173 protein-coding genes (2 of these 173 cut by a window edge) are annotated in these 230686 nt (G+C 71.4%); 113 read left to right on the forward strand and 60 right to left on the reverse strand.

From position 1 onward, the window contains the following. Positions 1-569, forward strand: the 3' end of a protein-coding gene (gene gcvP, locus ABD987_RS14395; protein ID WP_345392117.1) for an aminomethyl-transferring glycine dehydrogenase. It extends 2311 nt beyond the left edge of the window; 569 of the gene's 2880 nt are visible here — the last part of the coding sequence; the start codon falls outside the window, past its left edge; the stop codon is at positions 567-569. Positions 570-580: 11 nt separating this feature from the next. Here gcvP and ABD987_RS14400 read toward each other — a convergent pair whose 3' ends face one another. Then, positions 581-943 carry a nuclear transport factor 2 family protein gene (locus ABD987_RS14400; protein WP_345392120.1) on the reverse strand — a complete coding sequence of 121 codons (363 nt, stop codon included), beginning with the start codon at positions 941-943 and terminating at the stop codon, positions 581-583. A gap of 134 nt (positions 944-1077) precedes the next feature. Here ABD987_RS14400 and ABD987_RS14405 point away from each other — a divergent pair, with 134 nt between their 5' ends. Both ABD987_RS14405 and ABD987_RS14410 read left to right on the forward strand, forming a co-directional pair. After that, positions 1078-1878, forward strand: a complete 801-nt coding sequence (locus ABD987_RS14405) for a helix-turn-helix domain-containing protein (protein ID WP_345392123.1) — start codon at positions 1078-1080, stop codon at positions 1876-1878. Between the two features lie 68 nt (positions 1879-1946). Then, positions 1947-2804 carry an aldo/keto reductase gene (locus ABD987_RS14410; RefSeq protein ID WP_345392126.1) on the forward strand — a complete coding sequence of 286 codons (858 nt, stop codon included), beginning with the start codon at positions 1947-1949 and terminating at the stop codon, positions 2802-2804. Here the strand turns inward: ABD987_RS14410 and ABD987_RS14415 are convergent. The 6 genes from ABD987_RS14415 to ABD987_RS14440 all read right to left on the reverse strand — a co-directional run bounded on the left by ABD987_RS14415 (position 2791) and on the right by ABD987_RS14440 (position 8304). Beyond that, positions 2791-3477 carry a hypothetical protein gene (locus tag ABD987_RS14415; protein WP_345392129.1) on the reverse strand — a complete coding sequence of 229 codons (687 nt, stop codon included), beginning with the start codon at positions 3475-3477 and terminating at the stop codon, positions 2791-2793. The two genes, ABD987_RS14410 and ABD987_RS14415, sit on opposite strands and share 14 nt — an antisense overlap. A gap of 118 nt (positions 3478-3595) precedes the next feature. Further along, positions 3596-4471 (reverse strand): 3-methyladenine DNA glycosylase, encoded by an 876-nt coding sequence (locus ABD987_RS14420; RefSeq protein WP_345392132.1) that lies wholly within the window; start codon positions 4469-4471, stop codon positions 3596-3598. Further along, a complete protein-coding gene (locus ABD987_RS14425) occupies positions 4468-5511 on the reverse strand; it encodes a hemolysin family protein (RefSeq protein ID WP_345392135.1) in 1044 nt (347 codons plus the stop codon). The genes ABD987_RS14420 and ABD987_RS14425 overlap by 4 nt, the downstream gene beginning before the upstream one ends. After that, positions 5508-6866 (reverse strand): hemolysin family protein, encoded by a 1359-nt coding sequence (locus tag ABD987_RS14430; RefSeq protein WP_345392138.1) that lies wholly within the window; start codon positions 6864-6866, stop codon positions 5508-5510. Before ABD987_RS14430 ends, ABD987_RS14425 begins: the two co-directional genes overlap by 4 nt. A 220-nt stretch (positions 6867-7086) precedes the next feature. Then, positions 7087-7668: a TIGR03086 family metal-binding protein gene (locus ABD987_RS14435; RefSeq protein WP_425551081.1), complete on the reverse strand. Its 582-nt coding sequence runs from the start codon at positions 7666-7668 to the stop codon at positions 7087-7089. A 39-nt stretch (positions 7669-7707) separates the two neighbouring features. Further along, entirely contained in the window at positions 7708-8304 is a 597-nt protein-coding gene (locus ABD987_RS14440) for a TetR/AcrR family transcriptional regulator (protein ID WP_345392144.1), read from the reverse strand. 230 nt (positions 8305-8534) lie between these two features. Here ABD987_RS14440 and ABD987_RS14445 point away from each other — a divergent pair, with 230 nt between their 5' ends. The 19 genes from ABD987_RS14445 (at position 8535) to ABD987_RS14535 (ending at position 26741) form a co-directional block, all read left to right on the forward strand. Beyond that, entirely contained in the window at positions 8535-8939 is a 405-nt protein-coding gene (locus ABD987_RS14445) for a hypothetical protein (protein WP_345392147.1), read from the forward strand. Beyond that, positions 8936-9580, forward strand: coding sequence for a DUF3558 domain-containing protein (locus ABD987_RS14450; protein WP_345392150.1), 645 nt, complete (start codon positions 8936-8938; stop codon positions 9578-9580). The genes ABD987_RS14445 and ABD987_RS14450 overlap by 4 nt, the downstream gene beginning before the upstream one ends. Position 9581: 1 nt before the next feature. Next, a complete protein-coding gene (locus ABD987_RS14455; protein ID WP_345392153.1) occupies positions 9582-10877 on the forward strand; it encodes a WXG100 family type VII secretion target in 1296 nt (431 codons plus the stop codon). A 25-nt stretch (positions 10878-10902) separates the two neighbouring features. Continuing rightward, the gene (locus ABD987_RS14460; protein WP_345393372.1) at positions 10903-11634 is read left to right on the forward strand and encodes an ESX secretion-associated protein EspG; all 732 of its coding nucleotides are present in this window, start codon (positions 10903-10905) and stop codon (positions 11632-11634) included. A 56-nt stretch (positions 11635-11690) separates the two neighbouring features. Further along, positions 11691-12188, forward strand: coding sequence for a GNAT family N-acetyltransferase (locus ABD987_RS14465; protein ID WP_345392156.1), 498 nt, complete (start codon positions 11691-11693; stop codon positions 12186-12188). 103 nt (positions 12189-12291) lie between these two features. Beyond that, on the forward strand, positions 12292-13242 hold the full coding sequence (gene pip / locus ABD987_RS14470; RefSeq protein WP_345392159.1) for a prolyl aminopeptidase: 951 nt from the start codon (positions 12292-12294) through the stop codon (positions 13240-13242). A gap of 86 nt (positions 13243-13328) precedes the next feature. After that, positions 13329-14603 carry a glutamate-cysteine ligase family protein gene (locus ABD987_RS14475; protein ID WP_345392162.1) on the forward strand — a complete coding sequence of 425 codons (1275 nt, stop codon included), beginning with the start codon at positions 13329-13331 and terminating at the stop codon, positions 14601-14603. Positions 14604-14658: 55 nt separating this feature from the next. Then, positions 14659-16011: an ergothioneine biosynthesis protein EgtB gene (gene egtB, locus ABD987_RS14480; RefSeq protein WP_345392165.1), complete on the forward strand. Its 1353-nt coding sequence runs from the start codon at positions 14659-14661 to the stop codon at positions 16009-16011. A 6-nt stretch (positions 16012-16017) separates the two neighbouring features. Further along, the gene (gene egtC, locus ABD987_RS14485; protein WP_345392168.1) at positions 16018-16779 is read left to right on the forward strand and encodes an ergothioneine biosynthesis protein EgtC; all 762 of its coding nucleotides are present in this window, start codon (positions 16018-16020) and stop codon (positions 16777-16779) included. After that, complete coding sequence (gene egtD, locus ABD987_RS14490; RefSeq protein WP_345392171.1) at positions 16776-17753, forward strand: L-histidine N(alpha)-methyltransferase; 978 nt, start codon at positions 16776-16778, stop codon at positions 17751-17753. Before egtC ends, egtD begins: the two co-directional genes overlap by 4 nt. Beyond that, positions 17746-18219, forward strand: a complete 474-nt coding sequence (locus tag ABD987_RS14495) for a nitroreductase/quinone reductase family protein (protein WP_345392174.1) — start codon at positions 17746-17748, stop codon at positions 18217-18219. Before egtD ends, ABD987_RS14495 begins: the two co-directional genes overlap by 8 nt. 159 nt (positions 18220-18378) lie before the next feature. After that, positions 18379-20004, forward strand: coding sequence for an alpha/beta hydrolase (locus ABD987_RS14500; RefSeq protein WP_345393375.1), 1626 nt, complete (start codon positions 18379-18381; stop codon positions 20002-20004). Between the two features lie 219 nt (positions 20005-20223). Further along, on the forward strand, positions 20224-21429 hold the full coding sequence (locus tag ABD987_RS14505; protein WP_345392177.1) for an EfeM/EfeO family lipoprotein: 1206 nt from the start codon (positions 20224-20226) through the stop codon (positions 21427-21429). Further along, positions 21426-22610 (forward strand): Dyp-type peroxidase, encoded by a 1185-nt coding sequence (locus ABD987_RS14510; RefSeq protein ID WP_345392180.1) that lies wholly within the window; start codon positions 21426-21428, stop codon positions 22608-22610. Before ABD987_RS14505 ends, ABD987_RS14510 begins: the two co-directional genes overlap by 4 nt. A 14-nt stretch (positions 22611-22624) precedes the next feature. Continuing rightward, positions 22625-24250 (forward strand): phospholipase C, encoded by a 1626-nt coding sequence (locus ABD987_RS14515; RefSeq protein ID WP_345392183.1) that lies wholly within the window; start codon positions 22625-22627, stop codon positions 24248-24250. Between the two features lie 66 nt (positions 24251-24316). Next, positions 24317-24913: a TetR/AcrR family transcriptional regulator gene (locus ABD987_RS14520; RefSeq protein ID WP_345392186.1), complete on the forward strand. Its 597-nt coding sequence runs from the start codon at positions 24317-24319 to the stop codon at positions 24911-24913. A gap of 9 nt (positions 24914-24922) precedes the next feature. Next, positions 24923-25174 (forward strand): DUF3703 domain-containing protein, encoded by a 252-nt coding sequence (locus ABD987_RS14525; protein ID WP_345392189.1) that lies wholly within the window; start codon positions 24923-24925, stop codon positions 25172-25174. Further along, positions 25171-25791 carry a GNAT family N-acetyltransferase gene (locus ABD987_RS14530; RefSeq protein ID WP_345392192.1) on the forward strand — a complete coding sequence of 207 codons (621 nt, stop codon included), beginning with the start codon at positions 25171-25173 and terminating at the stop codon, positions 25789-25791. Before ABD987_RS14525 ends, ABD987_RS14530 begins: the two co-directional genes overlap by 4 nt. A 239-nt stretch (positions 25792-26030) precedes the next feature. Next, complete coding sequence (locus tag ABD987_RS14535; protein WP_345393378.1) at positions 26031-26741, forward strand: MgtC/SapB family protein; 711 nt, start codon at positions 26031-26033, stop codon at positions 26739-26741. Between the two features lie 9 nt (positions 26742-26750). On the opposite strand, the gene ABD987_RS14540 is transcribed toward ABD987_RS14535, so the two are convergent. Both ABD987_RS14540 and acnA read right to left on the reverse strand, forming a co-directional pair. Next, on the reverse strand, positions 26751-27548 hold the full coding sequence (locus ABD987_RS14540; protein ID WP_345392195.1) for an alpha/beta fold hydrolase: 798 nt from the start codon (positions 27546-27548) through the stop codon (positions 26751-26753). Between the two features lie 101 nt (positions 27549-27649). Further along, on the reverse strand, positions 27650-30460 hold the full coding sequence (acnA, locus tag ABD987_RS14545) for an aconitate hydratase AcnA (protein WP_345392198.1): 2811 nt from the start codon (positions 30458-30460) through the stop codon (positions 27650-27652). A 357-nt stretch (positions 30461-30817) separates the two neighbouring features. Here acnA and ABD987_RS14550 point away from each other — a divergent pair, with 357 nt between their 5' ends. Beyond that, a complete protein-coding gene (locus ABD987_RS14550) occupies positions 30818-32173 on the forward strand; it encodes an NlpC/P60 family protein (protein WP_345392201.1) in 1356 nt (451 codons plus the stop codon). 61 nt (positions 32174-32234) lie between these two features. Here the strand turns inward: ABD987_RS14550 and ABD987_RS14555 are convergent, their stop codons facing one another. Then, positions 32235-32534, reverse strand: a complete 300-nt coding sequence (locus tag ABD987_RS14555) for a DUF1330 domain-containing protein (RefSeq protein WP_345392204.1) — start codon at positions 32532-32534, stop codon at positions 32235-32237. Between the two features lie 104 nt (positions 32535-32638). Here ABD987_RS14555 and ABD987_RS14560 point away from each other — a divergent pair, with 104 nt between their 5' ends. The 7 genes from ABD987_RS14560 to ABD987_RS14590 all read left to right on the forward strand — a co-directional run bounded on the left by ABD987_RS14560 (position 32639) and on the right by ABD987_RS14590 (position 37980). After that, positions 32639-33349, forward strand: coding sequence for a TetR/AcrR family transcriptional regulator (locus ABD987_RS14560; protein ID WP_345392207.1), 711 nt, complete (start codon positions 32639-32641; stop codon positions 33347-33349). A 41-nt stretch (positions 33350-33390) separates the two neighbouring features. Next, positions 33391-33840, forward strand: coding sequence for a group II truncated hemoglobin (locus tag ABD987_RS14565; RefSeq protein ID WP_345392210.1), 450 nt, complete (start codon positions 33391-33393; stop codon positions 33838-33840). Then, positions 33841-34389: a molybdenum cofactor guanylyltransferase gene (mobA, locus tag ABD987_RS14570; protein WP_345392213.1), complete on the forward strand. Its 549-nt coding sequence runs from the start codon at positions 33841-33843 to the stop codon at positions 34387-34389. It abuts the gene before it with no gap. A 169-nt stretch (positions 34390-34558) separates the two neighbouring features. After that, on the forward strand, positions 34559-35626 hold the full coding sequence (locus ABD987_RS14575) for an AAA family ATPase (protein WP_345392216.1): 1068 nt from the start codon (positions 34559-34561) through the stop codon (positions 35624-35626). Between the two features lie 6 nt (positions 35627-35632). Beyond that, entirely contained in the window at positions 35633-36577 is a 945-nt protein-coding gene (locus tag ABD987_RS14580) for a DUF58 domain-containing protein (protein WP_345392219.1), read from the forward strand. Further along, a complete protein-coding gene (locus ABD987_RS14585) occupies positions 36574-37554 on the forward strand; it encodes a VWA domain-containing protein (protein ID WP_345392222.1) in 981 nt (326 codons plus the stop codon). The genes ABD987_RS14580 and ABD987_RS14585 overlap by 4 nt, the downstream gene beginning before the upstream one ends. 51 nt (positions 37555-37605) lie before the next feature. After that, a complete protein-coding gene (locus tag ABD987_RS14590; protein ID WP_345392225.1) occupies positions 37606-37980 on the forward strand; it encodes a hypothetical protein in 375 nt (124 codons plus the stop codon). 6 nt (positions 37981-37986) lie between these two features. On the opposite strand, the gene ABD987_RS14595 is transcribed toward ABD987_RS14590, so the two are convergent. The 7 genes from ABD987_RS14595 to ABD987_RS14625 all read right to left on the reverse strand — a co-directional run bounded on the left by ABD987_RS14595 (position 37987) and on the right by ABD987_RS14625 (position 44657). Further along, a complete protein-coding gene (locus ABD987_RS14595) occupies positions 37987-38448 on the reverse strand; it encodes a tRNA (cytidine(34)-2'-O)-methyltransferase (protein ID WP_345392228.1) in 462 nt (153 codons plus the stop codon). A 5-nt stretch (positions 38449-38453) separates the two neighbouring features. Next, positions 38454-38882 (reverse strand): acyl-CoA thioesterase, encoded by a 429-nt coding sequence (locus ABD987_RS14600; protein ID WP_345392231.1) that lies wholly within the window; start codon positions 38880-38882, stop codon positions 38454-38456. Positions 38883-38926: 44 nt separating this feature from the next. Next, positions 38927-40183, reverse strand: a complete 1257-nt coding sequence (locus ABD987_RS14605; RefSeq protein WP_345392234.1) for an alpha/beta hydrolase family protein — start codon at positions 40181-40183, stop codon at positions 38927-38929. A gap of 102 nt (positions 40184-40285) precedes the next feature. Next, positions 40286-41230: a TAXI family TRAP transporter solute-binding subunit gene (locus ABD987_RS14610; RefSeq protein WP_345393382.1), complete on the reverse strand. Its 945-nt coding sequence runs from the start codon at positions 41228-41230 to the stop codon at positions 40286-40288. 5 nt (positions 41231-41235) lie between these two features. Further along, a complete protein-coding gene (locus tag ABD987_RS14615) occupies positions 41236-42642 on the reverse strand; it encodes a sensor histidine kinase (protein ID WP_345392237.1) in 1407 nt (468 codons plus the stop codon). A 4-nt stretch (positions 42643-42646) separates the two neighbouring features. Continuing rightward, complete coding sequence (locus tag ABD987_RS14620) at positions 42647-43315, reverse strand: response regulator transcription factor (protein WP_345392240.1); 669 nt, start codon at positions 43313-43315, stop codon at positions 42647-42649. Positions 43316-43325: 10 nt separating this feature from the next. Then, positions 43326-44657, reverse strand: coding sequence for an MFS transporter (locus ABD987_RS14625; RefSeq protein ID WP_345392243.1), 1332 nt, complete (start codon positions 44655-44657; stop codon positions 43326-43328). 191 nt (positions 44658-44848) lie between these two features. On the opposite strand from ABD987_RS14625, the gene fabG reads away from it, so the two are divergent. Together fabG and fabI are read left to right on the forward strand one after the other, a co-directional pair. Continuing rightward, entirely contained in the window at positions 44849-45553 is a 705-nt protein-coding gene (gene fabG / locus ABD987_RS14630; protein WP_345392246.1) for a 3-oxoacyl-ACP reductase FabG, read from the forward strand. A gap of 53 nt (positions 45554-45606) precedes the next feature. Then, positions 45607-46374 (forward strand): enoyl-ACP reductase FabI, encoded by a 768-nt coding sequence (gene fabI / locus ABD987_RS14635; protein WP_345392249.1) that lies wholly within the window; start codon positions 45607-45609, stop codon positions 46372-46374. 72 nt (positions 46375-46446) lie between these two features. On the opposite strand, the gene ABD987_RS14640 is transcribed toward fabI, so the two are convergent. The 3 genes from ABD987_RS14640 to ABD987_RS14650 all read right to left on the reverse strand — a co-directional run bounded on the left by ABD987_RS14640 (position 46447) and on the right by ABD987_RS14650 (position 48710). Next, on the reverse strand, positions 46447-46854 hold the full coding sequence (locus ABD987_RS14640) for a nuclear transport factor 2 family protein (RefSeq protein ID WP_345392252.1): 408 nt from the start codon (positions 46852-46854) through the stop codon (positions 46447-46449). A gap of 28 nt (positions 46855-46882) precedes the next feature. Beyond that, positions 46883-48055: a Cmx/CmrA family chloramphenicol efflux MFS transporter gene (locus ABD987_RS14645; RefSeq protein WP_345393385.1), complete on the reverse strand. Its 1173-nt coding sequence runs from the start codon at positions 48053-48055 to the stop codon at positions 46883-46885. Between the two features lie 70 nt (positions 48056-48125). Next, complete coding sequence (locus tag ABD987_RS14650; RefSeq protein ID WP_345392255.1) at positions 48126-48710, reverse strand: TetR/AcrR family transcriptional regulator; 585 nt, start codon at positions 48708-48710, stop codon at positions 48126-48128. An 86-nt stretch (positions 48711-48796) separates the two neighbouring features. Between ABD987_RS14650 and ABD987_RS14655 the strand changes: the two genes are divergently transcribed. Then, complete coding sequence (locus ABD987_RS14655; RefSeq protein ID WP_345392258.1) at positions 48797-49840, forward strand: ferrochelatase; 1044 nt, start codon at positions 48797-48799, stop codon at positions 49838-49840. A gap of 27 nt (positions 49841-49867) precedes the next feature. Here the strand turns inward: ABD987_RS14655 and ABD987_RS14660 are convergent, their stop codons facing one another. After that, on the reverse strand, positions 49868-50665 hold the full coding sequence (locus ABD987_RS14660; RefSeq protein WP_345392261.1) for a hypothetical protein: 798 nt from the start codon (positions 50663-50665) through the stop codon (positions 49868-49870). Between the two features lie 100 nt (positions 50666-50765). Between ABD987_RS14660 and ABD987_RS14665 the strand changes: the two genes are divergently transcribed. From ABD987_RS14665 to mshC, 4 genes are all read left to right on the forward strand, one after another. Continuing rightward, on the forward strand, positions 50766-52163 hold the full coding sequence (locus ABD987_RS14665) for an ATP-binding protein (RefSeq protein WP_345392264.1): 1398 nt from the start codon (positions 50766-50768) through the stop codon (positions 52161-52163). Further along, on the forward strand, positions 52163-54121 hold the full coding sequence (locus ABD987_RS14670; RefSeq protein ID WP_345392267.1) for a VWA domain-containing protein: 1959 nt from the start codon (positions 52163-52165) through the stop codon (positions 54119-54121). Before ABD987_RS14665 ends, ABD987_RS14670 begins: the two co-directional genes overlap by 1 nt. Before the next feature lie 93 nt (positions 54122-54214). Then, complete coding sequence (locus tag ABD987_RS14675; protein WP_345392270.1) at positions 54215-54982, forward strand: MerR family transcriptional regulator; 768 nt, start codon at positions 54215-54217, stop codon at positions 54980-54982. A 102-nt stretch (positions 54983-55084) separates the two neighbouring features. Next, positions 55085-56323, forward strand: a complete 1239-nt coding sequence (gene mshC, locus ABD987_RS14680; RefSeq protein ID WP_345392273.1) for a cysteine--1-D-myo-inosityl 2-amino-2-deoxy-alpha-D-glucopyranoside ligase — start codon at positions 55085-55087, stop codon at positions 56321-56323. A gap of 178 nt (positions 56324-56501) precedes the next feature. Here the strand turns inward: mshC and ABD987_RS14685 are convergent, their stop codons facing one another. Together ABD987_RS14685 and ABD987_RS14690 are read right to left on the reverse strand one after the other, a co-directional pair. Next, positions 56502-58127 carry an ABC-F family ATP-binding cassette domain-containing protein gene (locus tag ABD987_RS14685; RefSeq protein WP_345392276.1) on the reverse strand — a complete coding sequence of 542 codons (1626 nt, stop codon included), beginning with the start codon at positions 58125-58127 and terminating at the stop codon, positions 56502-56504. Between the two features lie 157 nt (positions 58128-58284). After that, positions 58285-58773 (reverse strand): MarR family winged helix-turn-helix transcriptional regulator, encoded by a 489-nt coding sequence (locus ABD987_RS14690; RefSeq protein ID WP_345392279.1) that lies wholly within the window; start codon positions 58771-58773, stop codon positions 58285-58287. Between the two features lie 150 nt (positions 58774-58923). On the opposite strand from ABD987_RS14690, the gene ABD987_RS14695 reads away from it, so the two are divergent. Together ABD987_RS14695 and ABD987_RS14700 are read left to right on the forward strand one after the other, a co-directional pair. Further along, on the forward strand, positions 58924-59508 hold the full coding sequence (locus tag ABD987_RS14695; protein ID WP_345392282.1) for a helix-turn-helix domain-containing protein: 585 nt from the start codon (positions 58924-58926) through the stop codon (positions 59506-59508). Then, on the forward strand, positions 59505-60791 hold the full coding sequence (locus ABD987_RS14700; protein WP_345392285.1) for an MFS transporter: 1287 nt from the start codon (positions 59505-59507) through the stop codon (positions 60789-60791). Before ABD987_RS14695 ends, ABD987_RS14700 begins: the two co-directional genes overlap by 4 nt. Here ABD987_RS14700 and ABD987_RS14705 read toward each other — a convergent pair. Continuing rightward, positions 60691-61356: a class I SAM-dependent DNA methyltransferase gene (locus ABD987_RS14705; RefSeq protein ID WP_345392288.1), complete on the reverse strand. Its 666-nt coding sequence runs from the start codon at positions 61354-61356 to the stop codon at positions 60691-60693. The two genes, ABD987_RS14700 and ABD987_RS14705, sit on opposite strands and share 101 nt — an antisense overlap. A gap of 102 nt (positions 61357-61458) precedes the next feature. Here ABD987_RS14705 and ABD987_RS14710 point away from each other — a divergent pair, with 102 nt between their 5' ends. Beyond that, positions 61459-62292 carry a metallophosphoesterase family protein gene (locus tag ABD987_RS14710; RefSeq protein WP_345392291.1) on the forward strand — a complete coding sequence of 278 codons (834 nt, stop codon included), beginning with the start codon at positions 61459-61461 and terminating at the stop codon, positions 62290-62292. A gap of 18 nt (positions 62293-62310) precedes the next feature. Here ABD987_RS14710 and ABD987_RS14715 read toward each other — a convergent pair whose 3' ends face one another. Further along, positions 62311-63231 carry a PAC2 family protein gene (locus ABD987_RS14715; RefSeq protein ID WP_345392294.1) on the reverse strand — a complete coding sequence of 307 codons (921 nt, stop codon included), beginning with the start codon at positions 63229-63231 and terminating at the stop codon, positions 62311-62313. Positions 63232-63270: 39 nt separating this feature from the next. Here ABD987_RS14715 and metH point away from each other — a divergent pair, with 39 nt between their 5' ends. The 4 genes from metH to ABD987_RS14735 all read left to right on the forward strand — a co-directional run bounded on the left by metH (position 63271) and on the right by ABD987_RS14735 (position 69667). Then, a complete protein-coding gene (gene metH, locus ABD987_RS14720; RefSeq protein ID WP_345392297.1) occupies positions 63271-66837 on the forward strand; it encodes a methionine synthase in 3567 nt (1188 codons plus the stop codon). 17 nt (positions 66838-66854) lie between these two features. Beyond that, on the forward strand, positions 66855-67535 hold the full coding sequence (locus tag ABD987_RS14725; RefSeq protein WP_345392300.1) for an HAD family hydrolase: 681 nt from the start codon (positions 66855-66857) through the stop codon (positions 67533-67535). A 141-nt stretch (positions 67536-67676) separates the two neighbouring features. Continuing rightward, positions 67677-69149 (forward strand): AlkA N-terminal domain-containing protein, encoded by a 1473-nt coding sequence (locus ABD987_RS14730; protein ID WP_345392303.1) that lies wholly within the window; start codon positions 67677-67679, stop codon positions 69147-69149. 26 nt (positions 69150-69175) lie between these two features. Beyond that, the gene (locus ABD987_RS14735) at positions 69176-69667 is read left to right on the forward strand and encodes a methylated-DNA--[protein]-cysteine S-methyltransferase (RefSeq protein ID WP_345392306.1); all 492 of its coding nucleotides are present in this window, start codon (positions 69176-69178) and stop codon (positions 69665-69667) included. Between the two features lie 11 nt (positions 69668-69678). Here the strand turns inward: ABD987_RS14735 and ABD987_RS14740 are convergent, their stop codons facing one another. After that, positions 69679-70266: a dihydrofolate reductase family protein gene (locus tag ABD987_RS14740; RefSeq protein WP_345392309.1), complete on the reverse strand. Its 588-nt coding sequence runs from the start codon at positions 70264-70266 to the stop codon at positions 69679-69681. A 97-nt stretch (positions 70267-70363) separates the two neighbouring features. Continuing rightward, positions 70364-71233, reverse strand: coding sequence for an LLM class flavin-dependent oxidoreductase (locus tag ABD987_RS14745; RefSeq protein WP_345392312.1), 870 nt, complete (start codon positions 71231-71233; stop codon positions 70364-70366). 132 nt (positions 71234-71365) lie between these two features. On the opposite strand from ABD987_RS14745, the gene ABD987_RS14750 reads away from it, so the two are divergent. Then, positions 71366-71629, forward strand: coding sequence for a phosphoribosyl-ATP diphosphatase (locus ABD987_RS14750; protein WP_345392315.1), 264 nt, complete (start codon positions 71366-71368; stop codon positions 71627-71629). A gap of 33 nt (positions 71630-71662) precedes the next feature. After that, positions 71663-72508 carry an ATP phosphoribosyltransferase gene (gene hisG, locus ABD987_RS14755; RefSeq protein WP_345392318.1) on the forward strand — a complete coding sequence of 282 codons (846 nt, stop codon included), beginning with the start codon at positions 71663-71665 and terminating at the stop codon, positions 72506-72508. A gap of 10 nt (positions 72509-72518) precedes the next feature. Here the strand turns inward: hisG and ABD987_RS14760 are convergent, their stop codons facing one another. Then, entirely contained in the window at positions 72519-72893 is a 375-nt protein-coding gene (locus ABD987_RS14760; protein WP_345392321.1) for a hypothetical protein, read from the reverse strand. 150 nt (positions 72894-73043) lie between these two features. On the opposite strand from ABD987_RS14760, the gene ABD987_RS14765 reads away from it, so the two are divergent. Then, positions 73044-73493 (forward strand): MarR family transcriptional regulator, encoded by a 450-nt coding sequence (locus ABD987_RS14765; RefSeq protein ID WP_345392324.1) that lies wholly within the window; start codon positions 73044-73046, stop codon positions 73491-73493. An 11-nt stretch (positions 73494-73504) separates the two neighbouring features. On the opposite strand, the gene ABD987_RS14770 is transcribed toward ABD987_RS14765, so the two are convergent. The 3 genes from ABD987_RS14770 to ABD987_RS14780 form a co-directional block, all read right to left on the reverse strand. Beyond that, complete coding sequence (locus ABD987_RS14770) at positions 73505-74437, reverse strand: ParA family protein (protein WP_345392328.1); 933 nt, start codon at positions 74435-74437, stop codon at positions 73505-73507. Positions 74438-74697: 260 nt separating this feature from the next. Beyond that, positions 74698-75495 carry a thioesterase family protein gene (locus ABD987_RS14775; RefSeq protein WP_345392331.1) on the reverse strand — a complete coding sequence of 266 codons (798 nt, stop codon included), beginning with the start codon at positions 75493-75495 and terminating at the stop codon, positions 74698-74700. Between the two features lie 5 nt (positions 75496-75500). Next, positions 75501-76451 carry a RecB family exonuclease gene (locus ABD987_RS14780; protein ID WP_345392334.1) on the reverse strand — a complete coding sequence of 317 codons (951 nt, stop codon included), beginning with the start codon at positions 76449-76451 and terminating at the stop codon, positions 75501-75503. A gap of 142 nt (positions 76452-76593) precedes the next feature. Here ABD987_RS14780 and ABD987_RS14785 point away from each other — a divergent pair, with 142 nt between their 5' ends. Beyond that, positions 76594-77745 (forward strand): M50 family metallopeptidase, encoded by a 1152-nt coding sequence (locus ABD987_RS14785; protein WP_345392337.1) that lies wholly within the window; start codon positions 76594-76596, stop codon positions 77743-77745. A 75-nt stretch (positions 77746-77820) separates the two neighbouring features. Beyond that, complete coding sequence (locus ABD987_RS14790; RefSeq protein WP_345393388.1) at positions 77821-78645, forward strand: tRNA (adenine-N1)-methyltransferase; 825 nt, start codon at positions 77821-77823, stop codon at positions 78643-78645. Positions 78646-78662: 17 nt separating this feature from the next. On the opposite strand, the gene ABD987_RS14795 is transcribed toward ABD987_RS14790, so the two are convergent. Both ABD987_RS14795 and ABD987_RS14800 read right to left on the reverse strand, forming a co-directional pair. Continuing rightward, positions 78663-79109, reverse strand: coding sequence for a hypothetical protein (locus tag ABD987_RS14795; protein ID WP_345392340.1), 447 nt, complete (start codon positions 79107-79109; stop codon positions 78663-78665). A 16-nt stretch (positions 79110-79125) separates the two neighbouring features. Beyond that, entirely contained in the window at positions 79126-80028 is a 903-nt protein-coding gene (locus ABD987_RS14800; RefSeq protein WP_345392343.1) for a hypothetical protein, read from the reverse strand. A 339-nt stretch (positions 80029-80367) separates the two neighbouring features. Here ABD987_RS14800 and arc point away from each other — a divergent pair, with 339 nt between their 5' ends. Beyond that, positions 80368-82170, forward strand: coding sequence for a proteasome ATPase (gene arc, locus ABD987_RS14805; RefSeq protein ID WP_345392346.1), 1803 nt, complete (start codon positions 80368-80370; stop codon positions 82168-82170). A 54-nt stretch (positions 82171-82224) separates the two neighbouring features. Here the strand turns inward: arc and ABD987_RS14810 are convergent, their stop codons facing one another. The 3 genes from ABD987_RS14810 to ABD987_RS14820 all read right to left on the reverse strand — a co-directional run bounded on the left by ABD987_RS14810 (position 82225) and on the right by ABD987_RS14820 (position 84376). Further along, complete coding sequence (locus ABD987_RS14810; protein ID WP_345392349.1) at positions 82225-83151, reverse strand: DMT family transporter; 927 nt, start codon at positions 83149-83151, stop codon at positions 82225-82227. A gap of 81 nt (positions 83152-83232) precedes the next feature. Further along, positions 83233-83685: a hypothetical protein gene (locus ABD987_RS14815; RefSeq protein WP_345392352.1), complete on the reverse strand. Its 453-nt coding sequence runs from the start codon at positions 83683-83685 to the stop codon at positions 83233-83235. Beyond that, the gene (locus tag ABD987_RS14820) at positions 83666-84376 is read right to left on the reverse strand and encodes a TetR/AcrR family transcriptional regulator (protein ID WP_345392355.1); all 711 of its coding nucleotides are present in this window, start codon (positions 84374-84376) and stop codon (positions 83666-83668) included. Before ABD987_RS14820 ends, ABD987_RS14815 begins: the two co-directional genes overlap by 20 nt. 184 nt (positions 84377-84560) lie before the next feature. Here ABD987_RS14820 and ABD987_RS14825 point away from each other — a divergent pair, with 184 nt between their 5' ends. The 3 genes from ABD987_RS14825 to ABD987_RS14835 all read left to right on the forward strand — a co-directional run bounded on the left by ABD987_RS14825 (position 84561) and on the right by ABD987_RS14835 (position 86528). Further along, the gene (locus ABD987_RS14825; protein WP_345393391.1) at positions 84561-84845 is read left to right on the forward strand and encodes a hypothetical protein; all 285 of its coding nucleotides are present in this window, start codon (positions 84561-84563) and stop codon (positions 84843-84845) included. Positions 84846-84935: 90 nt separating this feature from the next. Then, on the forward strand, positions 84936-85865 hold the full coding sequence (locus ABD987_RS14830; protein WP_345392358.1) for an aldo/keto reductase: 930 nt from the start codon (positions 84936-84938) through the stop codon (positions 85863-85865). 75 nt (positions 85866-85940) lie between these two features. After that, positions 85941-86528, forward strand: coding sequence for a hypothetical protein (locus ABD987_RS14835; RefSeq protein WP_345392361.1), 588 nt, complete (start codon positions 85941-85943; stop codon positions 86526-86528). On the opposite strand, the gene ABD987_RS14840 is transcribed toward ABD987_RS14835, so the two are convergent. Then, a complete protein-coding gene (locus ABD987_RS14840) occupies positions 86519-87031 on the reverse strand; it encodes an NUDIX domain-containing protein (RefSeq protein WP_345392364.1) in 513 nt (170 codons plus the stop codon). The two genes, ABD987_RS14835 and ABD987_RS14840, sit on opposite strands and share 10 nt — an antisense overlap. A gap of 42 nt (positions 87032-87073) precedes the next feature. Here ABD987_RS14840 and dop point away from each other — a divergent pair, with 42 nt between their 5' ends. The 6 genes from dop to ABD987_RS14870 all read left to right on the forward strand — a co-directional run bounded on the left by dop (position 87074) and on the right by ABD987_RS14870 (position 93487). Beyond that, positions 87074-88576: a depupylase/deamidase Dop gene (gene dop, locus ABD987_RS14845; RefSeq protein ID WP_345392367.1), complete on the forward strand. Its 1503-nt coding sequence runs from the start codon at positions 87074-87076 to the stop codon at positions 88574-88576. Positions 88577-88662: 86 nt separating this feature from the next. Next, complete coding sequence (locus ABD987_RS14850) at positions 88663-88857, forward strand: ubiquitin-like protein Pup (protein WP_003075646.1); 195 nt, start codon at positions 88663-88665, stop codon at positions 88855-88857. A gap of 151 nt (positions 88858-89008) precedes the next feature. Then, positions 89009-89872, forward strand: coding sequence for a proteasome subunit beta (prcB, locus tag ABD987_RS14855; RefSeq protein ID WP_345392381.1), 864 nt, complete (start codon positions 89009-89011; stop codon positions 89870-89872). A 54-nt stretch (positions 89873-89926) separates the two neighbouring features. After that, positions 89927-90721 (forward strand): proteasome subunit alpha, encoded by a 795-nt coding sequence (prcA, locus tag ABD987_RS14860; protein ID WP_345392384.1) that lies wholly within the window; start codon positions 89927-89929, stop codon positions 90719-90721. Positions 90722-91007: 286 nt separating this feature from the next. After that, positions 91008-92366 (forward strand): Pup--protein ligase, encoded by a 1359-nt coding sequence (gene pafA, locus ABD987_RS14865; protein ID WP_345392387.1) that lies wholly within the window; start codon positions 91008-91010, stop codon positions 92364-92366. A 77-nt stretch (positions 92367-92443) separates the two neighbouring features. Continuing rightward, the gene (locus ABD987_RS14870) at positions 92444-93487 is read left to right on the forward strand and encodes a WD40/YVTN/BNR-like repeat-containing protein (protein WP_345392390.1); all 1044 of its coding nucleotides are present in this window, start codon (positions 92444-92446) and stop codon (positions 93485-93487) included. Here the strand turns inward: ABD987_RS14870 and ABD987_RS14875 are convergent. Beyond that, entirely contained in the window at positions 93484-94089 is a 606-nt protein-coding gene (locus ABD987_RS14875) for a TetR/AcrR family transcriptional regulator (RefSeq protein WP_345392393.1), read from the reverse strand. The genes ABD987_RS14870 and ABD987_RS14875 overlap by 4 nt on opposite strands. A 118-nt stretch (positions 94090-94207) precedes the next feature. On the opposite strand from ABD987_RS14875, the gene ABD987_RS14880 reads away from it, so the two are divergent. The 11 genes from ABD987_RS14880 to ABD987_RS14930 all read left to right on the forward strand — a co-directional run bounded on the left by ABD987_RS14880 (position 94208) and on the right by ABD987_RS14930 (position 106205). Then, positions 94208-95680, forward strand: coding sequence for an amidase (locus ABD987_RS14880; RefSeq protein WP_345392396.1), 1473 nt, complete (start codon positions 94208-94210; stop codon positions 95678-95680). A 157-nt stretch (positions 95681-95837) separates the two neighbouring features. Then, a complete protein-coding gene (locus ABD987_RS14885) occupies positions 95838-96827 on the forward strand; it encodes a helix-turn-helix transcriptional regulator (RefSeq protein ID WP_345392399.1) in 990 nt (329 codons plus the stop codon). Next, entirely contained in the window at positions 96824-97804 is a 981-nt protein-coding gene (locus ABD987_RS14890; RefSeq protein WP_345392402.1) for a helix-turn-helix transcriptional regulator, read from the forward strand. Before ABD987_RS14885 ends, ABD987_RS14890 begins: the two co-directional genes overlap by 4 nt. A 10-nt stretch (positions 97805-97814) precedes the next feature. After that, entirely contained in the window at positions 97815-98027 is a 213-nt protein-coding gene (locus ABD987_RS14895) for a bacteriophage holin (RefSeq protein WP_345392405.1), read from the forward strand. A 31-nt stretch (positions 98028-98058) separates the two neighbouring features. Further along, positions 98059-98385 (forward strand): Sec-independent protein translocase subunit TatA, encoded by a 327-nt coding sequence (gene tatA, locus ABD987_RS14900; RefSeq protein WP_345392408.1) that lies wholly within the window; start codon positions 98059-98061, stop codon positions 98383-98385. Positions 98386-98473: 88 nt separating this feature from the next. After that, complete coding sequence (gene tatC / locus ABD987_RS14905) at positions 98474-99454, forward strand: twin-arginine translocase subunit TatC (protein ID WP_345392411.1); 981 nt, start codon at positions 98474-98476, stop codon at positions 99452-99454. Between the two features lie 130 nt (positions 99455-99584). Beyond that, positions 99585-102350 (forward strand): DEAD/DEAH box helicase, encoded by a 2766-nt coding sequence (locus ABD987_RS14910; RefSeq protein ID WP_345392414.1) that lies wholly within the window; start codon positions 99585-99587, stop codon positions 102348-102350. A 160-nt stretch (positions 102351-102510) separates the two neighbouring features. Beyond that, positions 102511-103299 carry a DUF4333 domain-containing protein gene (locus ABD987_RS14915; RefSeq protein ID WP_345392417.1) on the forward strand — a complete coding sequence of 263 codons (789 nt, stop codon included), beginning with the start codon at positions 102511-102513 and terminating at the stop codon, positions 103297-103299. A gap of 39 nt (positions 103300-103338) precedes the next feature. Further along, on the forward strand, positions 103339-104529 hold the full coding sequence (locus tag ABD987_RS14920) for a GNAT family N-acetyltransferase (protein WP_345392420.1): 1191 nt from the start codon (positions 103339-103341) through the stop codon (positions 104527-104529). 36 nt (positions 104530-104565) lie between these two features. Further along, positions 104566-104943, forward strand: a complete 378-nt coding sequence (locus tag ABD987_RS14925) for a DUF4333 domain-containing protein (protein ID WP_345392423.1) — start codon at positions 104566-104568, stop codon at positions 104941-104943. A gap of 41 nt (positions 104944-104984) precedes the next feature. After that, complete coding sequence (locus tag ABD987_RS14930) at positions 104985-106205, forward strand: GNAT family N-acetyltransferase (RefSeq protein ID WP_345392426.1); 1221 nt, start codon at positions 104985-104987, stop codon at positions 106203-106205. Between the two features lie 168 nt (positions 106206-106373). Here the strand turns inward: ABD987_RS14930 and ABD987_RS14935 are convergent, their stop codons facing one another. Continuing rightward, positions 106374-106811, reverse strand: coding sequence for a MarR family winged helix-turn-helix transcriptional regulator (locus ABD987_RS14935; RefSeq protein ID WP_345393394.1), 438 nt, complete (start codon positions 106809-106811; stop codon positions 106374-106376). Between the two features lie 106 nt (positions 106812-106917). On the opposite strand from ABD987_RS14935, the gene ABD987_RS14940 reads away from it, so the two are divergent. Then, positions 106918-108186, forward strand: a complete 1269-nt coding sequence (locus tag ABD987_RS14940) for an alpha/beta hydrolase (RefSeq protein WP_345392429.1) — start codon at positions 106918-106920, stop codon at positions 108184-108186. Positions 108187-108326: 140 nt separating this feature from the next. Here ABD987_RS14940 and ABD987_RS14945 read toward each other — a convergent pair whose 3' ends face one another. Together ABD987_RS14945 and ABD987_RS14950 are read right to left on the reverse strand one after the other, a co-directional pair. Continuing rightward, a complete protein-coding gene (locus tag ABD987_RS14945; RefSeq protein WP_345392432.1) occupies positions 108327-109271 on the reverse strand; it encodes a 5'-3' exonuclease in 945 nt (314 codons plus the stop codon). Continuing rightward, entirely contained in the window at positions 109268-110512 is a 1245-nt protein-coding gene (locus tag ABD987_RS14950) for an MFS transporter (protein WP_345392435.1), read from the reverse strand. The genes ABD987_RS14945 and ABD987_RS14950 overlap by 4 nt, the downstream gene beginning before the upstream one ends. 86 nt (positions 110513-110598) lie before the next feature. Between ABD987_RS14950 and ABD987_RS14955 the strand changes: the two genes are divergently transcribed. The 6 genes from ABD987_RS14955 (at position 110599) to ABD987_RS14980 (ending at position 114654) form a co-directional block, all read left to right on the forward strand. Beyond that, positions 110599-111051: a winged helix-turn-helix transcriptional regulator gene (locus ABD987_RS14955; RefSeq protein ID WP_345392438.1), complete on the forward strand. Its 453-nt coding sequence runs from the start codon at positions 110599-110601 to the stop codon at positions 111049-111051. Positions 111052-111168: 117 nt separating this feature from the next. Beyond that, positions 111169-112272 (forward strand): FAD-dependent oxidoreductase, encoded by a 1104-nt coding sequence (locus ABD987_RS14960; protein WP_345392441.1) that lies wholly within the window; start codon positions 111169-111171, stop codon positions 112270-112272. A gap of 79 nt (positions 112273-112351) precedes the next feature. Next, on the forward strand, positions 112352-113494 hold the full coding sequence (locus ABD987_RS14965; RefSeq protein WP_345392444.1) for a M24 family metallopeptidase: 1143 nt from the start codon (positions 112352-112354) through the stop codon (positions 113492-113494). A gap of 123 nt (positions 113495-113617) precedes the next feature. Next, complete coding sequence (locus ABD987_RS14970) at positions 113618-114076, forward strand: Lrp/AsnC family transcriptional regulator (RefSeq protein WP_345392447.1); 459 nt, start codon at positions 113618-113620, stop codon at positions 114074-114076. Between the two features lie 64 nt (positions 114077-114140). Next, the gene (locus ABD987_RS14975; RefSeq protein ID WP_345392450.1) at positions 114141-114368 is read left to right on the forward strand and encodes a hypothetical protein; all 228 of its coding nucleotides are present in this window, start codon (positions 114141-114143) and stop codon (positions 114366-114368) included. Beyond that, complete coding sequence (locus tag ABD987_RS14980; protein WP_345392453.1) at positions 114355-114654, forward strand: hypothetical protein; 300 nt, start codon at positions 114355-114357, stop codon at positions 114652-114654. Before ABD987_RS14975 ends, ABD987_RS14980 begins: the two co-directional genes overlap by 14 nt. A 25-nt stretch (positions 114655-114679) precedes the next feature. Here ABD987_RS14980 and ABD987_RS14985 read toward each other — a convergent pair whose 3' ends face one another. Both ABD987_RS14985 and ABD987_RS14990 read right to left on the reverse strand, forming a co-directional pair. Beyond that, entirely contained in the window at positions 114680-115759 is a 1080-nt protein-coding gene (locus ABD987_RS14985; protein WP_345392456.1) for a GDSL-type esterase/lipase family protein, read from the reverse strand. A 36-nt stretch (positions 115760-115795) separates the two neighbouring features. Beyond that, on the reverse strand, positions 115796-116755 hold the full coding sequence (locus ABD987_RS14990) for a pyridoxal-phosphate dependent enzyme (protein WP_378214027.1): 960 nt from the start codon (positions 116753-116755) through the stop codon (positions 115796-115798). A gap of 197 nt (positions 116756-116952) precedes the next feature. On the opposite strand from ABD987_RS14990, the gene sigJ reads away from it, so the two are divergent. Continuing rightward, positions 116953-117837 carry an RNA polymerase sigma factor SigJ gene (gene sigJ, locus ABD987_RS14995; RefSeq protein ID WP_345392459.1) on the forward strand — a complete coding sequence of 295 codons (885 nt, stop codon included), beginning with the start codon at positions 116953-116955 and terminating at the stop codon, positions 117835-117837. Positions 117838-117852: 15 nt separating this feature from the next. On the opposite strand, the gene ABD987_RS15000 is transcribed toward sigJ, so the two are convergent. Genes ABD987_RS15000 through ABD987_RS15010 form a run of 3 tightly spaced genes read right to left on the reverse strand, consistent with a single transcriptional unit; the run spans position 117853 to position 121857 of the window. Next, the gene (locus ABD987_RS15000) at positions 117853-118542 is read right to left on the reverse strand and encodes an ABC transporter ATP-binding protein (RefSeq protein ID WP_345392462.1); all 690 of its coding nucleotides are present in this window, start codon (positions 118540-118542) and stop codon (positions 117853-117855) included. Next, positions 118539-119252 (reverse strand): ABC transporter ATP-binding protein, encoded by a 714-nt coding sequence (locus ABD987_RS15005; RefSeq protein ID WP_345392465.1) that lies wholly within the window; start codon positions 119250-119252, stop codon positions 118539-118541. Before ABD987_RS15005 ends, ABD987_RS15000 begins: the two co-directional genes overlap by 4 nt. After that, positions 119242-121857, reverse strand: a complete 2616-nt coding sequence (locus ABD987_RS15010) for an ABC transporter permease (protein ID WP_345392468.1) — start codon at positions 121855-121857, stop codon at positions 119242-119244. Before ABD987_RS15010 ends, ABD987_RS15005 begins: the two co-directional genes overlap by 11 nt. A 282-nt stretch (positions 121858-122139) precedes the next feature. On the opposite strand from ABD987_RS15010, the gene ABD987_RS15015 reads away from it, so the two are divergent. From ABD987_RS15015 to ABD987_RS15075, 13 genes are all read left to right on the forward strand, one after another. Beyond that, positions 122140-123882: a glycosyl hydrolase family 18 protein gene (locus ABD987_RS15015; RefSeq protein WP_345392471.1), complete on the forward strand. Its 1743-nt coding sequence runs from the start codon at positions 122140-122142 to the stop codon at positions 123880-123882. 85 nt (positions 123883-123967) lie between these two features. Next, positions 123968-124516, forward strand: coding sequence for a carboxymuconolactone decarboxylase family protein (locus tag ABD987_RS15020; protein WP_345392474.1), 549 nt, complete (start codon positions 123968-123970; stop codon positions 124514-124516). Positions 124517-124604: 88 nt separating this feature from the next. Then, the gene (locus ABD987_RS15025) at positions 124605-125072 is read left to right on the forward strand and encodes a MarR family winged helix-turn-helix transcriptional regulator (protein WP_345392477.1); all 468 of its coding nucleotides are present in this window, start codon (positions 124605-124607) and stop codon (positions 125070-125072) included. Between the two features lie 48 nt (positions 125073-125120). After that, positions 125121-126524, forward strand: coding sequence for an MFS transporter (locus ABD987_RS15030; RefSeq protein WP_345392480.1), 1404 nt, complete (start codon positions 125121-125123; stop codon positions 126522-126524). Between the two features lie 108 nt (positions 126525-126632). Next, complete coding sequence (locus tag ABD987_RS15035; protein WP_345392483.1) at positions 126633-126848, forward strand: hypothetical protein; 216 nt, start codon at positions 126633-126635, stop codon at positions 126846-126848. Positions 126849-126948: 100 nt separating this feature from the next. Beyond that, positions 126949-127512 carry a TetR/AcrR family transcriptional regulator gene (locus tag ABD987_RS15040; protein WP_345392486.1) on the forward strand — a complete coding sequence of 188 codons (564 nt, stop codon included), beginning with the start codon at positions 126949-126951 and terminating at the stop codon, positions 127510-127512. Between the two features lie 221 nt (positions 127513-127733). Continuing rightward, positions 127734-129179, forward strand: coding sequence for an NAD-dependent succinate-semialdehyde dehydrogenase (locus ABD987_RS15045; protein ID WP_345392488.1), 1446 nt, complete (start codon positions 127734-127736; stop codon positions 129177-129179). A gap of 25 nt (positions 129180-129204) precedes the next feature. Beyond that, complete coding sequence (locus ABD987_RS15050; protein WP_345392490.1) at positions 129205-130509, forward strand: aminotransferase family protein; 1305 nt, start codon at positions 129205-129207, stop codon at positions 130507-130509. A 10-nt stretch (positions 130510-130519) separates the two neighbouring features. After that, positions 130520-131560, forward strand: a complete 1041-nt coding sequence (locus tag ABD987_RS15055; protein ID WP_345392492.1) for an extracellular solute-binding protein — start codon at positions 130520-130522, stop codon at positions 131558-131560. Next, positions 131557-132420 (forward strand): ABC transporter permease, encoded by an 864-nt coding sequence (locus ABD987_RS15060; protein WP_345392494.1) that lies wholly within the window; start codon positions 131557-131559, stop codon positions 132418-132420. Before ABD987_RS15055 ends, ABD987_RS15060 begins: the two co-directional genes overlap by 4 nt. After that, the gene (locus ABD987_RS15065; protein WP_345392496.1) at positions 132413-133228 is read left to right on the forward strand and encodes an ABC transporter permease; all 816 of its coding nucleotides are present in this window, start codon (positions 132413-132415) and stop codon (positions 133226-133228) included. The genes ABD987_RS15060 and ABD987_RS15065 overlap by 8 nt, the downstream gene beginning before the upstream one ends. Further along, the gene (locus tag ABD987_RS15070; RefSeq protein WP_345392498.1) at positions 133221-134261 is read left to right on the forward strand and encodes an ABC transporter ATP-binding protein; all 1041 of its coding nucleotides are present in this window, start codon (positions 133221-133223) and stop codon (positions 134259-134261) included. Before ABD987_RS15065 ends, ABD987_RS15070 begins: the two co-directional genes overlap by 8 nt. Beyond that, positions 134258-135895: an amidohydrolase gene (locus tag ABD987_RS15075; RefSeq protein ID WP_345392501.1), complete on the forward strand. Its 1638-nt coding sequence runs from the start codon at positions 134258-134260 to the stop codon at positions 135893-135895. Before ABD987_RS15070 ends, ABD987_RS15075 begins: the two co-directional genes overlap by 4 nt. A 126-nt stretch (positions 135896-136021) precedes the next feature. Here the strand turns inward: ABD987_RS15075 and ABD987_RS15080 are convergent, their stop codons facing one another. Next, positions 136022-137392 (reverse strand): MFS transporter, encoded by a 1371-nt coding sequence (locus ABD987_RS15080; RefSeq protein WP_345392504.1) that lies wholly within the window; start codon positions 137390-137392, stop codon positions 136022-136024. A 126-nt stretch (positions 137393-137518) separates the two neighbouring features. Here ABD987_RS15080 and ABD987_RS15085 point away from each other — a divergent pair, with 126 nt between their 5' ends. The 7 genes from ABD987_RS15085 (at position 137519) to ABD987_RS15115 (ending at position 144180) form a co-directional block, all read left to right on the forward strand. Then, a complete protein-coding gene (locus ABD987_RS15085) occupies positions 137519-137971 on the forward strand; it encodes a MarR family winged helix-turn-helix transcriptional regulator (RefSeq protein ID WP_345392507.1) in 453 nt (150 codons plus the stop codon). Positions 137972-138034: 63 nt separating this feature from the next. Further along, on the forward strand, positions 138035-138961 hold the full coding sequence (locus ABD987_RS15090) for a hydroxymethylglutaryl-CoA lyase (RefSeq protein ID WP_345392510.1): 927 nt from the start codon (positions 138035-138037) through the stop codon (positions 138959-138961). Continuing rightward, positions 138954-139685: an enoyl-CoA hydratase/isomerase family protein gene (locus tag ABD987_RS15095; RefSeq protein ID WP_345392513.1), complete on the forward strand. Its 732-nt coding sequence runs from the start codon at positions 138954-138956 to the stop codon at positions 139683-139685. The genes ABD987_RS15090 and ABD987_RS15095 overlap by 8 nt, the downstream gene beginning before the upstream one ends. Next, complete coding sequence (locus ABD987_RS15100) at positions 139682-140869, forward strand: CaiB/BaiF CoA transferase family protein (protein WP_345392516.1); 1188 nt, start codon at positions 139682-139684, stop codon at positions 140867-140869. The genes ABD987_RS15095 and ABD987_RS15100 overlap by 4 nt, the downstream gene beginning before the upstream one ends. Position 140870: 1 nt before the next feature. Then, complete coding sequence (locus ABD987_RS15105) at positions 140871-141620, forward strand: enoyl-CoA hydratase/isomerase family protein (RefSeq protein WP_345392520.1); 750 nt, start codon at positions 140871-140873, stop codon at positions 141618-141620. Positions 141621-141625: 5 nt separating this feature from the next. Further along, positions 141626-143230 (forward strand): AMP-binding protein, encoded by a 1605-nt coding sequence (locus tag ABD987_RS15110; RefSeq protein ID WP_345392523.1) that lies wholly within the window; start codon positions 141626-141628, stop codon positions 143228-143230. After that, positions 143227-144180, forward strand: coding sequence for an NAD(P)H-dependent flavin oxidoreductase (locus tag ABD987_RS15115; RefSeq protein ID WP_345392526.1), 954 nt, complete (start codon positions 143227-143229; stop codon positions 144178-144180). Before ABD987_RS15110 ends, ABD987_RS15115 begins: the two co-directional genes overlap by 4 nt. 28 nt (positions 144181-144208) lie before the next feature. On the opposite strand, the gene ABD987_RS15120 is transcribed toward ABD987_RS15115, so the two are convergent. Beyond that, on the reverse strand, positions 144209-145714 hold the full coding sequence (locus tag ABD987_RS15120) for a bifunctional phosphatase PAP2/diacylglycerol kinase family protein (protein WP_345392529.1): 1506 nt from the start codon (positions 145712-145714) through the stop codon (positions 144209-144211). A 919-nt stretch (positions 145715-146633) separates the two neighbouring features. Between ABD987_RS15120 and ABD987_RS15125 the strand changes: the two genes are divergently transcribed. From ABD987_RS15125 to ABD987_RS15140, 4 genes are all read left to right on the forward strand, one after another. Further along, a complete protein-coding gene (locus ABD987_RS15125; protein ID WP_345392532.1) occupies positions 146634-147614 on the forward strand; it encodes a transcriptional regulator in 981 nt (326 codons plus the stop codon). Between the two features lie 283 nt (positions 147615-147897). Next, on the forward strand, positions 147898-148866 hold the full coding sequence (locus ABD987_RS15130) for a ParB N-terminal domain-containing protein (RefSeq protein ID WP_345392535.1): 969 nt from the start codon (positions 147898-147900) through the stop codon (positions 148864-148866). A 133-nt stretch (positions 148867-148999) separates the two neighbouring features. Further along, a complete protein-coding gene (gene hppD, locus ABD987_RS15135) occupies positions 149000-150073 on the forward strand; it encodes a 4-hydroxyphenylpyruvate dioxygenase (RefSeq protein WP_345392538.1) in 1074 nt (357 codons plus the stop codon). A 37-nt stretch (positions 150074-150110) separates the two neighbouring features. Further along, positions 150111-152516, forward strand: a complete 2406-nt coding sequence (locus ABD987_RS15140; protein ID WP_345392541.1) for an aminotransferase class I/II-fold pyridoxal phosphate-dependent enzyme — start codon at positions 150111-150113, stop codon at positions 152514-152516. 157 nt (positions 152517-152673) lie between these two features. Here ABD987_RS15140 and ABD987_RS15145 read toward each other — a convergent pair whose 3' ends face one another. The 6 genes from ABD987_RS15145 to ABD987_RS15170 form a co-directional block, all read right to left on the reverse strand. Next, positions 152674-155010: a penicillin acylase family protein gene (locus ABD987_RS15145; RefSeq protein WP_345392544.1), complete on the reverse strand. Its 2337-nt coding sequence runs from the start codon at positions 155008-155010 to the stop codon at positions 152674-152676. Then, the gene (locus ABD987_RS15150; protein ID WP_345392547.1) at positions 155007-156509 is read right to left on the reverse strand and encodes a tryptophan 7-halogenase; all 1503 of its coding nucleotides are present in this window, start codon (positions 156507-156509) and stop codon (positions 155007-155009) included. The genes ABD987_RS15145 and ABD987_RS15150 overlap by 4 nt, the downstream gene beginning before the upstream one ends. A gap of 179 nt (positions 156510-156688) precedes the next feature. Next, a complete protein-coding gene (locus tag ABD987_RS15155; protein ID WP_345392550.1) occupies positions 156689-157717 on the reverse strand; it encodes an ABC transporter permease subunit in 1029 nt (342 codons plus the stop codon). Beyond that, a complete protein-coding gene (locus tag ABD987_RS15160) occupies positions 157714-158646 on the reverse strand; it encodes an ABC transporter ATP-binding protein (RefSeq protein WP_345392553.1) in 933 nt (310 codons plus the stop codon). The genes ABD987_RS15155 and ABD987_RS15160 overlap by 4 nt, the downstream gene beginning before the upstream one ends. A gap of 34 nt (positions 158647-158680) precedes the next feature. Beyond that, positions 158681-160633, reverse strand: a complete 1953-nt coding sequence (locus ABD987_RS15165) for an ABC transporter ATP-binding protein (protein ID WP_345392556.1) — start codon at positions 160631-160633, stop codon at positions 158681-158683. Positions 160634-160644: 11 nt separating this feature from the next. Next, entirely contained in the window at positions 160645-161472 is an 828-nt protein-coding gene (locus ABD987_RS15170; protein WP_345392559.1) for an alpha/beta fold hydrolase, read from the reverse strand. A gap of 238 nt (positions 161473-161710) precedes the next feature. On the opposite strand from ABD987_RS15170, the gene ABD987_RS15175 reads away from it, so the two are divergent. The 9 genes from ABD987_RS15175 to ABD987_RS15215 all read left to right on the forward strand — a co-directional run bounded on the left by ABD987_RS15175 (position 161711) and on the right by ABD987_RS15215 (position 222070). Then, complete coding sequence (locus tag ABD987_RS15175) at positions 161711-161983, forward strand: acyl carrier protein (protein WP_345392562.1); 273 nt, start codon at positions 161711-161713, stop codon at positions 161981-161983. A gap of 76 nt (positions 161984-162059) precedes the next feature. Then, a complete protein-coding gene (locus tag ABD987_RS15180) occupies positions 162060-168320 on the forward strand; it encodes an amino acid adenylation domain-containing protein (RefSeq protein WP_345392565.1) in 6261 nt (2086 codons plus the stop codon). Positions 168321-168334: 14 nt separating this feature from the next. Continuing rightward, positions 168335-189331 (forward strand): non-ribosomal peptide synthase/polyketide synthase, encoded by a 20997-nt coding sequence (locus ABD987_RS15185; protein WP_345392568.1) that lies wholly within the window; start codon positions 168335-168337, stop codon positions 189329-189331. After that, a complete protein-coding gene (locus tag ABD987_RS15190; RefSeq protein ID WP_345392571.1) occupies positions 189331-215466 on the forward strand; it encodes a non-ribosomal peptide synthetase in 26136 nt (8711 codons plus the stop codon). Before ABD987_RS15185 ends, ABD987_RS15190 begins: the two co-directional genes overlap by 1 nt. 23 nt (positions 215467-215489) lie before the next feature. Further along, a complete protein-coding gene (locus tag ABD987_RS15195; RefSeq protein WP_345392574.1) occupies positions 215490-216200 on the forward strand; it encodes a thioesterase II family protein in 711 nt (236 codons plus the stop codon). A 9-nt stretch (positions 216201-216209) separates the two neighbouring features. Further along, entirely contained in the window at positions 216210-217034 is an 825-nt protein-coding gene (locus ABD987_RS15200) for an SDR family oxidoreductase (protein ID WP_345392576.1), read from the forward strand. A 27-nt stretch (positions 217035-217061) separates the two neighbouring features. Then, positions 217062-219668, forward strand: coding sequence for a non-ribosomal peptide synthetase (locus ABD987_RS15205; RefSeq protein WP_345392579.1), 2607 nt, complete (start codon positions 217062-217064; stop codon positions 219666-219668). 130 nt (positions 219669-219798) lie between these two features. Then, positions 219799-220755, forward strand: coding sequence for a cyclase family protein (locus ABD987_RS15210; protein WP_345392582.1), 957 nt, complete (start codon positions 219799-219801; stop codon positions 220753-220755). A gap of 112 nt (positions 220756-220867) precedes the next feature. Then, positions 220868-222070, forward strand: a complete 1203-nt coding sequence (locus ABD987_RS15215; RefSeq protein WP_345392585.1) for an FAD-dependent monooxygenase — start codon at positions 220868-220870, stop codon at positions 222068-222070. Between the two features lie 58 nt (positions 222071-222128). On the opposite strand, the gene ABD987_RS15220 is transcribed toward ABD987_RS15215, so the two are convergent. Further along, a complete protein-coding gene (locus ABD987_RS15220; RefSeq protein ID WP_345392588.1) occupies positions 222129-222431 on the reverse strand; it encodes a hypothetical protein in 303 nt (100 codons plus the stop codon). Between the two features lie 101 nt (positions 222432-222532). Between ABD987_RS15220 and ABD987_RS15225 the strand changes: the two genes are divergently transcribed. Continuing rightward, a complete protein-coding gene (locus ABD987_RS15225; protein ID WP_345392591.1) occupies positions 222533-222856 on the forward strand; it encodes a hypothetical protein in 324 nt (107 codons plus the stop codon). 23 nt (positions 222857-222879) lie between these two features. Here the strand turns inward: ABD987_RS15225 and ABD987_RS15230 are convergent, their stop codons facing one another. From ABD987_RS15230 to ABD987_RS15240, 3 genes are all read right to left on the reverse strand, one after another. Then, positions 222880-223551: a response regulator gene (locus ABD987_RS15230; RefSeq protein WP_345392594.1), complete on the reverse strand. Its 672-nt coding sequence runs from the start codon at positions 223549-223551 to the stop codon at positions 222880-222882. Next, the gene (locus tag ABD987_RS15235; protein ID WP_345392597.1) at positions 223548-224684 is read right to left on the reverse strand and encodes a sensor histidine kinase; all 1137 of its coding nucleotides are present in this window, start codon (positions 224682-224684) and stop codon (positions 223548-223550) included. Before ABD987_RS15235 ends, ABD987_RS15230 begins: the two co-directional genes overlap by 4 nt. A gap of 142 nt (positions 224685-224826) precedes the next feature. Continuing rightward, the gene (locus tag ABD987_RS15240) at positions 224827-225363 is read right to left on the reverse strand and encodes a metal transporter (RefSeq protein WP_345392600.1); all 537 of its coding nucleotides are present in this window, start codon (positions 225361-225363) and stop codon (positions 224827-224829) included. 305 nt (positions 225364-225668) lie between these two features. Here ABD987_RS15240 and ABD987_RS15245 point away from each other — a divergent pair, with 305 nt between their 5' ends. Further along, positions 225669-227600: an ArnT family glycosyltransferase gene (locus tag ABD987_RS15245; RefSeq protein WP_345392603.1), complete on the forward strand. Its 1932-nt coding sequence runs from the start codon at positions 225669-225671 to the stop codon at positions 227598-227600. 4 nt (positions 227601-227604) lie between these two features. On the opposite strand, the gene ABD987_RS15250 is transcribed toward ABD987_RS15245, so the two are convergent. Together ABD987_RS15250 and ABD987_RS15255 are read right to left on the reverse strand one after the other, a co-directional pair. Then, positions 227605-229278 (reverse strand): acyl-CoA dehydrogenase family protein, encoded by a 1674-nt coding sequence (locus tag ABD987_RS15250; RefSeq protein WP_345392606.1) that lies wholly within the window; start codon positions 229276-229278, stop codon positions 227605-227607. Next, positions 229275-230686 carry the 3' portion of an acyl-CoA dehydrogenase family protein gene (locus ABD987_RS15255; RefSeq protein ID WP_345392609.1) on the reverse strand. The gene runs 334 nt beyond the window's last position, so the window shows 1412 of its 1746 coding nt (coding positions 335-1746); its start codon lies off the right edge, out of view — the gene reads right to left on this strand; its stop codon occupies positions 229275-229277. The genes ABD987_RS15250 and ABD987_RS15255 overlap by 4 nt, the downstream gene beginning before the upstream one ends.

Genomic DNA, 230686 nt, shown 5'->3' on the forward strand with positions numbered 1-230686 from the left:
GGATGATGGGCGGCGAGGGCCTGCGCCGCGCCACCCTGACCGCGGTGGCCACCGCGAACTACGTCGCCCGCCGTCTCGGCGCGCACTACCCGGTGCTCTACGCGGGACACGACGGGCTCGTCGCCCACGAGTGCATCCTCGACCTGCGCGGGATCACGAAACGCACCGGTGTCACGGTGGACGACGTCGCGAAGCGGCTCGCGGACTACGGCCTGCACGCGCCGACGATGTCCTTCCCGGTCGCGGGCACCCTGATGGTTGAGCCCACCGAGAGCGAGGACCTCGGCGAACTCGACCGGTTCTGCGCCGCGATGATCGCGATCCGCGGCGAGATCGACCGGGTGGCGGCGGGGGAGTGGCCCCTGGAGGACAGCCCGCTCCGCAACGCCCCGCACACCGCCCGCTGTGTCACCGGCGAGTGGAACCGCCCGTATTCCCGTGAGCTGGCGGTGTTCCCCGCCGGCCACCCGGCCACGAAGGTGTGGCCACCGGTGCGCCGCATCGACGGCGCGGCCGGTGACCGTAACCTCGTCTGCTCCTGCCCACCCCCGGACGCCTTCGCGGACTGACCGCGAGTTCGTCAGCCGGGCTGCTTGTCCAGGAAGCCGTACACCTTCGCGATCCGGCCACCCGTCAGCTCGACGACGTCGAATCCGATGACCACCGGCTCCTCGGCGCCGGGTGCGCCGAGGTACCACTGGAACCGGGCGAGGTCGTGGTGCGCGTCGGCCTCGGCGGGCAGGCTGAACACCAGCCCGGCGAACTGCGCCTGCGCCCCGCCGATGAAGCCGTCGATGCCGTCGTGGCCCTCCACCGCGGCCAGCGGGTCGGTGTAGCGGGCGTCCTCGGTGAAGACCTCGGCGACCAGCGCACGCCGGGCGGCGGCGTCGGTTTCGTTCCACACGGCGATGTACTGCTCGACGACGCGCTGGACGTCCGACATGGGATCCCTCTTTTCGTTACCGGACAACGCTTTCGTCGTCCTCGATGACGCAAAGCCTGCCCGGTGCGGGTGCGGCGCGTCGATTACCCGGGAGGTAATGGCGGCGCCGCGGCCCGCCCCGTAGCGTCGGCGCCGTGACTACTCCCGTGAAGGTGGGCGAGCTGCTGCGGCAGTGGCGGGACCGCCGCCGCGTCAGCCAGCTCGACCTGGCGATCTCGGCGGACATCTCGACCCGTCATCTGAGCTTCGTGGAAACGGGCCGATCCCGGCCGAGCCGCGACATGGTGCTGCGGCTCGGCGAGCATCTCGACGTACCGCTGCGGGAACGCAACCAGCTGCTGCTGGCGGCCGGATACGCGCCCGTGTACGGCGAGAGCGAACTCGGTGACCCCGACCTGGCGGCGGTCCGCGAAGCGGTCCGGCTGCTGCTGAAGGGGCACGAGCCCTACCCGGCCGCGGTCCTGGACCGGACGTGGAACCTCGTGGACGCGAACGCGAGCCTGGGGATCTTCACCGACCGGGTGGCGCCCGAACTGCTGGCGCCGCCGGTGAACGTGCTGCGGGCGACGCTGCACCCGGACGGGATGGCGCCGTACGTGCTCAACCTGGGGGAGTGGCGGGCCCATCTGCTGGGCAGGCTGCGCGGGCAGGTCACGCGGACGGCCGACCCGGCCCTCGCCGATCTGCTGGCGGAGCTGAACGGCTACCCGTGCGAGCAGCCCGCGCCCGAGGTGGAGGTGCCCGGTCCCGGCGACATCTTCGTCCCGCTGCGTTTCCGCCACCGGGACACCGAGCTGACCTTCTTCAGCACCGTGGCCACCTTCGGCACACCGCTGGACGTGACCGTCGCGGAACTGGTCATCGAGTCCTTCTTCCCGGCGAATCCGGCCACCACGGCATATCTGCGCGACCAGGCCGGCGACGGAGTGGGATGATCGGGCCCGGAAGTCCGTGCGGCACGCGATGCCGCCGCATCCGACGACGCAGTGAGGAACAGCCCTTCATGGCCATGCCGCCCCTGCTCACCCTGACCGACGACGTCCGCATCCCGCAGCTCGGTTTCGGTGTCTGGCGGGTTCCTGCCGCGGACACCACGAAGGTGGTCCGCACCGCGATCGAGGCCGGTTACCGCAGCATCGACACCGCCGCGGCCTACGGCAACGAGGCCGAGGTCGGCGCCGCCATCGCCGACTGCGGTCTGCCCCGGGAGGACCTGTTCGTCACCACGAAGCTGTGGAACGCCGACCACGGCTACGACGCGGCCCTGCGCGGGTTCGACCGGAGCATGGCCGCGCTCGGGCTGGACCGGCTCGACCTCTACCTCATCCACTGGCCGTTGCCGAAACGCGGCACCGCGGTGGAGACCTGGCGGGCGCTGGTGAAACTGCGCGACGACGGCCGCGTCCGCGCGATCGGCGTGTCGAACTTCCAGGTCCCGCACCTGCGGGAGCTGATCGGCGAAACCGGCGTGGTGCCCTCGGTCAACCAGATCGAGTTGCATCCCTGGCTCCAGCAGACCCCGCTGCGGGAGTTCCACGCCGAGCACGGCATCGTGACCGAGGCGTGGAGCCCGCTGGCGAAGGGACGGCTGCTGGGGGAGCAGCCGGTCGCCGCGCTCGCGGCGAAGTACGGCAAGAGCCCGGCCCAGATCGTGCTGCGCTGGCATCTGCAGCTGGGCACCGTGGTCATCCCGAAGTCGGCCACCCCGGCGCGGATCCGGGAGAACCTGAACGTTTTCGACTTCGAACTGGCCGAGGACGACCTCGCGGTGCTCGGCGAACTCGACGACGGCACCCGGACCGGCCCCGATCCGGAGACCTTCGACCTGACCTCGGCGCTGGGCGAGGTCAGGCGGCCTTGATGCCCGCGGCCGCGAAGTCGGCCTGCTGCGCGGGCTGCTTGAGGTACTCGCGGAAGGTCTGCGCGGCGCGCTGCTGGATGTCGTCGGCGGCCTTGCCGCCCAGGCAGATGAACGGGTAGTCGGCCGAGCGGGCGGTCGCCACGGACTGCGCGGGCGAGCTGACGAGCTCGGGCTTGGCGGTGGTCAGCTCGCCGACCCAGTAGGTCGATTCGGGCAGCCAGGCCGAGGGCAGACCGCCGATCGCGTCGACGTTGGTCCGGCCGGTCAGCGCGTCGAGCACCTGCGCGGAGGGCATAGGCTCGACGGAGACGCGGATACAGCGGCCGTGGACGTTGGTGCCCGCCTGGTTCCACCGCGTCGCGGCCTGGGTCACCGGCTGGGCGGCGCTCGGGGTGACCAGGACACGAAGATCCGAGGTCCCGCCGGCGCAGCTGGCCGCCTCGGCCTCCGCTCTGCTGTTGAGCACGCTGTCGGCCCAGTTCCAGCCGAACACGCCGAGGCCGACGAGGGCGGCCAGGACGACGGCGACGATCGGCCACTTCGCGACGCGGCGGCGGGGTGCCTTCTTGCCGACGATGCGGTGCGAACCGGTGGTCTCGCTGCGGCCGGCGGTTGGCTTCGGCGGGTCCAGGGGATGCGGCACCGGCTCCTCGGGCAGGCTGTGACGCCCCATCGTTGTCCTTTCGAAACGCGCGTTCACGCGCAGCTACGCAACCAAAACGTTATCACTCTAACAGGTGAGCTGTGAGGCGGGAATAATGTGACTCACAGTTTGTTACGGCGCACAGAATTCACCTTGACGAACCGAGCAACTCCTCGCAGTGCGCGATCAAGCGGATACGTAGCGGCGCCGCCCGCCGGGCGAATTCCGCCTGCGCACGGGCGTATTCGGCCCGTCCCTCGGCGGTCTCGATCCGCACCGGCGAGTACCCGAACCCGGAAAGGTCGTACGGGCTGGCGCGCATGTCCAGTTCCCTGATCTCGGCGGCGAGCACGAAACAGTCGGCGATCAGTTCCGCTTCCACGAACGGGTCCAGTTTGTACGCCCATTTGAACAGATCCATGTTCGCGTGCAGGCAGCCCGGCTGTTCGAGGTCGACCTGGGTCTCCCGCGTGGGCGTCAGCCCGTTGCGGGGGCGCGCGGGCCCGGTGAAGAACCGGAACGCGTCGAAGTGCCCGCACCGGATGTCGAGCGACTCCACGACCGTGTCCGTCCCCGCCGAGCCGAGGCGCAGGGGCAGCTGGGCGTGCCGGACCGTCTCGGCGGGCTCGCGATAGACCATCGCCCACTCGTGCAGGCCGAAACAGCTCAGCCGGGGCGCGCGGCCGGCGGTCGCGGTGAGCAGCTGACGGACGAACTTCGCGGTCCGCGCCTTCCCCTCGGTGAACCCCGACGGGTCGAGACACACGCCGTCGGCGGTTTCCAGATAACCCTTGCGGTCGAGGAACCGCCGCGCCGGGGCCCCGGCGAGCACCACCCCGGGACCCGGCTGCCAGCGTTCGAGATGGGTCGGGCGGTAGGAGTAGTAGCTGAACAGGAAGTCCAGCACCGGATGCTTCTCGCCACGCGCGCGGCGCTCCTGGTGCGGGACCGTCCAGGCCCGCACACGTTCGACGTGGTCACGCTCCCGGGCCAGCCAGTCCGCCTCCGGGAGCACCCGCGTCATACGCCCACGTGGGTGCCGTCGCGGACGGTCCCCACGTATTCCTCGACGAGGTCCTCCAGCGCCACGACGCCCACCGGGGCGCCACTCGCGTCGAGCGCGCGGGCGAGGTGGCTGCCCTCCGCGCGCATCGCCGAGAGCGCCACGTCGAGCCGCGCGTCGGCGCGCAGCTCGGTGAGCTGCCGGGTCTTGGCCGGGGGCACCACACTCGACGGGTCGTCGCCGAGCAGGTCCAGCACGTCCTTGACGTGGATGTACCCGGTGAGCGAGCCGTCGTCGGCGCACACCGGGAACCGGGAGAACCCGGTCGAGGACACCGCGCGCTCCACGTCACCGAGGGTCGGACCACAGGGCAGCGTGGTGAGCCGCGCGGTCGGCACCAGGACGTCGGCGACGGTCTTCTGTACCGACGACAGCGTCTGTGAGAGCCGCTGGTGCTCGGACTGCTTCAGCAGGCCTTCCCGCCGGGACTCGCTCAGTACCTCGGCCAGCTCGTCGGAGGTGTAGGCGGTCTCCAGCTCGTCCTTCGGCTCGACCCGCACCAGCCGCAGCAGGGCGTTGGAGACGTGGTTCAGCAGCCAGATGAACGGATTGGCGACCTTCACCCACGCCACGTGCACCGGCACCAGCCACAGCGCGAGCCGCTCCGGTTCGGCGATGGCGAGGTTCTTCGGCACCATCTCGCCGATCATCACGTGCAGCACGGTGATGAACGCCAGCGCGAGAGCGAACGAGATCGGGTGCAGCAGCGCCATCGGCAGGCCGATGAGGTCGAAGAACCCGGACAGCCGGTGCGCGACGGCGGGCTCGCCGAGCCGGCCGAGCAGCAGCGAGCAGATCGTGATCCCCAGCTGCGCGCCCGCGAGCATCTGCGAGACGTTGCGGCTGGCGTTGATCACCGTCCGCGCCCGCGTCTTGCCCTGGTCGAGCAGGGCCTCCAGCCGGTCGCGTCGCGACGAGATCAGGGTGAACTCGGCGCCGACGAAGAACGCGTTGGCCAGCAACAGGACTACCACGAGGGCGATGTTCAGCCAATCGCTCATCGCGCCATCGCCTCCTGACCGGCTCCGGCTTCGGCGGGCGCGGTGTCTTCGGCCGGGCACACCTCGACCTCGGCGATGCGATGACGGTCCATGGTCGTGACGGTGAGCCGCCAGCCGTCGACCTCGACGGTGTCGCCCGGCGCCGGGATCCGGCCGAGCCGTTCGAGGATGAGCCCGGCGATCGTCTCGTAGTCGCCGTCGGGCATGCGGAACCCGGTCACGTCGGTGACCTCGTCCGCGCGCAGCTGCCCGGACACCATCCAGCTGTCGGTTCCCAGCCGCTGCGCGGCCGGTGCTTCCCGCTCGTCGTGTTCGTCGCGGACGTCGCCGATGATCTCCTCGACGACGTCCTCCAGCGTGACCAGCCCGGCCGTGCCGCCGTACTCGTCGACCACGATCGCGAGCTGGAAACGGGAGTCGCGGAGCTTCGTCAGGAGCGCGTCGCCGGACAGCGACTCCGGCACCGTCGGCACGTCCTGCATGACCGCGCCGATCCGCACCGTGCCGCGTTCGGCGGCGGGCACGGTGAACGCCTGCTTGACGTGCACCGCGCCCTGTACGTCGTCGAGATCCTCGGTGTAGACCGGAAAACGGGAGAACCCGGTGCGGCGGGAGATCTCGATGAGGTCGGTGATCGTGTCGTCCACGGTCAGCGACTCGGCCTGCACTCGCGGGGTCATCAGCTCCTCGGCGGTCCGCTCACCGAAGCGCAGCGACTTGCCGAGCAGCTCCGCGGTGGCGGTGTCGAGCGTGCCGCTTTCGGCGCTGGACCGCACGATCGAGCCCAGCTCCTGCGGCGAGCGCGCGGACCGCAGTTCCTCCTGCGGCTCGACGCCGAACTTGCGCACCACGAAGTTGGCGCTGTTGTTCAGCAACGTGATGAGCCAGCGGAACAGCGACGAGAACCGCGAGTGGTACCCGGCGACCGCGCGGGCGGTCTGCAGCGGGCGCGCGATCGCGAGGTTCTTCGGGACCATCTCGCCGAGGATCATCGACAGCGACGTCGCGAGCACCAGCGAGACGGCGAGCGAAAGGCCGCCCGCGACACCCTCGGACAGGCCGAAGGCGCGGAACAGCGGCGCCAGCAGCTGGCCGATGAGCGGCTCGGCGAGGTACCCGGTGATCAGCGTGGTCAGCGTGATCGCGACCTGGGCCCCGGACAGCTGGAAGGACAGCGTGCGGTGCGCCTTCTGCACGATGTGCGAGCGCTTGTCGCCGACCTGGCGGACGTTCGCCTCGACCGTGCTCCGTTCGAGCGCGGTCAGCGAGAACTCCGCGGCCACGGCGAGACCGGTGCCGATGGTCAGCAGGACGAACAGGAGGACGCCGAGAACGGCGAGCAGGATCTGGATCATTCCGCACCAGCCGGAACGGCGGGGGAAGGCGCTATGGAACAGCCGGGCCGGTCACCCGGCTCGGTACTGTCACCGGGTGACTGTGCTTCGCGCACCTAAGTGGTCACTCCTAGCCATACTGTGTCGATACTTGAAGAGGGTTGTACTGCGGTGATGGCCCTATCTTAACGCGTCCTTGGCGCCGATCGGGTGCGCGCGCCGCGTGGTGGCGCTCTCCCGGTCAGCGCGGATCGCGGCCGAGCAGCGCGATCAGCCGGGTCGGCGCGCCGGCGGCGCGCCCGACCGGGACCGGCGGGTCGAAGATCCCGAGGCCCTGCCACGCGTCGACCATCGGGCGCGCGACGTCGAGCAGCCGCTGCGCGAGCGGGGCCGGGACGGGGTTCGGCAGGCCGAGCGCGGTGGCCAGGTCCCAGCCGTGTACCGCGAGGTCGATCGTCATCTGCCAGCCGTACTCCTCGGCCGGGATCAGACCGCTGGAGACGTGCACCGTCCGGCGCGGCGTCCCGGGCCGCAGCCACGCTTCGCGGGCGGCGGCCGAGGACGACTCCCACGCGCCGACCGGGTCGTCCCCGAGCACGTCGCCGTCGAAGCGGTCGCCGACCTCGTCGAGGGTGGCGCCATCGAGCAGGAGCGGCGCCCACAGCTGCTCGTTCACCAGGTGGTTGACCAGATCGCGGACCGACCACGCGGCGCAGGGAGTCGGTGCGTCCCAGGCCGGTCCGCCGGGCCCGACCGCGTGGACGGCGTCGTCGAACACCCGCCGGGCCCGCTCGTGCGCGTCGAGGAGATCCACGGGCCCCATTGAACACGACGCCGGACGAGGCGACCGGAGGAGGTGAGGTCAGCCGGGGTGCCCGGCGGTTCCGGCGCGGTGCCGCCGCACCGTCTCCTCGACCAGGTCGAGCACCGGGCCGAGGTCGTCGCCGGGCAGACCCATCGCCAGGTGGGAGACGAGGCCCTCCAGCACCAGTTCGAGGAACGCGGTCAGCACCTGGACGTCGACGTCGTCGCGCAGGTTGCCCGCGTCCCGCTGGCGCTGGAGCCGCTCCCTGGTCGCGGTGGTCAGCTGCTCGGAGCGCTCGGCCCAGCGGGCCCGGAACTCCGGATCCGTCCGCAGCCGCCGGGACACCTCCAGCCGGGTGCCGAGCCAGTCGGCCGGGTGCTCGCTGTCCCCGGCCAGCAGCTCGCGCATGACCTGGACGAGGCCCTGTTCGGCGACCACGTCGGCCATGCGCACGGCGTCGTCCTCGGCGAGGGCGAGGAACAGCGACTCCTTGTCGCGGAAGTGGTGGAAGATCGCGCCGCGGGAGAGCCCGGTGGCCTCCTCCAGGCGCCGGACCGTGGCGCCCTCGTACCCGTGCCGTGCGAAACACACACGGGAACCGTCGAGGATCTGGCGCCGTCGTGCGTCGAGGTGATCCTGGCTTACCCGTGGCATCCTGAAATCCTGACATCGCGGACCCGGGTATCGCAATCCGTACGTACGTCTTGTGACACCCGTCCTGTCCGCCGGCCGCGTCCGGCGGGAACCGTCCGGCCCTCACCCACGTCGGAGTGTCATCCGGCGTCTTGCTGACACGGCGTCGGCCACGTGGTTAGTCTTTGCACATCGTTTCCGGACAGTTTCCGGACATCGCGATGGGTGAGCCGCTGAGGAAGGTGGGGGCGTTGATCATCGGTGAGGCCGGGCTGGCCGCTCAGGCCGTCTGGGGCATCGGGGCCGCGCAGGACGGCAAGGTGTACGGGGGCGGTGGTTCCGGCAAGGGCGGGAAGTTCGAAATGGACCCCGCCGAGCTGAAGGCCGTGATCGGGCTGTGGGAGGACCAGCTCGCCAAGATCACCGAAGACGGCATGAAGATCCGCAACATCGCCCATGGCTTCCGGCCTCCTGGCCAGGACTCTGCGAGCGGGAGCTACGCGGTGACGGGGAGCGACTCCATCGCTGCCCTGCAGGCGCAGAACGACTCGATGAAGAAGTACGTCCAGGCCTACCTCGAGAAGCTCAGGGAAGCGCAGGCCAAGACCGTGAAGACCGACCAGGCGCTCGCCGGCCCGCTCACCCAGGCGACGTGATCGTGCGGACCTCGACGACCCGGCTGGCGCTGGGCATGGCCGCGGCGTCGTGCTGCCTCGGTCTTGCGGCCTGCTCGTCACAGACCCCGGGCACGGCGACGCCCGCGCCGGGCAACGGAAAACCTTCGTCCGCCGGTGCGGCGGATCCGAGGGCGCCGAAGGTGTCCCAGCCGCTCAGCGCGGCCAGCTACGAGGCCGATCCCTGCAAGACCGTGCCGTCGTCGCTGCTGTCATCGTTGCGCTACACCAACCCCGGCAAGGTGCAGCCTCACGACGATTCGCCTGAGGGGAAGGCCGGACCCGGCTGCGGCTGGATGGTCGGCGCGGAGGGGCTGAGCCTCCAGGTCACCCTGGAGACCGGCAACCGGGATATCGGCATGGGGGGCATCGCCGGGCAGTACACCGCTCAGCGGAGCGGGCAACTGGGGTTCATCGCCCCGGCTCCCGACGTCGACGGCTATCCGGCGGTATACGCCGATTTGAAGGATCGCCGGGCCGCGGGGGACTGCAGCCTCGTCGTCGGCATCGCCGACGACCTCGTCTTTTCGGTCGCCGCACAGGGTTACAAGGGCGAACAGGATTCGTGCGGCGTCGCACAACAGACCGCCACGGCGGTCGTCAAGACACTCAAGGGGGCCTGAGGTGGACGGCAAGGAGATCTACGAGAACTTCACCAAAGGGGACACCAAGGGGCTCCGGGCCGCCGCGGACGCCGTGGCCGATCTGTCCAGTTCGTACATGGAACGGGCGCAGAGCATCAAGGCGTTGCAGGACCGGATGAAGAAGGCGTGGACTGGAGACGCGGCCGACGCCGCGGGCGCGGGGGCGGGGCCGCTGGAACAGGCCTTCCAGGAGACCGCCGAGCCGCTGGACGTGACGAAGGCGTCGGTGGACACCCAGGCGAGCAGCTTCGACGCGTCCGGGCACGCGGTGGTGGAGGTGCCGCCGAAGCCGGACAAGCCGAATCCCTGGACCACCGGGTTGAAGGCGGCCATCCCGATCGCCGGGCCGTCGATGGCGATGAACGACGTCAAGTCGTATCAGCAGGGCATGCAGAAGTACAACGCGGCCAACGAGAACAACGTCCGCGTGATGGACCAGTACAGCAGCCTCACCTCGAGCACGAAGTCCGCGCTCCCGACCGACTACGGCGTCCTGCAGTCCGACGGCGCCGCGATCTCGGTGAAGGAGCCGACCCCGCCGGGGACCGTGCGGCCGCTGCCCGGCAAGACGACCGAGCGCACCCAGCACACCACGAACGAGCAGACGACGTCGAGCGGTCATACGCCGGGGCGGACCTCGGGGGACCAGATCGGCGGCAGGCCGACCACGCCGTCCGGCACGGACGGGCCAGGGGGCACCGACGGAACCGGGGGGCCGGGAGACACGCGCGGCGCCGGGCGTACCGGCGGCGGCCGGGACGAGACGACCACGCCGACGGGGAACCGGCCGGGACGGACCGGTGTACTGCCCCCGCCGCCGTTCGTGCCGGGCAGGCGGCCCTCGGGGGACCCGGCACGTCCCGAGCCCGTGGTGACCGGGCTGTACAACACCGGGAACCCTGCCGGAGAACCGAATCCCACTGGTTTCGGGCGCGGCGGGGAGGAACCGGGGAGCGGGCGCGGCGGCAACAACGCGGGCAGCCGCCTGCTCGGCGGTGACGGACGTGGTGGCGTCGGCGAGAACGCGCGAGGGCTGGGCGGCGGACGCGGTGTCGGCGCCGGCGGGGTCGGCAACGCGGCGGCCTCGGAGGCCGCCGCGGCCAGGGCCGCCGGTGGCCGGGGCAGCGGGCCGATGGGCCCGATGGGGGCGCACGGACGTGGCGGTGAACGCGAGGAAGACCAGGAACACCAGCGTCCCGACTTCCTGATCGAGCCGGACCCGGACGCGTTGTTCGGCACCGACCAGAAGACGAGCCCGCCGGTCATCGGCGAGTAGGAGGCGAGTGGTGGCGACGGGCCGGGTGGACGTGCCGGTCGAGGCGCTGGCGGCACTGGCCGAGCGCGAACAGATCGGCAGGCTGCACCTGACACTGCGGCCGGAGCCGAGCTGGCTGTCCGACGAGGCGCGGGCTGAGGCCGACAAGCGTGTCGACGCGGCGCTGGCCGAGGCGGGGCTGGTCGACGCGCGCGGCCGCGCGCTCGTCGACTTCCTGGACTGGCTGCCGTTGCTGGTGAACCCGGCGCGGGAGTGTTACGGCTGGGTCGGCGACGGCGACCGGACCTATGGCGTGCTGGCCGCGACCCGCGGGCTCCAGGCCGTGCTCGCGGTGTCCGACGGCGAATGGGTCGGCCTCCAGGAGATCGACCGGCGCCGACTGGCCGAGTCCCTCGTCGAACAACTCCCGCCGCTCGGTGCGGGCGGCGGGAATCCGCGCTCGGTAAGGGTTTCCGACATGCACGAGGCCGCCCGGCTCGGGCCGGACGCGTACCCGCTGGAGCCCGCGATCGCGGACGTCGTGAAGCTGGTGCAGCGGCCTGTCTCGGGCAGTGGCGAGCTTTACGCGGGGCAGCGGGACGAGGTCGGCCGGTACACCTGCACCGAGGAGCCGCTGCACTACGCGGACACGGACTGGGGCCGCTACTACAGCCACACCGTCGGTGAGGGGGACGACGCCGTGATCCACATCGGGCCCGCGGGCCCGCATGAGCTGGCCGGAAAGCTGCACGAACTCGCCCGGTCGCTGCCGGGCTGAGCGCGGCGGCGAAAAACCGGCGGCACGACACACTTCCGCTTGCCAGGATGGGCGGCGTGGACATCCGGGAATGCCGTGCCGACGACGTGCCGCTGCTCGAAACCCACCTTCCCTCGCCCGGCGCGAACCGGTACCACGAGGCCCGGTTCCGGCGGCAGGCCGAGCACACGAGCACCTTCCTGGTCGCCTGGGACGGCGCGCGGCCGGTGGGCGTCGGCGAGATCCGCTGGAACGGATGCGCCGCGGCCGAGGTGCGGGCGAGCCACCCCGGCTGTCCGGAGGTCAACGGCCTCGACGTCGCGGCGGACCGGCGCTCGCGGGGAATCGGGAGCGCGTTGCTGGCCGCCGCCGAGGCCCGCGCGCGGGACCGCGGACATCGCAGGCTGGGCCTCGGCGTCGACGACGACAACCCACGCGCCGCCGCGCTCTACCTCCGGCTCGGCTACCGGGAGACCGGCTGCCGCTACCTCGACCGATATTCCTATGTGGACGCCGACGGCTCCCGGCACGAGGTCGCCGACCCGGCCCGGTTCCTGGTCAAGGACCTCGGCTGAGCGCTTCGGCGGCGGGCGGTCTCCTCGCGCCAGAAAACCCGGTGGTGGGCGAGTTCGTTCGCACTACCATGACGGCGTTGTCCTCTTGGTGGAAGGAACAGGGGTGGCTGGGCTCTATCCCGAGATCGAGCCGTACGAGCACGGGATGCTCGACGTCGGCGACGGACATTCGGTGTACTGGGAGGTCTGCGGGAACCCGGCGGGCAAGCCGGCGGTGGTGGTGCACGGAGGTCCCGGCTCGGGGTGCTTCCCCGGCCTCCGGCGGTTCTTCGACCCGGCGCGTTATCGCATCGTGCTGTTCGACCAGCGTGGCTGTGGGCGCAGCACGCCGCACGCGAGCGAGCCGGACGCCGACCTGTCGGTGAACACGACCGACCACCTCCTGCGGGACATGGAGCTGCTGCGGGCTCATCTCGGCGTGGACAGGTGGCTCCTCTTCGGCGGGTCGTGGGGTTCGGTGCTCGGGCTCGTCTACGCCGAGCGGCATCCGGACCGGGTGAGCGAGATGGTGCTGACGGCACTGGCCGCCGGGCGCCAATGCGAGGTGGACCTCCTGATCCGCGGCCTCGGCCCGATGTTCCCCTCGGCCTTCGCCGAATTCCGCGACGGGGTACCCGAGCACGAGCGGGACGGCGATCTTTCCGCGGCCTACCACCGGCTCCTGATGGATCCGGATCCGGCGGTGCACCACGAGGCGGCGCGGCGGTGGTGCGCGTGGGAGGACGCCGTTCTGCCTGATGTGCCACCCGATGCCCGATTCGACGATCCGGGGTACCGGTTGGCGTTCGCGCGATTGGTGACGTACTACTTCAGCCACGGTTCCTGGCTCGAAGACAACGCGGTGCTCCGCGACGCGGGCAAGCTCGCCGCCGTGCCCGCCGTGCTGGTCCAGGGCGTGCTGGACCTGGGGAACCTGGCCGGAACCCCGTGGGAGCTGAACCACGCCTGGCCGGGCAGCGAGCTCGTGATGGTGGGCGGCGCCGGGCACACGGCCTCGACCGCGGACATCCGGGAACTGCTCGTCGGCGCGACCGATCGGTTCGCGGGTAGCTGAGAACGACGCTGTTTTTGTCGGACCCCGCGTGTAGCGTCCGAAGTCGAGGGGGCCCGAAGAGCGGGCTCCCAGACTGGACGGCGGATATGACAGCGCGCTCGAACACGGTGCACGATGACCCGGAGAAGTCCGGGAGCGCGTCGAACCTGACCGCGAAGGTCCTTTCCGATCGAGCGGCGGGTGAGGCGTACGTGGCCTCCGTGTGCTTCAAGCACGGGCCACCGAAACTCGTGGGCGTGGAGCTGGAGTTCACCGTGCACCATCGCGGTGACCCGGCCCGCCCGCTCGACCCCGATGCCCTGGCCACGGCGCTCGGCCCGCACACCCCGCGGACCCTGCGCCCCGACAGCCCCGCCTCCCCCCTCCCGGGTGGTTCGCCAGTGAGCCTCGAACCCGGGTGCCAGGTGGAGATCTCCACACTTCCCCAGGCCGGACTGCGTGAGCTCGACGCGGTCGTCTCGGCCGATCTTCGCCATCTGCGTTCCCTGCTCGCCCGCCAGGATCTGGAACTGGGCGAATCGGGTATCGACGCACACCGCCCTCCCCGGCGCGTTCTCAGCACTCCGCGGTACGCGGCGATGGAACGCCGGTTCGCCCCGATGGGCACGGGCGGGATCACGATGATGTGCAGCACCGCCGGGCTGCAGATCTGCGTCGACGCCGGGGAGACCTCGGGTTTCCCCGCCCGATGGGCCGCCGCGCACGCGATGGGCCCGCCGTTGCTGGCCGCGTTCGCCAACTCCCGGGTGCACGCGGGCCGGGAGACCGGGCACGCGTCGGCGCGCTGGCTCGCCGTGCTGGAGACCGAGCCGGTGCGTACCCGGTCCGCCGTGGTGGGCCCCGATCCCGCCGCGGCGTGGGCGGAACGCATGATGGACACGCCGTTGATGGTGCTGCCCAGGGAAAACCGGCCGTGGGACGCCCCGGAGGGGCTCACCTTCGGCGACTGGATCGAGGGCAGGGGCGCGGCCGCCGTGCTGCGCAGGCCGACGGTGGCGGATCTGGACTACCACCTCACCACGATGTTCACGCCGGTGCGCCCGCAGGGCTACCTGGAGCTGCGCTATCTCGACGCGCAGCCACCGGAGGCCTGGCTGCACCCGGTCGCGCTCGTCACCGCCCTGCTCACCCGTCCGTCCACAGTGGACAAGGTGCGGGAGCTCTGTGCCCCGGTCGAGGGGCGCTGGACGGACGCGGCGCGGGCCGGGCTGGCCGACGCGGACATCGCGGCCGTCGCGCGCGCGGTGGTGGAGCTCGGTTGTGCCGAGCTCGGTGTCACCGGACTGCCCGCGCACACCATCACGGAGATCAGCGAAAGCGTGCTCGCACGCGTGGACGGAGCGAGGAGTCAGCGGTCATGAGCGGTGTCATGTGCCACAAGGGATTCAGCACGGTCTCGCGGAGCGAGGCGATCGCATGAGCGCGCCCGTTCCGGAGTACAACCCGTTGCGGGAGCTGAGCCCGCAGGATCTGCGTGCCCACGCGGCGGAGGCGCTGACGAGGGCGCGGGCGCGCAGCGTCGCGCTGACCGACGCGGTCGACGACGAGGATCTGGTCCGCCAGCACTCGAAGCTGATGTCGCCGCTGGTCTGGGACCTCGCGCACATCGGCAGCCAGGAGGAGTTGTGGCTGGTCCGCGACGTCGGCGGCCGGGAGGCGCTGCGCCCGGACATCGACGACATCTACGACGCCTTCCAGCACGCCAGGGCCGACCGGCCGGAGCTGCCGCTGCTGAGCCCCGCCGAAGCGCGGCGTTATGTCCGTGAGGTCCGGGATAAGGCGTTCGACGTGCTGGAAAAGGTGCCGCTGGAGGGCAGGCGGATCACCGACAGCGCCTTCGCCTTCGGCATGATCACCCAGCACGAGCAGCAGCACGACGAGACCATGCTGGCGACCCATCAGCTGCGCACGGGCGACCCGGTGCTGAGCGCGCCGGAGCCGCCGCGGGCGCCCGCGGGCGGGTACCCGGCCGAGGTGCTGGTTCCCGGTGGCCCGTTCGTCATGGGTACCACGGCGGAACCGTGGGCACTGGACAACGAACGCCCGGCGCACGAGGTCGTGGTGGACGCGTTCTTCCTCGACACCACGCCGGTCACCTGCGGTGCCTACGTGGAGTTCCTGGAATCCGGCGGCTACGCCGAGGAACGCTGGTGGAGCCCGGCGGGGTGGCGGTACCGGACGGAGCACGGCATCACCGCGCCGCGGTTCTGGAAACGGGCCCAGGACGGGTGGTGGCGGACCCGGTTCGGTGTCCACGAGAGGGTGCCCGCCGCCGAGCCGGTCGTGCACGTCTCCTTCCACGAGGCCGAGGCGTACGCGGCCTGGGCGGGCAAGCGGTTGCCCACGGAGGCCGAATGGGAGAAGGCCGCCCGCTTCGACCCGGCGTCCGGGCGTTCCCGCCGGTACCCGTGGGGCGACGAGGATCCGACGGCCGAGCACGCCAATCTCGGCCAGCGGCACCTGCGTCCGGCCGAGGCGGGCGCCTATCCGGCCGGTGCCTCGCCACTGGGCGTGCGCCAGCTGATCGGTGATGTGTGGGAGTGGACGAGCACCGACTTCCACGGATACCCCGGGTTCGCCGCGTTCCCGTATCGCGAGTATTCGGAGGTCTTCTTCGGACCGGAGTACAAGGTGCTGCGCGGCGGTTCGTTCGGGACCGACGCGGCGGCGGTGCGCGGCACCTTCCGGAACTGGGACTACCCGATCCGCCGGCAGATCTTCAGCGGGTTCCGCTGCGCCCGTGATCCCCTGCCGGGCGAGGTGGCCTAGCCGGACATGTGCCGACACCTCGCATACCTCGGCGTGCCGCGGTCGCCCGCCGAGGCGCTGTTCGACGCGCCGCATTCGCTGCTCGTACAGTCCTACGCCCCGGCCGACATGCGGGGCGGGGGCTCGGTGAACGCGGACGGCTTCGGCCTCGGCTGGTACCCCGGCGGGCCCGAACCGCTGCGGTACCGCCGCGCCGGGCCACTGTGGACGGACGGGACGCTGCCCGCGCTGGCCGCCTCGGTGCGCGCACCGGCGTTCCTGGCCGCGGTGCGCAACGGCACCACGGGCATGCCGGTCACCGAGGCGGCGGCCGCGCCGTTCACCGACGGCCGGTGGCTGTTCAGTCACAACGGCGTCGTGCGGGGCTGGCCGGATTCCCTGGCCGGGCCCGCGAAACAGCTGCCGATCACCGAACTGCTCACGCTGGAGGCACCGACCGACTCGGCGGTGCTGTGGGCCCTGCTCCGCGCGCGGCTGGACGCCGGGGAGGACCCACTGGGCGCGGTGACCGGGCTGGTGGCCTCCGTCGAGGCCGCCGCGCCCGGCTCACGACTGAACTTCCTGCTCACCGACGGGGAGGTCCTGATCGGCACGGCCTGGACGCATTCGCTGTCGACGCTGCGGACCGGCGACGGCGTGCTCCTCGCGTCGGAGCCGTGCGATCCGGACCCGGCGTGGACGGCGGTGCCCGATCGGCACGCCGTGCGCATCACCCGTGCCGGCCTCGAACTCGTCCCCCTCATCCCGGAACGGAGTGACCCCCGATGACCGACGTGGATCTGGACAATCACCGTGCTCATGCCGACGTCACCGACGAACTCGTCGATGACGTCCGGAGCGGGCTGACGGCCGAGCGGAAGTGGTTGCCGCCCAAGTGGTTCTACGACGCCGAGGGCAGTGCGCTGTTCGAGCGGATCACCGCGCTGCCGGAGTACTACCCGACCCGCAGCGAGCGGGAGGTGCTCGCCGCACGGGCCGCCGACGTCGCCCGGATCACCGGGGCGCACACCCTGGTCGAGCTCGGCTCGGGGTCGAGCGAGAAGACGCGGCTGCTGCTGGACGCGTTGACCGGGCACGGCACGCTGGAGGAGTTCGTACCGCTGGACGTGTCGGAATCCGCGCTGGCCGAGGCCACGGCCGCGATCTCCGCGGACTACCCGAAGCTCGAGGTCCGCGGGGTGGTCGGCGACTTCACCCAGCACCTGGACCGGCTGCCCGGCGGGCAGCCGAGGGTGGTGGCGTTCCTCGGCGGCACGATCGGGAACTTCCTGCCCGCCGAGCGCGCCGCGTTCCTGCGTTCGGTGCGGGAGGTGCTGGAGGAGGGGGAGTGGCTCCTGCTCGGCACGGACCTGGTGAAGGACGTGGGAATGCTGGAACGCGCCTACGACGACTCGGCCGGGGTCACCGCCGCGTTCAACCGGAACGTGCTGCGGGTGATCAACACCCGGCTCGGCGCGGACTTCGACCCGGACGCCTTCGAGCACGTCGCGCACTGGGACGCGGCGAACGAGTGGGTCGAGATGCGGCTGCGGGCACGCCTGCGGCAGACCGTCGAGATCCCGGGTGCCGGGCTGACCGTCGAGTTCGCCGAGGGCGAGCACATCCGCACCGAGGTCTCGGCCAAGTTCCGGCCCGGCGGGGTCGAGGCCGAGCTGGGCGCCGCCGGGTTCGGCCTCGAGCGGTGGTGGACGGACTCACAGCAACGGTTCGGGGTGAGCCTGGCAAGATCCGTACGTGGCTAATCCTCTCGCGAAGCTCGCCCGTGCGCTCGGCACGAAACCCTGGTTGATGCGGCTCGCGGGCGGGATCATCTGGGCCGACAAGAAGCTGCACCGGGCGTTCGGCGGCCGGGTCAGCCTGGTGGCGATGGCCGGGCTGCCCTCGCTGCGCCTGACCACGACCGGGCGCAGGAGCGGGCTGCCACGCAGCACCAACCTGCTCTACTACCCCGACGGCGACCGGTTCGTGCTCACCGGGTCGAACTGGGGTCGCCCGAACGATCCGGCGTGGACCCTGAACCTGCGGTCCTGCCCGGACGCCGAGATCGCGATCGCCGGGAAGGCGGTCGCGGTCTCGGCGAAGGAACTCGAGGGCGAGGAATACGCCCGGATGTGGCGCGAGCTGCTGCGGTTCTGGCCCGGATACGAAATGGAGCGACTCGCGGCCGGTCGCCCGTTACCCATTTTCGTATTGACGCGGTCGTGTTGACCCGTTCGGGTCGATAGACACACACCATCCTTTCGGACGGTGACGGGATTCGGCGTTTTGTGCCAGTCTCACCCAGTATCGCGTGGTGGCGCCGCACGCGCGGCGCCAGCGTGACCTGAAGTGGGAGGAGATGTCTTGCGGAGTTCCGCGAAGGGCCGGGTGCGTTCGATCGCACTGGTGGGGGCGCTCGTGGCCGGTGCGGCGCTGACCGGGATGACCGGTACCGCGACCGCGGCGCCGGCGGGGGAAACGCTCGCGGCGCAGGTGGGTGCCACGAAACCGGTCGAGTGGGGCACCTGCTCGGCCGAAACGTTACGCGGGGTGCCCGCAGACCAGGCGAAGTTCTACAGCTGCGCGCGCTATCGCGTCCCGATCGACCACGACGACGCGTCGCTGGGCACGATCGACATCGCGCTGCTGAAGCGCGCCGCGCGCACCCCGGACAAACGGATCGGGTCGCTGTTCCTCAACCCCGGCGGTCCCGGTGGCTCGGGCCTGCGGATGCCGATCAGCGGCACCGGGTACTTCCAGCCGCAGGTCGTCGACCGTTTCGACCTGATCGGCTTCGACCCGCGCGGGGTCGGCCAGAGCAACCCGCTGCGCTGCTTCACCACCCAGGAGGACGCGCAGGAGGTGAACAGCGCGCAGATCGGCGTGCCGCTGAGCCGCGCGGAGATCTCCGGCACGCTGGGCTCCTTCCGTGACCTCGGCCAGTTCTGCAAGAACAACGCGGGCGCGCTGCTCAACCACATGTCCACCAAGGACGTCGTGCGCGACCTCGACAAGCTGCGCGCGGCGGTCGGCGACCAGAAGCTGACCTACGTCGGTTTCTCCTACGGCACGCTGATCGGCTCGACGTACTCGGCGATGTTCCCGAAGCAGAGCCGGGCGATCGTGATCGACGGCAACGTCGATCCGCTGCTGCGCACGACCGACGGCGTGCAGTACGACCGGGAACGGGCCCGCGGGTTCGAGATCTCGCTCGACGCGTTCCTGACCCGGTGCCAGCAGGCCGGTCCGAAGTGCGCGTTCAGCTCCGGCACCCCGAGGGCGAAGTTCGACGAGCTGCGTGAATACCTGCGCGAGCAGCCGATCAAGGTGCCCGGCGGCCAGACGATGGACATCAGCACGTTCACCGGCGGTGTCTCCGGCGCCCTGTACCGGCCCGCCGGATTCCCGGCGCTGGCCGAGGAACTTCAGGGCCTCTACGACGTGATCCACCCGCCGGCGGCGGCCGCGCAGACCCAGTCGGCGCGGACGGTCAAGCTGAACGTGCTGGTCCCCGGCAAGAACGGCCTGGCCGACCTCGCCCCGGACAGCCCGTACACCGCGGACGACTCGTACTTCGGCGTGAACTGCTCCGACAAGAAGATCACCATCAAGCAGGACCGGGTGCCGGGTCTGGCCGCGCAGTGGGAGCGGGAGTCGCCGACGTTCGGCCGTTCCCAGATCTTCTCCGACGTCGCGGCGTGCCCGGTGTGGCCCGCCAAGAAGCCGGACGTCTACCGCGGCCCGTGGAAGGCCCAGACGGAGAACCCGGTGCTGGTGGTCGGTAACTACTACGACCCCGCGACGCAGTACCTGTTCGCGAAGCGGATGGCGGACGAGCTCGGCAACGCGCGGCTGCTGTCGGTCGACGCGTTCGGGCACTGCATTCTCGGCAAGTCGCTCGGCGTGGACAAGGCCACCGCCGACTACCTGACCGATCTCAAGGTGCCCGCGGCCGGTCAGGTGTTCCAGCCGAACACCCAGCCGTTCCAGACGGCCGCCACGGCGAAGGGCTGACCTGCCCCGCTCGTGGCCGTCCCCGGGAAGGACGTCTTCGGTGTCCCCGACACACCGAAGGCGTCCTTCCCGCTTTTGTCTCCGTCCCCTTCCGGGTGAACTTTTCGGGTCTCGCCGCTGACGTCCCGGTGGCCGCCGAACCGGACTAACCGACGCGTTCGACGCATTGCGGGAACTCGGCTTGCCAGTGGCGCGCACCGTGCGTGAAGGTGTGCGCGAATGGTTCACGAGAGGGGAGAACGCGTGCTGCGTTCGGTGCGTGCCCGGTGGGCGGGCGCGCTGGTGGTGGTGCTCGCGGTGGGCGGCATCCTCGTCGTCGTGAGCCGGCCGGGGGAGTGGACTCCGCCCGCCGCGGCGGAGACGGCGATCGAGGTGACTCGCTCGACCTGTGGCGCTGGCTGGACGGCGCCGAGGCCGGGCCCGCAGACGTTGCAGGTGCACAACAGCGGTGCGGCGAGCACCGAGGTGGAGCTCATCGATCCCGCCACCGGCACCGTGTTCGGCGAGATCGACGGGCTGGGCCCCGGCACGACTCGAGCGCTGCCGGTCAACCTCGGTGACGGCGGCTACGCGTTCCGCTGCGTGCCGGACGGGAGTTCGGCCTTCGTCGGGCCGACCGTGCGGGTGACCGGGGGCGCCGCGCGTCCCGGCCCGGCCGTCGTCCCGGTGACCGACGCGGACCTGCTGGGCCCGGTCCGGGCGTATCACGGTTACGTGCGTGACGGCCTCGGCAGGCTCGTCGCCGACGTGACCGCGCTGAAGAGCGCCGTCCACAGTGGAGACCGGGCCGGGAGCGAGGCGGCCTGGCTGACCGCGCATCTGACCTATGAGCGGCTGGGCGCGGCCTACAACGCGTTCGGCGATTCCGACAAGGCGATCAACGGCGTCGCGACCGGGCTGCCCGGCGGGGCGGCCGATCCGGGGTTCACCGGGTTCCACCGGCTGGAAAAGGGACTCTGGCACGGGGAACCGATGCCCGCGCTGACCGCGGTCGCCGACCGGCTGGCCGAGGACGTCACGGCGTTGCGCGACGGGTTCGGCGAGGCGCAGATCGCCCAGAACGACCTCGGCCTGCGGGCCCACGAAATCATGGAGAACACCCTGCAGTTCGAGCTCACCGGCCGCGCCGACTTCGGCAGCGGGACCTCGCTGGCCACCGCGGCGGCCAATGTGGACGGGACGAAGGCGGTGCTGGACGTGCTGCGCCCGCTGCTGGTCACCCGGTTCCCCGGTCTTTCCACTGTGGACAGCTGGCTGGACAGGACGAAAAGGACACTCGAGTCGGCACGGCGCCAGGACGGCTCGTGGACCCCGCTGCCGCGGCTGGACCCCGCGCTGCGGCAGCGGGTCAACGGCGAGGTGGGCCAGCTGACCGAGCTGCTCGCCCCCGTCGCGGCGATCGCCGAGCCGAGGAGGATCCGGTGAACCTGCGGCGACGGAGTTTTCTGCGGGGCGCCGTCGCGGCGGGCGCCGGGGCCGGGCTGGCGACCGGCCTGACCGCGAGCGCGCACGCCGAGGGCGGGGTGCCCTTCCACGGGCCGAGGCAGGCGGCGATCCTGGCCCAGCCCGCCCGGCGCAGCGTCGTGGCCTCCTTCGACGTCATCGCGCGGGACCGGGCCGAGCTGACCGACCTGCTGCGCGCGCTGACCGCGCGTGCGCGGTTCCTGACCACCGGCGGCGCCCCGGCGGCGCTCGGCATCACCGGTCCGCCGTCCGACTCCGGCGTGCTCGGGCCGGAGATCCCCGGCGGCAGGCTCGCCACGATCGTCGGCGTCGGCGCGTCGCTGTTCGACGACAGGTACGGCCTCGCGGACCGGAAACCGGTGAAACTGAAGGCGATGCCGACCTTCCCGGACGACGCGCTGGACGCGGCGTGGTGCCACGGGGACCTGAGCCTCACGTTGTCCGCCGAGGACAGTGACACGGTGCTGCACGCCCTGCGGGACATCGCGAGGGCGACACGGGGCGGGATGCAGCTCCGCTGGAAGATCGACGGGTTCAGCTCCCCGTCGCGCCCGGACGGCACGCCGCGGAACCTGCTGGGGTTCAAGGACGGGATCGCCAACCCGGCTTCGTCCGAACTGGACGGTCTCGTGTGGACTCCCGGGGCGGGGGAGCCCGGGTGGACCGGCGGCGGCACCTATCAGGTGATCCGGCTGATCCGGATGCTCGTCGAGTTCTGGGACCGGGTGTCGCTTTCGGAGCAGGAGAACATGATCGGCCGCCGCCGGGACACCGGCGCGCCGCTGGACGGGGTCACCGAGACCGACACCCCGCGCTTCGCCGAGGATCCCGTCGGCACGGTCATCCCGCTGACCAGTCACATCCGGCTCGCGAATCCGCGCTCCGCGGACACCGACGCGAGCCGCGTCCTGCGCCGCTCGGTGAACTACGACCGGGGCGTGGACGCCAACGGGAACCTCGACATGGGGCTCGTCTTCACCTGCTACCAGCGCGATCTCGAGCAGCAGTTCGAGGCCGTGCAGAAGCGGCTCGCCGGTGAGCCGCTGGTCGACTACATCTCGCCGTTCGGTGGCGGGTACTTCTTCGCGCTTCCGGGCGTGACCGGCCCGGACGATCACTACGGACGAGCGCTGCTCGCATAGGAAAGGGAAAAACCGTGAAACCAAGGGCAGGCGGGCGCGTGCTCGCGGCGGGTGCGCTGGCGGCCGCCGTGGCACTGGCCGCGGGGGCTTGTTCGGGTGGCGACCAGAGTTCTTCGAGCGGGCCGAAGCCCGCGCCGGGCCAGGCGGTGAGCGCCGAGGCGGCGGCGACCGCGACCCCGATCAAGCACGTCGTGGTGATCTTCGGCGAGAACATCTCGTTCGACCACTACTTCGGGACCTACCCGAACGCGGCGAACACCGACGGCACCCGGTTCACCCCCGCGCCGGGCACGCCACAGGTCAACGGGCTCACCCCGGACCTGCTGGCACACAACCCGAACGCGTACAACCCGAAGCGGCTTTCGCCCGCCCAGGCGATGACCTGCGACCAGGACCACGACTACAACAAGGAACAGGCCGCGTTCAACGGCGGCAAGATGGACAAGTTCGTCGAGAACACCGAAAAGGACAAGTGCACCGGGCAGCCGGTGCTGTTCGGCGAGCCCGGCCTGGTGATGGACTACTACGACGGCAACACCGTCACCGGCATGTGGAACTACGCCCAGCACTACGCGCTGAACGACAACTCGTTCAACACGGTGTTCGGCCCGTCCAGCCCCGGCGCGGTGAACCTGATCTCGGGACAGACCCATGGCACCCAGCCGGTCGACCCGGTCACCGGCGCGCCGAAGACCGACCGGAAGACGGCGGCGTCGCCGAACGCGAGCGGCCTCGGCACGATGATCGAGGACCCGGACCCGGCGTTCGACGACTGCTCGAACAAGAACCACACCGCCAAGGACAACCTCGCCGCGATGCAGGGCCGCAACATCGGGGACCTGCTCAACGCGAAGAAGCTCTCGTGGGGCTGGTTCCAGGGCGGGTTCAAACCGACCGGGAAGAACGGCGACTACGCGGCCTGCGACGCGAAGCACAAGAACGTCGGCGGGCAGTCCGTTGTGGACTACAGCCCGCATCACGAGCCGTTCCAGTACTACAAGTCCACGGCGAACCCGAAGCACCTGCCGCCCAGTTCGGTCGCCGCGATCGGCGCCACCGACCAGGCCAACCACCAGTACGACACCAGCGACTTCGACGCCGCGCTGGCCGCGGGCAACCTGCCGTCGGTGAGCTTCCTCAAGGCACCGGCCTATCAGGACGGGCACGCCGGCTACTCGGACCCGCTCGACGAGCAGGCGTTCGTGGCGGCCCAGGTGAACAAGATCCAGCAGTCGCCCCAGTGGTCCTCGACCGCGATCGTGCTCGCCTACGACGACTCGGACGGCTGGTACGACCACGTCGCCTCGAAGATCGTGAACGGTTCGAACGATCCGGCCGAGGACTCGCCGATCTGCACCTCGCAACCGGTCAAGCTCGGCGGCTACGCCGACCGCTGCGGTTACGGGCCGCGGCTGCCGCTGCTGGTGATCTCGCCCTACAGCAAGGTGAACCACGTCGACCACACGTTGACGGACCAGACATCGGTGCTGAAGTTCATCGAGGACAACTGGTCGGTCGGCCGGATCGGGGACGCCTCGTTCGACGAACAGGCGGGGTCGCTCGAGGGCATGTTCGACTTCTCGGCGCCGAAGGCGAAACCGGTGAAACTCGATCCGGCCGGCGGGGCCGTCACGGGCTGAGCGAACCTCTGAGTGCACTCTGTGCAGGACTTGCAGTCTCTGCAAAAACTGCATAGAGTGCACTTCATGGGAGGGTCCGAAGAGCGGCTCGAGCGCCGCAGAGTGGCGAAGCGGACGGCGATCCGGGCGGTCGCCGTCCGGCTCGCGCTCGAACACGGGCCGGACGCCGTCACCGTGGAGATGATCAGCACGGCCGCCGACATCTCGCCGCGGACCTTCTTCAACTACTTCCGTGCCAAGGACGACGCGTTCTCGATCGAGCCGCACCAGTGGACGCGGGAGGAGATCCTCGCCGAGCTGCGGGCCCGCCCCGCGGACGAGCCGCCGGCGGAGTCGATGCGCGTGGTCGTCCAGGCGATGGCCGTGGCGGCGGACTTCGCGCATCTGGCCGCGGAATGGGAGCTGCTGCAAGAGCTGTACGCGCGACATCCCGAGCTGTTTTCGCGGATGCGGTTCGGCGAGGTCGACGCGACCATCGCCGCGCTGAGCGCCGAGATCGCCGCGCGGCGCGGCACCGATCCTGCCCGGGACCTGTATCCCGGGATGCTCGTGGGCGCGTCGTTCGCGGCGCTGCAGGCGGCGGAAAACCAGGCTCGCCACGGCGAGCGGTCACTCGGCGAGCTGATCGACGAGGCGTTCGATCTGCTCGTCCAAGGGTTGTAGGGGGAGAAGATGGAGACATATTCGGCCGAACTGGAAGCCGGACGGGAAGCGTTGGCGCGCAAGGACTGGCGCTCGGCCTACCGGCACTTCGGGCGCGCGCACGAACTCGGGCACGACGAGCTGGCCCTGCACCTCGCCGCGCACCGCGGCCTGCTGCGGACGTCGCTGCGCTCGGGCCGGATCGACCGGGCCGCGGTACAGCTGGTGCTGATGGCGGGCGCGTACCTGTTCGACCGCAAGCCGCGAGGAGTGCGGTCTTGACCGGCTCGGGGCTCGTCGTCCGCGCCGCGCAAGGAGCCGACCGGAGACAGGCCATCGAGGTTCTCGGCCGGGCGTTCCAGGTCGAACCCGTGTACCACTGGGTTTTTCCCGATCCCGGTGTGCGTGCCCGCAAACTCGCGCCGCTGCTCGGCACGTTCGTCCGGCACCTGCACGCGGGCACGAGGACGACGGAGGTCGCGACCGTGGCGGGCACGGTCGTGGGCGCGGCCGTGTGGGACCGCCCCGGTGCGGTGCACCCCGGTCCATTGAGGACGATGCGAGCGTTGCCAGGGCTGCTGCGCGCGTGTGGGCGTGGGTTGCCGAGGCTCGGGAAGCTGGGGGAGAAGTTCGACGAGGCCCGGCCGGACCGTCCACATTGGTACCTGTTCCATCTCGGCGCGGATCCGGAGCGGCAGGGGAACGGGGTGGGCTCGGCGCTGCTGCGCGCGGGCCTGGCCCGCTGCGATCGCGAGGGAATGCCCGCCTACCTCGAATGCAAGCCGTCCCATCTGTCCTACTACGCGCGGTTCGGTTTCGAGGCGCACGGCGAGATCGTCGTGGACGAGGCACTGAGCTCGCGGACGATGTGGCGGGAGCCGACCGCGAGCGCGACGTGATCGTCGCCACGCGTCACCGTCGTGGTACGGCCGTGCCGGTACAGTGGCCGGGGTTTCACCACCGAACGAGCACGGAAGCGAGGTGAGCGGCACATGCCGGAAGACAGTCCCGAGACGACCGGACGGACCACGGGCGCCCTCACCTCGGCACCGCACGCGCGCTGACCGCACCCGGGTTTCCCGGTCTCTTCTCCCTGTCTGGCCTTGTGTACGCACGCCGGAAAAGAGCCGGAATCATGATGAACACCTTCGAAATGCTGCTCAGGGTCGGCACCGGTGTCGGACTCGGCGCGGTCATCGGGTTCGAGCGGCAGTACCGCGCCCGGATGGCGGGGCTGCGCACGAACGCCCTCGTCGCGGTCGGCGCCACGTTGTTCGTGCTGTTGTCCGCGCACGGCTTCGGCGGGCTGTCCACCAGCGGGGACGCCGACCCGACCCGGGTCGCCGCGCAGATCGTGTCCGGGATCGGGTTTCTCGGCGCGGGCGTCATCCTGCGGGACGGGCTGAACGTCCGCGGGCTCAACACGGCGGCGACACTGTGGTGCTCGGCGGCGGTCGGCGCGCTCGCCGGCGCCGGCCTCCACGGCGTCGCGGCGGCGGGGACCGCGGTGGTGGTCGCGGTGAACGTCCTGCTGCGCGCGCTCGGCCGTGCGGTCGACCGCCGCCCGGAGACCGGCGACGAGACCCCGGCGCGCTACGCGTTCCAGGCCGTCACCCGGGACGACACCGAGGCACACGTCCGCGCACTGCTCGTGCAGGCCTTGACCCGTACGGACTTCCGGCTGCTTTCGGTGCTCAGCACGGACCGGCCCGAGGACCGCGCCGTCGAGGTGCGGGCCGAGCTGGTCGGCGATCAGCGCGACGACGCGCAGATGGAGTCCGCGGTGTCCCGGCTGTCACTGGAGCCGTCGGTCAGCAGCGTCCGCTGGGAGGTCCTCGTCGCGGCCTGAGCCGGGCGGTCACCGGTCGAGGAAATCGGCGAGCAACTCGGCGAACCGCTCCGGCTGATCGAGGTTGAGCATGTGTGCGGCTTCGGGTACGACGGCCTTACGCGCGTTCACGGCGTGGTGGGCCAGGTGGTCCGCCACGCCGAGAATGTCCAGGGTGTCCAGCTCGCCGGATACGACCAGCGTGGGCGCGGTGATTTCGTGTACGCGCGGGATCGCGTTCAGCTCGTAGGAGACCGGCTGGGTGCCCGGATGCTTCGTCCCGGTGGCGACGAACAGGTCGCGGCAGCGGGCGCGGACGGCGGGATCGACCTGTTCGGGCTTCCGGTGCGGGCCGTCGACCAGCATCTGGAGCAGGTACTCCACGACCAGTTCGCCCGCGCCCTCACGGATCGCCGCCTTGATCTTTTCCGCCAGTGCCAGCGTGAACGGGTCGTGCTGGGTCATCCCGCTGATCCCCGGCGAGGTGAGCACCAGCGCCTCGACCCGCTCGGGGTGGGTCAGCGCGAAGTCGATCGCGGTCCGGCTGCCGAGCGAACAACCGACCAGCGTCGCGCGGACGATCTCCAGCGCGTCGAGCAGCTCGCGCAGGTCGTAGGCGTGCGTGTACGGCTGGGCGGGCACCGCGTCCGAGGAGTCGCCGTGGCCGCGCGCGTCGTACCGGATCACCTTGTGGCGGGCGGAAAAGCGGGCGAACTCCGCGTCCCATTGGCCGCTCGCCAGGCCACCGGCGTGCAGGAACACCACCGGATGCCCGTCGCCTTGGACTTCGTAGCTCAGGAAACCGTTGCAGATCTCGATCGTGCTCACCGAACCCCCTTGCCGACGATGCTCTCGACAGTAACGGGCCGAGTACGCCGAAGGCCCCCTTACCCGGCCGGGAAAGGGGGCCTTCGGTCCTGCCCGAAAGGTCAGGAGCGGGTCATCTTGCGCAGCACGTACTGCAGGATGCCGCCGTTGCGGTAGTAGTCCGCCTCACCCGGGGTGTCGATGCGGACGTCCGCGTCGAACTCCACCTTGGTGCCGTCGGCCTTCGTGGCGGTGACGTGCACGGTGCGCGGGGTCTCGCCCTCGTTCAGCTTCGTGATGCCGGAGATGTCGAAGGTCTCCGTGCCGTCGAGCTTCAGCGACGCGGCCGACTCGCCCTGCGGGAACTGCAGCGGGATGACGCCCATGCCGATGAGGTTGGAGCGGTGGATCCGCTCGAACGACTCGGTGATGACCGCGCGGACGCCCAGCAGCGAGGTGCCCTTGGCCGCCCAGTCACGCGAGGACCCGGAGCCGTACTCCTTGCCGCCCAGCACGACCAGCGGCGTTCCGGCCGCCGCGTAGTTCTGCGCCGCGTCGTAGATGAACGCCTGCGGCGCGCCCTCCTGCGTGAAGTCGCGGGTGTAGCCGCCCTGCACGTCGTCCAGCAGCTGGTTGCGCAGCCGGATGTTGGCGAAGGTGCCGCGGATCATCACCTCGTGGTTCCCGCGCCGGGACCCGTAGGAGTTGAAGTCCTTGCGCTCGATGCCGTGCTCCACCAGGTACTGCGCGGCCGGGGTGCCCGGCTTGATCGCGCCGGCGGGGGAGATGTGGTCGGTGGTGACCGAGTCGCCGAGCTTCGCCAGCACGCGCGCGCCGGAGATGTCGGTGACCGGGGCCGGCTCCGCGGTCATGCCCTCGAAGTACGGGGGCTTGCGGACGTAGGTGGACTGCGCGTCCCACTCGAAGGTCCTGCCCTCGGGGGTGGGCAGCGACTTCCAGCGCTCGCCGCCGTCGAAGACGTCCGCGTAGTCCTTGGTGAACATCTCCTGCGTGATCGCGTAGTCGATGGTCTCCTGGATCTCCTGCGCCGACGGCCAGATGTCCTTCAGGAACACGTCGTTGCCGTCGGTGTCGGTGCCCAGCGGCTGGGTGGCGAAGTCGAAGTCCATCGTCCCGGCGAGCGCGTAGGCGATGACCAGCGGCGGCGACGCCAGGTAGTTCATCTTGACGTCCGGGTTGATCCGGCCCTCGAAGTTCCGGTTGCCCGAGAGCACCGAAACCGCGGTGAGGTCGTTCTCCTGGATCGCGGCCGAGATCTCGTCCGAGAGCGGGCCGGAGTTGCCGATGCAGGTGGTGCAGCCGTAGCCGACCAGGTGATAGCCCAGCTTCTCCAGGTACGGCCACAGGTTGGCCTTGGTGTAGTAGTCGGTGACGACCTGCGAGCCGGGCGCCATCGAGGTCTTGACCCACGGCTTGACCGCGAGGCCCTTCTCGACGGCGTTGCGGGCGAGCAGCGCGGCGCCGAGCATGACCGACGGGTTCGAGGTGTTGGTGCACGAGGTGATCGAGGCGATCACGACGGCGCCGTGGTCGAGGACGAACTCGCCGCGGTCGGCCGAGCTGACCTTGACCGGCTTGCTCGGGCGGCCGCTGCCGCCGTTGGCGGCCGACTGGATGTCGACGGCGTCCTCGTCCTTGAACGACAGGGCGGCCGGGTCGGAGGCCGGGAACGACTCCTCGACGGCTTCGTCGACCTTGGTGTGCGGGGTCTCCTGCTCGCCGTCCACGTAGTCGTGGATCGACTTGCGGAACGAAGACTTCGCGTCGGACAGCTCGATGCGGTCCTGCGGGCGCTTCGGGCCGGCGATCGAGGGGACCACAGTGGACAGGTCGAGCTCGAGGTACTCGGAGTAGGAGGGCTCGTGCGCCGGGTCGTGCCAGAGGCCCTGCTCCTTGGCGTACGCCTCGACGAGCGCGACCTGCTCGGCGGAGCGGCCGGTCAGCTTCAGGTACCGGACGGTCTCCTCGTCGATCGGGAAGATCGCCGCGGTGGAGCCGAATTCGGGGCTCATGTTGCCGATGGTGGCGCGGTTGGCCAGCGGCACCTGCGCGACGCTCTCGCCGTAGAACTCGACGAACTTGCCGACCACGCCGTGGCGGCGCAGCATCTCGGTGATCGTGAGCACGACGTCGGTGGCGGTGACGCCTGCCGGGATCTCGCCGGTCAGCTTGAAGCCGACGACGCGCGGGATGAGCATCGACACCGGCTGGCCCAGCATGGCCGCCTCGGCCTCGATGCCGCCGACGCCCCAGCCCAGCACGCCGAGGCCGTTGACCATGGTGGTGTGCGAGTCGGTGCCGACGCAGGAGTCGGGGTAGGCCTGGCCGCCGCGGGACATCACGGTGCGGGCGAGGTGCTCGATGTTGACCTGGTGCACGATGCCGGTGCCCGGCGGGACGACCTTGAACTCGTCGAAGGCGCCCTGGCCCCAGCGCAGGAACTGGTAGCGCTCGCGGTTGCGCTCGTACTCGATCTCGACGTTGCGCTCGAAGGCGTCGGCCCGGCCGAACACGTCGATGATGACCGAGTGGTCGATGACCAGCTCGGCGGGGGCCAGGGGGTTGACCTTGTCCGGGTCGCCGCCGAGGTCGGTGACCGCCTCGCGCATGGTGGCGAGGTCGACGACGCAGGGCACGCCGGTGAAGTCCTGCATGATCACGCGCGCGGGCGTGAACTGGATCTCGATCGAGGGGTCGGCGCTGGGGTCCCAGTCGCCGAGCGCGCGGATGTGGTCGGCGGTGATGTTCGCGCCGTCCTCGGTGCGCAGCAGGTTCTCGAGCAGGATCTTCAGGCTGTAGGGCAGGCGCTGCGAGCCCTCGACCTTGTTCAGGCGGAACACCTCGTACGAGGCGTCGCCGACCTTCAGCGTGTCTTTGGCGCCGAAGCTGTCCTTGCTGGCAGGTGCAGTCACGTCTAACTCCAGTGGCATGGACTCGCGCCGTTACGACGTCCGTCCCGGGTCAGTTCGGTGTTGTTGTCCGGGCCGTCGGGGCGGCCCGGGGCGAGTCTTGCGCACCCCCACCGTAGGTCCGGATGCGGGATGGCACACCTCGTCCGTCGCCCTAAACAGTACGCGTGTCCTGTTTTCACTTCAAGGCGACACGCCTGTGACGCGGGACGTGCGGGCAACCCGGCGACACGGGTCACCCGATGTGGGGATTTGTTGCCTACGGTGTGTAAGTTTCTGATGTTGCTTCTGATAATGATGTGACAGCCGAGGCGGCGGATGTCTAGGGCTGGTGTGTGACCGACTGGGAGGTGGCGGATCGTGCCGATCCGGCGGGGCGAACGGGACGGTGTCCGAAGAGGGCTGACCGTCGGCGCGTTCGGGCTGGCGATCCTGCTCGGGGTCACCGGCGTGGGAGCCGCCGTGCCTCCGCCGCCGCCGAATCCGAGCGATTCGGAGATCGACGCGGGCAAGGCCGCCGCCAACGAGAAGGCGGGCGAGGTCGGCAAGCTCACCAACCAGCTGGCGCAGGCCGAACAGCGGCTCACCCAGCTGCGGAACGACCTGGAACTCAAGCAGGAGCTGGCGAACAAGGCGCGCGTGGACCTGGAGACCGCGCAGGACGCCGCCTCGCAGGCCGATCGCGACGCGAAGAACGCCCGGGTCGAGGCCGACTCGGCGGCGGGCGCGATCGAGAAAGCGCGTGCCGACCTCAAGACGTTCGCGGCCGCGAGTTTCGAGCAGGGCAGCACGATCGGGTCCGTCTCGGCCTACCTCGGTTCGAGCAGCCCCAAGAACATGCTCTCGCGGGCACAGCTGCTGGAGGCCGTCGGCGGCAAGCGGCTCAACGCGCTGGAGGCGTTGCAGCAGGCGCAGACCGAGAAGTCCAACAAGGACGCCGTCGCCCGGAAAGCGCTTGACGTCGCGCAGCAGAAGCAGGCCGCCGCGCAGCAGGCCAAGGCCGGCGCGGACGCCGCGCAGGCGACCGCGATCCAGGCGCAGCGGAACCAGGCGGCGCAGAACGGCGAGCTGGAGTCGCAGAAGTCCGATGTGGAGCGTCAGCTCTACGCGGCGCAGCAGAAGGTCGACGGTCTCCAGGGTCAGCGGCAGCGCTACGAGGACTGGCGGGCGCAGAAGGCCCGTGAGGAAGAGGAACGCGCTCGCCAGGCGGCGCTGCGCGCGTCCGCCAGTGGTAGCGGCAGTGGCGGTGGGGGAGGCGGCGCCTGGCGGGATCCCGGCCCGTCGGCGCCCGCGGGCGCGTCGGTCGAGGCGGTGGTCGCGCGGGCGATGTCCAAGCTCGGCCTGCCCTACGCGTGGGGCGGCGGCAACGCGAGCGGCCCGACCTACGGCATCCGCGACGGCGGTGTCGCCGACGCCTACGGCGACTTCAACAAGGTCGGCTTCGACTGCTCGGGCCTGATGATCTACGCGTTCGCCGGGGTGCGTTCGCTGGCGCACTACACCGGCTACCAGTACGTCTCGGGACGTCAGGTGCCGCTCTCCCAGATGCGCCGCGGCGACATGCTGTTCTGGGGTGGCCCTGGCAACGTCCACCACGTCGCGCTGTACCTGGGCGGCGGGCAGATGATCGAGGCGCAGCAGTCCGGCACCGTCGTGCACGTGACCTCGGTGCGGTACGGCGAGATCATGCCGTACGCCGTGCGCCTCATCGGCTGAGCGGCCACCACACTCACCGGAAGGGCGGGACGGACGCGATCGCGTCCGTCCCGCCCCCGCGTCATTCGGTCCTGTCCTCGGCGAACAGCAGCCGGACCTCGATCGCGCCCTCGCGGACCGCCTTGGCGTGCTGGTATTCCGGCGAGCCGTACCACTCCCGGAGCCGGGTCATGTCCGGGAACTCCACCAGGGTCGTGACGCGCGCGGGGGACGGCCAGGTCCCTTCCGCGGCTTCGGGCACGACGCCGCGCAGCCGGTACACACCGCCGTACTGGTGAATCGACCGCTGGGCCAGCGCGCGGTATTCGAGGGCGCGTTCTTCGTCGAGTTCTTCGGCTTCTACGAGCACGTATGCGGGCATGAGTCCTCCGGGGTCGGGAAGGCCATGGTGGAACGGCGAGTAAACAGGAAACGCCGTGTACTTCGGATACCCCGGAGACTAGTGCAACGGTGTAGGCTGTCAAGGTGCCAGTGTCGACGGACCAGCCGGTGAGCCGCCGGGAACGGCTGCGCGTGGAAACGACCCGCGAGATCACCACCATCGCCCTGCGGCAGATGGCCGCGGACGGGCCGGGGGCGATCTCGCTCCGCGGTATCGCCCGCGAGATGGGGATGACCGCTCGTGCCATCTACAGCTACTTCGCCACGCGGGACGACCTGATCACCGCGCTGATCGGGGAAACGGCGGCCTCGCTCGCGGACAGTCTCGAATCCGCGCGGGACGCGGTGCCCGGCGCGGACCCGCGCGGGCGGCTGATCGCGTGGGGCACCGCCCTGCGCGAATGGGCCGTGGCCAACCCGGAGGGTTTCCGGCTGGTCTACGGGGATTCGATCCCCGGGTACCAGGCGCCAGGGGGCAGTCCGGTCGAGCGGGCCGCGCGCCGGATCTGCGGCGGGCTCAACCGGCTGGTCGCGGCCTGCGCGGGCGCCGGGGCCGGGCACGAGGAGGCCGGCTGGGCGGCGTTCCCGGCGGAGTACCTGGCGAAGATCCGGGACGAGGTGCCGGACCTCTCGCCGCGGGTGGCCGAGCTCGCGTTGCGGGTGTGGGGCCGCATGCACGGACTGGTCGCGCTGGAGATCCACGGGCACTTGCGGCCGGTCCACGGGGACCCGGCGGCGTTGTACCGTGCCGAAATGACCGAGCTGGCGGAATCCCTTGGCGGACGGGCTAGCTGATCCGGCCGCCGCTCGCCCGTGGATTGTGCGAAGCTCACCGGATGCGACCCTCCCTGTACGAGTTCGCCGGTGGCGAACCGGCGTTCCTGGCCCTGGCCACCGCGCACCACGCGCGGTGTCTCGCCGACCCGGAACTGAATCACCCCTTCTCCCACCCGGACCAGCATCCCCGGCACGTCGAGCGGCTGGCGGCGTACTGGGCGGAGGTGATGGGCGGGCCGCCGCGGTACTCCGAGTCGTGTGGCGACCACACGGGAATGGTCGCGATGCATTCCGGCAACGGCGACATGGGCGAGCTGGGCCGCCGGTTCGTCGAGTGTTTCGTGCTCGCCGCGGACGACGCCGGGCTGCCCGAGGACCCGGAGTTCCGCGCGGCGCTGCGGGCGTACATGGAGTGGGCGGTCACCGAGGTGCTGTCCTATCCGGACGAAGGTGGGGTGCCCGCCGGGATGCCGATGCCGCGCTGGACGTGGGACGGGCGGCGGGACTGAGTGCGGTACGCGGGGATCGTGCTGGCCGGCGGCCGCGCGCGGCGGCTGTCCGGAGTGGACAAACCGGCGCTGGTGGTGGACGGGACGTCGTTGCTGGCCAAGGCGATCGCGGCGCTCGCGGGCGCCGAGCGCGTCGTCGTGGTGGGGCCGGAGCGGCCGGGCCACGGCGACGTCGAGTGGACGAGGGAAGCGGTTCCCGGTGGCGGTCCGGTGGCGGGCCTGATGGCCGGCCTGGCCGCGATCCCGCCGGACGTCCCGCGTGTCGTGGTGCTCGCCGCGGACCTCCCCGGTGTCCGCGTGTCCACAGTGGACCGGCTGCTCGGCGCGCTCGGCGACCGGGCGGGCGCCGTGCTGGTGGACGCGGCGGGCGAGCGACAGTGGCTGCTCGGCGCGTGGTTGGCGGGGCGGCTGCGGGAAGCGCTTCCCGAACGGGGCGAGGGCGCGTCGCTGCGAAGGGTGCTGGGCGGGCTGGAGATCGTCGAGGTCCTCGCCCTCCCGGGGGAGGCCGAGGACATCGACACGCCCGGCGATCTCGAAAGGTATTCCTGACGTCTTCACAACTGTCACACCGCGGATGCGGTTGACTGGCGTCGCGGGCCGCCGTGTGCCGCCGTGCCCCGCCGCCGGGGGAGGCAGTACCGTCGCACCGCAGGCGTGATCACCGTCGCGGCGACCGGTTCGCCGCCTCGCGGTGGAGTGGAGACACACAGGAGGCAGAGTGACCGAGGCCGGCTACGCCGAGGGTGGCAACGGGCAGCAGGCCCCGACACCGGCACGCGACGCCCAGCTGCTGGAGCGGACCGTGTTCGAGGTCAAGCGCATCATCGTCGGCCAGGACAGACTGGTCGAACGGATGCTCGTCGGGCTGCTGGCCAAGGGCCACCTGCTGCTGGAAGGCGTGCCGGGCGTGGCGAAGACGCTCGCCGTGGAGACCTTCGCGCGGGTGGTCGGCGGGTCGTTCTCGCGGGTGCAGTTCACCCCGGACCTGGTGCCCGCGGACATCCTCGGCACCCGGATCTACCGCCAGGGTGCCGAGCGGTTCGACGTCGAGCTCGGCCCGGTCGTGGCGAACTTCGTGCTCGCCGACGAGATCAACCGCGCGCCGGCGAAGGTGCAGTCGGCGATGCTCGAGGTGATGGCCGAGCGGCACGTGTCCATCGGCGGGCAGACCTTCCCGATGCCGGACCCGTTCCTCGTGCTGGCGACGCAGAACCCGATCGAGAACGAGGGCGTCTACCCGCTGCCGGAGGCGCAGCGTGACCGGTTCCTGTTCAAGATCGTCGTGGAGTACCCCTCCGCCGAGGAGGAGCGCGAGATCATCTACCGGATGGGCGTCACCCCGCCCACCCCGCACGAGGTGCTGAGCCCGGCCGAGCTGGTCCGGCTGCAGGGGGTCGCCTCGCAGGTCTTCGTGCACCACGCGCTGGTCGACTACGTGGTGCGGCTGGTGCTCACCACCCGTACCCCGAACGAACACGGCCTCGCCGACGTCGCGGGCTGGGTGTCCTACGGCGCCTCGCCGCGCGCCAGCCTGGGCATCATCGCCGCGGCGCGCGCGCTCGCGCTGGTACGCGGCCGCGACTACGTGCTGCCCCAGGACGTCGTCGACGTCGTGCCGGACGTGCTGCGTCACCGCCTGGTGCTCTCCTACGACGCCCTGGCCGACGGCGTCCCCGTCGACCACATCATCAGCCGGGTGCTGCAGACCGTCCCGCTGCCGCAGGTCTCCGCGCGGCCGCAGGGCGGGGCCGGGCAGCCCCCGGTCGGCGCCGCGCCCGTCAGGTAGCCCGCCGTGGTGAAGAACGAGCAGGGCGAGCACCCGGCGTGGGCGCCGCCGATCCTGCGCGGGGACCGGCTGGAGGCCGGGCTGCGCACCCTGGAGCTCGACGTGCGCCGCAGGCTGGACGGGTTGTTGCAGGGCAACCACCTCGGCCTGGTGCCGGGGCCGGGTTCCGAGCCGGGCGAGGCCAGGCCGTACCAGCCCGGCGACGACGTGCGCCGGATGGACTGGGCGGTCACCGCGCGGACCACGACCCCGCACATCCGGGAGACCGTGGCCGACCGCGAGCTGGAGACCTGGGTCGTCGCGGATCTTTCCGCCAGCCTCGACTTCGGGACGGCGCTGTGCGAAAAGCGGGACCTGGTGGTCTGTGCGGTGGCCGCGGTGGCGCACCTGACCGGGGGCGGCGGCAACCGGATCGGCGCGCTGATCTCGAACGGCGCGGAGACCACGCGGGTCCCGGCCAGGGGAGGGCTGGCACACGCGCGCGGCCTGGTGCGCCGGGTCGCGCTCACTCCGCGCGCCGAGGAAGGCGTCCGTGGTGACCTCGCCCAGGCACTGGAACAGCTGCGGCGGCCGCCGCGCCGGCGAGGCCTCGCGGTGGTGATCTCCGACTTCCTGGGTGGCACCGACTGGCAGCGCCCGCTGCGCGCGCTGGGCGGGCGGCACGACCTGATCGCGATCGAGGTGCTCGACCCGCGCGACGTCGACCTGCCCGACGTGGGCACCGTCGTGCTCGCCGACCCGGAAACCGGGAAGCAGCGCGAAGTACACGCGTCGGCGTTGCTGCGCAAGGAGTTCGGGGCGGCCGCGCAGGCGCACCGGGCGGAGGTCGCGGGCGCGCTGCGGCGCGCGGGCGCGGCACATCTGGTCCTGCGCACCGATTCCGACTGGATCGCCGACATGGTGCGGTTCGTCGTTGCCCGTAAGCGTCGTTGGTCGGGGGGAGTAGCGTGAGCCTGACCGGCTTCGCGTCGCCGTGGTGGTTCCTGTTGCTGCTGGCGGTGGCCGCGGTCGTCGTCGGGTACGTGCTCGCGCAACGTGCCCGCCGCAAGCGGACCATGCGGTTCGCGAACCTGGAGCTGCTGGAGAAGGTCGCGCCGAAGGCGCAGGGCTGGATCCGGCATCTCCCGGCGATCCTGATCGTGCTGGCGATGCTGGTGCTGACCGTCGCGCTCGCGGGCCCGACCGCCGAGCAGAAGGTGCCGCGCAACCGCGCCACGGTGATGCTGGTGATCGACGTGTCGCTGTCGATGGAGGCGACCGACGTCGCGCCGACCCGGCTCAAGGCGGCGCAGGAGGCGGCGCGGTCCTTCGCCCAGAACATGACGCCGGGGGTGAACCTCGGGCTGATCTCGTTCGCCGGCACCGCGACCGTGCTGGTCAACCCGACCACCGACCGCGGTGGCGTGGTGAAGGCGATCGACAACCTCAAGCTCGCCCAGTCCACCGCCACCGGTGAGGGGATCTTCGCCGCGTTGCAGTCGATCGAGAGCTTTTCGGCGGTCGTCGGCGGTGCCGAGGGCCCGCCGCCCGCGCGGATCGTGCTGATGAGTGACGGCAAGCAGACGGTCCCGGACGATCTGTACGCGCCTCGCGGCGGGTACACCGCGGCGCTGGCGGCGAAACAGGCCCAGATCCCGATCTCGTCGATCTCCTTCGGGACCTCGCACGGTTCGGTGGAGATCGAGGGCAAGTCGCAGGACGTCAAGGTCGACGACGAGTCGTTGCAGGAGATCGCCCGCCTCTCCGGCGGTGACTTCTACAAGGCGGCCAGCGCGGACGAGCTGAAACGCGTCTACGCCGACCTCGGTGAGCAGATCGGTTACGAGCTCAAGGACGCCGACGCGAGTAAGCCATGGGTCGTGGTCGGCACGCTGGTCCTGATGATCGGCGCGGCGGCCTCCCTGTTCGTCGGCCAGCGACTGCCGTAAACAGCGAACTCGCGTACCCGCACGGTCGGTTCGCGTACCTGGAGGCCGAGGATGACCGATCCGACCGAACTGGCCACGGCGCCGGGCGTGATCCCGTACGTCGAGCACCACGAGGGTCCACGCAGGCTGCTCGTCCTCGACCTGCCGTGCGGCGCCAGCTTGGCGAGCCGGGCCGCGCCGATCGCGAGCGTCGACGGCAGGCAGTACGTGGTTTCCTGGGGCGCCGTGTCGTTCGAGATCCCGGCCGACCGGAACGTGCATGTCGGCGTGTACCTGCAGGGCAGCGGCGGCGGGTCGCACTACGTCATCGCGACGTACTTCGCCTCCGCCGTGCTGCCGCCGCATCCCGGGCCGGTGCGGCTGCTCGCGCGGATGTTCGCCCCCGGGGAGGGGTCGCTCGTCCCGGTCGCGCCGCCTCCGGTCTGAGCGGGCTCAGGAGTTCGCGAAGCCGTTCTGGCGCCAGGCTTCGTAGATGCTGATGGCCGCGGTGTTGGCGAGGTTGAGCGAACGGCTCGTCGGCAGCATCGGCAGGCGGACCCGGTCGGTGACCTCGGGCGCGTGTTGGACCTCGGCGGGCAGGCCGACCGACTCCGGGCCGAACATGAGCACGTCGCCCGGCGCGTAGGCGACTTCGGTGTGCAGGCGGGCCGCGGACGCGCTGAACGCGTAGACCTTCGCCGGGAGCAGGGCGTGCCAGGCCGCGCCGAGATCGGCGTGGACGTGCACGCGCGCGAGGTCGTGGTAGTCGAGGCCGGCCCGGCGCAGTTGCTTGTCCTCCAACGTGAAACCCAGCGGCTCGACGAGGTGCAGCTCGCAGCCGGTGTTGGCGGCGAGCCGGATGGCGTTGCCGGTGTTCGGCGGGATTTCCGGGTGGTAGAACAGGATCCGGAACACGCGGCTCAGCCTTCGGCGGGCAGGAACGGGACGTAGGCGTCGCGGACCCGCGGGGGCGGCGCGGTCTTGCGCATGGTGGCCGGGTCGACGAAGACGTACCGGAGCGTCGCCTCGGCGATCAGCGTTTCGCCTCGGCGGATCTCGAAGTCGAAGATCAGCGACGTCGTCCCCAGGTGGTTGAGGAACGGCGAGACGACCAGTTCTTCGTCGAAGCGCGCGGGCGCGCGGAACCTGAGATTGCACTCGGCGACCACGACGTCCACACCGGTGGCCAGGAAATCTTGGTGTGTCCCGAAAAGCGCCTTCTCGATCTCGAAGCAGGCCATGTCGACGTAGGCCATGTAGTTGGCGTTGAAGACGATGCCCTGTCCGTCGCACTCGTGGTAGCGGATGCGCAACGGCATTTCGACGATCGGCTTGCGGGGTGCGGTCATCCGTCCAATCTAGGTGATCGGACCGGACGGATGACCGCAAGGCACTAGATGAACTTCACGTCGGGGTGGCAGGGGGTGGGACCGTCGAACAGGTGCCGGTCGAGGCCCCGCAGGTGCAGGTCGAAGAACCCGGAGACGTAGTCCCGTTGCGCGTCCAGTGAACGCCGCGGATCGACCGTCCCGATCGTCTCGGTGCGCTTGTCCGCCGAGACGAGCCCGCCGAGTTGCGGGATCACGGCCTGCAGGTCGCTGAAGCCGAGGTGCCTACTGCCGGTGATCAGCAGGTCGCGTTTCCAGCCCCGCTGGTTCGCCCAGAACTCAGGCCAGGACCGGTCGAACGGGTTGAGCCGGTCGTGGTCGATCAGTTTGCCGGTCCTGTCCACGAGCTGGCTGCCGAACAGCAGGAACGGCCGGTCCAGTCCGTGCTTGGTGACCTCGCCGGGCAGGTAGGGCGCGCCGTCGATGCCGCTGCCGTGGGACATCGCGCCGTCCAGGTTGATGCCCGCGTCGACACGGCGGTCCTGGTACATGGTCTCGCCCGCGGTGTAGCCGCCGTAGGAATGGCCGAACGCGCCGACGCGTGAGAGGTCGAGCGCCTTCCCGAGGTGACGGGGGAGCGGGCGCCGGTCCGCGTCGGGGTTGTCCCCGTGCGCTAGGCGGGTCAGCTGGTCCAGCACGAACCGGGTGTCGCCGCCCCTGGCGTCGATGGCCTTTTTCATCTCCGCGGGGTCGCCGGGAGCGGACATCGACCGCTCGATCCGCCCGCCGGGGAACTCGACCGCGGCGGACTCGTGGGTGTGGGAGAGCGAGACGACGACGTAGCCCCGGCTGGCGAGGTCGTCGGTGAGCACGGCGTACAGCTCGCGCGGGCCGCCGTACCCGGGGGAGAACAGCACGACCGGGCGCTGGCCGAGCGAGGGATCCGCGGGGATGTCGGTCCGTGCCTGGCGCTGGGTCGCGGCCCAGTCGACCGAGTTCGCCGGGATGCCGAACTGGACCTTGCCCAGTTCCTCGGTCGCCGCGGCGACACCCGGTGTCTGCCAGGGGGCGCGCGGCGCGGGGCCGGTGTGCCGGACGGGATAGGTGACGGTGGCCATCACCTCGCGCTGCTGCGAGGCCACCCACGGATCCTTCCGCAGCGAGTCGACGAGGTGCAGGGTCGTGGTGCCGGTCTGGAACGGGCCGGTGAGGGCGGGCAGGGTGAGCCGGAGCGGGGCCGCCGCCGGGGCGGCGGTGGCCGGTACCGCGGCGCCGAGGGTGGTGGCGAGCGCGAGAGTTCCGGCCACGGCGAGGGAACGCAACGTGGACCTCCAAAACGTCGTGGACGTAGCCACCTTCGCGTAGCGCCGAACGCGTCCGCGTCCCACGGACGAGGGACGCGGCTCCCACCCCGGTAGGGGATTTCACCCATGCAGCGCCCGGTACGCGGCGGCCGCGCCCGGGTGCAGGGGCACGGCGCCGGTGCCGATGAGTGTGCGCACGTCGAGGAACTGGGTGCCGACGGCCTGGGCGGGAACGAGCTCGGCGGCCCGCCCGACCAGCACTCGCACGAGCGCTTCGGCGACGTCCGAGGGCAGCGTGGGCGAGCAGACCAGCAGGTTCGCGACGCCGATCGTGCCCAGCTCACCCACGCCGCGGTACGCCCCGGCCGGGACGAGGACCTGGTCGTACACCGGGCCGTGGGCGGCGCGCAGCGCCGGCAGCACGCCGCCGAGCGGGAGCAGGGTGATCGGCGTCGTGCGGTTGAGTTCGGCCAGCGCCGGGGTGGGGATCCCGCCGGACCACAGGATGGCGTCGCCGCGTTTCGCGGCCAGCGACGCGATCGAGTCGGCGAGCTGCAGGTGCTGTGCCTCGACCCGCACCCCCGCCGCGGCGAACAACCGCTCGCCGAACTGCGCGGCGCCCGAGCCGCTCGCGCCCAGTACCACCGGGCGCCCGGCCAGGTCGGCGAGTTCGCGCACTCCGCCGTCCGCGCGAGCCACGAGTTGCAGGTAGTTCTCGTAGACGCGGCCGATCGCGCGCAGCGGCACCGGGTCGGGGAACGGACGGCTCCCGGCGGCCGCGGCGTGCGCGATGTCGGTGCTGACGAGGCCGAGGTCGGCGGTTCCCTCGCGGACGCGCCGCACATTGGTCACGCTCGCGTCGGTGGGCACCGCGGTGCAGTGCAGCAGCGGTTCGGCGCGGCCGAGTTCGGCGGCGAGGAGCTCGGCGAAGGCGAGGTAGAACCCGCCGGGCTCACCCGCGGCGATGGTCACCGTGCGTTCCGGGCCGCGGTAGCCCGAGGACGTGCACCCCGCGAGCGCGAGGCCGAGACCGCCGAGCAGCGCGGCCCGCCGGGAAACCGTCATGCCGCTCATGCGTTCTCCTCGGCGAGGGGAAGGACGATCCGCACGTCGAGGCCGTGCGGATCGACCGGGTGCAGTTCGAGCCGGCCGTCCCGGGTCCGGACGTGCTGGCTGGCGATCGCCAGGCCCAGCCCGGTACCGCGCGGTGCTCCCTCGCCCCCGCCCCGCCAGAACCGCCGCACCGCCCGCTCCCGGTCCGCCGCGGACAGCCCCGGCCCGTCGTCGGCGACCGAGAGGGTCGCCTCACCCGCCGCCGGGTCGGCGCTCCAGCCCGCGACGATCGTGGCGCCGTCGCCCGCGTAGTGCACGGCGTTGTCGAGCAGGACGTCGAGGATCTCGGCGAGCTGCCCCTCCGAACACCGGACCAGGACCGGCTCGGTGTGCCCGTCGGCGGGCACGAGCTTCGCGCCCGCGCGGTCGGCGGACGGGCGCCAGGCGTCGACACGTTCGGCGAGCACCGAAGCCAGGTCACACGGCTCGTCCTCGTCGGCACCCGCCGCCAGCCGGGTCGCGGTGCTGTCCGCGAGGGCGAGCGCCAGCAGGCCGTCGAGCAGTTTCTCCAGCCGCTCGACCTCGGAAACCGTTGCGCGGTAAGCCTTCTGGGCCTGTTCGTCGAGATGCGGGGCGAGCCCGTCCACGCGCAGCCGCAGCGCGGCCATCGGGTTCCGGAGCTGGTGGGAGGCGTCGGCGACCAGCCGGTGCTGTTGTTCGGCGGCCTCGCCGACGGCGTCGGACATCCGGTTGAACAGCCGCGCCAGCGACCGCAGCTCACGCGGCCCGGCGCGTTCGCGTACCTGCGCGCGATGCCCGGAGGCCACCGCGAGGACGCCGGTCTCCAGCTCGGTGAGCGGCCGCAGCATCCAGTGCGCCAGCAACACGGCGAGCAGCACGAACACCACCGCGACCAGCAGGGCACCCGCCGCGATGGCGCTCCACCGCTCGGCGACGTCGGTGGTCGCCGCGGCGACCGAGGCGCGCAGCACGACGACGCCCGCGACCCGTGTCCCGGTCCCGACCGGCCGGGCGAACAGCGCCGCCTCGTCGGACCACGGCGTCAGCCGTTCGACCTGCGGCGCGGGCTCGTTGCGCATGGTCGCCTCGACCAGCGCGTGCACGGCGGGCTCGTTCGCGGCCAGCCCGCCGGTCTGCACCAGCGGCACCCGCTGCGCGTTCACCACGACCACGGCCTCGCCGTACAGCTCGGTGTAGCGGGTGGCGTCCGCGGTGAGCGCGGAGGCGTCGCGGGAGTCGGCGGCCTGCTGCGCCAGCACGACGAAGCGGTCGATGTCCGCGCTGCGGCCGATGACCAGCTGCTGGGTGCGCTGCCCGGCGGTGGACAGCAGCAGTGGCACGGCGAACGCCGCGACGACGGCGAGCGCGAGCGTGACGAGGACGATCAACAGGCGGGTGCGCACCGGGTCAGTCCCGGCCCAGCCGGTAGCCGAAGCCGCGGATGGTGGTCACCAGCCCCGGCCGGTCGAGCTTCGCCCGGAGCCCGGTCAGGTGCACGTCGAGCGAGCGGGACACACCCACGTGGGCGTCGCCCCACACCTCGTCCATCAGCCGCTGCCTGCTGACCGCGGCGCCGGGACGCGCGGCCAGCACCGCGAGGATGTCGAACTCCTTGGTGGTCAGGCCGGCGTCCCGGCCCGCGACGAGCACCCGCCGTTTCCCGAGGTCGATCTCGACGTCGTCGATCCGCACGAGGTCGCCGGCCGGGACCTCCCGCGCCGCGGCGCGGCGTACCACCGCGTCCATCCTGGCGAGCAGCTCGGCCTTGCCGACGGGCTTGCGCAGGTAGTCGTCCGCGCCGAGGCGGAGACCGCGGACCACGGTGCGCTCGTCGCCCAGCGCGGTCAGCACGATGACCGGGACCGAGGAGACCTGCCGCAGCTTGCGCAGCACCTCCAGCCCGTCGAGGTCGGGCAGCATCAGGTCGAGCAGCAGCAGGTCGGCGTCGCGGTGCCGGAGCAGGGCGTCGGCACCGCGACCGACGTGGGTGACCGTGTGGCGGTGGGCGTGCAGGATGTCGGCGAGTGCCTCGGCGATCGCCGGTTCGTCCTCGACCAGCAGCACGCGCACCGTCATCCCTTTCGCCTCAGGCCTCGCGGTCGCGTTCCAGCTCGGAACTGTGCGAGGTCTCGCGCATTGTCCCGTACACGATGAGCGAGACCAGCACGCAGCCCGTGACGTACCAGAAGAACACCGATTCGTGACCCGCGCTCTTCAGCGCCTGCGCGATGAGTTCCGCGGTGCCGCCGAAGATCGCGACGGTGAGCGCGTAGGGCAGGCCGACGCCGAGCGCGCGGATCTTGGTCGGGAACAGCTCGGCCTTCACGATCGCGTTGATCGAGGTGTACCCGGTGACGATGACCAGCCCGGCGAGCATCAGCAGGAACGCGAGCACGGGCTGCTGGGTCGCGCCCATCAGCGTCATGATCGGGACCGTGCAGAGGGTGCCGCCGATGCCGAAGAACATCAGCAGCTTGCGGCGTCCGATCCGGTCGGACAGCTTGCCGGCGAGCGGCTGCAGGATCGCCGCGACGAGGATCGCGCAGAACAGGATGACGGTGACCGTCCGGCGCGGGATGCCGGCGGTGTTCTCCATGAACTTCTGGCTGTAGGTGGCGAAGGTGTAGAAGGACACCGTGCCGCCCAGCGTCAGTCCGACGACGAGCGCGATCTCCTTGGGGTACTTGATCAACGCCCGCAGCGTGCCACGGTCGCCCGCCTGGCGGCCCGATCCGCCGCTCTTGGCGCTCTCGGCCCGGAAGCTCTCGGACTCGTCCATGCTCCGCCGCAGGAACATGACCACGACCGCGGCCACCGCGCCGACGACGAACGCGATGCGCCAGCCCCACGAAGTCAGCTGCGCCTCGGTGAGGATGCTCTGCAGCAGCAGCTGGAGGCCGAGCGCGAGGAGCTGGCCGCCGTAGAGCGTCACGTACTGGAAGCTGGAGTAGAACCCGCGCTTGCCGGGCGTCGCGACCTCGGACAGGTAGGTGGCGGAGGTGGAGTACTCGCCGCCGACCGAGAGGCCCTGGATGAGCCGTGCGATCAGCAGCAGGATCGGCGCCGCGATACCGATGTCCTTGTACGTCGGCGTGACCGCGATGAGCAGCGAGCCGAAGGCCATCATCGAGACCGACAGCACCAGCGCGAACCGGCGCCCGAAGCGGTCGGCGATCCGGCCGAGCATCCAGCCGCCGAGCGGCCGCATGAGGAACCCGACCGCGAAGACCGCCGCCGTGCCGAGGAAGGCGGCCGTGGTGTCCTTGGCGGGGAAGAACGATTTCGCGAAGTAAGTGGTGAACGCGGCGTAGGCGTACCAGTCGTACCACTCGATCAGGTTGCCGATCGATCCGCGCAGTACGTTACCGATGACCCGCCGTTCGTTCGCGGGTGTGGACTCGGTGATCCGGGTTGTCATCTTTGACCCTCCTGTGTTGAGGCTCACCGTGAACAATCGGTGACGAACGGGCAAGTACGGGGCGTTGTTCCTAACCTCCGCTTAGGACGGTCAGGCCTACTCGGAGGTAAGGGAGCGGCGGGTGCGGGGCCTGCGACGTCAGCCGATAGCCTCGTGGCCGTCAGTGTGCGGACGAGGCGAGGAGAGCTGTAGTGGGACGGTCGGTTCTGGTCACCGGGGGCAACCGGGGCATCGGTCTGGCGATCGCCCGGGACCTCGCGGCGCAAGGCCACAAGGTCGCCGTCACGCACCGCGGTTCGGGCGCTCCGGACGGGCTGTTCGGCGTCCAGGCGGACGTCACCGACACCGAGCAGATCGACGAGGCCTTCAAGCTCGTCGAGGAGCACCAGGGCCCGGTCGAGGTGCTGGTCTCGAACGCGGGCCTGACCGACGACACGCTGCTGATGCGGATGAGCGAGGACCAGTTCACCCGCGTCGTCGACGCGAACCTGACCGGTGCCTACCGGGTGGCCAAGCGCGCGTCCCGCGGGATGCTGCGCGGCAAGTGGGGCCGGTTCGTGTTCATCTCCTCGGTGGTGGCGCTGACCGGGTCGGCCGGTCAGGCGAACTACGCGGCGAGCAAGGCGGGCCTGATCGGCTTCGCCCGGTCGCTGGCGCGGGAGCTGGGCTCGCGCAACATCACCTCGAACGTCATCACACCCGGGTTCGTGCGGACCGACATGACCGGCGAACTCGGCGAGGACCGCAAGCAGCAGATCCTCGCCCAGGTCCCGGCGGGCCGCTACGCCGAGCCGGCCGAGATCGCCGCGGCGGTGCGCTACCTCGCCTCGGAGGAGGCGGGCTACGTCAACGGCGCGGTGCTGCCGGTCGACGGCGGCCTCGGCCTCGGCCACTGATTTCCCCGACCCCGTCGGCATTTTCCCGTCCCGAACCACGACCTGGAGGATTCGTGCCCGGACTGCTCGAAGGCAAGCGCCTGCTCATCACCGGCGTCATCACCGACGCGTCGCTCGCGTTCCACGCGGCCAGGATCGCCCAGCAGGAGGGGGCGAAGGTGGTGCTCACCGGCTTCGGCAGGCTGTCGCTCGTCGAGCGCATCGCCAAGCGGCTGCCCGAGGAGGCGCCGGTCCTGGAGCTGGACGTCACCAACCAGGAGCACCTGGACTCGCTGGCGGACCGCGTCCGTGAGCACGTCGACGGTCTCGACGGCGTCCTGCACTCGATCGGGTTCGCCCCGCAGACCTGTCTCGGCGCGCCGTTCCTGGACGCCCCCGCCGAGGACGTGAAGGTCGCGGTGGACGTCTCGGCGTTCTCGTTCAAGGCCCTCACCGTGGCGACGCTGCCGCTGCTGAGCCGGGGCGCCTCGATCGTCGGCATGGACTTCGACGCGCGCGTCGCCTGGCCGGTCTACAACTGGATGGGTGTGGCGAAGGCCGCGCTGGAGTCGGTCAACCGCTACCTGGCGAAGGAACTCGGGCCGAAGGGGATCCGGGTCAACCTGGTTTCCGCCGGCCCGATGAAGACGATGGCCGCGAAGTCCATCCCCGGCTTCAACGAGCTGGAAGAGGGCTGGGGCGACCGGGCTCCGCTCGGCTGGGACAGCTCGGACCCGGACCCGACGGCGAAGTCGGTGTGCGCGGTCCTGTCGGACTGGCTGCCCGCCACCACCGGCTCGATGATCATGGTCGACGGCGGGGTCCACGCCCTCGGCATCTGATCGTGCGAAAGGTCCGTGGGGGCCTCCTTGAGGGACCTAGAGTCCCTCAAGGAGGCCCCCACGGACCGTTGTTCAGCCGCGGACGGCGTCGGCGACGCGCCAGCTGTCCTCGAAGAACACGTACCGCGTGATGAGACCGTCCGCGTTCACCGTGACGTCGGTGGCGAAGGCGGTCTCGATGACCTTGCCGGTCGCGCGCACCGTGGAGCGGAGGTCGCCGAGCGCGACGGCGCGATCTCCGTCGCCCAGGATCCGCTCGGCGGTGAGCCAGTCACGGTCGAGGTGGTCGCGGTCGAGCGTGGTGAAGAACTCCAGCACCTCGGCCCTGCTCCGCCGCTTGCCGATCCACGGGACCAGGGCGGTGTCCCCGGGGATGTCCCAGTCGACGTCGTCGGCGAAGAGCGCGGCGGCGCCGTGGGCGTCCCCGGCGCCGAGCCGGGCGTAGAGGTTTTCGAGTGCGGTCTTGGCGTTCGCGGACATGAATCTTCTCCTTGTCGGGTAAGGGAAACTAGACGTGGACGGGGACGCGCTTCGCGTCGTCGGCGCGCTGGACGACGGCGGCGAGGGTGAGTGCGGCGAGCGTCGCGGCACCGAGGACCGCGCCGACCCAGGCGACGCTCGGGAAGCCGAGCCCGGCGTCGATCGCCAGGCCGCCCAGCCACGGTCCGGCGGTGTTGCCGACGTTGAACGCGGACGTCGTGCTCGCGCCGACGAGGGTCGGCGCGTCGCCCGCGACGGCGTAGGTGCGGACGTTGAGCGCCGGGTTGGCCGCGAACCCGGCGGCGCCGAACGCGATGATCGCGATCACCGCGACGGTGGCGTCGTCGGTGACCGCCAGGACGAGCAGCGCGAGGACCGCGAGCCCGACGCTGCCGTACAGCGTGGCGAACGGCCGGGCGTCGGCAAGCTTGCCGCCGAGGGTGATCCCGGCGAGCGCGCCGACGCCGAACAGCGCGAGCACCCCGGGAACCCAGGACGAGGGCAGTCCGTAGGTCTCGGTGAGCAGCGGGGCGAGGTAGCTGAACGTCGCGAAGATCATGGCCTGGCACAACGCGATCACGCCGAGCGCGAGCCATACACGGGGCCGCCGGTACAGCTGGAGTTCGGTCCGCAGCCGCGGCGCCCCGGTCCCGGCGCGGGTCGTCGGGACCAGCGCGGCGACGCCGACCGCGGCGACCGCGGTCAGCGCCGCGACCGCCCAGAACGCCGCGCGCCAGCCCGCGTGCTGGCCGATGAAGGTGCCCGCCGGGACGCCCACGATGTTCGCCACGGTCAGGCCGCCGACGAGCACCGCGAGCGCCCGCCCGCGCCGCTGCTCGGGCACCAGGGAGATGGTGGTCGCCGCGCCGACGGCCCAGAACCCGGCGCAGGCGAACGCGCTGAGCACGCGGGTCGCGAACAGCAGGGCGTATCCCTGTGCCAGCGCGCCGACGACGTGGCTGGCGCCGAACACCACGAGCAGCGCGAGCAGGGTCGTGCGGCGGGGGAGACGGAGCGTCCCCGCGGCGAGCAGCGGGGCGCCGACGACCATGCCGATCGCGAAGGCCGAGATCAGCAGCCCGGTGTCGGGAATGCTCACCCCCAGGTCGGTCGCCATACCGGGCAGCAGCCCGGTGATCATGAACTCGGAGGTGCCCAGCGCGAACACGCTGAGCCCGAGTACGTAGACGGCCAGTGGCACGGTCTCCTCCATTTTGAGATGATCAGTACAAAACAAGGGCGCGGGACGCCCCGGTCGGGTGGACGGTGGGTCAGCTCGCGGTGACGGCCGCCAGTGCGATGTCGGCGACGGCGCGCATCGCGGCCGCGCTTTCCCCGCGTCGCGACATCAGTCGCAGTCCGCCGACCGTGCTGTGCACGAACTGTGCGATGTCGGCCGGTTTCCGGTCCCTGGTGAGGCTGCCGTCGGCCTGGCCGGCGCGGACGCAGGTGGTCAGCTGGCGAAGATGGGCGGCGGTGTCGGCGTCGATCAGCGCGGTGATTTCCTTGTCCCGCACGCCGAACTCGGCGACCGTGTTGACCACGAGGCAGCCCCGGCGCGCGTGCTCCAGTTCGTCCTCGACGACGTCTTCGAGCAGTCGCGCGATCTTTTCGGCGGCGGTGCCGGGGCCTTCGAGCAGGTCGCCCCGGATGCGCACGCCTCGCGCGCGGTAGTGGTCGAGCGCGCGCTCGAACAGGGCCCGTTTGCTGGCGAAGGTGTTGTAGATGCTGCTGCGGCCCAGCCCGGTCGCGGCACACAGGTCCTGAGTGGACGTGCCTTCGTAACCGCGCGCCCAGAAGGCGTTCATCGCGCCTTCGACCGCGACGGTCTCGTCGAATTCCCGTGGCCTGGCCATGCCGCGAGCGTAGCATCGTTTTGTATTGAGTGTTCCAAAATTGGCCCGCGTGGGCGTGGGGTCCGCCACAGCGGCAAGATGACGGGGTGGGTTACGACGCGTTGCTATGGCTTTCGTTCGGCGGTCCCGAGGGGCCCGACGAGGTGATGCCGTTCCTGGAGAACGTCACCCGGGGCCGGGGGGTGCCCAGGGAGCGGCTGCTCGAGGTTTCCGAGCACTACCAGCACTTCGGCGGGGTCTCGCCGATCAACCGGCTCAACCGCGACGCGATCGCGGCGGTGGAGAAGCGGCTGGCGGCGTCGGGTGTCGACCTGCCGGTGCGTTTCGGCAACCGCAACTGGCGTCCGATGGTCGAGGACACCCTGGCCGAGATGGCGCGGGACGGCGTGCGCCGCGCGCTGGTGTTCCCGACCAGTGCCTACGGCGGGTACTCCGCGTGCCGTCAGTACGACGAGGACATCGAGCGCGCGCGTGCCGCGGTCGGCGAGGACGCTCCGGAGCTGGTGAAGCTGCGCCAGTTCTTCGACCACCCGCTGTTCGTCGCGGCGATCGCGGACGCGGTCCGCGCGGCGCACGCGAAACTCGGGGACGTGCCGGGTACGCGGACGGTGTTCTGCGCGCACTCGGTGCCGGAGAGCGCCGACAAGGCATCGGGCCCGCCGGAAGAGGGCGGCCGGTTGTACTCGCGCCAGATCGCCGAGGCCGCCCGGCTGGTGGCGGCCGAGGCGGGGATCGGGACCTACGACGTCGTGTGGCAGTCGCGGTCCGGTCCGCCGCAGGTCCCGTGGCTGGAGCCGGACATCGTCGACCACATCGACGCGCTGCACGCCGAGGGCATGACCTCGGTGGTGGTGTGCCCGGTCGGGTTCGTCTCCGATCACCTCGAGGTGATCTGGGACCTCGACAACGAGGCCGCCGAGCGCGCGGCCGAACTGGGCATGGGCTTCGCCCGCGCGGCGACCCCGGACACCGACCCCCGGTTCGCCGAGCTCGTCGTCGAGCTGGTGCGTGAGCACACCGAGGGCGTCCCGGCACGGAAGCTGTCACCCTTCCCGGCACTGGGCTGCACGGTCGACGGCAAGCCCTGTGCCGTCGGCTGCTGCGAACCGGCGAAACGCCCCGCGCGCTGACGTCGCTTTGGGGCGGGCGAGGAACGCTCAGGGCTGGCGGTCGGCCTGCTCGGCGAAGACGCGGACGGCCTCGTTCACCGCGGCGCAGCGGGCGATCCGGACCGCGTTGGCCAGCGGGCGCAGTGCCTCGGCGCGCCGGGTGACCGCGGACGCGGACAGCGCGCCGCCCGGGTCGTCGAGCTGGGCGATGGCCAGGATCGCCGAGATCTCCTCGGCGCGCTGGAGCACGCGCAGCGCGCGCCCTGGTGTCCCGGCCGGCCAGTCCACGTCCGGCCGGGCGCGGAGGTGGGCGGACAGCTCGGCCCGTACGCCCGGCCGATCGCTCGCGACGTCGAGCGCCTGGAGCGCCCCGGCGCTGTCGCGGATGGCGTCGGTGAGGGCGTGCTCGGACTCGCCGAGCGGGAAGTACTCCAGCTGCGCCTCGTTTTCGAGCGCGTAGGCCGTCCAGCGCACGAGCCCTTCGGCGATCGTCTCCGGCACGATGCCGTAGGCGATCTCGGGCAGGACGATGGCCTCCCCGCAGCGCAGCGCCGCCTCGGTGAACAGCCCGCCACCGCCGAGCCCGCGCACGTCGCCGGGGACGGGCAGCACCAGGTTGACCGTGGTGATGCCCTGCGCGCGCAGGGCGAGCAGGAGATCCACCGGGGTCGCGGCGCGGTTGTAGGCCCGCGAGAAGAAGAACGCTTCCGAAGCGCCGGGGTCGCCCGCGACCACGTCATGGGCCTCGCCCCACGCCTTCAGGGCGTCGAGCACGTCGTCGGAGGCGGCGGCTCCGTTGAGCCACGCGGAGGACCAGACCGCGAGGGTCGCACTGGGACGGCACACGACGCCCTATTTTACCCGTACTCCGGAGTCCGGTTTCCCTCGGCTGGGCTGGAGTTGGTCCACGTCGACGTGACGCGGAGTCGGGGCTAGCGTCGTGCTGGTGAACGCCGCACCAGACTCTCTTCCCCGCACCGCCGGGGCCCTGCGCGAGGCCGGGTACCGGCCCCGCCCGATCAGCCAGGAGATCCACGACAACCTGCTCGCCGCCCTGCGCGCGGGGGAGGACGCCTGGCCGGGGATCGTCGGGTTCTCCCGCACGGTGCTGCCCCAGCTCGAACGCGCGCTGCTCGCCGGCCACGACGTCGTCCTGCTCGGCGAGCGTGGCCAGGGCAAGACGCGCCTGCTGCGCACCCTGGCCGGTCTGCTCGACGAGTGGACCCCGGTCATCGAGGGCGCCGAGCTGGGCGAACACCCGCTCGAACCGATCACCCCGGCCTCGATCCGCCGCGCCGCCGAACTCGGCGACGACCTGCCCGTGACGTGGCGTCATCGGAGCGAGCGGTACACCGAGAAGCTCGCCACCCCGGACACCTCGGTCGGTGACCTGATCGGCGACGTCGACCCGGTGAAGGTGGCCGAGGGCCGCAGCCTCGGCGATCCCGAGACCATCCACTTCGGACTCGTGCCGAGGGCGCACCGCGGCGTCGTGGCGATCAACGAACTGCCCGACCTCGCCGAGCGCATCCAGGTCGCGCTGCTGAACGTCATGGAGGAACGCGACATCCAGGTTCGCGGGTACACCCTGCGGCTGCCGCTGGACGTGCTGCTCGTAGCGACCGCGAACCCGGAGGACTACACCAACCGCGGCCGGATCATCACCCCGCTCAAGGACCGCTTCGGCGCGGAGATCCGCACGCACTACCCGCTCGACGTCGCGGCCGAGGTCGCGGTGGTACGGCAGGAGGCCCGCCTCGTCGCGGAGGTCGGCGAGCCGCTGCTGGAGGTCCTCTCCCGGTTCGTGCGGAACCTGCGGGACTCCCCGGTGATCGACCAGCGCTCCGGGGTGTCGGCCCGGTTCGCGATCGCGGCGGCCGAGACCGTCGCCGCGGCGGCGCTGCGGCGTTCCGCGCTGACCGGCGAGCAGCCCGCGGTCGCCCGTCCGGTCGACCTCGACGCGGTGCCCGCCGTGCTGCGCGGCAAGATCGAGTTCGAGCCCGGCGAGGAGGGCCGCGAGATCGAGCACCTCGTGCACCTGATGCGCCGCGCGCTCGCGGAGACGGCGCGCGAGCGCTTCGCCGGGCTCGACCTGCGCCCGCTGGCCGACGCCGTCGCCGACGGGCACCTGGTCGCGACGGGGGAGCGCGTGCCAGGCCGGGACGTGCTGTCCGCGCTCCCGGAACTGCCGGTGCTGCACGAGGTCGCGCAGCGCGCCGGGGTGTCGGCGGACGAGCCGGCCGGACGGATCGCCTCGGCGGTCGAACTGGCACTGGAATCGCTGTTCCTCGCCCGCCGGGTCAGTAAGGACTCCGGCGAGGGCACGACGGTGTACGGCGAATAATGCCGTTGCTGCCCGAGGGATATTCCTACGGTCCGTGGCACGACGGGCCGGACCCGCTCGCGCCGCCCGCGGACCTGCGTGACGCGCTCGACGAGATCGGCCGCGACGTGATGGCCGGGGCGTCGCCCCGGTCGGCGCTGGAGGAACTGCTGCGCCGGGGCACCGAGCGCACGGCCGGGCTCGACGAGCTGACCCGGCGGCTGTGGCAGCGCCGTTCGGAGATCCAGCGACGGCATCGCCTCGACGGGACCCTGCAGGAGGTCCAGCGGCTGCTCCAGGAGGCACTCGACGCCGAGCGCCGCGCGCTGTTCCCCGATCCGGACGACGACGCGCGCTTCCGGGAGGCCCAGCTCGACGCGTTGCCGCCGGGCACGGCCGCGGCCGTCCGCGAGCTCGCCGAGTACGAGTGGCGGTCCGAGCAGGGACGCGAGAACTACGAACGGATCCGGGACCTGCTCGGCCGCGAGCTGATGGACTCGCGGTTCCAGGGCATGAAACAGGCGCTGGAGAACGCGGGCCCGGAGGACGTCGAACGCGTCAACCAGATGCTGTCGGACCTCAACGCGCTGCTGAACGCGCACGCGCGCGGCGTCGACGACATCGACGAGCGGTTCGCGGAGTTCATGCGCCGCCACGGGGAGTTCTTCCCCGAGAATCCCCAGAACGTCGAAGAGCTGGTCGACGTCCTCGCGGCACGCTCGGCCGCGGCGCAGCGGATGCTGAACTCGATGACCGAGGAACAACGCGCGGAACTGGCCGAGCTGACCCAGCAGGCGTTCGGCGATCCCCGGCTCGCCCAGCAACTGTCCACACTGGACGCTCAGCTCCGCGCGCTGCGGCCGGGCGAGGACTGGACCTCGTCCGAGCGCTTCCGCGGCCAGGACCCGCTGGGGCTCGGCGAAGGCGCGCGGGCGATGTCCGACCTCGCCGAGCTGGACGCGCTCGCCGAGCAGCTCGGCCAGTCTTATCCCGGCGCGCGGCTGGAGGACATCGACCTCGACGCGCTCGAACGGCAGCTCGGCCCCGACGCGGGCGTCGACGCGCGGCGGCTGTCCGAGCTGGAACGCGAGCTGCGGCGGCAGGGCCTGTTCGAACGGGCGCCGGACGGCACGCTGCGTCTGTCGCCCAAGGCGTTGCGCCGGCTGGGCGAGACCGCGCTCGCCGAGGTGGTGAACGCGCTGCGCGGGAAGGCGGGCGAGCGCGAGACGGAGTCCGCGGGCGCGGCCGGCGAGCCGACCGGGGCGAGCAGGCCGTGGCGGTTCGGGGACATGCAGCCGTGGGACGTGCCGCGTACGATCCGCAACGCGGTGCTGCGGTCGGTGTCGACCGGCACCGGCGCGGTTCGTCTCGACGTCGAGGACGTCGAGGTGGTGGAGACCGAGCACCGGTCCCGCGCGGCGGTGGCGCTGCTGGTGGACACGTCGTGGTCGATGGTCCAGGAGGGCCGGTGGCTGCCGATGAAGCGGACCGCGCTCGCCCTGCACCAGCTCATCAGCACCCGGTTCCGCAACGACGCCCTGCAGCTGATCACCTTCGGCCGCTACGCGACGCCCGTCGAGCTGCCGGAGCTGATCGGCCTGGAGGGGACCTGGGAGCAGGGGACCAACGCCCAGCACGCCCTGTTGCTGGCGGGCCGTCACCTGCGACGGCATCCCGACGCGCAGGCGGTGGTGCTGATGGTCACCGACGGCGAACCGACCGCGCATCTGGAACCGGACGGCGAGGCCGTGTTCGACTACCCGCCGGAGCCCGCGACCATCCACAAGACACTGTCCGAAGTGGACCGGATCGCGAAGCTCGGCGCGGCGGTGACGGTGTTCCGGCTCGGGGACGACCCCCGGCTGACGGCGTTCGTCGAGATGATCGCGCGCCGCTCGGGCGGCCGGGTGCTCGCTCCGGATCCGGACGGGCTCGGCGCCGCCGTGGTGAGCGACTTCCTGCACACCCGCCGTCGCTGACCGGACTGCCGGGCCGGGCGACACTTGACCCTCACGTCACGTGAGGCTCCAGGGTGGACCTCGTCAGGGCCGGAACGGCCGAAGGGAGGCACGATGGGGTACCCGGTGGGCGAGGTGGCCCGGCTGGCGGGCGTCACCGTCCGCACGCTGCACCACTACGACGAGGTCGGGCTGCTCGCGCCGAGCGGGCGGACCACGGCGGGATACCGCAGCTACGACGAGGACGACCTCGACCGGCTGCAGCGCATCCTGTTCTACCGGGAACTCGGATTCGGCCTCGAGACGATCGCGGCCATCCTCGACGACCCCGGGGCCGGGGCCGTCGAGCACCTGCGGCACCAGCACGCGCTGCTCGAGGAGCGCATCGCGCGGCTGGGCCGGATGGCCGAGCTCGTCGAACGCACGATGGAGGCGAAGCTGATGGGCAACGCGTTGACGCCCGAAGAAAAGCTCGAGGTGTTCGGCGGTTTCCGCGAGCCGGCGGGCTACGAGGAGGAGGCGGTGCGCCGCTGGGGGCACACGCCCGAGTGGCGGGCCCGGCCGCCCGAGATGTCCAAAGAGGACTTGGCCGAGGGCGAGCGGGCCCGTGCGGACTGGGTCCGCAGGCTGCTGGCCCTGCTGGACGGCGGCGCGGCCCCGGACGGCGCGGAGGCGATGGCGCTGGCCGAGGAGCACCGGGCGATGCTCGGCCGGTTCATGGGGGAGTGCGGGTACGAGATGCAGCAGCGCATCGCCGAGCTGTACGTGTCCGAGCCGGTACAGCTCGGTTTCCTGATCCGCGAGCCGGAGCAGCGGCCGGGGATCGGGGTGTTCGTGCGGGACGCGATCCGGGCGAACGCGGCCCGCGCCGGGCAGGGCTGACCCGGCGGCGCCGGACGGGCGGGGACCGTCCGGCGCCGCCCCGGACGTGAGATTTTCCCACCGGTCGGGAGTGTGGCGGCGGCGGTGCTTAGAGTCGAGGGTATGCAGACTTGGTCATCGGTCGACGTGCCCCGGCTCCCCGGCACCCCCCGCCCGCTCCGGCTCCACGACACCGCGACCGGGCAGATCCGCCCGACCGCGCCGGGGGAGACCGCCCGGATGTACGTGTGCGGCATCACCCCCTACGACGCGACCCACCTGGGGCACGCCGCGACCTACCTCGCGTTCGACCTGGTCAACCGCCTGTGGCGGGACGCCGGGCATGAGGTGCACTACGTCCAGAACGTCACCGACATCGACGAGCCGCTGCTCGAACGAGCAGAGCGGGACTCCGACGACTGGATCGTGCTCGGCATGCGCGAGACTGCGCTGTTCCGCGAGGACATGGAGGCGCTGCGGGTGATCCCGCCGCGCGAGTTCGTCGGCGCCGTGGAGAGCATCCCGGAGATCGTCGAGGTCATCGCCAAGCTGATCGCCAACGGCAGCGCCTACCGCGTGGACGATCCCGAGTACCCCGACGTCTACTTCGACCACAGTGCGACCGGGCGGTTCGGCTACGAGTCGAACTATGACGCCGAGACCATGGCGAAGTTCTTCGCCGAGCGGGGCGGCGATCCGGAGCGGCCGGGCAAACGGCACCCGCTCGACGCGTTGCTCTGGCGGGCGGCGCGGCCCGGTGAGCCGTCGTGGGAGTCCGAGCTCGGCACCGGCAGGCCGGGCTGGCACATCGAGTGCAGCGCGATCGCGGTCAACCGGCTCGGCCTCGGCTTCGACGTCCAGGGCGGCGGCTCCGACCTGGTCTTCCCGCACCACGAGTTCAGCGCCGCCCACGCCGAGGCGGTGGCCGGGGACGGACCGTTCGCGCGGCACTACGTGCACGCCGGGATGATCGGCCTCGACGGCGAGAAGATGTCGAAGTCGCGGGGGAACCTGGTCTTCGTCTCCCGGCTGCGTGCCGACGGGGTGGACGCCGGGGCGATCCGGCTCGCCCTGTTCGCCGGGCACTACCGCACCGACCGGCCGTGGACCGCCGACCTGCTCGCCGAGGCCGAAACCCGGCTCGCGCGCTGGCGGGAAGCGGTTTCCCTGCCCGCCGGGCCGGACCCCGCCGACACCATCGCCCGGCTGCGCGACCACCTCGCCGACGACCTCGACACCCCGAAGGCACTGGCGGCCGTGGACGCGTGGGCGAACGCCGCCCTCCGCCGCGACGGCACCGACCCCGCGGCACCGGAGCGGCTCCGGACCGCGGTCGACGCCCTCCTCGGCATCGCCCTCTGAACCCCGGCACCGTGGTGGACGCCGGAGGTCTCGGCGCCCACCACGGTGTATAACGACCTATACGGCTCCGCTTTCGCTAGTGGCTATGGTCTTCCCATGGGCGTCGGGGTAGGTCCAGTGTGCTGAAGGCCACCTTGAGGGCGTTGGCGTCCCTCAAGGTGGCCTTCGGAGCGTGCGGCTAGGCGACCTTCCCGTCGGCGAGTTCGAGCCGATCGCCGGTCCAGTCGCGACGCAGCCACCGATCGTGCGAGGCGATCACCACCGCTCCCGGTGCCGAGCCGAGCGCGGCGAACAACTCCTCGGCCAGTGTCAGCGAGATGTGGTTCGTCGGTTCGTCGAGCAAAAGCACGTCCGGCGGCTGGGCGAGCAGGACGGCGAGTGCCAGGCGGCGGCGCTGGCCGACCGACAGCGTGCCGACCGGCCGCCCGAGGTCGCGGGAGGCCAGCAGGCCGAGCCTGCTCAGCGGCGGGGCCTGTTCGCCCAGTGCCTCCCGGTAGACCTGATGCGCGGTCCGCGCGGGATCGGGGAACTCGACGTCCTGGTCGAGCATCCCGACACGCACCCCGTGTCCGAAGTGGACGGTTCCGCCGGCGGGCGTGAGCCGTCCCGCCAGCACGGACAGCAGCGTCGACTTCCCGGCGCCGTTGCCGCCGGTGACGAGCAGCCGGGCGGTGCCGGTGACGTCCAGCCTCGGCACGCTGAGCCGTCCGGGCACCTCCAGTTCGCGGACCGAGACGGCGGGTCCGTCCCCGGCGGCCTTCCCGGTCAGCTCGGCGGCGAACCGCAGCGGCGCGGGCGGTTTGCGGACCTGCGCGCGTTCGAGTTCTTCGAGCCGCTGCTGGGCGTCGCGCACCCGCCGGGAGATCGTCTTCTGGACGCGGGCGCCCTTGAAGTGGTGGATGAACTTGTCGTTGTCCCGCGGTCCCCGCCCGTACGCCACGTTGCGCGCGGTGACCGCGACCGTTTCCCGAAGCTCCTTGAGCTCCTCCTGTTCCTCGGCGTATCGCTGTTCCCAGCGGGCCCGCTCGGCCCGTTTCTGGCCGAGGTAGGCGGAATACGAGCCGCCGTACCGGGTCGCGCCGCCGACCAGCCGGTCCGCCGGAGCGGGGTCGAGATCGACGATGTCGGTGCACACCGCGTCGAGGAACACACGGTCGTGCGAGGACAGCACCACGACGCCGGTGAGCTCGGCGAGATGGCGTTCGAGGAACTCCATCGCCGCGTCGTCGAGGTGGTTCGTCGGCTCGTCGAGCAGCAGCGTCTCCGGGCGGCGGACGAGCAGCGCAGCGAGACCGAGCCGGGACCGCTGGCCGCCGGAGAGCGTGCCGAGCCGCCGCGCCGGGTCGATGCCACCGAGGCCGAGCCCGTCGCAGACGAGTTCGGCGCGGCGGTCGGCGTCCCACAGGTCGTGTGCCTGTGCCCAGTCGAGCACCCGGCCGTACTCGTCGAGCAGTGCGGCGTCGTCGGGGCGTTCGGCCATCGCGGCGGTGAGCTCGTCGAGCCGCGCGGTGGCCGTGCGGATTTCGGCGAGCGCGTCGTCGATGACGTCGGAGAACGCGGCCGTGGCCGGGAAGGGCAGTTCCTGGAGGAGGAAGCCGAGGTCGTCGCCCCGCCGGACCTCGCCGGAGCGGGGGTGTTCGAGCCCGGCGAGGAGCCGGAGCAGGGTCGACTTCCCGGCGCCGTTCTCGCCGACGAGCCCGACCCGTTGCCCGGCCGAGGCGGTCAGCGAGACGCCGTTGAGTACGAGGCGGGTGCCGTAGCCGAAGACGAGGTCGTTGGCCTGCAAGGAAAGCGTACGAGACATGGTGCGTCACCGGGCCCTGGGTGGAAGGGGAAAGTCCTCGCCGGGCGTCGTGGCGCACGGGAGCGTGGGCTCCACCGGGCGCGGCCTCGGAAGCGGGGATGGGCGCGGTTCAGTTCCTCATAGTGCGCACAGCTTAATGCGACGGGAGTAGGGTTAGTCAACCCGGTATGACGCGGGTCACGTGTTCGGGGGACTCGCGCAGCCGGGTCGCCTCGCGTTCGGCGATCGCGCGGCCGTCGGTGAGGAACCCGAGCAGGGCGGTGAGCTGGCGGCGGTCGAAACCGCCGAAGCGGTCGCCGAAGAAGCGGGCGAGTGGCGCGTACAGCTCGGCCAGTTCCGGCAGCCGGTCGGGGAGCGGGCGCACGGCGAGGCGTCGCCGGTCCTCGGGGTCGGGGACGCGTTCGACGAGCCGGGCGCGTTCCATCCGGTCGAGCATGCGGGTGAACGCGCCGGTGGTCATGCCGAGCAGGCCGGCGAGCTCGGTCGGGGACTCCGAAACGCCGCCGCTGACCAGGTGCAGGCAGTGCAGTTCGGTGGCGGTCACCCCGAGGCGTTCGGCGACCGCGGCGTGGAAGCGCACGGTGGAGCTGACGAAGTGGGGGAGCGCCAGTGCGGCGGCTGTGGCGAGTTCTCGCTGGTCGGGCACGGGTCGGCTTCCAAGCAGTAGCGAACGGGAGCAGTCGCTGCGCTGTGCAGTGACTGACGGGTCAAGGATATCGGAAGGCGTTGACAGTCCGCAGATCGACGGTAATTATGAAAGAAGACTTTCGAAAGAACTCTTTCGCAAGGGGGGTCGATGACCGAGCTGCCACCGCGCAAGCGGATCGAAGACGTGGAGCTGATGCGGGCGCTGGCGCATCCCCTGCGCTCGGCCGTCCTGGATCACCTGATGGCCGTCGGCCCGCGGACGGCGAGCGAGTGCGCGGCCGCGGTCGGGTCCACGGCCTCGAACTGCAGCTGGCACCTCCGTCAGCTCGCGCAGTACGGCTTGGTGGAGCGGGCCGAGGCGGAGGACGGCCGCGAGCGTCCGTGGCGGGCCTGTGCGGTGGGCTTCGAGCTCGGTGAGCCGGGCGATCCGGCGTCGCGGCGGGCCCGGCTCGCCGTCGTCGGCGCAGCCCTCGCACGTGAGCAGGAGCTGACCCGGCGGTTCCTGGACACCGTGGACGAACTGGAGCCGGAATGGCGCGACACGAGCGGGCTCAGCACCTACGCGCTGCGGTTGACGCCGGCCGAGCTGGCCGGGCTGACCGACGCGATCGACGCGCTGGTCCGGCCGTACGTGGCGACGATCAGGGCCGACGCGCCGGAGGACGCGCGGCCGGTGCACGTCGGCCTGCGGGCCTTCCCTCGGATCGCGCACGACGGGCGGCCGGAGGCGTGAAGGGGCCACTGGGGGAGCCGGGCTTCGGACGGCTGTGGGTGGCGGCGTTCTTCGCCGAGAGCGCCGAGTGGATGCTCCAGGTCGCGCTGCCGGTCCATCTTTTCCGGACCACCGGTTCGGCGACCTCGACCGCGCTGAGCATCGTGCTCGGCATGCTGCCGATGGTGCTGCTGAGTCCCGTCGCGGGGGTGGTCGCGGACCGGTGGGACCGGCGGCTGGTGATGACCGCTGTGTCGGCGGGGCAGGCGATCGTCGTGCTCCCGCTGTTGTCCTTCACCGGGGCACCGGTCGTGTACGTCGTCATGGCGGCGCAGGCCGGGCTCGCCGCGGCGTTCGAACCGGCGCGCAACGCGCTGGTTCCGCAGCTCGTCGGCGTCACCGAGGTCACGGCGGCGAACGGCCTGATGAGCGTCAACGGGAGCGTCGCGCGGCTGGCCGGGGGCTGGCTCGGCGGCGCGCTGCTGGGCGAGTCGGGCCTGGGCACGGTGGTGGCCGGATACGTCGCCGCGCTCGCCGCGGCGGTGCTTCTGCTGCTCAAACCGTTCGGCCGTAAGGAAAACACCCCACGTACCACGGTCCGCGAGCCGGTGGTCCGAGCCTGGGTGGACGGTCTGCGGGAGCTGGCCCGGCACAGGCGGCTCCGCCCGGTCGGCGCAGCGGTGGTGCTCGGTTCGGTGGCCCAGGGCATGTTCCTGGTGCTCTTCGTGGTCTATGTGCTCGACACCTTGGGTGGCAGCGAAGCCGACGCCGGTCTGCTGCGCGGTGTCCAGGCGATCGGGGGCTTGGCGGCCGGGCTCGCGCTGGCGACGGTCGCCCGCCGGGTCGCGCCCACCGCGTTGCTGGGCTGGGGTGCGCTGGCGATGGCCGTGCTGTCCGGAGTGATCTGGAACCTGGCGGCGGTGACGACGGCGATCGGGGTGTACGCGGGGCTCTTCATGGCCGTGGGCGCACCGGCGGTCCTGACCGGCGCCGGGCAGCTCGCCGAGGTGCAGAGCATCGTGTCGCCGGAACGGGCGGGCCGGGTGCTGAGCACGGTGTTCGCGATGGTCGCTGCCGGGATGTCGGCGGGCGCGCTGCTCGCGGGCGCGTTGATCCCGGTCTTCGGCACGGCCGCGCTGCTCGACGTCCAGGCCGGCCTCTACCTTCTCGCGGGCCTGATCGTCCTCGTCGCCCGCCGGAGGTCTACGCGGGAGCGGGAACGTCGGTCGTTCGGAGGCGGGCGAAAAGCAGGGCCTGCGGGACTTCCTCGTCCGGGTCGAGCAGCAGCTGGGCTTCGACGGTGAACCCGGCGGCACGCAGCCACCCCGCCACCTGCCCGGGCTGTCGGCGGTGGACGTTCACCTTCATGGGATGCCCGCCGTAGCCCGTGGTTTTCAGCCGGACCTCCTGACCGACGTGAAAGCCGATGAGCAGCGGTCCGCCGCGGCGCAGCACCCGCCGGAAGTGCCCGAAAACCGAGGGAACCACACTGTCGGGCAGGTGGATCAGCGACCACCAGGCGAGCAGACCGGCGACCGAACCGTCGGCGAGATCCAGGTCGGTCATCGACCCCACCTCGAACCGGAGGCCGGGATGGTCACGCCGGGCCACCTCGATCATCGCGGGGGAGAGGTCGATGCCGAAAGCATCGATGCCCAGCCTGGCCAGGTGCTCGGTGACGTGCCCCGGCCCGCAGCCCACGTCCGCCACCGGTCCGTCCCCGGCCGCCCGCACGGCGTCGGCGAACAAAGCCAGCGTCGCTCGCAGGTACGGCGCGCCATCGACGGCGTGACGTAGTTGATCGGCGTAGCTGACCGCGACCGTGTCGTAAGAAGTCCGGGTGTCCGCCAGCCAGCCGTCCGCGTCCATGTCCGACACCGTAGGCGCGAGCAAGGGCGAGGTCCGGTCTTTCCGGGTGTGCGATTCGTCGTTCGCTGTCTTGTCCGGCACCAGGGTGGTTACCGTGGTGGGGTGCCGTATCTCTTCGCCACCAGCGATCTCCACGTGACCCACGAGGGCAACGCCCCGATCGTCGACGACGTCGTGCCCGAGACCCCGGACGACTGGCTGCTCGTCGCGGGCGACGTCGCGGAACGGGTCGAATCGGTCGTCGAAACGCTCGAAGTGCTGCGACGGCGGTTCGCGAAGGTGATCTGGACGCCGGGCAACCACGAGCTGTGGACCACCGCCAAGGACGAGTGCCAGCTGCGGGGCCAGGCACGGTACGAGCACCTGGTCGAGCGCTGCCGTGCGATCGACGTGCTGACCCCGGAGGACGAGTTCCCGGTGTGGCGGCACGCGGCGCGGCCGCTGACGATCGCGCCGCTGTTCCTGCTCTACGACTACAGCTGGCGCACGCCCGAGGCAGAGGGCAAGACGCTCGAAGTCGCGTTGCGGCAGGCCCGGGACGCGGGGGTGGTCTGCACCGACGAGTACTTCCTGTACCCCGACCCGTATCCGACCCGCCAGGCGTGGTGCGCGGACCGGCTGAAGACCAGCGTCGAGCGGCTCGACGCGATCCCGGAGGACCACGGGACGGTGCTCATGTCGCACTGGCCGCTGCACCGGCACCCGACGGCGCCGTTGTACTGGCCGGAGTTCGCGCTGTGGTGCGGGACGACGCGGACCGAGGACTGGCACCTGCGCTATCGCGCGGAGGTGGCCGTCTACGGGCACCTGCACATCCCGAGGACGACCGAGGCTGACGGCGTCCGGTTCGAGGAGGTCTCCCTCGGCTATCCGAGGGAGTGGCGCAAGCGGTCCCGTGGCCCGGTCCCGCTGCGCCGTGTCCTCTGGCCCTCCTGACGGCGGCGCGGGGCCCGTCTAGCGGAGGCCGGGGCCGTCCTGCCCCGGCCTGCGGCGGCGCAGGTACCGCTCGAACTCGGCGGCGATCTTGTCGCCGCTCACGTCCTCCAGGGTGAACTCGTTGTCCGCGTCGCCGCGTTCCTCCAGGCCGCGGACGTACTCGCTGATCTCCTCGTCCTCGTCGGCCATTTCGGTGACCGTGCGCTCCCACTCCTCGGACTGCTCGGGAAGCGCGCCGAGCGGGATCTCGACGTCCAGCACGTCCTCCAGCTTGCGCAGCAGCGCCAGGGTGGCCTTCGGCGACGGCGGATGCGAGACGTAGTGCGGCACCGCGGCCCAGATCGAGACCGCCGGGATCCCGGCCTGGACGCAATAGTCCTGCAGCACCCCGACGATGCCGGTCGGGCCTTGGTAGTTGTTCAGGTCGAGATGGAACAGGGAAGCGGTCTCCTTGTCGTAGGCCGTCCCGGTGACCGGCACCGGCCGGGTGTGCGCGGTGTCGGCGAGCAGCGCACCGAGCGTCACCACGACGGCGACGTCGAGCTGCTGGATGTGGTCGAGCAACTCGGCGCAGAAGGCCCGCCAGCGCATGTTCGGCTCGGGGCCCTGGACGAGGATGACGTCGCGGTCGAGCCCGTCGGGGCGGCACACCGACAGCCGGGTGGTCGGCCAGTCGATCCGCCGGGTGACGCCGTCCACCATGCGGACGGTGGGCCTGCTCACCTGGTAGTCGTAGTAGTCGTCCGGGCTCAGCTCGGCCAGGGGAGTCGCGTCCCAGTTGAGCTGCAGATGCTCGACCGCCCTGCTGGCCGCGTCCCCGGCGTCGTTCCAGCCTTCGAAGGCGACGACCATCAGGGGGCGGTTCGTTTCGGCGCGGTCGGGCTCCGGGGCGCTGCCCGGCTCATCAGGCCGCTGGGTTTCGTCGACGGGCTCACTCACTTGACCAGCCTACGACCCTGCGGCCGTACGCTGTTCAGCATGTCCGATCGCCTCGCCTCGCCGTTACTCGACGCCCTCCGCACCCGGGTCCTGGTAGCCGACGGTGCGATGGGTACCGCCCTGCAGGCCCACGACCTCGGTCTGGATGATTTCGCAGGTCTCGAGGGCTGTAACGAGATACTGAATATCACCCGTCCGGATGTAGTCCGGGGCGTCCATCGGGGGTATTTGACGGCGGGCGCGGACGCCGTCGAGACGAACACGTTCGGGGCCAACTACGCGAACCTGGCCGAATACGACATTCCCGAGCGGATCTTCGAGCTGGCCGAGGCCGGGACCCGGCTGGCCCGCGAGGTCGCCGACGAGTTTTCGACGCCGGAGCGGCCTCGGTTCGTCCTCGGCTCGGTCGGCCCTGGCACGAAACTGCCGACGCTGGGGCACGCGCCCTTCACGACGCTGCGTGACGCCTACTTCGAGGAGGTCCGCGGGCTGCTGGCGGGCGGGGCGGACGCGGTGATCGTCGAGACCACGCAGGACATCCTCCAGACGAAGGCCTCGATCATCGCGGCGCACCGCGCGATGGCCGCCGAGGGCAGGCGGATCCCGATCATCGCCTCGATCACCGTCGAGACCACCGGCACGATGCTGCTCGGTACCGAGGTCGGCGCCGCGCTCGCCGCGCTGGAGCCGATGGGCATCGACCTCATCGGCCTGAACTGCGCGACCGGGCCCGCCGAGATGAGCGAGCACCTGCGGCAGCTGTCCAAGCACGCGCGGGTCCCGCTCTCGGTGATGCCGAACGCCGGCCTGCCGGAACTCGGCCCGGACGGCGCGGTGTACCCGCTGAGCCCGGAGGGGCTCGCGGAGGCGCTCACCGGGTTCGTCCGGGAGTTCGGCGTCGGCCTGGTGGGCGGCTGCTGTGGCACGACCGATGAGCACATCCGGCAGCTGGCCGCCGCCGTCGCGGACCTGGCCCCGGCGCGGCGCCGCCCGCGTCCGGAACCCGGGGTGTCCTCGCTCTACCAGGCCGTGCCCTTCCAGCAGGACGCCAGCGTGCTGATGATCGGCGAGCGCACCAACGCCAACGGCTCGAAGGCGTTCCGGCAGGCGATGCTGGAGGGACGGCTGGACGACTGCGTCGAGATCGCCCGCGACCAGACCCGGGACGGCGCGCACCTGCTGGACCTGTGCGTCGACTACGTGGGCCGCGACGGCGAGGCGGACATGGCCGAGCTGGCCGGGCGGCTCGCGACGGCGTCGACGCTGCCGATCATGCTGGACTCCACCGAGGTCGGCGTGCTGCGCGCGGGCCTGGAACGGCTCGGCGGCCGGTGTGCGATCAACTCGGTGAACTACGAGGACGGCGACGGGCCCGAGTCGCGGTTCCAGCGGGTCATGGCGATGGCGAAGGAGTTCGGCGCCGCCGTGGTCGCGCTGACCATCGACGAGCAGGGCCAGGCCAGGACCGCGGCGAAGAAGGTCGAGATCGCCGCCCGGCTGATCGAGGACATGGCGGGGAACTGGGGGCTGCGCCACAGCGACATCATCATCGACACGCTCACCTTCACGATCTGCACCGGGCAGGAGGAGTCGCGCGGGGACGCGGTCGAAACGATCGAGGCGATCCGCGAGCTGAAGCGGCGGTATCCCGAGGTCCAGACCACGCTGGGGCTGTCGAACGTGTCCTTCGGTCTCAACCCGGCGGCCCGCCAGGTGCTGAACTCGGTGTTCCTGCATGAATGCGTCCAGGCCGGCCTGGACACCGCGATCGTGCACGCGTCGAAGATCCTGCCGATGGCCCGGATCCCGGAGGAGCAGCGAGCCGTGGCGCTCGACCTCATCTACGACCGCCGCCGCGAGGGCTACGACCCGCTGCAGGCGCTGATGGCGTTGTTCGAGGGCGTCAGCGCCGCCTCGTCGAAGGCCTCGCGCGCGGAGGAGCTGGCCGCGCTGCCCCTGTTCGAGCGGCTGGAGCGGCGGATCGTCGACGGTGAGCGCACCGGGCTGGACACCGATCTGGACGAGGCGCTGACGCGGCGGCCGGCGCTGGAGATCATCAACGACACGCTGCTGGCCGGGATGAAGACCGTCGGCGAGCTGTTCGGCTCCGGTCAGATGCAGCTTCCGTTCGTGCTGCAGTCGGCCGAGGTGATGAAGGCGGCGGTCGCGCACCTCGAACCGCACCTGGAGTCCGACGACGACAGCGGCAAGGGCCGGATCGTGCTGGCGACCGTCCGCGGCGACGTGCACGACATCGGCAAGAACCTCGTCGACATCATCCTGTCCAACAACGGGTACGAGGTCGTCAACCTCGGCATCAAGCAGCCGATCACGACGATCCTCGACGCGGCGGAGGAGAACGGTGCCGACGCGATCGGGATGTCCGGGCTGTTGGTCAAGTCCACGGTGATCATGAAGGAGAACCTCGAGGAGATGAACTCCCGAGGGGTCTCCGCCCGCTGGCCCGTGCTGCTCGGCGGCGCCGCGCTCACCCGCTCCTACGTCGAGAACGACCTGACCGAGCTGTACCTCGGTGACGTCCGCTACGCCAGGGACGCCTTCGAGGGGCTTCGGCTGATGGACGCCATCATGGCCGCGAAACGCGGCGAGACGCCGATCGTGGACGCGGAGGCGGAAAAGAAGCGGCGGGAGCGCAAGGAACGCCGGGAGCGCTCGCTGCGGATCGCCGAGGCCCGCAGGGCGAAGCAGGCCGAGCGGGAGGCGGGCGAAGAACCGCCGCCCGCGCGGTCCGACGTCGCCACCGACGTTCCGGTGCCGGCGCCGCCGTTCTGGGGCTCACGCGTGGTCAAGGGCGTCGCGCTGGCCGACTACGCGGCGATGCTCGACGAGCGCGCCACGTTCATGGGGCAGTGGGGTCTCAAGGGGGCCAGGGGCGGTACCGGGCCGACCTACGAGGAGCTGGTGGAGACCGACGGCAGGCCGCGGCTGCGGTACTGGCTGGACCGGCTGACCGCGGACGGTGTCCTCGCGCACGCCGCGGTGGTCTACGGCTACTTCCCGTGCGTGGCCGAGGGCGACGACGTCGTGGTGCTGGCCGAGCCGCGCCCGGACGCGCCGGAACGGCTGCGGTTCACCTTCCCGCGCCAGCGCCGCGACCGGCGGCTGTGCCTGGCCGACTTCTACCGGCCGCGGGAGCTGGCCGTGGCGGAGGGGACCGTCGACGTCGTCCCGCTCACGCTGTGCACGATGGGCCAGCCGATCGCCGACTACGCCAACGAGCTGTTCGCCGGCGACTCCTACCGCGACTACCTGGAGGTGCACGGTCTCGGCGTGCAGCTCACCGAGGCGCTGGCGGAGTACTGGCACTGCCGGATCCGCCACGAGCTGCGCTTCGCCGGTGGCGTGGCGGTGGCCGAGGAGGACCCCGCCGACGTCGAGGAGTTCTTCAAGCTCGGTTACCGGGGCGCGCGCTTCTCGCTCGGGTATGGGGCGTGCCCCGATCTGGAGGACCGTGCGAAGATCGTGGAGCTGCTGGAGCCATCGCGGATCGGTGTCAAGCTGTCCGAGGAGTTCCAGCTGCACCCGGAGCAGTCGACCGACGCGATCGTCTGCCATCACCCGGAAGCGAAGTACTTCAACACCTGACCCGAAAAGGGGGCCCCGTGACCTCACCGTCCACATCGGACGGACTCGCCGCCGTGTTGTGGGACATGGACGGCACGCTCGTCGATTCGGAGAAACTGTGGGACGTCGCCCTCTACGAGGCGGCGGAATGGCTCGGCGGGACCCTGTCGGAGGAGCAGCGGATGACGCTGGTCGGGTCCAACATGGACGCGACCTCGACGTACCTGCTCGAAGTGACTGGCACCACGGTGACGCCGGAAAAGGTCGCGGAGACCAGCGAGTGGGTCCGCCGCCGCACCGCCGGGCTGTTCGACGACGCGCTGCCCTGGCGGCCGGGAGCGCGTGAAGCGCTGACGGCGCTCCGGGCCGCGGGCGTCCCGATGGCGCTGGTCACCTCGACCGAACGCGGCCTCACCGATCTGGCGCTGAACACGATCGGGCGGGAGTTCTTCGCGGTCACGGTGTGCGGGGACGAGGTCGACGGGCTGAACAAGCCGCATCCCCGGCCCTACCTCAAGGCCGCCGAGCTGCTCGGGGTGTCCCCGGCGCGGTGCGTGGCGGTGGAGGACTCGCCGCCGGGCACCGAATCGGCCGCCGCGGCGGGCTGCACCGTGCTCGTCGTGCCCAACGACGTCGAGGTCGAGCCGGGGGAGCGGCGGGTGTTCCGCGAGTCCCTCGTCGGGGTGGACGCGGCGACGCTCGCCGCCCTGCTGGCCTGAGCAGTGCCGCCGCTGTTCCGTCCGAAGTGGACGTTGTTTCGGCGGACGCCCGAGAAGCGCTGACGGGGTCCTTGGGGACGAAGCCACGTACGTGTCGCGTTTTCGCTAGCCCCGCGGCCGGGGCTCCGCGATGCTGGACGGGTGCATGAAGACTTCGAGCGGTGCGTACGGGCGGTGCAGGCGAAGGACGCGCGGTTCGACGGCTGGTTCTACACCGCGGTCACCACGACGCGGATCTACTGCCGTCCGAGCTGCCCCGTCGTGCCGCCGAAACCGGAGAACATGCGCTTCTACCCGAGCGCGGCGGCCGCGCAGCAGGCCGGTTTCCGCGCCTGCAAGCGGTGCCGCCCGGACGCCAGCCCCGGCTCTCCACAGTGGAACGAACGCGCCGACCTCGTCGCCAGGGCGATGCGTCTGATCGCGGACGGGGTGGTCGACACCGACGGCGTCGGCGGGCTCGCGGCCCGGCTCGGCTACAGCGTCCGCCAGATCGAGCGGCAGCTCATGGCCGAGCTCGGGGCGGGACCGCTGGCGCTGGCCAGGGCACAGCGCGCGCAGACCGCGCGGATGCTCATCGAGACGACCAAGCTGCCGATGGCGGAACTCGCGCTCGCGGCGGGGTTCGGCAGCATCCGGACGTTCAACGACACCGTGCGCGAGGTGTTCGCGCTGTCCCCGACCGAACTGCGCGGCCGTGCCCGCGGCCGCGCGCGGACGGACCGGTCGGCGGGGACGCTCGTGCTGCGGTTGCCCTATCGCGCGCCGCTGTTCCCGGACAACCTCTTCGGCCATCTGGTCGCCACGGCCGTCCCCGGCGTCGAGGAGTGGCGGGACGGCGCCTACCGCCGCACCCTGCGGCTGCCGCACGGGCACGGTGTGGTCGCCCTGCGCCCGGAGCGGGGCCACATCGGCTGCCGGCTCACCCTGACCGACCTGCGTGACCTCGCGACCGCGATCAGCCGCTGCCGCAGGCTGCTCGACCTCGACGCCGACCCGGTCGCGGTCGACGGCCAGCTCGCGCGGGACCCGCTGCTCGCCCCGCTCGTGGCCGCCGCGCCCGGCCGTCGCGTGCCGCGCACCGTGGACGGCGACGAGTTCGCCGTCCGGGCCGTGCTGGGCCAGCAGGTCTCGACGGCGGCGGCGCGGACGCACGCGGCCCGGCTGGTGGTCGCGCACGGCACCCCGGTCGAGGACCCCGAGGGCGGGCTCACCCACCTGTTCCCCGGCGCCGAAGCGCTGGCGGGTCTCGACCCGGAGACCCTCGCCATGCCGCGGAGCCGTCGCCGCACCCTGATCGCCTTGATCGACGCGCTGACCTTCGGCGGACTCGATCTCGGCGCGGGAAGTGACTGGGGGAAGGCGCGGGCGGCGCTGTCCGCCCTGCCCGGGTTCGGCCCGTGGACGGTCGAAAGCATCGCGATGCGCTCGCTGGGCGACCCCGACGCGTTCCTTCCGACCGACCTCGGCGTGAAGAACGCGGGTATGGCCCTCGGGATCGGCGGGTCGTCGGCGATGACCGCGCACGCGGCGGCCTGGCGCCCGTGGCGGGCCTATGCCACCCAGCACCTGTGGGCGACCGGTGACCATCCGATCAACGACCTGCCCGCCGCCTGATTTTTCTTACCCGGCAAGGAGAAAGCATGCGTTCCCACACCGTGGTCGACAGTCCGTTCGGCCCGCTGACCCTGGTCGCCGAGGGCGAGGCCCTCTGCGGCCTCTACATGGAAAGGCAACGTCACCGGCCCGAAGAGTCGACCTTCGGCGAGCCCGGCTCCGGTGCCGAGGTCTTCGCGCGGACCGAGGCGGAGCTGAAGGAGTACTTCGCCGGACAGCGCCACGAGTTCACCGTCCCGCTCTCCTTCGGCGGGACCCCGTTCCAGCGGCTGGTCTGGACGGCGCTGTGCGAGATCCCGTACGGCGAGACCCGGTCCTACGGCGAACTCGCCGACCTGCTCGGCAGGCCCACCGCGTCGCGTGCGGTGGGCCTGGCGAACGGGAAGAACCCGATCGGGATCATCGTGCCGTGCCACCGCGTCGTCGGCGCGAACGGCTCGCTCACCGGGTACGGCGGCGGGCTGGACCGCAAGCGCTACCTGCTCGACTTCGAACAGGAGCACGGCACGCTGTTCTGAGCCGCGCGGGCTCACCGGAGGACGTCGTACCGCAGGTGGGTGACGCCCGACCCCACCACGACCTCGGGCGCGCCAAGCAGGACGGGGGCGTTCGCCAGCTCGCCGAAGAGCGGGACTCCCTTGCCGAACACCACGGGAACCAGGTCGACACCGATCGTGTCGAGCAGCCCGGCTTCGAGGCACTGCCGTGCCATGGTGCCGCCGTTGACCCCGACCCACCGGTCCCCGGCAAGGGCCTTGGCGCGCTCGATCGCACTCGTCACCCCGTCGGTGACGAAGGTGAACGGCGTGTCCTCCCAGCCCGTCGGCGCTTCGTGCGTGACCACCACGACCGGGCGGCCGATCGGATGCGCTCCGCCCCAGCCGCCGGTGAGGTCGAACAGCCGCCGTCCGACGACGATGGCGCCGGTGTTGTCCCACTGATCACGCAGGTACTCGGCGTCGACCGCCGACATCCGCAAGGTGTGCCCGGGATTCGCGGTCGGGACCTCGACGTCACCGGCACCCAGCCAGCGGAAGAGGTGCTCGAAGCCGGTCTCGTCCGGGCCCGCGATGAAGCCGTCCAGTGACATGCTCGCGCCCGCGATCACCTTCGTCATCGGCCTGTTCCCTTCGTCTCCGGTGGGCCCTTCGCCCACCCTCTGACCAAAGGACGGTGCCACCCGCGCCCGCTCGACATCGGTGGCCGGATCTTTTTCACCAGGAAGGCGGTCCCTGGTCGATGCGGCGCAGGACCGGGGTGAGCCGGTGGACGTCCTCGCTGGTCTGCACCTGCCGTTCGTCCCACCAGGTCGCGCCCGCGCCGGCCAGCGGCGCGATCAGCTCGCCCGCCTCGGCCGCGCCGCCCGGAGTGGCGCCGCCGAGGACGATCTCGAACGGGGTATCCGGCTGGTCCGCGCGGTGTTCGCGGACGTAGCCGACCAGCTCCCTGACCTCGTCGAGATGCGGGATCCTGCCATGCCCGGCGGTCTTGAACAGGGGAACCACGCCGTCCCAGCGCGCGGCCCGGCGGAACGGGCGGCGGTTCGGCCAGATCCCCGCGAGCCACACCGGCGGGCGGGGGCGCTGCACCGGCGCGGGCAGCAGGGTGACGTCCTCGACCCGGTAGTGCCGCCCGCGATGGTTCACCTGCTCGCCCGACCAGTAACGCCGCAGCAGGTCCAGGCCCTCGTCGAGACGTTCGGCCAGCACGACCGGGTCGGTGGGCTCGCCGAAGCTGCCGAACTCGTCCGCGATCGGGCCGCCGAGCCCGGCGCCGAAGACGACCCGGCCACCGCTGAGGAAGTCCAGCGTGGCGACCTGCCGGGCCAGGTGCTCCGGCCGCCGCCCCGGCACCGGGGTGACCAGGGTGCCCAGCCGCAGCCGCGAGGTGGCCAGCGCCGCCGCGGTCAGCAGCATCCACGGGTCGCCGAAGGGCTGCCCCCGGCGCTCGCGCTTGTCGTGCACCACGTGGTCCCAGACGAACAGGGCGTCCCAGCCCGCCTGCTCGGCGGCCGCGGCGGTCGTCGCCACCGCTCTCGGATCGGCGAAGTCCCCGAAGTTCGGGATGTTGATCGAGAAGCGCATAAGGCCATGGTGCGGCACGGCGCCGGGCGGGCCAATCGAATTCGCCCCGGCCGTGGTCCGGTGGTGTGAGATCGGCGGCACGCCACCGGCCCGGAGCGACGGGGACCGGGCGGGGATGGAAGGATCTGCGGCGTGAAGACCTTCGATGAGCTGTTCGCCGAGCTTGCCGAGCGCGCGCGTACCCGTCCCGACGGTTCCGGCACCGTCGCCGCACTCGACGCGGGTGTCCACGCGCAGGGCAAGAAGGTGCTCGAAGAGGCGGGCGAGGTGTGGATCGCCGCCGAGCACGAGTCCGACGAGCGGCTCGCCGAGGAGGTCTCCCAGCTGCTTTACCGGGTGCAGGTGCTCATGCTCGGCCGGGGCCTCTCGACCGAGGACGTGTACCGCTACCTGTGACGCCGTCGCGCGCCGAATCCGAGGAGAAGCGAAATGCTGCGTGTTGCCGTGCCGAACAAGGGAGCCCTCGCCGCCGCCGCGGCCGAGATGCTCAGCGAGGCGGGGTACCGCAGGCGGCATGAGGCGCGGGACCTGACGGTGCTCGACACGGTCAACGACGTCGAGTTCTTCTTCCTACGCCCCAAGGACATCGCGATCTACGTCGGCTCCGGCGAGCTCGACCTCGGCATCACCGGCCGGGACCTCGCGCTGGACTCCGGCGCCCCGGTCGAGGAACTCCTCGGCCTGGGCTTCGGCGGCTCGACCTTCCGCTACGCCGCCCCGGCCGGGCGCGACTGGAAACCCGAGGACCTGCACGGGAAACGGCTCGCCACGTCCTATCCGCGCCTGGTCCGCGACGATCTCAAGCGCCACGGCGTGGAGGCCGAGGTCATCCGGCTCGACGGCGCGGTCGAGATCTCGATCCAGCTCGGGGTCGCCGACGCGATCGCCGACGTCGTCGAGTCGGGACGCTCGCTGCGCCAGCACAACCTCGTCGCGTTCGGCGACCCGATCTGCGTGTCCGAGGCCGTGCTGCTCCAGCGCCGGGATGCCACCGAGGCGAAGGCGAAGACGCAGCTGGCCGCGCGGCTGCGGGGCGTGGTGTTCGCCCAGCACTACATGATGCTGGACTACGACTGCCCCCGCTCCCTGCTCGACCGCGCGATCGCGATCACCCCCGGCCTGGAGTCGCCGACCGTGGCGCCGCTCGCCGACGCGGACTGGGTCGCGGTGCGGGCGATGGTGCCGCGCAAGGAGGTCAACCGGATCATGGACGAGCTGTCCGAGGCCGGGGCGAAGGCCGTACTGGCCTCGGACATCCGGTCCTGCCGGTTGTGAGGAGTTCGCCTCAGCGACAGAGCTGGGGCGAGATCGGCACCGTCCGGTCCTGGAAGGCCGCGACGCAGAGCCGATCGGTGAGCTGTTCCGGGAAGAACAGCACCCCGTCACTCCACGGCACCCCCGCCTGGACGAGGTGGTTGGCGTCCCACGCGTCGTAGTGGGACTCCGTCTGGCCGAGCCAGTGCCACCACCGTTGCAGCCGGATCGTGACCGGATGGGGCGCGGAGCAGGTGACGGTCCAGCGCGGCTGGAGGTTCACCGTGGCGGTGCAGTCGGCGGTCACCGGCGCGGCCGTGGCTGTGGCTGTGGCCGGGATGGTGACTGCGAGACCGGTCAGCGCGACGGTGGCGACTGTCCACTTTGTTCTGTTTGCGGTGTTCATCTCGCCAGTGTGCGGCGCCGGAGGGCGCTCGGGCACCGCTGGACGGAGCCGTCCGCACACGTCCCGGTGGCGTGCCGGGCTTCGGGAGAGCTTCCTCACGGCGTCGTCGTGCTTGACCTCCACCAATCTGGAGCTTCCAGGATGGTGGACATGAAGAACTACACACGGGAACAGCTGGCCGCGCAGCCGATCGGGTACTGGAGCGGCGCGGCGTGCCGGGCCGTGGTCGGCCGGATCCGCGCCGAACTGGCGACAGAGAACCTGACCCAGCCGCACTGGTGGACACTCAACCACGTCGCGGGAAATCCCGGCGGCTGGAACCGGGAGCGGCTGACCGCGCGCCTTTCCCCGTTCGACGATCAGGACACCGACTTCGCGGCGGTGTTCGACGACCTCGCCGGCCGGGGCTGGCTCGCCGAAGAAGGCGGAGCGCTGACGCTCACGGAGGCGGGGCGTGCCGGGCTCGCACGGGCCCGGGAGCGCACCGGCAAGGCACACGTCCAGACACATCTCGGCATCACCACCGACGAGTACGTCGCGGCACTGAACGTGCTGCGCCGGATGATCGAGAATCTCGGCGGTGACTCCGACCTGCCCTGATGAGCCGTTGGTCAGCGAGGGCGCTGGGGCTTCTTCGGCAGCAGGTCGTAGAGCTTCTTCCTGGCGCCGTTGTCGTTGTGGTTGCGGGCGACGGCGACCTCGGAGATGAAGTCCTCGAAGACGAACTCCTCCTCGGCGGGCTCGATCGGGCCGGGGTTGTGCGCGAGATACCCGTCGAGAGTCTCGGCGATTTCCCGGAACGACACCGCCTGAAGGGTTTCCGGCGCGTACGTCGTCACCGGCACGCCGTTGGCGGCGGCTTCGTTCATCACCACGCCGAGCGGGACGTGCGAGAGCATCGGGATACCGAAGTTGTACATCTCCTGCAGGGCCGCCGCGGCGTAGTGCGAGATCGGCCGCCGGTAGAGACCCGGGACCAGCCCGTACCACGCGATCGGCTGGCGCCCGACGGTCTGCTCGACGTAGCGGACCTGGTCGGCCAGCAGCCGCAGCGCGCGGATGCTGGTCTTGTCCGGCTGCACCGGCACCAGTATCCCGTGCGAGGCGGCGAGCGCGTTGTTGGTGAGCACGTCGAGCGCGGGCGGGCAGTCGATGATGACGTGGTCGTAGTTCGCGAACTGGATGACCCTGGCCAGCTGCCAGCCGGGCACCCGGAACTGGTCGAGCCGCCGGATCAGGTCGAACATCCCTGGCGAGGTCGGGATGACGTCGAACGCCCCGCCCCGGCCGAGATTGCTCCGCGGATGCGCGACGACGAGCTCCTCCAGCGGGCCCTTCCAGAGCTTGGTGAGCGCCTTGGCGAGGCTGGGCGCGTTCACCGGGACCTCGGACAGGCCGAGCATCTCGGTGGTGGCATGGCCCTGCGGGTCGAGGTCGACGAGCAGCACCCGGCGGCCCCGCTCCGCCAGCGCGGCCGCGGTGCCGACGCTCAGCGAGGTCTTGCCGACCCCGCCCTTCTGGTTGACCACCGAGGTGATCTGCATGCCGGAGCGCTCCTCTGGGTTTTGTTTCATAAGCGGCGGAGCCGCTTGCTGTGGGCCGTCAGCTCGCACCGCCGCGGGTTCTCAGGCGTCCTCTCGCGAGGACAGCGGCGACGTGGTGAATCGGCATTCACGAGGAGGCGATCCCGGAGCGAGAGGGCGTCTGAGATTCCGCTACCCGCACCGCCACGCAAGCCACTTTCACCACACTCCCTTGTCCGTCGTTCCGCGAAGGTTATTGGATCCGCCGCCCTCGCGCCCAGCTATTCACCTCCGGCCTGTCGCGGGCGGACCAGCAGCGCCTGCGCGCCGGTGGCGACCGGGCCGGAGCCGTCGTGCAGCGTACTAGTGGCGGTGCCGACCCCGTGGGGACCGACGGCGGTGGCCGCGTCCAGCCCGATCCAGTCCCCGGCGGGCGGACGGCGCACGTGCACGGTGAGTTCGGAGTTGATGAACCACCACCGGTCCAGTGGCAGGAAGTTCGACACGCCGTTGCCGGAGTCGGCCACCGCGAACAGGCGCTGCAGAGCGCTCGGCTGTTCCCCGTCGACCAGTGGGAGCCGCTGGCGCGCCCACACCGCCGCCGGGCCGGGCTCGGTCGTCCCGCCCCGCACCGAACGCCACTCCATCGCTTCGAGATAGCCGCCACGCCAGCCCGGCGGCCACGGCGCCTCGGGACAGTTCTCCGGCGGTGGTAACGGGACCTCGTCGCCGGTGGCGACCGCGGCGGTGTCCGAGGTCGCGATCCGCCAGGCGGACGCCCGCGCGATGACCCGGTCGCCCGCGGCGAGCTCCGCGCCGAGCAACTCGACCGAACGGCCCGGCCGGTCGAGCCACGACCGCACGGACAGCTCGGCCCCCACCGGCGCCGGACCGAGGATCTCGACGGTGACCCTGGCGAGCAGCCCGGGATGCTCACCCGTCTCGGCCGCTTCGAGCGCGCGCACGAGCAACGCCGACGGCGGGCCGAAGTGCTGGGCGTCGGGCGACCACGGCCCCGCCGTGTGCGGGGTCGCCAGCAGCCGCCCGTCGGGCAGCGGGAGATAGAACGCGTCCGCCACGGTCGTCAGTCCGCCCTGTCCAGCGGCGTCTCCTCGCCCGCGCCCGGCTCCGGCCACCCGGGGTAGGGCGGCGGGGTGCCACCGAACTCCGGGCAGTGCGCCTGATGGTCGCACCAGTTGCACAGCTTGCCGGGATTCGGCCGGAAGTCCCCCGTCCTGCCCGCCTTGAGAATGGCCTGCCAGATGGCTTCCAGCGTGCGTTCGAAGCGCAGCAGCTCGGCCTCGTCCGGTGTGTAGGCCAGCGACTGGCCGTCGGTGAGGTACATCAGCTTCAGCTGCCGCGGCACGACCCCGCGCAGCCGCCACAGCACCACCGCGTAGAACTTCATCTGGAACATCGCCTTGGCCTCGCCGATCTCACGCGGCGCGGCCCCGGTCTTGTAGTCGACCACCCGGATCTCCCCGGTCGGGGCGACGTCGACCCGGTCGACGTACCCCCGCAGCAGCACCCCGGACCCGAGCTCGATCTCCACGTGCAGCTCGCACGCCTCGGGTTCGAGCCGACGCGGGTCTTCGAGACCGAAGTAGGAGTCGATGAGCTTCTCGGCCGAGGCGAGCCAGTCCGCGGTGTCCTCCCCCTCGAACAGCTCCGTCCACTCCGGACGGTCGGCGGACAGTTCCGTCCACGCGGGAGCGAGCAGTTCCTTCGCCCGCGGCGGCAGCCGATCCGCGGCGGGCAGCGCGAACAGCCGCTCCAGCACCGAATGCACGAGCGTGCCCCGCAGCTGGGCCTTCGTGGGCACCTCCGGCAGCCGATCGACCGCCCGGAACCGGTAGAGCAGCGGGCACTGCTTGAAGTCGCTCGCCCGCGACGGCGACAGCGCGGGACGTCTGCGCGGCGCGGCACCGGCTGCGCTTGATGCCGCCGCCGGGTCAGGGAGTACGTCGGCTGCGTTTGATGCCGCCTCCGCGGGAGGGAGTACGTCGGCGGTGGTGACCGTCTCGGTGTCGGGCATGGGCAGAGCGTAGCGCCGGGCACCGACAGTCCCGGCGCGCGAAACGCACGGGTGCCGCGAGACGGTCACATGAGCGACACCACTCGTCCAGGTCGGACCCAGATCACCGCGCCCCCACACCACGGGCCTTACCCTGCGAGGTATGTCCGCGACCAGCCAGCACGGCGCAGGGCCCTCCCGTACCGCGACGCCGGAGGGTGGGCTCCGGCTGTTCCGGGTCGGGGGCGTGCCGGTGCTGCTGGCCCCCTCGTGGTGGATCGGCTCGCTGATCGTGGTCGTGCTGTACGCGCCGCTGGTCGGGCGGCTGCTGCCGGAGGCGACGACGCTGACCTCATGGCTGCTGGCCGCGGGGTTCGCCGTGCTGCTGGGACTGTCCGTGCTGGCGCACGAGCTCGGGCACACGGTCGTCGCGCTGCGCCTGGGGATCCCCGTCCGCCGGGTCCGCCTCTTCCTGCTCGGCGGGCTCGCGGAGGTCGCGCGGACCCCGCGACGGCCGGGGCAGGAGGGCCTCGTGGCGGCCGCCGGGCCGATCGTGTCGCTGCTGCTCGGCGGGTTCTGCGCGCTGCTGCTGTTCGCGGCCCCGGCCGGCCCGATCTGGCTGCTGGTCGCGGAATGCGCCGTCGCGAACCTCGCGGTCGGGCTGTTCAACCTGCTGCCCGGCCTGCCGCTCGACGGCGGGCGGCTGGTCCGCGCCGGCGTCTGGGCGGCGACCGGGACCAGGGCCAAGGGTACCCGCGCCGCGGTCGCCGGCGGCGCGCTCGTCGCCACCGCGCTGCTGGTCTGGGCGTTGTGGGGCCTGGCGCTCGGCAGCGAGGACCGCTGGCTGCGCCTCGGTGTCTGCGTGATCACCGCGTGGTTCGTGATCCTCGGCGCGCGCGCCGAGCTCGCGGCGGAGACGCGGCGCGGCTGGCCGGAGGGACTGGTGCTGACCGAACTGGTCCGCCCGGTGCTGCAACTGCCCGCGGAGAGCCCGGTCTCGGACGCGCTGGCGGCGTCGGCCGGCCGCGGGGTGGTGCTGGTCAGGGCGGACGGCGTCGCCGCGGGCCTGCTCGACGAGTCGGCCGCCGAACAGCTCGCCGGGACTTCCCCGCACGCGCCCGCCGAGCTCGCGGCCGAGCCGATCCGTGCCGAGACCGTGCTGCTCGCCTCGGAACCGGGGGAGGAGATCGCCGAGCGGGTCAGGGAAACCCCGGCCTGGCAGTTCCTGGTGGTCGACGACGAGGGCCGCCCGGCGGGCGTGCTGCGCAGGGAGGACCTGCGCGCCGCGCTGGGCCGCGGCAGACACCCGGCGTGACACCCGGGTCCGTTCGCGAAGGGACCACCTGCGAAGATCTCTCCTCGGTAATGCGGGGTGAGCGTGGAGGATCAGTTGTCGGTCAGCGGACCGTTTCGTGCAGGTGACCGGGTTCAGCTGACCGATTCGAAGGGGCGGCACTACACGATCACGCTCGCCGAAGGCGGGGAGTACCACACCCACCGGGGCGCGCTCGCGCACGACGAGCTGATCGGTATGCCCGAGGGCTCGGTCGTGACCTCGACGGGCGGCAGCGGCTACCTGGCGCTGCGGCCACTGCTGCCGGACTACGTGCTCTCGATGCCGCGCGGCGCCCAGGTCATCTACCCGAAGGACGCCGCCCAGATCGTCATGTGGGGCGACATCTTCCCCGGCGCGCGGGTGCTGGAGGCCGGCGCGGGCTCCGGCGCGCTGACCTGCTCGCTGCTGCGCGCGGTCGGCCCCGGCGGGCGGGTGTCCTCCTACGAGATCCGGGACGACCACGCCGAGCACGCCGAGCGGAACGTGGTCAAGTTCTTCGGGGAGAAGCCGGACAACTGGTCGCTCACGGTGGCCGACCTCGCCACGCACACCGGCGAGGTGGACCGGGTCGTGCTGGACATGCTGGCGCCGTGGGAACAACTGCCCAACGTCGCCGCGCACCTGGTCCCCGGCGGGGTGCTGACCGTCTACGTCGCGACGGTCACCCAGTTGTCCCGGGTCACGGAAGCCTTGCGGGAACAGCAGTGCTGGACCGAACCGGAGTCGTGGGAGACGCTGATGCGGCCGTGGCACGTCGTCGGCCTCGCCGTCCGCCCCGACCACCGGATGGTCGCGCACACGGCGTTCCTGCTCACCGCGCGCCGTCTCGCCGACGGCACGCAGTCGCCCCGCGTGCACCGCAGGCCGAGCAAGGGCTGATCACCCGGCGGGCGCGGTCAGCCGGGGACGCACCAGCGGCCGTCGATCCGGTGCAGCGGGAAAGGCGTGTTCTTGAGCCCGGCCGCGCCCTCCACGTGCACGACCACCGTCGCCGACTCACCGCGGATGTCCGGCGGTTTCGGGAGCGTCGCGGTGACCTCGCCCGCGGCGTCCCAGGTGCGCTGGAGCGCGGTCAGTGCCTCGGCGGTCTGCGGGCGGCAGGTGAGCTTGCCGTAGGCGGCCGAGTCGTGCCGGGTGATGGCGTCCGCGATGGCCTTGGCGACGACGTTCACCGCCGCCACGTCCGCGCCCGGCGGAGCGGGGGACTCCGTCGTCGGCGAGGGGACCGGTGACGGCCGCGGTTCGGGATCGGGTCCCGAGGGCGCGACGAGCAGCAGCCCGGCCACCGCCCCGGCGGCCACCGCGCCGAGCAGGACCGCTCCGGCGACCAGCTGGCGTTTCACCGCGGTGGCGGCCTCCTCATTTCTTGTCCGCCTTGACACTGGCCAGGCACCAGATACCGGACACCTTGTTCGCGGTGAACGTGCCGTCGACGATCTTGCCGGCGCTGACCGGCTGGGCCCGGTAGCGGGCGGTCGCGGTCTGCCCGTCCGGCGCGACGGTGGGCGGGGCGGACAGCTCGACCTGCACCTTCTCGACGTCGATCGGCTTGCCGGGGGTGGTGGCGCGGCAGACCCGTGTCTCCAGCGCCGTCCCGTCCCCGGCGCGGTAGTCGCCGAGGACGGCGTCGAAGAACTCCTGCGGGTCGGCCTTGCCGCCGGGGGCGGGGCCGGACGGCGACTTCGAACTCGAGGCGCTCGGCGAACTCGGCGTGCTCCCGCCGGGCATGGAGGACGGCGGGGGCGCGAGCTGGCTGTTGGAGGGTGGCGGCGCGGCGATCGGGTTCTTGTCGCCGCCGTTGAGGGCCAGGACGAGGGCGGTGACCCCGCCGCCGACGACGACCACCGCGCCGATCGCGATGCCCACGATGAGCCCGGTCTTCTTCTTGGCAGGCGGGGTTTCGCCGAACCCGGGTTCGGCGAAACCGCTCTGCGGGTACCCGCCGAAACCACCCTGCTGGCCGTAGGCCTCGCCGTATCCGGGCTGTTGCTGCCCGTACTGGTCCGGTTGCCCGAACTGCTGGGGCCCGCCGGGGTAGCCGGGCTGCGGCTGCGGGCCCGACTGCGGGTACCCGCCCTGCGGCGGCTGCCCGTAGGGCCCCTGCTGGCCGAACTGCGGCGTCCCGCCGGGATACGCGCCGGACTGCGGGGGACCGGACTGGGGGTAGCCGCCGTCGTACTGCTGCTGCCCGTAGGGATCGGGCTGCTGCCCGCCGTAGGGACCGGGCTGCTGGCCGCCGGGTTGCTGCGGCGGGTAGGTCATGAGAGGTCCCCCTGTTGCTTCTCGCCAAATGCCAGGCCACCGGTCCGGTGCGCGCCCGCCCGATGCTAGCCACCGTGCGCCCGTCGCGCCGCGCTAGGGCGGCGGAGATCGGTTTGCCGGGCGCGGACGCGGGTACTCCGGCGTTGCTCGCTTCGCGCGACACGCCCTACCGGGACGCGAAGTGGCCACCCGACACCGAAATGGCCGCTTGCGCTGCGGTTATGTCCGTGCTGAGCGGGGGAAGAAACCGCGACGCGCCGATCTTGTGATGCGGAAAGGCCTTTTATTGTCGGTGATCGCCGGTACCGTGGAATGAAAAGCACTCCGAGGAGGTGCCCGATGCATCATGACCTTCCCGGAGGTCGGCGCGAGGAGGCCGACCCTTCAGAAGCGACCGGAGCCCCGGCGACGGCGAGTGAGCAGGCACGACAGATCCGTTTTCTCGAAGAGGAAGTGGCGCTGCTGCGTCGCAAGCTGACCGATTCACCGCGGCAGAATCGTGTACTCGAGCAACGTCTCGCCGAGGCGTCGGAACGGGTGAGCCAGCTCACCGAGCGCAATACGAAACTGGTCGAAACCCTCCGCGAGGCCCGTGGCCAGCTGCTGGCACTGCGGGAAGAGGTCGACAGGCTGGCGCAGCCACCGAGCGGTTACGGCGTGTTCGTGACCGCTTACGAGGACAACACGGTGGACGTCTACACCGCGGGCCGCAAGATGCGGGTCTCGGTGTCCCCCGCGGTCGAGATCGCGTCGCTGCGCCGCGGCCAGGCGTTGCGGCTCAACGAAGCGCTCACCGTCGTCGAAGGCGGCGGCTACGAGCGCACCGGTGAGGTGTGCGCGCTGCGCGAGGTGCTGGCGGCGGAAGAGGAGGGCGGCAGCCCTCGTGCCCTCGTCGTCGGGCACGCGGACGAGGAGCGGGTCGTCCTGCTCTCGGATCTGCTGGCCGAGCAGACGCTCAAGCCGGGTGATTCGCTGCTGGTGGACTCCAAGGCCGGCTACGCCTACGAGCGGGTGCCCAAGGCCGAGGTCGAGGACCTCGTGCTGGAAGAGGTGCCGGACGTCCGCTACGAGGACATCGGTGGTCTGGCCCGGCAGATCGAGCAGATCAGGGACGCGGTCGAGCTGCCGTTCCTGCACGCGGATCTGTACCAGGAGTACCAGCTGCGCCCGCCGAAGGGCGTGCTGCTCTACGGCCCGCCCGGCTGCGGGAAGACGCTCATCGCCAAGGCGGTGGCGAACTCGCTGGCCAAGAAGGTGGCCGAGGCGCGGGGCGAAGCCGCGGACGGGAAGTCGTACTTCCTCAACATCAAGGGTCCCGAGCTGCTGAACAAGTTCGTGGGCGAGACCGAGCGGCACATCCGGCTGATCTTCCAGCGGGCCCGCGAGAAGGCCTCCGAGGGCACTCCGGTGATCGTGTTCTTCGACGAGATGGACTCGATCTTCCGCACCCGTGGGTCGGGCGTGTCGTCCGACGTGGAGACCACGATCGTGCCCCAGCTGCTGTCGGAGATCGACGGGGTGGAAGGGCTGGAGAACGTCATCGTGATCGGCGCCTCCAACCGCGAGGACATGATCGACCCGGCGATCCTGCGGCCCGGCCGGCTGGACGTCAAGATCAAGATCGAGCGGCCGGACGCCGAGGGCGCGAAGGACATCTTCTCGAAGTACCTCGCCGGCGGGCTGCCGATCCACTCCGACGACCTCGCCGAGTTCGGCGGGGATCACAAGGCGACGTTCGACGCGATGATCCAGCACACCGTCGAGCGGATGTACGAGGAGAGCGACGACAACCGGTTCCTGGAGGTCACCTACGCCAACGGGGACAAGGAGGTCCTGTACTTCCGTGACTTCAACTCGGGCGCGATGATCCAGAACATCGTGGACCGGGCGAAGAAGTCGGCGATCAAGTCGGTGCTGGAGACCAAGCAGCCCGGCCTGCGCGTGCAGCACCTGCTGGACGCGATCGTGGACGAGTTCGCGGAGAACGAGGACCTGCCCAACACCACCAACCCGGACGACTGGGCCCGGATCTCCGGCAAGAAGGGCGAGCGGATCGTCTACATCCGCACGCTCGTCACCGGCAAGAACCAGGACTCCGGCCGGGCGATCGACACCGCGACGAACACGGGCCAATACCTCTGACAACGGACCAAAATAAATGGCTGTGGGCACCGGATCCCGGTGCCCACAGCCATTTCAGCGGCCCGCGGCGGTGTGCTCCGGCTCGGCGACGGTCTTCGGTCGCGGCCGGAGCCGGTCGTGCGCGGCGAGGATGCCGAGTACCACCAGCACGGCACCCACCGGCTGGTTCCAGCTCAGCGGTTCGTCGAGCACCACGACACCGAGCAGCACGCCGACGACCGGTGTGAGGTAGGTCACCGCGGAGGCGTTCGCGGCGCCCCAGGCCGCGATGATCGAGGCGTTCCAGACGTAGGCGATCCCGGTGCCGAACACGCCGAGCGCGAGCATGCTGAGCACGACCGGCACGGTCAGGTGCACCGGCGTGGGAGCGACGACGGGCACGAGCAGCCCGAGAACCACCGTGGCGAAACCGGTCTGCCCGAAGGCGATTGTCACCGGGTCGGCCCCGCGCGGGGACACGAACCGGCGCATGTAGACGAACGAGCAGCCGTAGCACGTCGTCGCGCCGAGACAGGCCAGCTGCGCGGTGAGCTCGTGGGAGATGTCGATGCCCCGCCAGACGCCGACGATGGTGAGCACGCCGAGGAAACCCAGCAGCAGTCCGGTGATCCGAGGCGTGGTCAGCCGTTCGGCGCGCAGCGCGGCGGCCGCGACGAGCATCGTGATGAGCGGCGTCGTGGCGTTGAAGATGCTGGCCAGGCCCGAGGAGATGTACTGCTCGGCCCAGGAGAACAACAGGAACGGGAACACGCACAGCAGGACGGCGACGACCGCGAGGTGGCCCCAGAGCACCGGATCGCGGGGTAGGGGCCTGCGGCGGACGAGCAGCACGGTGAGCAGTGCCAGCGCACCGAACCCGGCTCTCGCCAGCGCCACCTGCGCGGGGGAGAGGCCGGTGAGGCCGACCTTGATGAACAGGAAACTCGCGCCCCACACCGTCGCCAGCAGCGCGAACCGCGCGGCGATGCCGAAACGTCCCACTTGACCTCCCACTTCGTGATCTTTCGTGGTCAGTCAACGATCCGAGGGGGACGTTTGGCGAGTGGTTTTCCGACGTCGTGTTCAGGCGCCGGCGAGCTGGATCGTCATGAGCGCGACGGACACGAAGCCGAGTGCCGCGCGCACGAAGTTGGCGGTGGTGAGCTTGCGGCGCTGTTCGCGCAGACCGGCCGTGTCCTCGTCGGGCAGTTCCGGGACCTTCCGGTAGATCGGCAGGTTGAGGATCTTGCTGACCACCGACGAGATCGTGAACACGATGAGCCCGGCGATGAACCACCAGTGATCGAAGCCGTAGAAGATGAAGTACGGGATCATCGCCACGAAGGTGACGAGTGAGACGGAAACGGCGAAAACCGACCGGATCGCGTGGTGGTAGAGCGCGGGCAGGAAGCGTTTGAACGCCGTCTCGTCCATCGCGTTCATCACCGGCTGGATCACCCCGGTGACGAACATCAGCACGCCAACGCCGAGCGCGGACACGGTGAGAATCAGTACCTCAGCGAAGGTTTGCGTCATGGGAGTACTCCGCGGGAAGGGAGCTGGTCAGTTCGGCCAGCCAGTGCCGGTAGAGGTCGATGAGCTCGTCGGCCGCGGCGCGCAGCGCGGCCGGCGACGGTTCGGTGGGGGGCTCGAAGGCGCGGCGCAACGTCGTCGCGAGCGCGTCCGCCTTCTGCGCCAAGGCGAAATCAGCGGAGCCCGGTGCGGCCTCCAAGAGGAAGGAACCGGTGACCGCGGCGGAAAGCCGGTAGGGGAGCAGGGGATCGGCCGCCGGGTCGTCGGCAAGGAGACCGTGCTCGTACAGGATCGCGAGATAGCGTCCGGTCGTCTCGATCTTGCCGACGAAGAACCGGCCGGCGTTCCCGTCCGAGGTCAGCAGGTCGCCGAACATGGCGTAGTCGCCGGTGTGCAACGCCCTGGCCAGTGGGCGCCCCATGATCTCGACGAAAGCCCAGCGCATCGCGCGATGCACCCGGACCTCCGCGGGGTCCGCGCGGACGACCGCCAGCTGCTTGGTGACCAGCTCGGCGGACTGGCGGGTCAGTACCGCGCCGAACAGCTCCAGCTTGCTCGGCCAGTAGAGATACACGGTGCCCTTGCCGATGCCCGCGCGGCGCGCGACCTCGTCCACCGTGACCTTGCGATAGCCGAAATCCCTCAGCAGCGCCTCGGCCGCGTCGAGGATGCGGGAGGCCTTGCCCGGTCCCATGCCCAGCTCCTGACTGACTGACTGACTGACCAGATTGGTTCTTCGGTCAGTTTAGGGCGGGGTCGAATCCCGGTCAACGAGCCGTGTCGCACCACCGCAAAAGGTGTATAACGCCCTATACTTCGGCGCCGTGAGCGAACACAGCACCGGCCGCCCACGGGCACCGATCACCGAAACCGACGTCATGGCCTGGCTCGAAACCGCCGCCGCCGCGGTCCAGGCGGGGGAGTTGAGCGCCCCCGAGCTCATCGACCTGCTGGGGGAGCTGCGCCGCGCCTCCGCCGCCTGCGCGGACGCCTCCGACTGGGCACTGCTCGCCGCCCGCGAAGAAGGAGCCAGCCTCCGTCAGATCGCCCCCGTCTTCGGCAAGGGCTACGTGCGCGCTCCGGCGGCCCGGCTCGAGAAACTCCACCGGCAGGCCCAGAACTCCAGTCAGTGGCTCGCCATCCTCCGCCACAAAAATGTATAACGACCTATACGGCGTGGTGAACGAAATGAAAGTTCGTCTCACCTTCCGTACATCACTCACCTTCCAAAACCCGCAACGACAGGGAGAGGCATGAACCGCATCGCGGTGGGGCTCGCCGCGCTGGGCAGGCCCGCCTATATCAATCTTGGCCGCGAGGGGGCGTTGCCTGCGGAGCGGACCATCGACGCGATGAAGGCCGCGACCCACGCGGTGCTCGACGACGCCTACGCGGCGGGCGTCCGGTGGATCGACGTCGCTCGTTCCTACGGTCACTCGGAGGAGTTCCTCTCGGGATGGCTGACCGAGCGGGCTCCGGACGACGTCACGGTGTCGAGCAAGTGGGGTTACCGCTACGTCGGTGGCTGGCGGCTCGACGCCGAGGTACACGAGGTCAAGGAGCACACCGAGCTCCGGTTCCGCGAGCAGTGGGCGGAAACCCGGGCGCTGCTGGGGAACCGTGTGTCGCTGTACCAGGTGCATTCGCTCACTGTGGACAGTCCACTTTTCACCGACGCGCGGCTGATCGGCGCGTTGGCCGGGCTTTCCGCCGACGGGGTCGAGGTCGGCTTCTCCACCTCGGGTCCGGCGCAGGCCGACGCGATACGCGAGGCGTTCGCGCTGGAGGTCGACGGACAGCCGGTGTTCTCGGCGGTGCAGTCGACCTGGAACGTGCTCGAACCGTCGGCGGGTACCGCGCTGGCGGAGGCACACGCGGCCGGGAAACGGGTGCTGGTCAAGGAAACCCTCGCCAACGGCAGGCTCGCGGTCGAGCCGCCCTCGGCGCTGGCGCGGATCGCCGCGGCGCACGGGGTCGGTGCGGACGCGGTGGCTGTCGCCGCCGTGCTCGCGCGGGACTGGGCCGACGTCGCCGTGCTGGGGCCGGCGAGCCCGGCGCAACTCGCGGCGAACCTGCGTGCGGCCGCGCTGAGGTTGACCGAGGAGGAGCAGGCCGAGCTGGCCGATCTCGCCGAGGATCCGGTGGGCTACTGGCGGCACCGATCCCACCTCGGGTGGGACTGAGCAGCTGGACTATTCTTCGCCGCAGTGCGGGATCGCCGAGCGCGGGGGAGGCCGGAGCAGGTGCGTCAAGGTCGGGTGCTCGCTGTCGCGGCGGTCGCGTTGTTCGGGCTGGCCGGATGCGCCGATCGGCCCAACGATCTCGAGACCTATTACGACGATCCGACCCCGACGAGCACTCCTTCGGCCGCGCCCGCGCCGTCGACGTCGGTCGCTCCGCCGCCGAGCCGGGCGGTGACCCAGCGGGCGGTCGATCCGGCGCTCGCGTTGTTGTCCGATGAGGACGTTGCCGAGGAGGGCGTGCACCCGGATACGGGGAAGGCTTCCGGGTGTCTGGTCGATGCGGCCGGGGCGGCGCAGCGGTCGGCGAGCTGGCGGTACGCGAGTGGTGCGGTGCTGAGCCATCAGGTGAGTGTGTACGCGCAGCGGCGGGGCGAGGAGGTCGTCGCGGCGGCGCGGTGCGAGGGCAGGCCGGTAACGCTTCCGGCGCAGCCCGGGGTGTCCGCGCAGCGGGCGTGGTGTGTGGGCGGGACGTGCACGGTGTGGCTCGCCAAGGGGAACCTGGTTTCGGTGCTCAGTGTGGCGGCGAGTACGGAGGCGAGGGCGGTGGACGCGGCGAAGCGGTTGCTGCCGCTCGTAGTGGCGAAGCTGCCCGCTCAGCCGTAGCGGCGGAACCATTCCTGGGCGCCGAGGCGGCCGTCGGGGATGAAGGGGCTGGCCGGGTCGTCGATCCAGGCGCGGAGTTCGTCGAGTGGCATCCAGTGACCTTTGACGATTTCTTCGGCCTGGTGGTGGATGGGGCCGTCCCAGCGGACTTCGAAGGCGAAGTTGTGACAGCGGATCGAGCCGTCGTCGTAGATCTTGGTGAACAGGGGTTCGGGTTCCACACCGTGGACGCCGAGTTCTTCGGCGAGTTCGCGGCGGGCGCATTCGGCGGGGGTTTCGCCGGCGGCGACCACGCCGCCGGCCCAGCAGTCCCAGGTGGACGGGAAGGTGTCCTTGGTCGCGGTGCGCAGGTGCACGTACACGGCCTGTCCGTCACCTGATCGGACCAGGACGACGCCGGCGGCGTGCCAGAGGCCTTCCGCGCGTACCCGGGGGCGGGTGGCCTCGCCGACCGGGTGGCCGGTGCTGTCATAGAGGGCAACGAGTTCGTCACTGCCTGGCATGGCTGCATCGTTCCACGAGGGGGACCCCGTAGGGTGGTGGACATGCGGCGGATCATGGGAACCGAAGTCGAGTACGGCATCGCGGTGCCGGGCGACGCGACGGCGAACCCGGTACTCACCTCGACCCAGGTCGTGCTGGCCTACGCGGCGGCGGCGGATGTGCCGCGGGCACGGCGGGCGCGCTGGGACTACGAGGTCGAGTCGCCGTTGCGGGACGCGCGCGGGTTCGACCTGACCGGTCCGGGTGGTCCCGGGCACGATCCGGATGTCGAGGATCTGGGCGCGGCGAACGTCATCCTGACCAACGGGGCGCGGTTGTACGTGGACCACGCGCATCCGGAGTACTCGGCGCCCGAGGTGACGAACGCGCGGGACGCGGTCATCTGGGACAAGGCCGGGGAGCGGGTGATGGAGGAGGCCGCGCTGAAGGCGGCCACCGTGCCGGGGCAGCCGCCGTTGCAGTTGTACAAGAACAACGTCGACGGCAAGGGCGCGAGTTACGGCACGCACGAGAACTACCTGATGCAGCGGTCGACGCCGTTCACGGCGGTGATCGCGGGGTTGACGCCGTTCTTCGTCTCGCGGCAGGTGGTGACGGGTTCGGGCCGGGTCGGGATCGGTCAGCAGAGCGAGGACGCGGGGTTCCAGCTTTCCCAGCGCGCGGACTACATCGAGGTCGAGGTCGGCCTGGAGACGACGTTGAAGCGCGGGATCATCAACACCCGGGACGAGCCGCACGCGGACGCGGACAAGTACCGGCGGCTGCATGTGATCATCGGGGACGCCAACATGGCGGAGTATTCGACGTATCTGAAGGTCGGGACGACGGCGCTGGTGCTGGACCTGATCGAGTCGGGGATCCGGTTCGACGAGCTGAAGCTGGACGAGCCGGTGCGGGCGGTGCACCAGATCAGTCACGATCCGACGTTGAAGGCGAAGGTGGCGCTGGCGAACGGGCGCAAGTACACCGGGCTGGACCTGCAGTTCGCGTATCACGAGATCGCGGCGGCGAATCTGGAGCGCACGGGTGCGGACCAGGCGTCGAAGGAGGTGCTGCGCGTGTGGGGTGAGGTGCTGGACGCGTTGGCGCGGGATCCGCAGGAGTGTGCGGACCGGTTGGACTGGCCGGCGAAGCTGCGGTTGCTGGAGGGGTACCGGGCGCGGGATCAGCTGGCGTGGGGTGCGCCGCGGTTGCGGCTGGTGGATCTGCAGTATTCGGATGTGCGGCTGGGCAAGGGCCTGTACAACCGGCTGGTGACGCGGGGTTCGATGAAGCGGTTGGTGTCCGAGGAGGAGGTGCAGGCGGCGATCACGGCGCCGCCGTCGGACACCAGGGCGTATTTCCGTGGTCGTGCGCTGGAGAAGTACGCGAACTCGATCGCGGCGGCCTCGTGGGATTCGGTGATCTTCGACGTGGGGAAGGAGTCGTTGGTGCGGATTCCGACGTTGGAGCCGTTGCGGGGGACGAAGGCCCATGTCGGCAAGCTTCTGGACGACGCGGCGACGGCGGAGGAGCTGGTCGAGGCGCTCACCGGTTCGGACTAGCCGGTGTTCACTTCGTTGGCGGCGCGCACCCGAAAAGTCGGGGCCGCTGGGTAGGCTAGGAATCATCAGCCACACCGGGAGGCGAGATGGCGCAGGAAAAGATCGAGAAGCACGGCGGTGGTGACTCCGACGAGGAGTTCGAGGACACCGGTGCTGCCGGTCAGGAGCGACGCGAGAAGCTCGGCGAGGACGTGGACACGATCCTGGACGAGATCGACGACGTCCTGGAGGAGAACGCCGAGGACTTCGTGCGCGCGTACGTGCAGAAGGGCGGCGAATAGCCGTCGCGGGTGCGCCGCCCCGCCGTAGGACCAGCCGGGTGGTCGTCGATCCGCGTCGGGGTGCTCTCCGGCCTTGGCGAGGCCGGGGAGCGGGTGTCCGGCGCGGATCGTGACCAGCACTGATCAGCACAGATGGGAATCTTGAGCACGTATGGACAAGATCTCGGGTACTCCAGGTTTTTCGGGGCCCGCTCTGCCCGCCGCGTACTTCTCGGCGGCGTCGTCGTCGTTCACCGACTTCTTGCGGGCGCAGGCGCCTGAGCTGCTTCCGGACCGTCGTGCGGTGCCGTCGGCGGCGGAGCTGGGCGCGCCGCACGGGACGACGATCGTGGCGGTGACGTTCGCGGGTGGTGTGCTGATCGCGGGTGACCGGCGGGCGACGACGGGGAACCTGATCGCCAATCGGGACATCGAGAAGGTGCACATCACCGACGAGTATTCGGCGGTGGGGATCGCGGGTACGGCGGGGCTGGCCGTGGACATGGTGCGGCTCTACGCGGTGGAGCTGGCGCACTACGAGAAGATCGAGGGCGTTTCGCTGTCGCTGGACGGCAAGACGAACAAGCTCGCCGCGATGGTGAAGGGCAATCTCGAGATGGCGATGGCGGGCCTCGCGGCGATTCCGTTGTTCGTCGGGTACGACCTGGAGGCGGAGGACGCGAAGCACGCGGGCCGGATCGTCTCGTACGACGCGGCGGGTGGCCGGTACGAGGAGAACGCGGGGTATCACGCGATCGGTTCGGGTTCGCTGTTCGCGAAGTCGGCGTTGAAGAAGCTGCACGATCCGGACGCGGACGCCGAGGGTGCGGTGCGGGTCGCGGTGGAGGCGTTGTACGACGCGGCGGACGACGACACGGCGACCGGTGGTCCGGATCTGGTGCGCCGGATCTTCCCGACGGTCGTGACGGTCACCGCGGAGCAGGGTGCGGTGGCGCTGCCCGAGTCGCAGACCTCGACGGTGGCCGAGGCCGTGGTCGCGGATCGTGTCGAGCGTGGTCGGCAGCGCCGGTCGTAGGCCGGTCCCGGTCCTTCTGTCTTTGAACCTCTTCAACTATCTGGAGCCGACGTCGTGACGATGCCGTTGTATGCCTCTCCCGAGCAGCTGATGCGGGAGAAGTCCGAGATGGCGCGCAAGGGGATTGCGCGTGGCCGGAGCGTGGTCGTGTTGAAGTACCGCGGCGGGGTGTTGTTCGTCGCGGAGAATCCGTCGGCGACGTTGCACAAGGTCTCGGAGATCTACGACCACATCGGGTTCGCGGCGGTGGGCCGCTACAGCGAGTTCGAGAACCTGCGGGTGGCGGGTATCCGGCACGCGGATCTGAAGGGGTATCAGTACGACCGGCGGGACGTGAGCGCGCGGGCGCTGGCGAACGCGTTCGCGGCGACGCTGGGCAGTATCTTCACCGAGCAGTTGAAGCCGTTCGAGGTGGAGATCTGTGTCGCGGAGGTCGGGGCGAGTTCGGCGGATGACCAGCTGTATCGGCTGACCTACGACGGGTCGATCGTCGATGAGCCGGAGTTCGTGGTGATGGGTGGTCAGACGGACTCGATCACGTCGAAGCTGAAGGAGTCGTACGAGGCGGACCGGGAGCTGGAGGCGGCGCTCGGGGTGGCGGTGGCGGCGTTGCGGGCGCCGCGTTCGGGGTCGCCCGCGGGGGCCGGGAACGGTAGCGCCGAGGCCGATCCGGTGAAGCTGGAGGTCGCGGTGCTGGACCGGGCGCGGCAGCGTCGTGCGTTCCGGCGGATCTCCGGTGCGGCGCTGGACGCGTTGCTGCCGAGCGCGCCCGCCGGGGACGCGGCGGAGGGCGAGGACGGCAAGGGTGACGAGGGGAAGAAGGACGAGGGCGGTTCCGCCAAGTCGTAGTGGTCATGGGTGGGAAAAGCCTGTCCGGGCGTGGTCCGGGCAGGCTTTTTCGTGTCCGGGCCGGTGGTGGGATGGGCGGAGTTGACACGACTGGCGGAATCGCCGGTGATTCGTTGGGAAACTGTGAAGGAAGATCGACCGGGGCCGGATGAGCTGGGAAAACGCTGAGTACAGGCGTGCGGGGTGGTCGTTGCGGGCGCTTTTTCACCGTCCGCGACGGAGTCGTCCGCGTGTCGACGCCCGAACGGCGCACCTTGGAAGGGGGTCCAGCGCCTACTCTGGGGGGATGCAGCGGCGGATCTATGGCATCGAGACCGAGTTCGGGGTCACGTGCACTTTTCACGGCCAGCGCAGGCTCTCGCCCGACGAGGTGGCGCGGTACCTGTTCCGGCGGGTTGTGTCCTGGGGGCGTTCGTCGAACGTGTTCCTGTCCAATGGCTCGCGGCTCTATCTCGACGTGGGTTCGCACCCCGAGTACGCGACGGCCGAGTGTGACGACCTGGTGCAGTTGGTGACGCACGACAAGGCGGGGGAGCGGATCCTGGAGGATCTGCTGGTCGACGCCGAGCGGCGGCTGGCCGACGAGGGGATCGGCGGGGATATCTTCCTGTTCAAGAACAACACGGATTCGGCGGGTAACTCCTATGGCTGTCACGAGAACTATCTCGTGACGCGGGCGGGGGAGTTTTCGCGGATCGCGGACGTGTTGTTGCCATTCCTGGTGACCCGGCAGCTGATCTGCGGGGCGGGCAAGGTGCTGCAGACCCCGCGGGGCGCGGTGTACTGCCTGTCGCAGCGGGCGGAGCACATCTGGGAGGGGGTTTCGAGCGCGACGACGCGGTCGCGGCCGATCATCAACACCCGGGACGAGCCGCACGCTGACGCGGAGCGGTATCGCAGGCTGCACGTGATCGTCGGGGACTCGAACATGGCGGAGCCGACGACGATGCTCAAGGTCGGTTCGGCGCACCTGGTGCTGGAGATGATCGAGGCGGGGGTCCAGTTCCGGGATTTCACGCTGGACAACCCGATTCGGGCGATCCGGGAGATCAGCCACGATCTGACCGGGCGGCGTCAGGTGCGGCTGGCCGGTGGCCGGGAGGCTTCGGCGCTGGACATCCAGCGGGAGTATCACGCGCGGGCGGTGCAGCACGTGAAGGAGAACGGCTCGGGCGCGGCCGCGGAGCGGGTGATCGACCTGTGGGGGCGTGCGCTGGAGGCGGTCGAACAGCAGGACTTCAGCAAGATCGACACCGAGATCGACTGGGCGATCAAGCACCGGTTGGTGGAGCGGTACCGGTCGAAGCACGATCTGGACCTGTCGAGCCCGCGGGTCGCGCAGCTGGATCTGGCCTATCACGACATTCGCCGTGGCCGGGGCATCTTCGATCTGTTGCAGCGCAAGGGGCTGGTGCGCCGGGTGACCGACGACGGGGAGATCGAGGCGGCGAAGGACACGCCGCCGCAGACGACGCGGGCGAAGCTGCGGGGTGACTTCATCGCCGCGGCGCAGGCCGCTGGGCGGGACTTCACCGTGGACTGGGTGCACCTGAAGCTGAACGATCAGGCGCAGCGGACGGTGTTGTGCAAGGACCCGTTCCGGTCGGTCGACGAGCGGGTGGAGCGCCTCATCGGGTCGCTGTAGCCGTGGAGTGCCGTTAAGGCCACCCTATGGGCGTCTGACGCTCGTAAGGTGGCCTTAACGGCTTTCTGGGAGGGCGTATGCGGGTCGTTCGGGTGCTGGGGGTCTTGCTGGGCGCGGTGCTGCCGTTGGCGGCTCCGGTGGCCGCTGAGGCGTCGTCGCGGTTGCCGTCCTGGACGGTGACGCCCACGGGGGTGACGGCGCAGTTGCGCGGGCTGGCCGCGGTGAGCGGTCAGGTGGCCTGGGCGAGCGGGAGTGGCGGTACGGTCCTGCGGACCACCGACGCGGGGCGGTCGTGGCAGCGGGTGGCGCCGCCGGACGCCGCAGCGCTGGACTTCCGGGACATCGAGGCGTTCGATGCCGAGCACGCGGTGACCTTGTCGATCGGTCCCGGCGAGTCGTCGCGGATCTACCGCACGACCGACGGTGGCGCGCACTGGGAGCTCGCGTTCCGCAATCCGGATCCGAAGGCTTTCTACGACTGTCTGGCGTTCTTCGACCATCGGCGCGGGCTGGCGATGAGTGACCCGGTGGACGGTGTTTTCCGGTTGCAGGCCACCGAGGACAGCGGCCGGAGCTGGCGTCAGGTGCCTGCCGAGGGCCTGCCGCCCGCGTTGCCCGGTGAGTCCGGTTTCGCCGCGAGCGGGCAGTGTGTCAGCACGGCCGGGCCACGGGACGCCTGGCTCGCGACCGGTGGGGGAGCGCGGGCGCGGGTGCTGCGTTCCCGGGACGGCGGTGTGCACTGGCAGGTCACCGACACGCCGTTGCCCAGCAGCCCGTCCGCGGGCGTGTTCGCGGTGGCCTTCCGGGACCGGCGCCATGGGGTGGCGATCGGCGGGGACTACGCCCGTCCGGACGCACCGGGGCCCGCGGTGGCGGTGAGCCGGGACGGCGGCCGCGGCTGGCGGACGCCGTCCGAGGCGCCGAAGGGCTACCGGTCGGGGCTGGCCTGGCGTGGCCGGGCGGTGCTCGCGGTGGGGCCCGGCGGGAGCGATCTGAGCGTCGACGGCGGGCGGCACTGGCGTTCGTTCGACTCCGGCAGCTTCGACACGGTGGACTGCACCCCGCGCGGGGACTGCTGGGCCGGCGGTGTGCGGGGCCGTGTGGCGCGGCTGACCGGCTAGGGCGCGTCGAGGGGATGCCGGTCCAGGATTCCTTCGACGAATTTCAGCAGTCGTTCCCCGGCGTGCTCGATGCTTCCGTTCTGGGTGCTGACCTGTGCGCCTTCGAGGACGAAGGTGATCTCGGCCGCGGTCTGCTCGGGGTCGGGGAGCCCGGCTTCGGCGCACATGCCGGTCAGCCTGCCGGCCTGGCGGGCCTTGTGCTGGTCGATCACCTGCCGCGCGGGGTGGGAGCGGTCGGGCAGTTCGGCGAGGGAGTTGATGAACGGGCAGCCGCGGTGGGAGATCGCTGGTAGGCCGTCGGCGATGAAGCGGGCCAGGGCGAGGATCTGTTCCCTCGGTTGTCCGGGGTGATCGGTCTCGGCCCGGTCGAAGGCGTCCTGGTAGCCGGCGGCGACGATGCGCAGCCACTCCGCGACCAGGGCGTCCTTGGTGGTGAAGTGGCGGTAGATCGCCATCTTGGTGGTCTCGGCCCTGTCGGCGATCGCCTGGACGCTGACCTGCCGGATTCCCTCGTTCTGGAAGAGCTCTTCCGCCGCGTCGAGGATGCGCTCGCGGGGCGGCAGTTTCGCCACCCTGCCCGGCCTGGCGGTGGTTGAGGTCATGACTGCTCCGTGCTGTCCGGTGGGCGGGTTCTCGCGACCCACGAAGACGATACCAGGACGTCCCATATGATACCGTCCAGTATCGTTCGATACTCGACGGTATCCCAGGGAGTGGACAGTGAGAGTTGCCGAGTACGTGCGCCACGACGCGGTCGGGCTGGCGGAACTGATGGCCACCGGTCAGGTGACGCCCGCCGAGGTCGAGGCGGCCGCCCGGGCAGCCGCGCAGGCCGTCGAGCCGCGGCTCAACGCCATCGTGGAGACGTGGCCCGCCGAGGACGAGCCCGAGCCCGGCGGCGCGCCGCTGGCCGGGGTTCCCTTTCTGCTCAAGGACATCGGGGTCACCATGGCCGGGAAGCGGATGGAACTGGGCAGCCGGCTCGCCGCGGGCAACGTCGCGGGCGCCGACTCCGCCCTGATGCGGCGTTTCCGTCGCGCGGGGCTCGTGACGTTCGGGCGCACCGCGACGCCGGAGATGGCCTACAGCAACACGACGGAACCGGTGCTGCACGGCGCGACCCGCAACCCGTGGGATCCAGGACGGAGCGCGGGCGGGTCCAGCGGCGGCGCGGGCGCGGCGGTCGCCGCCGGGGTGGTCCCGATCGCGCACGCCACCGACGCCGCGGGCTCGATCCGCATCCCGGCGGCCCACTGCGGCCTCTTCGGGCTGAAACCCACTCGCGGCCGGGTTTCCCTCGGCCCCGACTTCGACGAACTCTTCAACGGCCTCGTCGTGCACGGCAGCGTCAGCCGCACGGTCCGCGACAGCGCCGTGCTGCTCGACCTGATCCGCGGTCCGGAACCGGGCGACCCCTATTTCGCCGAGGAACCTTCCCGGCCGTACGCGGAGGAGGTCACCAGGCATCCGGGTCCGCTGCGGATCGGGGTCCTCGCCGAGGCGTGGGGCGGGAACCGCACCACCGCGCCGGTGGCCGACGCGCTTTCCCGCGTCGTGCGGCTGCTCGACTCCCTCGGCCATCGGGTGGTCGAGGCCGAAGCCGGTCTCGGCGTCGACTGGGAGGAGTTCGTCCTGGCCAGTGCCCGGCAATGGACGGCGAACCTCACCGCGTCGATCGACGAACTGGCCGCCGCCTTCGGCAGGCCGATCGACTCCTCCACCCTCGAACCGCCGGTCCTCGCCAGCTACCGCTACGGACAGCGTGTCAGTGGCGCCGAGTTCGTCACCGCGCTCGCGATCCGGAACCGGATCGCGCGAAGCCTGGCACGGTGGTTCGACGAGTACGACGTGCTGCTCACCCCGACCATGCCGGATCTGCCGGTGCCGCTGGGGACCCATGCCGAGGACGTGACGGCACTGGACGGTCTCGGCTGGCTCCGCCGTCTGTTCGACCTCGCGCCGTTCACCGCGGCGTTCAACGTGGCGGGCACCCCCGCCATGTCCGTGCCCCTGACGGCCGACGCCGGGACGGGCCTGCCGATCGGCATGCAGTTCGCCGCCGGATACGGCCGTGAAGACCTCCTGTTCCGCCTCGCCGGGCAGCTCGAACTGGCGAGTCCGTGGTCGGGTCGCACCCCCGCGGTGTGGGCGGGGAACGAGCCGGACCGCCGGGAGCCCCGTGGCGCTCGGTGACCGGCCACCGCACCGCGGCGACCTTTCGCGAGGCGTGCGCCGGACCGGGTGCCCGCGGGGTCCGGCGTGACCAGGCGGAACCCGCGCGGAGCCGTCACGACGCGCGGTTTGCCGGACCTCACGATCGGGCCGGACGAGGCGAGCTAGAGTTTGTCGGGTGTCCACCGCGCGCGCCGAACGGCTGGTCAATCTGGTGCTGGCCCTCCTGTCCACCCGGCAGTACCTCACTGCCGAGCGGATTCGCGGCATCGTGCCCGGATACGCCGACGCCTCGAGCGACGACGCCTTCTTCCGGATGTTCGAACGGGACAAGACCGAACTGCGTGAGCTCGGCATCCCGCTGGAGACCGGGCGGAACTCGGCCTTCGACGCGATCGAGGGGTACCGGATCGCCCGCCGCGACTACGAGCTCGGCGAGATCGACCTCGCCCCGGACGAGGCGGCGGCGGTCGGCCTCGCGGTGCGGTTGTGGGATTCGCCGGAGCTGACCGGACAGGCACAGGGCGCGCTGGTCAAGCTGCGCGCGGCGGGCGTCGAGGTGGACGATTCCGCGCCGACGGTGGTCGAGCCGAGGGTGCGCGCCGAGTCGGCGTTCGGCCCGCTGCTGGCGGCGGTGCAGAACGGGCAGGTGGTCCGGTTCGAGTACCGCCGCTCGGGCTCGGCCGACCGCGTGATGCGCACGCTGGAGCCGTGGGGCGTGGTGTCCTGGCGGGCCCGCTGGTACGTCGTCGGGCACGACCGCGACCGCGGCGCCACCCGGTGCTTCCGGCTTTCGCGGGTCACCGGTCAGGTCAAGGCCGTCGGCAGGCCCGGGGCCGTGCAGCGGCCGGAGGGGGTCAACCTGCTGAAACTGGTTTCGGTGACCGGTGACGCCGAGCCGGCGCCGGTGACGAACGCCCTCGTGTGGGTCGCGGACGGGCGGGCCGCCGGTGTCCGCAGGCGTGGCCGCGTCGTCCGGCGCGAGATCGTGGGCGGCGAGGCGGGGGACGTCGTGGAGATCGGCCTGTACTTCCCCGAATCGGCCGCGGACTGGCTCACCGCGCACGGGCCCGACGTCCTCGTGCTCGAACCCGACGTGCTCGCCAAGACCGTCCAGGACCGGCACGAGGCCGTCGTGCACCGCGCGGTGCAGGGGAGTGTGCGATGAGCGGATCCACCGAGCGGATGCCGCGGCTGCTCGCGCTGGTCCCGTACCTGCTGGCCAGGCCGGGCATCCGGATCGACGAGGCGGCGCAGGACTTCGACGTCTCACCCAAGCAGCTGCGGAAGGATCTCGAGCTGCTCTGGATGTGCGGGCTGCCCGGCTACGGTCCCGGCGATCTGATCGACCTGTCCTTCGAGGGTGACACGATCGTGGTGACCCACGACGCCGGGATGAACCGCCCGCTGCGGCTGACCGGTGGTGAGGCCACCGCGATGCTGGTCGCGCTGCGCGCGCTGGCCGAAACGCCCGGGGTGGTGGACGCCGACGCGGTCCGCCGCGCCATCGCGAAGATCGAGGCGGCCGCCGGGCAGGCCCAGCCCGCGGGCGTGGTCGTCGGTGGTGGCGTGCGCGAAGGCAAGAAGACCGCACGCACCCGCGAGCAGGTCGCCGGCGCGCTGCAGGAGGGACGGGCACTGCGGATCCGCTACTACACCGCCTCCTCCGACCAGATCACCGAGCGCACGGTCGATCCGATGCGGCTGCTGATCGTGCAGGCCGTCGGCTACCTGGAGGCGTGGTGCCGCCGCGCCGAGGACGTCCGGCTGTTCCGGCTCGACCGGATCGACGAGCTGACGGTGCTCGCCGAACCCGCCACCCCGCCCGCCCACGCGCGGCCGACCGATATCTCCGACGGGGTGTTCACTCCGCGTCCCGACCAGCGGGAGGCCGAACTCGTTCTCGACCCGGACGCACGCTGGGTAGCCGAGTATTACCCGTGTGAGGAGCTGGACGAGCTCGAGGGAGGCCGGCTGCGGGTCCGGATGCGCTACGCCGACGAGTCGTGGATGGTGCGCCTGGTGCTCGGCCTGGGCGGAGATGCCCAGGTGGAGAGCCCCGTCACGCTCGCGGAGGCGATTCGACAGCGCGCCGCCGACGCGGTAGCGCGCACCCGTCACCTTCCGTCAACCTACGCCCATTAAGCTGATCTCCGTGGCCTTCGTCCCCATCGCCGCGCTCGTCGTGGCCGGTTTTCTGCTGCTCATCGTGCTGTTCGTCCGTACGCGCCGAACCTTGCGCGCTTACCGGCGGACCGTGAGCATGGTGAGTACGAACACCCGGGATCGGGCCGGTCTGCTCCGGGCCAGGACCGCAGCTCTGCGCGTGGCGATCAACGAGCGTCGCCCCGCGCCGAAAACCCAGTAACATTCGACCCAGACGCAGATAGGAGGCCACCATGCTGAACGGGTTGCAGCCGTGGCACTTGCTCATTTTGGTTCTCGTCGTCGTACTGCTGTTCGGAGCCAAGCGGCTTCCCGACGCGGCGCGGTCCATCGGCAAGTCCATGAAGATCTTCAAGGCCGAGACGAAGGACATGGCGGGCGGCGACAAGGCCCCCGAAGCCGAACCGGCCGAGACCAAGCAGATCCCGTCGGCCCCCGCCACGCCGCCGGCCTCGTCCGCGCAGGACCAGCAGGTGGCCGACCTGCAGCGCCAGCTCGACGAGCTGAAGAAGCAGCAGACGGCGAAGCCGGCCGAGCAGCCGCAGAAGAACGCCAGCTGAGCGGTCGGTAAGACCCGGTCCACGGTCCACGGGAGCGCGCCGACCACCGGCGCGCTCGACGTGGACTCCGACGAGAACGGAACGTCCAGTGGCGGATGCCGCGTCCGGCAACGGCAACAGCCGGAGCGCCAAACGGCGCAAGCGGTCCCGGCGGGCCAACCCCGACGGGACGATGACGCTCATCGAGCACATCTACGAGTTCCGGCGTCGCCTCGGCTTCGCCCTGCTCGCGCTCGTGTTCGGCGGCGTCCTCGGCTTCCTCTGGTTCCAGACGAAGGTCGGCCCGATCGAGTCGCTCGGCGAGATCATGAACGCGCCCTACTGCGCGATCCCGCCGGAACGCCGCTTCGGCAGCGAACACGGCTGCAAGCTGTTGCAGACGGTGCCGTTCGAAGCGTTCATGATCCAGCTGAAGGTCGGCCTCGCCGCCGGTGCCGTGCTGACCTCGCCGGCGTGGCTCTACCAGATCTGGGCGTTCATCGCGCCCGGCCTGTACTCGAAGGAACGCAAGTACGCGCTGACCTTCGTCGCGTTCGCCTCGGTACTGTTCGCCACCGGCGCGGTGCTGGCCTACCTGCTCATCCCGCACGCCCTCGAACTGCTGATGAACTTCGGTGGCGACCAGTTCATCACCGCGCTGACCGGTGACAAGTACATCTCGTTCATGCTGTCCCTGCTGGTGATCTTCGGGGTCAGCTTCGAACTGCCACTGCTGGTGGTGATGCTCAACCGCGTCGGCGCGGTCAAGTACCAGCAGCTGAAGAAGTGGCGGCGAGGGATCGTCTTCGTCCTGTTCGTGTTCGCCGCCTTCGCCACGCCCGGCTCGGACCCGTTCTCGATGATCGGCCTCGCCGGGGCGCTGACCATCCTGTTCGAGATCTCCATCCAGATCACCAGGATCCACGACCGCAAGCTGGACAGGGCACGCGCGGACGAGGGCTGGGACAAGCTCGCCGACGACGAGGCCGCGCCGTTCGACTACACACCGAGCACCGTCGACGACGAACCGGCCGCCCCGCCGAGCGCCTCGTCCAAGGGCGGCCGTCCCAACACCGACGACATCACCTGATCCCGAACCCGACCTTCCGTGAAGGCCTCCTTCCCAGCGTTGAGCGCTGGGAAGGAGGCCTTCACGGCGTTCGACCCGCCGATGGTCACGCCGCGTGCGGATTGTCGGTGGCGTGTGGAACCCTGACGGGGTGGCCAGTAGCCCTTCTCACTCCCCGGCCGAGGCCTATGCGGCCTCCCAGCGCCGCGGCAGGTACCCCCAGCTGACCCGCTTCGCCGGCGAGGTGTCCTTCGAGTTCGACAATTTCCAGGTTCGCGGGTGCGAGGCGCTGGAAGACGGTCACGGCGTGCTGGTGTGCGCGCCCACCGGCGCCGGGAAGACCGTGGTCGGCGAGTTCGCGGTCCACCTGGCGCTCGCCGAGGGCCGAAAATGCTTCTACACCACGCCGATCAAGGCGCTGTCGAACCAGAAGTACGGCGACCTCGTCGAGCGCTACGGCAGCGACGCCGTGGGCCTGCTCACCGGGGACACCTCGATCAACGGGAACGCCCAGGTGGTCGTCATGACCACCGAGGTCCTGCGGAACATGCTCTACGCCGGATCGTCCACGATCACCGACCTCGGGTACGTCGTGATGGACGAGGTGCACTACCTCGCCGACCGGTTCCGCGGCGCGGTCTGGGAGGAGGTCATCCTCCACCTGCCCGGCCACGTCCGCGTCGTCGGCCTGTCGGCCACGGTGAGCAACGCCGAGGAGTTCGGCGAATGGCTGGTCGAGGTCCGCGGCGACACCACGGTCGTGGTCGACGAGCACCGGCCGGTCCCGCTGTGGCAGCACATGCTGGTCGGCAACCGCATGCTGGACCTCTTCGCGGGCGAGGAGGAACACAAACCCGGCGCCGAACTGCGCATCAACCCGACGCTGCTGCGCCGCACTGAGGAAATGGGGCGCCTGCACGTACCGGCGGGCTTCCGCGGCCGCCGCCGCGGCCAGCCACCCCGGGTGAACCGCTACCGGCCACCGTCCCGGGTCGACCTCGTCGAGCGGCTCGACGCCGCGGGTCTGCTCCCCGCGATCGACTTCATCTTCTCCCGCGCGGGCTGCGACGCCGCGGTGGGCCAGTGCGTCCGCTCCGGGCTGCGGCTCAACGGACCGGACGAGGTCGAGCAGGTCCGCCGGATCGTCGCCGAACGCACCGCGGACCTGCCCGAGGGCGACCTCGGGGTGCTCGGCTACTGGGAGTGGCGGGAAGCACTGGAACGCGGCATCGCGGGCCACCACGCCGGCCTGCTCCCCGCCTTCAAGGAGACCGTGGAGGAACTGTTCGTCCGCGGCCTGGTGAAGGTCGTGTTCGCCACCGAAACCCTCGCGCTGGGCATCAACATGCCCGCCCGCACCGTCGTGCTCGAACGACTCGTCAAGTACAACGGCGAAGCCCACGTCGACCTCACCCCCGGCGAGTACACCCAGCTGACCGGGCGGGCCGGGCGGCGGGGCATCGACATCGAAGGCCACGCCGTCGTGCTGTGGCAGCCCGGCGTGGACCCGAAGCAGGTCGCCGGGCTCGCCTCGACCCGGACCTACCCGCTGCGCTCCTCGTTCCGGCCCGGTTACAACATGGCGGTCAACCTGGTGGCCCAGGTCGGCGCCGAGCAGGCCAGGGAGCTGCTGGAGCAGTCCTTCGCGCAGTTCCAGGCCGACCGGTCGGTGGTCGGTACCGCGCGGCGCATCGAACGCAACAAGGAGGCGCTCAAGGGCTACACCGACGCCGTCACCGGTGACTTCGACGAGATGCTGGAGTACGTCGACCTGCGCGCGAAGATCTCCGCGCGGGAGAAGGCGCTTTCCCGGCAGAACACCGCGAGCCGGCGCGCGGGAACCCTGGAGTCACTGGAGAAACTGCGCAAGGGCGACGTGATCGCCGTCCCGGCCGGGCGCCGCGCCGGGCTCGCGGTGATCGTCGACCCCGGTCTCGACCCGATCCGCGAACCACGGCCGGTCGTGGTGACTGAGGACCGCTGGTCCGGACCACTGTCGGTGGCCGACTTCTCCGCCCCGGTCGAGCCGCTCGGCCGGATCCGGCTGCCCAAACACATCGAGCTCCGCTCGCCCAAGACGCGCCGGGACATCGCAGCCAGCCTGCGCAACGCCGGAATTTCCTTGCCTGGCAGGCAGAAACGGCGGTCCGGGACCAATGAGGACGGTGAGCTCTCCGCGCTGCGCCGCGCGCTGCGGGCCCACCCCTGCCACGGACTGGCCGAACGCGAGGCCAACCTGCGCTGGGTGGAGCGGCACCAGCGGCTGGCGGCGGAAACCCAGCAGCTGGAACGCAAGGTCGCGGCGACCACGCACTCGCTGGCCCGCGCGTTCGACCGGATCCTCGCGCTGCTCGGCGAACGCGGCTACCTCGCGGAAAAGGGCAAGGGCGAGGAGCGCGTGACCGAACACGGCAGGCGGCTCGCCCGGCTCTACAGCGAGTCGGACCTGCTGGCCGCCGAATGCATCCGGCACGGCGTCTGGAAGCAGCTCGGACCGGCCGAGCTCGCCGCGGTGGTGTCCACGCTGGTCTTCGAAGCCCGCCGGGACACCGCGGGTGAGCCCCGGCTGCCCGGCGGCGCGGTCCCGCAGGCCTGGCAGGAGACCACCAAGATCTGGGTGGACCTGACCGAGGACGAACGGCGGCACCGGTTGGACCGGACGCGGGAACCTGACGCGGGATTCGCCTGGCCGGTGTATCGGTGGGCACGCGGGGAATCCCTGGAAAAGGTCCTGACCGCCGCCGAGGCCAACGGCCAGGAACTGTCGGCAGGCGATTTCGTCCGCTGGTCGCGGCAGGTCATCGACCTGCTCGACCAGATCAGGGACGTGCTCGGCAAGGCCGACCCGGTCGGTGCCACGGCCGCTTCGGCGGTCCGGGCACTGCGCAGGGGCGTGGTCGCGGCGGGCGCGGCGTGAAACCGGCTGTTGTGCCGCCTCGCCGGGTACGACACCGTAAGGGGCGACACGTGTGCCGGGCTCCATCCTGTGGTTGGATCGCGCACGACACTGTGTGCGCGTGGCCCGGCGGAGGGTCCCGAGCGGCAGAAGGACACAGGCGAACTGGCGGAGGCGAACGATGAGCACGCCGTATGGCGGCAACGACCCGCAGCAGCAACCCCAGTGGGGTCAGCAGCCGCAGTACGGGCAACAGCCTGGGGGCGCTTATCCGCCGAGCGGGCCGCAGGAACAGCCGGGACAGGCCCAGCAGCCGCAGTGGGGCCAGCCCGCGCAGCCGCAACAGCAGCCCTACGACCCCGCGCAGCAGCAGTGGGCCCAGCAACAGCAGCAACCGGGGCAGACCCAGCAGTGGGGCCAGCAGCCTGGGTACGCCCAGCCGCAGCAACCCCAGTACGGCCAGCAGCCCCAGCAGTACGGGCAACCGCAGCAATACGGCCAGCAGCCGGGCGGCGCCTACCCGCCGAGCGGGCCGCAGGCGCAGCCGCAGTACGGCCAACCGGGCCAGCCTGGTCAGCCGGGACAGCCGGACTACGGCCAGTTCCCGCCCACCGGCGCCGCGGCCGCCGAGGGGGAGAAGCAGCCCAAGTCCAAGAAGGGCCTGCTGATCGGCGCGGGCGCCCTCGTCGTGGTGGTCGCCGTCGTGGCCGTCCTCGGCTTCGTCGCGCCGGGCTTCTTCAAGACCCAGGTGTTCGACAACGCCAAGATGCAGTCGGACGTGCAGAGCCTGCTCACCAACACCTACAAGATCGAGGGCGTCTCCGCGGTCTCCTGCCCGGCCGAGCAGAAGGTCTCCGACGGTGCGAAGTTCGCCTGCACCGCCACGATCGCCGGCAAACAGCAGCAGGTCCCGATCACGGTGAAGGGCACCGGCGGCAACTACGAGGTCTCCCCGCCCGCGGGACAGTAATCCCTGGCCCGCGCGGGCCGCGTCCTCGATGATCAGGAGATGAGCGACTTCGAGGTGCGGCCTCTCCGGGCCGACGAACACCGTGCCGCGGCGGATCTCTTCCGCGGCACACTGCATCGGCCGCCGATCACCGACGCCGAGTGGGAGCGGCTCAACCCGACGAGGGTGTCCTCGTCCGGGCTCGGCGCGTTCGACCCCGACCTCATCGGTGTCTGCCGTTCCTTCGGCGACGAACTCACCGTGCCCGGCGGGACACGGTTGCCGCTGGCGGCGGTCACGACGGTCGGCGTCCGTGCCGACCGGACCCGCCGTGGCGTGCTGAGCGCGTTGATGGCCGAACAGTTCGCCGACTTCGCGCGACGCGGCCTCCCGGTGGCGCTGCTGCACGCCTCGGAGGCCACCATCTACGGCCGCTTCGGCTACGGCATCGCGACACTGGGCCGGGACTACACGATCGACCGGCGCCGCGCCCGGCTGCGACCGGATGCCCCGCTGAGTGGTGAGGTGTCCCTGCTCGCCTTCGAGGAGGCGGTGCCGCGCTGGCCGGAGCTGTACGCGGGTCTGGACCACCTCCGGCCCGGTATGCTGACCCGCACGGCCGCCTCGTGGGCGATCTCCGAGAACTTCCACCGGCGGTTCACCGCACCGGTGATCACCGCGGTCCACCACGGCCCGCGCGGTGCCGACGGGTTCGCGGTGTACACGGTCGAGTTGGGCGAGACCGCCGTCCTGCACCTGACGATGCTGTACTACGCGACACCGGAAGCCTTCTCTGGTCTATGGCGGCACCTGCTCTCGGTGGACCTGGTCGACCGGATCCGGACCGAGGCGCGGTCCGTCGACGAGCCGATCGACCTGCTGCTCACCGATCCGCGGCTGGTCGTCACCGAGCGAGCCGCGGACGAGAGCTGGCTGCGCCTCGTCGACGTGCCCACCGCGCTCGCCGCCCGCGAATACCCGGGTGACCCGGTGGTGATCGAGGTGACGGATCCGGTACTCCCGGCCAACTCCGGCCGCTACCGGATCTCGGCCGACGGCGCCGCGCGCACCGGGGACCCGGCGGGACTCCGGCTCGACGCCGGCACACTCGCGATGGCCTATCTCGGCACCTGGCGTCCGTCCACTTTGGCGTCCGCGGGCCGGATCGAGGTCCGCGACCCGGCCGCGCTCGCCGCGGCGGATCGCCTGTTCAGCACGCACGCCCCCGCCTGGTGCGGTACGTTTTTCTGACATCGGAAGAGCACTCAGAGGCGGGGAAGTCCAGGCATGCGCGCGATGCTCGTGATCGGGTTGTGCTGCGCGGGCGCGATGGCGCTCGCCGGGTGCTCCGAGGCGGCGAGACCGGTCGTGCCGCCCACCGCGCCGACGACTTCCCCGCCCCCGGTGCGCACGACGACGAGCACCCCCGCGCCGCCCCCGCCCGGCCGGGTGTTCGACGCGGCGGCGATGAGTTCGGCCGTGCGGAAGATCCTCACCGAGACCTACAAGCTCAAGAACGTCGGCGAAGTCGGCTGCCCGCCGGGACAGCCGGTCACCGACGGTGAGCGGTTCACGTGTTCGGTCCGGATCGGCGGTACGGCGAAGGAGGTCCCGATCACGGTGACCGGTGGCGAGGGCCAGTACCGGGTGGACGCCCCGGCATAAACGGGATGCCGAGCGGTGCCCAGATTGGCATTATCGACCCCATGACCGATTTCGACGTACGCCCCGTCGCCGACGACGAACGCCGGGAAACCCTGGCCGTACTGCTGCAGTCGCTGCACGGAAAGCCGCTGACCGACGAGGAATGGGCGGAGATCGACTCGGCTTGGAAGACCGAAGGATCCTTCGCGGCCTTCGACGGGGACACGCCGATCGGGCTCGCGCACTCGTTCGGGACCGAACTGGTCGTCCCCGGCGGTGGCACCATCGAGGTGGCGGCGGTCGACGGCATCGGCGTCCGCGCGGACTGGACCCGCCGCGGCGTGCACACCGCGATGCAGCACGCGCAGCTCGCGTACTTCGCCGAGCGCGGCAAGATTCTCTCCTGCCTGCACGCCAGCGAAACCACCATCTACGGCCGGTTCGGCTACGGCGTGGGGACGCGCATCCGCACGCTCCGGATCGAGCGTCCGGCGGCCCGGCTGCGGGAGGGCGTACCGGTGGCCGAAGGACACGTCCGGTTCCTCAGCCCGGAGGAAGCCGTGAAGCAGGGGCCCGAGCTGTACCGCCGGGTCGGCCTGCACCGTCCCGGCATGCTCGCGCGGCCCGGCAACTGGTGGCCGACGATGTTCAACCGCGACGCCGGTCCGCAGGGCCGCTACCGCCTCGCTGTCCACAATGGACATGATGGTCCGGACGGCTACGTTCTCTACGAGACGGTGGAACGCGCCACCCTGGAGGACCCGGAAAAGGGCGCGCTGCTCCGGGTCCGCGACTTCCACGCCGCCACGCCCGAGGTGGAGAACGCCTTGTGGCGGTTCCTGCTGTCGGTGGACCTCGTCTCCGCCATCCACGTCAGGACCCGGCCGGTGGACGACGCGCTTCCCTTGCTGCTCAACGATTCCCGGCACGCCGGCACCCTCGCCGTCGAGGACGACCTGTGGGTGCGGCTGATCGACGTCGAGGCCGCGCTCGCCGCCCGGACCTACGGCGCCGCCGCGCCGGTGGTCATCGAGGTGACCGACGACCAGCTGCCGGGCAACACCGGCCGGTACGAGGTCGGGCCCGGCGGCGTCCGCCGCAGCGACGAAACCGCCGGGCTCCGGCTGGGCGTCGACGTGCTCGGCATGCTGTACCTGGGGGAGTGGCGCCCCGCCGACCTCGCCCGCTCGGGACGGATCGAGGTGCTCGACGCGGACTCGCTCGCCCGCGCGGACGTGCTGTTCCCCACCGCGGTCCACCCGTGGTGCGGCACGCCGTTCTGACCGACGCGGGAACTTGTTGGGCGGCTTGGGTGTGAGGGCCCCCTTGAGGGACTCTGAGTCCCTCAAGGGGGCCCTCACGGACTTGAAGATATTGCGTCCTTTGTGGACGGGAGCTTCGGGTGTCACCGCTTACCCTGTGGGCCGTCGACCGCTGCACGGACCTTGCGGTCAGAGGCGATCGTAGAGTGATGCCAACCTGGTGAGGACCGTGCCGGCGGCGTCGATCGCGCGCTCGTCGAGATCCCGGGTCAGCTCGCGCAGGCTGACGGCGAGGACACGGTCCCGTTCCTCGTGCCGGCGAAGGCCGGCTTCGGTCAAGGTCACGATCGAGGTACGGCGGTCACCGGAACCGGCTCGTTCCCGGGTGAGGTAGCCGGCGGTGACGAGGCCGTTGACCAGTTGGGTGACCGCGGCTCCGGTCGTCTCCACGTGCTCGGCGAGCTGTTTGACCGTCATCGGCCCGTGCTCGGCCAGGCTCTTGAGCGCCCGGGCGTGGGCGAGCGAGAGCGCCTCAGTGTTCCGGGTGGCGCGACCACGGAGCCGCGAGTCGGCGGCGCTGAGCCGGTAGGCGGCTCGTGCCAGCCGGGTGATCGCCTCGTCGCTGATGGGACTACCTCCTCCTGTGCGGCTGTGGCCGCGGCCTCATTCCTTGCCGGGCGAAGTCTACCCATGCCATATTGGCTAAGTACTTAGTCAATAAGAGGAGGCGATCATGACGACACGTTCGGCCGGGCAAAGCTGGGTCCTCGATATCGCACTGGCCCAGGGCGGGTTCGACGCACTGCACCCGGAAGGCAAGGGAACCCTGGAACAGCTGGGGCATGACCACACCGACTTCGACAAGGTGTTCGCGATGGTGCGCGCCGGGGCGATGCAGCCGAAGGCGTGGGCCACCGTCGCGAGTCAGGCCGAAGAGCGCGCCGTGCACCACGAGCGGCTGGGCTACCGGAGGACAGCATCGGACCTGTACCTGCGGGCGGCCGTGATGTACGGCCGGGCGCAGTACTCGATCTTCGACTCCGGCGACGGGCGCAAGGCGAAGCTTCGCGAACGCTGCGACTTCTGCGTGGCCCGGTTGGGCGAGCTGCGCGGCAACACGGTGCGCCGGGTCGAGCTCGAGTTCGAGGGCGCCAAGATCTTCGCGCTCCTCCACCTGCCCGCCCACCCGGTTTCCGGCGCCCCGGCGGTGATCCTCGGCCCCGGTATGGACATGATCAAGGAGGACTACATCTTCGCGGCCGAGCGCTACTACACCTCGCGCGGAATGGTGGCGCTGTCGGTCGAGGGGCCAGGCCAAGGGGAAACCCGGGCGCGCGGACTCACGGTGACTCTCGACAACTACGAGCGCGCCCTCGAGACCTACGCGGGGTACCTCGCCGACCTGTCCGAAGTGGACGAAAACCGGATCGGCGTGTTCGGCATCAGCATGAGCGGCTACTGGTCCCTGCGCGCCGCGTCGGCGCGGGACACCCGCCTGCGCGCGGTGGCGGCGTTCGAAGCGGTCTCCGGTGACTTCGAGACGATCTTCGAACGGGCGCAGCCGAGCTTCAAGAACAACTACATGTACATGGCGGGCTACACCGACGAAGCGGCGTTCGACCGGGACCTCAAGGAGCGGATGCCGCTGGGCGATCTCGTCGCCGGCATCAGCCGTCCGGTGCTGCTGGGCATCGGTGAGTTCGACGAGCTGACGCCAGTGGAGAGCGCACTGGAGACCTACGAAAAGATCCGTGCTCCCAAGGAGATGCGCGTCTACGAGGACGAGTTTCACCCACTGGGCGGAACGGCGGCGGAGGTGTTCGCGTTCGGCGCGGAGTGGCTGACACGGGCGCTGGCAGGGGAGTTCGACACGCCGGGCCGGGACGAGCGGTTCTTCGTCCACCGCGACGGCCGCACAACGGAGGGAACGGCCGACCCGCGCTGGTGGCTGGGCGCGACCCCGGCCGGCCTGACGGAAGCCCGCGGGGCACATCTTTCGTAGCCGGCACGGTGGTCCGGCTGACTGTCGATCACCTGCTCAGCGGCGGCGACCCGAAACCGCTCTGGCCGTGGTGGTCCAAAGTGGACACGGCCAAGGTGGAGGTCGACCGCTGCTGGCAAGCTTTCTGTTCACCTGAGAACTCAGGCGCCGGGAAGCGCCGCGAGCAGCCGTTCCACCGAACGGCCGAGATTCCACCGCTCGGCCAGTTCGAGCACCCGGTCCGGATCCGCGGGCGCGTTCGGCACCACGTCCGGCCGGGACTGCTCGACCGGCGCGTCGACCGCGACCCGCACCACGGTCGGCGCGACCGCCAGGTACTCGCCCGCGTCGGCGAGCTTCAGCCGCATCTTCAACGGCAATCGCGAGTCCCCCGACGCGGCGGCGGCCACGAGTTCCTCCAGCGTCCCGAACTGCGTGATCAGCTTCGCCGCGGTCTTCTCCCCGATCCCGGGGACCCCGGGCAGCCCGTCGGAGGGATCGCCGCGCAGCGCCGCCATGTCCGCGTAGGCCGGACCGGCCTGTGCGACGGGCACCCCGTACTTCTCGGCGATCTCCGCCGGGCCGAGCACCTCGGCCTTCGCCCAGCCCTTGCCGACGTACACCACCGCTGCGGGCGTCGGCTCGGCACGGACCAGCTGGAACAGGTCCCGGTCTCCGGTGATCACCTCGACCGCCGCGTCCCGCTCCCGCGTCGCGAGCGCGCCGATGACGTCGTCGGCCTCGTAGCCGGCCGCCTCGGCGGTGGCGAACCCGAACGCCTCCAGCACGTCGAGGATGATCGGCACCTGCGGGGTCAGCGTGTCGGGCACCTCCTCGGTGTCCGGCTCGCCGTGCCCGGGTACCGCCACGCGGTGTGCCTTGTAGCTGGGCAGCAGGTCGGTGCGGAACTTCGGCCGCCAGTCGGCGTCGAGGCAGGCCACCAGCCGCGAGGGCCGCCGGTCGGTGAGGATCCTGGCCAGCGTGTCGGTGAAACCGCGTACCGCGTTGACCGGCGTCCCGTCGGGAGCGGTCATCGAATCGGGCAGCGCGAAGTACGAGCGGAAGTAGAGGCTCGCGGAGTCGAGGAGTGCGAGTGGTCCGGTCACTCGCACAGCCTGCCATGTCCGTCCGCTCCTGGCCTGGGCCACGCCGAAGGCCGGGGGCAGGTCGGTCGCGCGGAGGCCGGAAGCCGGGTCGCCGCGCGGCGACTCACCACCCAGACCGTCAGCCCGCAGAGGGCGAAGGCCGCGCCGAGCACGCTGGAGCCGGTCCACCCGGCACCGGCGAACGCGGTGGTGGTCGTGGTGGCGCCCAGCGCGGAGCCGAGCGAGTAGAGGATCATGTAGCCGCCGACGACACTGCTGGTGCGGTCCGGGTGGGCGGCGGTGAGCAGGTGCTGGTTGCTGACGTGCACGGCCTGGACGGCGAAGTCGAGCACGACCACGCCGAGGACGACGAGCCACAGCGACCAGGCCGCCTGCCCGATGGCCAGCCACGACGCGGCGAGGAGAACGAGCGCTCCGCCGGTGACGACCCCGGCGAACCCGCCGTCGGCCCAGCGTCCCGCCCTGGCCGCACCGAGCGCGCCGAACAGCCCGGCGAGGCCGAACAGCCCGATCTGCGCCGTGCTCAGCTGCCACGGGGCGGCCGCGAGCGGCAGCGCCAGACCGCTCCACAGAGCGCCGAAGGACGCGAACAGGAAGAACGCGATCAGGCCGCGGGAGAGGAACAGGGGCTCGCGGAACAGTCCGCCCAGCGACGTCAGCACCCGCCGGTAGGTGACCCGGCCGGCGCGCGGGTCCGGCGGCAGGGTCTTCAGCACGAGGCACCCCAGCGCCACCAGGAACACCGCGAGCGCGACATACACGCTGCGCCAGCCCCACAACGCGGCCAGCGCACCGGCGGCGGCGCGCGCCCCGAGAATGCCGATCACCACCCCGGAGGTGACCACCCCGAGCGTGCGGCCGCGTTCCCCCGGCGTGGACAGCGCGGCGGCGTAGGCGACGGCCACCTGCACGACGACCGCGAACAGGCCGGTGATCACGAGCCCGGCGAGCAGCGTCCAGGTCCGGGTGGCGGTCGCGGCCAGCACCGCGCCCGCCGCGGTCAGCAGAAGATGGCCGGCCACGAGTTTGCGCCGATCGACCATGTCGCCCAGGGGGACCAGCGCCGCCAGGCCCGCCAGGTAGCCGAGCTGGCCGGCGGCCACGATCCAGCCCAGCCGTGCCTCCGGCACGCCCAGCTCGGCGCCGATCTGGGCGAGTACCGGCTGTGCGGCGTAGATGCTCGCCACGGCGACCGCGCAGATCGTGGCGAACAACGTCCTCCGCCCGATGGTCAGTGCCATGCGCACTCCTCAATTGGTAGCAGATTGCAACTGATCTGACCGTACGGCAGAATGGTTTCAATCAGCAACTCTTCTTCGGAGGCGGGATGACCACGATCGACACCGGGGGCGTGACCTGGACCGACCCGTCCTGTCCGGTGGCGCGGACCCTCGACCTGGTCGGCGACCGGTGGAGCCTGCTCATCGTCCGCGACGCGATGGACGGCGCGCGCGCGTTCACCGACTTCCAGCAGCGCACCGGCATCGCCCGCAACATCCTCACCGACCGGCTGCGCCGCCTGGTCGAGCGTGGCGTCCTCGACCGCGAGGCCGCGCCGTCGGGCAGACGGCAGATCTACACGCTCACCGCCGCCGGGCGTGACCTGTTCGCCGTCGTCGTCGCCCTGCGGCAATGGGGCGAGCGGCATGCCTTCGGTGCCGGTGAGACCCACTCGGTCCTCGTCGACGAACGCGGTCTTCCGCTTCCCGAACTGCGGCCGGTCGGCTCGGGTGGCGATCCCGTCGACGTCGGCACGGCCTCGGTGCGCAAGGGGGACTGAGGTGGCCGGAGTTGGTTCAACGGATCAGAAAGTTTAACTGTTGCACTTAGTGAGTGACTGTGGTTTTCTGGTCGTGCCGGTCCTCCCGGCGACTCCCGCTTCCGGAAGGACCTCGTCATGGACTCCTCCACCACACCCCGTGTCGCGATCGTCGGCGGCGGCCTCGGCGGCCTGCTCTGCGCCCGCGTCCTCCAGCTCCACGGCCGGCCCGTCACCGTCTTCGAAGGCGAGCCGTCGCCCGAGGCCCGTGGCCAGGGCGGCACCCTCGACATGCACCCCGAGACCGGCCAGGTCGCCCTGCGCGCGGCCGGGCTCCTCGAAAAGTTTCAGGCGCTGTCGCGCCCCGAAGGGCAGGAATGGCGGCTGCTCGACCACGTCACCGGGGCCGTGCTCAGCGGAGAGATCCCCGACGGCGGCGACGAGGAACGACCGGAGATCGACCGGGGCCGGCTGCGCGGTCTCCTCCTCGGCTCGCTGCGGCCCGGCACCGTCCACTGGGGACACTCGGTCGGCGGCGTGACCCCGCACCCTGACGGCACCTGCCAGGTGCGCTTCCGCGAGGGCGGCTCCGAACACTTCGACCTCGTCATCGGCGCGGACGGCGCCTGGTCGCGGGTCCGGCCCGGGGTGTCGGACGCGGTACCGGCCTACACCGGCGTCACCTTCGTCGAGACGGGCCTCGACGACGTCGACACCCGGCACCCCGCTCTCGCCGGACTGACCGGCGAGGGCACGATGATGGCGAAGGCGCCCGGCCGCGGCCTGTTCGTGCAGCGCAACAGCGGCGGCCACATCCGTGTCTACGCCGCCCTTCGCGTGCCCGAGGACTGGTACGTGGCCGGGAGACTGGACTTCGCGGACACCGAGGCGGTGCGGGCCGATCTGCTCGCCAGGTACACGGGCTGGGACCCGGCCCTGCTCGGGTTCCTCCGGGGCAACGACAGCGGGTTCGTCAACCGGCCGCTGCACGCGCTTCCCGCGCCGCACAGCTGGGACCACGTCCCCGGCGTCACCCTGCTCGGCGACGCGGCCCACCTGATGCCGCCGCTCGGGGTCGGCGCGAACCTCGCCATGCTCGACGGCGCCGAACTCGCGCAGGCGCTGATCGCCGAACCCACGGTCGACGACGCCGTCCGGGCTTACGAAAGCGTCATGCTCCCGCGCGCCGGAGAACTGGCGAAAGCCACCGCGGAAGGACTCGGGCACCTCCTGCCCGGCTGAGCGTTCACCGGTCCGGCGCGGCCGACACGGGCCCGGGGGAGCAGCGGCGCGACGGGCGGGGAGTACTAGGCTCGCAAGCATGTCGCGCCGTTCCCTGCACAACCCAGCCCCCGACGCCGCCGCACTGCGTGCCCGCCTCGACCGTGCCCGCGCCGCCGCGGCGGCCGCCGACACCGACGCGCTGCTGATCACGCCCGGTTCCGACCTGCGGTACCTGATCGGCCAGGCCGGTGGCTCCTTCGAGCGGCTCACCACGCTCGTCGTCCCGGCCGAGGGCACCCCGGCGCTCGTGGTTCCGAAGCTGGAGGCCCCCGGCTACGCCGACGTCCCGACCGACGAACTCGGCATCGAGCTGCTGACCTGGGTCGACGGCGACGACGCCTACCAGCTGGTCGCCGACCGGCTCGGCAAGGCAGGCCGGGTCGCGGTCAGCGACGTCACCCCCGCCCTGCACGTGCTCGCGCTGCGCGCCGCGCTCGGCGAGGCCGAGCAGACCCTCGCCGGGCCGGTCGTGCGGGAACTGCGGATGCGCAAGGACGCCGCCGAGATCGCGGCCCTGCGCGCCGCGGGCGCGGCCATCGACCGGGTGCACGCCAGGGTCCACGAATGGCTGCGGCCGGGCCGCACCGAGGCGGAGGTCGGCGCCGACATCACCGCCGCGATCGTCGAGGAGGGCCACACGCACGCCGACTTCGTGATCGTCGGCTCCGGGCCCAACGGCGCCAGCCCGCACCACGACGTCTCCGGCCGCGTCATCGAGCGTGGCGACGTCGTCGTGGTCGACATCGGCGGCCCGATCGCCGAGGGCTACAACTCCGACTCCACCCGCACCTACGCGGTCGGCACCCCGCGCGACGCCGACGTGGCCGAGACCTACGCCGTGCTGGAGCGCGCCCAGCGCGCCGCGGTCGAGGCGGTCCGGCCCGGCGTCACCGCCGAGCAGGTCGACGCCGCCGCCCGCGACATCATCGCCGACGCGGGATTCGGCGAGTACTTCATCCACCGCACCGGCCACGGCATCGGGCTCGACGTGCACGAGGAGCCCTACATCATCGCGGGCAACGCGCTGCCGCTGGAGCCGGGCATGGCCTTCAGCGTCGAGCCTGGCATCTACCAGGCGGGCCGCTGGGGCGCGCGGATCGAGGACATCGTCGTGGTCACCGAGGACGGCGTGGAGTCGCTCAACAACCAGCCGCACGAGCTGGTCGTGCTCGACGCATGAGCGACGGATTCGACGACACCGGCTCGCGGAGCGAGGCGATCGCATGAGCGACGCTTGCGAGCGAATCGAAGACATCATGCGCCAAAAGGGGTTCGACACTGTCTCGCGGAGCGAGGCGATCGCATGAGCGGATCGGGGCCGCTGGAGCCGCTCGACCAGGCGATCGTGCAGGAGCTGGCGGCGGACGGGCGGCGCAGCTTCACCGACCTGGCCGAACGGGTCGGACTGTCGGTTTCGGCGGTCCACCAGCGGGTGCGGCGTCTCGAGCAGCGGGGCGTCATCCTCGGGTACACCGCGCGCCTGGACGGCGAGCAGATCGGGCTGCCGCTGACGGCGCTGATCTCGCTGACGCCCAACGATCCGGCCGCGCCGGACGACTATCCGCAGCGGATCCAGCACATCACCGAGATCGAGTCCTGCTACTCGGTGGCCGGTGACGAGTCCTACATCCTGCTGGTCCGGGTGGCCTCGCCGCTGGGGCTGGAGGACCTGCTGCGCCGGATCCGGGAGGCCGCGAAGGTGTCCACCCGGACCACGGTGGTGCTCTCCACCCCGTTCGAGGGCCGGTCGCCGACGCTCTGACCCGCGCGAACCGGCGACAAACAGAAACCCGCACAGCGGGCCGAACACTGGTACGGTAAAAGGTATGGCAACACGTAAGGTGACTCTTTCGCTGGACAGTGGCGCCCTCGAATTCGCCGAGCGCGCCGCGAAGGCACACGGGATCTCGGTCTCGTCCTGGCTGTCGAAGGCGGCCAGGCGCGAGGCGGTCCGTACCGGGTACACCCCGCAGAAGTCCCCGGCGCAGCCCACCGCGGAACTGGACGAGGCCGAACGCACCGCGGCGGAGAAGGATCTGCGTGCGCAGGGGTGAAGTCTGGACCTACCACCCGCCGACCGACCCTTCCCGGCAGCGCACGGTGGTGCTGCTGTCCTCGGACGGAGTGAACGAATCCGAGCGGCCGTGGCTGCTCGGCACCGAACTGCTCGACCATGATCCCCAGGACATCCTCGGCGTAGCCGTCGACGCGCGCTACTGGGTGTCCACGCTCAACCTCACGCGGCTCTACCGCCCGTGGTTCGACGAACGCATCGCCGAGATCGACCTGGAAGTCCAGGAACGCATCGACATCGCGTTGCGGGCCGCGCTGGACCTCTGAACGCCACCCGGCCACACGCACCGGCTCAGCGGGCGGTGACCTCCGGCGCCGGATGCAGGTGCCCGTCCGGTCCGGCCAGACAACTCGCGTTGCCCTCCCGCGTGGCGAGGAACTCGTTGAGGCAGTTCGCGACCTCGGCATGTCCGTTCGCGTTGGGGTGGAAGGATTCCTGCAGCGCGTGCGAGGCACGCTCGACCTGGGTGAGGTCACCCAGCTGCAGCGTCAGCCGCGTGAACCACTCCCGGCTCGGGTCCGCGCCGCCGCTGCACGCCTCGTGCCCGGCACCGGCCTTCGCGAGGTCGAGAAACCGCGCGCCTGTCTGCCGCGCCGCCTCCTTCAATCCACGCGAGAGCGTGGTGACCCCGTCCCGCGCGATCCACTGGAGATCGTCGGGACGGAACGGGCAACCGTTGAGGTTGCGCAGCGCCTCCGGAATCCCCGGGCCGACCGGGGTGGCGTAGGACTGGAGCACCAGCTGGTAGTCCGCCGGCACGTACCCGGCGCGCGCCAGCACCGATTTGACGTCGTCGACCGCCTTGACCACCTTCGGCACCATCGCGTCCACTTTGGACTGCCAGTCCCGCTGCATCGCGACGCTGCACGAGGGCAGGCCGGCGGAGAACCAGGCCTTGAAGCACTCGGTGACCTGCGCGGAGAACTTCGGATCGTCGTTCGCGCCGACCGCGATCACCACCACCGGCACCCGGTGATCCTTGACCAGCGTCGCGAGCTGCTGTGCCTGGGAGCCCTCGGTCCACTGTTTCGCGTCGCCGAGCCCGACCTGCGCCGAGGGCGCGCCGGAACAGGCGAGGTTGACCCGCTGCAGGATCCCGGGGAACCGGATCTTCTGGATAAACGCGTTCGGCGAACGATGGCACCAGTCGCCGTTCTGCCCGTTCGTCTCGGCGGTGTAGGCCCCGGCGCCCTCGCCGGACACGGTGCTGTCCCCGAGCGCGACGGCGGTCAACGGGCCGCTGCCCGGCGGGCTGGGCCGGGGGAGCGGTTGCCCGTTACGGCTTTCCGCGCCGAACAGGACGAAAATACCCACCAGCACCGCCACGGCGGCGAGCACCAAGGCTCCCCACCACCACCGAAAGCGTCGCATCATCGCCAGTCTACGGATCCCCGGGCCCGCCCGGGGTCAGTCCCGCCCGATCAGCTCGGCGAACCGCGCCGGCCCGATGTTGCCGCCGGAGACGATCACCCCGGCCCGGCCGGCGGCGGCGACCTTGCCACTCAGCAACGCCGCGATCCCGGTGGCGCCACTGGGTTCGACGACGATCTTCAGCCGCTCGAACGCGAAGCGCATCGCCGCGCGGATCTCGTCGTCGGTCACCAGCGCGACGTCGTCCACGACCTCGCGGTTGATCGAGAACGTCAGTTCCCCGGGGATCTCCGCGGCCTGCCCGTCCGCGATGGTGCGGGGCACCTCGATCCGGACGCGCTCGCCCGCGTCGAGCGACCGCTTCGTGTCGTCCCCGGCGGCCGGTTCGACGCCCACCACCCGGATTCCGGGCCGCAGCGCCTTCGCCGCGGTACCGCTGCCCGCGATGAGACCACCACCGCCGATCGGGACCACGAGCGTGTCGAGCGGGCCGGTCTCCTCGATCAGCTCCAGCGCCGTGGTGCCCTGCCCGGCGATCACGTGCGGGTGCTCATACGGCGGAATGAGCGCGAGGCCGCGTTCCTCGGCCAGCGCGGCCCCGAGGGCGACCCGGTCGCCGGTGTAGCGGTCGTAGGTGACGATCTCGGCGCCGTAGCCCGCCGTCGCGTCTACTTTGGACTTCGGGGTGTCCTCGGGCATCAGGACCACCGCGCTGCTGCCCAGCTCCGCCGCCGCGAGCGCGACGGCCTGCGCGTGGTTGCCGGACGAGTACGCCACGACGCCCTTGTTCAGCTGCTCCGGCGAAAGCCGCGAGACCGCGTTGTAGGCGCCACGGAACTTGAAGGCGCCGATGCGCTGGAAGTTCTCGCACTTGATGAACACCTCGGCCCCGACGCGCTCGTCGAGCGTGCGCGACCGCACCACCGGGGTGTGGTGCGCCACACCGGACAGGCGCGCGGCCGCGTTCTTGATGTCGTCGAAGGTGACGGCGGGCATGATGCTCCTCCGAGAGCGAGGCTGGGGTGATCGTTCTCCAGCATGGGGGATGACGTGCGCTGGAGGGAAACGTTTATGACGAAGGAAACGGCAGGACGGGTCTGGCCGATCACCGGATCGCGGTGGCGGTTCCCTGTCACATCGAGTGAGTTCGGTCCGTCAAAGCGCTGACGGGCATCGACAGAGGAAAGTGACCGATGGACGAGAACGAGTTCCTGGCCGAGCGCTTCGAGGCACACCGCACGCACCTGCGGGCGGTGGCCTACCGCATGCTGGGCTCGCTGAGCGAGGCCGACGACGCGGTGCAGGAGGCGTGGTTCCGGCTCCACCGCGCGGACACCGGCGAGGTGGAGAACCTCGGCGGCTGGCTGACCACGGTGGTCGGCCGGGTGTGCCTGGACATGCTGCGCTCGCGCAAGGCGCGGCGCGAGGAACCGCTCGGCGTCCACGTGCCCGAGCCACTGGTGAGCCGCGCCGACGGGCTCGACCCCGAGCAGGAGGTCATGCTCGCCGACTCGGTCGGGCTCGCCCTGCTGGTGGTGCTGGAAATGCTGGCGCCGGCCGAACGGCTCGCCTTCGTGCTGCACGACATGTTCGGGGTGCCCTTCGACGACGTGGCCGGGATCGTGGGCCGCTCACCGGCGGCCACCCGTCAGCTCGCCAGCCGCGCCCGGCGCCGGGTGCAGTCGACCGCCCCCGCGCCCGACGCGGACCTGGACCGGCAGCGGGAAGTACTCGACGCGTTCCTCGCCGCCTCACGCGGCGGTGACTTCGAGGCACTCGTCGCGGTGCTCGACCCGGACGTCGTCCTCCGCGCCGACCTCGGCGCCACCGCCGAGGGACTGGCCGCGGTCGTGCGGGGCGCCGAGAACGTCGCCAAGCGCGCGCTGATGTTCTCCCAGATCGCGCAGTTCGCGCGGCCGGCCCTGGTGAACGGCGCCGCCGGGCTCGTCACGATCCACGACGGGAAGCTGGCCGGTGTCATGGGTGTCACGGTCCGCGACGGCCGGATCGTCGCGATCGACATCCTCGCCGACCCGGAGCGGCTGGCCGGGATGGACCTGGCCGTGCTGACGGACTGAACCCAGTCGGCGCGGTCAGTCCAGCAACGCGGTCAGCACCCCGTCGAGGAGCCGGACGCGGCGGTCGGCGATGCGATGCACCTCGTCGTCGTGGGTCGCGACGACCACCGCGGCGCCCTCCTCGGCACACCGGCGCAGCAGCCGCAGGACCCGCGGAGTGCTGCCCGCGTCGAGGTGCGCGGTCGGCTCGTCGGTGAGCAGGATCCGCGGCCTGCCACTGACCGCGCGGGCCAGCGCCACCCGCTGCTGCTGTCCGAAAGAGACTTCCAGCGGATAGCGCTCGCCGAGGTCGCCGATGCCGAGCTCGTCGAGCAACTCGGTGACCCTCGCGGCGATCGCACCCGCGGTGGGCCTCGGCACGTCCGACCGCAGCCGCAGCGGCAGCGCCACGTTCTCGGCGATGGTGAGCTCGTTCGCCAGCCCGAGCGCCTGCGGCAGCACCGCGCAGGTGTGCCAGGGCGGCGCCCCGGTGATCGGGACGCCGTCGAGCAGCACACGCCCGGCGTCGGGGGAGTCGAACCCGCACAGCAACGCCAGCAGCGCGCTCTTGCCCGATCCGGACCGGCCCGAGACGGTGACCACCTCGCCCGCGTCGACGCGCAGTTCGAGCCCGCGCAGCACCTCGACGTCCCCGCTCGGATGGGCGAAGCTGCGGCGCAGCCCGATCACCCGTACCAGCGAGTCGCCGGCGGCTTCGGCGGTCATCGCGCACCTCCGCGTTCCGGGCCGTTGGTCGCGGCGTGCTCGACGCGTTCGAGCTTTCCCTTGTGCAGCCGGGCGATCCGGTCACCGAGATCGATGAGCCGATCGTCGTGCGAGGCGACGAGCACCGCGAAGTCCTGGTCGACAAGAAACCGTAGCGTGTCGAGCACGAGATCGGCGGAGGCCTCGTCGAGCTGGGAGGTCGGTTCGTCGGCCAGGATCACCGACGACCGCCGCGCCAGCGCGCACCCGAACGCGAGCCGTTGCTGCTGCCCGCCCGACAACGCCGAGATCCGCCAGCTCCCGGTCCCGTCGAGCCCGAGCTGGCGCAGGATGTCATCCGGACGGCATTCGGTGCGGGCCGACTCTGCTGCCGCGCGCAGGTTGTCCGCGACGTTCAGGGATGAGAACAGGTTGTCCGGCGGATTCTGGAAGACCAGCCCGAGGTGGTCGCGGCGCAGCGCCCGGCGCTCGGTGTGCCGCAGCCTCCCGGTGTCGGCGCCCTGGAAGGTCAGCGTGCCCCGCGCGGGCCGTTCGAGCAGGCCCAGCACCCGCAGCAGGGTGGATTTGCCCGAGCCGGACGGGCCGGCGAGCACGGTCATGCCTCGCGCCGGGATGTCGACGGTGATGTCGTCGACGCCGGTGACGACACCCGCCGGCGTCGGGTAGTCGACCCCGATGCCGCGCAGCTGGAAAATCGGTTTACTGGGCACGAATCAGCTCCGCGGTCCTGGCGGTGCGGACCGACCGCACCGCGAGCCATCCTGCCAGCGCCACCACCGCGACGCCCACGCCGCACACGATCAGCACGAACGGCGCCAGATCGGGCAGTTCCGACCGGGGCGCGAGGAAGGTCGCGGGGTCGAACCTCGGCACCGAAAGATCCGCGACGGACAGCCCGCACACCACCCCGACGACGACCGCCAGCCCGCTCAGCGCGCCCAGCTCCACCAGGTGACTGGCCAGCAGCGCGCGGGGCCGCATTCCCATCCGCAGCACCAGCACCCCGGCGAGCGCGTTCTGCCGTCGCCGCACCTCGACGGCGACGAGCAGCGCGAGCACCGCCACCACGCCGAGCACGGCGCCCAGGAGCGCGACGAACGAGAACGTCCACGACACGACGTAGAAGGGCAGTGCGTCGAGCGCGGTTTCCCGGCTGATCCGGTTGGGCTGGGTCAGGCCGAGCTTGGTCAGCGCCGCGGACACCTGGCCCATCGGCGCGCTCGACAGGACGCTCCACTTCGGAACGGAGTAGAGCTGCGAGCCGGTCAGGGCGGCCCGGGAGATGACGTAGCCCGCGTTGGTGCCGATCATCGGGAACATCGGCACGTCGCCGACCGGTGCCGCGTCGGCGAGCCCGTAGGGCAGCGCGGCGGTCTGGCGCGGCGTGTGCCCGACGCGGATCGCCGGAATGCCCTGCCCCCGCGCCGGACCGAGCCGGTCGAGCAGGGGCCCGGCCTCGGCCGGCAGCGCCTCGGACGCCGCGACCTGGCCGAAGGTGTCCGGATCGACCACGAGCACGACGCTGCCGGTGCCGGTCAGCTCCCCGACGATCGTGCTGTTGTCGCGCAGTTCGGCGGGCATCGGGACGGTGCCCATGCCGAGTGTGCTCTCGGTGTCGATGCGGGTCTCGGCGCCGACGAACACCGCGGACTTCGTGCGCAGCGCGTCCTCCTGGCCGCGAGCGATCCCGGTCCCGGTGGCGAGCGTGCCGATGGCCAGGGTGCCGATCACGAGCACCCCGGTGACCGGGGCCCGCGCGCTGGCGAGCCTGCGGATCGCCAGCTGCAGCGCCGGACGGGACCACAGCCGCGCCCGATGCGAGGCGTGCAGCGCCAGCCAGGCGAGCCGGGCGGCGAGCAGGCCGACGGTGAGCACCACGAACACCGGGTAGGTCAGCGCGAGCGGATCGACCTGGGGGAGCGGGTTGCCCAGCCGGGACGCGTCGCCGTAGTCGGTGAGCCGGTTCCAGCCCAGCAGCGCCATCCCCGCCGTCACCAGCTCCCACGGGACGAACATCAGCAGCCGCGTGGCGCCCCGGCGGCGCCGGACCCGGCCGAGCTCGAACTCCCGGTGGGCGCGGATCGCGACCACCCCGGCGAGCAGGATCAGCGCGAACCCGAGCACGCAGGCGGCGACCAGGACCGCGGACAGTTGCGCGCCGCCGTCGGGCGCGCCGGGTGGTCCGTACACGCCGAGCAGGAGTCTGGCCAGCAGCGTGCCCGCGGTGCCGCCGAGCAGGATCGGCAGGCCGAGCTCGGCGACCGCGAGCAGGCCGAGCGCCACCGGGCCGCTGCCGCGCGCGGACAGCAACCGCAGCTGCGGCTGCCGCCGCTGGTACCACTGCAGGGCGACGGTGCCGATCCCGGCGCAGCCGACGAGGACGCTGATCGCGGCCAGCGGCAGGATCGACACGAAGACGTTGTCCTCGGCCTGGTGGCTGATCTCGGTGGAACGCTGGAACGGCGTCGAGCCGATCACGACGTCGGCGAGCCCCTGGGCGGCGAGGTCGGCGCGAACGTCCTCGACGAGGGCCTTCGACCGCGCCAGCAGGTCGTCGGCGGCGCTCACGGTCGTGGGCGGCGGTTCGTAGAACGAGACGTGCAGAGTGCTCAGTCTCGGCAGCCCGATCGACCGCACGGTGTCGTCGAAGGTCTTCCGGTCGGTGGCGAACATGACCGAGTCGGTCGGATCGTTCGCCAGCCGGTTTACCACCGCGGGCCCCCGGTTGGAACACCACCACCGCGGCGGCGGGTCGACCAGGTCCGCGTAGAGCCCGGTGACCGGCGGCAGGGTGGTGCCGTGGAAGCTGGCGCGGGTGCCGATGCCGATGTGCTGGGCGCCCGCGACGACCTGGCCGAGCCACAGCCCCGGCTCACGGGAACCAGCCAGCACCGACAGGTGGTCCAGACCAGCGGTTTCGCGGTAGCCGAGCACCACCTTGTAGTAGGGCGCGCCGTTGAACTCGGTGTTGAAGAGGACGGGCGTGTACATCCCGGTGACCGGAGCGGAGAACCCCCGGGTGGCGGCGTGCCTGCGGACCGTGTCGAGCACCGCCGGGACGGCGCTCACCGGGACGTTGTCCTTGGCGAACACCGGGCCGTACTCGTCCGGGCAGGTCGTGCCGGTCTGGTAGGCGGTCGTGGCGCCGCCCGCGGCGGCGGACTGGAGCACGGCCGCGGTGCCGAGGAAGCACGCGAGCAGCGCGGTCACCGCGGCGACGACGAGCGTGAGCGGATTCGACAACGATGTCCTCGGCGCCGCGCGCCAGGGCTTCGTCACTCTCAGTCGGCCGAAACGCCCCCAGGTCACCTGCATGGCAGCGGACGCTACCGGGTGGTCCGCCTGGTGAGAACGCCATTATCGATTTTGTTGCACACACTCAGTATCCGGTTCCGGACCCGGCGGTACCGGTTCACCCGAATGCCGTGGTGAGGACCAGTGCGGCCCATTGGTCCAGACCTTGACTTGATCAGTGGTCTAGTCCAATCCTGGTTGATGTTCCCGCCGTGCCTCGCCGCGGTACGGCTCCCCACCGGTGCTGCCAGTGCCGGCGCGCAGATGTCCCGACAAAGATGTCCCGACCGGACTGGAGCGCAGATGTCCCGACACAGACCCTTCCGAACCCTGTTCACCTCCCTGACCGCCGCCGTCCTCGCGGCCGGCACCCTGCTCACCGGAGTGGGAACGGCGCACGCCGCCACCCCGCTGCCCTCGCACGTGTTCGCGCCCTACTTCGAGGCGTGGACCGGCGAGAGCCCGGCCGCGCTGGCCCAGCAGTCCGGGGCCAAACACCTGACGATGGCCTTCGTACAGGCCGCCACCGCGGGCTCGTGCACCGTCTACTGGAACGGCGACACGGGGATGCCGATCGCGCAGTCCACCTTCGGCGCCGACATCGCCACCATCCGCTCCCGCGGCGGCGACGTCATCCCGTCCTTCGGCGGCTACACCGCGACGCACAACGGCACCGAGATCGCCGACAGCTGCACCGACGTCGACCAGATCGCCGCCGCGTACGAAAAGGTCATCACCACCTACGACGTGCCGCGCCTCGACTTCGACATCGAAGACAACTCGCTGACCAAACCCGACGGGATCGACCGGCGCAACAAGGCGATGAAGAAGGTCGAGGACTGGGCGGCGTCCACCGGACGTTCCATCCAGTTCTCCTACACGCTGCCCACCACGACCTCGGGTCTCGCCGAGAGCGGGCTCGCCGTGCTGCGCAACGCCGTTTCCAACGGTGCGCGGGTGGACGTCGTGAACATGATGACCTTCGACTACTACGACAACGCCACCCACCACATGGCCGAGGACACCAAGACCGCCGCCAACGGCCTGGTCGCCCAGCTGGGCACGCTCTACCCGGACAAACCGGAGCCGCAACGGTGGGGGATGGTCGGCATCACCGAGATGATCGGCGTCGACGACTTCGGTGCCGGTGAGACGTTCACGATGGCGGACGCGACCACGGTCTACAACTGGGCGGTCTCGAAGGGCATCAACGAGCTGTCGTTCTGGGCGTTGCAGCGCGACAACGGCAGCTGCCCCGGTGGCGCCGCCGCGGACAACTGCTCGGGTATCGAGCAGCCGCAGTGGTACTTCAGCAAGACCTTCGCGCCCTTCACCGGCAGCAACCCCGTGCCCGGCGACGACTTCTCGGTGGCCGCCAGCCCGGGCAGCGGGGCGGTGGACCCCGGCGGCTCGCTCACCGCGTCGATCGCGACAGCGCTTACCGGCGGCAAGGCCCAGCAGGTCGGTCTCTCGGTCACCGGCGCGCCCACCGGCGCCACCGCGACGATCACCCCGTCCACGGTGACCGCGGGCGAGAGCGCGAAACTGTCGATCACCACCACCAAGGCTACTGCTTCGGGCAGCTACCTCCTGACGATCACCGGCAAGGGTGCCTCCGGCAGTCACACCACGAACTACACCCTGACGATCAACGGTGAAACCCCGGCCGGCCCGGTGCTCAACGCCGGCTTCGAATCCGGCGCGCTGAGCCCGTGGACCGGCGCGGGCGACGCCGTGGTGTCCTCGCCGGTGCATTCGGGTACCCACGCGTTGCAGGTGGCGGCCACCGGTTCGGCCACCGGCGAGGCGAGCCAGACGCTCACGCTGGCGCCGAACCACGCGTACACGCTCAAGGCCTGGGTGCAGGGCAACTTCGCCTACCTCGGCGTCCGCGGCGGCGCGACGGCGTCCGCGTGGACCTCGTCCACCGGCTGGAGCCAGGTGTCGGTGCCGTTCACGACCGGCGCCTCCGGCGCGGTGACCGTGTACGTGCACGGCTGGTACGGCCAGGGCACGGTCTACGCGGACGATTTCACCGTCACCTGATCGCGGCAGTTTCAAGGTTGCCTCGCGGTGGGGCGTTCCGGGAAGACTGAGTCCGACCGGAGCACCCCACCGCGAGGAGCACTCCATGCCGCACATCCCCGTCGACGAAAACCTGCCCGGGATAGCCGGGCTGTTCGCGTTCCGCCCGGAGACCGCCGCGCCGCTCGGCCAGTTCGCCGAGGTGCTGCTGCGTGGGCCGAGCAGCCTGACGGTCGGCGAGCGCGAGCTGATCGCGACGGTCGTGTCCCGGGCGAACGAGTGCGAGTTCTGCTTCCGCAGCCACGCCGCGGTCGCCGCCGAAGCCCTCGACGGCGGCAGGGCCGCGGTGGACGCCGCGTGCCGGAACGCCGACGACGCCCCGGTGTCCCCGAAGGTCGGTGCCCTGCTGAAGATCGCGCTGGCGGTCCGGGAGACCGGGCGCGCGGTGACCGGCGAACTGGTTGCGGCCGCGCGGGCCGGGGGTGCGACGGATCTCGAAATCCACGACACGGTCCTGATCAGCGCGGCGTTCTGCCTGTTCAACCGCTACGTGGACGGGCTCGGCGCGATCACACCGGACAACGACGAGCTCTACCGGCAGATGGGGGCCCGCCTGCTCCACGGCGGCTATCTCGGTGTCGGCGCCGCATCCTGAGCACACGTCGAAAACAGGTTGTTCAGTGTTGAAGAACTTGCCGGGGAATGGCATACTTCAGCACTGAACAACCTGTTATTATCGGCAGATGATCGAGCTCGACTGGCTTACCGAGGACGAACAGCGGGTGTATGGCGCGTTCTCGCGGATGAGCAGGGAACTGTTCAACCACTTCGACTGCGACCTCAAACGGGACGTCGGCGTACCACGGACCTACTACGAGATCCTGTTCGTGCTGGGTGCCGCGCCGCAGGGCCGGATGCGCCTGGCGAACCTCGCCGCCGCCACCAAGTCCGCGCCCAGCCGGATCACGCACGCCGTGGGCGTGCTGGAGCGGGACGGGCTGGTGCTGCGGCGGGCGAGCAACACCGACAGGCGCGGCTGGACGGCCGAGCTGACCGACCGGGGGATCGAGGTACTGCAGGCGGCCGCCGCGCGGCACGCTCGGAGTGTCCGTGAGTACCTGCTCGACGTACTGAACGAACATCAGCGCGAAGAACTCCGGCGCATCAGCGAAAAGGTGGAGGCCCGCATCGCGGAGGTCGCCACGGGCTGACCCCTCTCGTCGTTCCTGGCATGCCGGTCGGGCGGCGAGGAGGGGAACATGGCGGAGGTTCTGGACGGCGTCCCGGAGACGGGGGCACGCCGTCGCACCGGACCGGGGTATCTCGGCGTCCTGCTGGGCGTGTTCACGATCGTGCTGGACACGACGATCGTGAACGTCGCGGTGCCGCGGATCGAACAGGATCTGCACGGCACCGTGACGGTCCTGCAGTGGGTGGTCAACGGCTACAACCTGATGTTCGCCGCCCTGCTGTTGAGCGCGGGCGCGCTGGCCGACCGGCTCGGTGGTCGCCGGGTCTTCGCGATCGGCCTCGTCGCCTTCGCGATCGCCTCGCTGGCGTGCGGTTTCGCGCCGACACCCCTGACGCTGGTGGCGGCGCGGGCGGCCCAGGGGATCGGAGCCGCCCTGATGCTGCCGACGGCGCTCGCGCTGGCCACCCAGCTGCACCCCGAGCCCGCCGCACGCGGGCGCGCGCTCGGCCGGTGGGCGGCGGTCGCGGGTGCCGCCACGGTGCTCGGCCCGGTCGTCGGCGGCGGCCTGGTGGACACGCTGAGCTGGCGCGCCATCTTCTTCGTCAACGTGCCCGTCGCGGTGCTCGCCCTCGTGCTGCTGCTCCGCAACATCCCGCCGGGCGCGAAGCGGGAGGGACGTTTCGACCTGGGTGGACAGCTGCTGAGTGTGCTCGCGCTGGCCGCGATCGCCGTCGCGCTCACCGAGGCCGGGCCGCGAGGCTGGGGATCCGCGGTGGTGCTGCTCGCACTGCTCGTCGCGTTCGGCGCGACGGCGGGCCTTGTCCTTGTGGAACGCCGGACGCGCGCCCCGATGCTCCCGCCGGATCTGGTGGGCAGGCCCCGGTTCACCGCGGCCTCACTGGTGGGCCTGGTGCTCAGCGTCGGGATCTACGGGCAGATGTTCGTGCTGTCGCTGTACTTCCAGCACGAGCGGGGCGCCAGCGCGTGGGAGACCGGGCTGAGTTTCCTGCCCTTCGCCGCGGTGACCGTCGCGGGACCGTTGCTCGCGGGCAGGTTCATCGGCGCGGGCCGGGCCAGGGGAACACTGGTGTTCGGTCAGCTCACCGGACTCGCCGCCAGCGTGCTGCTCGCCCTGTCCGGACCGGACACTCCCTATTGGACGGTCGCGATCGGACTGGTCCTGCTCGGTCTGTGCCAGTCGGCGTCACAGCCCGCAGTGGCCGCCACCGCGATGCGGGAGGCCCCGGAGCGGCACGCCGGGATCGCCTCCGGCGTGCTGACCTCGGCGCGGCAGGTGGGTTCGGTGCTGGGCGTCGCGCTGCTCGGCGGGCTGGTCAGCGACGAGCGCGAGTTCCTGTCCGGGATGCACGTCGCGTTGTTCCTCGTCGCCGCGTTGTTCGCGGTGGGGGCGGTGCTGGCCTCGGCCGCCCTGCCTGCCGAAGCGCGAGGAAGTGCCCGCGCGTCCCGGTAGCGTGGGCACCGGTACTCGTCAGCGGCTTCTCCCGGGAGCTTCACCCACGACGGGGTCACGCGTCCCGTCCACCGGCGCGGCACCGGGCCCGGCGTCGGCGCCGTCGGGATGTGTCTGACCGGCGGGTTCGCGCTCGCGATGGCCGTCGACGACCGGGTGCTCGGGTTGCGCTTCCGTGGCGACAAGTTCGTGCCCGGCGCGCGTTTCGCGTTCCTGCGCCGGGAACTCGGCGACGCGTTCCTGGCGGTCGAGCTGGAGGACGCGAACCCGGACCTCGTCGACCGGCCCGGCACCCGACCCGCGCCCGCGTCCGGGGACACGTGACCGGAGGACGTCCGGCTCCTGGTTGACTCTCGTTCATTACATTTGTAATGTACTGCGCCAGGCCACCGTGGACCGGTGGCGGGCGAAGGGAGGCGGCCGGATGGGAAGCCGTAAGGCGCCCGCCGAGGTCAAGCGCGCGTTGCAGCGCGCCGCGGTCGAAGTCGTGGCGCGAGAGGGGATTCGCGGCTTGACCTACCGGTCGGCCGCGCACGCCGCCGGTGTCACCACGGGCGCGGTGCAGCACCACTTCTCCTCGATCGACGATCTGTTGCGCTCCTCGCTCGACTGGGTGCTCGAGGAGAGCGCGGAGAACGGCCTTCTGGGTGCGCGGGCGGGCATCTTCGCGGCCGGGTCGGACGTGCGGAAGCGTTTCGCCGAAAGCTCCGATATCCAGATCTTCCAGTACCGGCTGGTCGTCGAATCCGCGCGGCGGGAAGAGCTGCGGCCGACCGTGCGACGGTTGTACGAGAGCTACTTCGGTGGCGTGGCGAAGGATCTCGCCTCGGTCGGCGCCCCGTCGATGGAGGGGCTCGTGTCGCTCGTCTACTACGCGCTCGACGGGATGTTCCTGCATCAGGTCGCCGATCCCGAAGCGGATCCCGGTGCCGCGCTCGACGCCCTGCGGGCACTGCTCGGTGCGGCCGGGGCCGCCGGCGGTACCTGACCGTCGTCGCCGGCCGAGCCCTCGCCCACGTGTCCACAGTCGACACGTGGGCATGACTCGTTTCCTTGTGTGGCAACGGAAAACGCCTGGTGTCCGAGATGGATTCGTGTCGTCTCTGGTGTTGACTTCGTCAACACGTGAGGTCAGACTCGGCGCATCGGGTGGTACCCGATGGCGTTTCCCGGCCATCCGGCCGGAGCCTCCGATGGAAAGGCGTTTCGATGTCAGACACCGCTGTCGCGACCTTGCTGATCGAGGGCCGCTGGGTCGCCGCGCCCTCGTCGTTCGAGGTGGTCGACCCCGCGAGCCTCGAGGTGATCGGCCGGGCCTCGGACGCGGGCGTCGACCACGCGCGGTCCGCGCTCGGCGCCGCCGCGGCCGCGTTCCGGGGCTGGGCCGAAACGGACCCGGAGACCCGGGGCGGCTACCTGCGGGCGGGCGCGGCCGCCATCCGCGCCCGGCGGGACGAGCTGGCCCGGCTGCTCAGCAGGGAGAACGGTAAGCCGCTGGCCGAGGCGGCGGGCGAACTGACCGGCGCCGCGCGCATGCTGGAGTGGGCCGCGGAGGAGGGACGCCGCGCCAACGGTCGGGTGACCCCGGCGAGCGCGGCGGGCCCCGGCCTGGTGCTGCGCAGCCCGGTGGGCCCGGTGCTGGCGATCACGCCGTGGAACTTCCCGGCGAGCATGCTGATCCGCAAGGTCGGGCTCGCGCTGGCCGCCGGGTGCCCGGTACTCGCCAAGCCCGCCGAACAGACACCGCTGATCGCCACCGCGCTGCTGCGGATCCTGCAGGAGACCGGACTGCCCGCCGGTGTGCTCCAGTCGCTGACCACCGCCCGGCCCGCCGAACTGGTGGACGCGCTGCTGGCCGACGACCGGCTGCGCAAGGTCAGCTTCACCGGTTCCACCGAGGTCGGCCTCGGCCTGTTGCGGCGCACCGGTTCCGTGCTGCGGCGGACGTCGCTGGAGATGGGCGGGCACTCCCCGGCGATCGTGTTCGCGGACGCCGATCTCGAAGCCGCCGCGTCCGGGGTGGTCACGGCGAAGTTCTTCAACGCCGGGCAGAGCTGCACCGCGGTGAACCGGCTGTACGTGCACGAGAGCGTCCGCGAGGAGTTGCTGGCGCTGGTCGAGAAGAAGACCGCGGCGCTCCAGGTCGGCCGCGGCGACGCCGAAGGCGCCGCGGTGGGCCCGTTGATCGACGAAGCCGGTCTCGCGAAGGTCGAGCGGCAGGTCGCCGACGCCGTCGGCAAGGGAGCGCGGGTCCTCGTCGGCGGAGGCCGCTGGGAGCCGACGGACCCGGAGCTGCGCGGTCACTTCTTCCAGCCGACCGTCCTCACCGACGTCACCCCCGACATGCTGATCACCCACGAGGAGACGTTCGGGCCCGTACTGGCCGTGTCGACCTTCACCGACGACGAAGAGGCCGTTTCGCTGGCCAACGCGACGGAATACGGCCTCGCCGCGTACGTGTTCGGCTCCGACCTCCGGCGCATCTGGCGCGTCCTCGACCGGCTCGACTTCGGCGTCATCGGCGTGAACGACCCCGCACCGGTCCGCCCGGAACTCCCGTTCGGCGGACAGAAGAACTCCGGCCAGGAACGCGAAGGCGGCAGCGAGGGCATCGAGGCCTACACCGAGGCCAAGGCCGTCGCGCTGCGCTTCTGACCCGCCGCCACCAGAAAGGACACCGATGACCAGCACCACCAACGCCTCCGCACTGTCCACAGCGGAACTGTCCGCACTGGACCGCCGCACCCTGGTGCACCCGCACACCGTGATCGGCGCGCCCGCCGAGCCGCTCGTGCTCGACCGTGGTGAGGGCGCGCTGCTCTGGGACACCGACGGCCGCCAGTACATCGACGGCACCTGTGGCCTGTGGCAGTGCCCGGTCGGCCACGGCCGCGCCGAGCTCGCGGCCGTGGCCGCCGAACAGATCGGCAGGCTGGAGTTCTTCTCCTCCTTCGGGGACTACGCCAACGCCCCGTCGATCCGGCTCGCCGACCGGCTGCTCTCGCTCGCGCCCGCCGGGCTCGAACGCGTCTTCCTCACCAACGGCGGCTCCGAGGGCAACGAGACCGCGATCAAGCTGGCCCGCCTCGCCTTCCACCACGCGGGTTCGCCCGAACGCACGGTCATCCTCGCCCGCACCGGCGGCTACCACGGCATGGGCGGCGGATCGCTCGCCGCGACCGGCATCGACGGCCTGCGCTCGGGGTACGGCCCGCTGCTGCCGGACGTCGAATGGCTGGGCAAACCGCACGGTATCGAGCACGGCCCGGACGCGACCGACATCCTGGTCGCCGAACTGGAACGGCGGATCGAGGAGATCGGCGCGCACCGGATCGCCGCGTTCATCGGCGAACCCGTCCTCGGCGTCGGCGGCATGGTCCCGCCGCCGGAGGGCTACTGGCCACGAGTACAGGAAGTGCTGCGCAGGCACGGAATCCTGCTCATCGTGGACGAGATCGTGACCGCGTTCGGCCGGACCGGGCACTGGTTCGGCAGCGAGTACTTCGGCATCGAGCCCGACATGGTCGTGCTCGCGAAGGGCATCACCAGCGGCTACATCCCGATGGGCGCGGTGCTGCTCGGGCGCCGTGTGCTGGACCTCGCCGACGGCGCCACGTTCCTGCACGGGTTCACCTACAACGGGCACCCGGTGGGGGCGGCGGTCGCGCTGGCCAACATCGACATCATCGAGCGGGAGAACCTCCTCGACCGCGCCCGCGTCCTCGGCGCGCGCCTGCGCGAGCGGCTCGACACCCTCACCGAACTCCCGCACGTGCGGGAGGTACGTGGGGTCGGGCTGATGCTCGGCATCGAGTTCGACGGACTGCCGACCGCGCCGGTGCAGGCGGCCTGCCGCGCTGACGGGGTCGTGGTGCGCGGGTCGGGCGCGAGCATCGTGCTCTCCCCGCCGCTGGTGATCACCGAGGAGCAGCTCGACACCCTGGCCGACGTCCTGTGCCGCCACGTCGCGGCCGCCGCGGACTGAGGGAGGGATCGTGTCACGCCGGATACCAGCGTTGTTGTCGGCGGCGACGATCCTGCTCGCCACCGGGTGCGCCGTCTCCGAGGGCGGCGCGAACTCCCTCGTGTTCGTCTCCTACGGCCAGGGCGCCTACCAGGCCGGTCAGCGCGCGGCCTGGCTGACCCCGTACGAGAAGAAGACCGGCACCACCGTCACCATCGACGGTCCGTCCAGCATGGCCAAGCTCAAGGCGATGGTCGAGGCTGGCAAGGTCGGCTGGGACGTCGTCGACACCGAGGCGTCCTCGGCCGCGCAGGCGTGCGGCACCCTGGTCGAGCCGGTGGACATGGGACCGCAGGCGTCGGCGTTCCCCGCCGGGACACTCACACCGTGCGGCATCCCGGACGCGTTCTTCGGCCTGACACTGATGTACGACTCGAAGGTCTACGGTGACCACCCGCCGACCCGGCTCTCCGACTTCTTCGACCCGGCGAAGTTCCCCGGGCGGCGCATCATCTACGGCAACGACCCGAGCGTCGGGACGCTGGAGGCGGCCCTGCTCGCCGACGGCGTCCCCAAGGACCGGCTCTATCCGCTCGACGTGCGGCGCGCGCTGTCGGTGTACGACCGGATCCGGCCGCAGCTCACCATCAGCGACACCTACGGCGACCAGCAGCAGCGCATGGCCGGGTCGCAGGCGGATCTGGCACTGATCGTCAGCGCCCGCGCCTATTCACTGCTCAAGGCCGGGGCCACCAACTGGAAGGTGGTCTCCGGCGTGCCGATCCCGGTCACCTGGGATGTGCTGGTGGTGCCCAAGGGCTCGCGCCGGTCGGAGGAGGCGAAACAGCTGATCCGCTACGCCTCCGAACCGGCGCGGTCCGCCGCGTTCGCCGAACAGGCGGGGGTGGGGCCGGCGAACTCCGCGGCCAAGCCCCGTTACCCGGAAATCGGCCGGGCACTGGACATCTGGGGCGAGGACAAGGAGGACCTGCGCGTGCTCAGCGACGTGAAGTGGTGGGCGGCCAACAGGGTCCAGGTCGTGAAGACCTGGTCGGACTGGAAAACCGGGTGACCGCCGTGGTGCCGGGAAGAGCGGGCCGCCGCGCCACCGCTTCCTGGCTGTTGTTCCCCGCGGCGGCGATCCTGCTGGTGTTCTTCTGCTACCCGCTGGCCGTGATCCTGTGGCGCAGTTTCGCCGAACCGGACTTCGGGGTCGCCCACTACGTGGCCGTGCTCGGTGACAGCGTGCAGATCCGTGTCGTGCTCCGCACCCTGCGGACGGCGTTGATCATCACCGTCGCGACGCTGGTCGTCGCCTATCCCTACGCCTACGCGATGAGCCGGGTGGGCAGGCGGGCCCGCGCCCTGCTGACGTTGCTGGTGCTGATGCCGTTCTGGACGAGCGTGATGGCCCGCAACTTCGCCTGGTACGTACTGGAACAGCGCGGTGGGGTGATCTCGAAGCTGTTCGACGCCATCGGGATCCACGGCGTGAACCTGCTCGGGTCGGTCACCGGCGTCACCGTGGCGATGGTGCAGGTGATGCTGCCGTTCATGGTGCTGCCACTGCAGAACACCATGCTGGGCATCGACCGCAGCCTGCTCCACGCCGCGGGCAGCCTCGGCGCGCGCGGCCCGGTCGCGTTCCTCCGGGTGTATCTGCCGCTGTCGATGCCCGGCGTGCTCGCGGGAGTTTCGGTGGTGTTCATCATGTCGCTGGGCTTCTACATCACCCCGGCGCTGCTCGGCACACCCCAGCAGGCGCTGGCCGCGCAGGTGATCGGCACCCGGGTCAACGACCTGCTCGACTTCGCCGGCGCGGGCGCGCTCGGCGCGATCCTGCTCGTGCTCACGCTGCTCGTGCTGGCGCTGATCAGCAGGCTCGCCACGCCGCTGGGCGCCAGCATGACGGGAGGTGCCGATCGTGGCTGACTCCGTCATCCGGGTCGCCCGCAAGGAACGCACCCTCGGCCCGGTGCTACGGGTTTGGGTCGCGCTCGTCGGGTTCGTGCTGGTCGCGCCCACACTCGTGGTCATCCCGATGAGTTTCGGCGCGGGATCGACCTTCCAGTTCCCGCCCGAGGGCTGGTCGCTGCGCTGGTACGGCGAGTTCTTCGGCAGCAAGCAGTGGCTGGCGTCGCTGGCGAACTCCGTCCAGGTGGCGTTGCTGGCCGCGGCGGTGGCCACCGTGCTCGGCGTCGCCGCGGCGTTCGGACTCGACCGGGCCCGCTTCCGCGGCCGGGGGGCCGTCCGGCAACTGCTGATGGCCCCGATGATCCTGCCCGGGATCGTGGTGGCGGTCGCGGTCTACGGCGTCTTCCTGCGCTGGCAGCTGAACGGCACCATGCTCGGTTTCGTGCTGGCGCACACGGTGCTCGGCGTGCCGTTCGTGATCACCTCCGTGCAGACCAGCCTCGCCGGCTACGACCCGGTGATGGAACGGGCCGCGGCCAGCCTCGGCGCGAGCCGGTTCACCACGCTGCGCAAGGTGGTACTTCCGCTCATCGCGCCCGGGGTGACCTCCGGGTTCGTGTTCGCCTTCGCCACCTCGTTCGACGAGGTCGTCATCGCGTTGTTCCTGCAGACACCGGACATCAAGACGCTGCCGGTGAAGATGTACGAGTCGATCGTCCTGGAGATCGACCCGACCATCGCCGCCGCGTCCAGCCTGATCGTCGTGTTCACGACGGTTCTCTTGCTCGTGCCCCAGATCCTTCGCCGACGGAGCCACCATGACTGACGCACACCGCGGAATCGTCACTGCGCACGTGACCAAGGCATACCCCGGCGTCGGCCGCCCGGCGGTGGACGACGTGTCGCTGAACATCGCCGACGGCGAGTTCATGACCTTTCTCGGGCCGTCCGGGTCCGGGAAGACCACGATGCTGTCGATGATCGCCGGGTTCACCCCGCTCACCAGCGGGTCGATCACCATCGACGGCCGGGAGATCTCACGGCTCAAACCACACCGGCGCGACCTCGGCGTGGTGTTCCAGCAGTACGCGCTCTTCCCGCACATGACGGTGGCGCGCAATGTCGCGTTCGGACTGAACCAGCGCGGGCGGCCGAAGGCGGAGATCGACCGCCGGGTCGCGGACGCGCTGGAGATGGTCGGCCTCTCGGCGATGGGCGACCGGTTCCCGCGTCAGCTCTCCGGCGGGCAGCAGCAGCGGGTGGCACTGGCCAGGGCGGTGGTCTACGAGCCGAGAGCCCTGCTCATGGACGAACCCCTTGGCGCGCTGGACAAGAAGCTGCGCGACCAGCTCCAGCGGGAGATCGCCAGGATGCACCGGCAGCTGGGCATGACCTTCCTGTTCGTGACCCACGACCAGCAGGAGGCGCTGACGCTGTCGGACCGGATCACGGTCTTCAACGAGGGCAGGGTCGAGCAGGTGGGTACCCCCGAGGATCTCTACGAGCGACCTCGGACCCTGTTCGTCGCGCAGTTCATCGGCGAGTCCAACGCGCTGCGCCTGACCCCGGGAGAGGTGACGATCGTGCGTCCCGAGCGCGTGACCCTCTACGCGGAGGCCGAGGTTCCCGCCGGTCACCAGCGGGCCGGGGCGCAGGTGACCGACGTCGTGTACGTGGGCGACCACAGCCGGGTCTGGCTCCGCTACGGCGACGGCACGCGCGGTTGCGCGGTGCTGCCCGCCGGGGCGGCCCACGACCACCGGCCCGGCACCGACGTCGTGGTGGCCTGGCATCCCGAACACCAGGCCGTCGTCCCGGATCCGGAGCACGCGGGTCTCACGGAGAAGGTGGCCTCGTGACCGGGGATCTGGTGTTGCGGGGCGGGCTGGTCCGCACCTTCGAGGGCGACCGCACCGCGAGCGCGATGCTGGTCCGCGACGGTCTCGTGCACGCCGTCGGCGCCGACGAGACGGTGTCGGCGGTGGCGGAACGCGGTGCCCGGGTGATCGAGCTGCGCGGCCGGACGGTGGTGCCGGGGATCAACGACGCGCATCTGCACCTGGCCTGGCACGCGCTAAGCGGCCCGGAGTTCTGCGTCGACCTCGCGGGCGCGGGCGAGCTGGCCGCGGTCGCCGCGGCACTGGCCGGCGCGCCGGACGGCGAGTGGATCGTCGGGCGCGGCTGGCGGGAGACGACCATCGCGGAGTTCGCGACCGGCGGCGCGGCACCGTCACGGGCGTGGCTGGACGAGGTCACCGGCGACCGCCCGGCGCTGCTGCACCACGCCTCGTCGCATTCGGTGTGGGTCAACAGCGCCGCGCTGCGCCGGGCCGGGATCACCGCCGCCACCCCGGATCCGCCCGCCGGGCAGATCGTGCGTGACGAAGGCGGCGAGCCGACCGGGATGCTGGTGGAAAGCGCGCAGGACCTCGTGGCGCGGCTGGTCCCTAGGCCCGGCCGCGCGGAACGGCTCGACGTGATCGCCGCCGCGATGCGACGTCTCAACGCCCTCGGCGTCACCAGCGTGACCGACCCGATCGTGACCCCCGAGCTGTGGCGGGACTACCGGGACCTGCACGCCGCGGGCCGGCTGACCGTGCGGGTCAACGCGCTCCTGCACTGGGACTGGCCGTCGCCCACCAGCTCGGCCGCGAACCTGCGTGACGCACTGGAGAGCGCGTCGTTCGGCGGGGACGACCTGCTGCGCGCGGGCGGGATCAAGCTGTTCGCCGATGGCGTGCCGACCCACTGCACGGCGTGGATGCACCGGCCCTACCCGGACGGCACCCACGGCGACCTCGTCACCGTGGGTGCCGACCTCGAGTCCCGAGTGGACGAACTGCGCCAGCTCGTCGCGGCGGCGCACCGGAAACGTGTCCAGGCACAGGTCCACGTGACCGGCGACCGCGCGGCCGACGCGGTGGTGGACGCCATCGAGGCCGCCGCGGCCGCCGATCCGTGGCCGGAGGCCCGGCATGTGCTCATCCACGGCACCTTCCTGTCACCCGCGGTGTACGACCGGCTCGCCCGGCACCGGATCGGCGTGATCACCAGCTCGCTCATGCGGACCCACAGCGGCCCGTCGATGGTGCGCACGGTCGGCGAATCCCAGTGGGCACTGGCCTTTCCGGCCCGGACCCTGCTGGACCACGGTGTCGCCACCGCGGACAGCTCGGACGCGCCGGTCACCTCGCCGGACTGGCGACGCGGTGTCGCCACCTTCACCGGCGCGGACGGTCCGAACCCCTACGGCCCGCCCGCGCCCGCCGACCGGCTGAGCCGGATGGAAGCGTTGCGGCTGTGGACGACAGGACCGGCGTGGATGGAGAACGCCGAACGGCACAAGGGCACGCTGAGCCCCGGCCGCCTCGCCGATCTGGCCGTGCTCGACGGCGATCCGGTCACCGCCTCCGCCACCGACCTGCTGAACCTGCGTTCGACACTCACCATGGTCGGCGGAAAGGTGGTGACCGAGTCCGCTGTGAACGGTTGACGAACCGGCGTGTTCGCGTGCGGGAGCGGCAGATTCGCGTGATTGAACGGAGACCTCGCGTGATTGGCGGGGCACCCCGTTCGATCACGCGAGATCTCCGCCTGATCACATCAGATCTCCAGTTGCTCAGCCGGGGAGGTGGGTTTTCGTGCGGACGTCGGTGCCGGTGCCTTCTCGCAGGGCGGAGGCGGGGACGCCGAGCAGCAGGATGACGCCGCCCAGCACGACCACCCCGGCGCTGATCTGCAGGCCGAGGTCCAGCGAGCCGGTGGTGGTCTTGATCCAGCCCAGCAGGGCCGGGCTGGTGGCCGCGGCGAGCGAGCCCATCGTGGTCACCATCGCGATGCCGCTCGCGGCGGCGGGGCCGGACAGGTAGATCGACGGAATGGAGTAGAAGACGGTGAGGCCGGAGTAATGGGCCGCGGTCATCAGCGCCAGCAGCACGATCACCAGGTAGGGATTACCGCTGGCGAAGGAGAGGCCGACCAGGCAGGCGGCGCCGAAGAACTCGGCACCCGCCGCGTGCCACCGCCGTTCCAGGGTGCGGTCGGAGTGGCGGCCGACCAGCAGCATGACGCCCATGCCCAGCACCGGCGGGATCGCCGCCAGCAGGCCGATGCTCAGCACGTTGCCGACGCCGGAGCTGTTGATGACGAGCGGCGTCCAGAACGAGACGGCGTTGGCGAGCGTGTAGCACCCGCACGAGACGAGGCCGAGGACGTAGACGCGGGGATCGCGCAGCGCGCGCAGCATCCCGGAGTGTTTCGCCCCGGCCTGCTTACGGTCCTGGTCGGCGGCGAGGTCCGCGGCGATCGCCTGCTTCTCGGCGTCGTCCAGCCAGCGTGCTTCGCCCGGTTTGTCCTGGAAGAACAGCATGACCAGGACGCCGAGCAGGATGGGTGGAAGCGCTTCCAGCACGAACAGCCACTGCCAGTCCTTCAGGCCCCAAGCGCCGCCGAGGCTGTGCATGATCCAGCCGGACAACGGCGGGCCGATGATCCCCGACAGCGGGACGCCGAGGAAGAACATCGCGGTCATCCGGGTCCGCCGGGCCGAGGGAAACCACTGTGCGAGGTAGAACAACGCGCCGGGGAAGAACCCGGCTTCGGCGACACCGAGCAGGAACCGGGCCACGTAGAACGTCCCCGGGGTGGTGGCGAGCGCGGTCAGCAGTGTCACCACGCCCCACGACACCATGATCCGCACCAGCGTCTTCCTGGCGCCGATCCGGGCGAGCAGCAGGTTGCTCGGCACCTCGAAGAGGATGAAGCCGACGAAGAACAGCCCGACGGCCAGGCCGTAGACACCCTCGCTGAACCCGAGGTCGGCCTTGAGCCGGACCTGGGCGACGCCGACGTTGGTCCGGTCGATGAAGCTCACCACGTAGCAGGCCAGGAGCAGTGGCATGATCCGCCACGCGACCTTGCGGTAGAGCCGGTCGCGGGACACGGCGGGTCCCGGGCGGCCGTCGGGGCCGCGGTGTGAAGTCGACGTCACTGTCTCCTCCGGATTCGGTGGGGTGGCACGCGCCTCCGGTGCCGTCCCGAGTCTCGGTTCACGTGTTGTCAAAGTCAACACCCAGTTTCCGCGTCGCGGTGGCGGCCGGTGGCCTAGAATCGCCGGATGAGCACGCTGCTTTCCATCTCCGAGCTGCTGTCCTACCGGATGCACCGTGTCGCCAACGCGATCTCGCGCAGTGCCGCGATCCGGTACCGCCGCGACTTCGACGTCAGCCTCGGCGAGTGGCGCACGCTGGCGCTGCTGGGCGAGGACCCACAGCTCACGCTGAACCGGCTGGCCGCGCGGGCCGGGCTGGACAAGGCGCAGATGAGCAGGGTGGTGGCGAAGCTGGACGAACGCGGCCTGCTGGTCCGCGAGTCCGGCGCCGGGCGCAGCACAGTGCTGTCGCTCAGCCGCAAGGGGAAGTCGGTCTACCAGGGGCTGATCGAGGCGGCGAACGAGCGGAACGAGGCGTTCCTGGTCTGTCTCACCCCGGCCGAGCGGGAGGTGCTGGACTCGGCGCTGGACAAGCTCGGCAAGCTCGCGAAGGCGCTGGAGAGTCAGCAGTCTCTCTAAGTGTTGACTTTATCAACACTGGTCCGGTAGTCCTGGGGACAACGATCTTCAGGAGGTGGACCGATGGCAGACCGCGTGACGATCTGCGAGTGCTTCGCCCGTGACGGGCTCCAGCACGAAACCGCGTTCGTGCCCACCGAGACCAAGCTGGACCTGCTCGCCGCGTTCACCGCGGCGGGGTTCCGCCGCATCGAGGCCACGAGCTACAGCCACCCGCGCCACGTCCCCGCGTTCGCCGACGCCTCCGACGTGCTCGCCGGTCTCCCGCGACGGGCGGGCGTCGCGTACAAGGCGACCTGCCCCAACCCGAGGGCGGTGCGGCGTGCGATCGCCGATCTCGACGCCGGTCGCGGGGCCGAGGAGCTGAGCTTCCTGGTTTCGGCGACGGAAGGACACACCGAGCGCAACCTGCGCACCACCCGGACCGCGCAGTGGGAGAACGTCGCCGAGATGGCGCGGCTGGCCCGTGACAGGTTCACGCTCGTCGGCGTGGTGTCGGTCGCGTTCGGCTGTCCGTTCGAGGGCGCCGTCGACCCCGGTTCGGTCGTCGCCGACATCGTCCGGTTCGCCGAGCTCGGCGCCGACCTGATCACCCTGGGCGACACCATCGGCGCCGCCACCCCGAGAACCGTCGCGGACCTCTACCGGCGGATCGAGCGGGCCGGGGTCGGGATCCCGGTGGTGGCGCACATGCACAACACGCGGGGGACCGCGCTCGCCAACTGCGTCGCCGCGCTCGACGCGGGCTGCCGCCACTTCGACACGGCGTTCGGCGGTGTCGGCGGGCATCCCGCCCGGATCGCCTACGGACAGGGACTCACCGGGAACGCCTGCACCGAGGACCTGGTCGCGCTCCTGGAGGCCATGGGCGCCGACACCGGACTGGACGCCGACCGCGTCGCGGCGGCCTCCGAACTCTGCGAGCGCGCGCTGGGCCGCGAGCTCTACAGCATGGTCGCCAAGGGGCGGAAGGAGAAGCTCGATGCCTGAGGTACTGCTGTCCGAAGACGACGGGGCGGTGCGCGTCCTGCGGCTCAACCGTCCCGAGAAGCTCAACGCGCTCAACACCGCGCTCACCCAGGCGCTGCACGACGCGTTGCTCGACGCCGACCGCGACCCGGCGGTCCGCGCGCTGGTGCTGGCCGGAAACGGACGCGGTTTCTGCGCGGGCGCCGACCTTTCGGAGTTCGGGCACCTGACGCCGGACAACCCCGCCGCCGTGCTGGAACGCGCCGAGCTGACCAGCCGGACCCAGTCGCTGCTGCGTGAGCTGTCGACCCCGGTGGTGTCCGTCGTGCAGGGGGCCGCGGTCGGCGGCGGCGCGGGCCTGGCGATCGGTGCCGACATGACCGTCGTCGCCGCCGACGTCAAGTTCGGCTACCCCGAGATGAAGCATTCGATCGTGCCCGCGGTCGTGATGACCGGGCTGCAACGGCAGCTCGGGCCCAAGCTGGCGTTCGAGCTGATCAGCCTCGGCCGGATGCTGACCGCCGCGGAGATGCTCGGCCTCGGGCTGGCCAACCGCGTCGCCGAACCGGGCGAGGCACTCGACGAGGGCCTCACGATCGCGCACCGGTGGGCCGAGTCCAGCCCGCTGGCGATGGCCGCGACGAAGACGCTGTTCCACCGCGTCGCCGACCTGCCCTACGCGGAGGCGATGCGGGCGGGCCGGGACGTCAACGTGATCATGCGCGGGTTCCGGGAGCGCCGATGAAACCGTTGTCCGGCATCACGATCCTCGACTTCTCCCGGGTACTGGCCGGGCCGTTCGCGACCCAGGGACTCGCCGAGCTGGGCGCCACCGTGCTCAAGGTGGAGCGGCCGGGGCGCGGGGACGAGTCGCGCGGCTGGGAACCCCGCCTGCCCGCGGGGGAGAGCGCCTACTTTTTCGCGTTCAACCGCGGGAAGCGCTCGATCACGCTCGACCTCAAGTCCGAACGCGGCCGCGGGATCGCCCGTGATCTCGCCACGAAGGCGGACGTGGTCGTGGAGAACTTCCTCCCCGGCACGCTGGACAAAATGGGGCTCGGCTATGAGGCGCTGTCCGCGGTGAACCCCCGCCTGATCTACGTGTCCAACACCGGGTTCGGCCAGGAGGGGCCGTATCGCGACCGCAAGGGCTACGACACGATCTTCCAGGCCCTCTCGGGCATCATGCACCTGACCGGGCACCCGGACACCCCGCCGGCGAAGGCGGGGATCCCGGTCTCCGACCTCGCCTCCGGCCTGTGGACGATGATCGCCGTGCTCACCGGGCTGGTCGGGCGCGGCACCACCGGCCGGGGCTCCCAGGTGGACGTCGCGATGATGGACGTCCAGGTGAGCCTGCTGGCACTGGCCGCGGCGCGACTGTTCGCCTACGACGAGGACCCCGTCCGGCAGGGCACGCAGCACCCCGGCCGGGTGCCCTCGGCGGCGTTCCAGTGCCGGGACGGCCGCTGGCTCCACCTCAGCGCGAGCGACCAGCACTGGGCGCCGCTGTGCGAGGTCCTCGGCCTGACCGAACTCGCCGCCGATCCGGAACTGGCCGCCAACGCGGGACGGCTCCGGGAGCGTGAGCGCGTCCTCGGCGCGCTCCGCGCCGCCTTCGCCCAGCGACCGCGGGCGGAACTCGCCGACGCGCTGCGCGCGCGGGACGTCCCGGTCGGCGAGGTCAACTCCGTCCGTGAGGCGATCGAGGACCCGAACACCGTCGCGCGCGGCATGGTCGGGCACTTCGATCACCCGGCCGAGGGCCGGTTCCCCGCCCTGCGCACCCCGCTGCGCCTGGACGGCTACGAGGACCCCGAACCCGCCGTCCCGCCGAGGCTGGGCGCCGACACCGACGCGGTGCTCGCCGGCTACCTCGGCCTGTCCGAACGGGAAATCCAGGCGCTGCACGAGGAAAAGGTGATCTGACGTGGACCCGGTACTGGTACGCGAGGACGCCGGGGTCGCCGAGGTGACCCTGAACCGGCCGGAGGCGCGCAACGCGCTGAACCTCCCGATGTGCACGGCGCTGCGGGAGACCTTCGCCGACCTCGACGCCGACGACACGGTGCGCGTGGTCGTGCTCAAGGGCGCGGGCACGGTCTTCTGCGCCGGAGCGGATCTCAAGGAGCGCAAGGGGAAGGACGAGACCTGGGTCCGTCGTCGCCGCCTCGCCTCCTTCGCCGCGTACGAAACGATCGAACGCTGCGGGAAACCGGTGTTCGCCGTGGTGGACGGTCCGGTGGTCGGTTCCGGCGGCGAGATCGCGATGAGCTGCGACTTCGTGCTCGCCTCGTCGTCGGCGACCTTCCGGTTCCCCGAACCGCACTGGGGCACGGTCGGCGCGACCCAGCGGTTGCAGCGGGTCGTCGGCAAGCGCCGTGCGAAGGAGCTGCTGTTCACCGGCCGCGTCGTGGACGCCGAGGAGGCATCCCGCCTCGGTCTGGTGACCCGGCTTGCCCCCGGCGGTGAACTGGGGAAACTGGTGACGGAGACGGTCGAGGCGATCCTGGCCGCGCCGCCGCTCGCGATGAGCCTGACCAAACAGGCGGTCGACCTCGGCGAGGAGGCGGCGCTCAGCACCGGGATCCGCATCGAGCTCGCCGCGATCGAGCGGAACCTCGCCGACGGCGGCTGGCGGCGGGGCGTGGCCGAGTTCGCGGACCGGATCGGGGAGTGAGCGTCATGGACCTGACGGGCATCTGTCCACTCACGACGGACGCCGCCCTGCGCCGCGCCGCGGCCGTGGTGCCCGACGTCGAAGCCGTCGTCAACAGTGAAGAGCGTGTCACCTACGCCGAACTCGCCGAGCAGGTCGCGGCCGTGCGCGCGGCCCTGCACGGCGCGGGTGTCACGCGGGGCGACCACATCGGACTGTGCCTCGGCAACGGACCACGCTGGGTGGCGCTGTTCCTGGCCATCACCTCGCTGGGCGCGGTGACCGTGCCGGTGAACACCCGCTTCAAGGCGGCCGAGCTGGAGTACGCGCTGCGCCAGTCCGACGTCAAGCTGCTGTTCGTCGCGGAGAAGGTACTCAGCTCCGAGTTCGTCGCGATGCTGCGCGAGATCTGCCCCGCGGTGGACACGGCGCTGCCCGACCCGAACCTCCCCCGGCTGGCCAAGGTCGTCGTGCTCGGCGAAAACGTCCCGGCGGGCGCGCTCGGCTGGGACGAGTTCACCGCGGCCGCGGGCGATCCGGTCGAGCCGTGCAGCGACCCCGAGGACGTCGCGCTCGTCCAGTACACCTCGGGAACGACCTCGTTCCCCAAGGGCGTGCTGCTCACCCACCGGAACATGTGCGCCGACGCGTTCTTCTCCGGCACCCGGCTCGGCCTGCACGCGGGGGACCGGTTCTACAGTGGACGCCCGTTCTTCCACGTCGCCGGGACGACGCTGTCGATGCTGGCCTGTATCCAGCAACTGTCCACTTTGGTCACCGCGGAACGGTTCGTCCCCGAGACCGCGCTGCGCCTGCTGGCCGAGGAGCGGTGCACGCACTTCGCCGGGAACGACACCATCGCGCTGATGCTGCTCAACCACCCCGACCGCGAGCGGTACCGGCTGAGCCTTCGCGGCGCCTGGCTGGCGGCGTCGCCGACGGTGGTGCGCCGGGTGATCGACGAGCTGGGTGCCACCCAGGCCGTGGTGGGCTACGGGCTGTCGGAGGCCTCGCCCAACGTCGCCCAGTCCGCCTGGTGGGAGGACGAGGAGCTGCGGGTGGACGGCAGCATGCCCCCGGAGCCGGGGGTGTCGGTGCGGGTGCGCGACCTCGTCACCGGCGACGACGCCGAACCGGGACAGCCGGGCGAGATCCTGGTCCGCGGGTGGAACGTGATGCGCGGCTACTACGCGATGCCGGAGCAGACCGCGGCGGTGCTCGACGACGAGGGCTGGCTGTCCACCGGCGATCTCGGCGTCCTGCGTCCCGACGGACGGCTGCTGTTCACCGGCCGGGCGAAGGAGCTGATCAGGGTCGGCGGCGAGAACGTCGCCCCGACCGAGGTCGAGGCGGTGCTGCACCGGCATCCGGCGATCCGGCAGGCCGCGGTCGTCGGCGTGCCGGACGAACGGCTCGTCGAGGTCCCGTTCGCGTTCGTCGTGCTCAACGACGGCGTGTCCCCGTCGCCCGGCGAACTGCTCGCGTGGTGCCGCGGCGAGATGGCCGGGTTCAAGGTCCCGCGGCACCTGCGGATCGTCGACGGGTTCGAAGGGATCGGAATGACCGCGAGCGCGAAGATCCAGAAGAGCAGGCTGGCCGAGTACGCCGGACAGCTTTTGGACCGCCGATGACCACCCTCGCCACGGACGTCACCCGCCTGCTCGGCATCGACCTGCCGATCGTGCAGGCCGGGATGTCCTGGGCCTCCTCCTCGCCGGAACTGCCGCTGGCGGTGTCCCGCGCGGGCGGCCTCGGTGTGCTCGCGGCGGGGCCGATGCGGCCCGACGACCTGCGCGGCGCCGTCCGCGCCCTGCGCGCGGGCACCGACCGGCCGTTCGCGGTCAACCTCCCGCTCTACCGCAAGGGCGCCGAGGAGGTGATGGATCTCCTGCTGGCGGAGCGGGTCCCGGTCCTCATCGCCTCCCAGGGCGGCCCTCGGCGCTACCTCGACCGGTTCCAGGCCGCGGGCACCGTCTGCCTGCACGTCGTCGCGAGCCCCGAGCACGCGCGCAAGGCGGCCGACGCCGGGGTGGACGGGCTGGTCGTGGTCGGTGCCGAGGCGGGCGGGCATCCGCCACCGGAGCTGGTCTCGACGCTGGTGATCGTCCGCGCCGTCGCCCGCGCGGTCCCGGACCTGCCGCTCATCGCGTCGGGCGGCTTCGCCGACGGCGCGGGGCTGGCCGCCGCGCTCGCGCTCGGCGCCGGGGCGGCGCAGTTCGGCACCCGGTTCCTGGCGAGCACCGAGGCGAACGTCCACCCCGCCTACCAGCGCGCGGTACTGGCCGCCTCGGTGACCGACGCCCAGCCGGTCGGCCGGGACCTCGGCGTCATCCGGGCGTTGCCCAACACCTTCACCCGCGACATGACGAAGCTCGAACACGACGGTGCGGACGTCGAAGACCGCCGTGCCCGCTTCGCGAAGTCCACCCTGAAGATGGCCGCGTTCGACGGCGACGTCGACAACGGCAAGATCGAGGCGGGACAGAGCGCCGGACTGGTGGACGAGGTGCGCCCCGCGGCCGAGATCGTGCGCACGCTCGTCGCGGAGTACCTCGCCGCGGTCCGCTCGCTGCCGGGATGAGTGGAATTTCCTTGTGCCACAAGGGGAACTAGTCCGAAGTGGTGCCACGGTGATTGCGGTAGATGGTCAGGGCGCTGGGGTGCGCGCGGAACCGGAAGTGGTTGCCGAGCGGCCCGACCTCGCCGTCGGTGGCGATCCGGCGGTTGCCGTCGAGCAGCCGGACCTCGAGTTCCGGCACGTCGGCCTCCCGGTAGACGTGGCTCCTGGTGAGGGAGTTGGTCACGGTGGCGAGCAGGAACCTGGCTCGTGAGTAGGGCAGGTCGGCGCGCAGGTACCGGACATCGAGCAGGCCGGTGTCGAGCGCCGGGCGGCGGCTGGGCCAGAACCCCTTCGGCGCGTAGGTCCCGTTGCCGACGAAGATCAGCCACACCGCGACCCGCCTGCCGTTGAGCTCGACCCGGAGCGGTGTGGCGCGCCGCAGCGTGCGGACGAGCGCGAGCAGGGCCGCGGGCCACTTCGGCAGCCGTTCCTGCAGCTTTTCCCGGATCCGCACCAGCTCCGGGTAGCCGCCGACACTCGCGGTGTTGACGAACCACCGGCGGTCCAGGCCGTCGGTGCCCTCGATCTCGACCTCGCCGAGGTCGATGCCCACCGCGGAGCCGGCCTCGGTGGCCCGGTCGGCCTCGGGCATCGAGCGGAGGCCGACGTCCCGCGCGAAGTGGTTCAGCGTCCCGGCCGGGAAGAGCGCGAGCGGCAGGCCCCGCTCGGCGGCGACGGAGGCCACCGCGGCGACGGTGCCGTCCCCGCCCGCGACGCCGAGGGCGCGGATGGCACCGTCGGCCGCGTCGATCTCGGATTCGAGCTGGGCGCGGATGTCGGTGGCCGGGTCGGGGTGGATCAGCTTCGCCTTGGGCCAGGCGTGCCGCGCCTCCGCGGCGGGGTCCTGGCCGCCGGGGCCGGAGTTCGGGTTGACCAGCACGAGCATGTCGTCACCGTCGACCATGGGCGGGGCGTCGGCGTCGTGCGCGGTGCGCGCCGGGACGTCGGGGTGCACCGGCCACCAGCGGCGGGTGGCGAGTCCCGCGGCGACGCCGACGAGCGCGCCGGCGCCCACGTCGCTCGGCCAGTGCACACCGGTGTGGATCCGGGAGTACGCGACGGCGGCGGCGAGCGGGGCGATGACGAGCCCCGCCTTTGGCGATTCCAGCGCGACGGCGGTGGTGAACGCCGCGGCGGAGGCGGCGTGCCCGGACGGGAACGACGAGGAGGTGGGCCGCTTGGTCAGCCTCCGGTGCACGGGGACCTCCTCCGCGGCCGGCCTGCGGCGGGGGAACAGCAGCTTCCCGACCAGGTTCGCCGCCGCGCTGGCACCCGCGATCGCGGCCACCCCACGCAGCGCGCCTCGGCGTGTAGCGCCCTTCCTGGCGGCGAGAACGGCGCCAGCCGCCCACCACAGCCTGCTCTTGTTCGCGGCCACGCTGAGGGTCGTGAGCACGTCGTCGGCCCTGGTGCGGGGGAGCGCGGCGCTGAGCCGGACGAGTTCGCGGTCGGTCTCGCCGACCTGCCTGAGCGATCTCTTGAGGGACTTGAACACAACCCGCAACCTAGCCGAAACCGGATCACCGTCCGCTCGGCCGGTGGCCGGAGCGCCTCGGGCGTACCCGGCGGGCGGGCCGGTGGGGTCCGGTGCCGCCCGGCCCGAGGGGCCAAATCGCACGCCATGTCCGGCGTCGTGTTCCGCGACGGATAGCCGATGATCCCATGATCGGTCACGCAATTTCCGTGCTTCCGGATCGTGGCACGCCGGTTCCCGATGTTTTTGATCATGCCGAGCGATCCGGAACAATCGATACCCGCTATTTAGCGTCTTGCGTTGCCCACTGAGAGTGATTGCGCCATTTCGTACTCCTGATCCGCGTCGGCCGATTCCGGTAACGGATAGCGACGGGTCGAACGCGCTGTCGTGGTCCCGGCGAAGCGGAGCGTGGGGCCGCGACGTCGAGCGGACAGCATCGAGTCGCCGCGCGGTACCGCCGAGTCGGGTAGAACCCGGCCTCACACCTCCCCAGTTGTCGCCAGTGTGCCCGATGAGCTGGGCGGGACATCACGAACGGGCTCCTCGAATCACACGCCGGCGCGACGGTGCCTGGTTGCCCGGCGTACGGGTTGTCGACGACGAACCCGCGCGCTGCGCCCAAGTCGGTTCATTTCTTTCCATAAATGATGGAATCGGACCTGGCAACAGTTGCTCGCCGTGGTCGAATCGGCGATGCTGGCCTCGGGGTCACGGATCAGAGCCTGCCGCCCCGGCTCGACGGCGAAGAGCCGGTTTGGTGCGCGGACGCCTCTCCTGGCTTGGCGGAAACAGCGGGGGACCGGGCCTGGGACGGTGTTGGACGTCATGGGGGATTTTGATGATCGACGTGAATGCACGGTCGTTTCGGTCGGTAACGGCACATGAGGAAACAGTGACGATACCGATACTTTCTTTGCGTCCGGGCGAGTCGCCGAGGTTGAGAGGCGAGGACAAGAGGCACGTCGCGCGGCTCGCGGAAACGGATTCGCCGCTGCCGCCGATCCTGGTCGACCGGCGCACGATGCGGGTCATCGACGGGATGCACCGGTTGATGGCGGCTTCCATGCGGGGCCAGGACGCGATCGAGGTCGAGTTCTTCGACGGCGATCCGGAAGAGGGATTCCTGCGGGCCGTCCGGGCGAACGTGACCCACGGCTTCCCGTTGTCCCAGGCCGATCGCCGGGCGGCCGCGATCCGGATCGTCGGGTCCCACCCCCGGCTGTCGGACCGGACCATCGCGGAGATCACCGGTCTCGGCGCCAGGACCGTGGCGTCCATCCGCCGATCCAGCGACTCCGTACCGGAGGCGCCCACCCGGATCGGCAGGGACGGCAAGGTGCGCCCGTTGAACGGCGGGGCGGGCCGGCGGCGGACCGCGGAGTTCATCGCCTCGAACCCCAACGCGTCACTGCGGGAGGTCGCCAGGGCGGCTGGCGTTTCTCCCGGCACGGTCCGGGACGTCCGCAAGCGGCTCGAACGTGGTGAGGAGCCGACGCCGCCCGAGCCCCGCCAGGAGGGCCCGGTGGAGCGGGCGAAGCAGGTGGCCGGCGGCCCCGGCCCCGCCGAGCGGGAGCCCGGCACGGTGACCGGTGCGCCGGTGGTCGCGGAGGCGGGCGAGGGGACGGCCAAGTCGCCCGCCGTGGACCGGGAGGCGGTCCGGTACGCCCTGGAGAAGCTGCTGCGTGATCCGTCGTTGCGGCACAACGAGCAGGGCAGGCGGCTCCTGCGTCTCGTGCAGCACACCGCGGCCGAGGACTGGCTCGGGGCCACCGAGGCCGTGCCGCCGCACTGCCTGGCGGTGATCACCCACCTCGCCCGCCACTTTTCCGAGATGTGGCTGTCCTTCGCGGGGGGACTGGACGACCGCGCGGCGATCGCGGATCCGTGGGGAGCCCGTCCGGCGGACGCCGCGAAATGACCGGTGCCGGGGCCACCGGGCGCCGTCCGTCGCGGGGCGCGTTCCCGTCCGGGACAGCCTGATTCGCCGTCGCGCGCGACGGCGAATGGTGAAGTCCCTTTGCGTTCGCGCCCCGGCTATTCCGCCGTACGGGGCATGACCGGCTCTCGATGAATTCGCGGTATTTCGTGTGCAACTGCGCCAAAGGCGGCGGTTGCACACGGTGGCCGCACGCCAGACCACTGGGGCATGGTGGTTCGTTGCCTGCACGAGTGCGGTGCAGGCCAAACTAAGGAGTTGGAGAATGCGGTTCGCGCTGGGGCACGACGATCTGCATCCGACCGAAGAAGTGGAAATAGGTTTCCTGTCCGTGGGTGGCTCGCCGCGAATCGCCGGTGAGAACCTGGAGCACGTGGAAATGCTGGTCGCCGCCAGCGAGCCACTGCCACCGATCGTGGTGCACCGGCCCACGATGCGGGTCATCGACGGCGTGCACCGGCTCCGGGCCGCGGTGCTGGCGGGGCGCACGACGATCGCGGTGCGGTTCTTCGACGGCACCGAAGAGGACGCCTTCATCCTGGCCGTGGAGTCCAACATCGCGCACGGCCTGCCGCTGTCGGCGGCCGATCGCAGGCGGGCCGCGGAGCGCATCATCGCGACCCACGGCCGGTGGTCGGACCGGATGATCGCGTCGGTGGTCGGCATGGCCGCCAAGACGGTGGCCGAGATCCGCCGAGGCACGGATGCGGGCGGGGCGGGCGAGCTGGCCCGCATCGGCAGGGACGGCCGGGTCCGGTCCATCGACGTGAGCGCGGGGCGCAGGCTGGCCCACGAGATGATCATCGGCGATCCCAGCCTGTCGTTGCGCAAGGTCGCCCGCGCGGCCGGGATCTCGGCGGAGACCGTGCGAGATGTCAAGAACCGGGTGCTGCGCGGAGAGGACCCGGTACCGCGGAAACAGCAGGGGAAGGCCGAGGGCTGGGGCGGCGACCGGACCCCGGGGAGCGCGGCCGTCCAGTGCGCGGTGAAGCCGCCGCCTGCCGCGGTGGTGGCACGGCTGCGGGACGATCCCGCGCTGCGGCTCAACGAGAACGGGCGGGACCTGTTGCGGTTGCTGAACATCCACCTGGTCCGTTCCGAGGACTGGAACAGAATCATCGACAGCGTGCCGCCGCACAGTACGGAAACGATCGCCGAACTGGCGCGCTACTGCGCCGAAAAATGGTCGGAGATCGCGTCCCGTATCGAGCGTAGAGGGTCGAAGTCGGCCTAGCGGCGAATGCGTTCGGAAAAGGTGTCCAACCGCTGCGTTTTCGCACTTGGACACCCGGTCGGCGACGCTCGGCCGAGTTCGCTCGGCGACGTCGTCCGATGAGTGTGTCGAAAAACTATTTCGGAGGTGTCAGATGGAAATCGGATCGGTCGATCACGTCGAGTTGTTCGTGACGGACGCGGAGGAGACCGCGGCGCGGCTGTGCGACTCGTTCGGGTTCGCGATCGCCGGCCGCGGCGGCGCGAACACCGGCCTGCGCGGCTGCGAGTCGGTGCTGCTGCGCCAGAACGACATCGCGCTGCTGCTGACCACGGCCACCAGCCCGGACCACCGCGCGGCCGAGTACCTGCGGCACCACGACGAGGGTGTCGGGGTGATCGGCATCGGCGTCGACGACGCGCACGCCGCGTTCGCCACGGCGGTGGAACGCGGGGCGGTGCCGGTGGCCCCGCCGGAGGAGTTCGGCCCCGCCGGCGCGCGGGTCACCTACGCCTCCGTGCTCGGTCTCGGGGACATCGAGCACCGTTTCGTCTCCCGTGAGCGGCCGGGCGGGCCGTTCGCGCCCGCCATCGAGGAGACGGGATCCCGTGCCCCCGGCGGCGGGCTGCACCGGATCGACCACTTCGCGGTGTGCGTGCCCGCCGGTGAACTGGACGAAACCGTCCGCCGCTACCAGGAGATCTTCGGCCTCACGAAGACCTTCGAGGAACGGATCGTCGTCGGCTCGCAGGCGATGGATTCAAAGGTCGTCCAGAGCCGGTCCGAGATGCTGACCTTCACCGTCATCCAGCCCGACACCACGCGCGATCCCGGGCAGATCGACACCTTCGTGCGGTCCCACGGCGGGGCGGGCGTGCAGCACATCGCGTTCCTTACCGCCGACATCAGGACCGCGGTGCGCACCAGCGCCGAGCGCGGGGTGCGGTTCCTGTCCACCCCGCTGAGCTACTACGAGGCGCTGCCCGGCAGGCTCGGCGAGATCGGCGTGCCGGTGGAGGAGCTCAGCGCGCTCGACATCCTCGCCGACCGCGACCACACCGGTGTCATGTTCCAGATCTTCACCGAGTCCACGCACCCGCGCCGGACCCTGTTCTACGAGCTGATCGAACGCCGGGGAGCCCGCACGTTCGGCAGCAACAACATCCACGCCCTGTACGAAGCCGTCGAGCGCCAGCAGGCGGCCGACACGACCGCCCGACACGCCTGACGCGTCCGGCGTGTCGACGCCGGGAACAGGAGCCGTAATGGAATTGACGCTCGATGGGTTCGCGCGGCTGGCCAGGGAACGGCTGGACCCGCCGGTCTGGGATTTCCTCGAAGGCGGCGCCGGGGAAGAGCGGACGCTGGCGGCGAACGCCGCCGCGTTCGACCGGATCTGGCTGCGGCCGTCGGTGCTGCGGGGAGCGAGCCGTCCGGAAACCGTCGCCAAGGTGCTCGGCCGCACCTGGGACGCGCCGGTGGCGGTCGCGCCGGTCGCCTACCACACGCTCGCGCATCCGGAGGGTGAGCTGGCCACCGTGCGGGGAACCGGGGCCGCCGCGAAGGTCCCGGTGGTGATCAGCACCTTCGCGGGCCGCCCCTTCGCCGACCTCGCCGCCGAGGCCGCCGTGCCGCTCTGGCTCCAGGTCTACTGCATGCGGGACCGCTCGGTCACCCGGCGTCTCGTCGAACACGCCGAGCGCGCGGGTTTCGAGGCGCTGGTCCTCACCGTCGACACGCCACACCTCGGCCGCCGGTTGCGGGACGTGCGCAACGACTTCCGGCTGCCGCCGGGCGTGGTGCCCGCCAATCTGGACGGGGACGGCTTCGCCACGCCGTCGGCGCATTCGCGCGCGGCGTTCGATCCCGACCTGGACTGGTCGGTGGTGGACTGGCTGCGCTCGATCTCCGCGTTGCCGATCCTGGTCAAGGGGATCCTCACCGGCGCGGACGCGCGGCGCGCGGTGGAGGCCGGGGTGGACGGGATCGTGGTTTCCAACCATGGGGGCCGTCAGCTCGACGGCGTGCCGGGAACGCTCGACGTCCTGCCCGAGGTGACGGCGGCCGTCGGCGGGCGCGTCCCGATCCTGCTCGACGGCGGGGTGCGCCGGGGCCGGGACGTGCTGGCGGCCCTCGCGCTCGGCGCCGACGCGGTCCTCATCGGCCGCCCGGTGCTGCACGGCCTCGCGGCCGGCGGGGCCGAGGGGGTACGGGACGTCTTCACCGTTCTCCTCGACGAGCTGACCGACGCGATGTCGCTGGCGGGCCTGCGGACCCTCGCCGAGGTCGGCCCCGAACTGGTCAGCCAGGCGCCCTCGCCGCACCGAGTGGACCAGCCGGTGGCCGTGCGTGCCGGTGTGGGGAACGGGGGAGAGCTGCGTCTGGCCGATCTCCACGCGAGTGTCGCCGATCCCGGCATGGACACGATGAACTTCCTGAACGAGGTGACGCTGCGCTACCCGGAGGCGGTGTCGTTCGCGCCGGGGCGGCCCTACGCCGGGTTCTTCGACACCGAGCAGATCTTCGGCTACGTGCGCCGATATCTGGATCATCTGGCCGAGCGGGGCCACTCGCCCGAGCAGGTACGCGAGGCGGTGTTCCAGTACGGCCCCGCCGCCGGGCTGATCCGCGAACTGATCGCCGACTCGCTGCGCGTGGACGAGGACATCGAGGTGCCGCCGGAGTCCATTGTGGTCACGGTCGGCTGCCAGGAGGCCATGTTCCTGACGCTGCGCGCGCTGATCTCCGGCCCGGACGACGTGCTGCTGGTCGCCAGTCCCTGCTACGTGGGGATCACCGGGGCCGCCCGGCTGCTGGACGCCGAGGTGGTCGCCGTCGACGAGGACGAGAACGGGCTGTCGTGCGACGCGCTCGAAGCCGCGGTGGAGGCGGTGCGGGCGCGGGGCAAGCGGCCTCGGGCTGTTTACGTGGTCCCGGACCATTCGAACCCGTCCGGCGTCACCATGCCGCTGGCGGCCAGGCGCGCACTGCTCGACCTGGCCGGGCGGCTCGGCGTGCTCGTCCTGGAGGACAGCCCGTACCGGCGGGTCAGCCCTGGCGCCCAGATACCGGCGCTGAAGGCGCTCGACCGGACGCGGCAGGTGATCCACCTGGGCTCCTACGCCAAGACCGTGTTCCCCGGGGCGCGCATCGGGTTCGCGGTCGCGGACCAGCCGGTGGTGGCGCCGGACGGCGGCACGAGCCTGCTCGCGGCCGAGCTCGCCAAGATCAAGAGCATGGTCACCGTGAACACCTCACCGCTGAGCCAGGCGGCGGTGGCGGGCGCGCTGCTCGAATCCGGCGGCCGCGTTTCGGAGTTCGCCACCGAGACGGCCGCGTACTACGGGGCGGCGATGCGCCGCACGCTGGAATGCCTGGAGCGCGAGTTCCCGGCCGGGCGAAGGGCCCGGCTCGGGGTGAGCTGGAACGCGCCGAGCGGGGGCTTCTTCCTGACCCTCCAGGTACCTTTCCTCGCCGACAACGCCGCGCTGACCCGGTCCGCGCAGGAGTTCGGGGTGATCTGGACGCCGATGTCGTACTTCTACCCGCAGGGCGGTGGTGAGCACACGCTCAGGCTGTCGACCAGTTACCTGACGCACGCAGACATCGAGAAGGGCATCGTCCGGCTGGGCGAGTTCGTGGAGTCGGAGGTGACGGCCCGACGGGGCTGAGCCACTCGGGAATCGGGCCCGGCGCGGTGACCCTCGCAGATCACCGGGCCGGGCCCGATTTCGCGCCTCCAACGGCCTTCTGTGCTCTGACGAGGCCCTTAGCAGCAGCGTCGGTCTCGCCCGCGGTCGAGCGCTCGCCGGACGGTTTCGCCGGGCGCTAAGCGCCGGGAAGCAACATGATCACGTTCTCCGCGTCGCGTTCGACCGCGGCGCGGCTGTAGAGCAGCGGGAAGTAGTCTCCGGTCCGCCAGCGCTCCAGCAGGTCGCGGTAGTGCGGGCCGGTCGTGTTGCCGGACTGGCCCGGCGCGCTGACCGCCTTGGACCCGTCCCAGTGCCCGACGTCGAGCGCCATCTTGAACGACGCCCCCACGCCCTGACCATACGTCGTGGGGTCGTACTTCGAGACGTCCACCGTGTACCCGGAGCCGCCGCGTTCCACCGGGCCGACGTGCCGTCCGGTGGTGCTCAGGAACGAGGTGTGCTGGAGGGCACCCCAACGCCACTTGGCCGGATCGTCCCCGAGTTTTCCGCGTACCTCGGCGAAGGCGGCGCCGAGGGTGGTCAGCAGCAGCCGGTCCCTGGTGGCCGCCCCGCCGGGCCACTGGCCGGGATGTTCGAGCGTGTCGAGCATCAGGCCGAGGTTCCCGCCGGGGACCGCCGCGAGCGAGGCCGCCTCCTCGTTCAGGAACACGTGCAGGAACGCCGGGACGAGATGGTTGGTGAACCATGGCTCGTAGAGCGCGGTGGGTGCCGAATCGACGTGCGCGACGCCGTCGTACCCGCGGAGCAGGCCCAGCGCCCGCTCGGTGTCGGGATCGGTGCCGCGCAACCCGGCCAGCAGCTTCACCAGGCGGCGCGCCGGAAGTGACAGCTGGTCGTTCTGCAGCCGCACCGAGTCGTCGACGGACTGACGAGAGCCGGCGGAAAGCACGTCGTCGATGCGCTGCTTGCGATACGGGGGCTCCCATTCGTATCCCACCTGGAACGGATGGCCCGCCGGGACGTTGTAGTCGTTGGCGGAGGCGATGAAGCCGTTCCTCGGATTGTAGGAGCGCGGCAGCGTGGCGCCGTCGTGAAAGCCGGTCCATTCGTACCGGCCGTCGCCGGGGACCGGGAATAGGCCGTCGTAGCCGGAACGCTTCGGTGCCAGCCCGGCCGCGACCCAGCCGATGTTCCCGCGGGTGTCGGCGTAGAGCAGGTTTTCCGCGGGACCGCCCCACTGCCGCAGCGCGGCGGAGAAGTCCCCGAAGTTCCGTGCCCGCAGGTAGCGCATGGAGCCGAAGTACGGTGCCGTCCCCGGTTCCGTCCACGTCGTGCGCAGCGCGTAGGCCACGTGGCGCGCCGCGTCGACCCGGAGTACCGGACCGTGGCGGGAGAACTGCATCGCGACCCGTTGCGGTGGCCCGTCCTTGACGGGGACCTCCTCGGTGACCGTCCGGAAGGACTCCCACCCGTCGCGGTAGCGGTACCGGCCGGGGTCGTTCGGGTCCAACTGGTAGACGTACAGGTCCTCCTGGTCGATGCCGAACACGGTCAGCCCGAACGCGACCGTTTTGTTGTGGCCGAGGGAAATCCCGGGCAGGAACGGTTCGCCAGCCCCGATCACGTCGAGGCCAGGCGCCGACAGGTGACTGATGTAGCGCAGCGGCGGCGCGGTCAGCGCCCGGTGCGGATCATTGGCCAGGATCGGCCGCCCGCTCGCGGTTCTGCCCGGCGAAACCACCCAGCTGTTGCTGCCCTCCTCCATCCCGGAGGTGTACCGCGCCTGCCGCCCGCCGAAAGGCTGCGGCCCGGCCGGGGCGACGGGCTCCAGTACGTCCGCCGGGATCGAACACGGGTCGATCCCGGCGGGGACGACCGGGGTGTGGGCGGGCTGGAGAGCGTGGGCGAACTTGTCGGCCTCGACGCCGCCCGCGCAGACCAGCCGGGAACGCAGCACCTCCGACGCCGCGTTCATGGACAGCCCGTGCTTGCGGACGCGTACCACGTCCTCGGGCTGCCACCGGCCCGGCTTGAAGCCGAACTCCGTGAACTCCGGCGGCAGGCTTTCCGGGTGACGCTCCATCCAGTCCAGCTGGGCGTTGACGCCCTCGGTGAACCGGATCGCCGCCTGCTTCGCCTCGGGACCGTAGGCCGCCCATTCGCGGTCCATGTCGCCGCGGTAGAGGAGCAGCCGGGCCGCGCGGTCCTGCTGCACGAAGGACGGGCCGAGCGCCTCCGAGAGCAGCCCGAGACCGCTTCGCCGCCAGACGTCCATCTGGAACAGCCGGTCGCGCGCGGCGTTGAACCCTTGTGCGAGAAAGAGGTCGCCGGTGTTCTGCGCGTAGATGTGCGGCACGCCCCAGTGGTCGACGACCATCCGCACCGGACGGCTCAGCCCGGGGACCTGGTAGGTCTCGGTGCGTGGCCCGGCGATCACGGCCGGCGGAGCCATTCCGCACAGCAGCGCGGTGACGGCCAGGATCGTGCCCGCCTTCCGGGCGCGGCGCGTCATCGGCCCGGATCCGGTTCGCGCCAGGACATGCCGTCGGACGAGGCGACGAGCCCGCCGTCGAGAACCGGGGTGTCCTCGCCCGCGGCGTCGCCGAGCTGCGCCCTGGTCTGCACCTGCGACCCCTCCTGCATCGCCTGACGCACCACCGACGACCGGAACAGCGGCGTCATGTTCTCCTCGCGCGCCTCGACCAGCGTGTCGACGGCGTCGGCGAACTCCGCCGAGCGCTGCTTGAGCCGCAGGGCACCCGATTCGGTGTCGGACAGGTCGAATTCGGTGCTGGAGATCCCCGCGATGAGTTCGACGAACGACTCCAGCTCGGGCCGGCTGCTCCTGGTCACCTTCTTCGCCGACCAGAAGTACGAGTCCTCGTCGATGTGCATGTCGTAGAAGGAGGTCAGGAACTCGTAGAAGACGCCGTACTCGCGGCGGTACCGCGCCTCGAACTCGTCGAAGGCCCGCTGCTCGCCGACGGTCCCGGCCAGGACGCTGTTGATGGAGCGGGCCGCCAGCAGCGCGCTGTAGGTGGCCAGGTGCACCCCGGAGGAGAACACCGGGTCCACGAAGCAGGCCGCGTCGCCGACGAGCGCCATGCCCGGCCGCCAGAACTTCGTGTGGTGGTAGGAGTAGTCCTTGCGTACCCGCAACTGCCCGTACTGGCCGGTGGTGACCCGGGTGGCGCCGGTGAGGTACTCGCTGATCAGCGGGCATTCGGCGATGAGGGCGCGCAGCGCCGTCTCGGGGTCGCCCTGCACCTTCGCCGCGTCCTCCCGGCGGACGACCGCGCCGACGCTGGTCAGCGTGTCGCTGAGCGGGATGTACCAGAACCACCCGTGCTTGAACGCGACGGACAGGATGTTGCCGGAGTTCGGGGCGGGCAGGCGCTTGCCGTTCTCGAAGTACCCGAACAGCGCCAGGCTGCGGAAGAAGTCGGAGTACTTCCGCTCGCCACCGACCCGGTGGTGGATGCGTCCGGTGTTGCCGGAGGCGTCCACGACGTACCGGGCCGACACCTCGTGCCCGGTCCCGTCCGCATCGGTGTAGCGCACCCCGCGCACCCGGCCGTCCTCGCCCGCCACGACGTCGGTCACCGTGCGGTTCTGGCGGACGTCGACACCTTTACGGGAAGCGTTTTCGAGCAGGATATTGTCGAATTTGCTCCGCTCGACCTGATAGGCGAACGAGGTCGGCCCCGCGACCTTGGACGAAACGGAGAAGGCGAAGTTCCACGGCGCGGGGTTGGCGCCCCATCGGAAGGTGCCACCGCGTTTGCGCGGGAAACCCGCGTCGGCGAGTTCGCCGTCGACACCGAGCAGATGGCAGATACCGTGCACGGTGGACGGCAACAGCGATTCCCCGATCTGGTACCGGGGGAAGGTCTCCTTCTCCAGCAGCAGGACGCGATGCCCCCGCATGGCCACCAGTGTCGCGAGTGTCGAGCCCGCCGGGCCACCGCCGACGACCGCTACGTCGAATTCCTCGTGTCGTGCCGTGCTCATTCGGCCTCCTGGAACGCGTTTCCGGTACCTCGATCAGCTGATTACTCCGGGTTCCAGGATTCCACAGAACGTCCCGGCGGCCCACCTTTGACAGTTTCCGCGAGCGGTCCGGAAAACGGTTCGGGAGATGCGTAAATGCGCCGTCGAGACAATTTCTCGGCGACGCATTTACCGGCGGGTCAGCTCATCACCCGGCGTCGTATCCGGACGAGGCTGAACGCGAGGAGAACTCCGCTGAGCGCGAGGTAGACCACGGTCTCCAGTACCTGGAACGTCCAATAGCGACTGGTGGGCTGGTAGCTGACGTCGACGTGGAGGTTGTACTTGGCGAGACACACCGCGGCGTCGCCGAAGGTGCCGCTCGCGCCGGTCTTGGGCGGGTTGTTGATGCAGGCGCCGAACTTGCCGCCGTCGATGGTCCTGCCGTCCGGGGTGCGCAACGGGCTCGTCTCGGCGATCCAGGCGTCCGGCGCCGCCGGGATCCGGACCCCGTTGATGACCGAGCCACCGGTGATGCTGCCGAGGTTCTGTGCCTCGTTGATGGCCTCGGCGGTCATCGGCAGCGTGGCGTGCTCGGCGGGCACGAGGCTGGGCCGGACCACGTTGGCGAAGAAGAACTGGAAGGCGATGAAACCGACCAGGGTCAGTGCCATCGCGGGCAGGGTCCGCCGCAGCAGGAGCCCGGCAAGGGTGCCGAGGGTGAACGCCAATGCGGCGTATCCGATCGGGGCGAGGTAGCGCGCGCCGAAGACGAACGTGCTGAACTGGTTCTTGACGACCTCGTCGAACGGCGCGGCCGCCCAGGTGAGCATCGCGCCCGCCACCCCGGTGAGGAGCATGGCGGCGAGGCCGACGACCAGGACCTTGGTCAGCAGCCACCGTGGACGGGTGACGCTCTGGTTCCACGCCAGCGTGTGGGTGTTCCCCTCCAGTTCCCGCGCGATCAGCGGCGCGCCCCAGAACGTCCCGAGGACCGCGGGGACCAGCGCGAGGCCGGCCGCGAGGAACAGCAACGTGTTCTCGTAGGTGGCGCGGAACTGGGCCTTCGCCTGCGCGCAGTCGGCCACGCCGTGGCAGTTGGCCTGGAAGACGGCGTAACCCTCGCGAACGTCCGTGCCCAGGTACACCAGGTAGGCGACGATCACGGCCAGCGCCACGGCGCCGGTCAGCGCCTGGACCCGGAACTGCCGCCAGCTCAACCACATCATCGCTGGGTCTCCCAAGCCTCGGTCTCGACGTCCGCGCCGGCACCCGTCCCCATGCCCGCCGCCCTGCTCATGTACGCGAGGACGAGTTCTTCGAGCGAGACCGGCTCGACCGGGTGGGGCAGCGGCCCCGACGTGGCGCCGGTACGGATGACCGCGTGGCTGTGGTGACCGCGGTTCTCCACGCGGATGACCTCGACGCCGGGGGGCAGCCGGTCCAGCCCGCCGCGCGGCGCGGTCATCCGGGCGTGCCCGGTCAGCAGGGCCCGGACGTCGCCCGCGACCTGCACGCGTGAGTCACACAGCACGATGAGGTAGTCACAGACCTGTTCGATGTCGTCGAGCAGGTGCGAGGACAGCACCGCGCTGGCGCCGAGCTCGCGCACGAAGTCCATCAGGTTCCGCAGGAAACCCTTGCGCGCCAGCGGGTCCAGCGCCGCGGCGGGTTCGTCGAAGATCAGCAGTTCCGGTCGCTTGGCGGCCGCGATGGTCAGCGCGAGCTGGGCGCGCTGACCACCCGACAGATGCCCCGCCCGCTGCCCGGGGTTCAGCCCGACCTGCCGGACCCGGCGTTCGGCCAGTGCCTGGTCCCACCCCGGGTTCATCTTCGCGCCGAGGGTCAGGTGCTCGGCCACGCTGAACGACCCGTACACCGGCGTGTTCTGCGCGACGAACCCCACCCTCGCCAGGTGCGCCGCGTTCGCCGCCGGACGGGACCCCAGCACGGTCAGCGATCCCGCCGTCGGCTCGATCAGCCCGCAGGCCAGGTGCAGCAGGGTCGATTTGCCCGCTCCGTTCGGGCCGACCAGGCCGATGACCCGGCCGGCGGGAATGGTGAGGTTCACGTCGACGAGGGCCTGCTTGCCGCGGCGGCCGTATTTCTTGGCCAGGCCCGTCGCGTGGAACACCGGAGGGGAGTCTGCGTGTGGCATGCACTCATCCTGGAATTCCCCGTTTTTCCCGGCATCAGCCCAAAGCACGGTTTCCGCTCTCGGCGACCGCACTTTTGACCGGTTCGGCGCCGAGGTCCCGCTGCTGGGCGAACTGCGTCCGGTAAAGTTCGGCGTAGAGCCCGCCGCCCGCGAGCAGTTCGTCGTGCGTGCCGCGTTCCTGGATCCGCCCCTTGTCGATCACCAGGATCTGGTCGGCGTCGTGGATGGTGGACAACCGGTGCGCGATGACCAGTGAGGTCCGGCCGGCGAGCGCGGTCTTCAACGCCCGCTGGATGGCCGACTCGGACTCGGAGTCCAGATGCGCGGTCGCCTCGTCCAGTACGACGATCGGGGGCGACTTGAGCAGCAGCCTGGCCAGCGCCAGCCGCTGCTTTTCCCCGCCGGACAACCGGTAGCCGCGATCGCCCACGATCGTGTCGAGTCCGTCGGGCAGCTGGGAGATGGTCGGCCAGATCCGCGCGGCCTCGCACGCCTCGACGATCTCGGGCTCGGTGGCGTCCGGCCGCGCGTAGAGCAGGTTGGCGCGGATCGAGTCGTGGAACAGGTGCGCGTCCTGGGTGACCACGCCGACCGCGTCCTTCAGCGAGTCCAGGGTCAGGTCCCGGACGTCGTGCCCGCCGATCCGCACGGTTCCGGCGGTGGTGTCGTAGAGCCTCGGCACCAGATGGGTGATCGTGGTCTTGCCCGCGCCGGAGGGCCCGACGAGCGCGGTGAGCTTGCCCGCCGGGGCGTGGAAGGTGACCCCGTCCAGTACCAGCGCGTTCTCGCCCTGGTCCAGCGCGCGCGTGGGCACCGCCTCGAGGGAGGCCAGGGAAACCTCTTCGGCGGCGGGATAGCGGAAGGCGACCTGGTCGAACTCGACGTGCGGCGCGGTGCCGTTCCCCGGTTCCGGTGCGGGCAGGGGACGCGCGCCCGGCTGCTCGGCGATGATCGGTTCGAGGTCCAGCACCTCGAAGACGCGGTCGAAGCTGACCAGCGCGGTCATGATGTCCACCTGGATGTTGGTCAGCTGGTTGATCGGGGTGTAGAGCATCAGCAACAGGCCGACCAGCGCCACGAGCGTGCCGAGCTGCAGCTGGCCGTCGATGACGAACCAGCCGCCGAAGCCGTAGATCATGGCGGTCGTGATCGTGGTGAGCAGGGTGACGATGATGAACAACAGCCGTCCGTGCACGGCCATCGAAATGGCGATGTCGCGGACCTTCGCCGCCTTGCGGGAAAAGTCCGAGGACTCCTCGTGCTGGCGGCCGTAGAGCTTGACCAGCATCGCGCCGGACACGTTGAACCGCTCGTTCATCGTCGAGCCCAGCTCGGCGTCGGTTTGCATGCCGGAGCGGGCCAGCCGTTCCAGCCGCGCGGCGATGATCTTCCCCGGCAGGAAGAAGATCGGGATCAGCACCAGCGTCACCAGGGTGATCGGCCAGGACAGGTAGAACATCGTGCCGAGCACCAGCACCAGCGTCAGCACGGTGGACAGCGCCTGGGACAGCAGCGTCGAGACCGCCCGTTCCGCGCCGACGACGTCGGTGTTGAGCCTGCTGACCAGCGACCCGGTCCGCGTGCGGGTGAAGAACGCCAGGGGCTGCCGTTGCACGTGCGCGAACACCTTGGTGCGCAGATCGAAGATGAGGCCCTGGCCGACCCGGCCGGAGAACAGGGTCTGCGCGTAGATCGCGAAGACGTTCAGCAGGGCGAGCCCGACGACGAGCAGGGCCATCGTCAGCACGACGGACATCTTGCCGGGGATGATGCCGTCGTCGATGATCCCCTTCAGGAACAACGGGGTCGACACCGTGATGACCGCGTCGACCACGGTCACCAGCATCACGATGAGCAGTGACCAGCGATAGCGCATGGCGTAGGGGATGATGCGCTTCACCGTGCCGGGTTTGATCGGCTGCGGCTCGACAAGGCCTTCGACGCGCAGCCCGATGGTGCCCAGGCTGGGGTCGTCTCCGATGGTCACGAAAGCCCTCCTCAGTTGTTGTCGAGAAATTCGGTGATCGCCGCGTTGACCGCGTCCGGACGTTCCAGACAGCCGAGATGTCCGCAGCCGGGGATCTCGACGAGGTCGCAGCGGGGGATCGCCTCGGCGACCTCCGCGCCGAGGTGTGGCGGGGTGATGAGGTCATCGGTGAAGGTCACGACCCGGCAGGGCGCCGTCACCCGGCGCAGGGCCGCGCGGCGGTCGCCGGCGAGGTCGGCCCAGGTCTGCCCGGTGGCCGCGGTTTCGGGCCCGGACAGCTCGAAGACGTCCAGCCAGCTCGCCACCGCGTTGTCGTCGTCCAGTGTGGACGGTGAGAACATCTGGAAGACCTTGGTGGCGGCGTCGTAGGCGGCGGGGAGCCGCACGCCGCTTTCCACGAGTGCGATCTCCGCCTCGGCCAGCGCCAGCCTGGCGGCGTCCGCGCGTGCCCTGGTGGCGATCAGCACCGCGCACCGGACGAGTTCCGGATGGTCGATCACCAGTTCCTGGGCGATCATCGCGCCCAGTGACGTGCCGACGATCCGGCACGGCGCCAGGTCGAGCGCCTCGATCAGGCCCTTGGTGTCGGCGACGAGATCCGTGAGGGCGTACTTGCCCGGCGGCGCGTCGGAGGGCGGGATCCCCCGATTGTCGAACACGATCGGGGCGTAGCCCGCGGCGTGCAGCGCGGGTGTCTGGTGCAGCGTCCAGAAATGGCCGGCGGAACCGGACCCCGCGATCAGCAGCACCGGCTCGTCGCCTGCCGAACGTTCGTAGGCGAGCCGGATACCGTTCGCCGTCACGAAGTCCAGGGTGCGTCGGTAAGCGGCATCACCCATGTCGTTTTCCCTCCAGCCTGATCTCCGGAGGGCGTGCGATGCCGCGTCCGTCCCATCAGGAGCGGCGTCACTATGGCATGGGGCCGGGTGGGGGTACAGGCTGTCGTTGACAGCAGTGCCAAGGCGTCCAACTGCGGGAACGTCGTCAGTTGGGCGTCTACGAACGCCGTGGCCGCCGGTTGATCGGCCGCGTTTCCGTGGGTCATATTGAGCCGCCTTGAGCCCGAGGAGGCCCACTGTGTCCGATGCCGAGCTGACCACCACTCGCCTGACAGCCGAGAAGATCCAGTCCTGGCTCGTCGAGCGCGTCGCGCACTACGCCATGGTGCCCGCCGAGGAGATCGAATCCGACGTTCCGCTGGCGAACTACGGACTGGATTCGGTGTACGCCTTCGCGCTGTGCGGGGACATCGAGGACTCGCTCGGCCTTCTCGTCGAGCCCATCCTGCTCTGGGACGTCGACACCGTCGCCGCGCTCACCGCGCACCTCGCCGAGCTGGCCGCTGCATGAGCGACGCTCACCTGCGGATCGAAGACCGCTTTGTCCACAAAGGACGGAAAACCGTCTCGGGGAGCGAGGCGATCGCATGAGTGGTCTGGACCTCCCGCTGACCTCGAGCCAGCTCGGCGTCTGGTACTCCCAGCAGCTCGCACCGGAGAGCCCGGTCCACAACATCGGGGAGTACCTGGAGATCCGCGGCGACGTGGACGTCGACCTGCTCGTCGTGGCACTGCGCCGGGCGTTGGCGGAGGCCGAGACGTACCGGCTCCGGTTCCGGCTGGAGAACGGGACGCCCCGGCAGTACCTCGACGCCTCGATGGCGCACCGGATCCACGTGGCAGATCTGAGCGCCGCGCCGGATCCCCGCGCGGCCGCCGAGGAGTGGATGGCGGCCGATCTGGACCGGCCGGTGGATCTGTTCGCGGGGCCGCCGTCGGCGCACGCGGTGTTCCGGCTCGGGCCGGATTTGGTCGTCTGGTACCAGCGCGTGCATCACCTCGTCCTGGACGGGACGAGCCTTTCCACGTTCGCGGCCCGCGTCGCGGATGTCTACACGGCACTCGCCACCGGACGCGAACCCGACGATGGCGTGCTGAAACCGCTTTCGGTACTGCTCGAAGCGGACCGCGCCTACCGTGACTCCGCCGAGTCCGAACGCGACCGGCGGTTCTGGCTCGACGCGCTGGCGGGCCTGCCGGATCCGGCCGGAGCGGACCGGGCCCGGCGGCTGCCGGAGCGCCCGGTGCTGTGGGTCGAGGAGATCGACGCGGCGGGAGCCGCCGGGCTGAGGGCGGCGGCCCGCCGGTTGCAGACGAGCTTCGCTGGACTGGTGCTTTCCGCCGCCACTTTGTACCGGCAGCGCATGACCGGTGACCGCGACGTCGTGCTCGGCCTGCCGGTCGGCGGGCGGACCACCCTGGCGGAACTCGGGATCCCCGGAATGACCTCCAACGTGGTGCCGCTCCGGCAGGCGATCCCGCGCGGTGGCACCGTCGGCCCGTTCGTCCGGCAGACCTCGCGCGCGGTGTTCGACTGCCTGCGCCACCAGCGATACCCGTACGGGAGCATCCTCGCCGATCTCGGCCTCGTCGGCCGGGGCTCACTGCGCTCGCTGAGCGTCAACGTGATGCCCCTCGGCCGTCCGCTGCGCTTCGCGGACGCCGTCGCGACCCGGGCCGGTCTGTCGAGCGGACCCATCGAGGACGTCGCGATCGACGTCTTCGAGCGGGCGGTGGGCGGCGGCGTCCAGTTGCTCGTCGAGCTGAATCCCGCGCTGCACGAACCGAATTCGGGGGCGGAGATCGCCCGGAGGTTTCGCCGGGTGCTGAACCGGCTCGCGGCCGCGTCGCCCACCGAACGCCTGGACCGGATCGACGCCCTCGACGAGGACGAGCGGCGGCGCGTGCTCGTGGACTGGAACCGCACCGGCACCGAGGCTCTCGACGGGACGACGCTCGACCGGTTCGAAGCACAGGTCGAGCGCGGCCCGGACGCGGTGGCGGTGGTGTGCGGCGCGACCGAACTCACCTACCGCGAACTCGCCGGCCGGGCGCGCCGGCTGGCCGGGTCGTTGCGCGCACACGGCGTCGGCCCCGAGTCGATCGTCGCCGTCCGGCTGCCGCGCGGGCCCGAGATGCTCATCGCGATAATGGCCACCTGGCTGGCCGGGGCGGCGTATCTGCCGATCGATCCGGAACACCCCGCCGAGCGCGCGGAGTTCATGCGCGCCGACGGTGGCGCGGAGGTGCTGATCGGTCCCGGTGGCGTGTCCGGTCCGGTGGACGCGCGAGCGGCGGCGCCCGCTCCGGCCGTGGTGCCCGAACAGCTGGCGTACGTGATGTACACGTCCGGTTCGACGGGCGTGCCGAAGGGCGTGGCGGTCACGCACGCGGGGTTGGCGAACTATCTCGCGTGGGCGGTCGAGTTCTATCGGATCGGCGCGGGGGACCGGGTTCCGCTGCATTCGTCGCTCGCGTTCGACCTCACGGTGACGAGCCTGCTGGCGCCGCTGATCCGCGGCGGCACGGTGGTGATCAGTCCCGAAGGTGGCCCGGAGGGGCTGGCCGATCTGGTACGGGCGGCCGGGGACGACGAGTTCGGCCTGGTGAAGGTGGTGCCGGGACACCTGCCATTGCTGGCCGAACTGCTGTCGGCGGAGGAGCGGGCCTCGGCGGCGCGGCGGCTGGTGGTGGGCGGCGCGGCGCTGCCCGGCGCGGAGGTGCGGGCCTGGCTGGCCGATGCTCCCGGCATGGTCGTGGTCAACGAGTACGGGCCGACCGAGACGGTGGTCGGCTGTTGCGTGTTCGAGGTGGTCGCGGGAAGCCCGGTGGGCGACGTGGTGCCGATCGGCAGGCCGATCGCGAACACCCGCCTGTACGTGCTGGACGACGCGCTGGGCCCGGTCGCGCCGGGAGCCACGGGTGAGCTGTACGTGGCCGGTGGCGTCCTGGCCCGGGGTTACGCGGGACGTCCGGGCCTGACCGCGGAACGGTTCGTGGCCTGCCCGTGGGGCGGCCGGATGTACCGGACGGGCGATCTGGCGCGGTGGACCGCGGACGGGCTGCTGGAGTTCGCCGGCCGGGCCGACGAACAGGTCAAGATCCGTGGCTATCGGGTCGAGCCCGGCGAGATCGAGGCGGCGCTGACCCGGCACGCGGCGGTCGCGCGGGCGGTCGTGGTGGCCACCGGCGATCCCGCGCGGCTGGCGGCCTACGTCGTGCCCACGGCCGGCGCGGAGGTGGACGTGGCGGAGTTGCGCCGGTTCGCCGCGCGGACGCTGCCGGAGCACATGGTGCCCTCGACGGTGCAGGAGATCGCGGAGATTCCGTTGTCTCCCAACGGAAAGATCGACCATCGGGCCCTGCCCGCGCCCGAGGTGGCGGTGTCGGACCGGGCGCCACGCACGCCGCGAGAGGCGATCCTGTGCCGCTTGTTCGCCGAGGTGCTCGGACTGCCGAACGTGGGCCTCGACGGCGATTTCTTCGCGCTGGGCGGGCATTCGCTGGCCGTCACCCGGCTGATCGGCCGCATCCGCGCCACCCTCGGCCTGGAGGTGTCGATGCGGACGCTGTTCCGGGCACCCACGGTGGCGGAGCTGAACGCCGGTCTGGATGGCCCTGCCGCCGCCCGCCCGGCGCTGCGCCCGGTGCCGCGCCGGGACCCCGTGCCGCTGTCCTCGGCGCAACGGCGGTTGTGGTTCCTGCACCGGATGCAGGGCGGGGCGGCGACCTACAACGCGCCGCTCGGCCTGCGGATCACCGGCGCGCTGGATCGGGCGGCACTGGAGGCGGCGCTGGCCGACGTGGTGGCCAGGCACGAGGCGCTGCGCACCGTTTTCCCGGAGGTGGACGGGACGCCGTGTCAGCGGATCCTCGCCCCCGAGGAGGCCCGGCCGCGGTTGGTGGTCCACGAGGGCGGACGTCCCGGGCAGCGGGCGCTCGCCGCTCGCCACGTGTTCGACCTGGCGACGGAACCGCCGCTGCGGGCCGAACTGTTCGTGGTGGGGCCGGACGAACATCTGCTGGTCCTGGTCGTCCACCACATCGCGGGGGACGCCTGGTCGACGGGGCCGCTGGCGCGTGACCTCGCCGCCGCGTACGCCGCCAGGAGCGAGGGCAGGGCACCGCGCCTACCGGAACTGCCGGTGCAGTACGCGGACTACACCGTGTGGCAGCACGCGCTCCTGGGGCAGGAAGACGATCCGGAGAGCCTGCTCGGCCGCCAGGTGCGCTACTGGCGGGAGCGGCTGGCCGGGCTGCCGGTACGGCTGCGGCTGCCCGCCGACCGGCCCCGCCCGGCGGTGGCGACCCATCGTGGCGACATGCTGTCGTTCCGGATGACGCCGCGCCTGCACCGGGATCTGGTGGCGCTCGCCAGGGAACGCGGAGCCACGCTGTTCATGGTGGTGCACGCGGCGCTGGCCGCGCTGCTGACCAGGCTCGGCGCGGGGGACGACATCCCGCTGGGCGCGCCGATCGCCGGACGTCACGACGCGGCACTGGACGAGCTGGTCGGCTGCTTCGTCAACACGTTGGTGCTGCGGACCGACGTCTCCGGCAACCCGACCTTCGAGGACCTGCTGCGGCGGGTCAGGGAGGCCGATCTGACCGCGTACGAGAACCAGGACGTCCCGTTCGAACACCTGGTGGAGGTGCTCAACCCGGAACGTTCCCCGGCGCACCACCCGCTTTTCCAGGTCGGCCTGACCCTGCAGGACGCGTCGGTCGCCGCGTTCGGGCTGCCCGGCCTCGAGACGCGGCCGGAGCGGATCGCCACCGGAACGGCCCGCTTCGACCTGATGGTCGGCCTCACCGATCGCTACGGGGAGGACGGTGTGCCGTCCGGTGTCGAGGGAACGGTGGAGTACGCCACCGACCTCTTCGACGCCGGGACGGTCCGGACCCTGCTGGAGCGGCTGATCAGGGTGCTGGAGCAGGTGGCAGGGGATCCCCGGCGGCGGGTAAGCGAGCTCGACCTGCTGGCCCCCGGCGAACGCCGGTGGCTGCTGGACGAGGTCGACGACGAGGCCGTGGAAGCTCCCGACGAAACCCTGGTGACGTTGTTCGAGCGGCGGGCAGCCGCTTCCCCGGACGCGGTGGCCGTGACCGCCGTCGGCACCGAGCTGACATATGCGGAGTTGAACGCTCGCGCGAATCTGCTGGCCGGTCGGCTGATGGGCCGGGGTGTCGGCCCGGAGTCGGTGGTCGGGGTGGTGCTGCGGCGGTCGGCCGAGCTGGTGGTGGCGTTGCTGGCGGTGCTGAAGGCCGGTGGTGCGTATCTGCCGGTGGATCCGGATTCGCCAGTGGAGCGGGTCGGCTTCGTGCTGGCGGACGCGGGCGCGTCGTGTGTGGTGACGACCGAAGAGTGCGCGCCGGTGGTGCCGGAGAGCGTGCCGATCGTGCCGGCGGAGGACTCCGGGAACGACACGGTGTCGGACCTCGATCCGATCGTCCCGCTGCTTCCTTCGCACGCCGCGTACGTGATTTACACATCGGGGTCGACGGGGAAGCCGAAGGGTGTGGTGGTTCCGCATCGCAATGTGGTGGCGTTGTTCGCGGCGACGCGGGAGTTGTTCGATTTCGGTGTTGGTGATGTGTGGTCGTGGTTTCATTCGTTCGCGTTCGATTTCTCGGTGTGGGAGCTGTGGGGCGCGTTGCTGCATGGTGGCCGGGTTGTGGTGGTTCCGTTCGAGGTGTCGCGTTCTCCGCGCGAATTCGCCGAACTGCTGGAGCGGGAACGCGTCACCATGCTGAGTCAGACGCCGTCGGCGTTCTACCAGCTGATGGCGGTAGCCACCGGCGGCCTGGACAGCCTGCGGTCGGTGGTTTTCGGCGGCGAGGCGTTGGAGCCCGCGCGGTTGACCGAGTGGTGGGCGCGGTTCGGTGAGTCCGGGCCCCGGTTGGTGAATATGTACGGGATCACCGAGACCACCGTGCACGTCACCCATTTCGACCTCCCGCCGAATACCGGCGAGAGCGTGATCGGACGGGGGCTCCCCGGGCTGCGGGTGTATGTGCTGGACGAATGGTTGCGGCCCGTTCCGGCCGGGGTGATCGGCGAGCTGTACGTGGCCGGTCCGCAGGTGGCGCGTGGCTACGCGGGGCGCCCGGGACTGACCGGTGCGCGGTTCGTGGCGTGCCCGTTCGCCGCGCCGGGCGCCCGGATGTACCGGACCGGGGACCGGGCGCGCCGCACCGGCGACGGAGATCTGGTGTTCGCGGGGCGCGCGGACGACCAGGTCAAGATCCGCGGCCACCGGGTCGAACCGGGAGAGGTCCGGGCCGTGCTCGCCGGGCACCCGGCGGTGGCCCACGCCGTCGTGACGGCACGGGAGGACACGCCGGGCGAACTCCGGCTGGTCGCCTACATCGTGCCCACCCGGGAAGCCAAGGACACCGAAACCGCCGAAGAGATCGCCGGACGGGTCCGCGCGCACGCCGCCGCGCGGCTCCCCGGTTACCTATGCCCGTCTGCCGTCACGGTGCTCGACGTCTTGCCGACCACGGCCAACGGCAAGCTCGACGTCGCCGCGCTGCCCGCGCCGGACTACGCGTCGGCACGCCGGACGAGCCGGGGTCCCGCCAACGAACGCGAAGCGGCACTGTGCGCGGCGTTCGCCGAGACCCTCACCGTGCCCGAGGTCGGCGTCGAGGACGACTTCTTCCTGCTCGGCGGTCATTCCCTGCTGGCCACCAGGCTCGTCGCCCGGATCCGCGCGTCGATGGGCGCGGAACTGCCGATCGAGGAACTGTTCGCGACTCCCACCCCGGCCGGGCTCGCCGCCTGGCTCGCCGAGCACGACGACCGGACCGAGCACGTCCGGCCCGCGCTGCGGCGGATGCGTTAGCCAAGGAGGGGCCGATGATTCCCGCGTCGTTCGCACAGCAGCGGCTGTGGTTGCAGTGGCGGATCGAAGGAGCGGGCGCCACGTACAACAGCCCGGCGATCCTGCGGCTGACCGGGCCGCTGGACCGGGCGGCACTGGCCGCCGCGCTGCGGGACGTGATCGTCCGCCACGAGGCACTGCGCACCGTCTTCCCCGAGGTGGACGGCGAGCCGCACCAGCGGATCGTGGAGCCCGCCGAGCTGGCCTGGGACCTGCCGGTGGTAAGGGTGACCGGGACCGAGGACCCGGCGTCGCGCCAAGGGCTTCCGGCCCTGCGGGACCTGACCTGGGACCGGCCGGCGAAGCTGCCGTCGGCCGAGGCGGCCGACGAGATGCCCGGCGAGAGGATCGACGCGAGCGAGCTGCCGGGCGCGGTGGCACGGGTCGCCGCGTACCCGTTCGACCTGTCCGCCGAGATCCCGGTGCGTGCCTGGTTGTTCGCGCGGACACCGGAATCACATGTGCTCGTCGTGGTCATCCACCACATCGCCACCGACGGCTGGTCGGCGGGCCCGTTCGCCAGGGACCTCGCCACCGCGTACGCGGCGCGTGGCAGGGGCCGGGAACCGGAGTGGGCGAGCCTGCCCGTGCAGTACGCCGACTACACGTTGTGGCAGCGGGAACTGCTCGGCGCGAAGGACGATCCGGACAGCCTGCTGTCCCGGCAGGTCGGCTACTGGCGCGAGGCGCTGGCCGGAGCACCGGAGGAACTGGCCCTCCCAGTGGATCGGGCCCGGCCGGTGGAGCCGTCCCATCGCGCGCACGCGGTCGGGGTCGGCATCCCGGCCGCGGTGCACGGCGACCTGGTCGCACTGGCCCGCCGTCACCGCGCCACCCTGCCGATGATCCTCCAGGCCGGACTGGCGGTCACGCTGGCCCGGCTGGGCGCGGGCCACGACATCCCGATCGGAACCCCGACGGCCGGGCGTACCGACGAGGCACTGAACGACCTGGTCGGCTTCTTCGTCAACACGCTCGTGGTCCGCGCCGACCTGTCCGGGAACCCGACGTTCGGCGAGGCGGTCGACCGCGTACGCGCCACCGCGGTAGGCGCCTTCGCTCACCAGGACGTGCCGTTCGAGCGGCTCGTCGAAGAACTCGCTCCCGTCCGCGCACTCGCCCGGCATCCGCTGTTCCAGGTCGTCCTCGCGCCGCTGGACGACGGCGCCGCCCCCGAGGTCCCCGGTCTGCGTGCCGAGGTGCTCTCGATCGGCCGGACGACGGCCAAGTTCGACCTGGAGGTGACGCTCGGCGAGGTCTTCGACGAAGCGGGCGCCCCGGCCGGGATCCGTGGGGTGGTCACCGGATCGGCCGACCTGTTCGACGCGCGCACGGTGGAACGGATCGCGGGCTACCTGGCGCGGACGCTGACGGCTGTGGCCGCGAACCCGGACCTGCCCATCGGCGCGGTGGAAATCCTGGAAACGGCCGAACGTGCCCAGCTTTTGTTCGCCTGGAACGAAACATCGGTGTCCATTGCGGACAGTTCGGTCCCCGAGGCGTTCGCCGAACGGGTGCTGGCGGATCCGGCCGCACCGGCGGTGGTGTGGGACGGCGGCGAGCTCACCTACGCGGAGCTGGACGCGCGTGCGGACCGGCTCGCGCGGGCGCTGGTCACCGCCGGGGCCGGGCCGGAGTCGGCGGTCGCGGTGCTGATGGAGCGTTCGAGCGAACTGGTGGTGGCGCTGCTGGCGGTGCTGAAGACCGGCGCCGCTTTCGTGTCGCCGGACGTGGGCTGGCCGGACGCGCGGATGCGCACGGTGCTCGAAGACGCGGGCTCCGCGATGCTGGTGACGCACCGGTCTACGGCCGGTCACGACCTCGGGATCCCGGTGGTCCCGGCCGATGCCGAGCCGACCACCGCGGTGGAGCTGCCAGCCGCGATAGCACCCGAGGGCGCCGCGTACGTGATGTACACGTCGGGTTCCACCGGCGTGCCGAAGGGCGTGGTGGCCACCCATCGGGACGTGGTGCGGTTGGCGAAGGACCGTTGCTGGGGTGAGACGTCGCGGGTGTTGTTCCACGCGCCGCACGCGTTCGACGCGTCGTCCTACGAGCTGTGGGCTCCGCTGTTGTCGGGTGGCACGGTGGTGGTGGCGCCGGTGGAGCGGCTGGACGCGGCCGTGCTGCGCCGGTTGATCGCCGAGCACGAGCTGTCCCACGTGCACGTGACGGCGGGGCTGTTCCGGGTGCTGGCGGACCGGGATCCCGAGTGCTTTTCCGGGGTGCGTGAGGTACTCACCGGTGGTGACGTGGTTCCGGCCGGCTCGGTGCGGCGGGTGCTGGAGGCGAACCCGGGTGTCACGGTGCGGCAGTTGTACGGGCCGACCGAGGTCACGCTGTGCGCGACCCAGTACGAGGTCGGCGCTCCGGACGAGGTCGACGGGGTACTGCCGATCGGACGTCCGCTGGACAACACCCGGGTCTACGTCCTGGACGAATGGCTGCGGCCCGTCCCGGCGGGTGTCGCCGGTGAGCTGTATGTGGCTGGTGCGGGTGTCGCGCGTGGTTACCTGAATCGTCCACTGTGGACGGCTGAGCGGTTTGTGGCTTGTCCGTTCGGGGACCCGGGTGTTCGGATGTATCGGACGGGTGATCTGGTCCGGTGGACTTCGGATGGTCGGTTGGTGTTCGCCGGGCGGGCGGACGACCAGGTCAAGATCCGCGGCTTCCGGGTGGAACCCGGCGAGGTCGAGGCGGTGCTCGCCGGGCATCCGGCCGTGGCGCAGGCCGCGGTCGTCGTCCGGGACGACGCGTCCGGCGGGAAGCGGCTGATCGGTTACCTGGTCCCGGGGACGCGGGGCGCCGCCGTCAGCGACGCGGTGCGTGCGTACCTGACCGAGCGCCTGCCCTCCTACCTGGTGCCCTCGGCGCTGGTCGAACTCGACGTCCTGCCGCTCACCGTGAACGGGAAGGTGGATCGCGCGGCGCTCCCCGCGCCCGAATACCTGCCGGGTTCCTCCCGCGCACCCGCGAACGCGCGGGAGGAACTGCTCTGCCAGGCGTTCGCGGAGGTGCTGGAACTGCCCACCGTCGGTGTCGACGACGACTTCTTCGCACTCGGCGGGCACTCGCTGCTGGCGGTCTCGCTGGTGGAATGGCTGCGGCAGCGCGGGATCTCGGTTTCGGTACGCGCGTTGTTCGTGACGCCGACCCCGGCCTCGCTGGCCGCCGTCGCGGGACCGGAGCCGGTGGTGGTGCCCGCCAACCTCGTTCCCGAAGACGCGGTGGAGCTCACCCCGGACATGCTGCCCCTGGTCGAGCTGACCGAGGAGCAGATCGCCCGGATCGTGGCGACCGTCCCGGGTGGCGCGGCGAACGTGCAGGACGTGTACCCGCTGGCGCCGTTGCAGGAGGGGATCTTCTTCCACCACCTGATGGCCGACCGCGACGGCGATGACGTCTACGCCATGCCGTTCACGCTGCGGCTGGACACCCGGGAGCGGTTGACCGCGTTCCTCGGCGCCCTGCAGCGGGTCGTCGACCGGCACGACGTGTACCGGACGGCGATCGTCTGGGAAGGCCTGCCGGAACCGGTCCAGGTGGTGTGGCGGCACGCCGAACTGCCGGTCACCGAAGGCCCCCTCGACGACGACGGATGGATGGCGCTGGATCGGGCACCGCTGCTCAGCGTCCGCGTCGAGCCGGAACCCGCGGATGCGGGCTGGCTGGCCCTGGTGCGTATGCATCACCTGATCCAGGACCACACCGCGCTGGAAGTGGTCGTGGCCGAGATCAAGGCGTGCATGGAAGGGCGGGCCGGCGCGTTGCCCGCGCCCGTGCCGTTCCGCGAGTTCGTGGCGCAGGCCCGGCTGGGCCTGTCCGGGGCGGAGCACGAACGTCATTTCGCCGAAGTGCTGGGCGACGTGACCGAGACCTGCGCGCCCTACGGGCTGCTGGACGTGCACGGCGACGGCGCGGGGGTCACCCAGGGCCGCATGGCGGTGGACGACCGGGTGGCCGGACGGCTGCGGGAGGTGGCGCGGTCACGCGGGGTGAGTCCCGCGACCGTGTTCCACCTCGCGTGGTCGAGGGTGCTGGCGGCGGTGTCCGGGCGCACCGACGTCGTGTTCGGCACGGTGCTGCTGGGCCGGGCGAACGCGGGGGCGGACCGCGTTCCCGGTCTGTTCATGAACACCCTGCCGGTCCGGGTCAGGACGGGGGAGCAGACCGTCGGCGAGGCACTGACCGGTCTGCGGGAGCAACTCGCCGACCTGATGGTGCACGAGCACGCACCGCTGAGCCTGGCGCAGGCGGCCTCCGGTGTGCCGGGTGGCGGCCCGCTGTTCACCTCGATCTTCAACTACCGCCACCTCCAGCGGGACGTCGAGCGCTCGGGCACCGGTATCGAAGGCGTCGAAGCCCTGCTGGCCAGGGACCCGACGAACTATCCGCTCGACATCTCCGTCAACCAGAGCCCCACCGGTTTCGACCTCGTCGTGGAGGCCGTGGCGTCCGTCGACCCGAGGCAGGTGTGCGGTCTGTTGCACACCTGCGTGGCGAACCTCGTCGCCGCGCTGGCGGACGCTCCGGATCGCGGGCTGGCGACGGTGCCGGTGCTGGATCCCGGGTTCACCGAGCTGCTCGGGGAGATCAACGACACCGCGGTTCCGGCCCCGGACGGCCTGGTGCCGGATCTGTTCACTGAGCAGGTAATGCGCTCTCCGAGGGCCACGGCGCTGGTCGGTTCGGGCGTCGAGCTGAGCTATGGGGAGGTGAACGCCAGGGCGAACCGGCTGGCGCGAAAGCTGATCGCGGCCGGTGTCGGGCCGGAGTCGGTGGTGGCTTTGGTGCTGGAGCGTTCCCCGGAACTGATGGTCGCCATCTTGGCGGTGCTCAAGGCCGGTGGCGCGTATCTGGCGATCGATCCCGCCCTGCCACACGAGCGGATCCGGTTCCTGGTCGAGGACGCGGCCGCGGCGCTGGTGGTGGATTCTCCGGAGTTCGTGGCGGGGATTGCCGGGTTCGACGCCGCTCCGGTGTCCGACCGCGACCGGATTTCGCCGCTGCTTCCGGATCATCCGGCGTACGTCGTGTACACGTCGGGTTCGACGGGGACGCCGAAGGGCGTGGTGGTTTCCCATCGGAGTTTCGCGAACTTGTCGGTGAGTCATGAGCGTTTCGGGGTGGGGCCGGGATCTCGGGTGGCGCAGTTCGCGTCCTCGGGTTTCGACATGTTCTGCGAGGAATGGCTGCTCGCTTTCCTTTCCGGCGCGGCGTTGGTGATCGTTCCGGCGGAACGTCGGCTGGGCGTCGAGCTGGCCGGGTTTCTTGCCGAGTACGGGGTGACCCACGCGACGTTGCCGCCCGCGGCGGTGTCGACGTTGCCAGTGGACGGCCTTCCCGAGGGTTTCGTGCTGGACGTGGGTGGCGAGGCGCTCCCGGTCGAGCTGGTCGCGCAGTGGGCTGCCGATCGGGTGATGTTCAACAGCTACGGTCCGGCCGAGGCGACGGTGAACGCGGCGGTCTGGCGGTGCCGGGCCGACAGCGGCACCGTCCCGATTGGACGGCCGATCGCGAATGTCCGGGTGTATGTGCTGGACGAAGCATTGGAACCGGTTCCGGCGGGAGTGGCGGGCGAGCTGTACGTGGCCGGTGCCGGGGTGGCCCGCGGATACGTGGGCCGGGCGGGGCTGACCAGCGAGCGTTTTGTGGCGTGTCCGTTCGAACCAGGGCAGCGGATGTATCGCACCGGGGATCGGGTGCGCTGGACTGTCGACGGCGAGTTGGTGTTTCTGGGGCGTGCCGACGATCAGGTCAAGATTCGTGGGTTCCGGGTCGAGCCCGGCGAGATCGAGGCCGCTCTGCTGACCCATCCCGACATCGAGCAGGCCGCGGTCATCGCCAGAGAAGACACCCCCGGAGAGACCCGCCTGGCCGGTTATGTGGTGGGTACCGCGATCTCCGTCGATGAGGTGCGAGGATATCTGGCCGAGCGCCTGCCGTCATACCTGGTGCCTTCCGCGCTCATCGCACTTGACACTTTTCCCTTGACACCCAACGCGAAACTCGACCGCCGGGCCCTTCCCGCGCCGGACTTCGCGAGCCTCGCGGGCGCCGGTCGTGCGCCGGAGACCGCGCGGGAGGAGATCCTCTGCGCCGCGTTCGGGGCGGTATTGGGCCTGGACCGGGTCGGCGTCGACGACGACTTCTTCGTACTGGGCGGGCATTCCCTGCTCGTGGTGTCGCTCGTGGAATGGCTGCGCGGACGTGGCGTGTCGGTGTCGGTACGGGCCCTGTTCTCGACGCCCACTCCGGCCGGCCTGGCCGCGATGGCCGGTCCGGAGCCGGTGGCGGTGCCGCCGAACCTGATCCCGGACGGCGCCACCGAACTGACACCCGCGATGCTGCCGCTGGCCGGCCTGAGCGAGGCCGAGATCGCACGGGTGGTCGCCGCCGTCCCGGGTGGCGCGGCGAACGTGCAGGACGTGTATCCGCTGGCGCCGTTGCAGGAAGGCATCTTCTTCCACCACCTGACGGTCGATCAGGACGGAACCGACGTCTACGTGACGCCCTCGGTGCTGCGGTTCGGCTCGCGGGGCCGTCTCGACGCCTTCCTCACCGCCTTGCAGCAGGTCGTGGACCGCAACGACGTGTACCGCACGGCGATCGTGTGGGAGGGGCTGGCCGAGCCGGTGCAGGTGGTGGTGCGGCACGCGGAACTGCCGGTCACCGAGGAGACCGCGGATCGAGTACTCGCGGCGGAGTGCGGGCGAATGGACCTCGGCCGCGCTCCGCTGATGGACGTGCGTGTCGCGGCGGAAGAGGGCACCGAAGGGTGGCTGGCGCTGGTGCGCGTCCACCACCTGGTGCAGGATCACACGGCCTCGGACGTGTTACTCGACGAAGTGCGGGCGTTCCTGTCCGGGCAGGCCGAACGGCTGCCCGCGCCGGTCCCGTTCCGCGAGTTCGTGGCCCAGGCGCGGTTCGGGGTGCCGCGCGAGGAACAGGAGCGCTACTTCGCCGGGCTGCTCGGAGAGGTCACCGAGACGACCGCGCCGTACGGCCTGACGGACGTGCTCGGCGACGGCAGCACGGCTGTGGAAGGCAGGTTGGCGGTGGACGCCGTCCTGGCCGGGCACGTGTGGGAGGTGGCGCGGAACCTCGGCGTCAGCCCGGCGACGGTGTTCCACTTGGCTTGGGCGCGGGTGCTCGGAGCGGTCTCCGGCCGGAGCGACGTCGTGTTCGGCACCGTCCTGTTCGGACGGATGAACGCCGGTGCCGCCGCCGATCGGATGTCGGGACTGTTCATCAACACCCTCCCAGTCCGGGTGGACCTCGGGAAGCAGGGCGTCGGCGAGGCGCTGATCGGCCTGCGCGACCAGCTCGCCGACCTGATGGTGCACGAGCACGCGTCGTTGGCCCTGGCGCAGGCGGCGAGCGGACTGTCCGGCGGCGGCCCGCTGTTCACCTCGATCTTCAACTACCGCCACGTCCAGGACACCGGGGCCGGTGAGTCCGAAGTGGAGGGTGTCGAGGTTCTTTCCGTGCGGGAACACACCAACTACCCGCTCGACGTCTCGGTGGACCAGAAGGCGACAGGGTTCGACCTGGTCGTGGCGGCCGTGGCGCCGGTCGACCCGGTGGAGGTCTGCGCCCTGCTGCACACCTGCCTCGCGAACCTCGTGGCCGCCTTGACGGAGGCCTCGGATCGAAGGTTGGCGACGGTGCCGGTGCTGGCCTCCGAGTTCGTCGACCTGCTCGCGGAGATCAACGACACCGCGGTTGAGGTACCCGACGGCGTGGTGCCGGACCTGTTCGCCGGGCAGGTGGTGCGTGCGCCGGAGGCGACGGCGCTGGTGGGTGACGGTGTCGAGCTGAGCTACGGCGAGGTGGACGCGTGGTCGAATCGGCTGGCGCGGAAGCTGGTCGCGGCCGGGGTGGGGCCGGAATCGGTGGTGGCCTTGACGCTGGACCGTTCCCCGGAGCTGGTGATCGCCGTGCTGGCGGTGCTCAAGGCCGGTGGCGCGTATCTGGCGATCGATTCGAGCCTGCCGCGTGAGCGGATCCGCTTCGTGGTCGAGGACGCGGCCGCGGTGCTGGTGGTGGATTCGCCCGAGTTCGTGGCCGAGGTCGCCGGGTTCGACGCCGCCCCGGTGGCGGACACCGATCGCGTCTCGCCGTTGCTGCCGGACCACCCGGCGTACGTGGTGTACACCTCGGGGTCGACGGGGACTCCGAAGGGCGTGGTGGTTTCGCACCGCGGGTTGGTGAACCTGTCGGTGACGCACAGCCGTTTCGAGGCCGGGCCGGGGTCCCGGGTGGCGCAGTTCGCGTCCTCGGGTTTCGACAATTTCTGCGAGGAGTGGTCGCTGGCGTTCCTCTCGGGCGCGGCGTTGGTCATCGTTCCGCCCGAACGCCGTCTGGGCGCCGAACTGGCCGAGTTCCTCGCCGAGCACGGGGTGACACACGCGTCGCTGCCGCCCGCGGTGGTGGCGACGATTCCCGACGACGCCCTGGACCCGGCGTTCGTGCTGGAGGTCGGGGGCGAGGCGTGCCCGCCGGAGCTGGTCGAACGCTGGGCGGACGGGCGCACGATGTTCAACACCTACGGCCCGAGCGAGGCGACCGTCGACGCCACGGCGTGGCGGTGCCGGATCGGCGTGGGCGCGGTGCCGATCGGCGGGCCGATCGCCAACACCCGGGTGTATGTGCTGGACGACGCCCTGGAGCTGGTCCCGTCCGGAGTGGGCGGTGAGCTTTACCTGTCCGGCACGGGCCTGGCTCGGGGGTACGCGGGCCGGGCGGGATTGACCGGTGAGCGGTTCGTGGCGTGCCCGTTCGAACCGGGTGAGCGGATGTACCGCACCGGGGACCGGGTGCGCTGGACTCCCGATGGAGAGTTGGTGTTCCTGGGTCGTGCCGACGATCAGGTCCAGATCCGCGGTTTCCGCGTCGAACTGGGGGAGATCGAGAACGTCCTGCTGACCCATCCCGAGGTCGACCAGGCCGCGATCATCGCCGGGGAGGATACCCGGCTGACCGGCTATGTGGTTCTCGCCGAGGCGGTGTCCGAAGAGGAGTTGCGGACCTTCCTCGCGGCGCGGCTGCCCTCGTACATGGTGCCCGCGGCGATCATCCCCCTCGACGCCTTTCCCTTGACACCCAACGCGAAACTCGACCGCAAGGCCCTTCCGGCGCCGGACTTCGCGAGTCTCGCGGGTACCGGTCGCGCACCGGAGACCGCGCGGGAGGAGATCCTCTGCGCCGCGTTCGCGGAGGTGCTGGGCCTGACCCGAGTCGGGGTCGAGGACGACTTTTTCGCGTTGGGCGGGCATTCGCTGTTGGCGGTGTCGCTGGTGGAGTGGTTGCGGCGGCGTGGTGTGTCGGTGTCGGTGCGGGCGTTGTTCTCGACGCCGACTCCGGCCGGACTGGCCGCGGCCGCCGGGTCCGCGTGGGTCGAGGCGCCACCGAATCGGATCCCGGCGGGCACGACCGAGCTGACGCCGGAAATGCTGCCGATGGTCGGACTGACCGACGCGGAGATCGACCGGGTGGTGGCGGCCGTACCGGGCGGGGTGCCGAACATCCAGGACGTCTATCCGCTGGCGCCGTTGCAGGAAGGCATCTTCTTCCACCACCAGCTGGCCGACCGCGACGGAACCGACGTCTACGCGACTCCGACCGTGCTGGCCGTGGACACCCGGGAGCGGGTGGACGAGCTGCTCGCGGCGTTGCGATGGTTGATCGAGCGGCACGACATCTACCGCACCGCGGTCCTGTCCGACGGGCTCCGGGAGCCGGTCCAGGTGGTCACCCGCCGGGCCGAGCTGCCGATCGAGGAGGTGGCTCTGGATCCGCACGGCGCGGACCCGGTCGACCAGCTCCTGTCCGCGGGCGAGTCCGTCATCGACCTGACGCGGGCGCCCCTTCTGCGGGTGCGGATGGCGGCGGCCCCGGACGGCGGCTGGCTGGTGCTGCTGCGCATCCACCACCTGATCCAGGACCACACCACCTTCGACGTGCTGCTCGACGAGCTTCGCGCGTTCCTCTCCGGACAGGCGGGCCAGCTGCCGCCGCCGGTGCCCTTCCGTGACTTCGTCGCGCAGGCACGCCGGGGCGTGCCGCCGGAAGAACACGAACGTTACTTCGCCGAGTTGCTCGCCGGCGTCACCGAAACCACCGCTCCCTACGGCCTCACGGACGTCTACGGCGACGGCACCGAGTCCGCGCAGGTCCGGTTGCCGGTGGACGCCGCGCTGACCGAGCGGCTCCGCGGCCTGGCGCGGACGTTCGGGGTGAGTCCGGCGACCCTGTTCCACCTCGCCTGGGCGCGGGTGCTCGGTACGCTGTCCGGCCGCGACGACGTCGTGTTCGGCACCGTCCTGTTCGGACGGATGAACGCCGGTGCCGGCCGCACCCCGGGGCTGTTCATCAACACGCTGCCGGTGCGGGTACGCCTGGCGGGCGAGAGCGTGCGCGAGGCCCTCGCGGCCCTCCGCCGCCAGCTGGCCGAGCTGATGGTCCACGAACACACCCCGCTCGCCACCGCGCAACGGGCCGGTGGAGTGCCCGGGACGAGCCCGCTGTTCACCTCGCTGTTCAACTACCGGCACAACGTGCCCGCCGAGCGGAACGCCGGGGCCGGTCTCGACGGCGTGACCCCGGTGCTGGTGCGGGACTACTCGAACTATCCGATGGTCGTGTCGGTGGACGACGACGGGACCGGCTTCGAGGTGGAGGTGGAGGCCACCGCCGCGGTCGACCCGGCCTGGGCGGGTGAGCTCCTGCTCACCTGTGTCGAGGGCCTGGCGATCGCGCTGGAACAGGAACCCGGAACGCTGTTGTCCACAGTGGATACGCTCGGCACGGCCGAACGGGAGCGGATCCTCTCGGCGTGGAACGACACCGCGAGGTCGATGCCCGGCGGGTCGGTACCCGAGGCGTTCGCGGCGGTCGTCGCGGCCGACCCGGACGCTGTCGCCGTGGTGGACACCGGCGAAAAGCTCACCTACCGCGAACTGGACGCGCGCGCGGACCGGCTCGCGCGGGTACTGGCGAGCGGCGGGATCGGACCGGAGCCGGTGTTCGCCGTGCTGATGGAGCGTTCGGCCGACCTGATCGTGGCCGCCCTCGCCGTGCTGAAGGCCGGCGGGGTGTATCTGCCGCTCGACCCGGCCTGGCCGGTGGCACGGACGCGCTCGGTGCTGAGGGACGCGGGCGCCGGTCTGCTCATCGTGAGCGAAGCGATGGCCGGGCAGGACCTTGGCGTCGCGGAGGTGCGCGCGGACGCCGGGGCGGACGAAGGCACGCTCCCGGCGGTCCGGGACTCGGCCGCGGCGTATGTGATGTACACGTCCGGGTCGACCGGGGAGCCGAAGGGCGTAGTGGCCTCGCACCGGGATGTCGTGGGTTTGGCGAGGGATCGTTGCTGGGGTGTGACGTCGCGGGTGTTGTTCCATGCGCCGCATGCTTTTGACGCGTCGTCGTATGAGTTGTGGGTGCCGTTGCTGTCCGGCGGGACCGTGGTGGTCGCGCCCGACGAGCGGATGGACGCGGCCGCGGTGCGGCGGTTGGTCGCGGAGCACGAGCTTTCCCAGGTGCATGTGACGGCGGGTCTGCTCCGGGTGCTCGTCGACGAGGATCCGGCCTGCTTTTCCGGGGTGCGTGAGGTGCTCACCGGCGGTGACGTGGTCCCGGCGGGTTCGGTGCGGCGGGTGCTGGAGTCCAACCCGGGCGTGGTGGTGCGTCAGCTGTACGGCCCGACCGAGGTGACGTTGTGCGCCACCCAGTACGAGGTCGGCACTCCGGACGAGGTCGACGGGGTACTGCCGATCGGACGTCCGCTGGACAACACCCGGGTCTACGTGCTCGACGACGGGCTCGACGTGGTTCCGGTCGGGGTGGCCGGTGAGCTGTACGTGGCCGGCGTGGGTGTCGCGCGTGGCTATCTGAACCATCCACTGTGGACCGCGGATCGCTTCGTGGCGTGTCCGTTCGAGCCGGGTGAGCGGATGTATCGCACCGGGGACCGGGTGAAATGGGACGCGTCCGGTCGTCTGGTGTTCGTCGGACGCGCGGACAGCCAGGTGAAGATCCGGGGCTTCCGCGTGGAACCCGGCGAAGTGGAGGCGGTGCTCGCCGGGCATCCGGCGGTGGCGCAGGCCGCGGTCGTGGTCCGGGAGGACGTGCCGGGGGACAAGCGGCTCGTCGGCTACCTGGTGCCTCAGGACGTACTCGGCGCCGAAACGGTACGAAGCTACCTGGCCGAGCGTCTGCCGGAGTATCTGATCCCGTCCGCGTTCGTGGAGCTGGACGTGTTCCCGTTGACAGTCAACGGGAAAGTGGACCGGGCGGCGTTGCCCGCGCCCGAGTACGCGGCCGGTGCGGGGCGGGCTCCGGCGAACGCCACGGAAGAGCTGCTGTGCCAGGCGTTCGCGGAGGCGCTCGGATTGCCGTCGGTGGGCGTCGACGACGACTTCTTCGCGCTGGGCGGGCATTCGCTGCTGGCCATGCGTCTGGTGAGTCAGGTGCGCGTGGCGCTGTCGGTGGAGCTGCCGCTGCGGGCGCTGTTCGAGGCCCCGACCCCCGGGCGCCTGGCCGCCCGGCTCGTCGACGTGGCCGCGCCGGGCCGGGTGGCACTGGCGGCGCGGGAGCGGCCGGAGCCGATGCCGTTGTCGTTCGCGCAGCGCCGGTTGTGGTTCCTCGGCCAGCTGGAGGGCCCGAGCCCGACCTACAACATCCCGTTGACGTTGCGGCTGACCGGGTCCTTGGAGCGGGTGGCCTTCGCGGCGGCGTTGCGGGACGTGGTCGGGCGGCACGAGGTGCTGCGTACCGTGTTCCGGACCGCCGGGGGAGAGCCGTACCAGCGGGTGCTTCCGGTGGACGAGTCCGCCTTCGCACTCCACGTGGCCGACATCGCGCCCGGGGATCTCGACGACGCGATCGCCGAGGCGGCGGGCCACGCGTTCGACCTCGCCACCGAGGGGCCGGTCCGGGCGACGTTGTTCCCGGTGGCGCCGGAGGAGCACGTCCTGGTGCTGGTGGTGCACCACATCGCGGGCGACGGCTGGTCGATGGAGCCGCTGGCCCGCGACGTGTCCGCGGCGTACGCGGCGCGACGGGCCGGGGAGAGTCCCACGTGGAAGTCGCTGCCGGTCCAGTACGCGGATTACACCCTGTGGCAACGGGAACTGCTCGGTGAGGAGGACGCTCCCGAGAGTCTCATGGCACAGCAGATCGCGTACTGGCGGGACGCGCTCGCCGGTGCTCCGGAGGAGCTGGACCTGCCCGCCGACCGGCCCCGGCCCGCGGAGACCTCGCGCCTCGGCCATCTCGCCGAGGTCGAGATCCCGGCGGAACTGCACCACGCGCTGCTGGAGCTGGCACGCGCCGAGGGCGCGACCGTGTTCATGACACTACAGGCGGCGCTCGCGGTGACCCTGTCCCGGCTCGGGGCGGGCACGGACATCCCGATCGGCGTCGCGGTGGCCGGCCGGACCGACCAGGCGCTGGAAGATCTGGTGGGGTTCTTCGTCAACACCCTCGTCCTGCGCACCGACCTGTCCGGTGAACCGAGTCTCGCCGAGGTGCTCGGCCGCGTCCGGGAGACCTCGCTGTCCGCGTTCGCGCATCAGGAGGTCCCGTTCCAACGGCTGGTGGAGGAGCTGGCCCCGATCCGCTCCCTCGCGCGTCATCCGTTGTTCCAGGTGATGATGACCCTGCAGAACACCGGCCGGACCGGGGAACCACCACTGGAGCTGCCCGGTCTGCGTGCCGAGGCACTGCCCTCGGCGGTCAGCTCGCTCGAGTTCGATCTCGACCTGAGCCTCGGCGAGAGCTTCGACGAGTCGGGCGCGCCGACCGGCATCAGCGGCGCGCTCGTCGCGTCCGCCGACCTCTTCGACCGGGACACCGCCGTCCGGCTGGTGGACCGGCTGGTCCAGGTACTGCGGACGCTGGCACGGGACCCGGACACCCCGATCGCCGTGGTGGACGTGCTCGGCGCGGACGAGCGCCGGCGGATTCTGACGGAGTGGAACACGATGCCGGTGCCCGTCCCGGAGATGTCGGTACCGGAGGCGTTCGCGCGCCGGGTGGCTGCCGATCGTGACGCGGTGGCCGTGGTCGCCGACGGGGTCCGCCTCGGGTACGGCGAACTGGACACGCGCGCCGAGCGGCTGGCGCGGGTGCTGGTCGCCTCGGGAGTGGGGCCGGAGTCGGTCGTCGCGGTGCTGCTGGAGCGGTCGGCCGACGTCGTGGTGACGATGCTGGCGGTGCTGAAGGCCGGTGGGGCGTATCTGCCGCTGGACACCGGCTGGCCCGACGCGCGCATGCGCGCGGTGACCGAGGACGCGGGCGCCACGGTGCTGGTGGTCCACGAGGCGACGGCTGGTCACGACCTGGGGATCACGGTGATCCGAGCTGATGCCGAGACGGACACGGCGGTGGTCCTTCCCGGCGCGGTGTCCCCGGACAGTGCCGCGTACGTGATGTACACGTCGGGTTCGACGGGGGTACCGAAGGGCGTTGTGGTGGCCCATCGGGATGTCGTGGGTTTGGCGAAGGATCGTTGCTGGGGTGTGACGTCGCGGGTGTTGTTCCACGCGCCGCACGCGTTCGACGCGTCGTCGTATGAGTTGTGGGTGCCGTTGCTTTCCGGCGGGACCGTGGTGGTGGCGCCGGTGGAGCGAACGGACGCCGCCGTGCTGCGGCGGTTGATCGCGGAACACGAGCTGTCGCAGGTGCACGTGACGGCGGGGCTGTTCCGGGCATTGGCCGATCAGGACCCGGGCTGCTTCGCGGGTGTACGCGAGGTGTTGACGGGCGGTGACGTGGTCCCGGCCGGTTCGGTGCGGCGGGTACTGGAGTCGAATCCGGGTGTCACGGTGCGGCAGTTGTACGGGCCGACCGAGGTCACGTTGTGCGCCACGCAGTACGCGGTCGGCGCTCCCGGTGAGGTCGAGAGTGTGCTGCCGATCGGGCGACCGCTGGACAACACGCGGGTCTATGTGCTGGACGAGCGGCTGAACCCGGTTCCGGTGGGGGTGGCCGGTGAACTGTACGTGGCCGGTACGGGCGTCGCGCGGGGTTACCTGAATCGTCCTTTGTGGACCGCCGATCGGTTCGTGGCGTGTCCGTTCGGTGGTTCGGGCGATCGGATGTATCGCACGGGCGACCGGGTGAAGTGGGACGCGTCGGGTCGTCTGGTGTTCGTCGGACGCGCGGACGACCAGGTGAAGATCCGGGGTTTCCGCGTCGAGCCCGGCGAAGTGGAAGCCGTCCTCGCCGCGCACCCGGCGGTCGCGCAGGCCGCGGTCGTGGTCCGGGAGGACGTGCCGGGGGACAAACGGCTCGTCGGCTATCTCGTGCCCGTGGACACCGGGGCCTCGATCACCGAGCTGGTGCTCGCGCACACCATCGAGCGCTTGCCCGGCTACCTGGTGCCCTCGGCGTTCGTCGAGCTGGACGTCCTACCGCTGACCGGCAACGGCAAGGTGGACCGGGCGGCGCTCCCCGGCCCCCGGCACGAGACGGGCACCGGACGCGCGCCCGCCACCGCCCAGGAAGAACTGGTGTGCCGGGCGTTCGCCGAGATCCTCGGGCTGCCCGCGGTCGGCGTCGAGGACGATTTCTTCGCGTTGGGCGGGCATTCGCTGTCGGCGGTGTCGCTGGTCGAGTGGCTGCGGCAGCGCGGCGTGTCCGTCTCGGTCAGGGCGCTGTTCGTGACGCCGACCCCGGCGGCGCTGGCGGCCGTGGCCGGTCCGGAACCGGTGGTGGTGCCGCCCAACCTGATTCCGCCGCACACCAGCGAAATCACGCCCGAAATGCTGCCGCTGGTCGAACTGTCCCCGGCGGAGATCGCCCGCGTGGTCGAGGCGGTGCCGGGCGGGGCGGCGAACGTGCAGGACATGTACCCGCTGGCGCCGTTGCAGGAAGGGATCTTCTTCCACCACCTGATGACCGAGCAGGGCGGCGACGACGTCTACGCCATGCCGTTCGTCCTGGGCTTCCCGGCTCGGCACCGGCTGGACGCGTTCCTGGCCGCGCTGCGCCAGGTGGTCGACCGGCACGACGTCTACCGCACCGCGCTCGTCTCGGACGGACTGACCGAGCCGGTCCAGGTGGTGTGGCGACACGCCGAACTGCCGGTCACCGAGGTCACCCTGGACACGGACGGCGGGGACGCGGTCGGGCAGCTCCTGTCCGCCGCCGGCGGATGGATGGACCTGCGCCGGGCACCGCTGCTGACCGTGCACGTCGCGGCCGAACCGGACGGGGGCGGCGGCTGGCTGGCACTGGTCCGGATGCATCACCTCGTCCAGGACCACACCGCGCTCGACATCGTGCTCGACGAGATCAAGGCGATACTGGCCGGCCGGGCCGAGACGTTGCCGGCTCCGGTGCCGTTCCGGGACTTCGTGGCGCAGGCCCGCCTTGGCGTGCCCGAGAAGGCACACCGGGACTACTTCGCCGGTCTCGTCGGCGACGTCACCGAGACCGCCGCCCCGTACGGGCTGGTGGACGTGCACGGTGACGGCACGGAGACCGCGCGGGCCAGGCTGACGGTGGACGACGGCCTGGCGAGGCGGGTGCGGGCACTGGCGCGCTCGCTCGGGATGAGCCCGGCGACGATCTTCCACCTGGCGTGGGCGCGGCTGCTCGCGGCGGTCGCGGGACGCGACGACATCGTGTTCGGCACGGTGCTGCTGGGCCGGTCGAGCGTCGGCGCGGATCGCGTCCCCGGACTGTTCATGAACACCCTCCCGGTACGGATCGCCATGGCCGGACGGCCGGTGGGCACGGCGCTGACGGATCTTCGCGACCAGCTCGCCGAGCTGCTGGTGCACGAGCACGCGCCGTTGACGGTGGCACAGGAGGCCGCCGGCCTGCCCAGCGGCAGCCCACTGTTCGCCGCGTTGTTCAACTACCGGCACGCCGGGATCGTCCCGGCGGGACCCGACGACGTGCTCGGGGATGTCGCGACCCTGTTCACCCAGGAGCACAACAACTATCCGCTGAGCGTGTCGATCGACGACGACGGCGCGGAGTTCGGTGTCTCCGTCGACGTCGTGCGGCCGGTCGACGCGGACCGGTTCGGCGCGCTGGTGCACACCACCCTCGCGGAACTCACCACCGCGCTGGAGGAGGACCCGGACCTTCCGCTCCTGGCGGTGGACGTGCTCGCCGTGACCGGACGGGCCGGCGACGAACCGGGCGCGGGCACCGGATCCGAGCGGCTCGCGCGGCGGCTGAGGGCCCTCGGCGTGCGCCCGGAGTCGGTGGTCGCGATCGGCGTGCGGGAACCCGGCGAGCTGGCAGCGGCGCTGGCCGCCGTCGGCGAGGTGGGCTGCCGTTACCTGCTCGTCGATCCGGCGGATCCGGCCGAGCGGGTCGCCGCCGCGCTCACCGGCGCCGGGGCGGTGCTGCTGGTGACCACCACGGAGGCGGCCCCGAACCTGCCGGAGTGGCCCCGGCGCCTGCTGCTCGACCAGCTCGACCAGCTCGACGAGGCAGGTGAGGACGAAGCCGCGCCCGCCGGACGAGCGGTGTTCGTCCCGGGGGCGGCGGACGCGGGCACCGGCCGGGCGCCCGCCACCGCGCACGAAGAGCTGCTGTGCCAGGCGTTCGCCCAGGTGCTGGGCCGCGAACGGGTCGGTGTCGACGACGACTTCTTCGCGCTCGGCGGGAACTCCCTGCTGGCGACCCGGCTGGTCAGCCGGGTGCGGTCGGTGCTCGGCGTCGAGGTGTCGATCCGCGTCCTGTTCGAGACGCTGACGGTGGCCCGTCTTGCCGAGCGACTGGGCCGGGCGGGCGGCGGCCGGTTGGCGCTGACGGCGCGGGAACGCCCGCAGCGGCCACCGGTTTCCTTCGCACAGCGCCGGCTTTGGTTCGTCGGCCAGCTCGAAGGGTCGAGCGCCGGCTACAGCAACACGACCGCGGTCCGGCTGCGTGGCGCGCTCACCCCGGCGGCGCTGGCCGCCGCGCTACGGGACGTGCTCGACCGCCACGAGGTGTTGCGGACGGTGCTCCCGGCCGAGGACGGCGAGCCGTACCAGCGAATCCTGGCGGCCGGGGAGGTCGGCTTCGACCTGCCGGTGGTCGAGGTCGCGGCCGGGGAGGTCACCGACGAGATCGACCGCCTGGCGGGCTACGCGTTCGACCTCGCCACGGAAATCCCGATCCGGGCCTGGCTGCTCCGCGTGGCGCCGGACGAGCACGTCCTCGTACTGGCGGTGCACCACATCGCGACCGACGGCTGGTCGACCGCGGCGCTGGCGCGGGACCTGTCGGTCGCGTACCCGGCGCGCCTGGCCGGGCACGCGCCGGACTGGGCGCCGTTGCCCGTGCAGTACGCGGATTACGCGCTCTGGCAACGCGATCTGCTCGGCGACGCGGAGGACCCGGAGAGCGTGCGGGCCCGGCAGCTGGCGTTCTGGCGCGACACCCTCGCCGGTATCCCCGAGGAGATCCCGCTCCCGGTGGACCGGCCTCGCCCCGCGATGGCGACGCGTCGGGGAGACGAGGTCCCGGTGGAGCTGTCCGCGGAGCTGCACCGGCACGTCGTGGACCTCGCCGCGACCGAGCAGGTCACGATCTTCATGGTGCTGCAAGCGGGTTTCGCGGCGCTGTTGAGCAGGCTGGGTGCGGGCGGCGACATCCCGATCGGCACCGCACTGGCCGGCCGCACCGACGACGCGCTCGACGAGCTGATCGGGTTCTTCGTCAACATGCTGGTGCTGCGCACCGACGTCACGGGTGACCCGAGTTTCGCGGAGTTGCTGCGGCGGGTGCGGGAGACCGACCTGGCGGCCTACGCGCACCAGGACCTGCCGTTCGACCAGGTGGTGGAGGCGTTCGTCCCGGAGCGTTCCCTGTCGCGGCAGCCGCTGTTCCAGGTGGCGCTGGACGTGCGGAACGCGCCGGAGGCGGATCTGCGGCTCCCCGGGCTGGAGGTGCGCGGCGAACCGCTCGCCTCCGACGTCGCCAGGTACGACCTCGTGCTCAGCCTCGCCGAGCGGCGTGACGAGCGGGGCGCCCCGGACGGGATGTCGGGCCTGCTGGGGTTCGGCACCGACGTGTTCGACCGGGCGACGGCCGAGGATCTCGCCGCGCGGCTGGTGCGGCTGCTGGAATCGGTCGTCGCCGATCCGGCTCGTCCGCTGAGCCGGGTCGATCTGCTGACCGGGAGCGAACGCCGCCGGGTACTCGACGACTGGAACCCGGCCGGTCACGAGGTGTCCGTGGCGACGGTGCCCGAGCTGTTCGCCGCACAGGTCGCGCGGCGGCCGGACGCGGTCGCGCTGGAGACGGGTGACACGGTCGTCGGGTACGCGGAGCTGGACGCGCGCGCGGACCGGCTGGCCGGAGTCCTCGCCGCGCACGGCGCGGGGCCCGAGTCGGCGGTGGCCGTGGTACTGGACCGCTCGGCCGATCTGGCGGTCGCCTTCCTCGCGGTCCTCAAGGCGGGTGCCGCCTACCTCCCGATCGATCCGGTGCTCCCGGCCGAGCGGATCGAGTACGTGTTCGGTGACGCGCGGCCGGTGTGCGTACTGACGACCGAGGCGCGCCAACCGTCCATTCCGGACACGGTGGGGCTCCCCGTGGTCCTGCTCGGCACGGCCGAGGGGGCGCGGACCGCGTCCGTCGTCCCGCCACTGCCGGAGCATCCGGCCTACCTCATCTACACCTCGGGTTCGACGGGACGACCGAAGGGCGTGGCGGTCCCGCACCGCGGCGTCGCCGCACTCGTGGCCACCCAGGTCGAACGGCTCGCCGTCACCGACGAGAGCCGGGTGCTGCAGTTCGCCTCGCCGGGATTCGACGCGTCGGTCTGGGAACTGGTGATGGCGCTGTGCACGGGCGCCCGTCTCGTGGTGGCCGAGGACCTGCTCCCGGGCGCCGGGCTGGCCGAGGTCGTGGCCCGGCACGGGGTGACCCACGCGACCCTGCCGCCCGCCGTGCTCGCCGCGTCCGCGCCGGCGGACCTGACGCCGCTGACCACGCTGGTGTCGGCGGGCGAAGCGCTCACCGGCGACCTCGTGACGCGCTGGGCGCCCGGACGCCGGTTCGTCGACGCCTACGGCCCGACCGAAACCACCGTCTGCTCGTCGATGTCGGCACCGCTGCGGCCCGGCGATCCCGCCGACATCGGGACCGCGGTGCTCGACACCCGCGTCTACGTCCTCGACGACACCCTGGCCCCGGCGCCGCCCGGAGTGCGCGGGGAGTTGTACGTGGCCGGTGCCGGCCTCGCCCGCGGATACCTCGGGCGGCCGGGAACGACCGCCGAACGGTTCGTCGCCTGCCCGTTCACCTCCACTGTGGACGGTGCGGCGGGCGGGCGGATGTACCGCACCGGGGATCGCGCCCGATGGACCACCGACGGGCGGCTGCTGTTCGAGGGCCGGGTCGACGACCAGCTCAAGATCCGCGGGTTCCGGATCGAGCCTGGCGAGATCGCGGCGGTGCTGGCCGCGCATCCGGCCGTCGCCGACGCGGTGGTCGTGGCCAGGGAGTACCAGGAGGGCGATCGCCGCCTGGTCGCCTACGTCGTCCCCGCCGAGCCCGGGGCGGACGGGCTCGGCGAGACGCTCCGGGAGTACGTCCTGGGCAAGCTGCCCGCGTACATGGTGCCCGCCGCGTTCGTCGAACTCGGCGCGCTGCCGTTGACCGTCAACGGAAAGCTCGACCGCCGGGCACTTCCCGCGCCCGGCCACGGCACGGCAGGGGCGGGCCGCGCGCCCGCCACGCGTGCGGAGGAGCTCGTCTGCGAGGCGTTCGCGGAAATCCTCGAACTGCCCGGGGTCGGACCCGAAGACCACTTCTTCGCCCTGGGCGGGCATTCCCTGCTGGCGACGCGGTTGCTCAGCCGGATCAGGGTGTCCGCGGGTGCCGAGGTGCCACTCCGGGTGCTGTTCGAGAACCCGACCGCGGCGGGGGTCGCCGCGTGGATCGGGGCGAACGCCGGTACCCGGAAGAAGGCCAGGCCGGCGCTCCGGCCCATGCGTGAGCACGAAAAGGAGTTCTGATGATTCCGTTGTCGTTCGCGCAGCGGCGGCTGTGGTTCCTGTGGCGGCTGGACGGGCCCACCGACACCTTCAACATCCCGCTGGCGCTGCGGTTGACCGGTGAGCTGGACCGGGACGCGCTCGCCGCCGCCCTGCGGGACGTGCTCGGCCGGCACGAGGTGTTGCGGACGGTTTTCCCCGCCCAGGACGGCGAGCCCGGCCAGCGGGTGCTCCAGGTGGACGAGACGGGCTTCGAACTCGAGGTCGTCGAGGCGGCGGCGCGGGAGGACGAGGTGGCGCGCGCGAGCGCGTACGCCTTCGACCTCGCCGGTGAGATCCCGGTGCGGGCCCGGCTGTTCGTGGTGGGGCCGCGTGAGCACGTGCTGGTCCTGGTGGTGCACCACATCGCGGCCGACGGCTGGTCGATGGGGCCGTTGCTGCGTGACCTCTCCACCGCGTACACGGCCCGGCTGGCAGGCGGGGTGCCGGAGTGGGCGCCGCTGCCGGTGCAGTACGCCGACTACACGCTGTGGCAGCGCGAACTTCTCGGCGCGGAGGACGACCCGGAAGCCACCCTGACCGAGCAGGTGTCGTTCTGGCGGCGCACCCTCGCCGGGGCGCCGGAGGAACTGGACCTGCCCAGCGACCGGCCGCGCCCGGCGCAGCTGGATCCCCGCGGCCACACCGCCGAACTGGAACTCGGCGCCGGCACGCATCGGCGGCTGCTGGAGCTGGCGCGGGAGCGGGGCGCGACCCTGTTCATGGTGGTGCACTCCGCGCTGGCGGTGCTGCTGTCCCGGCTGGGAGCCGGGACGGACCTTCCGATCGGGACCCTGGTCGCGGGGCGCACCGATGAGGGACTCGACGACCTGGTCGGCTGTTTCGTCAACAACCTGGTGATCCGCGCCGACCTCTCCGGCGATCCGGCCTTCACCGAGGTGCTCGGGCGGGTGCGGGAAGCCGCGCTGAACGCCTACGAAAACCAGGACGTGCCGTTCGAGAAGCTGGTCGAGGAGCTGGCGCCGACCCGGTCGCTGTCCCGGCACCCGCTGTTCCAGGTGATGGCCGCGGTGGAAAGCGCCGACCTGGTGTCCGCCGGGCGCGGTGGCGGGCCGATGCTGGAGCTGCCCGGTCTGCGGATCGACCTGATCTCCGACGACCGGCAGGCCGGCGATCTCGACCTCGATCTCGTCGTGCGGGAAACCCTTGACGCCGACGGGCACCCGGCGGGCCTGCAGGGCGCCCTGATCGGCGCGGCGGACCTGTTCGACGCCGGGACGGTCGAGCGGATCGCGGCGTGGCTGGCCCACGTGCTGGAAACGGTCGCCGCCGACCCGGCCGTCCGCGTCCGGTCCCTGCGGATTCTCGACCAGGACGAGCGGGACCGGGTACTCCGGGACTGGAACGACACCGCGGTCGCGGTGCCGGAGGGTCTGGTGCCGGATCTGTTCGCCGAGCGGGTGGTGCGGTCTCCGGAGGCGCTGGCGCTGGTGGGTGACGGCGTCGAGCTGAGTTACGGGGAACTCGACGCGTGGTCGAACCGGCTGGCGTGGAAGCTGGTCGCGGCCGGGGCGGGGCCGGAATCGGTGGTGGCCTTGACGCTGGAGCGTTCGCCGGAGTTGATGGTCGCCATTCTGGCGGTGCTCAAGGCCGGTGGGGCGTATCTGGCGATTGATCCGGCGTTACCGGCGGAGCGTGTTCGCTTCCTGGTCGAGGACGCCGACGCCGTAATGGTGGTGGATTCGCCGGAGTTCGTGGCCGAGGTCGCCGGGTTCGACGCTGAGCCGGTATCCGATGCCGACCGGCTTTCGCCGTTGGTTTCGGATCATCCGGCGTATGTGGTGTACACGTCGGGTTCGACGGGGACGCCGAAGGGCGTGGTGGTTTCTCATCGGGGCTTTGCGAATCTGTCGGTGAGCCATGGCCGTTTCGGGATCGGTGCGGGTGCTCGGGTGGCGCAGTTCGCGTCCTCGGGTTTCGACATGTTCTGTGAGGAATGGCTGCTCGCTTTCCTGTCCGGGGCGGCGTTGGTGATCGTTCCGGCGGAACGTCGGCTGGGCGTCGAGCTGGCCGCATTTCTTGCCGAGCACGGGGTGACCCATGCGACGTTGCCGCCTGCGGCGGTGGCCAGCCTGCCGCCGGGTGGCTTGCCCGAGGGTTTCGTGCTGGACGTGGGTGGGGAGGCGTTACCGGCTGAGCTGGTCGTGCAGTGGGCTGCCGATCGGGTGATGTTCAACAGCTATGGCCCGGCCGAGGCGACGGTGAACGCGGCGGTGTGGCGGTGCCGGGCCGACAGCGGCACCGTCCCGATTGGACAGCCGATCGCGAACACCCGGGTGTATGTGCTGGACGAAGCACTGGAACCGGTTCCGGTGGGAGTGGCGGGCGAGCTGTACGTGGCCGGTGCCGGGGTGGCCCGCGGATACGTGGGCCGGGCGGGGCTGACCAGCGAGCGTTTTGTGGCGTGTCCGTTCGAACCAGGGCAGCGGATGTATCGCACCGGGGATCGGGTGCGCTGGACTGCCGACGGGGAACTGGTGTTCCTCGGTCGTGCCGACGATCAGGTCAAGATTCGTGGGTTCCGGGTCGAGCCCGGCGAGGTCGAAGCCGCGCTGCTGGCTCATCCCGAGGTGGAGCAGGCCGCGGTCATCGCCAGGGAAGACACTCCCGGGGAGATCCGCCTGGCGGGTTACGTGGTTCTCGCAGCGGCGGTGTCCGCGGAGGAACTGCGGGCCTTCCTTGCCGAGCGGCTGCCCTCGTACCTGGTGCCTTCCGCGATAATCGCCCTCGACGCCTTTCCCTTGACGGCCAACGCGAAGCTCGACCGCCGGGCCCTTCCGGCGCCGGACTTCGCGAGCCTCGCGGGCACCGGCCGCGCACCGGAAACAGCGCGGGAGGAAGTGCTGTGCCAGGCGTTCGCGGAGGTGCTGGGCCTCGACCGGGTCGGCGTCGACGACGACTTCTTCGCGCTGGGCGGGCATTCCCTGCTCGTGGTGTCGCTGGTCGAGTGGCTGCGGAAGCGCGGGGTGTCGGTGTCGGTGCGGGCGCTGTTCCTGACGCCGACCCCGGCCGGGCTGGCCGCGGCGGCGGGTCCCGAACCGGTGGTGGTACCGCCCGTCCTGATCCCGCCGGACGCCGACGAGATCACGCCCGAAATGGTGCCGCTCGCGGGCCTGACCGAGGCCGAGATCGCCCGGGTGGTGGCGGCCGTTCCCGGTGGGGCGCCGAACATCCAGGACCTGTACCCGCTGGCGCCGTTGCAGGAAGGCATCTTCTTCCACCACCTGATGACCCACCACGACGGAACCGACGTCTACGTGACGCCCACCGTCGTCGAGTTCGACTCGCGCGACCGCCTCGACGCCTTCATCGCCGCACTGCGCTGGATGGTGGACCGGCACGACATCTACCGCAGCGCGGTCGTGTCCAAGGGGTTGCGGGAACCCGTGCAGGCCGTGGTGCGGCACGCCGAGGTGCCGGTCGGGGAGGTCGTGCTCGATCCCGACGGCCCCGACCCCGTCGAGCAGCTCCTGGGCATGGCAGGCGGACGGCTGGAGCTGGACCGGGCGCCGCTGCTGGACGTGCACTTCGCCGCCGACCCGCGCGGTGACCGCTGGCTCGGCCTGCTGCGCGTGCACCACCTGGTGCAGGACCACACCACCCTGGAGGTGCTGCTCGACGATCTGCGGGCGTTCCTGTCCGGGCGGACCGGGGAACTGCCCGCGCCGGTGCCCTTCCGCGAGTTCGTGGCGCAGGCACGGCTCGGCGTGCCACGGCAGGAATACGAGCGGTACTTCGCCGGGCTGCTCGGCGACGTCACCGAGACGACCGCTCCGTACGGCCTGGTGGATCTGCACGGCGACGGCACCGGCTCGGAGCAGGCTCATCTGTGGGTGGACGACGCGCTGGGCGAGCGCGTCCGCGAGGTGGCGCGGACGTGGGGCGCGAGCCCGGCGACGGTGTTCCACCTGGCCTGGGCACGGGTGCTAGGCGCGGTGTCGGGACGCGACGACGTCGTGTTCGGCACCGTCCTTTTCGGACGGATGAACGCCGGTACCGGCGCGGACCGTGTGCCGGGGCTGTTCATCAACACGCTGCCGGTCCGGGTGAAGCTGGCGAAGCAGGGCGTCGGCGAGGCACTGACCGGGCTGCGCCACCAGCTGGCGGACCTGCTGGCCTACGAGCACGCGCCACTGGCGCTCGCGCAGGGGGCCAGCGGCCTGTCCGGCGGCAGTCCGTTGTTCAGCTCGATCTTCAACTACCGGCACAGTCCGGGCACTCCGGAGGAGGCCCGCCCCGCGCTGGACGGGATGAAGGTCCTCTCGGCCCGTGACCTCACGAACTACCCGCTCGCGGTCGCGGTCGACGCTCACGAGTCCGGCTTCGCGATCACCCTGGACGCGGTGGCGCCCGCCGACCCGGCACGGGTGGGCGCGCTGCTGGTCACCTGCCTGGAAGCGCTCACCACGGCCCTCGCGGAGGAGCCCGCCACTCCGCTGCGCACCGTGGACGTACTGGACGGGACCGAGCTGTCCGCGCTGGTGGACGGCTGGAACGACACCGCGGTACCGGTGCCGGACGTGTCGGTACCGGACGCGTTCGCGGCCAGGGTCGCGGCCGATCCCGGCGCCGTCGCGCTCGTCTCCGGCGAGACGGAGGTGTCCTACGGCGAGCTGGACGCGCGCGCGGACCGGCTGGCGCGGGCGCTGGTCGACGCGGGCGTGCGGCCGGAGTCGGCCGTGGCGGTCGCGATGGAGCGGTCGGTCGAGCTGCTGGTGGCGTTCCTGGCGGTGCTGAAGGCAGGCGGCGTGTTCGTGCCGCTGGACACCGGGTGGCCGGAAGCGCGGATGCGCGCGGTGACCGCGGACGCGGGTGCCTGCCTGCTTCTGGCGCACGGGGCGACCGCCGGGCTCGAACTCGGCGTCGCGGTGCTGACGGTGGACGCCGAGGCGGACACCCCGGTGGCTCTGCCGGACTCGGTACTGCCGGGTTGCGCCGCCTACGTGATGTACACGTCGGGCTCGACCGGCGAGCCGAAGGGCGTGGTGGCCACGCACCGGGACGTGGTGCGCCTGGCGATGGACCGGTGCTGGGGTGCCGCGGCGCGGGTGCTGTTCCACGCTCCCCACGCGTTCGACGCGTCGTCCTACGAGCTGTGGGTACCGCTGCTGTCGGGCGGCACCGTGGTGATCGCCCCCGCCGAACGCGTCGACGCGGCGCTGATGCGGCGGCTGATCTCCGCGCACGCGCTGACCCATGTCCACGTGACCGCCGGTCTGCTGCGGGCGCTGGCCGAGGACGACCCCGGCTGCTTCGCCGGGGTACGCGAGGTGCTGACCGGCGGGGACGTGGTGACGGCCGAGGCCGTCCGCCGGGTACTGGAGACGGGCTCGCGGGTCGTCGTGCGGCATCTCTACGGGCCGACCGAGGTCACGCTGTGCGCCACCCAGCACGAGATCGCCGAGGCTGCCGAAGCCGACGGCGCGCTGCCCATCGGGCGGCCGCTGGACAACACCCGCGTCTACGTCCTGGACGACGGGCTCAACGTGGTGCCGGTGGGTGTGGCCGGTGAGCTTTACGTGGCCGGTGCGGGTCTCGCGCGGGGTTATGTCAACCGCGCGCGGACCACGGCGGAGCGGTTCGTCGCCTGCCCGTTCGGGCCGGGCGGGCGGATGTACCGCACCGGGGACCTGGCCCGGTGGACGCCGGACGGCCGGCTGGTGTTCGCCGGACGGGCGGACGACCAGGTCAAGATCCGCGGCTTCCGGGTGGAACCCGGCGAGGTCGAGGCCGTGCTCGCCGGGCACCCGGCGGTCGCGCAGGCGACCGTGGTCGTGCGCGAGGACGTCCCGGGGGACAAGCGGCTGATCGGCTACGTCGTGCCCGTGGAGGCGGGCCCGCCGATCGCCGGGGCGGTGCGCGACTACCTGGCCGGGCGCCTGCCCGAATACCTGATCCCGGCGTCGTTCGTGGAACTGGCCGCGCTCCCGCTGACGGTCAACGGGAAGGTGGACCGGGCGGCCCTGCCCGCGCCCGAGCACGCGGTCAGCGCGGGCCGCGCTCCGGCGAACGTGACCGAAGATCTGCTGTGCCAGGCGTTCGCCGACGTCCTGGGCCTGCCGTCGATCGGGGTGGACGACGACTTCTTCGCCCTCGGCGGGCATTCGCTCCTGGTGATGCGGCTGGTGAGCCGGATCCGCGCGATCCTGGACGTCGAACTGCCGATCCGGACCGTGTTCGAGGCCGCGACCCCCGCGCGCCTGGCGGTCCGGCTCACCGAGGTCGCCACGCCGGGACGGACGGCACTGGTGGCGCGGGAGCGACCGGACCGGGTGCCGTTGTCGTTCGCGCAGCGGCGGTTGTGGTTCCTCGGCCGGCTGGAGGGCCCGAGCCCGACCTACAACATTCCGCTGGGCCTGCGGTTGACCGGGGCGTTGGACCGGGACGCCTTCGCGGCGGCGTTGCGGGACGTGGTCGGGCGGCACGAGGTGTTGCGGACCGTGTTCGCGCTGGCCGACGGCGAGCCGTACCAGCGGGTGCTTTCGGTGGACGAGTCCGCGTTCGCGCTGGACGTGGCCGAGGTGCCGCCCGGTGAGCTGGCGGCCGCGGTCGACCGGGCCGCGACGTATTCCTTCGACCTGGCGGCGGAGATCCCGGTGCGTGCCTCGCTGTTCGCGCTGGCACCGGACGAGTACGTGCTGGTCCTGGTGGTGCACCACATCGCGGGGGACGCCTGGTCGATGGCGCCCCTGGCGCGTGACGTTTCGCTGGCGTACGAGGCGCGGCTGGACGGCGCGGCCCCTGCGTGGACGCCGCTGCCGGTGCAGTACGCCGACTACGCGGTCTGGCAGCGGGAACTGCTCGGCGACGAGAACGATCCGGACAGCGTGCTCTCGCGGCAGGTGGACTACTGGCGGTCCGCGCTCGCGGGCCTGCCGGAGGAGCTGGACCTGCCTGCCGACCGGCCCCGTCCGGCGGAGCTGTCTCATCGGGGCCATGTCGCCGAGGCCGAGCTTCCGGCCGAACTGCACCGGCGGCTCCTGGAGCTGGCGCGGGCCGAGGGCGTGACGGTGTTCATGGTGCTGCAGGCCGCGCTGGCGGTGACGCTGTCGCGGCTGGGCTGCGGCCGGGACATCCCGATCGGCACGGCCGTCGCGGGACGCACCGACCAGGCCCTGGACGAGCTGGCCGGGTTCTTCGTCAACACCCTCGTGCTGCGCACCGACCTGTCCGGGAACCCGAACTTCACCGAGATACTGGGGCGGGCACGGGAAAACCTCCTCGCGGCGCTGGCCCACCAGGACGTCCCGTTCGAGCGGCTGGTCGAGGAGCTCGCCCCGGCCCGGTCGCTGACCCGGCACCCGCTGTTCCAGGTGATGCTGACCGTGCAGACTGTGCCGGTCGGGACCGACGCCGGGCTGCCGGGCCTGGAGACTTCGGTGGTGCCCACGGGCGTGGTGCCCGCCAAGTTCGATCTGGACCTGGCCTTCGACGAGACCCACGACGCGGCGGGCGCACCGGCCGGACTGCGTGGAACGCTCATCGTGGCGGCCGACCTGTTCGACCGGAGTACCGCGGACCGGATCATGACCTGGTTCGCGCGGGTGCTCGGCGAGGTGACCCGTCGGCCGGACCTGCGGCTCGGCGCGGTCGAGGTGCTGGACGCCGCCGAACTGTCCACTGTGGAGGGCTGGAACAAGGCGGGGCCGCCGGTCCCCGAGACGACGCTGCCGGAGCTGTTCGAGGTGCAGGCGGCGCGCACGCCGGACGCGATCGCCGTCACGGCGGGGGACGTCGAGCTGTCGTACGCGGAGCTGGACGCGCGTGCGAACGGCCTGGCCCGTCGTCTGGCCGGTCAGGGCGTCGGCCCGGAGACGGTCGTCGGCGTGGTCGCGCGGCGGTCGGCCGAGCTGGTGGTGGCGTTGCTGGCGGTGCTGAAGGCCGGTGGTGCGTATCTGCCGGTGGATCCGGATTCTCCGGTGGAGCGGATCGGGTTCGTGCTCGCGGACGTGGGCGCGGTGTGTGTGGTGACGACGGCGGAGTGCGCCCCGGCGGTGCCGGAGAGCGTGCCGGTCGTGGTGGCGGACGAGGCTGGGCCCGAGGTGGGGATGGCGCCGCCGATCGTGGCGCGTCCCGGGAATCCGGCCTATGTGATCTATACGTCGGGGTCGACGGGGAAGCCGAAGGGGGTCGCGATTCCGCATCGCAATGTGGTGGCGTTGTTCGCGGCGGCGCGGGAGTTGTTCGATTTCGGTGTTGGTGATGTGTGGTCGTGGTTTCATTCGTTCGCGTTCGATTTCTCGGTGTGGGAACTGTGGGGCGCGTTGCTGCATGGTGGCCGGGTTGTGGTGGTTCCGTTCGACGTTTCACGTTCTCCGCGGGAATTCGCCGAATTGCTGGAGCGGGAACGGGTGACGATGCTGAGTCAGACCCCGTCGGCGTTCTACCAGCTGATGGCGGTAGCCACCGGCGGCCTGGACAATCTGCGGACGGTGGTTTTCGGCGGGGAAGCGTTGGAGCCCGCGCGGTTGACCGAATGGTGGGCGCGGTTCGGTGAATCGGGTCCCCGGTTGGTGAATATGTACGGGATCACCGAAACCACCGTGCACGTCACCCATTTCGATCTCACCCCGAAGGCTGCCGGGAGCGTGATCGGCCGGGGTCTCCCGGGCTTGTCGGTGTTCGTGCTGGACGAGTGGCTGCGGCCGGTGCCCGCGGGGGTCACGGGTGAGGTGTACGTGGCCGGTCCACAGGTGGCGCGTGGGTACGTGAATCGTCCGGGTCTGACGGGTGCGCGGTTCGTGGCATGTCCGTTCGCCGCGCCGGGTGCCCGGATGTACCGGACCGGGGACCGGGCTCGCTGGAACGCCGATGGCCGGTTGGTGTTCGCCGGGCGTGCGGACGATCAGGTGCAGGTGCGTGGGTTCCGGGTGGAGCCCGGTGAGGTGGCGGCCGTGCTGGCGGCGCATCCCGGGGTGGCGCAGGCCGTGGTGATCGCGCGGGAGGACGTCGCCGGTGATGTCCGGCTGGTGGGTTATGTCGTGCCCACTGCCGGTGCCGATGGTCTGCCGGAGGCGGTGCGTGGGTTCGCTGCCGCGCGGTTGCCGTCGTATCTGGTGCCCTCGGCGGTGGTGGTGCTGGACGCGTTGCCGTTGACGGGCAACGGGAAGCTGGATCGGAAGGCACTGCCCGCGCCCGCCTTCGCCACAGGTGGTGGGCGTGTTCCGGCCTCCACTGAGGAAGAGCTGCTGTGCCAGGCGTTCGCGGAGGTACTGGGCCTGGACCAGGTCGGTGTGGAGGACGATTTCTTCGCGCTGGGTGGGCATTCCCTGCTGGCGGTGTCGCTGGTGGAGTGGTTGCGGCAGCGTGGTGTGTCGGTGTCGGTGCGGGCGTTGTTCTCGACGCCGACTCCGGCGGGGCTGGCGGCGGTGGCCGGTCCGGAGGCGATCGAGGTGCCGCCGAATCTGATCCCGGAGGGTGCCACCGAGCTGACGCCGGAGATGCTGCCGCTGGTCGACCTGAGCGCAGCCGAGACCGAGCTGATCGCGGCGGCGGTTCCGGGCGGGGCGGCCAATGTGCAGGACGTCTATCCGTTGGCGCCATTGCAGGAAGGCATCTACTTCCACTATCTGCTGGCCGGTCGGGACGGCACCGACGTGTACGCCACGCCGACCGTGCTGGCGGTCGACACCCGGGATCGCCTCGACCGCTTTCTCGCGGCGATGCGATGGCTGGTGGACCGGCACGACATCTACCGCACCGCGATCCTGTCCGAAGGGCTCCCGCATCCCGTCCAGGTGGTCACCCGGCACGTCCGGCTGCCGGTCGAGGAAGTCACCCTCGATCCCCATGGGCCCAGCGCCGTCGACCAGCTCCTGTCCGCGGGTGAGCACCGGATGGAACTGGCCGCCGCGCCACTCATCCGGGTGCGCGTCGCCGCCGATCCGGCGGGTGGCTGGCTGGTGCTGCTGCGCATCCACCACCTGATCCAGGACCACACCACCTTCGACGTGATACTCGAAGATCTTCAGGCGTTTCTCGCCGGGCGGGCCGACGAGGTGCCGCCGCCGGTGCCTTTCCGCGACTTCGTCGCGCAGGCACGGCACGGGGTGTCCGAGGACGACCACGAGCGCTACTTCGCCGAGCTGCTCGCCGGCGTCACCGAAACCACCGCGCCCTACGGCCTCGTGAACACCTACGGAGACGGCGAAGCGGTCGCGCTCGCCCACCTGCGGGTGGACGACGCCCTGTCCGCACGGATGCGCGAGGTGGCGCGGGCGCTCGGCGTGAGCCCGGCGACGCTGTTCCATCTGGCCTGGGCACGCGTGCTCGGTGCGGTTTCGGGACGTGACGACGTCGTGTTCGGCACGCTCCTGTTCGGCCGGATGAACGCGGGCGCGGGTGCCGACCGCGCGCCCGGCCTGTTCCTCAACACGCTTCCGGTGCGGGTACGTCTGGCCGGGCCGAGTGTGGGTGAGGCGCTGGCCGCGATGCGAGGACAGCTCGCCGACCTGATGGTCCACGAGCACGCGCCGCTGGCCTCGGCGCAGGCCGCGGCCGAGCTGCCCGGTGGCAGCCCGCTGTTCACGTCGCTGTTCAACTATCGGCACAACCAGGAGGAGCCCGAACCCAGCGAGGGCATCGACGGCATCCGGACGGTCTTCACCCGGGAGCACACGAACTATCCGCTGCACGTTGCCGTCGACAACGACGGGCCGGGTTTCGCGATCACCGTGAACGCGATGACGCCCGCCGATCCCGGCCAGGTCTGCGCGCTGCTGCACACCTGCCTCGGCAACCTGGTGACCGCGCTCGCGGAAGCCCCGGAGACGCCGTTCGCCGGAGTGGACGTCCTGGACGCCCGGTCCCGGCGCCGGCTGCGGGAGGACTGGAACGACACCACCGTGGCCGTTCCGGACGTTTCGGTGCCCGAGGCGTTCGCGGCGCGGGTGGCCGAGGCGCCGGTGGCCCCCGCTCTGGTGTCCGGTGCGGTGACGCTCGGCTACGCCGCACTGGACGCCCGCTCGGACCTGCTCGCGCGGACGCTGGTGGCCAAGGGGATGAGCGCGGAGTCGCCGGTCGCGGTGCTGATGGAGCGGTCGGCCGAGCTGGTGGTGACCCTGCTGGCGATCCTCAAGGCCGGTGGGGTGTACGTGCCGCTGGACGCGGGCTGGCCGGTCGCGCGGATGCGGGCGGTCGTCGAGGATTCGGGTGCCGCGACGCTGGTCGTGCACGAGCCGACGGCGGACCACGAATTCTTGGACGGGCTGGACATCCCGACGATCTCCGCCGCTGCCGGCACCGACGCCGATGTCGCTCTGCCTCGGTATTTCCCGCCGGGACAGGCCGCCTACGTCATGTACACCTCCGGTTCGACCGGGGTGCCGAAGGGCGTGGTGGCCACTCACCGTGACGTGGTGCGGTTGGCGAAGGACCGGTGCTGGGGTTCGCCGTCGCGGGTGCTGTTCCACGCGCCGCACGCGTTCGACGCGTCGTCGTACGAGCTGTGGGCCCCGTTGCTCACGGGCGGGACCGTGGTGGTCGCGCCGGTGGAACGCGTCGACGCGACCGTGCTGCGGCGGCTGGTCACCGGGCACGCGCTGTCCCATGTCCACCTGACGGCCGGGCTGCTCCGCGTGCTCGTCGACGAGGACCCGTCGTGCCTCGCCGGAGTGCGTGAGGTGCTGACGGGCGGTGACGTCGTCCCGGCGGACTCGGTGCGACGGGTGCTGGAGGCGAATCCGGGCGTCACGGTGCGCCACCTGTACGGGCCGACCGAGGTGACGTTGTGCGCGACCCAGCACGAGGTCGGTGCTTCCGGTGCGGTCGAGGGCGTGCTGCCGATCGGGCGGCCGCTGGACAACACCCGGGTCTACGTCCTGGACGACCGGCTCGACGTGGTCCCGGTGGGCGTGGCCGGTGAGCTGTATGTGGCCGGTGCGGGTGTCGCACGTGGTTACCTGAATCGTCCACTGTGGACGGCGGAACGGTTTGTGGCTTGCCCGTTCGGGGACAGGGGCGATCGGATGTACCGGACGGGTGATCTGGTCCGGTGGACTTCGGATGGTCGGTTGGTGTTCGCCGGGCGGGCGGACGAGCAGGTCAAGATCCGGGGATTCCGGGTCGAGCCCGGCGAAGTGGAGGCCGTGCTCGCCGCGCACCCGGCGGTCGCCCATGCCGCCGTGCTGGTGCGCGAGGACGTGCCGGGTGACAAGAGGCTGGTCGCCTACCTGGTGCCTGCCGAGCCGGGCACGGCGGTCGGCGCCACGGCGCGCGCGGATGCCGCCGAGCGGCTGCCGGAGTACCTGGTCCCGTCGGCGTTCGTCGAGCTCGACCGCTTCCCGGTGACGGTCAACGGAAAACTGGACCGGGCCGCGTTGCCCGCGCCCGAGTACTCGGCGGGTGCGGGGCGGGCTCCGGCGAATGCCACCGAAGAGCTGCTGTGCCAGGCGTTCGCCGAGGTCCTCGGCCTGGACCGGGTCGGGGTGGACGATGACTTCTTCGCGCTGGGCGGGCATTCCCTGCTGGCCATGCGGCTGGTGAGCCGGGTGCGGGCGGTACTGTCGCTGGAACTGCCGCTGCGCGCGGTGTTCGAGGCCCGGACCCCGGCGAACCTGGCGGCGTCGACGGCACTGGGAGTCCCCGGCCGGACGGCGCTGGTGGCGCGGGAACGGCCGGAGCCGATGCCGTTGTCGTTCGCGCAGCGGCGGTTGTGGTTCCTCGGCCAGTTGGAGGGTCCCAGCTCCACCTACAACATCCCGCTGACACTGCGCCTGACCGGCGAGCTGGACAGGACGGCCTTCGCGGCGGCGTTGCGGGACGTGGCCGAGCGCCATGAAGTGCTGCGTACCGTCTTCGGGCTGGCTGACGGCGAGCCGTACCAGCGCGTGCTTCCGGCCGAGGAGACGGCGTTCGCGCTGGACGTGGTCGAGGTGGCGTCCGGCCGCCTCGACGACGCGATCGCCGAGGCGGCGGGATACGCGTTCGATCTGACCGCCGAGCCCCCGGTCCGGGCGTCGTTGCTCGCGGTGGCGCCGGAGGAGCATGTCCTGGTTCTCGTGGTGCACCACATCGCGGCCGACGCCTGGTCGATGGAGCCGATGTCGCGCGACATCGCCGCGGCCTACGAGGCGCGGCTGGCCGGCGAGCGTCCTCAGTGGACGCCGCTTCCGGTGCAGTACGCGGACTACGCGCTCTGGCAGCGGGAACTTCTCGGCGACGAGGACGATCCGGGCAGCGTGCTCTCCCACCAGGTCGCGTACTGGCGGGACGCCCTCGACGGGGCGCCGGAGGAGCTGGCCCTGCCCGCCGACCGGCCACGGCCGGCCACCGCGTCCCACCGTGGTGGGCTCGCCCCGATCGAGATCCCGGCCGAGGTGCATCGGCGCCTCCGTGCGGTGGCACGGGAGCGGGGCGTGACCCTGTTCATGACGGTGCAGACCGCGCTGGCCGTGGTGCTGTCGCGGCTGGGCGCCGGTACGGACATCCCGATCGGGGTCGCGGTCGCGGGACGCACCGACCAGGCACTGGACGACCTCGTCGGCTTCTTCGTCAACACGCTCGTGCTGCGGACGGACCTGTCCGGTGACCCGACGGTCGCCGAGATCCTCGATCGGGTGCGGGACACGTCGCTGGCGGCCTTCACACACCAGGACGTGCCCTTCGAGAAGCTCGTCGAGGAGCTCGCGCCGGTGCGGTCGCTGGCCCGGCACCCGTTGTTCCAGGTCATGCTGACGCTGCAGAACGCGGGCGGGCCGGACGGCGGGCCCGGCGTGGCGCTGCCCGGTCTGGAGATCGGCGCGCTGCCCACCGGCGGCGTGGCGGCGAAGTTCGACCTCGACGTGTCGATGGGCGAGTCCTTCGACGAGGCCGGTGCGCCCGCCGGGATGGCGGGCATGCTCATCGCGGCCGCCGACCTGTTCGACCAGGACACGGCCGACCGCGTCGCGCGCTGTCTGGTCCGGGTGCTGAGCCTGCTCGCCGAGGACACCGGCGTGCGGCTGAGCGGGATCGACCTGCTCGATCCCGCCGAGCGCGCGCTGGTGGTCGGGGAATGGAACCGCACCGACGCGCCGCGACCGGCCCTGCTCGTGCCCGAGTCCTTCGCGGCGCGGGCGGCCAGGACACCGGACGCGCTCGCGGTGCTGCACGGTGACGGCACCCGGCTGACCTACGCCGAGCTGAACGCGCGGGCCAACCGGCTCGCCCGGCTGCTCGTCCGGCACGGCGTCGGCCCGGAGACGCCCGTCGCGGTGTGCTTGGGCCGCTCCGCGGAACTGGTGGTGGCGCTGCTGGCGGTGCTCAAGGCCGGGGGCGCCTACCTGCCGATCGATCCCGCGCATCCGGCCGAGCGGGTCGGGTACCAGTTCGACGACGCCCGCCCGGGGCTCGTGCTCACTTCCCTGGCCACCGGGGTCGTCGAGCGTGGGCCGGACCGGATCGTGCTCGACGATCCCCGCGTCACGGCCGAACTGGCGGCGCTGGACGACAGCGACCTGACCACCGCTGAGCGGCACGGGATTCTCCTGCCGGATCACCCGGCGTACGTGATCTACACGTCGGGCTCCACCGGGCGGCCCAAGGGCGTCGTCGTCCCGCACGGCGCCATGGCGAACTTCGTGGCGGCGATGGGCGAACGGTTCCCGCTGGGGGCCGGGGACCGGCTGCTGGCCGTCACGACGGTGTCCTTCGACATCCACGTCCTGGAGCTGTACGTGCCGCTGCTCGCGGGTGCCGGGGTCGTGCTGGCGGAGGACGCGGCCGTGCGGGATCCGGCGGCGGTGGCCGAGCTGATCGACCGGTTCGGCGTCACGACGATGCAGGCGACCCCGGCGCTGTGGCAGGCACTGCTGACCGCGTGCCCGGAAGCGGCGCGCGGGCTGCGCCCGCTGGTCGGCGGCGAGGCGCTGCCGGGGGCGCTGGCCGTCCGCATGGCCGAGGCGTCCGGGCGCGCGGTCACCAATCTGTACGGCCCGACCGAGGCGACGGTGTGGGCGACCGCGGCCGAACTCGACGGGCACGGCACCGGCCGGGTGCCGATCGGCGGGCCGATCGCCAACACGAGGGCGTACGTCCTCGACGGCACGATGCGGCCGGTCCCGCCGGGCGCCACGGGCGAGTTGTACCTGGCCGGTGTCCAGCTCGCCCGGGGCTATCTGGGGCGTCCGGGCGCGACGGCGGAACGGTTCGTGGCCTCTCCGTTCGGCGACGACGGCGAGCGGTTGTACCGCACCGGTGACGTCGTGCGGTGGCGCGCGGACGGCGAGCTGGAGTTCCTGGGCCGCGCGGACGACCAGGTGAAGATCCGCGGATTCCGGATCGAGCTCGGCGAGGTCGAGGCGGTGCTGGGCGGCTGTGCGGGTGTGGCACGGGTCGCGGTGGTCGTGCGTGAGGACGTACCGGGCGATCGGCGGCTCATCGCCTACGTGGTGGCCACCGGGGACGACAGGGCCGAAGCGGTGCGCTTGTACGCAGCCGAACGTTTGCCCTCGTACATGGTGCCGTCCGCGGTCGTGCCACTCGACGAGCTGCCGTTGACGCCGAACGGGAAGCTGGACCGCGGGGCCCTGCCCGCGCCCACCTTCGCCGCGGGCGCGGGCAGGCTCCCGGCGAGCCCGAGGGAGGAGCTGTTCTGCGCGGCGTTCGCCCAGGTTCTCGGCCTCGACGAGGTGGGGGCCGGCGACGACTTCTTCGCGCTGGGCGGGCATTCGCTGCTCGCGGTGTCCCTTGTGGAGTATCTCCGCGGACGCGGGACCGCGGTGTCGGTGCGGGCGTTGTTCGAGCACGCCACCCCGGCGGGGCTGGCCGCGGCGGCCGGTCCGGAACGGGTGGTGGTGCCACCGAATCTGATCCCGTCCGGTGCGGCCGAGCTCACCCCGGAGATGCTGACCATGGCCGAGCTGACCGAGGCGGAGATCGCCACGGTGGCCGGGGCCGTGCCGGGCGGCGCGGCCAACATCGCCGACGTGTACCCGCTGGCCCCGCTGCAGGAGGGCATGTTCTTCCATCACCTGATGGCCGGGCGGGACGAGGCGGACGTCTACCTGCTGCCGACCGTGCTGCGCTTCGATTCGCGAGCCCTGCTGGACGGGTTCCTGGCCGCGCTGCAGGGAATCATCGACCGCACCGACACCTACCGGACGGCGGTGGTCTGGCGGGGACTGCGCGAACCGGTGCAGGTCGTCTGCCGTACCGCCGAGCTGCCGGTGGACGAAGTCGTTCTCGACGGCGCCGGTGACGTCGCCGAGCAGCTGATGACCGCCGCGGGAACCGGGATGGCGGTGGACCGGGCGCCGCTGATGCGGGTCCGGGTCGCCTGCGACCCGGGCACCGGGCGCTGGGTCGCGCTGCTGCTCATCCATCACCTTGTCCAGGACCACACCGCGCTGGACGTGCTCCTGGACGAGGTGCGCGCGATGCTCGCCGGACGCGCCGCGGACCTGCCCGAGCCCGTGCCGTTCCGTGAATACGTGGCGCGGGCGCGGTTCGGCGTCGCGCGGGAGGAGCACGAGGCCTACTTCGCCGGACTGCTCGGCGACCTGACCGAACCGACCGCGCCGTACGGGCTGCTGGACGTGCACGGCGGCGGGGCGGCGACGCGCGCCGACCGGTGGGTGGAGGACGCGCTGGCCCGGCGGGTGCGCGGGCTGGCCCGTGCGCGCGGGGTCACGCCCGCGACCGTCTTCCACCTGGCCTGGGCGCGGGTACTCGGTACGCTGGCGGGGCGCGACGACGTGGTGTTCGGCACCGTCCTTTTCGGACGGATGAACGCCGCGGCCGACGTGCGGCGGGCGGCGGGGCCGTTCATCAACACGTTGCCGGTGCGGGTCCGGCTCGACGGCACCGGCGCGGGTGCGGCGCTGTCGGCCATACGGGGTCAGCTCGCCGGGCTGATGGTGCACGAGCACGCGCCGCTGACGCTGGCGCAGTCGGCCAGTGGCGTGCCGGGCGGTCTCCCGCTGTTCACGTCGCTGTTCAACTACCGCTTCACGACGGCTCCGGACGACGGCGGGGCCCCGGGCCGGGACGACGACCCCGTCGACGGCATCGAGCTGCTGGCGTACCGCGAGCAGAGCAACTACCCGCTGACGGTGTCCGTCGACGACGCGGCAGAGCGGTTCCTGCTGACCGTGGAGGCGCTCGCCCCGGCCGATCCCGGTCAGGTCTGTGAGTTGCTGAACGCCTGTCTCGACAGCCTGGTTTCCGTGCTCGAGGAAACTCCCGGCACGGCACTTTCGGCGGTCGAGGTGGTGCGCGCGGCCGAGCGGCGGCGGGTACTGGACGCGGGGACCGGGCCGATCCGGGACGTGCCACGGGTGCCGTTCGGGGACCTGTTCGCGGCGCGGGCGGCCGAGACGCCGGACGCCGTGGCGCTCGCCCGCGGGGACGTCGAACTGTCCTATCGGGAGCTGGACGCGGTCACGAACCGCTTGGCGCGGCTGCTGATCGCGCGGGGTGCCGGGCCGGAGTCGGTGGTCGCGGTGGTGCTGGAACGCTCACTGGAGCCGATGATCGCGTTTCTGGCGATCGTGCGGGCCGGCGCGGCCTGCCTGCCGGTCGATCCGGCGCTCCCGGCCGAGCGCGTCGGGCTCATGTTCGCCGATTCCGCTCCGGCGCTGGTACTGACGAGCTCCGGCAGCCGGTCGGCGGTACCGGACGGCGTGCCCGTGCTGGTGCTCGGGACCGCGGAGGTCGACGCGGAGCTGGCGGGCCTGGACGACGGCGCCGTCACCGACACCGACCGGGTCGCGCCGTTGCTGCCGGACCACCCGGCGTACGTGATCTACACGTCCGGTTCGACCGGGCGGCCGAAGGGCGTGGCGGTCACGCACCGTGGTCTTCCTTCGCTGGCGCTGGCCCAGATCGAGTCGTTCGCGCTGGACGGCGATTCCCGGGTGCTTCAACTGGCCTCGCCGAGCTTCGACGCGTCGGTGATGGAACTGGTCATGGCGTTCTCGTGCGGCGCGACGCTGGTCGTCCCCGCGACGGCAGGGCCGTTGGCGGGGGACGAACTCGCCGAGGTGCTGCGGACGGAGCGGATCACCCACGCGTTGATCCCGCCGAGCGTGCTCGCCACCGTGCCCGAGGGGGCGGGCGACGCGCTGGTCACGCTGGTGGTGGGCGCGGAGGCGTGCTCGCCAGAGCTGGTCGAACGCTGGACGCCGGGACGGCGGATGGTGAACGCCTACGGCCCGACCGAGATCACCGTGCTGTGCACGCTGAGTGACGAGCTGCGTCCCGGCGAGGTGCCGCCCATCGGCCGTCCGATCGGCGGCGCCCGGGTGTACCTTCTCGACGACCGGCTGGCTCCGGTGCCGGTGGGCGTGCCCGGCGAGCTGTATGTGGCGGGTCCCGGCGTGGCACGCGGTTACGTGGGCCGGGCGGGGCTGACGGCCGAGCGGTTCGTGGCCTGCCCGTGGGGCGGCCGGATGTACCGCACGGGTGACCGGGCCCGCTGGGGCGCGGACGGGCAGCTGGCGTTCCTCGGCCGCGCGGACGACCAGGTCAAGATCCGCGGGTTCCGGATCGAGCCCGGCGAGGTCGAGGCCGTGGTCGCCACGCATCCCGCGGTGGCCAGTGCCGCGGTCGTCGTCCGCGAGGACAGGCCGGGAGATCCGCGTCTGGTGGCGTACGCGGTGCCGGGCGAGGACGTCGACGGGCTGGCGGCGGCGGTGCGGGAGTTCGTGGCCGAGCGTCTGCCGTCGCATCTGGTCCCCTCGGCGGTCGTCGAGCTGGACGCGCTTCCGCTGACGGTCAGCGGGAAGCTCGACCGCGCGGCACTGCCCGCCCCCGGGCACACCGCGGGCGCGGGCCGGGCGCCCTCCGGTGCCCGCGAGGAACTGCTGTGCGGCGCGTTCGCCGAGGTCCTCGGCCTGGACCGGGTCGGGATGGACGACGACTTCTTCGCGCTGGGCGGGCATTCCCTGCTCGCGATGCGGCTGGCGAGCCGGGTGCGCGCGGTGCTGGGCGTCGAACTGCCGGTCCGTGCGGTGTTCGAGGCGCCGACCCCGGCCGCTCTCGTCCGCGAGCTCGTCGAGGCGAGACCGGGCAGGGCCGCGCTGGCGGCGCGGGAACGGCCCGATCGGGTGCCGTTGTCGTTCGCGCAGCGGCGGTTGTGGTTCCTGCGGCAGCTGGACGGGCCGAGCGCCGCGTACAACATCCCGTTGGGGCTGCGGCTGTCCGGGGAGCTGGACCGGGCGGCGCTGGCGGCCGCGTTCCGCGACGTGATCGGGCGGCACGAGGTACTGCGGACGGTGTTCCCGATGCTGGACGGGGAGCCGTGCCAGCGGGTCCTGCCGATCGCCGACGCCGGGTTCGAGCTCCGGTTCGCGGAGGTGTCACCCGAGGAGCTCGACGAGGCGGTGGCCGCGGCGGCCGGGTACGAGTTCGACCTCGCCACCGAGATCCCGCTGCGGGCCTGGCTGTTCGGGACCGGTGCGCGGGAACACGCGCTCGCGGTGGTGGTCCACCACATCGCGGGCGACGGCTGGTCGATGGAACCGCTGGCCCGCGACCTCGCGGCGGCCTACGCGGCCCGCATCGAGGGGCGGGCGCCGGAGTGGTCGCCGCTGCCGGTGCAGTACGTCGATTACGCGCTGTGGCAACGGGATCTGCTCGGTGCCGAGCACGCTCCTGGCACGGTGCTGGCCGAGCAGGTGGCCTACTGGCGGGACGTCCTGGAGGGGGCACCGGACGAACTGGAGCTGCCGGTGGACCGGCCCCGGCCCGCCGAGGCGTCCCACCGCGGGCACGCGCGGCCGGTGGAGGTGCCCTCCGAGGTCCACGCGCGGCTGCTGGAGCTGGCGAAGGCCGAGGGCGTCACGGTCTTCATGGTGCTCCAGGCGGCGTTCGCGACGTTGCTGCATCGTCTCGGCGCGGGCACCGACATCCCGATCGGGGCCGCCGTCGCCGGGCGGATGGACCAGGCGCTGGACGAGCTGGTCGGCTTCTTCGTGAACACCCTGGTGATCCGCGGCGACCTGTCCGGCGACCCGACGTTCCGTGCCCTGCTGGCGCGGGTGCGGGCCACCAGCCTGGCGGCGTACGAAAACCAGGACGTGCCGTTCGAGAAGCTGGTCGAGGAGCTGGCGCCGACGCGGTCGCTGGCCCGGCATCCGCTCTTCCAGGTCATGCTCACCCTGCAGAACACCGCGCGGGCGGGCGGTGGGGCCCAGGCTGGGCTGGCCGGCCTGCGGACCGGCCCGCTGGCGACGGGCGACACCGCGTCGGCCAAGTTCGACCTGGACCTGAGCATGGCCGAGGCCTTCGACGAGTCCGGTGCCCCGGCGGGGATGCGCGGCTCGCTCATCGCGGCCTCGGACCTGTTCGACGAGAACACCACCGAGCGGATCGCGCGGTATCTGGTCCGCGTGCTCAGCGAGGTTTCGGCGGACGCCGAGGTGCGTGTCGGCGCGGTCAAGGTGCTCGAACCGGCCGAGTACCGGCGGATCGTCGAGGAGTGGAACGACCCGGCGGGGCCGGTGCCGGACCGGGTGCTGCCGGATCTGGTCGCCGAGCAGGCGGCGCGGGCACCGGAGGCGACGGCGCTGGTGTGCGGCGAGGTCGAGCTGACCTACGGCGAGCTGGAGGCGCGGGCGAACCGGCTGGCGCGGAAGCTGATCGCGGCGGGTGTGGGCCCGGAGTCGGTCGTGGCGGTGAGCCTGGAACGGTCGCCGGAACTGGTGATCGCCGCGCTGGCGGTGCTGAAGGCCGGTGGCGCGTATCTGCCGATCGAGCCGGGACAGCCCGCCGAACGCGTCGGGTTCATGCTCGGGGACACCGCGGCGGCGCTGGTGGTGGACACGCCGGAGTTCGTGGCCGAGGTCGCCGGGTTCGACGCCGCGCCGGTGTCGGACGCCGACCGGGTTTCGCCGCTGCTGCCGTCCCATCCGGCGTACGTGATCTTCACGTCGGGGTCGACGGGGAAGCCGAAGGGCGTGGTGGTCCCGCACCGCAACGTCGTGGCGTTGTTCGCGGCCACGCGCGATTCGTTCGGGTTCGGGACCGAGGACGTGTGGACCTGGTTCCACTCCGCGGCCTTTGATTTCTCCGTGTGGGAACTGTGGGGCGCGCTGTCGCACGGCGGCCGGGTCGTGGTGGTCCCGTTCGACGTGTCACGTTCACCGCGGGAGTTCCTGGATCTGGTGGCACGGGAACGGGTCACGGTGCTGAGCCAAACCCCGTCGGCGTTCTTCTCGTTGCTGGCGGTCCAGTCCGGGACCGGCGGGCTGGACCAGGTGCGGACGGTGGTTTTCGGCGGCGAGGCGTTGGAGCCCGCGCGGCTGGCCGAGTGGTGGGCGCGGTTCGGCGAGTCCGGTCCCCGGTTGGTGAACATGTACGGGATCACCGAGACCACCGTGCACGTCACCCAGCACGTCCTGGCCGAGCGCGAAAGCGGAGACGGCAGTGTGATCGGCCGGGGCCTCCCTGGGCTGTCGGTGTTCGTGCTGGACGAGTGGCTGCGGCCGGTCCCCGCGGGGGTCGTGGGCGAGATGTACGTGGCCGGTCCGCAGGTGGCGCGCGGCTACGCGGGGCACCCGGCGCTGACCGGCGAGCGGTTCCTGGCGTGTCCCTTCGGTTCCCCGGGCACCCGGATGTACCGGACCGGGGACCGGGCCCGCTGGAACGCCGACGGCCGGTTGGTGTTCGCCGGGCGCGCGGACGATCAGGTGAAGATCCGCGGGTTCCGGATCGAGCCCGGCGAGGTGGCGGCCGTGCTGGCGGCGCATCCCGACGTGGCGCAGGCCGTGGTGATCGCGCGGGAGGATTCGCCCGGCGGTCCCGGCCTCGTGGGCTACGTCGTGCCCACTGCCGGTGCCGATGGTCTGCCGGAGGCCGTGCGTGGGTTCGCCGCCGCGCGGCTGCCGTCGTACCTGGTGCCCTCGGCGGTAGTGGTGCTGGACGCGTTGCCGTTGACCGGCAACGGAAAACTGGACCGGAAGGCACTGCCCGCGCCCGCCTTCGCCACAGGTGGTGGTCGTGTTCCGGCCAGCACCGAAGAGGAACTGCTCTGCCAGGCGTTCGCCGAGGTTCTCGGCCTGCCGTCGGTCGGGGTCGAGGACGACTTCTTCGCGTTGGGCGGGCATTCCCTGCTGGCGGTGTCGCTGGTGGAGTGGTTGCGACAGCGCGGCGTTTCGGTGTCGGTGCGGGCGTTGTTCACGACACCGACACCGGCCGGGCTCGCCGCGGTGGCCGGTCCGGAGCCGGTGGTGGTACCGCCGAACCTGATCCCGGAGGACGCCACCGAGCTGACGCCGGAGATGCTGCCGCTGGTCGACCTGTCGGCGGAGGAGCTGGCGTCGGTGGTGGCGGCCGTGCCGGGCGGGGCGGCGAACGTGCAGGACGTCTATCCGCTGGCGCCGTTGCAGGAAGGCATCTTCTTCCATCACCTGATGGTTGACCGGGACGGCACGGACGTGTACGTGACGGCCACGGTGATCGACTTCGACGCGCGGGACCGTCTCGACGACTTCCTCGCGGGGATGCAGTGGGTGGTGGACCGGCACGACATCTACCGCACGGCGGTCGTCTCCGAAGGGATCCGGGAGCCGGTCCAGGTGGTGGTGCGCCACGCCGAACTGCCGGTCGACGAGGTCGTCCTGGACCCCGGCGGCCCGGAGGTCGCCGAGCAGCTGATGGCCGCCGTCCGCGGCTGGATGCCACTGGACAGGGCGCCGCTGCTGAGCACGCACATCGCCGCCGACCCCCGGGGCGACCGGTGGCTGTGCCTGCTCCGCATCCACCACCTGGTCCAGGACCACACCGCCATGCAGGTACTGCTCGACGATCTGCGGGCGTACCTGACGGGGGAAGCCGATCGGCTGCCCGCACCGGTGCCCTTCCGCGAGTTCGTCGCGCAGGCACGGCTCGGCGTGTCGCGGGAGGAGCACGAGCGCTACTTCACCAAGCTCCTCGGCGACGTCACCGAGATCACCGCCCCCTACGGCATGGTGGAGGTGCACGGTGACGGCGTCCGGGCCGCGCAGGCCCGACACCGCGTCGACGGCGCGCTGACCGAGCGGATGCGCGCGGTGGCGCGGTCGCTCGGGGTGAGCCCGGCGTCCCTGTTCCACCTGGCCTGGGCGCGCGTGCTGGGCGTGGTTTCGGGCCGCGACGACGTGGTCTTCGGCACCCTCCTCTTTGGACGGATGAACGCGGGTAGCGGTGCCGACCGGGCGGTGGGCCTGTTCCTCAACACCCTGCCGGTGCGGGTCCGGCTCGCGGGCAGGAGCGTGGTGGAAGGGGTGACGGAGCTTCGCGGTCAGCTGGCCGAGCTGATGGTGCACGAGCACGCGCCGCTGGCCACCGCCCAGGCGGCCAGCGGACTGCCCGGCAGCCCGCTGTTCACCTCGCTGTTCAACTACCGGCACAACCAGGAGGGCACCCAGGAGGCGGCCGACGCACTGGACGGTATGGGCCTGCTGGCCGTGCGGGATCTCACCGATTACCCGCTCGGGGTGGTGGTCGATGTCGACCGTGAGGGCTTCACGATCACCGTGGACGCGGTGGCGCCCGCCGACCCCGGCCGGATCTGCGCGCTCCTGCACACCTGCCTGGACAATCTGGTCACCGCGCTGGCGACGGCACCCGAGACCACGCTCCTGGCGGTGGACGTACTGGGCGAGACCGAGCTGTCCGACCTCGTCGAGGGACGCAACGACACCGTGGCCCCGGTCGCGGACGTTTCGGTGCCGGAGGCGTTCGCCCAGCGGGTGGCGGCGGATCGGGACGCGGTGGCACTGGTGGCGGGCGACGTCCGGTTGGGTTACGGCGAGCTCGACGCACGGGCCGACGAGCTGGCACGGGTACTGGTCGCGTCGGGGGTGGGACCGGAGTCGGTCGTCGCCGTGCTGATGCGGCGGTCGGCCGAGCTGGTGGTGGCGTTGCTGGCGGTGCTGAAGGCCGGCGGTGCCTATCTCCCGCTGGACGTGGGCTGGCCGGTGGCCAGGATGCGGGCGGTGGTCGAGGACGCGGGCGCGCGGGTGATGCTCGTGCACGACGCGACGGCCGGGCACGAGCTCGGCCGGACGGCCGGTCTCACGGTGGTGCCCCTCGGCGCGAAGGCCGACGCCGGTACGAGACTGCCGTCGCCGACGGTCCCCGAAGCGGCGGCGTACCTGATGTACACCTCGGGATCGACCGGGGTACCCAAGGGCGTGGTGACGGCGCATCGGGACGTCGTCGCGCTGGCCGGGGACCGGTGCTGGGGCGCAGCGTCGCGAGTGCTGTTCCACGCCCCGCACGCCTTCGATGCGTCCTCATACGAGCTGTGGGTGCCGTTGCTGTCCGGCGGCACGGTCGTGGTGGCGCCGGACGAGCCGATGGACGCGACGGTGCTGCGGCGGCTGATCGCGAGCCACCAGCTGTCCCACGTGCACGTGACGGCGGGGCTGCTGCGGGTGCTGGCCGAGCAGGATCCGGGGTGCTTCGCCGGGGTGCGTGAGGTGCTCACGGGCGGAGACGTGGTGCCCGCCGAGTCGGTGCGGCGGGTGCTGGCGGAGAACGCCGGGGTGGTGGTGCGGCACCTGTACGGGCCGACCGAGGTGACGTTGTGCGCGACCCAGCACGAAGCCGGTGATCCGGGGGAGATCGACGGCGTCCTGCCGATCGGGCGCCCGCTGGACAACACGCGGGTGTACGTCCTGGACGACACGCTCCGGCCGGTGCCGGTCGGCGTCGCCGGGGAGCTGTACGTCGCGGGGGCCGGTGTCGCGCGTGGTTACCTCAACCGGCCGGGGCCGACCGGTGAGCGCTTCGTGGCCTGCCCGTTCGGGGCGAGTGAGCGCATGTACCGCACCGGGGACCTGGTCAAATGGGTGCCGGAGGGCGGGCTGGTGTTCGCCGGCCGCGCGGACGGGCAGGTGAAGATCCGCGGGTTCCGGGTCGAGCCCGGCGAAGCCGAGGCCGTCCTGACGGCGCATCCGGCGGTCGGCCAGGCCGCGGTGGTGGTGCGTGAGGACGTCCCCGGGGACAAGCGGCTGATCGCCTACCTCGTCCCCGCCGGTGACGGTGACGGGCTCGCCGAGGCGGTCCACGAGTACGCCGCCGAGCGGTTGCCCGCCTATCTGGTGCCCTCGGCGTTCGTGGCGCTGGACGCCCTGCCGCTGACGCGGAACGGGAAGCTGGACCGGAAGGCGTTGCCCGCTCCCGAACTCGCGACCGGCGCGGGTGCCGGTGGCGGGGCGACCGGGCCGCTGGCGGCGCTCGAACAGTCGATGTGCGAGGCGTTCGCCGAGGTGCTCGGACTGCCCGAGGTCGGGGTGGACGACGACTTCTTCGCGCTCGGCGGGCATTCGCTGCTGGCGGTCGCCCTGGTGCAGCGGCTGAAAACGCGGGGCATCACCACCTCCGTCCAGGACGTGATGGCCGCCCCGACGGTGACCGAGCTGCTGAACACGCTGAGCCTGTCGTCGGTGCGGGACTCGCTCGGAGTGCTGCTGACCATCCGGGGCGGCGGCGACCGCCCGCCGCTGTTCTGCGTGCACCCGGCGGGCGGGCTCAGCTGGTGTTACACGCCTTTCGTGCAGCACGTGCCGCCGGAGGTACCGATCTACGGTCTGCAGGCTCGCGGCGTCGACGGGAGGACCCCGTTCGCGGGTTCGCTGGCCGAGATGGCGGCCGACTACGTCGAGCGGCTGCGCGAGGTGCAACCACGAGGCCCGTATCACCTTGTCGGCTACTCCTTCGGGACCGCTCCGGCGCACGAGATGGCCGTGCAGCTGCGGGCGCTGGGCGAGGAGGTCGCCCTGGTGATCATGGATTCGTTCCCGCTCGACGCGATCCTGGCGGAGGCGCGCGCGAAGGGGGAGGCCGTCGACGCCGGCGAGGACGTGTCGTGGGAGGAAACGATCCGGGCGGAGTTCGGTCATCTGCTCGGCGGGTTCTCCGACGAGGAGATCGCGGTCTTCGCACGGACCTTCGAGAACAACACCCGGATCAGGGGTGTGCACGCCACCGGGCGGTTCGACGGCGACGCGCTGATCCTCGTCTCGGCCGACAACCGGCCGGAGGACGGCCCCCTCGCCGCGCGGTGGGCGCCGCACATCGACGGCGAACTGACCGAGGTGCCCATTCCCTGTGGGCACGCGGAAATGGTCCGCCCCGACATGATGGGCCTGGTCTGGCAGGCGATCGCGGCCTGGCTGGAATCGCGATGACGGACGGAACGGAGAGAGCGGACATGCGACGGACATCCCTGGTGTGTGTCCCCTTCGCGGGGGCGGGCGCCTCGTTCTTCCACTCCTGGGCGGCGCTGACGGACGGGGATCCACGGATCCTCGCGCTGCAGCTGCCCGGACGGGAATGGCGGCTTTCCGAGGACCCGTACCGGGACGTCGCGGAGGCCGCGGCCGGGTTGCTGCCCGCCGTCACCGGCGAACTCGCGCCGGGGGAACGGATCGCGGTCTTCGGCCACAGCCTCGGCGCGGTGCTGGCCTACGAGCTCGCCCACCTGCTGGTCGCGCGGAGCGACGCCGAGGTGGTGCGGTTGTTCGTGAGCGGCTCGCCCGGCCCGTGGACCCGGCGGACCCGGCGCGCGACCGGCCTCCCCGACGAGGAGTTCCTGTTGCGGGTCAAGGAGTTCGCCAAGTACGACCACGAGGCGCTCGCCGAGCCGGACATGCGGGAGCTGATCCTGCCGACCCTGCGCGCGGACGTCGAGATGCACGAGAACTACGTGCCGGTGACGGACCGGCCGTTGCCGCGGCCGATCACCGCCGTGCGCGGGACCGAGGACGACCTGGTGACGGCGGAGCAGACCGCCGAGTGGCTGCGGGCGACCAGCGCCGAGTTCGCCCAGGAGGAGATCGAGGGCGGGCACATGTACATCGCCGAGGACCCGGGCGCCCTGCTGCGCCTGGTGAACGACGAACTCGCCCATCGAGAGCGCTGAGGAGGGGCCATGCGGCTCGACGGCAAGACCGCGATCGTCACCGGGGCCGCCCGCGGCCTCGGCCGGGCCTGCGCGGTGGCCTTCGCCCGCGAGGGCGCCGATCTCGTGCTCCTCGACGTCTGCGCGGACCTGCCGGGGGTGTCCTACCCGCTCGGCACCGCGAGCCAGCTCGCGCACACCGCCGATCTGTGCCGGGCGCGGGGCGCCGCGGTGCTGACCCGGCACGCGGACGTCCGTGATCTCGCCGCGCTGCGGCAGGTCGCCGAGGACGCCCACGGCTGGAGCGGGCGGATCGACGTGCTGGTCAACAACGCCGGGATCGCCACGCCGTCGGGCACGCCCACCGACGAGATCACCGAGGACGAGTGGCAGCTCATGATCGATGTGGACCTCTCCGGTGCCTGGCGGGCGACGGCGGCGGTCGGCAAGATCATGACCGCCCAGCGGAGCGGCAGCATCATCAACGTCGCTTCGACGGCGGGGCTGGTCGGATATCGCCGTTTCGCGGGATACGTCGCGGCCAAGCACGGCGTCATCGGGCTCACCAAGGCCGCGGCGCTCGACTTCGCCCCGGTGAAGGTCCGGGTCAACGCGCTGTGCCCGGGGTCGGTCCGGGACGACCCCGAGGTGGAGGGCCGGATGCTGGCGGAGATCGCCCGGTCGCTGCGGGTGCCGCTCGGTGAGCACGAGGCCGCGTTCGTCCAGTCGCAGCCGATGAACGCACTGGTCGAGCCCGACGACGTCGCCGAAGCCGCCGTCTGGCTCGCCTCGGACGGATCCCGGCAGGTCACGGGATCGGTCGTCACCGTTGACGGCGGGTTCACCGCCCGCTGACCGGGCCACCGCCGAACCGCAGGGGAGATGGATGTGGTCACGCCTTCGCAGTGGTCCAGGAACGCCCGGCACTGCCACGCAGTGTGTCTCCGGCTCGACGGCCCGGTCGACGCCGACCTGATCGCCGAGCGCTTCGCGCGCCTCGCCGGGCCCGGGGCGCTCTGGGCCGAGCGGGTCCCGTTCACGGCCGAGGACCCCGGCGGCGAACGGCGCCGCGCCCGCGAACTGGCCAGGCCCGTCGACGCCCGGCGCGGCGCGCGGGCCGCCCTGATCGAGTACGCCGACGGCCGGGCCGATCTGGTGGTCGTCGCGCACCGCGGGGCGTTCGACGGCCCGGCGTTGCGCCGGCTCGCCGACGCGACGATCGAGGGCGGCCCGGGACCCGCGCGGGTGCTGGCGCGTCCGCCCGGCGCCGATCACGTACCGGTGTGGGGACTGGGAGACCGGGGGCTCGGCGACGAGCCGGCCGGGTTCCGGGTCGCCCTGCCGTCCGGCACCGACCGCGATCCCGAACGGTGGCGGGCGGCGCTCGCCACCGTCCTCGCCCGCTACGAACCGGAGGAGCGACGGCCCGGCGCGGGGATACTGTTCGCCCTCGACGGCGAGGGCGAGTACGTGTCGTGCCTGGCGCCCCCGTTCCCGCTGACCGTCACGGTCGGCCGTGCCACGGACGGCGCGCCCGAGCTGCGGTGCCACTACCGGCCCGGCAGCGTGAGCCCGCCGATCGCCGCCCGGTTCGTCCGGCAGCTGGCCGAAGCGCACCGGACGGCGGGGACCGACATCTTCGACGCGGCGGAGCGGGAACACGTGCTGGCACTCGGGCGCCCGTCGCGTGCCGCGCGCGGCACGCCGCGCCGTATCCCGGAGGTTTTCGCCGAACGCGCCGCCGAACGACCCGACGCGATCGCACTGTCCGATGAGGACGGTCAGGTCAGCTATCGCGAGCTCGACCGGTGGTCCGACCGGCTCGCCGAGGGGCTGCGCGCCGCCGGGGTGGGCGGGGGAGACCTGGTCGGTGTCTGCCTCGACCGGTCGGCGGAGCTGGTCGCGGTCCTGCTCGCGGTGCTCAAGGCGGGGGCCGCCTACGTGCCGCTCGATCCGGCCTACCCGGCCGAGCGCCTCGCCTACACGGTCGAAGACGCTCGCCTCGCGGTCGTGATCACCACGCACCCCGCGTTCCCCGTCTCCCCGGGGCTCCGGGTGCTGTCGCCGGGGGCCGTCGCGGACCTGCGCGTCGACGGCTCGCCCGCCGCCGGTGGCAGCGGCCCGGATGACGCGGCGTACGTCATCTACACCTCGGGTTCCACCGGCAGGCCCAAGGGCGTGCTCGTCCCGCACGCCAACGTCGTCGCGCTGGTGGATGCCACCCGGGACGACTTCGCGCTCGGCGCCGCCGACGTGTGGACGTTCTTCCACTCCGTCGCGTTCGACTTCTCGGTCTGGGAGATCTGGGGCTGTCTGCTCACCGGTGGCCACCTGGTGGTCGTCCCGTACTGGGTGTCGCGGTCGCCGGAGCAGGTACACGAACTGCTGGCCGACCGGGGCGTCACGGTGCTGAGCCAGACCCCGTCGGCGTTCGCCCCGCTCGCGCAGGTGGATCGCACGCGCCCCGGGCGGCTGCCGGTACGGCTGGTGGTCTTCGGGGGTGAGCCGCTGGACACCAGGAGCCTGCTGCCGTGGCTGGACCGGTATCCCGAGACCCGCTGCCGCCTGGTGAACATGTTCGGCATCACCGAGACCACCGTGCACGTCACCGCCGAGACCGTCACGCGGTGGCACGCGCTCACCGGGTCGCGGTCCGTCGGCAGGCCGATCCCCGGCTGGCGGGTCTACGTGCTGGACGAGCGTGGGCGGCTTGCGCCGCCAGGGGTGGCGGGCGAGATCCACGTCGCCGGCGCCGGGGTCGCGCTCGGCTACCTGCGGCGTCCCGGGCTGACCGCCGAACGGTTCCCGCCCGATCCCTTCGGCGACGGGCGGATGTACCGCACCGGCGATCGGGGACGGCTGCGGCCGGACGGCGTGCTGGAGCACCTCGGCAGGCTCGACAACCAGGTCAAGCTGCGCGGGTTCCGCATCGAACTGGACGAGATCCGGTCGGTGCTGGCGGAGTGCGCGGGCGTGGTCGCGGCGGCGGTCACGCTGCGCCGGGCCGACGCGGCGGACGCGGCCACCGACCGGCTCGACGCGTACGTGGTGCTCGCTTCCGGGACCACGGCGGCGGTGCGGGAGCGGATCGGCCGCGTCCTGCCCGGCCACATGGTCCCCTCGACCATCACCGCGCTGCCCGCGCTTCCGATGACTGCCAACGGAAAAGTGGACCTCGCCGCGCTCCCCGAGCCCGCCGCGCTCCCCGAGCCCGCCGCGCCCGTCGTGGCGCCGGACCCGGCCCCGGAGGCGGACGACGAAAGCCCGGTCGGGGACGACGACCTCACCGGTGAGCTGCTGGCGGTGTGGCGGCAGGTGCTCGGCTTCGCCGTCAGCGCGTCCGACAGCTTTTGGGAGCTGGGCGGGAATTCGCTGCTGGCCATGCGGATCGGGGCGGCCATGCGCGAGCGCGGGCTGCCGTCGCTGCACCCGCGCGCGCTCTACCTCAACCCCACGGTGCGCGCGCTGGCCGCCGCGCTGCGGTCCTGACTTGTTCTCGAATGCGCTGCTGTCCTGATCTTTGTTCTCAAGTGCGGTGGGGTTAGGCGCCCTGCCGGAGAGGGCGGAATACTTTGCCTGCGGTGCTGCGAACCACGTGACCGGAGGAGGCGATGCTGGAATGACAACGGTAGGGCGACAGCTGCCCACACAGGACGACGTGCTCGGATACTTCGAGACGCTGTCGAACTGGGGACGGTGGGGCGACGACGATGAGCTTGGCACGCTGAACCACATCACCGACGACGTCCGGCTGGCGGCGGCGCGGGCCGTGCGCCACGGCCGGAGTGTGTCGTGTGCCTGGGAGGTCGCCGTACCGGAGATGGAGCGGTCGACGACGACGTGTCCCTGCGCCGCCGACATGCCGGGCGCCGAGGACATGCCGGTGCCCGGGTTCCACAACGACCGGCGCTGGGGCTTTTCCCACGAGCGGCTCGGCATCATGTTCCACGGCAACACCATCACCCACGTCGACTCGCCATGCCACATCTTCTGGGACGGCCAGACGTACAACGGGCGGTCACACTCGTTGGTCGACACCGAAACGGGGTCGGACTGGGCGGCTGTCACGGCGGCGGCGAACGGGATCGTCACGCGGGGTGTCCTCCTGGACATCGCGGGGGTCCGTGACGTGCCGTGGTTGGAGCCGGGCGAGGGCGTGTTCCCCGAAGATCTCGAGGCGGCCGAGCGTCGCCAGGGTGTGCGGGTGGGATCCGGCGACGCGGTGCTCATCCGGACCGGCGCCGGCCGCGTCCGGCACGGGGGCGGCGAGGCCGGCGGCATCACGCAGGCCGGCTGGCACGTGTCCTGCCTGCCGTGGCTGCGTGAACGCGAGGTCGCGCTGATCGGCGCCGATACCCCGCAGGACGTTCAGCCGTCGGGGTACGAAGACGTGCTGATGCCAGTGCACGCCGTCAGCCTGGTCGCGATGGGTCTGTGGATGCTCGACAACTGCGACCTGGAGGAGTGCCTGAGCACGGCTACCGAGCTCGGCCAGTGGGACTTCCACCTCGCGGTCGCGCCGGTCCGCTTCGCCGGTACGTCCGGCAGCCCGGTCAACCCGATCGCCACCTTCTGACTGAGGGGCTCCCACCCGAGGATGTCGGCCCCTTTCACCGTATCGCCGGTCGGGGCCGCGGACCACGTTGTACGATCCGGACCCTGATCCGGGCGGGCGAGCGGGGGACGCGGTGAGCGGTACCAGGGTTTTGGTGGCGGGGGCGAGCATCGCGGGGCCCGCGCTGGCCCACTGGTTGCGCCGGCGGGGAGCCGAGGTGACCGTGGTGGAGCGGGCGCCCGGGTTGCGTCCCGGCGGCCAGGCGGTGGACGCGCGCGGCGTGGCCAAGGAGGTCATCGTCCGCATGGGGCTGGACGCGGCGGTGCGCGCGGCGTGTACCGACACCGCCGGCGCGCACCTCGTGGACGCGGACGGGCAGGTGCTGGAGACCTTCCGTGCCGACGACGAAGGTGGCGACGGGTTCATCGCGGACATCGAGATCCTGCGCGGGGACCTGTCCCAGGTGCTCTACGAGGACACCCGTGACGGCGTCGAGTACGTCTTCGGCGACCGGATCGCCGAGCTCACCCAGGACGCGGACGGGGTCGACGTGGTCTTCGCGGGCGGCGACCGGCGGCGCTTCGACCTGGTGGTCGGGGCGGACGGGCTGCACTCGGCACTGCGGGCGATGGTCTTCGGGCCGCACGAGCGGTACCTCCGCCACCTTGGGCACGTGCTGGCCTTCTACAGCGTGCCCAACGAGTTCGGGTTGGACCGCTGGCTGCTCGAACACCAGGAGCCCGGGCGCTCCGCTCTCCTGCGACCGATCCAGGACGCTACCCGGGCGATGGCGATGTTCTACTTCGCCTCGGCCGAGTTCGACGTCGACTACCGTGACGTCGCGGCCCAGAAGGCACTGCTGCGTGCGCGGATGGCCGGCCTGGGCTGGTTGACCCCGGACATCCTCGCGCATTTGGACGACACCCCGGACTTCTACCTCGACCAGGTCGCCCAGGTGGTGCTGGACCGCTGGTCGCGTGGACGGGTCGGACTGCTGGGAGACGCGGCGTTCAGCTCCTCGCCGATGTCCGGGCAGGGCACCGGGCTGGCACTGGTCGGTGCCTATTTCCTGGCCGGTGAACTGGCCGCCGCCGGGTGGGACCCCGACACCGGGTTCGCCCGCTACGAGGCGCGGATGCGCTCGTTCGTCGAGGCCAACCAGGAGATCGGCCGGTTGAACGCCCGCAGCCGGGAGATCCCCGGGCCGGACGCCGAGCCGAGCCCCGATTTCACCGGCGAATGGTTCGCCGAGCTGGTCGGGCGCGCGATCAACGGCGTCGAGCTGCCTGACTACGCGGGGGTGCCGGACTCCGGGGCCCCCGCCGCCAAGCCGTAGGCCTCCCGGCGATCGGCCACCGGGTCGCGCTCGGCAAAGGCACGACAGGCGCCATGAGTCAGCCGGCGGGGTGCTGGCCGCGGGGAAGACCGACCGCACGCCGGTACTCGTGGATCGGTGAGACGTCCACCTCGGACCGGTCCCACAGGTTGGTGCCGAAGGCTCCGGTCACGAGGGCCTGGACCAGCTCCCGCCGATCCAGCACCCGGTGTTCGCCCTCGTGGCCGGGCGCTCGGTCGAAGCCGTTGATCCCTCCGCCCGTCCGCACTTCACGCGAAATCCGCGCGAAGGCTTTTTCCGGTTCGAACACTTTCTGTCGGTCGCCACTGGTGGCGTTTGTCAAGGCTTTGCGCGAGAGCATAAAAGGGTGGTTTCCAGCGTCGTCCGCCGCGATACTGGAACGGTCGAAAAGCGAAAGGGGACGCGGTAATGATTCGAATCGCGCGCAGGTCCGTGATAACGATGACAGCGCTGGCGGCGGTGCTGAGCTTTTCGCCCGCGGTGCCCTCAGCGGCGGCCGCCACGGGGGAGAGTTCGGCGGCTGTTCGGTCCGGATACCTGAGGTTCTGTAATACGGGGGCGGTGTGTGCCAACCGGCCTGCGGCCCAAGGGTCGGAGTGCATCAACATCGATATCGGCGGTTGGGTTACCTACGCGTCGAACCATTCCGACCTGGGCCAGTACGTGTACTGGGACAAGAACTGCGGAGGAAAATACCGGATGCACCTGGCACCCGGTGAAGCCAAGGGCGGCATAGCCAACTTGCAAAGCTACCAGCGCTCATGACGTCCGATCGCTGAGGCGCCTGGTCACGTGGTGCTTTGGACAACCCGGTTTTCCCAGGCCCACGCGGCGATCTCGACCCGGTTGCGCACGCCGAGTTTCGTCTGGATCCCGGCGACGTGGCTCTTGACCGTGCTGAGGGAGATGAACAGCTCGGCGGCGATCTCCCGGTTGGACAGGCCCCGTGCGACGGTCCGCACGACCTCCATTTCGCGCCCGGACAACGAGGCCGTCCGCGCCGGATCGGCGTGCGACACCTCGCTGCTGCCGGTGCCGTTCAGGTGTTTCAGCAGGCGGAGGGTGACCGACGGCGAGACCAGCGCCTCGCCGTTGTGGGCGGCCCGCACCGCCTCGATGAGCAGGGTGGGCCCGGCGTCCTTGAGGACGAAGCCGACCGCGCCGCCGCGCAGCGCCCCGTAGACGTACTCGTCGAGATCGAATGTGGTGACCACGACGATCCGCATCGGGTCGGCCACCCCGGGCCCGGCCAGCGCGCGGGCGACCTGGATGCCGTCGAGCTTGGGCATCCTGATGTCCACCAGGCACACGTCCGGTCGCAGCCGCCGGGCCATGGCGATCGCCTCCGCGCCGTCGGCGGCCTCCCCGATGACCTCGATGTCGGGCTGGTCCTCCAGGATCAGCCGCAGCCCCGCGCGGATCATCGCCTGGTCGTCGGCGAGCAGGATCTTGATGGTCATCGGGGCCCCCTGGTGGGAATGGGCAGTGTCGTGCGCACGGACCAGCCGGTCCCGGCGGGCAGCGGGCCCGCGGACAGCGACCCGCCGAGCGTCTCGACACGTTCGCGCATCCCGATCAAACCGTATCCCCCGCGATGGTGGGGCCGGGTCGTGCTCGGCGGGGCGTCGTCGACGACCTCGACGGTGACGCCCTCGGTGTCGCGGCCGACGGTCACCTCGACCGAACGGGCGTGCGGCGCGTGCCGCAGCACGTTCGTCAGCGCCTCCTGGACGATCCGGTACACGGTGCTGGTCACCTCGGGCGGCCAGTCCGACTCGTCGTCGGGAATGCTGAGCCGGACGTTCTCGCACTGCTTGCCGAACCGCTGGACCAGCGCCCGCAGCCCCTCCGGTTCCGGTGCCGCGGGGGCCGTGTCGTCGGTGTCGCGCAACAACTCGACGACGCGGCGCATCGCGACCATGGCGTCGGAGCCGGCGGCCTCGATCTCGCTGAGCGACTCCGACACCTTTTCCGGGTTCCGCCGCGCGACGACCTGGGCGGCCTGTGACTGGATCAGCATCCCGGTGAGGTGGTGGGCCACGATGTCGTGCAGTTCCCTGGCCAGTTCCAGCCGTTCGGCCCGGCGGACCCGGTCGGCGGCCGCCCGCGTCCTGCCGTCGTGCAGCCGCAGCGCCAGTCCCGCGGTGAGCCCCGCCAGCCAGGCCGCGGCGGCGATGGCGGGCACGGCCGATCCCGGGCCCGCGGTGAGCTGGGCGGCGATCACCAGCAGCCCGGCGCTCGCGATGGCACCGGCCCGTACCGGCGCGAGCGTCCGGACCGCCGACCCGACGAGCACCGCGAGGCCCAGTGCCATGGCGGGTCCTGGTTCGGCGGGAAGGTGGCTGGCGGGGAGCAGTCCGATCAGGACCGTGAGCGCGGCGACGGCGAGCCCGGCGACCGCGGTCCAGGTGCGCTCGCGCCGTCGCGCCAGCGCGAGGCCGCACACCACGACGGCGGCGAGGGCGCCCGGGACCCAGGACGCGCCGCCCCAGCTCCACGCGAGGGCGAAGACCTGGATCGCGATCGCGGCGAGGAACAGGGCGCCGAGCCCGGCGTCGGAGGCGGCCTTGACCCAGCGGTCCGGAATGGGCACGTCGGTCAGATTACCGAATCGCCGCCGCGCGGCTGGGCCGTGCGGCGGCGACTCCGGCAACCCGAAGCGGCCGGACCTGGGGGTGTTGTCCGGGGCGACGGGCCGAGCGGCGGACGCGGCGGAGTGAGGGTCTTCGCGCACGTTACCGCTGGGGTGAACCGGACCAGGACGACCGCGGGGCGGTGCCGGCGGCCCGCGGGTCGTGGTCGCGGGTACGCAGCAGCGGCCCCAGCACGAGGGCGGCGGCCAGCCCCGCCGTGGCCAGGTAGGTCACCGCGGCCTGCCCGTCGATCCAGGCGCCGATGACGACCACGACGCCGCCGAGGGCGATGGTGACGGCCGGCCGGATCGGCAGCGTCCGGAGGGCGGAGCCGATGAGCACCGCCATGGCCAGCGCGGTGATGGGCGCGGGCTCCTGCGGCAGTGCGTGACCGGCGACCAGCGACACCAGGACGGCGATCGCCGTGACGGCCACGCCGGCGCCCGCGAACAGGGCAGGCTGCCGTTCGCGCAGCAGCGCGAGCACGCAGACCACCACCGAGACGGCCGAGCTGAACACCCAGGACGCGCCGCCCCAGCTGTTCATGAGCATGTACGCCGTGAAGACGATCCCCGCGGCGAACACGATGCCGAGGCCGACGTTGACCATCATGCTCGCTGGTCGTTCCGCTGAAGTCATGCGGCCAAGAATAGGAAGCGCGGGCGCGTGGCGAACCAGCCAAAAGTACAGGAGGGCACGGGAAAAGCCGTGCTTTGGGCCAATATTGACACTGCCTTGGTCCGGTCCTCGGCACCTAAAGTGCTTCTCACCGCAGAAAAATCTTCATCTACGTGTGGGGGCGCGCCGTGGCCGAAGAGACCGCTTCACCGCTGACACGGACCGGAACGACGGAAGCGGGGTTCGCCGGTGCGCCCGGACGCGGCCGGGGACGATCGCGGTTCTGGCGTTCGCCGGCGGATCAGCCACGCTGGGCGCGTCCCGCTTTGCTCGGCGTCGTCCTTCTCGCGGGGGCGTTGTATTCGTGGAACATCGGGCGGAGCGGGTACGCGCACTACTACGCGGTGGCCGTGAAGAGCATGTCGGTGAGCTGGAAGGCGTTCTTCTACGGCGCCTTCGATCCGGGTGCTTCGATCACGCTCGACAAACTGGCCGGTGCCTTTCTGCCGCAGGCGTTGTCCGCGCGGATCTTCGGATTTCACGAGTGGTCGCTGACCCTGCCGCAGGTCGTCTGGGGCGTGCTCTCGGTTCTCGTGCTCTACCGGCTGGTCCGGCGTTGGCTCGGCGCCGCCGCGGGACTGCTGGCGGCGGGCCTGTTCGCGTTCACGCCGATCGTCGCCTCGATGTTCGGCCACGCCATGGAGGACGGGGCGCTGACGTTGTGCCTGCTGCTCGCCGCCGACGCGTTCGTGATCGCGATGACGCGGGCCCGGACCCGCTGGCTGGTGCTCGCCGCGATCTGGGTGGGCATCGGTTTCCAGGCCAAGATGCTCGAGGCGTGGATGGTGGTGCCCGCGTTCGTGGTGACCTATTTGCTCGTCGCGCCCGGTACGTGGTGGCGGCGCGCCGGGCAGCTCGCGATCGCCGGTGCCGTGCTGGCCGCGGTCTCGCTGAGCTGGGTGCTGCTGTACACGGTGACTCCCGCCCGGGACCGGCCCTCTGTGGACGCGACCACCAACGACAACGCGTTCTCGATGGTCTTCGGCTACAACGGTTTGGATCGGTTCGGCCTCCATGTGCCGGGCGCGGCCCGCACCGACTTCACGGATCCCTCGCGGTCGGCCGACCTGAAGCTGCCTCCCGAACTCGAACGGCTGGTCGTTCCGCAGCCGGGGATCCCGGAACCACCCGGGGAGCCGGGGCAGCCTGTTCCGGAGCCTGCGCCGGAGGTGGCACCACCGGACGCCGCTCCGGCACCCAGGGCCGAGGAGCCGCCCCGGGCTTGGCATAAGCTGTTCGGCGAGCGCTACGCGACCCAGGTCGGCTGGCTGTACCCGCTCGCGCTGGCGGGGCTGGTGGCCGGTCTCGTCCAGTACCGCCGCGCCCGGCGCTCCGGCTCGGAGTGGGGCGGATTCGTGCTGTGGGGGCTGTGGCTGGTCACGTTCGCCGTGGTGCTCAGCCGGATGACCGTCATGCACAGCGCGTACCTCGCCGCGCTCGCGCCCCCACTGGCCGCGCTGGCCGCGGCGGGTGCCGTGCTGGGCGTGCGGCTGTTCCGCGAACGCCGGGCGGTCTGGCTGCTGCCCTCGGTGCTCGTCGCGCAGCTGGCCTGGACGGGCTACCTCGCCTCGCGGTACGCGGGTTTTCTGCCCTGGCTGGCCTGGATTTCCGTGGGCGGCGGGACGGTGGCGGCGGTCGTGCTGATCGCCGGGGCTCTGCGGCGGAGGGCGCTCGTGCCCGCGGCCGTCGTCGGTCTCGCCGCGGTGCTGGCGCTTCCGTGCGCTTGGGGACTGTCGGCGTTCGATCACCACTACGCGGGCAGCGCGTTCGAGGCCGGTGCCGGTCCGAGCGGTCCGGTGGGGGTGGATCTGGACAGCGACACGAGTGACACCCTGACCGACGCGCAGCGGAGACTGTACGACTACCTGGTGGCGCACCAGGAGGGCGCGCGCTACCTGGCGGCCACGACGTCCTGGCAGACCGCCGGCCGGTTCATCATGCCGACCGGACAGCGGTTCCTGCCGATGGGCGGGTTCTCCGGGCAGGTGCCGCACCCGACACTCGCGCGGGTACGGCAGCTGGTGGAGACCGGGGAACTGCGGCATGTGGTGCTGGGCGGGGCGGGCGGCCTCCTCACGAACGATACGGAGCTCTACCGGATCGTGGTCTGGGTGGCGACGCGGTGCCCGCTCGTCCCGCCGGCCGAGCACGGCGGCGACCCCGGGCTATTCGTTTTTCGATGCACCGCGGGGAACTGACCGGTCAGTTCGGTGTACGAAGCGGGAACAGGCCGAGGGGAGCGTCTTCGAGGCAGCGAGCGACGGCCTGGTCAAACAGCCGCCGCTCGGTCTCTTCGCGTTCGGCCGGGGTGAGCACCGCCGGGCCGCCCATCCGTTCGGTGAGCCGGTCGAGGGTGCCCAGCACCCCGGCCTCCTCGCCGCCGTGCCGTCCCACCGCCAGCGCGGAGGCGGCGGCGAGGAGCGTGGTGTACCGGTCGGCCAGCGCGAACGCCGTCGGCGGCGCGTCGATGGTGAGATCGGCGGGCCCGAGCGCGGCGCATCCGTCCCGCACCCGCCGAAGCTCTTCCTCGCAGCGCACGGTGAACCGGCGCACGGGATCGGAGCCACGCGGTGGCGTCCCGCCCGCGATCTCGGCGAGGGCGCCGATGATCCCGTCGTGCCGGGGCATGCCCGCGCTCAGCCGGTGGAGGGACAGCGCGGGCAGGTCACCGCCGAGGTCGAACAGTGCGGGCGAAGCCGCCGGATCGGTCAACCACGATTTCCTGGCCAGCCGGGGAAGTTGTGGCAGCAGGGCGACCAGTGCGGCGGTGAGCGAGATGTGGGCGAAGGTGGCCGGTGCGACGTCCCTGGCCAGCTTCTGGAACATCGCGTACGGGCCCTGCCGGAGGTAGGACCGCGCGCCCAGTACCGCGCGCAGGTCCGCGAACGCGTCGAGCAGGATCCGCGCGGTCAGGTACTTCGCCGCCGGGGCGTAGACGGCCATCGACTCCGGCGCCAGATGCAGCGCGCGCAGGACCACCGCCGAGAACGTGTCGATGGTCAGCAGATCGGCGTAGGCGCGGGCGATGGCCGCGCGCACGTACGGCAGATCGGCGGCCGCGCCGCCGTAGAGTCTGCGGTCGAGCGAGCACCGGATCGCCAGCCGCAGCGCGGTTTCCAGCGGTCCGGCGAACATCGCGGCGCCCACCGCCCTGGTGACCTGGTACGAGCGCAGCGCGACCTCGATGCCCTGGCCGGGCGCGCCGATCAGGGCATCGCCGGGGACGGGGCAGCCGTCGAACTCCACTCCGCCCAGCTGGACGCCTCGCATGCCGGAGCTGGGGAAGCGCGGCAGATCCCGCAGCCGCGCGGCGGGAAGGTCGTCCCGCACGAGGAGGAACTGGCTGTGGCCGCGGCTTCCCGCCGCGGTGCCGGTACGGGCGAACAGCACCATGGCCTCCGCCCGTCGCAGGTTGGTCACGATCTCCTTGCGACCGGAGAGCCGCCAGCCCCCGCCGTCGGGCCTGGCGGCGCACTCGGCGTGCGCGAAGTCGTTGCCGTGCGCCAGTTCGTGGAAGGCGGCGGCGATCCGGCGGTTCGCCAGCAGCAGGCCCGCCGCGCGACGGCGCTGGTCCTCGTCGCCTGCGGTCCAGATGTTGACCGACGCGATGAGGGAGCTGAAGCCGTACCCGAGGCCGAGGCACGGGTCGCGCCGCCACACCGTGCGCAGCACCTCGGCGAGCCGGTCGGCGCGGTCCCAGCGGCCGCCGTAGGCGACGGGGACGAACTCGGCGTTCAGGCAGTACTCGTCCAGGATCCGTTCGCCGTCGGCGAGCATCTCCTGTCGTTCGTCGGCGGCGAGGACCGCCGCGTGCCCCACCGGGTTCGCCTCGTCCCAGGCGTCGCCGAAGAGCGCGTCGAGTTCGGCGGCGCTCATGAGCGGCCCGCCGGGGCGTCGAGCAGGGCCGTGCCGAACGGGGTGACCGGGGCGCCGGTGCGGGCGGCCTCGGCCACGCGTGCCGCGACCACGTCGTCGATCCGGTCGTCGCCCGCTTCGGCGCCGGGCACCGGGAGCCGCAGGGTGGCGGCGAGCCGGGAACGCAGCGCGCGGAGCGCGGCCCGTACCCACAGGCCGTTCTCCCACAGTGGTTCGCCGTGGTGCCGGTGCCGTCCGGCCGACCAGGTGTGCAGGCATGCCGCGCCCGCGTAGCAGAGTTCGTAGGCGGCGGCGAGTTCGTAGGCGGCCATCGGCGGGCGCGCGGCCGGACGTACCTTGGCCATCAGGTCGTGGACCTGTCTTGTGGTGGCGGCCAGTGCGGCCGCGTGTGCGGCGAGGCCGTCCGGCGCCGCCTCGGCGGCGAGCGATCCGGCCAGCGCGGGCAGGGACTGCGGTAGCGAGCATCCCCGCCGGGAGACGAGCCTGAGGGCACTTCGGTCGAGTGGGCCCGGTGCGTCTCCGACCGACACCGCCGTCGCCAGTCCGTCCGCGTCCGCGGTTCCGGCGGCGAATTCTCGGGCCAGGCGGGGAAACTGCTGGATCAGCGCGGTGCGGTTGACCGGGGTGCTGCCGTCGAAGACCGAGACGATCTGGTGATCCCGCCAGACCTTCTGGAACGCGCCATGCGCGTAGACGCCGGTGAGGAAGGAACGCGCACCGAGCAGTTCGGCCAGTTCGCCGAGCATCGCGTCGGTCAACGCGGGCGTGACGGCCTTGACCACGGCGGAGCTTACGCTCATCTCCCCGGTGAGCGCGTGGATCGAGCGGCTGCCCACCAGGGCGGTGGCCTCGGCGGCGGCCAGCAGCGCGGCGCAGCGGCCGAGGGTCGCGCGCGGGTAGGCACGGTCCAGCAACGGGCGGCGCTGGATGATCCGTTCGGCGGCGAAGCCCGCGGCGAGCCGGAGCGCGTGCTCGCCCGCACCGAGGGACAGGGCCGCGCACAGCGTCCGGGTGAGCTGCAACGCGCGCAGGACGGTCTCGACTCCGGTGCCCTCGGCGCCGAGCAGCGCGGTGGCGGGCAGCGCGGCGTCCTGGAACGCGATGCCGGAGATGTCGACGCCGCGGATCCCGTGTGTCGGCTCCTTGGGCAGTGTGCGCCAGGTGCCCGGGGTGAGCGCGGCCTTGTCGACGAGGAAAAGGCTCTGGCCGCGTCCGGTGCCCGCCCTGCCGGTGCGGGCCAGGACGGTCAGGTAGCGCGCCCGGGTGGCGTTGTTGATGGGCCATTTCACGCCGTCGAGCCGATAGCCGCCCTCCCGCGCGGTCGCGGTCACCTCGCCGTTGAGCAGATCGGCGCCGTGGTCCGGTTCGGACAGCGCCCAGGCGACCTGGGCACCGGCCAGTATCCGGG

Origin of the sequence: Amycolatopsis samaneae, from assembly GCF_039541975.1 — a bacterium.
Lineage (GTDB): Bacteria > Actinomycetota > Actinomycetes > Mycobacteriales > Pseudonocardiaceae > Amycolatopsis > Amycolatopsis samaneae.

Coding starts and splice junctions, on each gene's coding strand:
- ABD987_RS14400 (WP_345392120.1), bottom strand. CDS start 943: ATGTCGGACGTCCAGCGCGTCGTCGAGCAGTACATCGCCGTGTGGAAC.
- ABD987_RS14410 (WP_345392126.1), top strand. CDS start 1,947: ATGGCCATGCCGCCCCTGCTCACCCTGACCGACGACGTCCGCATCCCG.
- ABD987_RS14415 (WP_345392129.1), bottom strand. CDS start 3,477: ATGGGGCGTCACAGCCTGCCCGAGGAGCCGGTGCCGCATCCCCTGGAC.
- ABD987_RS14420 (WP_345392132.1), bottom strand. CDS start 4,471: ATGACGCGGGTGCTCCCGGAGGCGGACTGGCTGGCCCGGGAGCGTGAC.
- ABD987_RS14425 (WP_345392135.1), bottom strand. CDS start 5,511: ATGAGCGATTGGCTGAACATCGCCCTCGTGGTAGTCCTGTTGCTGGCC.
- ABD987_RS14430 (WP_345392138.1), bottom strand. CDS start 6,866: ATGATCCAGATCCTGCTCGCCGTTCTCGGCGTCCTCCTGTTCGTCCTG.
- ABD987_RS14435 (WP_425551081.1), bottom strand. CDS start 7,668: ATGGGGCCCGTGGATCTCCTCGACGCGCACGAGCGGGCCCGGCGGGTG.
- ABD987_RS14440 (WP_345392144.1), bottom strand. CDS start 8,304: ATGCCACGGGTAAGCCAGGATCACCTCGACGCACGACGGCGCCAGATC.
- ABD987_RS14475 (WP_345392162.1), top strand. CDS start 13,329: ATGACAGCGCGCTCGAACACGGTGCACGATGACCCGGAGAAGTCCGGG.
- egtB (WP_345392165.1), top strand. CDS start 14,659: ATGAGCGCGCCCGTTCCGGAGTACAACCCGTTGCGGGAGCTGAGCCCG.
- egtC (WP_345392168.1), top strand. CDS start 16,018: ATGTGCCGACACCTCGCATACCTCGGCGTGCCGCGGTCGCCCGCCGAG.
- egtD (WP_345392171.1), top strand. CDS start 16,776: ATGACCGACGTGGATCTGGACAATCACCGTGCTCATGCCGACGTCACC.
- ABD987_RS14505 (WP_345392177.1), top strand. CDS start 20,224: ATGGTTCACGAGAGGGGAGAACGCGTGCTGCGTTCGGTGCGTGCCCGG.
- ABD987_RS14520 (WP_345392186.1), top strand. CDS start 24,317: ATGGGAGGGTCCGAAGAGCGGCTCGAGCGCCGCAGAGTGGCGAAGCGG.
- ABD987_RS14525 (WP_345392189.1), top strand. CDS start 24,923: ATGGAGACATATTCGGCCGAACTGGAAGCCGGACGGGAAGCGTTGGCG.
- ABD987_RS14535 (WP_345393378.1), top strand. CDS start 26,031: ATGAACACCTTCGAAATGCTGCTCAGGGTCGGCACCGGTGTCGGACTC.
- ABD987_RS14555 (WP_345392204.1), bottom strand. CDS start 32,534: ATGCCCGCATACGTGCTCGTAGAAGCCGAAGAACTCGACGAAGAACGC.
- ABD987_RS14565 (WP_345392210.1), top strand. CDS start 33,391: ATGCGACCCTCCCTGTACGAGTTCGCCGGTGGCGAACCGGCGTTCCTG.
- ABD987_RS14590 (WP_345392225.1), top strand. CDS start 37,606: ATGACCGATCCGACCGAACTGGCCACGGCGCCGGGCGTGATCCCGTAC.
- ABD987_RS14600 (WP_345392231.1), bottom strand. CDS start 38,882: ATGACCGCACCCCGCAAGCCGATCGTCGAAATGCCGTTGCGCATCCGC.
- ABD987_RS14610 (WP_345393382.1), bottom strand. CDS start 41,230: ATGACGGTTTCCCGGCGGGCCGCGCTGCTCGGCGGTCTCGGCCTCGCG.
- ABD987_RS14620 (WP_345392240.1), bottom strand. CDS start 43,315: ATGACGGTGCGCGTGCTGCTGGTCGAGGACGAACCGGCGATCGCCGAG.
- ABD987_RS14625 (WP_345392243.1), bottom strand. CDS start 44,657: ATGACAACCCGGATCACCGAGTCCACACCCGCGAACGAACGGCGGGTC.
- ABD987_RS14640 (WP_345392252.1), bottom strand. CDS start 46,854: ATGTCCGCGAACGCCAAGACCGCACTCGAAAACCTCTACGCCCGGCTC.
- ABD987_RS14650 (WP_345392255.1), bottom strand. CDS start 48,710: ATGGCCAGGCCACGGGAATTCGACGAGACCGTCGCGGTCGAAGGCGCG.
- ABD987_RS14670 (WP_345392267.1), top strand. CDS start 52,163: ATGCCGTTGCTGCCCGAGGGATATTCCTACGGTCCGTGGCACGACGGG.
- ABD987_RS14675 (WP_345392270.1), top strand. CDS start 54,215: ATGGGGTACCCGGTGGGCGAGGTGGCCCGGCTGGCGGGCGTCACCGTC.
- mshC (WP_345392273.1), top strand. CDS start 55,085: ATGCAGACTTGGTCATCGGTCGACGTGCCCCGGCTCCCCGGCACCCCC.
- ABD987_RS14685 (WP_345392276.1), bottom strand. CDS start 58,127: ATGTCTCGTACGCTTTCCTTGCAGGCCAACGACCTCGTCTTCGGCTAC.
- ABD987_RS14695 (WP_345392282.1), top strand. CDS start 58,924: ATGACCGAGCTGCCACCGCGCAAGCGGATCGAAGACGTGGAGCTGATG.
- ABD987_RS14705 (WP_345392288.1), bottom strand. CDS start 61,356: ATGGACGCGGACGGCTGGCTGGCGGACACCCGGACTTCTTACGACACG.
- metH (WP_345392297.1), top strand. CDS start 63,271: ATGTCCGATCGCCTCGCCTCGCCGTTACTCGACGCCCTCCGCACCCGG.
- ABD987_RS14735 (WP_345392306.1), top strand. CDS start 69,176: ATGCGTTCCCACACCGTGGTCGACAGTCCGTTCGGCCCGCTGACCCTG.
- ABD987_RS14740 (WP_345392309.1), bottom strand. CDS start 70,266: ATGACGAAGGTGATCGCGGGCGCGAGCATGTCACTGGACGGCTTCATC.
- ABD987_RS14745 (WP_345392312.1), bottom strand. CDS start 71,233: ATGCGCTTCTCGATCAACATCCCGAACTTCGGGGACTTCGCCGATCCG.
- hisG (WP_345392318.1), top strand. CDS start 71,663: ATGCTGCGTGTTGCCGTGCCGAACAAGGGAGCCCTCGCCGCCGCCGCG.
- ABD987_RS14760 (WP_345392321.1), bottom strand. CDS start 72,893: ATGAACACCGCAAACAGAACAAAGTGGACAGTCGCCACCGTCGCGCTG.
- ABD987_RS14765 (WP_345392324.1), top strand. CDS start 73,044: ATGAAGAACTACACACGGGAACAGCTGGCCGCGCAGCCGATCGGGTAC.
- ABD987_RS14770 (WP_345392328.1), bottom strand. CDS start 74,437: ATGCAGATCACCTCGGTGGTCAACCAGAAGGGCGGGGTCGGCAAGACC.
- ABD987_RS14780 (WP_345392334.1), bottom strand. CDS start 76,451: ATGCCCGACACCGAGACGGTCACCACCGCCGACGTACTCCCTCCCGCG.
- ABD987_RS14785 (WP_345392337.1), top strand. CDS start 76,594: ATGTCCGCGACCAGCCAGCACGGCGCAGGGCCCTCCCGTACCGCGACG.
- ABD987_RS14800 (WP_345392343.1), bottom strand. CDS start 80,028: ATGACCTACCCGCCGCAGCAACCCGGCGGCCAGCAGCCCGGTCCCTAC.
- arc (WP_345392346.1), top strand. CDS start 80,368: ATGCATCATGACCTTCCCGGAGGTCGGCGCGAGGAGGCCGACCCTTCA.
- ABD987_RS14815 (WP_345392352.1), bottom strand. CDS start 83,685: ATGACGCAAACCTTCGCTGAGGTACTGATTCTCACCGTGTCCGCGCTC.
- ABD987_RS14820 (WP_345392355.1), bottom strand. CDS start 84,376: ATGGGACCGGGCAAGGCCTCCCGCATCCTCGACGCGGCCGAGGCGCTG.
- ABD987_RS14825 (WP_345393391.1), top strand. CDS start 84,561: ATGGCCTGGCTCGAAACCGCCGCCGCCGCGGTCCAGGCGGGGGAGTTG.
- ABD987_RS14830 (WP_345392358.1), top strand. CDS start 84,936: ATGAACCGCATCGCGGTGGGGCTCGCCGCGCTGGGCAGGCCCGCCTAT.
- ABD987_RS14840 (WP_345392364.1), bottom strand. CDS start 87,031: ATGCCAGGCAGTGACGAACTCGTTGCCCTCTATGACAGCACCGGCCAC.
- dop (WP_345392367.1), top strand. CDS start 87,074: ATGCGGCGGATCATGGGAACCGAAGTCGAGTACGGCATCGCGGTGCCG.
- ABD987_RS14850 (WP_003075646.1), top strand. CDS start 88,663: ATGGCGCAGGAAAAGATCGAGAAGCACGGCGGTGGTGACTCCGACGAG.
- prcB (WP_345392381.1), top strand. CDS start 89,009: ATGGACAAGATCTCGGGTACTCCAGGTTTTTCGGGGCCCGCTCTGCCC.
- pafA (WP_345392387.1), top strand. CDS start 91,008: ATGCAGCGGCGGATCTATGGCATCGAGACCGAGTTCGGGGTCACGTGC.
- ABD987_RS14870 (WP_345392390.1), top strand. CDS start 92,444: ATGCGGGTCGTTCGGGTGCTGGGGGTCTTGCTGGGCGCGGTGCTGCCG.
- ABD987_RS14875 (WP_345392393.1), bottom strand. CDS start 94,089: ATGACCTCAACCACCGCCAGGCCGGGCAGGGTGGCGAAACTGCCGCCC.
- ABD987_RS14890 (WP_345392402.1), top strand. CDS start 96,824: ATGAGCGGATCCACCGAGCGGATGCCGCGGCTGCTCGCGCTGGTCCCG.
- tatA (WP_345392408.1), top strand. CDS start 98,059: ATGCTGAACGGGTTGCAGCCGTGGCACTTGCTCATTTTGGTTCTCGTC.
- ABD987_RS14915 (WP_345392417.1), top strand. CDS start 102,511: ATGAGCACGCCGTATGGCGGCAACGACCCGCAGCAGCAACCCCAGTGG.
- ABD987_RS14920 (WP_345392420.1), top strand. CDS start 103,339: ATGAGCGACTTCGAGGTGCGGCCTCTCCGGGCCGACGAACACCGTGCC.
- ABD987_RS14925 (WP_345392423.1), top strand. CDS start 104,566: ATGCGCGCGATGCTCGTGATCGGGTTGTGCTGCGCGGGCGCGATGGCG.
- ABD987_RS14930 (WP_345392426.1), top strand. CDS start 104,985: ATGACCGATTTCGACGTACGCCCCGTCGCCGACGACGAACGCCGGGAA.
- ABD987_RS14940 (WP_345392429.1), top strand. CDS start 106,918: ATGACGACACGTTCGGCCGGGCAAAGCTGGGTCCTCGATATCGCACTG.
- ABD987_RS14950 (WP_345392435.1), bottom strand. CDS start 110,512: ATGGCACTGACCATCGGGCGGAGGACGTTGTTCGCCACGATCTGCGCG.
- ABD987_RS14955 (WP_345392438.1), top strand. CDS start 110,599: ATGACCACGATCGACACCGGGGGCGTGACCTGGACCGACCCGTCCTGT.
- ABD987_RS14960 (WP_345392441.1), top strand. CDS start 111,169: ATGGACTCCTCCACCACACCCCGTGTCGCGATCGTCGGCGGCGGCCTC.
- ABD987_RS14965 (WP_345392444.1), top strand. CDS start 112,352: ATGTCGCGCCGTTCCCTGCACAACCCAGCCCCCGACGCCGCCGCACTG.
- ABD987_RS14970 (WP_345392447.1), top strand. CDS start 113,618: ATGAGCGGATCGGGGCCGCTGGAGCCGCTCGACCAGGCGATCGTGCAG.
- ABD987_RS14975 (WP_345392450.1), top strand. CDS start 114,141: ATGGCAACACGTAAGGTGACTCTTTCGCTGGACAGTGGCGCCCTCGAA.
- ABD987_RS14985 (WP_345392456.1), bottom strand. CDS start 115,759: ATGCGACGCTTTCGGTGGTGGTGGGGAGCCTTGGTGCTCGCCGCCGTG.
- ABD987_RS14990 (WP_378214027.1), bottom strand. CDS start 116,755: ATGCCCGCCGTCACCTTCGACGACATCAAGAACGCGGCCGCGCGCCTG.
- sigJ (WP_345392459.1), top strand. CDS start 116,953: ATGGACGAGAACGAGTTCCTGGCCGAGCGCTTCGAGGCACACCGCACG.
- ABD987_RS15000 (WP_345392462.1), bottom strand. CDS start 118,542: ATGACCGCCGAAGCCGCCGGCGACTCGCTGGTACGGGTGATCGGGCTG.
- ABD987_RS15010 (WP_345392468.1), bottom strand. CDS start 121,857: ATGCAGGTGACCTGGGGGCGTTTCGGCCGACTGAGAGTGACGAAGCCC.
- ABD987_RS15015 (WP_345392471.1), top strand. CDS start 122,140: ATGTCCCGACACAGACCCTTCCGAACCCTGTTCACCTCCCTGACCGCC.
- ABD987_RS15020 (WP_345392474.1), top strand. CDS start 123,968: ATGCCGCACATCCCCGTCGACGAAAACCTGCCCGGGATAGCCGGGCTG.
- ABD987_RS15025 (WP_345392477.1), top strand. CDS start 124,605: ATGATCGAGCTCGACTGGCTTACCGAGGACGAACAGCGGGTGTATGGC.
- ABD987_RS15030 (WP_345392480.1), top strand. CDS start 125,121: ATGGCGGAGGTTCTGGACGGCGTCCCGGAGACGGGGGCACGCCGTCGC.
- ABD987_RS15035 (WP_345392483.1), top strand. CDS start 126,633: ATGTGTCTGACCGGCGGGTTCGCGCTCGCGATGGCCGTCGACGACCGG.
- ABD987_RS15040 (WP_345392486.1), top strand. CDS start 126,949: ATGGGAAGCCGTAAGGCGCCCGCCGAGGTCAAGCGCGCGTTGCAGCGC.
- ABD987_RS15045 (WP_345392488.1), top strand. CDS start 127,734: ATGTCAGACACCGCTGTCGCGACCTTGCTGATCGAGGGCCGCTGGGTC.
- ABD987_RS15050 (WP_345392490.1), top strand. CDS start 129,205: ATGACCAGCACCACCAACGCCTCCGCACTGTCCACAGCGGAACTGTCC.
- ABD987_RS15070 (WP_345392498.1), top strand. CDS start 133,221: ATGACTGACGCACACCGCGGAATCGTCACTGCGCACGTGACCAAGGCA.
- ABD987_RS15085 (WP_345392507.1), top strand. CDS start 137,519: ATGAGCACGCTGCTTTCCATCTCCGAGCTGCTGTCCTACCGGATGCAC.
- ABD987_RS15090 (WP_345392510.1), top strand. CDS start 138,035: ATGGCAGACCGCGTGACGATCTGCGAGTGCTTCGCCCGTGACGGGCTC.
- ABD987_RS15095 (WP_345392513.1), top strand. CDS start 138,954: ATGCCTGAGGTACTGCTGTCCGAAGACGACGGGGCGGTGCGCGTCCTG.
- ABD987_RS15100 (WP_345392516.1), top strand. CDS start 139,682: ATGAAACCGTTGTCCGGCATCACGATCCTCGACTTCTCCCGGGTACTG.
- ABD987_RS15110 (WP_345392523.1), top strand. CDS start 141,626: ATGGACCTGACGGGCATCTGTCCACTCACGACGGACGCCGCCCTGCGC.
- ABD987_RS15115 (WP_345392526.1), top strand. CDS start 143,227: ATGACCACCCTCGCCACGGACGTCACCCGCCTGCTCGGCATCGACCTG.
- ABD987_RS15130 (WP_345392535.1), top strand. CDS start 147,898: ATGCGGTTCGCGCTGGGGCACGACGATCTGCATCCGACCGAAGAAGTG.
- hppD (WP_345392538.1), top strand. CDS start 149,000: ATGGAAATCGGATCGGTCGATCACGTCGAGTTGTTCGTGACGGACGCG.
- ABD987_RS15140 (WP_345392541.1), top strand. CDS start 150,111: ATGGAATTGACGCTCGATGGGTTCGCGCGGCTGGCCAGGGAACGGCTG.
- ABD987_RS15145 (WP_345392544.1), bottom strand. CDS start 155,010: ATGACGCGCCGCGCCCGGAAGGCGGGCACGATCCTGGCCGTCACCGCG.
- ABD987_RS15150 (WP_345392547.1), bottom strand. CDS start 156,509: ATGAGCACGGCACGACACGAGGAATTCGACGTAGCGGTCGTCGGCGGT.
- ABD987_RS15155 (WP_345392550.1), bottom strand. CDS start 157,717: ATGATGTGGTTGAGCTGGCGGCAGTTCCGGGTCCAGGCGCTGACCGGC.
- ABD987_RS15160 (WP_345392553.1), bottom strand. CDS start 158,646: ATGCCACACGCAGACTCCCCTCCGGTGTTCCACGCGACGGGCCTGGCC.
- ABD987_RS15170 (WP_345392559.1), bottom strand. CDS start 161,472: ATGGGTGATGCCGCTTACCGACGCACCCTGGACTTCGTGACGGCGAAC.
- ABD987_RS15180 (WP_345392565.1), top strand. CDS start 162,060: ATGAGTGGTCTGGACCTCCCGCTGACCTCGAGCCAGCTCGGCGTCTGG.
- ABD987_RS15185 (WP_345392568.1), top strand. CDS start 168,335: ATGATTCCCGCGTCGTTCGCACAGCAGCGGCTGTGGTTGCAGTGGCGG.
- ABD987_RS15190 (WP_345392571.1), top strand. CDS start 189,331: ATGATTCCGTTGTCGTTCGCGCAGCGGCGGCTGTGGTTCCTGTGGCGG.
- ABD987_RS15195 (WP_345392574.1), top strand. CDS start 215,490: ATGCGACGGACATCCCTGGTGTGTGTCCCCTTCGCGGGGGCGGGCGCC.
- ABD987_RS15200 (WP_345392576.1), top strand. CDS start 216,210: ATGCGGCTCGACGGCAAGACCGCGATCGTCACCGGGGCCGCCCGCGGC.
- ABD987_RS15205 (WP_345392579.1), top strand. CDS start 217,062: ATGGATGTGGTCACGCCTTCGCAGTGGTCCAGGAACGCCCGGCACTGC.
- ABD987_RS15210 (WP_345392582.1), top strand. CDS start 219,799: ATGACAACGGTAGGGCGACAGCTGCCCACACAGGACGACGTGCTCGGA.
- ABD987_RS15220 (WP_345392588.1), bottom strand. CDS start 222,431: ATGCTCTCGCGCAAAGCCTTGACAAACGCCACCAGTGGCGACCGACAG.
- ABD987_RS15225 (WP_345392591.1), top strand. CDS start 222,533: ATGACAGCGCTGGCGGCGGTGCTGAGCTTTTCGCCCGCGGTGCCCTCA.
- ABD987_RS15230 (WP_345392594.1), bottom strand. CDS start 223,551: ATGACCATCAAGATCCTGCTCGCCGACGACCAGGCGATGATCCGCGCG.
- ABD987_RS15240 (WP_345392600.1), bottom strand. CDS start 225,363: ATGACTTCAGCGGAACGACCAGCGAGCATGATGGTCAACGTCGGCCTC.
- ABD987_RS15250 (WP_345392606.1), bottom strand. CDS start 229,278: ATGAGCGCCGCCGAACTCGACGCGCTCTTCGGCGACGCCTGGGACGAG.